A 230,686-nucleotide genomic window follows, 5' to 3' on the forward strand; every position below is an offset into this window, starting at 1 on the left:
GATTTTATAAAAAGACAGCCCTGAGCGGTTCTTAGAAATAGCAAAGCCACCGAGCACACTTATTCAAACTAAGTGGTTCTGGTGGCTTTTTGTTTTCTATCACTGGCTGGGTTAGCCTCTCCAATAAAGAGATGGCTATACTCTCTTTTCGCTTAACGTAAACAAAATACAATCTAGCCATCGGTGACAATTAGCCACACCTTATCGTCGTTTACGTTCAAGGTGGTCACAATAAGTCTTTAACTCTATAGGGAAATCTGCATTCACAACTTTGCTATCTTGGTTATTTACTGTTTATTTTAATAAGAGTTAAGCCAGTTCCCCTCCCACCATTAACATATCTACTGAGCCGAACTGTTAAGTTCATATCTGCCACAAGCCTAAAAAAGATGGTTTTCTTTACAGTTGGTCTAGATGCAATGGACTCTGTAAAAATGATCCCCGTATAAGATGTCACCAAACCCGTTACGATATGGAACTGTATGCTCTTTAAAAAAGTATTTTTCGCCCTTTATAGTAAGTTGAATATCTTTACCTAGATTGTATGGGCGACCATCTAAGTCTCGAATATGGCTGTACCAAGTCCGAGAATTTATCGTGTTAAATTCAGCTGAGAATCCGATAGGAATCGTTCTTTCGAGCACCCCCCCAGTTTTCACTGCCATAAGGTTGATAGTAGGCCTGCGCAACAACTTTTTCATTGCAGCGATTTTCTATATGGATATAAACTTTCTTCGTTGTTTTGAAATCAACAGCTTCAAATAGCTTCACTTTATCTGGACGTTTCGAAATAATATAATTTATATCTTCAATAACCTTATTTGAAAACAGTACAGCTTCACCAATTTCGCCATTCATAGAAGAGGTCGAAACGATGCCTACGACGTGATGAGTTGACTCTGGCGTTTCAATTATTACACCCGCGCCACTTGCGCCAGAATAGACTCTGCAGTTGATTTGACCTATAAACGGTTTATATTTTTTTAGTTCGCACTTCTGGTGCCAGAGAGTATTGCCTTCCTTATCTCCGGGGTAACTTAATAAGGTGACGGGGACTTTCTGTTCGATTAATACTTTATCTTGAGAAACCGGTTCTATGTAGCCAAATTGCTTACCTGAACCTTTTCGGTTTTTACTACTCATTACTCTCAAAATTGCTAAATCAGTTTTTTGGGTGTCGTTATTGAGTGAAACTGTGCCATTAGGAAATTGCAGAACATTCTTATAATCTTCGAGAGTATATTGCTTATGAATCCACCCCTCTTCTATAAAAACTCTCGTTCGTTGTTGTCGACCTTTTCCGAGGTACTGAGGAATAAATTCGATATTAAGAACTGGTGCAGCTCTAAGATGATCAAAAACACAGTGTGCTGCAGTCATAATATAGTCCTCTGCGATAAGTACCGCAGAGCACCTTACTTCTATATTTTTACTAAAGCGATTTCTTGTAATGATCAAGCTACCAACACTTGAAGCATGTGAATAATCATCAATATCTTTGACTTGAACTCGTAGATTTTCATTTTCTTTATCTACTGAAAAGCTTTCACCAACACTGTACTGACAAATAAAAAATAAGCACAACGATATTGTAATTTTTAATAATTTCATAACTTTCACTATTTACTAATGCTCAACCTACCGAGGTCAGCTTGATAGATTGCCCAATCATGAACTTCCTTCAACTTGATTTTTGCAACTGACATTGAAATAAAAAATGCTAACGGAGTTAGTAAATATAATAACGGTGAACTGCCCAGTAAAGCGCATCCAACTATATGGGCTAATGCCCCTATAGCACCAACGGGCAACCTGTGTTTGTGCCGATATGTTCTACCTACAAAACGTGAAAAAATACCTATGACTGTTGGTGGGAGGGCTAGCAATAAAATAAAGTGGCCACCAATAAGCGCAAATACAAAGTACAAAAGCATAGCAGGTAAAGCACCTATTAGAGCTCCGAAGATTGCACCTTTAGGGTTTTCATTTTGACTAATTTCTGCATAGGCCTCTTCCATTTCCTCTTGCTTATATCTCACGGTACCACTCCCAAACGTCACATACACCGTTACAAAGATGACAACAGAAAAAACATAAAGGCAACATCACCTCAATCAATTAACAACAAGGAACAACTATTCAATGAACTGGATAAATCATCTGATGAGTGAGTAACCTCCGCCAAAAAGCTCCATCTGTATTAGAAAAAATAAATCGAGCCAAAGAATAAATCGGAAAACAAAAAAGACAGGACAGCCATATCTTTTCTCAAACGAATCAAGCCGTGAGGTGGATTACCAGATCTGGGCAGGCCCAGCACTAGGTGCATTCAATCAGTGGACTGAAGACTGTTGCTTAGATAACTACCAAGACCGTAACGCCGTCGATGTGGCCAAGCATCTGATGTACGACGCTGCTTATCTTAACCGCGTTAACAGCCTCACCTCACAAGGTGTGAAGCTGCCAACTCAGTTATTGCGCTGGAAGCCGACTCAGAGAATAGTTTAGGCCAAGAAGCTACGAGGGAAAAGCAGTTTCGAGTTGCGAGGAAAGCATCAAAAATGTCAGCCTTGAGCGGTTCTTAGAAAAAATAAGCGGTAAGCTTTAAGTTCACAGCTGAAAATAAAAAGCCATCAAGCACATCTAGTTTAGATCTAGAGCTGCCGATGGCTTTTTAGTTATAAAGACTAATACCAATTGGTATTAGTCAGTTGAAGCTAGAAGTTAAAGTTAACTTTTGCCGTATAGGTCCTACCGTCGAAACCATATGGCAATGCGCGAACCGGATACTTGAATGCTTGATTAGTAATAAAATCGAGTGATTCATTGGCTCCTAATTCGTCTGGAGTGATATCGAAGATATTATTGATACCGGCAGAGAAGCTCAGAGACTCAGTGAACTGGTATTCAATATTGATATCAACCAAAACAGCCGCTTCCACTATGCTGGTGGGCAAAAATGACCCTGTTGGCGATAGCTCGTCGGGTAAACCAATATGATCATTCCCAAAATAGGTGACGTTGGTTTCTCCGAAGTAGTTAGCTCTGATCATACCGCGCCAATCATTCTTATTGTAATCGAAGGTTAAGGTCGCACGCTCTTTAGGCTGACCATCGGTTAAAAAGCTGCGCTGGAGATCATCGAGTGCCACATCTTCAGGTATTCCTTCGGCCGCATTAACACTGTCTATCTCAGTTTCATTAAGGTTACCCGCCAGTGTGGCATTGAAGTCACCTTCGAACATTTCGGTCCTATAGGTCACAATCAGATCTAAGCCTTGGGTCGTCGAATTGACCGAATTAGAGAAGTAGTTAGCCTGATCAGCCCCGGTAGCATTTAATGCCGCCACGGCTTCAGGGCTAAAGGCAACATCTTCGGCTGTAAGTAAGCTGCCCAAAGTGATCCTGTCTTTAATCTTAACCTTATAAGCATCTAAGGTGACCGAGATATCTTCTGTCGCATTAAAAACAAAACCAAGGCTTAAGTTTTCAGAGGATTCGAGCTCTAAGCTCTCAACACCTAATGCCGACGGGAAAGCAGAACCAGCTGTGGCGGTGAATGAATCGGACAGGACTCCCCCAGGACCTAAGTTAGTCGTATAGGCAGTATAAGCACTTTGCTGCAGAGACGGCGCTCTAAAGCCAGTAGATACAGCGCCGCGAAAAGCAAAGTCATCGGTGACTTCATAGCGAGATGATACTTTCCACACCAGATCACTACCCGCATCTGAAAAATCTTCGAATCTAGCCGCCGTCCCCAAAGACCATACATCCGTTAATTGAGTCTCAAGGTCAAGATAGAAGGCATAGCTATTACGATCGGCTTTACCCGCAGCATCAGGCCTCAACCCCGGGTATGCCTGAAAACCACAACCAGCATACACATCCGGATCCATCACCGATGGGAAAGCGCTGTCAGCATTAGACATACCACAGGAATAGGATGCCAATTCACCCGCAACGATTTCATAGTTTTCGCTACGGTATTCGGTGCCGAACGCGACATATAGAGGCTCATCCCAACCGATATCGACAAAGCCGTTAATGTCGGCATTCAATGTCGTCTGATCGAAACGAAAGCCACCGGAATAACCCGATGTAGGACCTGAGTTAGCGGCAATATCTGCATCGCTGGCGCTAGGATTATTATAAAGATATTCGGCAGCATAGGACGCATTGATGCTATTTCTGGAATCAAAGTCATAACGGTTTTGACCATAAACACCAGAGACATCAAACTGCCAGTCATCATTGATGTCACCACGGACGCCTGCGGCGACAGAGATGTCCTGTGTTTCATTATAAATACGCGGCAAAAAGCCATCAGGGTACACTTGAGCAATGTTTTTAGACGCCTCATTGAAGTTTCTCCAAAAGCCATTGCCTAATGCCGTACGATTTGAATAACCACCAAAAGAGTAAAGCTCCACATCCCCCACTGGCATCATGGCATTATAGAAAACCGACTGAAATTCAGAGGCAGCATTACCTTGCCCCCAACGAACATCATCAGACAGAGTGCCTGAAGCGATAGTCGATGAACCACCAATGTCGGGTTGGGCGCGATTAGTGCCATCGTCATCTCGATATTCTAAAGACAAGTTGATAAAACCGCCGTCATCACCAAGATCAAACCCGGTATTGAGTCCGACAGAATAGTTGTCACCATCACCTTCCCCCGTAGTACCTCCTTGCAAGTAACCCGATGTCTCACCTGTGGTGTCCTTGAGTGATAGGTTTATCACACCGGCTATGGCATCTGAGCCATATTGCGCCGCGGCGCCATCGCGTAGTACCTGTACATCTTTAAGGGCGATAAGTGGAATTGCATTCATGTCGGTACCTGCAGCGCCAGCACCAACTGTACCGTTGAGGCCAAAAATAGCCTGATTATGGCGACGCTTACCATTGATTAACACTAAGGTTTGATCCGGCTGAAGCCCCCGCAATGTAGCCGGACGAAACAGATCTGAGCCATCAGATACTTGAGTTCGACTGAAATTGAATGATGGGACACTCGCCTGCAGGCTCTGACCTAATTCAGTAAACCCGCCCCGGCTGAGGCTTTCTGCGCTGATAATGTCGACGGGAACAGCAGATTCAGTAGCCGTACGACTAGAAACTCGGCTACCTAACACGGATATTTTTTCTACGTTCGCATCCAGTTGTTCTACTGCGACTGTTTCAGCGTAAAGGTTGGTACTCATTAAAGCTAAAGTAATTGCTAGCGCTAAACCATCTGGTTGAAATCTTGTTTTTTTCATACTACTTCCATTTTTTATTATAAGGTCTCAAGCGCTCAATTTATTTAATCAGTTCAAAAGACTATTTATCGATGAATATCATCCTTTTTCTACCCACCAAAACTCGACTAGGTCTCAAGAAACTTATGCACTTTAAGTAGATATAATGTCAACAGGTTTATCACAAAAACAAACAAATGACACATTGCCACAACATAAGATTCATTAAGTAGTGACTCTACCGATGATACAAATACTAAAAAACCATCGAAGGTAGAGCTAATTTCATACTAGGCTCCTCCCATATAACCCTCAAAATTCATTCAGATATCCCACAATGTGGCAGTTCAAATTATAGACAGCCCAAAAAAACCACTATATGTTGAGATCTAAGCTGACAGTTGTGACAGCTTTTTCTAAATATTTGGCTTAATAAAAACAGGAACGTTGGCGTTAAAAATAGATAAATAAAAACAATTGCACAGCAACCAGAAAGGAGTCGAAGTAGACATGAGTACATCACCTAAGAATAGTGACTTATTATACGGACTGCATGATCGTCCCGAACCATTAAAAGCCTTATTTGCCGCTTTTCAGCATATCTTGGCCAGTTTTGTCGGCATTACCACCCCAGCATTGATCATCGGTGGTGTTCTCGGTTTAGGCAGTGAACTGCCTTACCTTATTTCCATGGCCCTATTTGTTTCCGGTGTGGGCACATTTATACAAGCAAAGCGCTTCGGTCCGGTTGGTTCGGGTCTATTGTGTGTTCAGGGAACGAGTTTTGCTTTTCTAAGTGCTGTTTTAGCTGCAGGCTTTATTGTCAAAAACAGAGGGGGAAGTTCAGAAGATATTTTAGCCATGATTTTCGGGGTTTGTTTCTTTGCTTCGTTTGTAGAGATGTTTTTAAGCAGAATCATTCATAAACTTCAACATGTCATAACTCCTGTCGTTACAGGCATAGTTATCACCACTATCGGTTTATCCTTAATAAAAGTCGGCATGACAGATATTGCAGGGGGATTTGGTAACGAAGAGATAGGAGCTGCCAAGTATCTGATTGTTGGTGGAGTGACCTTAGCCACCATTATTGCTATTAATCGTTTTAGCAATCCAGTGCTACGTCTATCCGGTATCATGATCGGTATGCTAGTGGGTTATGTTACCGCTTTTTTTATGGGGATGGTAAATTTTCACATACCAGATGTGCCCATAATTTCAGTACCACTCCCTTTTAAATATGGATTTAATTTTGATTTCGCTGCGTTTATTCCGGTGGCTATTATCTCTGTGGTCACCGCCATTGAAACAACCGGTGATTTGACGGCAAACTCTATGGTTTCTAAAGAACCAACTCAAGGTCCGCTTTATATTAAGCGTATTAAAGGCGGAGTGTTAGGCGATGGCGTAAACTCTTGTTTGGCAGCGACATTTGGTAGCTTTCCTATGTCGACATTCAGTCAGAACAATGGTGTGATCCAGCTCACTGGAGTTGCCAGTCGCTATATTGCGTTTTATATCGCAGGCTTGTTTGTTTTGCTAGGACTATTTCCGGTTATTGGCGCGGTTTTACAAACATTGCCTAAGCCAGTTTTAGGAGGAGCCACATTAGTTATGTTTGGTACTGTTGCATCGGCAGGGATTCGAATTTTAGCGACGGCTAAACTGGATCGTCGTGACCTTCTTATCATGGCAGTCTCTTTTGGCTTAGGTCTTGGTGTCATTGCAGTGCCAGAGGTAACAAACTCTTTCTCACCCCTATTTAAAAGTATATTCAGCTCATCTGTTACTGTTGCGGGGATATCAGCTATTTTAATGAGTTTGATTATTCCTCAAGAAAAAAATAAACAAGTACAGGAAAACACATCAGAACAACTCATTGATGATAAAGAAGCAAATACAGCTTAACTCATTGGCCTTAAATCTAGTCTGAGATGAAGTTCGATTAAGAGGTTGAAGTATTTAAACCTCTTAAGTCATTATTTGAAGTGGAGTCGTCACCTTAAAAGGGCTGAACAAGGTAGGGGTTCAATCTGCTAACTGAGTACTTTCCAGCTCATCGGCTGCAATAGCTCTAAAGTTGATCCCCCCTTGGGCGACACTGATTTCCGTATTACAGCTTACTGGTGATTGGTCTATTTTCTCACATCGATTAAACTCAATCTTGTAGGCTTTATTGTTGATGGCATCAGCGAGTTCTGCACAGCTCATAGGATTAAGTGCCTGTTCTTTAAAGCAAAGCTTCTGTTTATATTGCTCGCCTTCTTTACCAGCAACAAGGTATTCCCAGTCATCTCCCCAAGAATCGATACTTAAGGTGTGCTCAACACCATGAATATTTACTTTTATTTGCGGGCCAATTTTAATTCCGTAGTCTAAGTGATTAATCGCATAGACTCTTAGATAGCAAGCTGTGACATCACTTTCAAGCGCATCCTCATCAACCACCACTTATGGGTAGAAGAAGGCTCTAAACTGACTTCAGTCACTGTATCAACTTGAAACGTCACATCTTTCTGACAACCAGCTACAAAAACCACCATCAACACTAGCGTAACAACCCCAGGATTAATCATAACAAGGCGACTCTATTGTAATTATTTGTATCGGAGAATAACAGAAACTGATGATGATACTCTAAAGATTACATTTACTTACAAAGTGTCATAATTACCTGCACATTCTACATAAAGTGATTTTTTTAGTGAATAGATTCACAGTTATGAATATTGAAAGGGAATGACTCGGATTTGATGATGAACGTAAGTTAGATAAACCAAAATTATTTTTTAAAAACCAGTAAATACTACTTTATGAGTAACCAAAAGAGAAGGTTCTCCCTAGATTACTCATCTTTGCGGCTTAATTAATCGCTTGAATTGTTATTTTATGTAAGATTTCGCTAGGTAGCAGAGGCGTTGGTTCATGGTTAGCATATTCATCGAACCCTGCACGGTAATAATCGGATAAAGGATGACCAGACTGACCACCAGGTATCACCATGATGGCCTGAGACTCGAGTCCAGGCTGTACGATAAAACGCTGAGATGCACCAAAAGTACTTCTCTGTACCGCAGGCATAAAGCTATCACCAAAACCAGCCACGGTTGGCATGTCTAGCAAAGAACTTAGCAGCGGCATCTGCTTGCTGAAGGGATGCTGTATCTTAAGGACATTGACCTTGCCCCATGTAAGATCTGCTAGCAAGCCGGCATCACTGTGCTTATCTAGTAATTCCTGAGTAGAGTCAGAGTAAGCCTGAATAGCAAACTTATCCCAACTTGAATACTGTTCGGGAAGCCAAGAATCAGGCTTATCTTCGAGCAGTTGCCACATGGCAGGCTCCAGATAACGTTTAACTGGAGATAGAGACACATTTATCTCTTTCAAACCTGTCTCTAAGGGAGCGAAGCTTGCGTCGAGCAACTTAGCCCTAAAGCTGCGCACTAAGGTATAACCGACAGAATCAGCACAGGCACATGCCTGCCAATCCCTGATAAATTGAATATCTTTGGCAAATCTGACGGGTTCTAGTGAAAGCAAGTTAATCAGATAATCATGCCAAGGCATTAAAAACTTGGCTTCATTATCTAACTGCAATCGATAAAAGTCCTGCTCGGTAAACTGCTCCGACTCGAATAGCCTGTCACGGATCTGCTGACTTCTGGCGCCTAGCGCATAACCACCATCACCGAAGCGGCTGGATTGCTCTGCCGATATCACACGGGAGTTGGCCGACCACAGCCGTCCGTGCTCAGGATTCAGTACTTGTGGCAGCTCTGTCTCATCTATCCCCCACAGTGCTCCTTGAAAGCTGTCTGGTAATTGCGCCACATTAGCAGGATTCGTCCTTGATGGCACCGCTCCGGCGGGTTTCCAGGCGGCGTTACCTTCACTGTCAACCAGCATCAAGTTTTGTACCGGGATCCCAAATGTCGTCGCCAGTGCTAATCCCTCTTTTACACTCTCAACCGCTTCCAATTCCATCAGCTCCATATCGACGGCATAATCTTGGTGTGCGACCCAAGAAAGTGCATAGTCTTGTCCATTTACATGCTTAACCGGACCAAATTTGGATAACTGAATCGGATATTCGACACTCGAATGATCGCCCGGAAGTTTCATTAACTCTATTTCTGTAGCTAACGGCTCATTTTTATCGATTGCTACCCAATCTGCGGTATCTATATAGGCATTGGTAAACCCCCAAGCAACCTTATTATTTGTCCCCACAACAATAGCTGGCGCACCAGGCAATGACACACCAGTAACTTGTATAGGTTCACCGGTATCTGATGGGTAATTCAATTGAGCACGATACCAGATGATAGGAACCGCAAATGACAGATGCATATCATCGGATAACATGGCCCGTCCACTCTCAGTCAGCTCTCCGGTTACAGCCCAATTATTACTACCGATATCAACGGGTTCCTCAATGGTACTAATTAACGCTGTCGCTAACAGTCGAGGCTCAAGTGCAGGAATCAATACCTCCTGTGAAGGAAGCAGACTGGAATCTAGCGCCGCTTGATAAGGGCTATTTTGTGTCACGAAAGCCAGCATCTGCTCACCATACAGGCCTTGTATCTGAGTCAAAGCCATGTCTCGCTTTGGAGTATTGCCTTGCAGGTCTAGGTACATGCTATAGATCACAAGCAAACTATCGGCGGGTCGCCACGTTTGTGGGCTTGCCACTGTGAGCAGATATTCGAAAGAGCTAACACTTTGCTCTGCTACCGCTGCATTGACCCCATTGGCATAGGCCTGTAACAGCAGTTTTTGTTTTGGCTCCATCTTAGCGACTGTATTCTCGGCTCGTTTCCTCAATTGATGAAAACGGCGAGACTTATCTAGCTTAAGCGCCTTGTAGCCGAAGATCTCAGCTAGCTCACCCGCTGAATTACGCCTCAACAGATCCATCTGAAAGAATCTATCTTGCCCATGTGCAAAACCCAGAGCATAGGCCACATCTTGACGATTATCTCCTTTGATAACCGCTGTACCTAATCTGTCTCTTTCTATAGTCACAGATTCAAATAGATGGCCGCTGCGAAACTGTCCAGAAAGCTTAGGCAGGCTCAGATATAGTCCAAAATATACTGTCGAGATCAGAATGAAAATCAGAGAAAGGGTAGAAACCAGGAGTATTTTTATTATTTTAGTCATCAAGCATCGTCATAATATCCATCATCATGACGATGACTATAACCTAAGTTACACTCATGTTAACTAAAACAATTTAACATTAGAATAATTGCACCAACTTAATATAATAGCGATGAGCATAAACAGACATAAAGCAGAACTCAGGAACTAATCTCCTTGGAAAAGCATTACATGCACTGAGCCAATGCGCCCTTCTTCGTCGCCGCCATGACACAGCCTCGTTCACTATCCGTAGCCGCCTTACAATCCGCCATTAAGGTCTTATGATCAGGCGCCATACTGCCAAGCACCTTCTTAGCATGCTTAACCACTTCAGTACATTTTCCCACCGGAACGGGATCATAGTTAGTGCAGCCACTGAGTATTAAAAAAAGAATAACCGTAAAGAACAAGGTAATACGATTAACTTTATCGACAGTTGAGAACTTAGGCATGAATATTCCTTGATCGCTAAACTTGAGTAACTAACCTTCTATTAAACCTTGTCAGTAAGAAAATAAAACTAGAAAACTGACTTAAAAAAGGCACTTAGAAATAGTAGAAGATAAACTTGGATTTTGCACATTTTGTATTAACCCTTTGCTCCATTAGAATAGCCGCTTCTAACAATAGAATGATCAATGGCAAGGCTGACAATATGGCTAAACCCAACAAGAAAGGCCCGACACGTACTGTCGATATCTTCTGTGCTAAGTGCAAAACCCAGCTATTCAAATATCGCAAGGGAGGCAAAGGGGCTTTAGTGAAGTGCTTCAAGGAGCGAATCGTCGAAGACTTCACTCAAACGCCCTGCATCTGCCCAAATTGTGGACGAGAGTTCGCCAGAAATACCTTAGTAAGAGGCACGCCTGCATTTAAGATGATAGGTGGAAAAGTGACATTTAAATGAACTAGCAACTCCCATTCAATAGCCATATTATTTTCTTCTTAATGTAAAATGAGCAGCTGATTGTTTGTTGATTTATAGCACTATACTTTTTCTAGTTTTTTTATCAAAAAATCAAGGAATGCCCTGACATGTGGTTTAGGGTATTGAGCGGCTTTATAGATAGCAAAGATTTCACCACTGCCTTCCTCCCAATGATTCACAAGCCAGCGAAGTAAAAGTTCAACTAGATCTTTACTTTCAAGGTCAGACTTTACCATCCCCAAAATAGCAAATAACCCCGCTCCCCTTTAAAACAGCAGTTAACAAGGCTTCACCTGTCTTTTGATTAGAAAGAGCACCTAATCCCTCCCTTTGGTAAAAAAATCAACCTCGTTACACACAGGTGTAACAATTTACTACAACCTTAATTTCTTAGCCATGAACCAGGGAGTGTTCTAAAACTCTTAGCTTCTCCCATTCAAAAAATAATTACTTCAACATTTTGTTATACAAAGAAAAACAATAACCAGACAAATTAATTTTATAAGCTTTCAATTAACGGTTCGTATTTTTATCAAGTCCCCATCTACGTAAAGTCTCTCGCGCTTCTTAAACTGTATCCTAAATTTAAATTTCCCCTCAAACAGGAGAAACAACTTAAACCATTGACTTAATTGAATTAGACGATATTTAAGTGTAGATATGAAGTGCAAATATTTCGTTACGCATTTATTAATATGAACAAATGTGTCCACAATTGACTAAGTGTAACAAATCTGTAGATTAAAGGTTTAGTTAAAGTGGGAGCTTTAACTTAAAAACACAAAACTCAATGCAACTATAAAATTGAGTACAAACATAACTAAGGGAATGAATATGATACCAGTAAGCAGTTTAACAAAAGCTGTACGGGTGGCGTTACTCGCGACTACGAGTACTGCGCTACTAACAAGCACTAGCTTATATGCAGCAGAAGAAGAAAAAGTAATTGAACGAATCGAAGTTACCGGTTCAAAAATTAAACGTATTGGTGATCTATCTCCAACACCTGTTACCGTGATAACTGGTGCTGATATGATGAAAATGGGGATCACCAATGTCGCGGATATCCTGAACAAACTGCCATCTTCTACTGTTGGTATCTCTCCAGAAACCTCTAACAATACAATTTTTGCAAACGGTTTAAACCAAACTAATTTACGTGGTTTAGGAAGTGATAGGACTCTAGTTCTGGTTAATGGTCGACGTTTTGTAGCCGGTTCTAATGGCAGTTCGGCTGTCGATTTAAACACTATCCCGACAGCAATGGTCTCAAGAATCGAGGTCATTACAGGTGGCGCATCAGCAGTTTACGGTTCTGACGCCATCGCTGGTGTAATTAACATCATCACACGTAAAGACGTTGATGGTGTCGAATTAGATGTATCTTATACTCAGCCTGAGCAAAGCGGTGGCGAAGAAAGTCAGTTCTCTCTTACTGCAGGGGGAAATTATCTGAATGATAAGCTGTCTACAGTATTTAACTTTACATATGCGGAACAAAAAGAGTTACGTAACACAGACCGTGACTTTTTAGATAATCCAGTTAACAGTATTTATAACCCAGCGTGGGACTCGTCTTTAGAAAATGGTACGCCTGCACGTATCCCATATATTGGCCGTAAGCCATTATCTTGGATCAACGAGCCTGGTACTTTCTTTGCTAATGATGGTGGTCAATATACCTTCGACAGTAATGGTGCAATGAAGGTATTTGATTATGGTGAAGGATTAATCGAAGGACCAGGTAATAACGGTAACTATTGTGGCCCAAGCTGTGAAGGCTATGACCCTCTTGATTATGGTCTAGTAAGAACACCACTCGAACGTATGGTCTTTACCCTAAACACAGATTATGAAATCAATGATGATCATAAGATCTTTACTGAAATTACGTATGTAGATTATCAGTCTAATGGTGAAAGTACGCCAGTATTCCATACGAGTAACAAAATTGAAGCAGATAACGCATTCCTTCCAGAGGATACACGTCAGCTCATGACTGATACAGGAATGGATTCCTTGAACCTATATCGTATTGATACCGAGTTTGGAAATCGTACCTATAACCAAGATCGTGAAACATTAAGATTCTTAGTCGGTATTGAGGGCGCGATTACTGATGAGTGGGAATATTCACTCCATGCTCAGCGTGGCCAGCTAAAAGAAACAACACTTTGGGGCGGTGAGATCTGGGCAGATCGTTACAATCAAGCTAAAGATGCAGTCTTTGCTGATGACGGCAGTATAGTTTGCCGTGATGCCGATGCAAGAGCAGATGGCTGTGTACCGTTAAACCTTCTAGGCGTTAATCAGGCTAGCCAAGACTCTATCGATTGGGTAAGCACAAGTGCAGGTCAAACGGCAAAAACAACCCAAACAACTGCAGGCTTAGTTGTCAACGGAGCTTTATTTGACGTGCCTGCAGGCTATGTAAGTGCAGCATTTAGCGCTGACTACCGCAAAGAAGAGTCAGAAACTAAACCGGATCAAGCACTGATTGACGGCACCATCTTTGGTAATAACTCAATGCCAATGAAGGGTGAATACGATGTTACTGAATTAGCTGCAGAATTTAGTATTCCACTGCTATCAGATATGTTCCTTGCCCATGACTTGGGTCTTGATCTTGCTTATCGCTGGATGGATTACAGCACGGCTGGAACCGATGATGCTTGGAAAATAGGTCTAAACTGGTCTCCAATTGAAGACTTGAGATTCCGTGCAACTAAGTCTAAGTCAGTTCGTGCTCCTAACATTGGTGAACTATTTGACCCAGGTGGACAAACATTTGAAAGCTTTAAAGATGTCTGTGATGCGATCAATGTCGAGTTAGGGCCTGATGGAAATCGTAAGAAGAACTGTCAAGCGGCAGGCCTTCCTCAAGACTGGAACCCAAGCGCTGAGTGGTATCAGAGTAATACTCCAGGTGTTAATGCTGGTAATCCTGATCTGAAACCTGAAACATCAAATGACTATACAATTGGTATGGTATACACGCCTAATTATCTTGAAGGCTTTTCACTAACCGTTGACTATTGGGCATTTGAAATATCAGATGCGATTAACAATATCGACGTAGATGTAGCTGTCCGATACTGTTATGACTCTGTATCTCTAGACAATATTTATTGTGACCTATTTACTCGAGATACTACGACGGGCAATATTGTAGACTTCCTTCAAGCACCTGTTAACTCTGCTTCATTCGATGTTAAGGGGGTAGATATTGAAACTCAATATAATATTCCAACTGATAGTTTCGGTGATTTCAACATTCACCTAATTGCCACTTATCTCGAACAATGGGAAACAAACCCAACAGGCTTTGCTGAAGATTTGCAGGTTGATGTGGGTGAATATACAGATCCACGCTGGAAGGCGATGTTTAGTTTAGGCTGGAAGTACGATGCACTTAGCTTAGAAGCTAGGTCTAACTACCGTCACTCATCTGTTGCAGACAATGAATGGAAACCAGAAAACAACAATTATAACGATATTCCTTCACATACGGTATGGGACTTTACTGGTTCGTATGATTTCAATGAATCACTTACTTTACGCTTCGGTGTGAAAAATGCATTTGATATTGCACCACCACGTAATCCTTATGTTTATGATGGAGATGGTTATTATGACACTCAAGGACGTGCATTCTTCCTTGGTGCGAATTATAGACTTTAGTCAATAAACTAGTTAAATAAAAAGGAGCACAGATACCTGTGCTCCTTTTTATTTTTTAACTTAATTTTTTTATCAAAAAATCAAGGAATGCCCTGACATGTGGTTTAGGGTATTGAGCGGCTTTATAGATAGCAAAGATTTCACCACTGCCTTCCTCCCAATGATTCACCGTCCAACCTGGTAAAACTTCCACTAGCTGGCCACTTTCTATATAAGATTTAACCATCCACTCAGACAAGAGCAGCACACCGCAGTCCTTAAGCGCAGCAGTGAGTAAAGGCGAGCCCCCTTTTGAAATAAAATTACCCTTAACAGAGATTTTTTGTTGGGCTTTCCCCTTAGCAAAAAACCAATGATTCCTCTGTCTCTCTTGACTGATAAGCAAGCAATTATGTTCATGTAGATCTGATGGCAGTGTGATCGGCGGTCGATGATTTAGATAGGTTGGAGACGCTGTCAATAAAGTAGGATGATTCAACAACTTTCTCGCTTTTAAACCACTATCTTGAGGAACACCTATACGAATAGCGAGATCCACATTTTCGCTATAAAGATCCACCAGCTTATTGTCGAGATCAAGCTCAATTTTTATATCCGGGTACATCTGCAGAAACTCTGGAATAATAGGCGCTAAGCAAAGGTTACCGAAACTTTCGAACACAGATATTCTTAACATTCCCTGAGGCGTATCTTGAGCCCCTCTCATCTCAGCCAGCAAAACATCGGTGTCTTCGACTAACTTTCCCGACTGCTTATAAAAGTAGTCCCCTTCTTCGGTCAAAACCAACTGGCGAGTACTCCTCTTAAATAACGTAGTTTTAAGTTGAGCTTCTAGACTGTCGATATTACGTGCAATGGAAGAAGGCGCCATATGCAAGACCTTAGCAGCCTGAGAAAAACTTCCCGAATCGACAACCTGATGAAATACCTTAATCTGTTCTAGCATCTTTGCACTCCTCCGCACTGACTAAACTAGCTTTGCAAAATACGCAAAACTGTTTCAGTTTATACACCTATTCAGTTAATTATTCGAATTATGCACAATGATGTCATCCCAATAAAGCAGCCTAAAACTTAAATAAAGGACAAAAGATGACGAGTCGTATTGATATCGCCCAAACACAACCCGCCGCATTAACCGCCATGATGTCAGTTGAAAACTATCTGGCAGACACCACATTATCTAGTGCACTAAAAGAACTGATTAAGATACGCGCCTCTATGCTTAATCAATGCGCCTATTGCATTCAAATACATACTGAAGTGGCTTTAAAAGTAGGCATATCACAACAGAAATTATTTGCAGTATCCGCCTGGAAGGAATCACCACTGTTTGATAATACTGAGCGGTCAGTACTCGACCTCGTCGATGAACTCACTCATGTCTCACACCAAGGTTTAACTGATGACACCTATCAAACCTGTCTTGAATTGTTAGGTGAGGAACAGATCGCTCAAGTCATAATGCAAGTCATCATGATAAATGCCTGGAACCGCTTTGCAATAGCGACGAAAATGCAGCATAAATAATATAACTCAGCCTAATCCTTAGATAGTATTGATGAGCTCAGCGACTCAATGGAAAACTCCAATACCATTATGAAACTGAGCTTTACGCTAACCATTTATTGCTACTCGGTTAATGTTCAATAGAGAAAACCCACAGATATATTGCTCACTAACTCATTTACTTTAACTTCCACTATCATAATCAATGTCACTTGTACCGTTTGCTAAGGCAAGCAGTACAAGTTCACATCTTGGCTATTCTCCATTAAACAGGTCTATGGCACTTCGGCTCATGGCTCTTACTCCTGTGCTGATAGTCACAGGGTAATCAGGGGCAAATTTACTTGAATGAAGTGACGGTAAGCTTTCACCGGAAGCTACGCTCGCTTCATACTGTTTCGGTTCTACCGCGCCAAGCCAGAATATAGTAATGGGACGCTTCTCACTCGTGCGTCCATAAAGACCAAAATCTTCACCAGCCATCACAGGATCCGCTTTTACCACATTAGCTTTGCCTATTTCAGCCTCAATGCTCGCTTGAACAGAAGTCGCTAATTCAGGGTTATTATAGGTAGAAGGGATAGTCTCATCCTCATGAACATAGACCACTGGCATTAAAGATTCTGGCACACCAGCACTCATGGCAATGCCCTTTGTCATCCGTTTGATGGCGGCTATCTGTTGCTCACGCACTTGAGGATTATAGGATCGCAAAGTGAGCTGCAATTTCACTTCATTAGAGATGATATTGTGTTTAGAGCCACCATGGATAGAGCCTACAGTAATGACATTTGGCTCAAGCGGTGATATTTCACGGCTCGGTATCGTCTGCAGCGCCATCACAGTGCGGGCGGCGAGTACCACAGGGTCGATAGTAGTATGAGGATAGGCGCCATGGCCTCCCTTACCTTTAACGGTAATATCCACCGAATCTACATTAGCTAAGGCGTAGCCTGGTGCGATAGCGACTTTACCTGCAGGGACTGACGCACTCACATGTAATCCTAAAACATAGTCTGGTGTCGGAAATTCAGTAAATAAGCCCTGTGCTAACATGGCTTTCGCGCCGCCACCCACTTCTTCAGCTGGTTGCGCTACCATCATCAAAGTCCCTTGCCAATCGCTCTTATGTTTAACAAGCTGCTCGGCAGTGCCGATTAAGCTAGTCATATGAATATCATGGCCACAGCCATGCATGATGCCAACAGTCTTATTATCGGCATCAATTGTGGTTACAGTGGACGCATAGGGCTTTCCTGTTTGCTCTATGATTGGCAAAGCATCGATATCGGCACGGATCATCACTGTCGGACCCTCACCATTTTTGAATATGCCCACGACGCCATACCCGCCATAATTATCCGTCACCTCAAAGCCCAGTGCCGAAAGCTCCTTCGCCATTCTCTGTCCGGTCGCTTTCTCTTGATAGGAAAGCTCCGGGTGTTGATGAAGATGTAAATAGAGTTTCTCAAGGCTTGGCAAAGATTTACTTACAGATTGTGCTAATGAAGAGTCAAACTTGCTGGCTTGAACAGCAGAAGCGCTTGCCATCATAGTTACAAGGGCAAGTGACAGACAGATTTTAGTGAGTTTCATAAGCTTCTTCTTTTTATTTATGGCTAAGTTAACAATCTAAACACATAAACTAGCATAGAAAAATCAATAATCTGAACTGAATTGAAACCGATAGATTGAAATAGAAGAGTTAAAACAATTTAAAAACAATACCAGTTGCATTAAAAGTTTGACCATCCAGCGGGAGTACAAAGCCTTGTAGGCAGGCGGAGGATTGAAGCTAATAGCTATTAGCCCACAACGAAGCTTAAAGGTCTTTGAAAGCCGTACTACGTGAGCGTCTCGGGCTTCCCACTTCTGCTTTGCACTGGCTCAAAAGGGAATAACCATTTATTCACCAATGCGCCTTGAATTGAAAAGCCTGAGTCGCTCTGAATTGGTCAAATACTTAGTGCAATTGGTATAATAAAAAGCGCAGCCCTAAGGCTGTAATGCCGATCACTTAGTCACTATTTTGCATACATAATCACTTTTTATTCACTTTCTGAATTAACGGAATTTGTGTAGCAATCATTGACTAACAGCAGAACGAGTAAGGGCTACAGCCAGATTTAGATTAAATCCCCTGTAGCCCTTATTTTATCAATATTTTTTCTTAACTTACCGGCATTAGCCCTAAGGCTGCGCTTTCAAAGCTCAATGATCAAATTGACGAGCTCGTAGCTCGTCATTAAGCCTAAAGCTTACAATTGATAGTTAAAGGTCAGCTTGGCATTACGTTCCTCGCCAGGCATACCGCCCAGGAACATCGCCTTATTGTAATACACCTCATTGAACAGGTTGTTGACGTTTAGCTGTAGCTTCCAGCTATCCGCTTGATAGCTGATGGCCGAATCAAATACCGTATAACTCGGCACATAACCATCAGGAATACCGAATGAACTAGAATTAGTACTGCGATCATCGACGTATTTTGCACCAAGGCTTATCTCAATTGGGCTAGAGAGTGTAAACAAGTCGGCACCATAGGTCAGCCAAGCACTGGCAGTAACATAAGGAACCCCTTTTTGACGAGTATCATAACTGCTGCGATTGGGATCCTTCTTATCACGCGCATCTTGGTAAACACCGTTAACGTTGATCATCCACTGCTCATTAAGGTGAGCATTCATGTCTAACTCGACACCTGTGGTCTCTTCCTTGCCATCATAGAAGTTTTTCGGCACGTTTGGCCCTGAAACATCTTCGTCATAATCTGGATTTGAGTATTGAAGATTAGTGCGTGAACTCTTAAAGAACACCAAAGAGGTCAGCATCTGATCATCAAATGCCTTGATACGCATACCTAAGTCATCACTGATAGACTCAGAGTCCAGTCTGTCCGAACCATCTCCTTTGATACCACCTAACATGCTGTAAGCTGTACGACCTTTAGAGTGATTAACGAAGAATGACAAGTCGTCGGTCGGCATATAGGTCACACCTAAGTTATAGGTGATGCCATCATCACTGGTATCCGCTTCAGGCGTTGGTTCAGCAGCACTGGCGCGATATCTTTCATCGACACCGAAGTGCTCATAACTTTGTTTAATCTCGTTAAACGCCACGCCGATACGTGTAGTAAAGCCGTAACCGAAATAGCCGACATGTTGCAGACCTACGCCCCAGGCACTCACCTTCTTATTGTAGTTACTGGTCATCAGAGGGTCGTGATCTTCAAATGAACCTTCAGCCCAATTTGGATTACGTATGTCATAGATGTAAGGCAACTGCCCCTGATAGATGACATCGCCAGCCTTATTCTTTATGACCTTATCAGCATCATAAATGGAGTACTGTTTGAAACGAATATCACGATCTTCGAAATTTGCATTAACTAAAAGCTCATTGTCGATACCGGCAAGTTCGAAATCATATCTCAAATCGGCAAAATACTGCCAAGAGGTTTCATCTGCAGAAACCTGACGGTACTCCTGACGGCGAGCTGCAAACGGGTAAAGCACACCATCTTCAAGCAATGGCGCACGAGGATCTGCATTGATAGTACCCTTGCGATCCCAATATACATAGTTATAGGCACCAGTTTGACGGGCAAAGCCTGAGGTGTAATCACGATATTGCAGCTGCTGGTTTAAGAATACATTTTCATTGAGGAAGATGTTATGAGTCAGCTTAAATCTCAACTCTTCACCTTCGTTGTCTTTAGCCATTGGCGAGATAATCCCGTTATGACCAAACTCATAAGGAGTTAAGCCATCGCTGGCAGCCAATGAATCGGCGAGTTGCTGGCGCTGTTCATCGGTAAGTTGAATACCATTACCTTCAGGATCGTTTATTAAGTCTTCCCAGCCCGCTTGGCCAGCCGTTTTTCCACCAACAGATTCTGCGTTATAGATGCGTATTGGGTGACCGATAGAGTCAACGGCAATGGCATCCTTGATATAGGAAGCCGATATCATCAAGTCCTGACTGTCGTCGAACACATATTTTAATGAGGTATAGACTTCATCACGATCGGTTCCGATATCACGGTAACCATCACTGCGAGCCGTTTTAGCTACAAGGCGATAGGCTAGCTTATCACTCAATCCACCAGTGCTATCCAGACTCAGTGCATAGCTATCCCATTGCCCAAGCTCGATACCTATATCGTGGCGACTCTCGAATTCTGGCTTCTTCTCGATAAGGTTAATCACGCCACCAGCGCTGCCCATGCCATACAAGCCTGTCGCAGGACCTTTCAAGACTTCTACCGATTCAACATTAGTCAATGAGCGTGTTGGATTAAAAGTGTTGCCAAGACCTGCACCACCATACATACCGTCATAGGTATAGTTGGCACCCAAGCCACGGATCACTAAATTATCACCGATACCATAGTTGTTACCTGCTTGGGTCACACCACTGATGTTGCGAACCAAATCTTGCAGGTTATTCACGCCTTGAGCATTGATCAGCTCTTCATCAACGATGACGACAGCCGCAGGTGTTTCCATTAACGACATATCTGATTTTGTCGCTAAACCTGAATTCATGACCACTTGGTTTTGTCTTCCATAGACAGTGATACGCTCTACATCCTTGTTTTTCAGCTCTTCTGCTTGCACTTTTTCTGGTGCTTTAGTCTGATCATTAGCAGAAGCAAGCCCAGGTAAAAATGCTGATGCGCAAGTGACAGCAAGTAGTGAAAAACGAAATTGTTGCATCGATATTATCCCCCATTAGTATTATCCGACGGAATGATAATGATTATCGATAGCATTACAACGTTAATTTCACACATCCACACAAAAATGCGACCCTTGTATCCATTGCGACGGGGATTTTACAAAGTAAATGTCGATGAAGTTAAGAGTATGCTTTAAATTTACTCAGAGGCTTATTGAGGAATTAACTTAGGTGACTGTCGCGGGAGACTTTATCTCAACGCATAAACTGATGGCTTTACACTTTCATTGGCGGTATACACTAAACGTAAAAAGCTTGGCATAAAAATGCCAAGCTAAAGGATTATCTAAGACTAAATTAACCTTTAAAACTGATAATGCAAACCTAAGGTAAAGTTCGACAGCTCACTAAAAATCAGACTAAATCAAATCAAGGCGATAATTTTCGCCTCCTCAGACAGGCAAACAAACCTAAGGCTAAAATAGAAATAAATGAAAATGCACCGCCACCTTGGCCTTCACTACTAGCATCCCCTCCTGTATATACAGCGTCTCTATCACTGCTCTCTAAAGGCAAGGCATATAAATTATCAGTATCATCTGAGCTTATGGTGGCGACAATATCATCGAATCCAACTTCGTATAGATCGACTAGCACGTCATAATGGTCTGTGTAATAGCCATTATGCAGCGTTGTCATGACTTCAAAATCATCATCGCTCGTGTCACCAAGTATTGTAAAAATATCAGTGGTGTAATAATGCACCCAAGGACCACCGTCTCGACTTAAATAGAGCTCGGCGTAAACATCGGCGATCTCAACGGCATCAGGCCCAAAGACATCGGCATCGAACGTCACACTAAAGGTTTGATAGAAACCGTTAGCATCATCATCGACGAAAAGTCGACTGCTGGCTTCATAGATAGAGAATTCATGGTAAATAGGATTAGAAAAGGCTTTAGGGACAGCTGACTGAGCATCGTCGTTTGCTGTTTTTAGTCCGCTTTTCTGCAGAGAATACTTAGGAGAAGTTTTGCCATTTTTATGCTCGGCAATGATCTGCTCACGAGATTTAGCTTTGGTACTCGGCAATACAAATGGCTTTTGTTGCTTCAATTGATTTAAGCGAGTATCCAGCCCAGCCTCTTCCACTAATTGAGTTTGATTTCCAACTGAAAACGTCTGTAAGTTTACACTTTCAACTAGACTAATAACCTCTTCATCACTGGCGTAAGCAATTGGAACAAATGAGATTAAAGCCCCTGCAATCATAGTTAATGCAAATAGTTGATTACAGCTCCAAGATTGAATATCCATTTTTACACAATTTAGCGCTCTAGTCTGATTATTTATGTTCACATTCATCATATAAACCTCATTATTCCAGTCGTTGAGATCATTAAAGACGAATTAAGGTGAACATAAGCTGAACGTTAAAAATGGTCTGTAATAAAATTCGAAAGATGAATTGTCCGTCGTAATTAATGCATCCAGCATTGTCATCTTGGGTTCATGTTAGCTGAGGTATAACTAATACCAATTGATTTAAAGCACTTTGACTACTAAACAGACCCATTAAACTGACTAGTTCAACTCTTGGGCTTCTTTAGGTAAAAACTTGTGTCTTAAGAATGGGATATTTACACTGATAGCAAATAGGCATTTAAACATCGGACATACTCAATGACATTGGCTTCAGGCTTAACATTAGCTTTCATCACATCGGCTTGTTTACTGTTTCCGCTACAGGGAGCTGCATCGAGTATGGCTAACCTAGCTATGGTTTCAGCAGTAAGCTCTGTCAATGTCGTTAGCCTAAGTTCGATAAGCGCGGCCACTCAGTCTAAAAAGCCCCCTCAAAAGTTAAAAGTCACCAGTTCTCAGCAGGCTATTCAATTAGTGAAACGTCAATACCCAGGCAAGGTGCTCAAGGTGCAATCGAGCCGAGTTAACGGTAATCCAGGTTACCGGGTCAAGCTATTGTCCAGTTCCGGAGCAGTATTTTATGTGTCAGTCGACGCAAAAACCGGCAGTGTGCGTAGAAACTAATTGCAGTTTATAAACTTAATGCGAAGACCATTACAGAGGCGACCTAATGCGAATACTGTTAGTAGAAGATGATTTGGAGCTACAAGCGAATCTAAAACAGCACCTAATTGATGCCAACTTTACTCTGGATGTGGCCAGCGACGGTGAAGATGGTTTATTTCAGGGAAGTGAATATAGCTATGACGCCGGGATCATAGATGTCGGCTTACCTAAGCTTAATGGCATTGAACTTATCACCAAGCTCAGAGAGCGAGAGATAGACTTTCCCATCTTGATCTTAACCGCCCGCGATAGCTGGCAAGATAAGGTCGAGGGATTAGATGCCGGCGCCGATGATTACCTGACTAAGCCTTTCCATCCGGAAGAGTTAATCGCCCGCCTCAATGCACTAATCCGTCGCTCGGCAGGTAAGGCCAGTCCACAGGTCTACAATGGGCCTTTCAGCATCAATACCAGTACTTTAGAAGTTAAAAAATCCGGGCAGTTGATAAATTTAAGTAGTTCAGAGTACAAACTTTTCGAGTTTTTTATGTTGCACCCAGGGGAAGTTAAATCTAAGACTGTGCTGATTGAACATATCTACGATCAAGACTTCGACTTAGACTCTAACGTGATTGAAGTCTTTATTCGTCGCCTGCGCAAAAAACTAGATCCAGACAACCAACTCGGACTGATTGAAACACTGAGAGGACGAGGTTATCGTTTAACTCCACTGGCATCCAACGAACAGCGCACTGAAGATGAGTCAGATGCTAAGTAAGCTCTCAAATCTGATAAACTCACTCAAGGCACGCCTCATGATCAGTGCGCTCTTACTCATCTTAATCTTACTGCCCCTAATTGGTTTTACTCTCAATGATGCATTCAAGCAACAGATCTCAACATCGGCGCAAAATGAACTGAAAGCCTACCTTTACTCAATTTTAGCCGTGACAGAAGTAGACAACGGCCAACTTATGATGCCAGAAGCATTAGCAGAGAATCAATTTAACGTGATTCAGTCGGGTCTTTTTGCACTTATTTCAACTCAAAGCCGTCATAATAAAAAAACCAATGTCACTTGGCAATCCAACTCGTTTCTTGGGCTAGACCTACCCGATAACTTACCCCGACCTAAGATAGGTCAAAGCCAGTTTAAGGAAATTGAGATTGATGGTAATCCTTATATCATCTACAGCTACAGTGCCAGTTTCGAGCGAAAAATTTTATCCAGCGACGGACTCAGTGTTGAGAATATCGCCTTCCCACTCACAGTTCATATCATTAAAGATCAGCATGACTATCAGAAGCAGATTGACCAATTAAATCAGCACCTCTGGAGTTGGTTGGTTATCTTGATGGTTTTTCTGCTTGTCGTACAGCTGGCCTGGTTACTATGGACACTTAAGCCCTTGACTCAGTTTAAGCAAGAACTTAATGAGATAGAGCAAGGCAAGGCCATGCAAATCCAGGCGAAGTATCCCAATGAGCTACAAGCTGTAGCGAAACAACTCAACACTCTGCTCAATACCGAGCAGCGCCAGCGAAAACGTTACCGAAATGCCCTAGCAGATCTCGCCCATAGTTTAAAAACGCCGCTAGCAGTAATTCAAAGCCAGAAAGATCTGAGCAAGAGCTCCTTCGATCAAACCAATATCATCAGCCGCATCATAAGCCATCAGCTTAAACGAGCACAAACAGCAGCAGGTGCCTCTTGGCACTTAGGCATCGATGTCATTAAGGTTTCCGATAAACTGGTAAGAACGTTACCTAAGATATACCGTGAACCTCAGATAGAGATAGTTTCAAATATCGCTGAACAGTCTATTTTCAAAGGTGACGAGGCAGATTTAACCGAAATATTGGGTAACTTGCTCGACAATGCCTGCAAGGCCGCCAAGGCTCAGGTACACCTGACGGTCTACATGGAAAGCGGTAAGCTCAATATACAGATAGAAGATGATGGCCCGGGAGTATCACCCGAATTAGAAAATGAAATATTCAAGCGTGGCATACGAGCAGACTCCTACCAACAGGGACACGGCATTGGCCTAGCTATAGTTCGTGATCTGGTCGACAGTTATCAAGGCCAACTTTCAGTGTCTCGCTCAGAAAGCCTGGGCGGCGCTAAATTTAACCTGATTTTTAACTGATTATTTAACTCACTTAAAGAAAAAGCCCTGTTAATCGGTATTAACAGGGCTTTATTATTCTATCGATTCGTTTTACTAATTTTCTACCGCCAGCTTCTGCGCCTTTATCGCCTCTTCTAACTGAGCCTCAACAAAACCAGGTGAAGTGGTTTTCGCAGAGATTAAACGATACATGGCGGGGATAACCAGAAGTGTCACGAACGTGGCAAATGCCATCCCGAAGAAAACCACAGTACCCACGGCAATACGACTCTCAGACCCGGCCCCCGTCGACATAATCAAGGGAATAGCACCGACTAAGGTTGTGAATGCGGTCATCAGGATAGGACGCAAGCGTCGCGCCGAAGCATCGATAATAGCCTGCTCGATCTCGAGCCCTTTATCACGAAGCTGATTAGCAAACTCTACAATCAAGATACCATTCTTGGTCACCATGCCGATCAACATGATCATGCCGATTTGACTATAAATATTCAGTCCTTGCCCCGTCAGGAACAAGCCAAGGAAACCGCCAAAGACGCCCATAGGCACAGTAAACATCACCACCATTGGGTTAATAAAACTCTCGAATTGAGCGGCCAACACCAAGTATGCCACTAACAGAGCGAGTCCAAATACTATGAGTATGCTACTCTGGTTCTCTTTAAAGTCTTTCGATTCTCCCGTATAGCTCACAGAAATGTCGCTAGGCAAGATCTCAATCGCTTTGGCATCGAGAAAATCTAAGGCTTCACCTAAGGTATAGCCTTCACCTAAGTTAGCTTTAAGGGTTATCGACTTCTGCTTGTTGTTGTGACTCAGTTTGTGAGCCGAAGCCACCTCTTCGATATGAGTAATAGAATCGAGTGTGATCAACTCGCCTTTACTCGAGCGCATATAAATCTGACTCAAGTCAGCCATACTATTGAAGCTATTTTCGTCCCCTCTAAGATAAACATCATACTCTTCGCCGCGATCGACATATGTGGTTTCACTGCGCCCTCCAAGCATCACCTCAAGAGTCTCAGACACTTCAGCAACACTAATACCAAGCTCGGCGGCACGTTGTCTGTCGACACTCACTACCAGTTCAGGCGTAGTCTCGGCATAATCGAGATCGGCGCCTTCCAGCATAGGGCTATGGATAGCCTCTTCCTGAAGGATTTCGGCCCACTTAAACAGCTCCTTGTAATCTGAACCACCTATCACAAACTGAACAGGTTCGCTCGACTGACCTCTGAAACCCGGTAACATGGGACGCACCATCACATCGGGGATCCCCTGCAAGGCTTTAGCGACGATTGCCAGTGCTTGCTGAGCATTGACATCCCTATGCTCCCAATCTTCAAGCTGCATGATAACGAAACCCGTCTGATCCCCTGCACGGCCACCAAATGCCGGTGCTTGTACGCTGAATGACTTGATCACCCCTTGGCCTAAGAGTGGCATTAGCTTGTCTTCGACAATATCCATATTGGCAGTCATGCGATTGTAGCTGGTACCTTCAGCTCCCTTCACGAAAGCAAATATTACTCCCCTGTCTTCCTGGGGGGCGAGTTGGGATGGCACACTCAGCATCAAGACACCGCTGCCGACAATACATAAGATGATCACCACTGGCGCAGCAAGTCTAAATTGAATGGCTTTGGCCACTGCTATGCGGTAACCACGCTCAAGTTTACTAAAGCCGGTATCGACCCATAGGTTAAAACGATTTGGCTTAACGTTAGCTTTGAGGATCTTACTACCGAGCACAGGTGTCAGAGTCAGTGCCACAATAGATGAGAAGATCACCGACATAGCCAGCATGACAGAGAACTCGGTAAACAAGCGCCCCACCATGCCTTCCATAAAGGAAATAGGCAGAAATACCATGACAAGGACGGCGGTAGTGGCGACGACCGCAAAACCCACTTCTCGTGTGCCTTTATAAGCCGCTAGCAAAGGTGGCTCGCCTTTCTCGATATGATGGAAGATATTCTCCACCACCACGATAGCGTCATCCACCACTAGACCAATGGACAGAATCAAGGCCATCAGGGTAAGCAAATTAATCGAAAAACCAAAAAAGTTAGCCGCAATAAATGCCGAGATCAGTGACACAGGTACAGTCACCGCAGGGATAAGTGTCGCCCTCGCCTGACCAATGAAGATGTATAGCACCAATATCACTAAAGCGCCGGTGATAAACAAGGTGTTATAGACTTCGGTAATTGAGCGGTCGATAAAAACTGTCGAGTCATAATCGACCACCAGCTGAGTCCCTTCTGGCAGGAACTGCTGAATGCGTTCGACCTCAATATGCGCAGCCTTCGCCACCTCTAATGGATTGGCATCTGACTGAGCTATAATGCCTAAACTTAAGTTTGGTACGCCATCGCTCTTAAATGTGGAATTTTCATTCTCCGCACCAACAAAAACTGAGGCGACATCTTTCAAGTATACTGGCGTGCCATCACTGGCGGTGCGCACCACTAAGTAATCAAAGTCTTCAGGATTATTATAGAGACGGGCCGTGCGCACTGTCATCACAGTGGTGTCGTTTCTGACCTCTCCGCCAGGAGTCTCGACGTTTTCGGTCTTCAAACTGGCAATGATATCGGCAGTGGTTACATTACGACCCGCCATCAACTCAGGTTTGAGCTGCACATACATCACCTTGTAGAGGCCGCCAGAGATACTCACCGAACTCACGCCAGTGATCAGGCTAAATCTGTCTTCTAACACTCGCTGGGCATAATCGGTCAGCTGGGTTCTGTCCATCACAGACGAGCTAAGGTTAATATAGATTGAAGGCTCACCCGAGCCATTGTCCTTGGAGACGATAGGATCATCCGCCTCGTCTGGTAGGCGACGTTGGGCGCGGGCAACCGCATCACGAACATCACTCACGCCTTCGGTAAGATCCCAGTCGAGATCGAAGGTGATGGTGATCCGTGACATGCCGTTGCGGGTAACTGAGCTTATCTCATCGATACCACTGATGCCTGTGAGTTCATCCTCCAGGGCTGTGGTGATCTGACTCTCCATGATCGTCGCCGAAGCGCCATCATAGGTGGTCATCACCGTTACCACCGGATTTTCCACATCCGGCATTTCACGCACGGCCAATTTAGAGAAGGAAACCGCACCAAATACACATAAAAGTAAGCTTAAAACAATTGCAACGACGGGACGTTTAACCGAGATATCAGAGATTAACATTAACTTCTGTCTCCCTGAGAATCACCTGATTGATGACCTGCTGTCATCGACTCATCGTTTTGGGAAAGGTCGTCCACTCTCAGACCGTCACGCATGTTAACTAAGCCTTGTACTACGATGCGGTCGCCGACACTGAGTCCATCAGTGATGAGGACTTCGTCTTGAATTCGCGCCCCTAGAGTCACTTGGGTGCGATTGGCTAGTTGGTCTTCGCCGATCACATAAACAAATCGCTTGGTGCCTGAATATTCTATAGCTTGTACCGGGATCACAGGCTCTGACACGGCAGGAAAACTCAGGCTCGCCGACATCATCATTCCAGGCTTTAGCTTATGATTTGCATTATCAAATCTAACCCGTACCTTAAGGTTCAACGTCTCTTGGTTAATACGCGGATCAATAGCCACCACACTCCCGGTAAAGGCACTATCTGGCCAAGCTCTATTGGTGGCAGCGACTGTCATGCCAGTGCTCAGCATAGAAAGATAATTCTCGGGTACCTGTAAGTCGACGCGCATAGACGATAGGTCATCTAAGGAAAGAAGCTCACTGCCCGCCGTCACCATAGTCCCTCGACTGAAATCCAGTAAGCCCGCGGTACCGGCAAATGGTGCCTTGATATAATGGTATTCGAGTTCAGCCTGAGCTGACTCGAGTCTGGCGGTAGCAATTTCTACACTGGCTCTTTGTGCATCAATCTCAGTCTGGGTAATGGCATTGCGATCGATAAGTTTCAAATACTCTTTTAGCTTACGTTTCTCATCGTTGAGGTAAGCTTTTGCCTCTGACACGCTCGCCTGAGGCTTAGCATCTTCGAGTTGAATTAACAGCTGGCCGGCATGTATCTCCTGATTAGCAGTCACATGAATCGCCTTTACCTTACCCGCCACTTCAGGAGAAATATAGACAGATTTATCTGCCTCAAGTTTGCCTATTAAGGAGATTGTCTGAGATAAAAGATGCCGATCGACGACACCCGTGATAACAGGCACGACACGCGGTGCACGCGCCGGCTCATCGCTAGACTTCTGCGCTTGAGTAAAGCCACTGAACGATGCGACAACGGCTATCACGATAACTAGGGGGATCAATAGCAGACTTTTTTTCATTGATGAGTTTTCTTTTAATGCCAAGGTTGTGAATTGCCACTATTTTAAAGAAAAACTAGTCTTTGTAGAGTAAAGCAGTGTAAAGCAACGCAAATGCCAGGTGTTTATTGAGCAATATCTTGTAACAGAGCATGACTCGAAACGTTACAGCAACATAAGGAGAGCCAAATATCCACAATTAAGCACCGAAAGACACAAGTTAGACTTGGAAGCTATAAGGCTACAAAAGCCCTTTAACACCTAGCTCAAATCAATTTATCTCTTGAGTGAACACCAATAACTCTTGGTATAAACTTCTTCGATAATCCACACAGTCAACATGCTTGACGCCTATGAGGCATTCAAATTGAAATTAATCTGGCTAGATAATAAAAATCGCAGAGGCGTCTACGGCTTTTATCGCAGCTTCATGCCCTATGCCCGTATCAGTCGAAAAGAGCAGATAGCCATATTCATAAGCAATGACAAACAAATTTTTCCTCAAGCCTCCTTCATCGAAGCAGAGCAGATTATTGCAGCCCTCAGGTTTCGGCCTATCGGAGAATTTAACTTACTGCTCGGTATGCTAGTTCACCCAGACCACAGAGAAAATGGCATAGGTCATCAACTCATAAATGATGTAGCTGATAAACTGAAAGCAGATAAAACCTATCTTTTTTCTCTACCACACCTAGTTGGATTTTACCGAAAACATGGATTCAGCCAGGACGTCAAAGCTCCAAATGATATCGAACGGCTTTTTGCTAAATACACCAGCCAAGATAAAGAGTTAGTCTTGATGGGCTATATCAAGGTAAAGAATCTGAGTCGGTGATTTACCTTACCCTTTCTCTTCGAGTGGCTCTCGCCTTGGCAAAGAGAATAACCAAGGCATTGATTTAATCAACTTATGCCCCAGCCAGATCATTAATGAGGCTGCGATCACTGCAACCAAGATGGAGCTAGCTCGGTAAAGAATGGCGAAGAAGGCATCTTGTTGTCCCGGCACCATAGTATTAGTCAAAGGTATAGTCAGCGCCGAAATAGCAGAGAAGCCTATTCCCGTCCATACTTTGTCCTTTGCTAACCAACGACAGAAAATCCCGGCTGCTATGGCATAAGAGACGAGATAGAGTATAGGGTTATCAAACATATCATAGAGCACAAATTGAATGACCATGGCTGCCATACAACCGGCCACAGTGCCTATGATGCGAATTTTTGCCGCCATCATAGAGCCAACCAGAGTCATAGGTGCCAGGATGACTAAGATACTCGCCTGAGCCGAGAGTGAATCATTTAAGCTACCCACCTGAAAAATGATAAACGCAGCCATGGCCACCAGCCAGCCCAAGGCAGTTTGTTCCAATATAGCTTTAGGCTCTTTAACTTGTCCTTCCACCTTCATAATTGGTTGATCAGTTACTGGCTCAGGAAAACAATAAAAAGCCAGACCACAGATTGGCAAGGTCATCAAGGCAGCAATCCAGACCCCGACAATAAAGTTTTCTAAATCGAATGCTTGATAGCTGCCAAAGTTAAGCAGAATCGAACCTATGAGTAGACCCACATAACCGAATAAATAGGTGGATTTATGATGCATGGCAAAGCACTTAAACAGTAGCATGATACCCACGGCTATCAGCATGAGTACGGGATATGGTTGCAAGAAGCCTATAATTAGACTTACTTGAACACTCACCCAGAAGATGCCCAATATTAACTGCACAAACAAGCTGGTATTCCAACGATTCAGACTGACCAAGACAAACACGGGAAATAAGGCCATAAACATGGCATTCGACCAACCGAGGAGTGTGCTTATGGTCACACCTAACACACAGGCGAACCAGATCCTTAACGGCTTCATCTTACCTCCTCGAATGACTCTCTAGAACAGAAAATAAACCATAGTGATAGCCCGAATAAACAGGGCTTCAACCGGTTCAAAAACAACGGCAAGCAGCAGAGTAGCGCCAACTCCCAGGAACAATCGGGGCGTAGTTTCTCTTTTAACTGGCTTACTCTTTGATGATGACATCCTAGTTACCTTTTACTCGTTTAGTCTAAGTTCAATGCGTGATCAATACACATAGTGACACAAACTTACCATGCGAATTAATAACTTACCAAAAAAATTAAACACAATATTATCAGTTTGATAGATGATAACAGTTGCACGAGAACCAACAAATAGATTTTCAGGAAGTTTAGTATCTGAGCTAAAATTTACCCTGACTCTCTGGGCATCGCGTACCCAGCGATTACTGGTCACTACCGATGACAATTGACCATTAGCTTTCTGTTGCGCCGACGCCACACCAAAGTCACGACTGGACACCTCTAAAGCCAACACTTCTCCTGGTAGCCCATCGAAGGCGACTTCGGCGTGCATACCAGGCAGCAACATGGAAGTAGCCTTCTCTCTGAAATCGGCCGTGATCCACAGAGAATCGGTAGGAATAAATGTCAGTAAAGGCTGGTTAACACTGGCAAAACTGCCTTTATGTAGCTGTAGATTTGTCACCACACCGTCACTGGGTGCTTTTATTTGTGTGTGAGAGAGATCTAATTTGGCTTGAGCTAAGCTTGTCTCAGCCGAGTGTACTAGGCTGCTCTCCCCCTCACTATCACCGAGCTGAGTCTCTATCGCCTGGAGCTGTGCCTTTGCTGCGACAAGATTCGCCGAGCTCTCATCCCTCAATGTCCTAGTCGAATCAAGCTTAGACTCAGAGACAGAACCTGAAGTCGATAACTTAGATATTCTCTGAAATTCCCTGATGGCATTGTCAGATGCTGCGGTACTGGTTGCAACGTTAGCTTTGGCCGCCGCAGCCTGAGCATACAAAGATGCTTCTCCCTCGATAGCTTGCGTTAAATTCAACTCAGCCATAGTGACCGCTAAGGTAAATTTACGATCATCTATGCTAAACAACAGATCCCCAGATTTAACCAGCTGATTATTGCTGAGGTTTACTTGGGTTATATAACCCGATACTTCGGGGGCTAACTGCACGACGAAGCCCTGTACCCGACTCTCTGTCGTCATGGGTGCATAGCGATCGGCCATAACCAGGTAGAGACAAGTCACCACGAACATGATGACTAAAATAGTCATCCAACGTCTGAATTTTTGCTCTGCAAGCTCCATGTAATCTCCTTTCAATCTTAAGCAGAGCATTATATACCGCTAGTTTTGCTACAAATAGCCTGTATCATAGGCCACAGGCGTCCTATTAGTAGGACAATGTATACCTAGAATAAGCAAAAATCATGGATTAACAGATGCCAAGCTTCGACGATATCAATTTGTTTGTACAGACTGTACGACACCAAGGGATCAGTTCAGCCGCCAAGGCCAATGGCTTACAGCGCTCTAAGGTCAGTCGGCGCTTACAAGAACTAGAAAAACAACTGGGCTACCAGCTTCTCATCAGAACCACCCGTAATATAGAGCTCACGGAGCGTGGACAATGGCTATATGAACAGGTAGATGATCCCCTTAATAAGTTAAACGAAGCGATTAATTTGATGCAGACAGAGCGAAAGGCACCACAGGGAAAAATGCGCCTAGCCATCCCTCCGGCTCTCGGAATGACGGAGATATTCTCTAACGTTATCGAAGATTATGTTAATCGATATCCTGATGTAAGGTTAGAAGTCGAGCATCAGAAACAGGCTATCGACTTGAGAAGAACCGATACCGATCTGCAAATTCTACCCAGTTACATAGGCACATTACACGATGATTATGTTCAGCAACACTTGCTCTATTTAAGCTTTTGTATGGTCGCATCGACAAGTTACCTCAGTCAGTTTGGTACCCCTACGCAAGTTTCTGATCTAGTATCTCATCAAGTATTGGCGAGTCGTTATAGCAGGTCCCTATTGCCAGCAGATGTCGAATATCACCTCTATAGCGATGATTTACAGCTTCTTATCAGGCTGGCGAGATCAGGAAAGGGCGTAGCCTTACTGCCCAGATTACTGGTGGACAAATATCTTCAAGACGCTAGCTTGCATGAAATCTTAGACCTGCAGAGTTTTACCGAGCTTAAACTCACCTTGATCTACCCATCTCAACCTTACTTGCCAGAAAAGACCCGAGCTATGGTGCAAATTCTGCGGCAATCATTTGACAATGGAAGCTCATAGAACAAAGCAGTTTACACAAAGATGGTTTCGTTTTTTATTTAATAGCAGTGGATATAAGTAATCTGTTTTCAAGCTGACAAAAGAGCAATATGCAACTAGGGTTAGTCAGGGTATGCCTATAGTTTAAGTTATTTGATGGATATGATTTATACGGAGATATAAGATGACTCAAACTAAAGCGAGCCCCTTGCCTCGATTTGCCCTAGTGCTTACCAGCATATCGATTATTCTGGTTATCTCCTTTCTGATAACTGAATCGATAATTTCTGCTCTTTTAATAGGATTCAGTAATATTGTCATTATTCTAGGGATTCATTGGAACGACAAGCGCCTTATAATTAATGATGTTACAGCTATAACTGCAGTATTATCGCCCCCCAAAAAACCATAGACCTGACTCAACGTATTGCAGCGCCGTCTTCATCACATCTTGTTGACCTGCACGTTTCACTTAATCAGCATTTAAGTCAATGTGAGCAAGCAGTATTTTCCGCTTCTGAGTCGGCAAGCCGCCTTATCCCCATGTCATCGGATCTATCAGAAACTTATTTCAATATGACGCAGAAAGCCAATCTCCAGTCTAATGTTAGCCTGCAAGTAGAGTCTTCTGTCGATCGCATGTACCAAACCTCAACCCAAGTGAACGAGTTAATAAGCTCTATGACAGATGCTTCTACTCGAGGTGAAAATAGGGTCGTTCAAGGACAACAAATAGTTGCTCAAACCGTAGAGGGAATACACTCACTATCTAAAAAGATGGATGAGGCATTCGTAGAGCTACAATCACTACAAAACTCTAGTCAACAAATTGGATCTATTTTAGAGGTGATCACAGCAATAGCCGAGCAGACTAACCTGTTAGCTCTAAACGCCGCCATCGAAGCCGCACGAGCAGGTGAACAAGGTAGAGGCTTTGCCGTCGTCGCCGATGAGGTTCGCTCGCTTGCCCAAAGAACACGAGTCTCGACTAACGAAGTAAAAACCATGATCGAAGAGATTCAAAGCTCGACGGAACATCTCTCCGAACACATTCAAGACAGTCATAGGCAAACAGAAAATTCAGTTAATCAAGTGGAACAAGTGAACCAGGAACTTAATGAGATAGAGGTTGTAGTCGCTGAAACTAAAACATCAATCGATCTTATTGCTCAGTCGGTATCTTGTCAGACTCAAGCGGCCGAAGAGGTTAGAACATCGATATCCGGCATGCAAGATCTCAACAATGACGCCCTTGAAACATCGAAGATGCATAATGTCTCATCCGATGATTTAAAAAACTTAGGTCAAGTAGTGCATGATAAACTCGATGTATTCGTACTTTCTGATAATCCATGGCAGGAGCACAGACGTACGGTGAGACGTAAATCCAATGAAGGCCAAAAAGCTTCAGAGAATGTAGAGCAAGAAATAGAGTTATTTTAACTTTAATCAGCCGTGGAAATAAGTAAGAATACCTTTCTCCTGCCAAGCCAAAGCGAAACAAGCATGACAAATAAAAAAATCGCCATCTTCGTCGATGTACAAAATATCTATTATACCTGCCGCCAAGCTTATGGCCGTCAGTTTAACTACCGAAAGTTATGGCAACATATTGGCCACGAGGGCGATATAGTCTCGGCTACAGCCTACGCTATTCACAAAGGCGATGATGGGCAGCTTAAATTTCAGGATGCACTCAAACACATAGGCTTCGATGTTAAGCTAAAACCATTTATTCAACGCAGTGATGGCTCGGCAAAAGGCGACTGGGACGTAGGAATCGCCATTGATGTGATGGAAGCTGCCCCGGAAGTGGATACTATTATCCTGCTCTCTGGCGATGGTGATTTCGACTTACTTATGCTCAAGGTGTACCAAAAATATGGAGTCGACACCCAAGTTTATGGTGTACCGACACTCACAGCCAAGTCACTTATCGACTCTGCCTGTAAGTTCGTTGAAATCGATGATGCGCTATTACTTTGACACTGAAAAAAACAACAATAATAAATTAATATATTTATCAAGTAAAACAAATGGTTAACCATTTAAGTTGGCGACTGTTTTTCATAAAATGTGTTGAGGTTAGATTTATTTATCTTCTACGGTGAACTTTATCTGAGATCGTGACTCTTACTATATGTAGCAAGTTGAGTGTAACTTGTTTCATGTTTTCATCATGGTTCATCACCTCCCTTTTAGAGGGCTCAATGAGCTCTCAACTGAAAGGTAAGTTAATTTGCTAGCGCTTAGTGCTTACCAGTTCAGAACTTATTCTATTAAGAATGTTTGGCACCTCATTGAGGTGCCATTTTTTTTGCTTTAAAATTAAAGTGCAATACTCTTATCTAACTGAACGACAATCGATGGATGGTAGCCCACTCGCGCCTGACGATAGATCTCCTTAATCTCGGTCTCATAGCCGGCAATTTGCAGCTCAGAATAGAGTGGCCTGACAAACTTACCTCGGCCAATACGAATAAGATAATCACTCAATGCTGGTAACACTGGGTCGTAGTGGTTGCGGATCGCCACCCTAAACCAATCACAGGCAATTTCAGCATTAGTCGATTGAGTCAGCTTAAAGCATTCATCTAACTCCATCAGCTGCTCTTGATTAAGCGCTTCAGGCAAAGAATTTAAGAAATACTGCCAATGATGAACCCGCCAACTCTCAGTCTCTAAAGAACTTGCTTGTGCACCTAGAAGCCAAGACTCTATGGCGGCTTCGACTTTTTCTAAACTGTTAGATACAGGCGCAATAAACCACTCAGGCATACCACAACCATAGACCCACTCCAACAGCTCAGCCTCGCTGAGCTTATCACCGTGCTCAACCAACAAGGTCTGCTTAGCATATTCAATAAACGTTTCAGTGGTTATCGCCTCAAATGCAAAGTGCTGCACATAGGTATAGAGAAACTTATCAAAGGCTTCACGACCCAAACGGCACTCCAGATCGTGAACAAACATAGACGCCTTATCATAGGTAAAGCGATTGAAAGCTTCATTAGGATCTTGTGTCTGCACATTGGCCGGCAAATTTTGTTCGGCGAGCTCTGTTGCTGCCAACTCCTCTTTCAAACGACCATATTCCAATACCACTTCCAACTCGGCTTGCTCTTTACCAAACACAGCCTCGACGATGCGGTTGGTAAAATAGGTGGTAAAGCCTTCATTGAGCCAGAGATCACGCCAGGTCGCATTACTAACAAGGTTTCCAGTCCAGGAATGGGCCAACTCATGAGCCACTGTAGACACTAAGCTCTTGTCTCCCGCGATCAGGGTCGGCGTAATAAATGCCAGACGTGGATTCTCCATGCCGCCGAAGGGGAAGCTAGGTGGCAAGACTATCATGTCATAGCGCCCCCAAGGATAAGGTCCTAACAGAGATTCGGCAATTTCGACCATCTGTTCGGTATCTTCAAATTCTTTGATCGCCGAATCTAATACTTCGGGCTCAGCATAAACCCCAGTACGTTCGCCGATTTTTCCAAAGGCGAGATCCCCAACAGCAATAGCCAAAAGATGAGTAGGCATGGGCTTTTCCATAAAGAAGGAAAACTCCCCATCCAGAATCGCCGTCGCATCGTTCATTGCGCTCATCACTGCCCGCATGCCCGCTGGCACCCTAACATTGGCTTCGAACGTGATGCGAGCCTTAGGGCTATCTTGCAGTGGGATCCAGCTTCTGGCATTAACGGGTTGAGATTGGCTGAATAGAAATGGCAAGGACTTACCACTCGTCTGCTGAGGGGTTAGCCATTGCAGACCTTGAGCATCTGGAGAAGTTTGGTATTTAAGCTTCACAAAACGGCTTTGGCTCAGGAGGGAGATATTCAGCCTTTCACCTAAAATTGGGTCTTGTTTATCAATACTAAACCTTAAGGAATCTCCGTTATCATCTCGTACATCCAGTATGATGAGATCACGCAGATCTAGCCACAAATGGCGACAACTGGTATCAATATAATCCAGCGCTAATTCAGCAACACCCGTTAACTGTTTAGCTCTAAAATCGACATAGAGATCTAATGCTAAATGCTTGACTCTAATTTCATCGACATTCGCAAATGAATGATAGTCATGATTATTATCCCATTGTTTTGACACTGCATTTTCCTTTTTAACAAATACAAATTAACTTAAAATCTCAAATGTAAATAGCCTGACACATATACACTAAGCTTAACTAGCGCTGCCATTGATAACACATACCATAAATATACTAGCGATTATCTTAACCACAGCCGGTGAACATGTCATTGCAATTGACATCATTTAACTTAGATGAAACACTTGAGGATATTGTATACAAAAAAAGACATTTTGAGGGAACACGCAGTGAAAACGTTGAAACTTTTATCATTAACGGGCCTGCTCAGTTTGAGCGCTTGTCATTCATCGGTTCAAGAAAATCCAGGGAGTTTAACCGCGGTATTATCTCAAAATCATGCCTGTAGCGACACCATAGTCATACGTTCACAAGCGCTAACGGAACAGCAGATAGCCCAGGCCTGTGAATTAATGGGCAAACAAGAAGCTAAATTCCATCAACTCTTTGGTACTCAGGGTAAGCCTGTCGACAACGACAACAATATGAGTATGCGTGCCAATGTCTATCATTCTCGCGAAGATTACGCTAAGTATGTAACCGCTCATTTCGATGTTCCCAGTGACAATGGCGGCATGTTTCTCGAAGGCTTACCTGGCCAGGCAGACAATCAAGCAGAGTTTGTCGCCTATGAAAAAAAGGGGCAGATTTGGAACTTAGCCCATGAATATGTGCACTATCTAGATGGTCACTTCAACTTATATGGTGATTTTTGTGCCTCACTTCACGACTCACATAGCGCGCCTGAATACTGCCCTAAGCCTGCCCCGCTCTTGCCATATTTAATCTGGTGGAGCGAAGGTTTAGGTGAATATGTCTCCCAGGGAAATGATAACCAAGCCGCCATCGACTTAGCGAAAAAATCCCTGCAGGACAATACTGACTACCCATTGAGTGAGCTGTTTAATACTGGCTATGAAAAAAATGGTGGCACCGATAGAGTCTACCGTTGGGGGTATTTATCCGTTCGCTTCATGATAGAAAACCACAAGAATAAAATAGATACCATGCTCACCTTCACCCGTAAGGGAGACTACCCTAGATATCAGGCTTTAGTTAAGCAATGGGGCACAAGTATGGATGAGGAATTTAAGACCTGGCTGGTTAAACTCACCAGCTAATTTGGTTCGTTTTAGAAATTGGAGAGAGTTGGCTGGAAAATTTTTTTAGTTTTTCCAATAAAAGGTGAACTATCTGGATAAAGAGGGCTCTGATTATATGAACCGAATTTTTGGCTTCTGTTGTTTACTAATATTTTGACTGATTTTCAGGCTAATATTCAGAGAATGAAAGTCGTTTTCATTGTTCATCATCACTCCCTTTTAGATAGTTTCTAGCGCGACTGTCACCCTATTCCAAATTTGGAACATGTAGCGACCTGATTAGGTCGCTTTTTTTTGTTCAAATTATGGTCTAAGAAGTTAACCCTAGGTTCCAGAGCCTAAACCTAGGATTAGTACCCATTAACCAAGATCAAAAAAGGCCTCAAATGAGGCCTTTTGGAAAAATAAGTTTACCGACTTAGAGGCGAATGCCCGCTTTGGCTAAATCTTTAGCAGTGACACTACGTGGTAGTGGTACATAGCCATCTTTCTCAACAATTTGCTGACCTTGCTTAGACAGTGCAAACTTCAGGAACTCACGGTCCATTGGTGACAAGTCTTTGTTCGGATGCTTGTTCACGTAAACATAAAGGTAACGTGATAGCGGGTAAGTACCGCTAGCCGCATTCGCCGCATTGGCTTCTATATATTTAGTGCCCTTCTTCGAAATAGCGACCGCTTTAACACCAGCAGTCTTGTAGCCGATACCTGAGTATCCAATGGCATTGAGTGATTGAGACACAGACTGAACCACAGATGCAGAACCAGGCTGCTCATTCACATTCGCCTTAAAGTCACCTTTACACAGGGCTTTCTTCTTGAAGTAACCATAAGTACCAGATACTGAGTTACGGCCATAAAGTTGTACATCACGAGCAGACCAACCGCCTTCAAGGCCTAAATCGCCCCAACGCTTAACATCGCTGCCGCCACATTTGTGCGTTGCAGAGAAGATGTCATCAATCTGTTGGATGCTCAAACCTTTTATTGGGTTATCTTTATGAACAAATACGGCTAAGGCATCGATAGCCACACGAATCCTAGTTGGCTGGTAGCCATAATGCTTCTCGAACGCTTCAACTTCGTTAGGCTTCATCTTACGACTCATAGGGCCGAACTGAGAAGTCCCTTCTGTAAGCGCTGGAGGCGCAGTAGAAGAACCCGCGGCTTGAATTTGGATGTTCACGTTAGGATACATCTCTTTAAACTCTTCGGCCCAAAGCGTCATCATGTTAGCCAGAGTATCAGAGCCTACAGAAGATAGGTTACCCGATACACCGCTTGTTTTTTCATAAACAGGTAGTGACGGATCGATTGCAGCGATTGATGCTGCAGAGAATACACTAGCGGCTGTTAAACTAACCGCGCCGACAAGCTGTTTCAGTTTCATTCTTTGCTCCAGTGTTAAGCGTACTTGCTCAATTAAGTTGCAGCCAGTATCTGTTTCTATGATGACAAGTCTATTACTCTGGTATGACACTTAGATGACAATGGACATATTTAGCCATTTTTTAATGCCTGTTTAAGCAAGAGGCGTTAAGCATGTTCTATTTCTATGACAGAAAATAAAAAAGCAGGCTCAAGGCCTGCTTCTTTTGCCGAATCACTTATTTAATCTGAGTGATGAGTGCCTTCGATAAGATTAGTCGGAATAACGAAGCTAAATGTGCTGCCCTTGCCAAGTTCACTCTCAATTATTAACTCGCTCTGATGATTACTCAAAGCATGTTTAGTAATAGCTAGACCTAAGCCAGTACCGCCTCTTTGCCTTGTTCTCGCACTGTCCACGCGATAAAAACGCTCGGTGAGCCTACCGATATGCTGGGGCGCTATACCATAACCACTGTCGGTGACACTAAACAGGCCACCTGTTGCCACGCGTTTCCAACATATAGTGATTTGACCACCAGGATCAGTATAACGAATCGCGTTTGAAATAAGGTTAGAACAAGCACTTCTGAGCTCAATTTCATTACCATAGAGATGATAGTCAGGCTCACAATCAAACCTCAGACTATATTCCCCCTGAGACAGCGCATTGGCCTCCTCTTTCAATACTTCGAACATATGATTCATATTGATGATATTACTTAAATTTAATTCAGCTGAATCTTCTATTCTAGACAGGACTAAGAGCTGCTCAACCATAGAGCGCATGCGATTAGTTTGTTGTTGCATCTGCTCCATCGCCTTAACATTTGGCGAGCCAGGCTCAGCCATGGACTGCATCATTTCCAGATAACCTTGAAGTACTGTGAGCGGGGTTTTCAGCTCATGGGATACATTAGCGACAAAATCTTTTCGCATCCCCTCGAGTTGTCTCACTCGGGTAATATCTCTAGCAATAAGGAGGAACTGACCTGTGCCATAGCCCATGATACGTATCTCTAGAATACGTCCCTCAGAGAGTGGTGATGCCAACTCGAATGGCTCTTGATAAACGGCTTTTTTGAGGTAATGAGAAAAGTCAGGGTGACGAATTAAGTTATCGATCCTCTGTCCGTTATCCAGTGGCCAAACAAAACCCAGTAAAAGCTGGGCAAGCTTGTTACACCAGATGATATTGTGCTCAGAATCTAACACCACGGCAGCATCGGGAAGTGCCTCAGCCCCTTGCCTGAAGCGGCCAAGCAGAAAAGCTAATTGGGAGACTCGTTTACGATTTTTACCCTGAAGGCGATAGATACCATTGAAAACGCCCTCCCAACTACCGCGACCGTTTGGCGGGGTTAGCTTTCTGTCACGCCATAACCAAAAGTTAAGTCTGGAGAGTTGACGATAATGCCAGAACAGCAAGGCCACAGTGCCAATCAGAAGAACCCAGACTACTTCGCCCAGGAGCAGACCAAGAATAAAACATAACACCAGATAAGTTACTAACCGTGATAGCAGTCGATAACCCGAATATGAATCAAACATAGAAATAGCATCGAAACCATAGGTAAGAGACGGGCACAAGATAACCTAAATTGTATCTCGTGCCTAAAGCTTTTAATCTGGATTACATTCTTGTAGAAAATCGGTAACCTGCACCGCGAACCGTTTGAATCAGACGATCGTGTTCAGATGGTTCAATCGCCTTACGTAAGCGCCTGATATGCACATCAACGGTTCTGTCTTCGACATAGACATTGGTGCCCCAAACATTATCGAGTAGCTGTTCACGACTGTAAACTCGCTCAGGGTGAGTCATAAAGAAATGCAGTAACCTAAATTCCGTCGGCCCCATGTCCAGTACTTGATCCCCTACGGTCACTCTGTGACTAACTGGATCTAACATTAGCCCCTGAACATCGATAGGCTCTTCTAAGCTAGTAGGAGAGCTACGACGCATCACCGCCTTGATTCTAGCCACTAGCTCTTTCGGGGAGAAAGGCTTAGTCATGTAGTCGTCGGCGCCAACTTCTAAGCCGCGAACCTTATCTTCCTCTTCACCACGCGCTGTGAGCATAATGATAGGAATTTGGCGCGTAAACTCATCCTGGCGCAGGCGTTTAGCAAGTTGAATACCACTGCCGCCTGGAAACATCCAGTCTAACAAAATAAGATCGGGATACGGCTCCGATATCATGTCCAGTGCAGAGTCAAAATCTTCAGCAGCAGTGGTGGTAAAACCATGTTGCTCTAAAACAAATGTCAGCATCTCTCTGATAGCCAACTCATCTTCAACAATTAATATCTTAGCAGTCATATGCAATCTTCTGTCAGTGAATGTTCACGCGTCTATTATTGGTCAGTTTTATTACAAAATTATGATCGGCTAAGCATATATTGTCATAAAGTGCAGATTATTGTCATAAAACTTATGTAAATGGGTAAAAATCCAGCATAAAAAAAGGAGGCCTAAGCCTCCTTCTTCTTACTTTGTTCTTAAATCAGAACAATTAGAACTTATGTTCGATACCAAGGCCGATAAACTTGTCATCGTTTTCAACTTCTTCATATGAACGATTGGTATAGAAAGCAAGAAGCTTAGTCGGCTTACCTAGCTTATAATCTGCACCTATAGTCCATGAATCACCCTTATTTTCCATGTCCTGATACTGAGTTTTAAGTACCACTGCATCGATAGTGTAAGAAGCGCTTAATAGATAACCTGTGTAGCTGTCACCATTGAAAGGATTAACAACCTCATTATCTTCGTCGTATTCATATACCTTCTCTTCTTGCTGGTACATGGCGCCAAGCTTAAATCCAGCTATTTTACCCTGAACCGTTGCACGTGCAACTTCATAGCCTTTGACGTCTGAATCATATGCGATAGAGGCATAAATAGGAGACTTTTTAAGACCAGAATCACCGTACATAGCAGCTACACTGTAACCATCTTGCTCTAGCTGGTCACTATCACCACTTGCAGCATAAGTCACACCGAACTTAAAACCACTGAACGATGGTGTAACATACGTGGCAGTTTGTGCCATGCGATTCTCACCCTTGAATAGGTTCTTGATATCGCCTTCAAGGTCGTTGAACAGATCGACCTTACCTTGGGACTGTTTAAGCTGGGTATCATTACGACCCACAGCAATTGAACCAAAGCCACCTCTTAAACCCACAAATTGATTACGGGCCTTGAAATTCTCTTTTACGTCATCACCGGTATCAACTTCATACTCGATAGTGTAAAACGCTTCTAATGAGCTGCTGAGCTCGAAAGCACCTTTCACACCAAAACGTGATGCATTACTTTGAATCGTAGTCTCTGTTTCACCGTTAACATCATTAGACTGAGCCGTGACGTTTAACTTACCGTAGACAGTGAGAGGATCTGCCGCATGTGCAGAAGCTAGAGTGGCAGTAGCAAGCGCAGAAGCTAGTAAAGTTTTACAAAAAACGTTCATCATTTAATCCTTTCGACGTATCTGTTCGTCTGGGTTATTGGTTTGGACGGCCGGAAGTTTGCAATGTTTCTGTTGCAGTTTTATTTCAATCTAGATCAGATTTCATAAAAAACCAGTAATTGAGAGGAAAAACAAAAATAAACCTCATATACATCAATGGTTACAGGCCAGTAAAACCTTATGTGACAGTTTTATGAATTATCCCAACCCGAGCCATATCTATAAGTGTTTTCAGGTTTACCCGAGAGTGACAATGTCTTACACTGCGCCTTCATTTTTTTGATTGAGCGCTTATTATGTGGTTTAAGAACCTGACTGTTTATCGTTTTAATAAACCTTTCTCTGTTGACACTGAGGCTCTTGAAAAGTCATTGGAAGACTTCACTTTCTCTCCATGCTCAAGTCAAGACATCAGCAAGTTCGGTTTCTCCAATGCTCTGGGGAAACAGGGTCAGACTCTAGTTCACAGTGCTAGCGACAGACACCTAATCTGTGCCACTAAAGAGGAAAAAATTCTTCCTTCACAAGTGGTAAAAGAAGCCTTAGAAGATAAAGTGGCTCAAATCGAAGCCGAAGAAGATCGCAAGCTCGCGAAAAAAGAGAAGGACGCTCTAAAAGATGAGATAGTCATCACCTTACTGCCACGCGCTTTCTCCAGACGTAGCCAAATTAGAGCCCTGATCATCCCTGAAATTGAGATGATCTTGGTTGACAGTTCAAGCGCAGCGAAATCTGAAGAGTTTTTGGCTCTACTACGCAAAGCCATGGGATCTTTACCTATCATTCCTCTGAGTTTTAAGGCGCCTATCGAGAGTCAATTAACCGATTGGGTTAAGACAAATTCGACACCTGCACCATTCGAGATGCAAGATGAAGCTGAATTTAAGTCTGACTCGGATGAAGGAGGCATCGTCCGTTTCAAACAACAAGATTTGACCGAAGCTGAAGTCTTGGCTCATATCGAAGTGGGTAAGCAAGTTCATAAGCTGGCGCTGCACTTTGGCCAATCGATTGCTTTCTTATTGCAATCAGATGCTGGCATCAAACGCCTTAAGTTCTCTGAAGAATTCAGAGCCGGCAATGATGAAGTGGGTACCGAAGATCCTATGGCCAGACTCGATGCCGATTTTGCCTTGATGGGTAGCGAGCTTATCGCCTTGATGAACTCACTGGTAGACGTACTAGGCGGACTGGAAGAGAGTATCTAACTTTCTTCCACTCTAATTTAAAAAGCCCCTGACGACAAAAGTTGTCAGGGGCTTTTTAATTGCCGACTAAAGTTTAACTATCCGATTTTAGCTTACCTTTATTATCGAACGGCCAATCAATCCCTAACCAGGCTTTAAAGAAGGCTTTCTGATCTCGACTAGGTTTATCCACACTCAGTAGCTTCAACTTACCACTCTGCTTCTCACCCAGTTTCAGCGTTATCTCTTTGAGACGATCATCGCTAAACAAGCTCACCACAACTTCAGCACCCGGTTTAAAGTCTTTGATTCTAGATTCAAAACCTTTACCCGTGACTTTCAATCCATCGATGGCAACAATTTCATCCCCAAGCACGATACCCGCATTCCAAGCGGGTCCATCACGCAAGACTTCAGAAAGTTTAAGTGAATCACCGCCCAACTTTACACCGGCATAAGCCGTGGCTTTAGAGTCATCCCCGTAACCTGGCTTTAAACCGGCATTTTCTAGCAAGGAGGTGAAATCTAAACTCATAGGTGAGTTAACATGGGTCTGCCACCACTGCTGATAATCTTCACCAGACAGATCTTTTAAAATCTGGTTTACATCAGAAACGGAATAACCCGCTGGGATTTTATGCTGCTTGTAGAGCGCTTTATGAACATCACGGTATGAATGATCAAGATCTGTATCATTGAGCAATGAAAAATCCAGAGCCAGAGAAGCGAGATAGCCTTCAGAATAGATATTGGCACTGTGGTTTACGGCATAGTCTCCCCCCGTGCTCGCCCATTTTCCGACGCTCGCCTCTTTCACCGATTGAACTTCACGCCCCGGTGTATTCTCACTTTGAGCAATTCGTTTAGCTAAGTCCTCAAAAAACTCTTTAGGGGTGATCACTCCAGCTCTGAGTAACAACTGGCTTTGAAAATAGCTTGTCGAACCTTCGGCAATCCATAACAGTTCGGATATGTTCTCTTTCTGATAGTCATAGGGCACCAAACCTTGTGGCCTGTAAGCCTTCACATTCCAGGTATGAATAAACTCATGAGAAGCAGTTTTAATGAAGCCTAAGTAGTCTTCACGTTCTCGATAACTGAAACGAGGGCGCTGAATCACAGTGGAGTTGAGGTGCTCTGTCGCGCCTCGAACACCACTTGTAGCATGGACCATGTACACATAACGCTCAAACGGATATCCATCCCAGATAGCTCCAGCCTGACCACTGAGCTTAGTTAGATCGGTAACCATCTGCTCTATGTCATAGTTGCCCTCTCCCCACACAACTAATTCATAGTCCCGACCATCGGCAGAAAACGCTCTGTGATGACTAATCCCCGTCTCTATCGGAGAGTCCACCAACACATCATAATTGCTCGCCATAAATGAATTTGGCAGTGCTCCCGAATCCATACCTGAATAACTCTTCCATGCATCAGGCACGGCTAATTCGACCTTGATCTCCTGCTCCTGAAATTCAGGGCTATATACCAAGGTTCCGCTGGCATCGAGAAAGGCATGAGTCCCATCAATATGCCCGACTCTTTGGCCTAATTGATTAGCATATAGCTGATAATTCACTGTCACCGCGGTCGGTTCAGCCAACTCAACAGTCCATTCACCACTTGCCGTTCGTGTATAGGGTAAATGATTGCCCGCCTGGTCTTTTACACTAAAATAGCGAATACCATCGGCTAGCGGTAAGACTTGATACTTGCCTGTACGCCATACGGGAAGGTTAATTTTCAGATCCGAACTTGCTGATTCAGGAAAATCCACCTCAACTTTAGCTAAATGATGCTTAGAATCGGTGAGGTCTATGCGATAACTCACCTCAGCCAAAGTTGATGAGGAAAAAAATGCACTTAAAGTTAAAATCAATGGGACTACTGGTTTCACTCTTGATTCCTTCTGTTATGATTGTTATTTATTTTTATAATAAGTTCGAGAGTATATCTCTATTTTTAAGACTCGGCATCACTAAAACCTGTGCCTTTTCGAGTCTATTTATTTCATTATAATAACTGACCGGACGTCCCTTTAAGAGGGCAAGGTATCTGCTTCTTATGCGTATTTTTTTTGTATCTATTATTCTTTTTCTGCTTTTAGCCGTCCCTTCAAGTTATGCCCAAGATCATATCGCCCTTGAAATAAAGTTAAATGAATCGCCAGTCGAACTGTTACATGAATTACAAGCCTCAATCACCTTACCTATAATAGTGAATAGTCTGCCAGCATTTGAACAAGTAGCCAGAGACCAAGGTTACCGAGTCGATGAGCTAAAACATAAATTGCAACTACTCACACGACTCTACCTCAGCACTTATGTAAAAGAGAAAGATAGATACCTTAAAACCGAGGCATTATTGTCACTTCTGGAGATCATAGGTACCACAGCCTACGATGAAAGCTACCTACAAGTGTTAAAGGGAAGATATATAGGCAGGAAGCAACATGATTACCAACAAGCGCAGCCTTATTTTGAGCAGGCACTGAGTCTATTAGAGAATAAACAAGATACTCAGGCCCAACTGTTAAAACAACTCAGCCATTTTCACCTCGGCAGCTTACATCGAATCTTGCATCAGGATAAGCAAGCGCTGATGCACCTAAAACTCTATAGAGATACGACTTATCAGCTTAGGAATGATTACTTGATTGCCCATGCGGAGTCCGCTTTAGGTAACTTCTATAATCAACGGGATCAGTTATCTTTAGCCTTACAACATTACAGCGAAGCACTTAGACTCTCGAACCGCCAGCAAAAGCCTTTTCTCAAGGCCAACTTGCAACTAAAGCTGGCAAGAGTGTATCGGGATCTAGAGTCTTGGGATGAAGCAATTCAATATGCACATGATGCAGATGAGGGTTTTAAGGCGCTCAATATGGATCGGCTACGCTCTCATTGCATGACAGTGATGGCCATGGTTCATGCCAGTCAAAATAACTGGAATCAGGCTATTGATTACTATCTCAATGCCCAGCAGCTCGATTACAAAGATCAAAACGTGATAGCTCAGGCATTAAACTATCATAATTTAGGTGAAGCCTATTTTAAAAACGGCAACACCAAAACTGCTTTTGAATTTCTGTTTAAGTCCAATGCCATTTTTCTCGCCAGAAAAAGTAACCATTATCTTGTCTTTAATGATCTCTTAATTACCCAAGTTGCCGTTGCCGATAAAGACTGGCACCTTGCTCAAAAGCATGGCGCCTTGGCCTTAAAAAATGCCGAGAAGCTTAAGCTCAAAGATGAACAGATAGAGGCATTACAGTACCAATCTCAGGCATATAGAAACCTTAAACAATATGACAGCGCCTTTAGGACACTGGATAAGCTCATCGCCTTGAATTTATCCATGCCAAAAATAAAGAATACTCCCACCGACTACACTTCATCGGTACTTGCCGAGCAAAAATTAAAACTGGAAGTGCATAAACTTCAAGGTGAAAAAAGCACACTCAGCACCCAGCTGGATCGTTCGAGAGTCCTGTTGATAACGGCTGTAATTTTTGTGTGTCTAATATCGCTCATAGGCGTAAACCAATGGCGAAGAAAAAGCGCATTAGCGGTTAATCTCTCTGAAGAGAAAGATAAAAGCATTGTCGAGCCCGTGAGTGGTTTACCTGGCTATAAGGGCTTCATCGAAGAGCTTGAGTCACAATACAAGGACACTCCACATTCGATTGCTTTGATTTCACTGACAGATCAATTAAACGCAGATCTAAATCAAGGTTTTCAGTGTAATAACAACATGAATAAAATTCAGCTCGAAGCACTGGCTCATAGTTTTTCAGGCAATGTGTACCTTATTCGGCCTGGATTATTTATTCTGTCGCTGAGAGAGCCAGTCACTGCCAATGAATTATTGCAAAGATGCCGTAACGCCATAGATAAAGATTATGGCGACACCTCTATACACATAGGAATGTTGCCTCTTCCTCTGCTGATGGATCCAGAAATTAAACTTTCGGCCGACGTTCATTTTGGCGCAGCACAGATGACTCTGGCTGCCGCGCTGAGTCTGGGGCAAGAGACAGATTACTATGTATCCATAAAAGCATTGAACTTTGCTCCATCGGCTATCTTTGCAACACCTCTATATTTGCACTTGGAAAAAGGCATAATGCGAGGCTTGTTAAAGGTCGATACCAATGGTAATAAGAAAGACATTCTATGGCCCAGATGGAAAAGCCATGAACATCTGGATATAACAGAATTAACTTAAATCAAAATCATTAATTTATAGCGCTATATTAAAATGAAATTTGCACTCCAAAGGGATTGCTATAACATTAGAAGTACAAATTTACATTTAAAATAATTTTTTTCATTTTTTTGCCTTGAAGAAGTAGGACACGGTTAATGAAGGATTCGATGGCAAACACCTCTCAGCTCAGTTTATTAAAGCAAAAACTTCATTCGGCTAGAGTCGCACTCGATAGCATGAACGAAGACAGAAATGATAAATTGAGGACACTACTGCAGTTTATCGGTCATCTGAGCCTTGCCTGTAAAGGGCAAAATATTGAGCTCGATAATAAACTGGCTAAATTAAGACATAATTTTACTAATTTCGAGACTGTCGAAGAGTCACTCCCGGAATTAGTTGAAGTTGAACAACTTCTTAAGCACCAGTATAACCATGTCATGGTTCAACTCGAAGACAGTAGAGCCAGCTTATCTCGGGTGATCAGACAGATACAGCGAGTCCAATCTGTACCCGAGAAGGTCAAGAAAGAGATCAATTACTTCAAGAAAGATCTCTCCAAGCCTTTCCATACTTTCTGGGACTATATCCCTAAAGTCGAAAAGCTGGTTGGCTTTTATGAAAGCATACTGGAAGAACAGTTGGCACAGGGTGATAAACTCGTTGTCTTGCCCAAGCATCGTCAACTGGCTCATGAACTCGCCCATATGATCTCCGAGATCGAATTTCGAAAAGATCAACGAGATCGAATACTCGTACTCAAAGAGGTGCTTTCTAACGATATTGAAATAGACAGCCTTATCGATGCCTATCAGACAGTGCTTTCTCTGCTTCTGGATAATATCGCAAGAGAAAAATCTGCTTCTCAGGAGTTTCTTTACGCCTTAAACGACGCCCTCTCAGCAGTCAGAGAAGTGGTGAGTGACTCTTACAACAACAATCAACGCAGCTCTCAACTAAAAAAGCAGCTCAATCGTGAAATTAATTCCCGCGTCGATAACGTAGGTGAAGCCATCATAGATATCGATGACATTCACAGCCTAAAGTCTCAGGTCACAGAACAATTGGCCTCGATTCGGGCGGCACTAGGACGTAAAGAAGCCTTAGAAGAGCGTGAACAAGCATTACTTCGTAAATCTATGGAAGCCATGCGTAAGGAGCTTAACGAGCTAAGTAAGGAAGCTGATACTTTTAAAGAAAGACTCTTTGAACAGCAGAAACTCAACTTGCTCGATGCCTTAACCCAGCTCCCTAACAGGGCTGCCCTCGAAGAAAGAATGGAACAGGAATTTCGTAATTTTCAACGTCATAAGCAACCACTCTGGGTCGCTGTGGCCGATATCGATCACTTTAAAACCATTAACGACAGTTTTGGCCACAGTACCGGTGATAAAACCCTTCAAGTTATCGCCATGGCACTGAAAAATTCACTCCGTGATACCGAGTTTGTTGCCCGCTATGGTGGTGAAGAATTTGTGCTTATTATTCCTGATGTAAACGCCACAGATATTGATCAACTTTTAAATAGAGTGAGGGAAAAAGTAAAAAGTATTCCTTTTAAGTTTAAAAATCAGAGAATTACAGTTACAGTATCTATAGGTGCTGCACAGATTATCAATAATGAGCTTATCAATGAAACCTTTGATAGGGCCGACGCAGCACTGTATCGAGCAAAACATGAAAGCAGAGACAGAGTAATCATTGACGTGTAGCCTATACCCGTAAGACTCTTAGATATCTTGATAGGCTGGCACCACATTTAGCGGTGCCATAAACGCACATCATTGAACTCCCGTCACAGCGAAGGAGTTACTATGATTGTAAAGGTCAGCCCTAAAGGAAGCATGGATCAGCTTTCACAATTGGAAGTCGATCGTCTAAAACAGAGCGCAAAAAGCGATCTCTATCAGCTTTACCGTAGTTGTTCATTGGCCGTTCTCGCATCTGGCCTACAGAGCGATAACGCCGAAAATCTCTTCGAACAATTCAATGATTTCAACATTAATGTCCTACGTCGAGAGCGTGGAATTAAAATTGAATTGACTAACCCCCCCGAAGCCGCCTTTGTCGATGGCAAGATAATCAGAGGCCTTCAGGAGCATCTATTTGCGGTGCTCAGAGATATCGTCTACGTCAGCAACAAATACGACAACCTCAAGCATATCAACCTGACCAACTCTAGCCATATTACCAATGTCGTCTTCGATATTTTACGTAATGGTCAGGTTATCCCACTGGAAGACCCCAACGTTGTCGTGTGCTGGGGTGGCCATAGCATCAACGCTATCGAGTACCAGTACACTCGTGAAGTGGGCTATGAGCTTGGTTTGAGAGAGATGAACATATGTACAGGTTGTGGTCCCGGTGCCATGGAAGGTCCAATGAAAGGAGCCACCATAGGCCACGCGAAACAGCGTACACCCCAAGCAAGATATGTGGGACTCACAGAACCTAGCATCATAGCCGCAGAGCCTCCTAATCAGATAGTCAGTGAGCTAGTGATCCTTCCCGATATAGAGAAGCGATTAGAAGCTTTCGTCCGTTTAGGCCACGGCATCGTTATTTTTCCTGGTGGAGCTGGCACCGCCGAAGAATTACTCTACCTGCTCGGTATCTTGCTCAATAAAGAAAACGAAGGTATGCCCTTCCCCTTAGTGCTAACAGGCCCTAAGGAGAGTGCCGATTACTTTATCAAAATTGATGAGTTTATCGGGGCAACCTTAGGTGAGGAAGCCCAGAGTAAATACGAAATAGTCATCGATGACCCGGTTCAAGTCGCCAGAATTATGAGCCACGGTATGGATATCATCAAAGATCACAGAAAGATCACGGGTGACTCCTATCAATACAATTGGTCATTGAAAATTGAACCCGAATTTCAGCTGCCTTTCAATCCCACTCATGAGATGATGAGCAATCTCAATCTGTATTTTCAGGATAACAAGGCTGAACTTGCCGCGAATCTACGCAGAGCGTTTTCAGGCATAGTTGCTGGCAATGTGAAGATGGAAACCATCAGGAACGTTAAGCAACATGGTCCCTTTGAAATAAAGGGCGATCCTAAGCTAATGGCCATGATGGATACTCTCCTGAGCGCATTTGTAAAACAGCAGAGAATGAAATTACCGGGTAGCGAATATGTTCCCTGCTACAAGATAGATAATTAAACAGCACTTAGCAGGCAAAAATCTAAGCTATGGCTAGGCAAGTAGTTAGTAATATGACTAATGGCTTGCTTAGCCTGCCTTACCTCACAACCAAACGATAAAAAATAGATGAACACTTTTTTGATTATTGACGGCTTAAACTTGGTCCGTCGAATTCACGCTGCACAACCTAATGAGAGCGATATAAACGGACTCGATATCCGGGTCGCCTCGGCCTGCAAGAAATTACTCAAACATCACCAACCAAGCCACGTAGCAATGGTCTGGGATGGCAACGAAATCTCATGGCGTAAACATCTGTTCGAGGATTATAAGAAAGGGCGAAAACCCATGCCTAAGGCATTGTCTGAGTATTTACCGGAGTTAAAGCTCCACCTTGCTAAAATACATGTAAATTCTCTGGATGCAGATTCTGAGGCCGATGATGTAATTGCCACCCTGGCAAGTAAACTCGCCGCCAGTGGTGGTGAGGCCATCATAGTCTCAACGGATAAAGGCTTCACTCAACTCAAGCATCCTAAGATAAAAAGGTGGGATCACTTCAATCAGTCTTATCTATCCGTAGAAGATCGCGAGCAAAAATTAGGGGTTCAACACTCCCAGTTTATCGATTATCTAGCCTTAGCCGGAGACAGTGGCAATAAGATACCTGGCGTTCCAGGGATCGGCCCAAAATCAGCTGTTGAGCTATTAAAAATATTTCGCTCTCTGGCCAATATCTATTCATCTATCGATGAAGTTGGAGCTAAACAAGCTAAAAAGCTCGAAGAGGGTAAACAGATGGCAAGACTTAGTTACAAACTGGTTCAACTGCAAATTGATATGCCGTTGAAGGCCAATCTAAGCCAATTCAGGTTGCCACACTAAGCATATGTCACTAAGCCCAAATCAGTTAAATAGAAAAACCACCCAAAATTGTAAACATTAAGTTACTTTCTTGTTGTTTACCTATTAGGGTGAAGTGAGTATCTTATAAAGCTTCACAGATATAATGTACTGTGTCACCCGATTAATATGTATCAAGGACCCAGCTCGAAGATGAAATCTAAAGTACCTGTCATTATCGGCTCTATTTTTGCTGCCTACACCGCCTTCGTTGCTGTTGTGGTACTCGTCTATGAGCCCACACCCGATGAGATGCACTGGGAAGACAGACAAGCTTATAACAATGCCAAATTAGCCGATATCACCATTGGCCAAAGCTTATCAGACATTAAACTATTAATGGGTAAGGCTGATTTTTCGGAAGCTAAGGTGACTGGTAATACTGCCTTACAGGTGCTTTTTTATCGAACTCATCATGCTCAATCCGATGGGGAAACCACTAGAGATGAATGCACTCCCCTGTTATTTAAGGATCAGAAACTGATCGCATGGGGGTCAGATACTTACGACCAATATCTTACCGCGACCATCGGCAGCTAAATTCTCAGTGAGAAAAACCAGGCTAGCAATTAAATACCTCTTAGTATAAATAATTGACTAGCCTGCCAAAATAAACCCTATAGTTAGAATACCAATGGGTATAACAAGCCTAACCTTTCAATAAGACCTCTTGACGCAATACTTCTCTTTTGAATTCAGCGCCACGACGTAAGGCTTCGATCGTTTGCTGTTTCTCAAGGTCTGACCTCCGCTGCCGACTTTCTTCTCCTAAATTAACATTTTCCCAATCAATCTCTCCCTCTATAGGTACTACTGTAAACAAACCCGACGAAAATGCGGTCAGCAAGCATCTAGCTGTTTTTATTTGAGGGACTGTTTTCATCTAAGCACTCATTTTCGAACGATAAACAAGGCTCATCTGCCACCGGCAAGATCCATAAAGGTACCCGTCACATAAGAAGCTTCATCTGACAGCAACCATGCGATGGCGGCCGCCACTTCTTCAGGCTCCCCGCCTCGTTCCATAGGGATTTTAGAAGCCAGACGCTTCACTCTATCCGGCTCTCCCCCATCAGCATGCATATCGGTATAGATAAAACCCGGCCTGACGCAATTAACCCGGATACTATCACTAGCCACCTCTACCGACAGACCTGTCGTCAAGGTATCGACGGCACCTTTGGAAGCCGCATAGTCAACATATTCCCCGGGAGCACCGATTCTAGAGGCCGCCGAGGAGACATTAACGATTGCACCGCCGTATCCTCCAGCAGAAATAGACATACGTCTCACCGCTTCCCTACAACAGAGGAAATAACTAGTGACATTATTAGTCAATACCTTGTTAATCCGCTCTGCCGTCATATCTGTTATTTTCATCTGTGGCATCAAGATGCCGGCATTATTAACCAAGGCCGTGATCCTGCCCAGCTCTCTATCTAGCGTACTAAACAGCTCAACAACCTCACTCTCAATCGAAACATCAGCCTGTATTGCTATAGCCTCACAGCCTTTAGCCTGTAATTCAGACACCAAGAGTTCGGCAGCCTGTTTATTTTGCTTATAGTTAACCCCGACTGCATATCCATGGTTAGCCAGATATCTCGCTGTCGCCGCGCCAATGCCGCGTCCACCACCTGTGATCAGTGCTACTTTTTTCATTATCGCCCCTCGGTTAACCTACATAAGTTAAATGATTTGAATTAATGCTAATAACCTAAATTAATGATTACCTTGATACTTAATAGAGCCTTTGATAATGCTCGACTTCTGGGAATGGATCATAAAAATGATGCAACAAGGCGCGCCACTCTTGGTACTCAGATGAGCCTCTAAAACCACAGGTATGGTCCTCGAGGGTCTGCCAGTTAACCAGAAGAATATAACGACTCTCCTTCTCCAGACATTTTTGCAACTGATGAGAGGTATAGCCTTTCATCCCCGAAATGATTTTTTGAGCCTGCTCAAAAGCGGCTTCAAAATCTTGGGTTAAATGAGGTTTTACATCTAGTATTGCTACTTCCAGTATCATGCTTAATTCCTTTTGCTAACTCACTCATAGACCTTTTATAAACTCACTCATAGACCTTTTATAAACAGGTTTCTTTAAATTAAGGCACTCTAATGACAAGAAGCTTATATCGAGAGTATCTATAGCCAACGCCTGACACGTCTTCGATATTCGAGATATTCATCACCAAACTTCTCTGTTAAATAAGCCTCCTCAGGTCGAATAGCTAGGTAATAGATAGAGATGCAGGCTGGTAGCACGCTCAGTATCAGCCAGATATGACTAAAAAATAAGCCGGCCCCCAAGGGGATAGTACAAAATGCCAGATAAATAGGATTTCGAGAGTAGGCATAAATGCCAGTGGAGATAATCCTGGAAGTGGGCTTCCAGGGCTCGATATTGGTTTTCACCCGCTTAAAAAGCGTCGCTAAATACAATAAAACCACAAGACCAAATATGCTTATTGCCATACCTAAGTATGCCAATACCACCGGAATATGGGTATCAAGAGGATAGATCAAGTCTACCCCAAGCCCACAAAACATAAAGAAGATAAACACCACGGGAGGCGGTATGCGTACGCCCGCGCCTTTAGTATCATCCATCACTAAAATCCTTGTTTGGCTCAACTTATCGATTTACCAATTTACAAAAATTGAACCTAACTCTCGTTGAGTATTGAAGCTAAGTTCATGTAACTAATGCAGTTAGATTGCAAAAGCGCCTTTTATACCTTCTACCGCCATCTGTGTGCCTATGACGGCAAGAATAAGACCCATCATTCGGGTAATAGCGCCAAGAGCTGCGCTACCTAAATAACTCACCAGTTTCCCACCAGAGATAAAAAATCCATAGGTGACTAAGCACAGGATGCCAAAGGCACCTATGGTGATCAGCATCTCTTCTATCCCTCCTGCCGCCGAAAAACTCATGGCGGTGGCTATCGTTCCAGGTCCTGCTAAGATCGGCAGAGCCAGTGGCGATACTGCGATACTCAGAGCTGCTTCTCGTGTCCGGGCTTTATCAATAGCATTTTCCTTGCTCTCAAGTAATTGTTGATGATCAGGATGATGCACGCTGGAATTATTTCCCTGCAGCATATGAAAACCTATCAAGAACACCAGTAAGCCACCGGTGATCCTAAATGCCGATAATGAGATTCCAAACAAGGTAAAAATATATTGCCCCGCAAGCGAGAAAAGCATGATGATGATAAAAGCTAGAAACAGCGCTCTAAATGCGATGACTTTTGTGGTTTGCTCATCTTCTTCCGAGGTTAAGCCTAAAAATATTGGCACATTCGCGATAGGATTCATGATGGCGAAAAAGCCCATAAATACCGTTCCCATGTGCAACCAAAGTCCATCCATATTGTTCTTTCCTTAAAACAGAGATAAATGAGTATATTCTTGGAGTGGATTATTTTTCGTCAGCCCATATTGATAACATCAGCAGGAAATAATCACAAACTCTAAAAATAGGATCATCCTTAGAAAACAAAAAGCCGAGTCAAGACTCGGCTTTGCTTTTAACTAAATAACACTATGATTAATCAGCTTTCTTATACTCGGTATAAGCTTCGCCTTGAGTCAACCAGCTCGGAGCTGGTTTGCCTTTAAGATAGTGATCGAAGTATTCCATCATGCGAATACTGTAATCCAGCTTGTTAGGATACTTCTTCAAATGATGGGGCTCGTCCTGATATTGCAGGAAGACCACATCTTTACCTGCACGGCGCATTGCAAGATAAAGCTCGATACCTTGCTCCCAAGGCACAGCGTCATCTTTATCGCCAAACATAATCATCATAGGCGTCTTTATGCGCTCGGCATAAAAAACTGGCGAATTTTCTATGTATTTCTGCGGCGCACGGAACAGACTCTCACCGATACGGCTCTGGCCCGTTTCATACTGAAACTGACGCGCTAAACCACTACCGTGACGTATACCGCTATAGGCACTAGTCATGTTGGAAACCGGAGCACCAGTGACGGCAGCCTTGAAAATATGAGTCTGAGTCACGGCAAACGCCGTTTGATAACCGCCCCAGGAATGGCCTTGGATGCCTATGGCATCAGGATCACCAACGCCCATCTCGATGATCTTCTGCACACCCGAAGTTAACGCCTGAACTGATGTAGCTCCAGGGTAACCTACTTCGAATCTGATATCAGGCAGAAAGATGGCATAGCCATTATCAGCAAACCAGGCAAAATTAGGCCTATGATTGATCTTCATCTGCGGAAAAGCATGTAACCTATCACTCATAAAGCGATAGAAATACACCAGCACAGGGTAACGTTGACCTTCGACATAGTTAGTTGGCTTAATCAACACACCGTCCAGTGGCTGACCATCGCCATTAGTCCAGTGGACTAACTCAGACTTTCCCCAGTTAAACTGACGTTTTTGAGCGTCTAAGTCTGTCTGCTTCTTGGCTTTTTGTGGCGCGATATACTCAGCAGTATAAAGATCAGGAAACAGATCGTAGCGTTCTTTAGAGAAGACTAAGGCATCTGCATTTTTGCTGCGTGTAAGCGTCTTTAGTTTGTAATCCCCCTCCATCAGGGTGTTAACACCTGCAACCCCTATGGTAGAAAGATAATATCCGTCACCTTTAGTTCTCTCGCTATAGCCATGAAGCAAAACTTGTTGATCAATGGCTAACACATCGGGATGATTTTTATCATCAACTAAGCCTGTTACACGATATTGAATACCTTGCTTACGTCCTTTACCAGCTGTCAGTTTGAACGCCTCGTGGGACTGAGTATTCACCTGCCAGATGTCGTATTTATCATACACAAGGAAGCCTGCATCATCGGCAAGCCAAGGTCCAAAACCATAACCCGGCGCATTAGATGGGTAGTCATGATCTTCATCGGCAAAAGATACCTTCAAATCTTTAGTCAGATTAGTGCGTCTTTCTTCCGAGATTTGATAAAGATAAACATTCCCTTGCTGATAGTAAGTCACATAGCGCTCATTTGGCGAAAGAATTGGCTCCTCGCTGCTTGGCTGCTGAGTTAATACTAAACTTTTACGTCCGGTATTAAGATCGATCAGATAGTAATCCCGATAGAAACCGGCCCATGTGATCATCTTACGATAGGGGATATCAGAACTTGCGAGCACGAAACGACTCTGCTCACCTAGTTCCACATCCGGCACAGTTTCATCGGCCAGTTGTACCAAGTTGTTGCTAGCAAGGTGCAATACCGCAAGATAAGTGCGTTTCTGTTCTTTCTCGTATTGTTTAACTTCATTAGGCTTAATGCGCGCATCGTCACCATGCCATATTCGTAGCTTTCGCTGACCCGTAATGATTGACTCATCGAACAGGTCTTCTTGCTTGTCAATTTTCACCAGCTCTATCTGCTGGCTCACATGTGGAACACGTCCAAAGAAAAGGCGTTGGCTATCTTCGGAAAAACTCAGCTTAGTATAACGATTAAGTTTCCACTGTTTCGATGTCGGTGTAGCGCTAACATCAGATGTTTCTATGTTAAACAGCGACAGTTTATATGGACGTCCGTATGGTGCCACATCTGCGGCGCCATGAGTAAATGCAATATATTTACCATCGTCACTGAGAGATACGGGGCCAATTTGCTGATTATTATATTGGCGCACTATTTCTTTAGTGTTGTTACTTAATTTAAACAAGACTAATTGGTGGACCTTAGCCTTAGTATTATTGCTGGCTACAACTAAATGCTTGCCACTCTTATCGAAATAATAGTCGGTGACATGAGCTACTTTCTGAGTGGTACCATTTTTTAACACCACAAGCTCAAATGGCGAGCCCTTGTCAAACTCCTCAACCTTGATCTCTTCACTCTTATCCGCTGTCGCTGACTTGTCTTTTTTATCAGGCTTATCTTCGTCAGCTTCGAACCAGATAGCTAAATGGCTACTGGACTCGTTAAATTCAAACTTCTTAACCCGCTCGAAGTGCGTCTCTTTACCCGATTGAGTATCGAGCAACACCATGCCAGACTTGAGCTTTTTCTTGTCTTTCTTCGATGCTTTCTCACGTTCAAGCAAAGGCGTCTTCATGCTAAAGGCAACAAAGCGGCCATCGGCACTAATTTTGGGCTTAGAGCCACCATCGACATTAAATGTCTTTGTCGACGTTAAACTCCTCACCAAACCATGGCTGTCTCCCCGATCTGGAGAGATTTCTACAGCCAGCATGGTGCCAGAATCGGATACCACAGGCTTTTTCAGTGATTCAAAATGCATGATGTCATTGGGTGTTATCGCCGGATGAGTCGCCGTCGCGGCATAAGCACCGGCGGTGAGTAAGCTCGTCGATAGTAATAGCAAGGATGCAATTGGTAGTGACTTCAAGGTCTTCCTCATTTTTCTTATTGTGTTAGCTGTTTTATAGGTTTTTAATTATATTGTTTACTGAAGATACTAGGGGCTGTTGACCTTTCATGGTTGTTTTTGCAGCGAGTTGTTGGTTATTAATACAAGGCGGAGCTTGTGTCGTGTAGTTGCTCTACATAAACAAGCGATAACGCAGTAGAAATAGTCAACAAACGCTGCCCTGCGGGCTCATCTCAATGACTTTATTGCCGCGTTACGTGCTTTTCGCTTAACACATTAGGCATCATCGCACGATGCCTTGCACTAAACCCATTGAGATTGAGCAAAATTCAAGCTAGAAAGATAAACAGGCCCTAGACTAAAGTCGTCTTTTTTAACCTTTAACGATCAATCATCGTCATAAGCTATATTTAATGCAAGTTACACTACATAAAAAAACGTGAGATTGCTCACTATTTTCTGTGAAAAATGTATAAAAGTGTTTAAAATAAGATGTGAACAATAAGAAATAATTCCTAGTCGTAGCCCCACTGTTTAGAGAGGGGTCAGACAATAGCAGTAACGACCAACCGTGGAAGGATTCTCCATGTCAAAAAGAATGATAACCGTGATCCCAGGTGATGGGATTGGACCTAGTATTATCGATGCAGCAATTAAGATCCTAGATAAAGCAGGTTGTGACTTCGAGTACGAATTTACCGATGCGGGTTTAACTGCACTAGAAAAGCATGGGGAGCTACTACCTCAGCGCACACTCGATATGATCGAGAAAAACAAGATCACTCTCAAGGGTCCGTTAACGACACCTGTTGGTGAAGGTTTTACCTCAATCAATGTAACCTTGCGCAAGAAGTTTAGCCTTTATGCCAACATACGTCCTGTCGTGTCTTTTAAAGGTACACAAGCACGTTATGAGAACATAGACATCATCACAGTACGTGAAAATACCGAAGGTATGTATTCGGGTCTAGGCCAAACACTCTCTGAAGATGGTGCAACAGCCGAAGCGACCAGTATCATCACTCGTCAAGGCGCGGAGCAAATCACAACATTTGCTTACGAGCTAGCGCGTAAAGAAAATCGCAAGAAAGTGACCATAGTTCATAAAGCTAACATAATGAAGTCAACTTCGGGCCTGTTCCTGAAAGTTGCTCGTGAAGTAAGCCTACGTTACCCCGACATCACCACAGAAGAGATGATCGTCGATGCAACGTGTATGAAGCTGGTCATGAACCCTGAGATCTTCGACGTGATCGTTACCACCAACTTATTCGGTGACATTCTGTCAGATCTTTGTGCCGGTCTAGTTGGCGGTTTGGGCATGGCACCTGGTGCTAATATAGGTAAAGATGCGGCTATTTTTGAGGCTGTACATGGTAGCGCACCAGATATTGCCGGTAAGAACTTAGCTAACCCTACGTCGGTTATCTTGGCTTCTATCCAGATGCTTGAATATTTGGGCATGGCAGATAAGGCTGAAAATATTCGTTCAGCGGTATCTGCAGTAATAGCTGAAGGCGACCGCACCACACGTGATTTAGGTGGTACTCATGGTACGACTGATTTCACTCAAGCTGTGATTGACCGTTTGTAAGAAGACTCGAGTTCCTAGGTTCTAGAACCTAGGAACTTATTTCCCTAATAGCTGCTATTTCCTACCAACCTTGAGTAGGGTTTAACCTCAGATGCACAGTCACCTCATCACGATCGTGATAGAGATGCTTACATGAAAGCTCAAACTCCTTGATCTCATTTTCCTTTAAGATCTCTGCCATGGTCTCAAGAATAGTCGACACATCTTTATATCTACTCTTCATCGGCAGTTTAAGGTTGAAGATCGCTTCTTTAAACCAACCATTGATTGCCCAAGCTTCGATAAGCTCGGCTACCCGTGACGGCTTCTCAATCATGTCACACACCAGCCAATAAATGTTCTTTCTCGGTGGCTCGAAACGAAAACCATCGGCTTGGTAATGTTTAACTTGACCGGTATCCATTAACCATTGATCCATTGCCCCGTTATCAACCGCTGCCACAAACATGCCACGGCGCACCAATTGATAGGTCCAACCACCAGGGCAAGCCCCCAAGTCAACCGAATTCATGCCACTGGTCAAGCGTGTCTCATGCTCATCTTTAGGGATGAAGTGAATAAAGGCTTCGTCCAGCTTTAGGGTTGAACGACTAGGCGCGTCCGCTGACATTTTCAATCTGGGGATGCCGCAAGAATAGGGTGAGCTATTATTACTCAAAGAAAAACCAACATAGGCCGTTCCAGGAGCCACGAAACAGACGTGGATAATAGGACGTTTAGGGTTTTCTTTTTCGAGTAAGGTACCCGCTTTTTTCAATTTTTGTCTTAGGGGCACGGTAAACTTACGACAGAAATTAGACAGCTCTTTCGCTTCGTTGGTATCTGGCGTCTCAACCCTTAACTCTCCCGCATAATTGATTTTTGATAAGGCTGCGAGGATGGGTGAGATCCTGTCGTCTTCCGGTAATTTCTTTAGCAACTCAGCAGCCGCAAACATCTGCCTAGCAAAGATCAAAGAGTCTAATTTGATTTTCTGCACCAGGATATCAGCGTCTCCAGCCTGGAAGCACTGAAAAATCACATAGGCATCATTCTTATTGGTTTTTACGAAACCACCAATGTCGAGTTCTGCGGCGCGGTGTTGTATCTCTGCAGCACAATCTTTTTCATAGCCTGCACGACAAAACAAAAATAGGTTAATCATCTACATTCCTGAAGCTAGCCAATACTGACTTTGCAATATTGATTTTTGCGAATACTAAGTTGACACGAATATTAAATCGGCATGTTTAAACAAAAATAGCGACCATATTCATAATGGGCGCTATTCTACACTGTCTAAGTTATTCGGCCAACACCGCCAGCACTGACCGTCTCTATAAAAACTAGTCGTTGAGTTCAACCACCCGGTTGCGCCACACAGCCAAGGCAATAAATAACCAGCCCAAGAGTAGACAGAAGCCTCCAATAGGCGTGATAGGTCCAGTCCATTTAGCACCCAGTATTGCATAGGCATAGAGAGAGCCGGAGAACAGCACTATGCCGCCCATAAACAGATAACCCGCCCAATCGATCAACCTAGAGGGTAGCCAATGTCCCGCAAAGGCCACGGCGATCAAAGCAAAGGTATGGTAAAACTGGTATTCCACCCCTAAGTTGAAGATAGCAATCATCTCTGGTGTGGCAATCTGTTTTAAGCCGTGAGCGCCAAAGGCACCGAAAGCCACCGACATGAAGCCGCTCAACGCCGCCAACAATAAAAAACCTTTACGCATCTAGCCCCCTTATAAAATCGATACTATGAGAAATTGCAGCGTCAAGGTTAGCCTCTTGAGTGGTGCCTGACGACTTTCTTGGTTTAAAACTATGATCGCCGTCGGTTAACCAATGTAATTTAGTTTTCTCCATCACAGGCCAGAGCTCAACTTGTCCTTTTGCACCAAACTTATCTCTCTCTCCCTGGATCACACACACAGGCGCCAGACACTCCTCAATGGGCGCTAGCCTTGGTTCGCCACCTTTGAGTGCGATAAAGGGGTAGCCCAGACAGATAACACCATCAACTTGGGTATCGGCCGCAAGGATAGCCGACATGCGTCCCCCCATAGATTTGCCCATCAAGATGATTCGCTTAGGCGAGTACGCTTGTTTGATGGCTGCAATGTGAATATTAAAGTCTTTGAGAATCTTGGGCGCGCGATCCGGTGGACGACGCTTGCCATCTAAAACATTGGCTCGCATATAAGGGAAATTAAATCTCAACACCCCTATGCCATGCTGTGCACCTTCATTAACCAATCCTCTGGCCATATCATTCATAAAGTCACTACGCATATTAGCGCCTGCACCATGAGTAAAAATGATCAAGGTCTCATTAGGGTCTCCATCGAGCACACAATCACTTTCTAGCAGATCTTCAGTTTCTAAGGGCTCTTTAACCAGGAAGCATTTACTCTCTACGGACTCTTTATCTTCGAGCATCTTATTAACCTGGGAGCAATTCACTGCGGGACTCCTCTTCAAACATATCTAACATCCACTCACGAAATGCCGCTATCTTGCCAATCTCTGCATGGTTTTGCTGGCAAACTAAATAATATGCGTTTTTACTGACTAAAACTTCAGGGAAAGGACACACTAACCTGCCCGCCTTAATATCGGGACGAGCCAGTACGCTGTACCCTAAGGCCACTCCTTGTCCATGAGCTGCAGCTTGCAAGACCAAGGAAGAATGACTAAATATCGGCCCTTGGTTCACATTAATATCATTAATCCCACATTGTCTAAACCAAGCTTGCCAATCATGGCGGTTCGTATCATGTAGTAAGGTATGATTTTTAAGATCACTAGGCTTATCTAGTGGCTTAGGTCCATTTAATAAAAGAGGTGAGCAAACAGGAATTAAGACTTCATTTTTAAGCTTATCGGCGCGTAATCCAGCCCAGTTCCCCTGGCCATAAAAGATAGCAACATCGACATCATCAGAAAGCGCATCATTGTCATCATCGACGGCCTTTATCCTGACATCAATATCGGGATTATTCTCACTAAACTTGGCCAATCTTGGCACTAACCATTGAATGGCAAAACTCGGTGACATACTCACTGTGAGTGAGCCTATGGCACTTCTTGCCAATAATCTATCGGTCGCGTCTGCAAGTTGGACGAAGATATCTTTAATATCGAGAAAATAGCCCTGACCTTCTTCAGTTAACAGTAAAGAACGGTTCTTTCGGCGAAACAATTTTAAGCTTAGAAACTCTTCTAAAGCCTTAATTTGATGACTCACAGCAGCCTGGGTCACAAACAATTCTTCGGCGGCGCGAGTAAAGCTGAGATGCCTAGCTGCGGCCTCAAATGCTTTTACCGCGTTCAATGGAGGTAAGCGTCTTGACATAGTGATCAGGATCTCATTTTTTAATTAGTTTTTCTAATCCGCATTGTTACATTTTATCGTTTGTAAAGGAACGTGTTTTTGGTTAAATTTTGCGCCAACGAAATGACTATAGTTAGACAGCCTCTACGACGTAACTGGGGAGTGTCTGACAACACGAATGACCCGCCCGGAGGCGTCTAAACATGATAAACTTTAAGACTGTTTTTGTACTCGCTCTTCTCACGACAGCAACAAGCGTCAGTGCAGATGAAATTGCCATAGACACAGTCGATCTTCACGCAGCCATAGCCGCAGATCTTGCTGTCGGCATGGAAATGATGCAGCAGAACCTGAATGAAGACATGAACACTATGCTCATCGCTACAGAGCAAGAACCTGAGGCAGAAGTTACCGCCAATGTAACACGCTCAGAGTAACATCTTAAACCAGACATGAACTGTCCTAGGTTTTAATAGCCGCATAGCTTTGCTTCACGCTCGCTAACGCGGCTTTTTTGTGTCTGGAAGATGCACTCGATAATGTCGAGGAAGCACTAATCCGCTAAACAGGCAGGAGGCAATAGGGTAAAGCGCTATAGCTCAGAGATAAAAGCTTCAGCGGGCTTGTAATCACACTCGATATAATACCAATCAGTATAAGAAAATGATCACACGGCGGAAATTTAGCATCTCTAAACCAAGATAATAAAAAGCCGCAGCTTATTACAATATGTATAAGATGCGGCTTGTTAACTTAATTGTCAGCGGCGTATTTCTCAGTAACTTAATTCTCAGCGACTTAGATATAGACGACTATGACATACCGCCTAGCGCGGTATCATCCTGAACTAGGCTTATGGACGATATACCTTAACGTTCTCATAGCCTTGCTCTTGAAGATAAAGCGCTTGTAACTTACTCATGACGCCACGGTCGCAATAAAGCAGATAAGTCTTATCTTTGGCTAAATCAGCAAATTGAGTTGCTAGCTTAAAGAAAGGAATAGTTTTAACTTCAACGCCATCCACCTTGAGTGGATCCCGCTCTTCTTCTTCCGGCGATCTGACATCGATGATGACTTCGCTGGAGTCCACTGAGTCCACAGTTTCTGTTTCGGCTATCTGAGCATCCACGCTCTTGGCTATCTCGCGGATGTCGATGACCTCTGCGGCCTCAATTACACGGTCAATAAGATCTTCAGAGAATTTGAGTTCTTCGGCTTCAATCTTGGCAAGCACGGCTTTCACCGTGGGCTTTTGAGATATCACGCCGCAATATTCGGGAATAGACTTAGCAAAATCTTCAGTACCAATCTCACGACTGATATCAATAATATCTTGCTTATCCATGGCAATTAAAGGACGAAGAATAAGTTGTTCGGTGCAGCGGTCGATGACATTGAGGTTAGTCAAGGTTTGGCTGGATACTTGACCCATGGCCTCTCCGGTAATCAGAGCCTGAATTCCCATCTTATTGGCGACTTTAGTGGCCGCTCGCATCATCATACGCTTGAGAATAACGCCCATCTGACCGTTATCTATTCTTTCCAGAATTTCAGTCACCACAGGATCGAACGGCACAGAGATAAACTTCACCTTGTGCGACTCACCATACTTCTGCCACAAGTGATAAGCCACCTGCTTAACACCGATTTCATGTTGATCGCCGCCTAGGTTAAAGAAACAGTAATGAGTTCTGGAGCCACGCTTGATAAACTGATAACTCGAGACACCGGAATCAAAACCACCGGAAATGAGCGACAGCACATCTTCCTGAGTCGCCATGGGAAAGCCCCCAAGACCTGGAATGCGCTTAACAACCAGATATAGATTCTCCCTGTCGATCTCTAAGTTAATCGTCATATCGGGATTCTTGAGTTTAACGCCCTTAGCTTCTGTGAACTGATTTAAACCACCACCCACATAACGTTCGACTTCGATTGACTTAAAATCGTGATTACCCACACGTTTAGCGCGAACACAGAATGTCTTACCCGCGAGATCATCCTTATATAAAGCCAATGTCTGCTGGTAAATATCATCCATAGACTCGAATGTACTCTCATTCACCTGCAATATATGGGCAATACCCGGAATACAGGCTAAACGCTCCCCAAAGGCTTCAATCAGATCGGGTCTATCGCTTGGTACCATCACCATGATCTTATCCCAATCGCGCTTAACCCTAGCAGTCTCATCGACTTTTTTAAGTACGTTTCGGATATTGGTTTCAAGCATTTTGGTAAAACGCATTCTTACCGGTTTGCTTTTCATCATGATTTCAGGGAACAATTTTACGATAAATTTCATCAGGGTCTTCCGGGGGGATATAGCCATTAAATAATATTGGGACGCATTATACCAAGAAGCGAGAGAGATTGCCTATCTTGAATTCACAGTGTGTGCAGGCGGAGAATGAGATAAAACCAGAACTAAAAAAGAAAGAGTTAAAAGGAAGTGCCATGCACTTCCTTCAATTAGCTAAACGACGGGTAAATAGACGCCTTTATTAAGGCGTCATCATTGCCCTACGAGGATTTCATCGGAAAGCTTCGGCTTACCTTGTTCGATGGCTATTTCAACTCGGCGATTTCGAGCCCGATTACTCGCCGAATCATTGTCAACTAACGGGTTTGAGTTAGCCATCCCAACCACTTTCATCCTGCTTTGATCGAAGCCTCTCACTTTAATCAGTTCATGGGCGACGGCAACCGCACGCTTACTGGACAAGTCCCAGTTAGAGCTATAAAGCTCATTACTGATATTCATGTCATCTGTGTAACCCGACACAGTCACAATCCCAGGAATATCCCTAAGCAGTTCGCCCACTCGGCGGACCACAGGCTTAAATCTAGGTTGTAAGAAGCCAGACCCAGAAGAGAACGCCCCCTTCTCGCGGATCCGAATGATTATCTGTTGCCCGAGTGACTCTATTTCTATCGCTCCATCGACAATCTCTTTATTGAGCTCCTGAGCCATCTTCTTCACTTGGTCGTTAATATTTTCCTGAGCGGCGGCCTGGGCTTTCGACTCCTCTTCCGCCCTGGCTTTAGACTCTGATTCGGCCTTTGACTCAGCCTTAGCTTCGGCTTGTTCTTGTGCTGTCGCCGAGGCTTCACCACCACGTTGCTCACCACGCTGTTGCTGTACACCACCGGCACTATCATCATCACCCGCCTGATATTCAAGTGTGGGCTCTGTCATCTCGTTGGTCTGCTGGTTAATTATTTCGATTGGTGTAGGTTCAGGGCGGCCGGGTCTGAATTCCAGAGCTATAACTGAGGTTCCTTTGGGAATATCTTTAACTTCGACCTTATTTTGCACCCCGAAGGCATATTTCATCGAGCCTGCAATCTGCTTAAATTTCATCACATCCATCTCAGAGAAAGAAAGCAGAAGTACGAAGAAACACATCAACAGCGACATCAGGTCGGCAAAGGTTGCTAACCACAGGGGTGCACCTGGTGGTGGGCACTCACATTTAGCCTTCTTAGCCATCCGGCTATTCCCCGTCCGTTGTATCTATCTGTCGCTGCTTCTCTGAAAGGTAATTTTTCAAGAAACCTTCTATCACTCTGGGGTTTTGACCATCTTGAATCGCCAGTACCGCATCCATGATCAAATTACGATTAAGCATCTCCTCATCCATGCGCAGTCCCAGTTTCCCAGCAATAGGTATCGCAACCATGTTAGCTATCATCGCACCATAGAGTGTAGTTAACAGCGCAATAGCCATCGCAGGGCCAATTGACTTAGGATCGTCCATATTCGACAACATCCCCACTAGCCCTACCAATGTACCGATCATTCCCATGGCAGGGGCAACATCACCAATGGCCGTAAAAATACTAATCCCCATCTTATGACGCTGCTCAGTGAGTGCGATATCCTTCTCTAGCGCATCTCGTACCACATCGCCGTCATGTCCATCCACTAACATATCAACCGCTTTTTGCATGAAACTATTGTTAATTTCGGCTTCTTCCAAGGCTAAAAAACCACCTTTTCGGGCGGCATCGGCCATGGTCACTGATTGGTCGATAAGTTCATCAGGCTTATCTATCTTGAACATAAATGCCTTAGCGCCAATTTTCACTGAACCCAAAAACTGTTTGAGGTTATATTTCATCATCACGACAAAAAATGTACCGCATATTACAATCAGCACCGAAGCGGTATCAATAAAAATACCAATACCACCACTACTGGCCATAGCTCCTAAGATAAATCCAAAAGCACCGATAAGTCCGATCAGGGTCGCTAAATCCACAACTGCTCCTCAAATGAAACTGATTCCAGACAAATAAGCTCTGATCAGCATGAAATTGGTAAAAAGCTCAATATGCGCCTATTCACATAGCTACTTCGCATATTGAAATATGATGTAATGAAAATCTGACTTTAACGATTATCAGCTAAGCCATCATGGCAAAATAAATAATACCTTACCTTCAATTATCGGACAGCTTACACGCAAGTTTAGCTTCAAATTCAATTTTTTATAAAAAAACCTCTGGAAAGCGTGCTATTGCACAAATTTACGGCAGCCAGATTTGACCCATGTCGCTGCCTGCGATACCTTGTCTCACGCTAATTTCTAGGAATCCTTGTCGTGGCTAAAAAACCTGAAAACCTCACTTTTGAAGAGTCCCTTACCGAGCTGGAGCGAATAGTTTCAGATCTTGAACAGGGAGACGTGTCCCTCGACGATGCCCTAAAACAGTTTGAGAGAGGCATAAAGCTAGTTCGCAATAGCCAAGGTAAGCTAGAGCAAGCCCAACAAAAAGTGTCTATATTAATGCAAGAGGATGAAGATGCCTCGCTGACTTCCTTTACCTCCGAGGGAGAATAAGTGTTAGCCGATACGATCACTCGATACCAGCAACGTGTCGATAACCAGCTAGAAAAGATCATTGATGCTCAAACCGTCACAGATCCTAAACTCCTTGCTGCAATTAAGCATGGCGCCTTACTCGGTGGTAAGCGTATACGGCCTTTCTTGGTTTACGCCATCGGCGACATGCTCAACATTTCACCAGAAAAGTTAGATTCTTGCGCCGCCGCAATCGAATGCGTACATGCATATTCTCTTATCCATGACGATCTTCCGGCCATGGATGATGATGCACTTCGCCGTGGGCAGCCTACGGTCCATGTTGCCTTCGATGAAGCCACGGCGATTTTGGCCGGCGACGCACTGCAAGCCCTAGCCTTTGAAGTCGTGTGTGAGCCCATAGATGGAATAGAGCCTAGCCAAAATTTAGCCATGGTTCGCGCTTTAGCCAAGGCATCAGGCTATTCGGGTATGTGTGGTGGCCAAGCCATGGATCTGAATGCCACGGATAAACACATAGACTTAGCAACGCTTACCCAACTGCACAAATTAAAAACTGGCGCCTTGATACGTTGCGCCGTTGAACTGCCAATGATTGCGGCGCAGCTCTCAGATGAAGAACAGACACTTCTTATGAAATTTGCCGATGCCATAGGCTTAGCATTTCAGGTCCAAGACGATGTACTCGATATAATCTCTAGTACAGAGGAGCTTGGAAAACCACAAGGTTCTGATTGCGAATCAAACAAAAGCACCTACCCTCAACTACTAGGATTAGCCGGCGCACAGGCCACAGCCAAGAGTTTGATTGAGGATGCTCTATCAGCGCTGACAAAATTACCATACAATAGTCAGCTAATTGCCGAATTCGCCCGTTACATTATAGAGCGAAGAGTTTAATAAAAGAGACAATGTATCTCGATGAGTTTGGATATTTCCCAATACCCTGTGCTTGCGCAGGCTAATACCCCAGATGAGCTAAGACAGCTTCCCCAAGCCTTGTTGCCACAATTGGCCGACGAGTTAAGAAGTTTTCTGCTCAAATCAGTGGGTAGATCAAGTGGTCACTTCGCTTCCGGACTCGGTACGGTTGAGCTCACTGTGGCCATTCATTACGTCTATAATACGCCGTTTGATCGTCTGATCTGGGATGTAGGCCATCAGGCTTACCCTCATAAAATCTTGACCGGACGCCGTGACAGGATGCATACCATACGTCAGAAAGGGGGAATACATCCTTTCCCATGGCGTGAAGAGAGTGAGTACGATACCTTCAGCGTCGGTCACTCGGGTACATCAATCAGTGCAGCATTAGCTATGGCTGTTGCTGCAGAGAAAGAGCAAGCCGGACGAAAAGTGGTTTCTGTTATAGGTGATGGCGCCATGACAGGAGGAATGGTATTTGAAGCCATGAACCACGCCGGTGATCTTCACAATGACATGCTGGTCGTGCTTAACGATAATGAAATGTCGATCTCTGAGAATGTGGGTGCACTCAATAATCACTTGGCCCAGCTGATGTCTGGCAGACTGTACACTACGATTAGAGAAGGCAGTAAGAAGGTACTCAAGGGTATGCCTGTCATCAAAGAGATGGCAAAGCGCACCGAGGAACACCTCAAAGGCATGGTCGTCCCCGGCACCATGTTTGAAGAGCTAGGTTTCAACTATATCGGCCCTATTGATGGCCACGATGTCGATGCCCTAGTCGAAACATTGCGCAATATGCGTAATCTATCAGGACCACAAATTTTACATATCATGACCAAGAAAGGTCGTGGTTATGAACCTGCAGAGAAAGATCCTATTGGCTGGCATGCCGTGCCTAAGTTCGATCCATCGACCTTTGAGAAACCAGCATCTAAACCCAGTAATCCTACCTTCTCACAGGTGTTTGGCAAGTGGCTCTGTGATATATCGGAGCAAGATGACAAGGTACTTGGCATCACACCAGCTATGCGTGAAGGCTCTGGCATGGTTGAATTTTCCCAACGATTCCCTAAGCAGTATTTCGATGCAGCCATAGCAGAGCAACACGCCGTCACTCTCGCTGCGGGCTTCGCCTGTGAAGGACTCAAGCCTGTCGTCGCTATCTACTCGACGTTCCTTCAACGAGGCTACGATCAGCTGATACACGACGTTGCGCTGCAAAAACTACCAGTGATGTTTGCCATAGATCGTGGCGGCATAGTCGGTGCAGATGGCCCGACCCATCAGGGTGCCTTCGACTTAAGCTTTATGCGCACCATACCAAACATGGTCATCATGGCGCCATCTGATGAAAATGAATGTCGTCAGATGCTCTACACTGGTTATTGCTATAAAGACGGTCCAACTGCGGTGCGTTACCCTAGAGGAAGTGCCACAGGCGAACTACAAGTCGAAGAGATGACAGCCCTGCCAATCGGCAAAGGATTACTCAAACGCCAAGGCACTAAAATTGCCATACTCAACTTCGGCACACTCTTAGACAGTAGCTTAGTCGCAGCTGAATCTCTCGATGCAACGGTCGCTGACATGCGGTTCGTTAAGCCCCTAGATATAGAGCTTATCAAGCAGTTGAGCGAAAGCCATGACGTACTGGTCACGGTAGAAGAGAATGCCATCATGGGCGGCGCAGGCTCTGGAGTATTAGAAGAACTGCAACGACTAAAACGTCCTATGCCGGTATTACAGATAGGCCTACCCGATGAGTTTATTAAGCATGGCGATCAGAAAGAGATTTTAGCTGAGCTAAGGCTCGACAGTGCTGGAATTCTTGAACAGATAGAAGAGTATCTTAAATAAGCTTGACTGGTATCTTGAAAAAAAACGTATATTTCTATCCATGACCTCCGAGGATGGAGGAAATGTCATCTAGATGCCTGGAGCATCTTTGACCTATGGGAAGTATATAAAAAAGGACTGCATTGGCAGTCCTTTTTTGTGTCCGGAACACTTATGTATATGGAATTCACTTATTAAAATAAGAGTTATTCTCGGAGGACATGGAAGACCTTAGAGGGGATTTTTGTGCCTAGTTCCTGTCTAGGTACTAGGCACTTCCAACATTAAGCCTTAGTATCTACCGAGCCACCACCTTGTGACACCATCACCATAGCCGGGCGCAATAGACGGTCATTCAAGATGTAACCTTTCTGCATAACCATCATTACCGTATTCGCAGGGAATTCTGGGCTAGGCTGCATGCCAATCGCCTGATGGTGCTCAGGGTTAAAGGTTTCGCCTTGTGGATCTACGACTTTCAGACCGAACTTATCCACGGTAGAGACAAAACTCTTAAGTGTCAGTTCAACGCCCTCATAGATAGCCTTAGTCTCTTCGGCTTCTGCGTCTGTTCCCTGAAGGGCACGCTCCATATTATCGATCACAGGAAGTAGCTCATTGGCAAACTTCTCAAGAGCAAACTTACGAGCCTTCTCAACATCCTGAGCGGCACGGCGACGAATATTGGCTTCAGATGCTGCGGCGCGAGTCACAGAGTCTTTCTGCTCCTCCACTTTAGCCTGAGCCTCGGCCAAAGCCTGCTCTAACTCTTCAATGCGGAAGTTGGCTTGGGTCAACTCATCCATCAAACTGGCTCCGTCTGTACCTGTCTCAGTTTCATCAGCAGTTAGAATTTCACCTTCAACTACTGTATCGACTTGTTCTTGTTCCGCTTTACTCGATTCGTTACTCATTCTTACTCCAGCTAAAATGCTTTGTTTCTGCATGCTCTGGGCATATACTCAATTAACTTGAAAATGCTCGGTCCCGCATACCAAGTTGTTTGAACATATTATGGGGATCAAATTACTGGATTCAAGCCCTAGCAGATAATTATGCCTAAAACATTTCAAACTATTGGCCTGATAGGAAAGCCTAACCATCACGGCACCCACTTAACTCTGAAACGCCTGCACCATTGGTTGTCCATGCAAGGCTTCGATATATTAGTGGAAGAAAGAGTGGCTGCAGAGGTTGGCCCTCAATGTAAGTCAGTCGATTTACTCGAGTTAGGTGAGCGATGCGACTTAGCCATAGTCGTTGGCGGTGATGGCAATATGTTAGGTGCCGCCCGAGTACTTGCCAGATTCGACATAGGTGTTATCGGTGTCAACAGAGGGAATCTCGGATTTTTAACAGACCTTCCTCCCGATTCTTTTGAGAATGCCTTGGGCGAAGTGCTCAATGGCAGCTTCGAAACTGAGTTTCGTTTCTTGCTCGAAGCCGAGGTTCATCGCCATGGCCATATGAAGTCCAGTAACACCGCTGTCAACGAGGCGGTATTACACCCGGGAAAAGTCGCTCATATGATAGAATTTGAGGTCTATATCGATGATGTCTTCATGTACAGTCAACGCGCCGATGGCATGATAGTCTCAACACCGACGGGCTCGACGGCCTATTCGCTGTCGGCAGGCGGCGCTATATTGACCCCCAACCTCGAAGCATTAATCTTAGTCCCCATGTTTCCCCACACACTTTCTTGCCGTCCCATAGTGGTCGATGCCTGCAGCAAGATTAAATTGGTTGTTTCACCAGACAATGGTGATAATTTAGAGGTGAGCTGTGATGGACATGTCACCTTACCCGTCCTTCCAGGTGATGAGATATTAATAAAACGCAGTCATGAACGGCTCAGGCTGATACATCCCAAGGGGCACAATTATTTCCACGTACTGAGAAATAAGTTAGGCTGGGGAAGCAAGCTCTTCTAATTCTTATAATATTATTAGTAAAAATGGCCTCGAATTACTCGAGGCCATTTTTATTTTATTGCAAAGAAAATTACCCCCTATCTAAGGTAAAATCTAATTGAACTAAGCTGTCTGCTGCAACAGGTTTCCCATCGACAAATTTGGGTGCATAGCGCCACTTTTCCAACGCCTTTAGGGAGGCTCGTTTAAACCCTGAACTTCCCTTCGAATTAACCACTTTGGGATCTGTCACAAAACCTGATTCATTGACAGTAAAAGCAATCTGTACCCAGCCCTCTCTTCCAGTCCTACCTGCTGACATGGGATACTTTGGATTGATACGATACAGGGGAGTTTGCTCTTGATTTTCCTGCCAGGGACGCATACTGCCTATTGCGATGCAGTGCTTTGTTGAAGATTCACTATCCCCCTCTTTTTCGTATAACTCAACTAAACGAGCATGTGACGCCAGTTCATAAGGATGGCTGTAATTCAGTTTTGAGAACTGGGTTATCACCTCTTCAAAAAGTGGAATGGCTTTACTCTCCTTCTTTTCCGCTAGCCAGATCATTCCCGCGGTATAAGTTGCCTCCACTCTTTTCAAGGCATCTTGTGGCATCTTTTCCTGATAAATCTCGAAGGCATCGAGCGCATAGTCGCGCACTCTACGATCATAGTATTCAGAGTTTTTTAGCCCATTAAAGGCACTCATTTGCACACTGGCTAACAGGAGTGGACGCTCACTGTCTTCGGCGATCCCTACCGCATGATGATATTGAGACTTGGCTTTTCTTGCATCTGAACTCGTCTGTGCAGCACCAAGTAAAGGATCGATAGTCTCTAAAGAGTCCTCTCCAAACTCAGTTTCGTAAATACTTAGGGCAATGAGGTAAAGCTGATGAGCTTTCTCTGCACGCTCATTTTTAGACTTCCTGTCTAGGCTCTTATCTTTGTGTTGTAAGGCCGTTGCATAATTTAACGCCAAATTGGCAGTATCTAAGCTCTTATCACCGAACTTTTGTTGGCCCAATTCATATGACTCGGCCGAATACTTGAGCATTGCAGCAGCATCATTGTCTGTTACAGCTTGCTTATACACCTTGTAACTGTCATTAAAGGTTACTGCCATATCAGACATATGGCTAATATCTGATGCAGACTTTAAGCCAAAAAACGGGGTGGACTCAGTTGCTGAAAGCAAAAAGCTTGGGGCAGCGATTAAAAGAGTAAGGCCTAAAAACTTAGGTTTAACGAGAAGATGAATAGGTGACATCATAAATATCCATATTTATACAAGGTGAGATAATAACCTGACCAGAGGTCATCGGTTACATCACCCTAACTGAAACACCACCATGACTCCAGCAATTACAACTTTAGATTTACAAAGTTTAACCAATAAAGGTAAAATCTGTATAGCTCTAAAAGCTAAGCTGGCGAGACAAGCTAATCAGTTTAGCTTCTATCTCTTTAGCATTGATATTGTTCAGGCTAATAAGCTCCAGCCTTGAGTCCATCACATCATCCAGCTCGGTAATCGTCATCTCTCCATCAACCAGATTAATTCCGGCAATGCCTTCATCTGTAATCACCACGGCTTTAAAGCGCAATACATCTAAGCTTTTAATCCAGACCAGAAGCTCGTCAAAGTTAAATTCATAACTTGGGTCAAATATCCAACCACAACTATAAGCTCCCTCGCCCATATTCGACTTAGATACCATGCCACGCTCATCAAATTCCAATACATCAGCATTGAAATCCAGCTCAAACACACTAGTTTTGGGTCTTAATAAGGAAGCTGGCTTATAGGATTTTTCTGGAATAATAACGGCGGGTTCATTCAACAAGCTCATTAACTCTTGAGGCAATGGCGCTGAATCCTCTGTCATCTTGATAGAGAATAAGCTACTTGCTTTGGTAGAATACTGACTTTTCTGCTGCAAATAATCTTTAAGATCTGACAGACTATTCTGGGTATAGAGGTCAGCCTTAGTCGCCAATATGATATCCGCGACCTCGAGTTGCTGGTTAAAAATATCATGATCACTATAGCATGTATCAGTGACTTTTCTGGCATCAACCAGACACAGGGTAGATTTTAATTTAATCACATTTTGATAATGCGGCTCACTGAGTACCTTAAGCACTTCTCTGGGATGCCCTAATCCCGTCGGTTCTATTAAAAGTCTATCTGGCTTTGCCTTGGCGATAAGCTGATTTATGGCAACCTGCATAGGCACGCCCGCAGCGCAGCACATACAACCACCTGCCACTTCACGGATCTCCACTTCTTTACCGCTGCCCCCCAGTAACGCGGAATCTATGCCCACTTCGCCAAACTCATTGACCAACACGGCCCATTTTTCATTCACTGGCTTATCGGCTAACAGACGCTTAATTAACGTGGTCTTGCCAACTCCAAGAAAACCCGTAATAACATTGGTGGCAATTGGCTTAATGATCATCTAAAGGCTCAGTAATTAGTTAGAAGTAAAGTGGCCGCCCAGTATAATAATTAATCTTATAAGTCTCAATGTCTGTTACCAAAATCCACTATCGAATCATTCAAATGCAAGGTCTCAAGTCACAACCCTGATACTTAACCAGCCAAAAGACGCAACATAGGAACAAAAAAAGTGCGATTAAACTCATTATTTGATCTGTTTCATATTCAATTAATGGACACCTGTATAGAATCCTATCGAAGCTCAAACAAATGAGCTCAATATAATAATTATTGATGGGTCACAAAATATGAACTTTCTAAAAACTGCAGCAGCGGCTGCGATCTCTATAGCGTTATTATCAGGATGTAATGACGAAACCAACAACTACTATCCAGATGAACCAACAGAATCAACCACTGTTCGCTTCGGTACTTATAACTTATCATTCGATCGCAACAGCTTCGAAGAACTTGTTACAGAAATGCAAATCACAGCACCAGAGCAAGAAGCCCTGATGACTAAATGGTTTGACGACGAGTTAACTGAAGATGAACTAAAGGTAGCTGAAAAAGTCATTCAGATCCGTAACGTTGCCGCCATCATCCAGACAGAACGTCCGGCAGTATTGATGATGGGCGAATTTAATAACGATGGTTTGGGTGAGAACCAAGATGCAATCATGGGTTTTCGCTTAAACTACTTGGCTGTACCACAAAATGCTCTAGGCACCACGTCTGATGATAAGAAGATGCTCGAGCCGATTCAATTCGCTTATTTCGAGAACTTCTCAACTAATACAGGTCTTCTCAGTGAGTTCGATCTCGACCGCAACGGCACTGTAGCACTGCCTGGCGATGCGTGGGGCTTTGGCTTCTACCACGGTCAATATGCCTTTGGTTTACTGTCTCAATACCCAATCGATACAGATAACATCCGTACTTTCCAAGATTTTAAATGGAAAGACATGCCAGGTGAGACCAACCCAACTATTACTAACTGTGATGACGAAAAGAATCCAATTCCAGAAGGCATGAAGTGTGGCGATGAATGGTATACGGCTGAAGCTTGGGCACAGAAGCCACTGTCTTCTAAAAACCATGTGGATGCACCGATCCTAATCCCTACTGCAGATGGCGAGAAAGTGGTTCACTTACTCCTTTCTCACCCAACACCACCAGTTTTTGATACGCTCACCCAGAACAATAAGATGTTGAACCGTGCAGAAATCGAATTCTGGAGTGACTATGTATCTAATGCCGACTATATCTATGATGATGCGGGCGTCAAAGGCGGTTTAGGGCTAGATGCTTCGTTCGTTGTTATGGGCGATCTTAACGCCGATCCTGAAAATGGTGATGGCTTCCTCGATTCAATTCAAAACCTAATACATCATGAACGTGTAAACGTACTGGCTACCGATGGTGTCTATGCACCTAACAGCTTAGGTTCTACCGAATGTGTTGCACTTGGTGATTGTGGCGATAGCACCTATCCAGATCGCATCACCAGCACCTTCGGTCTACGCGTCGACCATGCAATTCCGTCAAACGACCTTAACATCACAGACTCTGGCGTATTTTGGCCTGCAAGTTTCGAAGATGGCTATATGCTAATGAATGATGAGCGTGTAGGTAAATACGGTAACGGCAAAGATATCTCTTCCGATCACCGTTTGGTATGGATTGAAGCTGAGCTATAATTCACTCACTATGAAAACACAAGAATAAGTTCTTTATTCAGAGATAAATGAAAACCGCCATAGTTGGCGGTTTTTTATGACTGAAAAATAAGTTAAATCAGAATCTTAAAATTACATTTAATGGCCCACAGATACGCTAGCTTGTCGTTCAGGCTTGTCATAAATAGCGAACTTATTGATCAGTTCTTCGCTGGGGTTATTCATGCCTATAATGTTCACATCGACACCTATTTTTCTAAACTTCAATATGACCTTATCTAATGCCGCAACCGCGGTAATATCCCAAAAGTGTGCATCGGACAAATCTAAGGTGATGGCATCTGCCTGCTTCTTAAATTCAAATAACCCGATAAAATGCTCTGCCGAGGCAAAGAAAATCTGCCCATGTACCCTATGAGTGACATGCTCCCCTTCTATGATCACCTCATCCCTGACAGCGAGTATGCTACGACTCTTATTGGCATAGAACAAAGATGCTAGCACAACCCCGACTAACACACCGATAGCCAGGTTATGCGTCATAACCACAACAACCAAAGTTGAAACCATCACTAAATTGGTTGATAGAGGATGGTGTTTAAGATCGGCAATCGACTGCCAGGAGAAGGTACTGATGGCCACCATGATCATCACAGCCACTAGCGCGGCCATGGGGATCAATTTCAGCCATGAATCAAGAAACAGCACCATGATCAACAAGAATACGCCCGCCGCTAGGCTAGATAACCTACCCAGCCCGCCAGACTTAATATTGATAATAGACTGACCAATCATGGCACACCCCGCCATTCCTCCCATCAGGGAAGCACCAATATTCGCAATACCTTGACCCTTACACTCTCGGCTCTTATTGCTATGAGTGTCGGTTAAGTCATCGACTATACTCGCCGTCATCATAGACTCGAGTAGCCCAACAACGGCTAATGCTAAGGAATAAGGCAAGATGATCCACAGGGTCTCGAGCGTCACAGGTACATCTGGCCAGAGGAACACAGGCAATGAATCCGGCAAACTTCCCATGTCACCCACTGTGCGAATATCCATACCGGTATAGATAACAATCACGGTCAGCAGCACAATACACACCAGAGGCGATGGAATGAGCCTGCCAAGTTTAGGGATCATTGGAAACAGATAAATTATCGCTAATCCCAAAGCCGTCATGGCATAAACATGCCAACTGACATGAGTCAGCTCAGGGAGTTGTGCCAGCAGTATGAGTATCGCCAGTGCATTCACAAACCCGGTGATCACGGAGCGAGACACTAACCGCATCAAATCTGCCAATTTCAGATAGCCTATGACTATCTGAATAATCCCAGTGAGTAATGAAGCGGCCAACAGATACTCAAGACCGTGTTCTCTCACTAAGGTCACCATCAGCAAAGCCATGGCCCCGGTTGCACCGGATATCATGCCAGCCCTTGCGCCGGAAAAGGCAACAACGACGCAGATACAGAATGAGGCATACAAACCCACCTTAGGGTCGACGCCGGCAATGAGAGAAAAAGCAATAGCTTCAGGAATAAGCGCAAGTGCAACGACGATACCAGACAGCAGGTCGCCGCGGATGTTAGACATCCAATCAGTTTTGAATTGTGTAAACATTAAACCTCTACTTTTCATCAGACGGCCGAACTTTTCATCAGGCAGCCAAAACCTGATCCAGAGCATCTGAAAAATTTAGCTATAAATTTTAGGCGCAAGAAGTCACTACAAGAAGCAGTAAAAAATGGAGCGCGAGTGTAAGTGTGTTGCTTGGTAGCTATAGAGCTAAGAGAGAGGGTACTGGGGCTAAGGCGGCGTAATTATCACGTTATTTAATAACTCCTTTCATCTGTATTTAAAGGCGTTAGTGTACGCCTTTGAAACTAAATTTCATCCCCTATTTTATGGATTTTTTCAGCCGATGATATTTTAGCCACAGAATCATCTTTAAGACATGAGAGAAAACCTATTACCTCAATAAAAATTACTGACCTTTACACCTTAACTGTTCAAATAATTCTTGCTGATTTTTCCTCATCTGATCCCCTTCGAGTAACGCTTGTTTTTCATCTTCTAACTTCAACAAGTTACTCGCTATTATTTGAGATAACCCCAGCCTTTGTTCTTCACTTATACTGGCTTGTTGGGCACTGTTCTCTACATCTTCTTCTGCAAGCTTAAGCAGCTCCATCCTTACTTCAGCTTGCTTTACATCCAGGTAACTAATCCCCATCCGGTTATATAAAATAGCAGTATGTATCTCATCGGGCTCAACTTTGACAACGAGGGGATGAAGCATAATTTCATCGATAGTGCTTTTGTGGTAATCGAAAGGCTTTAATTCGGTGTTATTAACATTATCCTTTTCAAGTTTTGCTTTAGCTTCTAGCTTGATTTGATTATAGATACTGCCGATTTCAGCTTTATTGAGGCTAGATATCTGACTAGAAAACTGAATATCAGGTGTAGAGGGTACATCTGCTGGTTGCGTATCCCCTACATCTGAAAAATCAGGGTTGATTGACACCTCCTTCTTTTGCAAGCCCGCTAGATAGCTGGACCGTAAACTAAGTTGGTTATTCATGGTTATAGATGCTGTCATAACGGTTCCCTTGTAAATATCTCTTGTAAAAATCCTTTGTAAAAAACGCCTTAATAAACAGCAAACTTATACTTGGATTCCCTGTTCCTCGCCTGAGACAGACAGCAAAAAATACGCCAATGTATACCAGAGATAAAACTATGACTCTGCATGGATAATCTAGGCTGCGAAGTACACATAAAGGGCAAGGTATTTCCTTTTTACAGGACAAGTATTGCCGCTGTCAGTTTCTGAAACTAGGCTATAAATACTGGCTTGTTCAATCAACAAGCGACTCTTCATGCCAATTCGTTTATTACCACCACTCAACTCCAGATAGCGATAACGATTTATTCCTGTGCCTGTTATAATTATTGTTGTTTACACTTACGACAAGCTTCTAACTTTTTGAAAGCTAACATATGTCACATTTTAACTTTTTATTACCCTATCTATCTCAGAGTCCCTATCGGTGTCAGATATTCAAAGCCTTTTTACTTCTCCACAGCCTTTTCAAATAGGCGACTCCATTTTTGTTGATCCGATTAAGCACACGATCAGGTTGGAGACGGAACAAAAAGTTGAACCTCAACTGGTGCAATTACTCACCTTGTTAGCCAGTGAACAAGGGCAAACCGTCAGCAGAGAAGCCATATTCACTCACATTTGGCCCGATATGGTCGTCACCGCAAACTCGCTTAATCAATCTATGAGTAAGTTGCGTAAGCTATTAGGCGATGACAGTAAGAATCCGCACATCATAGTCACTATCCCACGCCAAGGGTACGCACTGATAGAGAAAGTCACTCTAGTGCATTCGGCTAACACAAGTAAAAATGAAGATAAGCCTGTTTCGATTGAGACTAGCAAAGTTGAACAGCAGACAAGTGATAGCCCCTCTTCAAGTGTTATGTCACATTCACAGCATCAAACACAAGTTGCAAAGGAATCACTTGCTACAGGTGTTAACTCTAAGCCTTCACCTTTCAAGAACAAGAACGCAATTGCACTGCTAAGCGGCTTATTGATATTGCTATGCCTTTCACTGATAACAACACTACTTTGGCTAGAAGACCGAACACAAGTCGTCGTATCAGTTGAATCCGTTCTCACTAACAATGGACAAATCCCAGCCGATCCTATCAGTCATATTCTGGCGGCATTTCTTTATACCGGTCTCAAAGAATCCCTTAAAAATGACCCCTTCGATATTCACTTCATCTGCCCGGAAAAGCCTTTCGAGATGTGTGAGCAAGACTTCAGTTACATTCCTGATGAGGTCATAGAGGTTAAACCTATCATTCGATATAGCCCAAAGTCATTGCAAGTTAAGGTATTGATCGATGGTGAACAAAATAGTTTTGAGTTTCAAAGCTACAAGCTATCCTTCGATAGGCTAGATGAGGAGTTCGATGAGCTATTACTCAACTTAGTCGAGAAGTTCACCGATGATAATAATCGAAAACGAGTGATTTCATCGTTATTTGAATGGCTAAAGAGACCAAATGATCCAAGCTTAAGTATCGATAGAATTAAACTATCGGCTTATGGCTATAGCCAACAGGTGCTCAACGAGCCCTTTGTTATCGATTTACTCAAGCAATCGGCACAGCAATGTGATGCAGATTGCCCGATTATTTACGGCTCTTTTGGTCGAGTCATGTTAAACCAATACCTTAAAACAGATAAACTCGACGATTTACAGCAAGCCATCCATTTTTTACTACAAGGCTCTCCAGAATACTTACCCGACACAAGGTTAAAGCTTGCTGCGGCTTATGCGCTTTCAGGTGAGAGAGAAAAGTCACATCAATTGCTAAAAGAAGTAGATAAGGTCTCGTTTATCGCAGTGAAAAAGGCCTTACACTATTACCTTGATATTACCCACCTAAACAAAGCCAGCACAGCGCCTTTTCACTCCCATAAAAATTACTTAGCGACGCAACTTGTTAGTCGAGCTGAACAAGAAAAAAGTAAGGTTTTAATCAGACTTGAGTAACTGAAAGTATAAGTATTACTGTGATTTCACATCAGAGAAATCACAGTAAGTTCCCTATTTATTTTCCCACGCCAAGCTATTTAAACCAACACTAGTGCCAGTGAATGCGACTTCGCCTGCAGCCGGACTGTAGATGATGTTAGCCGTCATTGAAGATGGATAAACTGTAGGGTCCAGTAATCTAAGCGTTTCACCATTGCCCACAGTGAAGTCTGAACAGATTGCTTGGATCATGGTTAATTGCTCAACGCTAGGCAAGATTGATACCTCTTGAACATTCAACTCTGCCCTTGTTACCACAGCTAGACGCCAAATTCGGTTTAACATAGAGAGGTCGCGTAACTCTGTCGCCTGCCCTTGTTTCAACGACGAGCTAATGGGGAAAACAGCATCATTGTCCTGGCTAACAGCCACCAAACAGATATCAGAGTCGGTAGAACCTAGCGTCGAGTCTGAAAAACGATTGATGACACTATAATAATCACCAGCTGGTGAATTGCTATCTAGTCCCTTTACAAACACAACAGGTGGAGTACCTTCAATATCCGCTTCTTGGGGAGTCACAACCAAGTAGCCAGTGTCCTTGGCGACATTAATATCTTTTGCTAGTTCCCAAGGTTTGTTGCCATCACTACCACTAACCTTCAGCTTTAAGCTTTTACTCACTTGGCTGCTGTGGATTTGAATGCTGTGATCATTACCACTACGCCACACCTGTTGGATCATATTAGAGTGAGTTTTATTCAAATTGGAGGCAATTAAGTGCGAATACCCATCAGCCTTAGGTAGTCCAATCGAGAAATTAATAGCCTCATCCGAACTTGAACCGCCACATGCGCTAAGTAAAAACAAGCTAATAGCTACTGCAAAATTTTTTATACTAATGTGCACTTTATGCTCCTTTGTTATCCCCTTCATTAATCAAGACCACTACAAGAGAGTCCCATTGAATACTGCAGAAGATGAGTTAATTTTTTGTAGGCCTAAATTTTGAAGCGGCATAATAAGCAATAGATCAACAATGACATAATCAACAAACATCACTTAATATCAAGAAAGGTGAAGGTAGGTGTAAGCTATTGATAGAGTAAACAATTAACCAAAGCCCCAAACATGAACTTACAAGTAGACATAGAATAAACTAGAGCCTAGATACATCCACAATTTGCAACTCATACATATGGAAAGCTCGCTACTCATTCCGTGGAAACAAAACAAAAAATGCAGCCAAAAGGCTGCATTTTATCTAATCATATAACCAAGACATCCATTTTTATTCTAAGGAAAATTACCAGTACCGAACACAACCAGATAAACTCCTCGATTTATCAAGCCGCCCACTTACACACCAAACGATACTCAAACATTCCATCATGAGTTAAATTACAATCATTTCCTTGAAAATCAAACATCATGACCCCCAAGCAAGGGTTTGCTTATGTTTGAAAGATGACTTTTAACTGGGTATCTTGGGTCTTAATTAAGCGCTATCTAGCCATCGATGACAGTTGGCTGCACCTTGCCGGCGCTTGCGCTCAAAATGTTCACAATAGGCCGTTAGCTCTTGAGTGTTACCCACGGGCCCTTTGAAAATCTTGGTAAACTCTGTGGCCAGTTTTATCCAGTTTTCTTGCGGGATATTAAGTCTATTTAAAATAGTAGCCGACTCTTGACTCATATACCCTCGCTTGTCAGCTCTGACTATTCGTCCAGTATCATCAACAAGTTGCAGATAATCTTTAGCGCTGAACATGACTCCTTTAGCTATGCCTTTGCTCTCATTACCAACAAAGGGCAGCAGTGATGTTGGCTGCTCACCTTTCATGGCAGCTTGGATGCGTTTTTGAATACTAGTGAAGTCTGAGGTTTCCGGTGTAGCGGCCATCTTGGCACGGATAGGATTCAAATCTACATAGGCCATACAGGCAAGTACTGCTGCTTCATCAAGCAGAGCCTGGGACTTAAACCTTCCCTCCCAGAAACGGCCTTTACACTTGTCCTCTGCATTAGCTCTACGAGCGATAGGTTCGTTGAGTGCCCGCATAAACCAAGAGATGTCCATCAGCCTTAAGCGGTACTCTTTTACTCGTTTATTGATAATGTTTTGTTGATAGGATTCAAGTGGTTCACCTTTAACAAAATCATGATTTAGGCTATCCCCTTTAAACAGCTTTTGCCATTGGGTGACCACCTCTACATCTGACCAATGCTTAGCTAACTCCACATCAATACGTAACACGAGATGTAAATGATTACTCATGACTACATAAGCACAAATATCAATGGCAAACACAGATGAAAGTTCCAGTAGGCGACTTTCAACCCAATCCCGTCTATGCTCATAGGATTGACCTGTATAATGGTCGACTCCACACAAAAAAGCCTTTCTAACACAACGAGATATGCAGTGGTAGAATAATGTATCCTCCAAACTTACTAATGATTTTCTTGGTGTCGGCATAACAAATCCCCTCAACAGCTCTCACGTAAGCTTAGTCAAGGGAGCTTCATCTGACAATCTTGGGTGTCTTGGTTATTTTGTTGTGAATGTGAATTCATAGACCATATATGAATTCATGTGAATTATTATTTAACAGTATCTTACCACCGTTTATATGTAACAGTTCATCTAGTGAAGTGTAGTGATTCAGTAGATTTGTGCCATCTAACAGGGGAAATGTCACTTAACTAATGCAACAAAGCCACCTCTGAATCTTTCATAATAAGTGTTTAAAGATCGTCGATTTCAATCTCAATTTCATTCCTATCTTCTAATTTTGATGCAAACCTAGCTCCATTAACTCCGTTACACGAGCTAATGTCTGTTCGTACTCTTTATCTGTTCTGATTGGTTTTACTTGACTCATTACGGCAACCCTTGAAAGTGGTGATGCATTGTTTTGAGGCATGAAAGGCAGCGCATATTAAGTAGCAAGCTAACTGAACTTGTAGGTGAGTAACGTGCGCAGATCTGGAGTTGCAACTGAAGGAGCGTGTCATTTGCGAACAAACATGCTCCTAGTTAAAACTCTAGCGGTTTATATTTATTGCAATACAGGTACTGTGAGTACCTAAAATCAAAGTAAAATAAACCAATTACAGCCTGTAGCATCATCAGGTGTTGTGTTAACTATGCCACTTCACCTGCCTGGCTAGTAGAGCAAGGGTATAACCTTGATCTGGACAACTCCGAGTCTTATGGACAAATTTCACCTAAGCTTGGACTGCCTCTCTACACAAAATGAAAAGCCAGCGGCCACTATAAGTGACGGCTGACTTTTCTGCCCTGTAGGCACTGGCACCAATGGCGCACGCTGCTGGTGAACAAGGATCGGCTCTACTGGTGAACTCGGCCCAAGCTACTGGTCACGTTGCTCCATTTCGGACAACAAAAAGCCCCAACGATATGGGGCTAATTAAGAGGTAGAGAAGTTGGCTAAACCACAAGCTAACTAGACACGGTTTATCACGATTGTGCAGTTAAAAGTCCTCAACGGCCATTTTGTTATATGTGTCCTGAATTAAGTCGGCCTTCTTCCTGTGCTACCCTGAGGCAAAACTGAGCCCCCCGTTAAATAACTTAGGGCTTTTGCTAGCTCTCTCTTTGTCAGTGATTCATCCTCAGCTGCGAGGTGTTGAATACTCCATATTGCAAACCAGAAGGTACGCTCATTACCCTCTTCTATCGGTAAGCTGCTATCAGGGTTCTCGGTGAAATAATCAATAATATCCCATGAAAACTCGTCAAGCTTGACCACGTCTAACTTACCGCAATCGTACGCCTTCAATAAGGATATAAGTTCATTTCTCTTATCATTTAAATTCATGGCGCTCCACCATTTAAGAAGAAAGGTTTATCTTTGTAGTAATTGGTTGGTAAACCTCTTTTTCTCACATCTATATGAGGCTTACCACCTCTATGAAGTGGGTCTTGATGTAAATTATAAGTTCTTTTGGTTTTGTTGTTAAAAAACGACTTATTGTTTGCCCCTCCACCTCTAGGGCTGCCGAACTTTCTCATTAGCACCTTTTCCGCTTCCTTATGAGTTAATCCTCCAAAAAACTTTTCTGGTGTTACCAGTCCTTTCGCTACTCTTGATGCTTTATAAAACTGATACCCCATTTTACCAGCCCCTAACATAGGGATGGGAATCATCATGATGCCAGCATCGACAGCGGCATCACCTGTAATTCTGAGATAGCTGCCAGGTTCCAAAGACTCAAGTATATTCCTTTCTTGAGTTCGGCCTACATGCGCAGTTTGCCCTAAATCATTTGGATTGGAATTCATTGCCGTTATTGCAGAATCTACACCTGGCGTCGATACATCAGTATATTTATCTGCCACACCGGATGCCTCAGATTTATTCCAAGTAGAAGAGCTAGATATTGCTTTCTGCCCACCAATATCACTCACCTTAAACCCTGCACCAGAAAGCTTACCAGCAACGGCATTCTTTGCTGCACTTCTTGAGGCACCATTGCCACCAGAGAAGGTAACCGTCGCTCCACCTTTGCCATTACTCGAGACAGTAGCTGTTACCGATCTTTTGATGCGACTGCCCGTTGTCGCAACCTTAATCTTAAACTCTTTCTCTTCCGCCACATACCCCGTCGGATCTGTTCCACTGAGCGGGTTATTCATAATATACGAATACGGATTAACACTTTGCGTCGATGTCGGGCTCTGAATAAACGGATCCACCGACATAAAGCGACCCATGTTGTAATCGTACACCCGACCGTTCATATGAATAAGCTGCTGCTCGTTCAAATGCTCATGGTCGGTGAATCCACGGCGGTGACGGTTGGTATCGAGCAAATCACCTAAGCTACCTGCCGCACTTGCCGTTGCTGTACGCCCGAAGGGGTCGAAATAGCGCTGACTAATGATATTACCGGCTTCATCGACTAGGGTGGTGGCACTGCCCAGTCTATCACGCAAGGTAAATAGCAATTTGTTACCCTTATCCGGCGTGTAACTGAGTACCGCAATATCATCGATGTAGGCCCGCCAGCTGCCATCATTGTCACTCTCAAATAACTTACCGACATAGTGGGTCTTAGTGGTTTTACCACTCACTGTACGGGTTTGCAGTGCGCGCATATTGTCGCTGCCATAGACAAACGCGGTACGGGTGTTGTTGCTAGGACCTCGTCCATTGATGGTCAACGGCTTATCCAGCGCGTTATAGGTCATGGTTAACCCGTCACCGGTTAGTAGGTTCCCCCGACTGTCATAGCTAAAGGTGATGCGCTGATTATTGATTGGCTTAGTGATGGCACACACACGGTTTGGCCCATTACACGCGCCATACTCATAAGCGCCAGCCGTGTTAACACTATAATCGGACTTTTTCAGCAAGTTACCCACCGCATCATAGCCATAATCGACGGTAGCGGCGAACGGGGTACTGTTATCGTAGAGAGCAAAACCCCCATTGCTAAAGCTGTACTGTTTTAGACGGTTCAGATTGTCATACACATAACTTTTTTCTAACCCTGTAACGGCATTGCGTTCAGCAGTAAGGTTCATAAAACTGTCGTAACGCTCATAATAATGATTATGCAGCTGGCCCAAGCTACTGGTCACTTGGGTGCTGGCCATGGTGCCTTCGCTGTTATAAGCACTGACTTGACTCATCAACTCGTCTGCTAACGCTGCGCCGGTGATATGACCCGCAGCATCCCTATCGGTAATGGTGCGATAGATATAATTTGACGCAACATTTCGCGTTTGACTGAGATAACCGCTGTCGTTATAACGATATTCAAGCATTAATCCATTAGGATAGGTTAATCCTATAGGTCGACCATAGAAGCTGTCATATTGATGGCCTACAGTACGAGTGACCCCGTCACCACCATGACTGTTTGACACCGTGATTGAGCTTGTGGCTAATTGCAGGTTATCTGTATAGGTGTAACTTTGGTCAATACCCTGTTGAGTTTCACTAGTAAGTAGCCCTTGTTTACGCGTATCCCAGGTGTAACTGGCATTGCCGTTAACCTGGCTGCCAGTAAAGGTTTTAGCGGTGATGCGCCCTAATGTATCGAGGACAAAGGTCTGGGTAATGCCGTTCGCATCGGTTTGGCTGTCGAGTTCGCCTAAGGTGTTGTAGCCAAACGTTGTTGTCCCTTGATTAGGGTCATCAAGGCGAGTCTTATGACCAAAGCCATTGTAACTGGCCACTATTTTGTTGTGGTTCGCATCCTCAATTATTAATGGACGTCCCCCGCCATCATAGGAAAAGCGGTTACTGCCATCAGCAGCATCGACGGTTTCATAGAGTAAGCCTTGCATGCCATAGGTGCGGGATAGGGTGCGTCCCTCTACCGTGATATCGGTTGTTAAGCCGGTATAACCGTAGGTAGACATTAATCCACCAGACTCACCATTTGGCAAACTGCGAGTCGCCGGTCTGTCGAAGGCATCGAAACCACTGAACACGGTATATTCAGGTGTGTCGCCATTGAAATAAGGTAAGGACTCGTGAGTGAGGTGCCCTAAACTGTCGTATTGTTTATCCAAATATTGGTAGCGGCTGCCGTCAAACCCTTGAGTAGCGCTGCGCAGTGGTCGACCTAAGCTATCTTGATATTCTTCTTGTATTGGCATACCCGCAGAGGTGATGCGTGTCAGCAATTTTGCATGAGACGGACTATGACTCCAGCTGGCTGCTAGCAAATACCTTATATATCGAATAGGGCTCCCCGTTTGACTTACCTGCACCGGTCGGCCTATGGCATCGTACTGAGTTTGCGTCACAATACTGTTCGGCGCCGTCACTTTGGTGGGGACACCTAAACCCATATTATATTCAGTCGTAGTGATATGACCTTTGGCGTTAGTCACTTGGTAAGGGAGGTAACCATCATCCGCAACACTGGACCCATTTTTAGTGTAATTAAATGATGTTGTTCGAGCAGAAAGGCTACTGCAAGCACTAGACTGTCCGGTTACCGTGGATGATAAAGGCAAGCCATAATCATTAAACACCATAACGTCACTACGGCTGCAAGCACTGCCCGATGCAGTGTAAACAATGCGGGTAGGTTTGTGATGTGTCTCATCCCAAGACTCAACCGTTTGCGTTGCCACTTGAGCGATATCAGCATTCACTGTTGGGTCGTTCACCCAATCACGATTTTCGACGGTATTGGTCGTCATCACCGCATTAAATTTTGATAAAAACCAGTTATCTGTGTCTGGCGTGAACACGGTATCGACCACTGTTTGGTAGCTATTGGCGCCACCATCAATATAATCTGTGACCGTTTGGGTACGCTTACTGATATTGCCAAACTCATCAACAGCACTCGGAGCAATGGTTTGCTCAACCGCGCTGCGCCGCTCACTGGACCCACTTAACCCGTAGCTGTTGGTGATAGTACGGGTATTGATGTTGTGATACACACCGGTAATCGTGTGCTGCGGGTTGTCAGCCCAGCTTTGTGCGGTCATTGCCACTGTGATGCCATTGACACTCACCGTTTGTGATTCAAGCAGGCTAACAAAGGGGAATTTTTGCTTGAAGACACTCAAGGTCACTTTATTGCGACTGACATCCTTTTCAACCACCTCTCTAAACCCAGTGAAGCCCCTGCCTTGCAGATTATACATGGCGCCTTTGTAGGCGTACTCGGTTTCATTGACTCCACCAATGCCATTGCTTTGCTCAAAAGATTGCACCACGTACATACTGGAGCCAAAGTGGATATAGCCATCACCGACGTAATCATGGTCAGTATCGTACATCTTAGTTTGGCCCGCACTGGCTTCCCCCGTAGAGAGTGGACGGTAACGCCACTGGCTGGTGTTACCTAAACCGTCTGTGACAAATTGAAGATAATCAACGGCACCATAGTCACTCGTCGTCAGTCCATCACCCGCACCATAATTACGCACAATATAGGCACCATAATCGACACCATAATGGGGGGCTTGTTTATCGACTATTGTTGATACACTATCTGGTCCATAAGTATATACGGCGTCAATGAGACCATCACCAAATGCATCGATAAAGGCGATTTCAGAGGCTGAGCCTTCAAACTTAGACGCTTCTCGCCTAGCCAAGTAACTGCCATCGGTTTGTTTGTCGAAATAGATAGCATCATAGCGATAAATAGAATGGTCATGTGATTTAACATCAATAAGTTGAGTGGGGTATTCAGCTGAGTAGCCGCTACTGATATCGCCATAAATCTGGTCTCCACAATACTGACTCTCTTTATTATTAACGGAACCATTTTTGAAAGGGTCAACCAAACTGACGCAACTTTCTATTATTCTTTCGCCTGGTAAAAGCAGCTCTTTGAGTCCATCACCATTGATATCAACGAAATGCAAACTGCCGTTGAACTTGGGAACGCGATAAAATGCAACATCACCTTCGTTGCCAGTGGGAAGGCGAAAGTATCGACTCAATAATGTTGAATCAGCCCCAAGTTCAATAGCATCATGAAATGTACCTGTCCCATCATTCATTCTCACCACAAGCTCACCGCCTTCCCATCCAAACCAATCGGGGAGGTTGTCACCATTCATATCATTGAAATAACTGAAGAATCGATAATCCAAACGATAATTTGCCGGAAATCCTGAGTAGCTATTAATATCCAGTTCCTTTGTGGTGAAATCAAGATGGTCCCCTCTACTTTTATTAAGCAAAAAATATTTCGGGTTTCCACCTGGCACAGAGCCAACAATAGGCTGTTCGAGCTCTGAAACTAAAATGTCCGGCAATCCATTGCCATCAATATCTCCTATCACCTCAGCGGTTTGAGTCGGATACAGCTTAAAATCTACAGAGCTTCTTTTATAGGTGTAATTTAATAAAGTCTCACCATGACTTAGGTAAGGGTTTAACGTGTCTCCAGTATGCAGGTGTAACGCTAATTTCGCCTGGCCATCATTATGGCGATAAATAAGTAAGTCCGGAAAGCCATCTCCATTAAAATCGGCTCCACTGAGAATGCGGTCAACTTTATTTAAGCCATAATTGTTAAGTGAAATATTGGAGGAGGTGTAATGACCATCCTGGTTAGCATCAAACTGTAACTCTCCATTCATATTTCTTAGTGGGTCTGCTTTCCCGTCTTGATTGATATCTATTTCGACACAATTAAATGAAGCCGTCATGACGTTATAGCGACAAAACTCCTGGAAAACCATATCATTCGCATTGACTAAACCTTGCTCAGCATCGGTGTTAAAACCTGGCCAATCAACAGTACCATCACCGTTTACATCGCCATGTGGGATAACCCCTAAAATATTGATGCTATCGTCATAACGCGTTACACCATCAATTTTTAGGCGCTGGGGCTCACTGATATGAGTCGTTTCAGACCAATCAAATAGGGTTGGAGAGGTGCATTGCAGTGTCGTATTACTGAAACCGCACTCTTGTATACCGCTGACCAAGCTCCTTCCACTGGCTAGGCTGTAACGGTAACCTAATAAATAACGGTGAACAGGCTTATTCGTTGTTTCAAAGGTATTGACTTGAGTTAACCGTCGCGTAGTTTGTAACATCCCGCCTGCGAGATAACTGATACGAGCATCATTCCTAGCGTCGTAGGTAAACGCGACATATCGCTCACCTAACGTATTCTCAGTGCCTGTGTACTTGATTTTGCTTAAAAGATGCTCGCCTGCGATACTGGTATCATATTCATAATCAATGGTGTTCTTTCCTGACGACCATGATTCTTGAGTGACCTTCCAACTTAACGTCGTGGTTAATCCGCCAGGCGTAAACCGACTATCGGCATTCGCACCATAAGTGGCTATTGAACCATCCGGACGATAGACGGTAAAGCGTGTTGAGGCGCCATTGACCTCTCCCGATTGCACCACTTTGACAAAGCTGTCCATCTCTGTGCGATATTCAGCGCCGCTGGTGCCATAACGACCAGAAGTGATGAGCCGCTGACCATTTAAACAGAGCCTGTCGGTGTCAGCATTAAACGTGACCGCACGTGTGAAACCATCTTGGGCATAGGTTGCCCCGCAGCGACTAATTGCAGAGCCGGCATTAAGAGACCACCCCACACCAGCCACGCCGTTGCCACTTTGTGAGTGATAACTCAGAGAAACCTTAGGCTGAATGCCAGCGCGGCCAGGTGGCAAGTCTACAGGTATTTGATAACTGGCTTGCCCACCAGAGACGCCGGCTTGACCATTCAACACTGCAGCATCTAAGTTTACAGTATGGTAAGGCTCAGCATTTTGACCATCAGCATCGGTGATTTCAATAGCATCAACAGATGATGTCATTGAACATATCTGCCCCTCTCTCTCCCAGCCGGCTGGGCAAGTATATTGCGTGCTTTGACTGGCTACCTGAGTGAGTGTGCGTTGACATTGACTGCCTAACACGCTCCAGCCTTCTCCACACCGATAGACATTTTCGAGCCTGGCACTATCCTCTTCCCAACAAGACCACCTTCTATTTCCTCCCTCAGCAGGTTCCCCCCCGCTACATTGTTTTCCTGTAGGCTTAATCGGCGACAAAATAACAACTGACTGACGGCACATAGCCAGGCTTGAATTGTACGAAAAACCAGTAGGGCAAAGGTATTGCGTCTTAGCCATGGCATTCTTGGCTTCTGACTTACTGCACGTCGACCCTGTTAGGCCATAACCCGCAGGGCAAGAATAGACTGTCCGGCTACTTGCAGTTTGTGTCAAAGTGCGGTTACAGCGAGCACCCGAAAGCGTCCACCCGGTAGCACATTGATAGATTCGAGATGCCGTTTTAGATTGCGTCTTACGGCAAGACGTCCCAGAGTGAATATAGCCTGCAGGACACGAGTAATTTGTTGTTCTGGTTGCTGACAACGTATGGGTTTTTAGACACCGAGAGCCCGATACGCTGAATCCTGAACTACACGTATAATTAGAGGGGGCTGGATATGAGGTACCGTAATAAATACAACTTGAACCAGACACTCTCCAATCAAGTGGCTCCCCCTTGCTCCACACTATTGGGCAATAGTATGCCTGACGGCTCGATGCCGTTTGCGTTAATGTTTTACTGCAGCGGCTTCCTGATACTGTCCAGCCAGCACTGCAACTATAGCGAGTCTGTGTTGCACGCGGCACTTCAGACCAACACTGCCATAAGCGTTTTCCGCCCCCCATAGGTTCACCACCAAAACAACTCATATTGGTAGGTTTGAGATTAGCAATGACTCTCACTTGTTTGCGGCATTTACCTCTTGACGCACTCCAGCTATAACCACTTGGGCAAGATGCCGGCACTGTGCTTGCTGTGGCAGGTTTGGTGTCTGTTTTTCTACAGATTGTTCCAGAGCGGGAATATCCGCTGGGGCATGAATAAAGTGTACGAAGCGAGGCTAATTTGATGAGTCGACAGCTATTACCGAATAATCGTTTTCCTGCGGCGCAGTAATACACCTTTGTCGCCGCCTTACTTTCAACATAGCGACAACTCGAAGCCACTGTTGTCCAACCGGAGGGGCAGGAAAAAGTATAACTAATCGATGCTGCTTGAGAAACGGTACGTATACAGTTCGCCCCAGAAAGCGTCCAGCCGCCTGAAAAACATTGTAGCGATGAAGGGGCTGTTTTTGTCTCACTTTTAGTGCAACGGGTACCGCTACGAGCATAACCAGAAGGGCAAGAATAGACAATTTGACTACTGGCTGTTTGAGACAGTGTGCGTGAGCAGTTATTGCCGGATCGCGACCAGCCAGCCCCCTCACCACAGGTCAGTTCGACCTCTGCGCTGTGTGCTTCATTTTTAATACAGGAAGTATCAGATAAGGTATAGCCGCTGGGACATGAATACGCATAGGACACTGCAGCAGCCATCTCATCCACTTTTTCACACGCCGTCTGTGCAGTATTAAACTGATAGCCCTCAGGGCACACGCTGGTGATATTAAGCGGTGAGGCAGTATTGGGGCTTGCTTCAACGAAAAAAGATAAATGTAACGAAAAAATAAATAGTAATATGTAGCCTATTCCCTGAGATCTCATAATTAACTTCCTTTTAATTCTTAATAATTACGTACTACCGATTAGCCTTTGTGAAGACAAATATTTTATTAGGGATAACAAAAACTGAACCATATCAGCAAACCAAACGGAAAACATTAAATTTATGTTTTCGCAACATTTTTCACACAAAAAGCCAGAATAACCAACGATAGTATCGAAAAAAGGGGCAAGAAGTAGGATGAGAAATCCGTTACATGCAGCATGTAAGAGTCTAATTAAAGGGGTTAAGACTAAGAACTGTATTAGCATCGTCAGAAAATAAGAGCCTGATTGCCAATGCTTAGCTCTGGGTGAATGAGGTTATTAATATGCCCAAAGCACCAAAGTCATATCCTAGGACATTTTCCTCTTCGATGTGCTTTTCAAGAAAGCTTAAAACAAAAAATGCAGCCAAAAGGCTGCATTTTATCTAATCGTTTCTAGCTAAATCCTAGGCATTAATCACCGAAGTCATCTAACAGAATGTTTTCCTCTTCGACGCCCAGGCTCTCAAGCATGTTAATGACAGAGGTGTTCATTATCGGAGGGCCGCACATGTAGAACTCACAATCTTCCGGCGCCTTGTGATTCTTAAGATAGTTCTCATAAATCACATTGTGGATAAATCCGGTGTAACCATCCCAGTTATCTTCGGGGAGCGGATCGGACAGGGCTACATGCCAGACAAAGTTTTCATTCTCCGCCGCTAACTTATCGAACTCGTCTTGATAGAAGACTTCACGGGTAGAGCGTGCACCGTACCAAAAACTCATCTTACGTTTAGTGTGTTCGCCTCTAAGCTGGTTGAAGATGTGAGAACGCATGGGGGCCATACCCGCACCACCACCGATAAACACCATCTCGGCATCAGTTTCTTTCACGAAGAACTCACCGAAGGGGCCCGATATTGTCACCATGTCACCGGCTTTGAGGTTAAAGATGTAAGATGACATCTTGCCCGGCGCGACACCCTCTGACGGCGGCGTGGCGATACGCACGTTGAGCATGATACGGCCTTTCTCATCCGGGTAATTCGCCATAGAGTATGCACGTAGCACGTCTTCATCGACTTTAGACACCAGTTTGAACAGATCATACTTATCCCAGTCGCCACGGTACTCGTCCGGAATATCAAAATCGCTGTAGTTGACCTGATGAGCAGGCGCTTCAATCTGAATGTAACCACCAGCCTTAAACTTAACGTCTTCGCCTTCGCCTTCGGGGAGCTTCAGCAATAGTTCTTTAATGAAGGTGGCCTTGTTATCGTTTGAGATAACTTCACACTGCCACTTCTTAACACCGAAAATCTCCTCCTCGACTTCAAGCTCCATATCGGTTTTCACCGCCACCTGACAGGCTAAACGACACCCCTCTTTGGCCTCTTTCTTGGTGATATGGTCGCGCTCTGTTGGCAGGATATCGCCGCCACCAGATTTAACCGTTACCCGGCACTGACCGCAGGTGCCACCGCCACCACAGGCGGATGGAATAAAGATATTTTTATTGGCCAATGCCCCAAGCAGCTTGTCACCCGCCGGTGTGGTAATGCTCTTGTCTTCGTCATCATTGATGCCAATTCTTACATCACCGGTTGAAACCAGTTTACTCTTGGCGAATAGAATCACCATTACCAGCAGGCTCACCACGAGGGTAAACATGCTGATACCAATTGCCATTTCCATCGAATCTACCTTCTCTTAATTCAATTCGTTAATTCAAGTTCGTTAATCCAAGTACGCGATTAACTCACTGAATTAAATTGAGATACCTGCGAACGCCATAAAGCCTAATGCCATTAAGCCTGTGGTGATAAATGTAATGCCCACGCCCTGTAGCCCTTCGGGTATGGCATGAAACTTCATACGTTCACGCAGGCCTGCTAGCATCACAATCGCCATGGCCCAACCAAAACCTGAGCCTGCGGCAAACACCACGGACTCACCTAAGGTGTAGTCACGGTTGGCCATGAAAATAACCCCGGCAAAAATCGCACAGTTAACGGTCAATAGTGGCAGGAAGATCCCCAGCGAGTCATAGAGGCTCGGGATGTATTTATCTAAGAACATTTCTAGGATCTGAACCAAAGCAGCGATCACACCGATGAAGGTGATCAGCTGCAAATAACTCAAATCAATCTCAGGGTATCCGGCCCAAGCCAGCGCCCCCGGAGCCAGTACGTTGGCATAAATAAGCTGATTTAATGGCACCGCTAGCATCATCACTACGATAACAGCGATACCTAGACCAAATGAGGTGGAGACCTTCTTAGAGACCGCGAGAAAGGTACACATGCCCATGAAGAATGACAGCGCCATATTGTCGATAAGGGCCGCCTGAACAAATAGATTTATATAGTGTTCCATAACTTTCTCTTACCCTCTCTTACGCTGAATGACATTGATGGCCCAGATCATCAAACCGATCAGGAAGAAAGCAATCGGGGGCAGCTTGAACATCTCGTTGGTTAAGTACCAGCCTCCGTTTTCCACCGTTTTGAGGATCTCGTGGCCAAACAGAGTGCCACTGCCTATCAGTTCTCTCACGAATGCAACGCCCAGTAAGATCACGCCATAACCCATGGCATTACCCAAGGCATCGACCACGGCCATAGGCGGCTTGTTCTTCATGGCGAAAGCTTCGGCGCGGCCCATGATGATGCAGTTGGTAATAATCAGTCCCACAAACACAGACAGCTGGCGAGACAACTCATAAGCGACATCCTGCAGCACCATGTCGACGATGATCACCAATGAGGCGATAATCGTCATCTGCGCGATGATTCGGACACTGTTTGGAATAAGATTGCGTATGGTTGAGATGATCAGATTCGAAAACACCAATACGAAAGTCACCGCTAGGGTCATCACCAACGCCGTTTGCATCGAGTTACTGACAGCTAACGCAGAACAGACCCCAAGTACCTGCATGGCAACCGGATTATTAGAGAAAATAGGCGTCGTCAGTATTTCCCGAGTGGCGGCTAAATTTTTACTCATCTTAAACCTCCGAAGCTTTTAGCTTGTCTAAGAAGACTTTAAAGCCTTCATTACCAAACCAGAATTGAATCGAACGCTGTACACCACGTCCAGTCATGGTGGCGCCACTCACGGCATCGACACCATGAATGTCGCCCTCTTTAGCGCCGCCCTTAACAATTTTCAGCACCGCCTTACCCTTATCATCGAAAATTTGCTTGCCACGGAACTTATCTGTCCACTCAGTCTCATTAAGAAAATCACCGATCCCCGGGGTTTCGCCGTGCTCATAAAACACGATATTCTCGATAGTGTTAAAGTCGGGTTTCAATGCCACATAGCCGTAGATAATCGACCACAGGCCTTTACCATAAATAGGCATAACGACGCTGCTTAGCTCACCTTGTTCATCGAATACCTTGAACACACGGACTTCATCGGCGCGAGAGCGAATTCTTGCGGTATCTTTCTTAGGTTTACGTGACTTTTCAGGATTAATCGCCGCCATACGCTCATCGAAATCCATAACCTGGGTTCGCTCGAGAGCCTCGATTTCCCCCGAGTCGAGATTGATGATCACTGGAGTGACCGATTTTTCGAATATTGTGCGAAAATCTTTCTCACCTTGGATATCCACATCCGATGCCATCAGTACATAACGTTTTAATTCATCACGCTTCTTGACCAGCTTGCGTTCTTTGAGCAGCTCGGCGGTTCCAGTGATCATAAATGAGCACAAGAGGCTGAGGCTGATGATGAAAATCATGGTTCCCACCACGGAATCTTTCTTCAAGGCCATGATTATTTAGCTCCCGAATTGTCATTGCTTAATAACGCTGCAGTGCGCTTAGCTCTGCGCTTAATGTTGGCGCGAGCGACCATGTAATCGAACAGAGGCGACCACAAGTTAGCGAATAAGATGGCTAGCATGATCCCCTCTGGCATTTTCAGGTTCATCACCCGAATGAGAACGGTCATAAATCCAATCAAAATGCCGTATGCCAGCTTACCCTGACGGGTATAAGAGGTCGTCACCGGATCGGTGGCCATAAACATCATGGCGATGGCGAAACCGCCAGTCACTAAGTGCCAAGTCCAAGGCATGGCAAACATGTCATTCTTACTTGAACCAATAAGGTTAAACATCACAGAGGTTAAGATCATGCCAAGCATTACGCCGGCAACGACGCGCCAATCGGCTAAACGCGTGGCAAGCAGTAAACCACCACCTATGAGCAAGGCCAGCGTACTGGTTTCACCAATTGCACCAGGGGTAAATCCAAGGAAGGCGTTCCACCATTGAGGGTCAGAGAAGGCTTGGTACCAGGTATAATCGGCAAAGCTTAACTTACCTGCTGCCGCTTGGGCTAACGCAGTCGCTCCCGAGAAGCCATCGGCAGCCACTAAGAGCCCAGGCTCAGCTACTTGAGTCGGGTAAGCAAAAAAGATAAAGGCTAAACCCGCTAATGCCGGATTAAGGAAGTTATATCCCATACCGCCGAAGAGCTCTTTGGCGATAATCACGCCGAAGGTTATACCCATGGCGACTAACCAAAGTGGCGTCGAGACAGGTAAAATCAGGGTAAACAGTAAGGCTGTAACGAAGAAGCCTTCGTGAAGCTCTTGACCACGCACCTTAGCGAACACCATCTCCCAGAATAGGCTGACTAACAGCGCCGTCAAATAGATAGGGAAATAGAAGCTCAAGCCGTATAAAAACAAGCCCATAAGCCCGGTCTGATCGGTAAGACCGCCGAAGACTAGATTAAATGGGGCGAGCTGCCATACATCCGGAGTCGATAAACCCGAAGCTATCGCAATCTGCGCCTGAAGGCCTAAATTGTATAAGCCAAACAAGATAGCCGGCATTAAACACAGGCCGACTAAGGTCATGGTGCGTTTCACATCGATGGCATCACGAACGTGCACCTTGCCTTTTGTGCTGCGGCCGTGTGCGATGACTAAAGATCTCAGGTATCCCTTCATCGCCTGACCCGGCGCGTAGTAGTCTTCCTGAACGTCAGGCTTTTTGTCTTTATTACTCATTTACCCTTCCCTCTCTATGATGTCGAGGCAGGCACGAAGCTCTTTACCGAAATCGTATTTCCCCGGACAAACAAAGGTACATAATGCTAAATCTTCTTCATCTAACTCTAATGCGCCCAGCTCCTGGGCCTCATCGGTATCACGCACCACTAAGTCGCGCACCAACAAGGTAGGCAATACATCTAAGGGCATCACGCGATCTAACTGACCAAATGCCATCATTGCCCGTTGTGAGCCACCTGTATGAGTGGTCATGTTGAATAACTTCTTCGAACGATTGAAACGTGAGGTCACCGCCCGGGTGATAGAGAATTTGTCTGAGCCACCACGAACCCAAGAGAGCAACTCATGCTCAGAATCTTCGGTTAGTGCGGTGATTTGATTGTGAAAGCGGCCAAGGTAGCTGTGTGGACCCGATGCAGTATGTCCCGAAAGTACGGAGCCTGAAACCACACGGGAGAAACCTGGCTTTAACTCATCTTTAATACTTTCGACGAGCTCGGCACCAAGTTGACTGCGGATAAGTCTCGGATTAACCACATCCGGGCCTGCAATAGATACGATGCGATCGGTGTAAAGCTCACCAGACATAAATAACTTGCCGTAGGCAATCACGTCCTGATAACCAATGTGCCAAACAGCACGTTCGATACCAACTGGCAGAGTAAAATGAATGTGAGTACCCACTAACCCCGCAGGATGAACACCACTAAAACCCTTGGTTTCGACCTGAGGAAGATCATGACCCGGCAAGTTATCACCTTCGTCATGACACAGATAAACCTTATTATCAGTTAAGCGAGTAAGAACCTGCATACCGATTGCAAACGCTTGTTCCTGCTCGGCGATAATAATACGAGGATCGGCAGCTAAGGGATTGGTATCCATAGCTGTAACGAATATACCAGCAGGCGATGAGTTTAATTCAGGTACACGAGAAAAGGGGCGAGTGCGCAGCGCTGTCCACAAACCACTGTTAACTAAGTTGCCTTGAACAAGTTCACGACTCACTTGAGCAATATCGTCATAGGATTCGAAGCTGATGCTGTCATAGCCGTGACACTTTATCACCACCGACTGAAGTACACGGCGCTCGCCACGATTAATCGCCACGACCTCACCACTCGCGGGGGCGGTAAATATCACACCAGGTGTTCTCTTATCTTCGAACAGCGGCTGGCCTTTCTTAACCTGCTCACCCACTTCAACTAACATAGTAGGTTTTAAGCCAACATACTCTTCGCCAAGAATGGCCACATGAGATGACCTAGAGAAATTTTCAATTTCTTGCCTGGGTTCTCCGGCAATAGGTACATCTAGGCCCTTCTTTATTGTTTTAACCTGATCTGAAAAACCTGCCATCACAATCATCAACCATAAAAATTAGGATAATGAATGGTAAATGCTTGTTAACTAAAATACCGATATTGAGGTCACATTACATTCCAGAACTGTAAGCCAACAACGGAATTTAGCTCAGGTTTGTGAGCTATATTTATAAATTACAAAATATGAGATCAACAATGTAGCTTTACAACAAATAAAGCACATAGGCATCCTAGGATCATGAGTTTATTCAAGAAATTGAGTACATAGATTACAGACTATGTATAAACGTTAAGATCTGGTGGGAATATCTTGTAGAGCATGCTGTTTACCGCCCAATTAGATAGAAGCTAATAGCAGCTGCGTTCAACATGCAAGTGCACCACTACTAACTCATTGGCCAGAAGAGACGTTTGGCGCCTTGCTTTCTTTATCCAATATGATCATACCCGCCGTTATTGCCCTCACGGCTCTGGAGTTAAATTCTCTATGGTACAAGGTATAAACTACAAATAAGCTAGCGCCAATAAATAGCAGAGGGTGAAAGAACCAGCATAAGACAGCCATAGAGAAATAATAAGATCTCAGACCATAGTTATAAGTATGCGCCGCCTGATCTTGCACTATGGCCATCTGTTTAGCATAGCTGCGCAGGTTTTCATTTTTACCTTGTAGATCTACCGGGGCAGCCCCCACCATCACATTGAGAAATCCATACTGACGCATAGACCAGGTAAACTGAAAGAAAGCCATCACGAAGATAAAGGTCAGTAAAGCTAATTTAACTTGAATCAGCAAGTGTACTGGGTTGGCGGTATAAGGAATAGTCGCTATTACAGCCTCTAAACGCTCAACTTGCGCAAACAAGGTGAGCACACCGGCGAGTACCAGCATAGTCGTAGAAGCGAAAAAAGTAATGTTACGTTCCAGATTCGCCAGTAAGGCGGCCTCTCCGACTCGAATTTCACGAGTCATTAGCTCATTCATCCAATGGATTCGATGTTGATGCAGACATCTAGCGATACAGTTAGTGGTTTTAGCCTTACGGCGTGCAAAGGTGGTATAGCCCAGCCAACAAGAGATAAAACAGACAAAAGCAAACATATCGAGAGAATAGGCAGACATAGTAACCCTGTATTTAAATAAATTAAGCACCAAACCAGCTAACAGGCTAATACCAAACGACATAATGAACTAGTTGCTATTATGCATCAGAAAAGTGAAATTTTCGAGGTTGTGAGACTTAATAAAACGGTATGGTTACCGTTTCGATTTATGCTCTATGATTGCTAGCAGACAACAGGTGTGATACATAGAAGTTACATATAGATACAAAATAATAAAGGATTATTTATGTTGTTAGTCCCGGTGAAAACATTTCCACTTCTTTTAACCCTAAGCCTAGTTACTCTCGGCGCCTGCTCCGGCGGAGGTAGCCAAGATACCAGTTCTGGTTCAACGGGCTCCACTGGCACAATAGGCGGTACGGGAACCTCTGGCGGAAGCGCTGCAACTTGGGTAGCCGGAAACTTCACTCCCTACGCCAACCTCGCCCAGCAATGTGCTGCGAATCAATCGGGATCAGAATTAACCGAGAAGCTATGGCTGCGTTCATGGAGCGACGATACCTATCTCTGGTATAGCGAAATCCCAGATAACAACCCTGCTCCTTTCACCCTGGCTAAATATTTTGCTCAGTTAAAGACCACTGAACTTTCGGCCACAGGTAACACTAAAGATAAGTTCCATTACTCTATGGCGACTTCTAAGTGGGAACAGCTAAACCAGTCTGGCGCAGCTGTGGGATATGGTTTCAGTTTTAATATTCAGAACCAGGCGGCCAATGTCGATCGTAAAATAACGGTGACTTATACCGAACCAAATTCACCTGCGACTTCGGCCAGTATATCCAGGGGTGCAGTGATACTGGAGATAGATGGTGTAAATGTTAAAGATGCCAACGACGAAGCCAGTATCAAAGTGCTCAATGCCGGCTTATTTCCTACCAATGCCGGTAAACAAACTCGTTTCACCCTACTTGATTTAGGCGTCAGTCAGAGCCGGGAAGTCGCCTTGACCGCACAAACAGTGGTATCGACCCCAGTACAAAATGTCAAAACGTTACAAACAGCTACTGGTAAAGTTGGTTATCTGCAGTTTAATTCTCATATCGCCACAGCCGAGCTAGGTCTTTTCGATGCCGTCAATACCCTCAGCGATGAAGGTATCAATGATCTGGTACTCGATCTCAGATATAACGGCGGCGGCTTATTGGCCATGGCCAGTCAACTTGGCTACATGATTGCCGGTCAGCAAGCCACCAGCAACAAGGTATTTGAGACCAGCACCTTCAACGATAAACATCCCAATACTGACCCCATCACAGGGCAAGCTCTGACGCCTATGCCATTTTTCGGTGAGAGTATCGGTTTCAACACTGGCCTGCTCGGTGCAGGGCAGCCTCTGCCCAGCCTTAACCTATCCCGTTTGTTTGTGCTCACCACTGAAAACACTTGCTCCGCCAGTGAAGCATTGATAAATAGCCTCAAGGGTATCGACATAGAAGTGATACAGATAGGCTCCACCACCTGTGGTAAACCCTATGGTTTCTACCCCACACCAAACTGCGGCACGACCTATTTTACCGTGCAGTTCAGGGGCGAAAATAATAAGGGCTTCGGCGACTATTCTGACGGCTTCGTGCCCAGTTCCAGCCCGACTCTGGACAGTGAAATTGCCGGATGTAACCTGAGTGATGACTTAGGTCACGCTCTGGGGAACACAGACGAGCGCCTACTCAGCGCGGCACTCTATTATCGAGATAACGATATGTGTCCAGCGGTAGCCACGGGAATGGCTAAAGTTAAAGCCGCGATTCCCTTCGTCGATACAGGCTTCGTCGATACAGGCTTCGTCATCCAGGACACTAGGATGCAAAATGTCTTATTCAACAACCGCATCCTGACTCGATAAATAAAGGCTCAATAAATAAAGCCTGATAATCAGCGACTAAAATTGAGAACACTGAAACACTAAGGTTAATCCAAGTGTTCTCAACCCATTTAACAAATGGATGAAGACTTAAGAGAGGAAAAGATGAAACTTAGATACCTAACGGCTGGAATTATCCTCGCCACAGGTTGCTCCTTACAAGCCAAAGATGAGATGGGCGAAGAGGCAAAGCCCGCTGTAATAACCATCCCTTCTCAGGCAAGCAATCAAGAGCTACAACTAGCCATCGGCGAACTGCTTAACGCTCCACGAGTACGGATAGCCACAGATGCTTTCACCCGCAGCAGCCTTTTATCGATTGAGAAGACACCACACCAAGACCCTTCCGGTAACATGATCATGGGTCGTAATTTTGAAATGCCCGTCATGATTCAGCTGATGATTTCGAATAACACTTGTTATGTTCGTGATGAGAATAGCGGCCGTAGCCAACCACTGCCAGAAACTCAATGCCAGGCTGAATAGCCTTTTATGTTAGTAGAAGCTGACAGCCATCAGCTTCTACTTCATTTCAAACATACTGACAGCATTTCTAAGCAAACCTACTGACACCCACTTGCGACTTACCCAGCCCTGCTACACTTAAATTAACTATCGGTCGCTAAAAAAGGAACGGTAATGGATTACTCAAATAGATTCTTTAAGGTTGCGCTGTTAAGCTTTTCCTTATCCGCTACGGTGCTCTCAGGATCCGATGCCATCGCAGCTAACACTCCCTCGAATGCACAAAATGCTTCGAACTCTCATCGAGTATTCCCCTCGGTAACACTTCCTGAACCCGCGAATGGTGAACATGCCGTAGGCTTGCTTGGTGCAAGACTTCCAGAGGTGGCAGCCTGGTACGGTAAAACGACGGCTCAATTTGCCAAGATGATCAGAGAAGACAAGAGTGTCTGGTTAGATAAACAAGGGCGGGTTTTCTATATTGAAGTCGAAGCTGAGAACCAACAGATTCCTACTGAACCAATTACAACACCACAGACGTCGCTAAATGAGCAACAAACCTTCTTACTTCATAGCAAACCAGATGCAGACAGGGTTATTTTTCTCGATTTTGATGGCCATGTCACCACAGGCAGACAGTGGAATACATCTTATAACGTTGGGACAATAACCTCTCCGGCTTATAACACCGAAGGAACCTCGGCTTCTTTCACCCAAGCTGAACTCGATAGGATCTACCTGATGTGGCGTCAAGTTGCAGAAGACTATGCCCCCTTTAATGTTGACGTGACAACTCAGGAACCTGCACAAGCCTTAATCACTAACTCAGGCAGCGGTGATTCACAATTTGGTACCAGAGTCGTTATCACTCAGGATAACTTCGCTAACTGTGGCTGTGGTGGCTTCGCCTATGTCGGTGTGTTTAATTACGTCGGTGATAGGTACAAACCTGCATTCGTATTTAATTCAAGTGTGGTTGGAGCCGGAGAAGCGATCTCTCATGAAGTTGGCCATAATTTAGGACTTTGGCATGACGGTCAAACCGATGGCACAGGCTATTACACAGGCCATGGCTCTGGCGTGACTGGCTGGGCTCCCATAATGGGGGTGGGTTATTATCAGCAACTAGTACAATGGAGTATGGACACCTACCCGCTAGCTAATGAACCTGCTGACGATATCAATGATATTCAATATTACGGTGCCCCCTTGATACCAGATGACCATGTCGATGGCATGAATATCGTCAATGACGTTACAGCAATGACAGTGACGACAAATGGCACCACAGACCAACTCGATGCATTCGGCCTTATCCACCTCAGCAGCGATCAAGATATGTTTAAGTTTGATGCCGCCGTTGGTAGCTATAGCATCTCTATTCAACCTGATGATGTCAGCCCGAATTTAGACATAGAAGCCAGCCTCTATGACAGCGGCGGTGCCTTGCTACAAACGGACAATGTCGCAAATATTCTTTCGGCATCATTGGACGGCAGCTTTGCCAGTGACGGCACCTATTTCTTAAAAATAGATGGTGTTGGAAAAGGCGATCCTCTAAACGGCGGCTACCCAGATTACGGTAGCTTAGGTCAATACATTATATCCGCAACAGTACAAAGCCCATCAAACCTCCAAGGACCCACAGCGAATATCAGCACTTCAGGTTACTTGCCTGACTATGCGCCGACCTCAGTTTATTTTAGCAGTGCAGGTTCGACAGACGATCTTGCGATTGTCAGCTATAGCTGGTTATTCGGTGATGGAACAGGCGAAACCACAAGCAGCCCAGCAGAAGACCCCACTCATGAGTATCTTGCCCCAGGGGAATATATAGCAAGCCTGACGGTCACTGACAGTGACGGATTAAGCGCTCAAGACTCAGTGGCCGTGTCCGTACTAAATAGAGTGCCCGTCGTAGCCATTGCGGCATCACCACTTACAGGCCAGGCTCCACTAGAGGTCACCTTTGGCAGTACAGGCTCGAAGGATGATGACCCCCAAAGCAGCATCAACTTCGATTGGGACTTTGGCGATGGTACAAGTTCAACAGAAGCTAAGCCAACACATATTTATACTGCTGCCGGTGATTATACCGCGACTCTCACTGTCATGGATAACTTAGGCGCAAGCGATACAGCTAACATAGCTATAGATGTTGAAGCGCCTGCCTTTATCAATCAACTCGCCTATGGCGAAATTTTCACAGCTGGCACAGTCAGTGGTAACTACCATGATTCGGCCCTTGATAGCGGCTCGAGTCAGACCATTACAGAACGCCAATCCGGCGGTAAGAAAAAGAACCGATATAGTTATCTGACCCATACTTGGCTGTTCAGCATCGCATCGGGCAGCTCAGTGGAGATACATCTTGATGCTAGTATGTCCAATTCACCCGATGATCAAATGATCCTCTCTTACTCATTAGATAATGGCGCTAATTATATTGATTTTGCAGCCCTATTAAGTGATGACAGCGGCCATTACAGCACCATGTTGCCACAAGGTGTCAGCGGAGAAGTCAGAGTAAGAGTTAAAGATAGTGATCAAAATGCCGAAAATATCGCTTCATTCGATAGCATTGCAGTGTCTAACCTCTATATCCGCTCTGAAACTGACGCAAGCCTGACTAATCCTGTAGCGCCTTCAGGGTTAGTAGCCACTCCAGTTTCATCGAGCCAGATAGATCTCAATTGGACGGATAATTCATCGGATGAATCTGCATTTCACATAGAAAGGTCTCTGGATAACATTAACTGGAATGCTGCAGGTACAGTGTCTGCCGACACGAGTAGCTACAGTGATACAGGCCTCGCCGCCAACACCGACTACTATCACAGGGTCTATGCATCTAATGGCGCCGGAAACTCTGAAAAGTTCACCACAGGCATTGCGACTAAGACTCCAGCAGCGAGTGAGCTCAACTTAACTGCCATAGGGCGTAAAGACAAAGGCGTAAAACATATTGACCTTACCTGGGCAATCTATCCCCTTATCGATGTCTATCTCGATGATATGAATACGCCATCTTTTTATGGCACAGATATAGAAGCCGAACTCATCACAACTCCCTATGAGTATGATATCGATACAGGTATCAAGGGGGGTGGTAGCCATAAAGTGAAGGTATGTAATGCCGGCGGTGGTGATTGCTCGCAAGAGGTCACTGTTTACTTCTGAACTCCCTAAATAGAAGCAGTTTGATTAGACTAAACGCGGCTAAAAGCCGCGTTTTTTTATTTCAGATCAAAATCACAAAGCCTGTAATTCCACAGACTTTGTCTGGGGCATGTAACATAAACCATCCTCGGCGCAGCCCTGAAAACGCACCTTGGCCTTACCCGTCCCTTCGAATGGAACCCGTACAGTGAGCGGCTTAAGATAGATACCCACCTTGCCAAAATAGGCGTCTTCTTTCTGCTTCGCCGCAACAGAAAATATCGGTTCACCAAAGGTCAATTCAGGGGACGTTGACTTAAATGACAACCGCTTCTGGTAGAGATAATAACCAGGGGCAGTATCGAAGCTTATAATCAACTCATTTCCAACCACACTTTGACTGTATGGAAAAGCCTGTTGCACAGGTAGGAACTCTTTTTGGGTTTGCGCCTGCACAAACACGCTGAACATTAGGCAGGATAAGATAAATACTCGTCTCATTATTGAATAAACTCCGCGTTTTGATGAAGGGTTAACTTGTCGTCAATAAGGGCAAAACCGATTGAATCTGGTACATCCAATGTCGGCTTTATGGTTAGCGCAGTACTGAATATTCCCGCTTCTAAAGCCGTGTCTGCAACCACTGTGGATGACAGTACCTGAGGGTGTACTCCTCCTTTAGATAAAATGTGTGATGTTTGAACATCACTGAATTGGTAATAACGCTGATAATGAGCCGAGGTAGTAAGCGCCTGATTACTCAAGGGCAGAGAGAAGAAAGGTTTTTGGGTATCTTTAGGACTGAGCACGGCCACAACAAAGCCACTGCCGTCACTCTTGTGACCAAAGGTGCGAATGTCACCACCAAAATTAATTAAGGCTCCGGTGACCCCAGCAGCTTTGGCCAGTTCCACCGCTTGATCGACGCTACTCTCCTTGATCACTCCACCAAGGTCGAAACGGGTTTCTTCATGAGAGAAACACAGAGTCATCTCCTCGAGCGACCAAGTTGAGAGCCCCATAAAGGGTTCCATGCGGGTATATAACTGCTCCCGACTCAAGTCCGGCTGACTGGCCTTGAGGTATTTAAGGCTGCCAATGGTGATGTCGAAGATACCTTGACTAGCAATACAATGTTGACGCACATCCCGCAGAATCGTCCATGTTTCACGATCGAGTGTCACACTATTAGCTTGGCGCGAGTTAATCTGTCTGTTTAGCCAAGACCCCTCATCATGGAAGTTATATTTAGCTTCCAGACGCCGGGTGTTTTCCTCGATAGCCAGAGCCAGAGCCTCGGCTTCATCGGCAAACAAGATGACTTCACAGGGAACTGTCATGGCTGTAAAGCGGTGAATAAGATCTGGTTTAGAATTCATAACTCGCCCCAACTACCCACCACTGACTCTCATAGCCATTATTTCTGTCATAGTAGGCAGCTAAAGCATTGAGACGCAATCGCTTAGTCGCCTGCACACTGATCCCAAGCTCATAGGCATTGGCATCGAAATCCCCCAGACGCAGATCCGATGTGGCGTACCCAGTCGCAGCGAATGAGGGATCTGAGGAGTCTGGATCCACAAAGAAATCTGCCGCTGTCTGGGTGTACCAGAAATAACCAGGGGTCAAGATCAGCCAGTCCAACAGTTCAATATTCAGTTTACCGCCGATCTGATGGGAAGTGACGCCCCAGTCATCGGTAAAATACTTATAACGCGGGCGTATCACTACCGATGAGCCTAAGCTATAAAAGGTCTGAATATTGATCCCACCGGATAGTCGTTTATCCGGACGAGTATCCTGTCCCAAAAAGACCTCATCGTCCGCGATCACACCATCATCATCTAGGTCTATCTCACGTAACACGGTTAAGTAATGGTTACTCAAGTACCCGGACTTGTATCCGGCAAAAAGGGTAAATGTGGCATAGAAGTTTGCGGTAAAAATCTGAGATAGCCCAAGCTCAACATCACTATTAAAGATATCTTGCCACTCTTGGGTGTTACTAAAGTTCTTATACTCCTCAAATGCCAAGGTCTTATCGAACAGTAAGGAGCCTCCAATGGTATAGGAGCGATTCTTACGACTGTCGGCATAGACCAACACCTTTCCATTAATCCCCATGCTTTCATAATCTTCCTCCTGGGAGTAATTAAGCCCCAGACTCCACTCATCACGCTTCTTGTCTCTGTAGGTCAAATTAGCGCTGGTAGAATAGCGGGTATCCTCGAGCTCAAAGGCCTGCACCGCATAGGCATCGCGATAAGGGTCATAACCCGCTCGGATCACCTCTGTAGTTTGATCTTGGGCCAACTGGGTTTGCTTGGCTCGATTGAGCAAGTCCTGGTTGCCTGATACCGGTGTTGTCGGGCCCCAAGCGGGAGACGCACCGGACACAGTGTCGTAACCTAACTCTGCCGTTAAAGTCCAGTCCAGGCCAAAATTCTTCTCCATGGAAAGAATATTATCGCCAGCCTTAACCTTGTCACCGTACTCCTTGAAGTTCATATGATGAACCGAAATATGATCCGCCGCCTCGACTTGAGCCGGTAAAGATAATGCGCCTAAGCCTGAGGCTGCTACGCCGCTTAGGATTGTCAGTGTTAATTTTTTACTCATTGATATTCTTATTTAAATTTAAGCCATTGATATTAATTACAGCCACAACCGCCGCCACCGACGCCGCTGCCACCCACAGAACCTTGCTTATAGGAGAAGACCTTCTCCGAGAAGCGGTCAAACTCAGGTACTACGCCGCCGGGTTTCATCGCTTTTTCAGCCAAGGTGCCTTTTTCCCAAGGTTTAACTGGTTCGATCCCTAACCACTCATCGATAAATGACAGCATCGACTCATCATCTTCCGTCTCTGCCACCTCTACCATCTCAATTTCTGGCACGCGTTCAGGAAAAAGTTCTGGGGAAAGAGTCTGAGGAGCCAGGTCTACATAAGCGTTATCGTTCGCTAACACTTCTGGTGCAGACAGCATCAGATTTGGCCTCTTCGGAGCTGCAAGCTCAACATTACGTCGCATTCCGATGACCGCCCCCTGACTGGAATACACGGAAGAGGAGACACTCGTGGACTGATGATAACGACCATTGGCACTAACAGTTTCTTGCGTTGATCCTTGTACTGCTACAGTCCCAAAGCCTTTAATTAGGCTCTGCTCCTTAGACTGAGCCAGTCCCTTAGCTTCAGTGGGCTGACTTTTCTCATCCAAGCCACTAAGGTCTATTTCCAACGTCGCCGTCGCACCAAATGACACGCTCACCAGAGCAGATATCAGGCTTAATTTATATTTCATTTTTTTCTTCATTTAGCTAGATCCAGAGATCTGATATCGTCGATGATCACTTGTCGAATATTATTCATATTACTCATATCACCATGCTTCATTTAGCTAAATCCAAAGACCGAATGTCGTCGATGATCACTTGTCTGATGTTATTCATATTGCTCGTATCTCGACTTTTTATTCGAGCCTTCATTTAGCTAAATCCAGAGATCTGATATCGTCGATGATCACTTGTCTGATGTTATTCATATTGCTCGTATCTCGACTTTTTATTCGAGCCTTCATTTAGCTAGCTCCAGAGATCTGATCTCGTCGATGATCACTTGTCGAATATTATTAATAGCGCCGTATCTCACCTTAAGCACCTTGCCTTGATAGACGTAATACAGGGCCGGCATACCTGTTGGCTGAAAATCTGCGACCAAGACTTGCTCCGGATCGGCCACCACCCGAAAAGTCAGGCCTAACTCCCGCTGAAACGCCAGTCCCACCTCGACATCCTCATCAACATCGACGCCGACGATACTGACTCCTCGACCCATTAACTGACGAGACAAGATCTCAACCTCTGGCAATTCTTCACGGCATGACACGCACCACTCGGCAAAGAAATCTATGATGGTCAGTTCATTGGGGTTCAGACCTAGAGCGTGCACCGCCTTAGGCGAGAGCAATTCTCCCCCTTGATAGCCGTACGCCGATGGCGATAGCGTTGTAAGCACTAAAGAAACAATGACGGCCCATTTTTTAAACATAAACACCTCTAATAAAACAAATGATTTTTATTCAGGCACTCAGAATATGAATGCCACTAACAGCTAAGCCCTATTCCTAGTGCCTCAGCACTAATTCCAACCTTTAAGTCTCTATCTCCTCCCGCAAAACTAAGCTTGCATTAGTCTCGGTCTGTAGCGCCTCATGGAAAAAGGCTTCCAGTTCTTGAGTATTTTGCGCGTCATACACCTTGCCCTTATCACCCGCACATTCTCTAAATTGCTGCAGGCGACTGTCACTGACTCCGAAGCCGATAAAGCTCATCTCTATATGATGTTTATCCTGAATAGCTCGGCACAAACCTTGTTCGATCAATTCATCCAGATGGAAACCCTGATCGGCTCCATCGGTGAATAGAACCAGACGCTGCACAAGTTCAGGAGATTCCACTGGAGGTATCTGCCACTCGTCCTGCCACTGGGGCAATAGGGTGCGCACGCCCCAGATCAAGCCTTGATAGGAGGAGGTCGTGCCACTAGTAACTAGCCCATCGACTCTCATTTTCACCAAGTCGAGGTCTTGGGTCAGGGGCAAGATAGTCACATCCATGCTGCAGGCATCCAGCCACTCACTGGCCAATGTTGTCTTGATATTCAGGTTGGCGGATGGCTCTGCAAGATCGTCCACCGTTGCCCCATAATCCACACTGTATTGGCCATAACTCAGACCATCGATACAGGTAACCTTATCCGCAGATTCAGGCATCCAAGGAGCATTAATCACACCGACTCCAGTCTCGAAGGGCACCAGAGAAAACCTCACCGCCCCGACTCCAGCTATATCTTGCTGTCGAATATCGTCTAAGGCACCATTAATGATGCGTTTCAACTGAGGTAACTGAGACGACATGGAGCCGGAGATATCTAATACCAAAGCGAGATCCATAGGCAGGGGTGTCGAATTGACCACCAGCTGTGAGGTGGCGCCCGAATCAGAAGAGAGGGAGACATCTGTGCGCGCAGAAGCCGGAAGTAGCGCCATCATGGTTGGATTGAATCGGTAGCTCGCCGTGATACTACAGCGGTTTCTGTTGTCGATAGATATCGAGGTTTCACCATCATGGGCCGCAAAACCGGGACGATAATAGTCCATTATCCCCAGAAGTAGGTCTTGATCGGCGCGCTGTGAATAGCCACAGACAAGAGATGCCGCATCCGATGCCTGACCCGCCCGGGTCACCGTCAGCAGATACATGGCAAGCAAGATGCTGATGGCGATCATTGCCAACATGAAAGGTAAGCAGATCACAAACATCAGGGAGACATCCCCATGCTGGCGATAATGGCCTGAGCGTTTAATCATAATGCCTCCCAATCAGCAAAGAAGAGCTCTTATAATAATCTTGGGTGAAACCGTCAAAACCCACGATTCCCAACACGCCATTGACCGATTTGACATCTGTCAGACAGACTGTCACCTGAAACAGCTCGGCGCGGTTACCTAAGTTAAACCCCTCCACACTTCCCGTGGGAGACAGGTCGGCAAGACGCGTTAACCAAGTCTGTCCCTGACACTCAGTGCCAGACTGAAAACCGTACCACTGCTCACTATTTTCCTCCCCCAGGAACTTGAGTTGTTCTAGCTCGATACCGACTTGGGTATCACCGTCACTGAGGATGCCATCTAAATGCCGCTTAGCTAAGGTCAATAACTCATCGGCTAATTTCTGAGTGATCGCTTGCTTATCACTGACTAATGGTTGCTTCAAGGGCTCGACACTGACCACAGTCGTCAGCGAATAAGATAGGCGATCCAACTTAGCCTTAGTCAACAGGGCATGATTAATTCTGAATGCGAACAACACCAGAGCCATCATCACTAAGATAATTACAGGCAAGGCGATAACACTGATCCCCTGCTGATATGCGCCCATGGTATTAACGGTTTTCATGAGCCACCAACACGGTACGTTCAAACTTATTTATCGCGCTGCCATCACCCATGCCTTCGATAAATAACATTTGATAGGCATAAGTCAGTCGATATTCGCCGTACATCTGGCTGTTATAATCCGAGTCGAACTCATTCAGCACTAAGGCTTCGAAGTCCTTAAAGTAACGTCCCTCCAACTTCATTCTGCCACTCTCAAAAAGTGGCCAATCCTGCGCTTCGATCTCTTGCCTCAACAAGAGCAAAATATCTTGCTTATCGTTAACCTTGACCACCTGTCTGGCCGCCGTCGACAGAGCCGCATCGAGTAGATTAGCGGTTAACATGAAGCGGCATAATTCAACAACCATCAATAACAGGATGAAGAAAGGGATCAGAGTCAGGGTAAACTCCAGTGTTTGGCTGCCCTCCTGCCTAGACCTCACAGCCCTTTCCCTTGCCATTGGCCATAAAAATCTATATTTCGCTCAAGTTCAGCCTTAGTCAGATCTTGTCTGGCTATGGCCTTAGCCGACTCCATATCGCCTTTCATTGCGAAGGCCAGAGCCAAGTTCTGGCGTAACTTAGGCGTACTTTTTCCACGTAAATAAGTGGGATAGATGACATCTATGCCCCGCTGCGGTTTATCATCGAGTATCCAGGCCAAGGCTAAATTATTACGATACTCGAGACTGCCAGGGTCGATATTGAGCGCTGCCTGAAATACGTGTCTAGCCTGCTGGTAGTCCTGATGCAAGGCATAGCAAACCCCAAGACTGTTATGGGTCACGGCATCTTCAGGCAACAGGGAGCTTGCCTGCTGCAATTCAGTTAGCGCCTTATGGGTATCACCGTAGGCAAGTCTCGCCCGTCCCGTCTCCCGTAGGATCTCCCCTCGACTCCCGTAGCCAGCTTCATGATTAATTCGACTCGCCTTGGTGAGCTGATGTATTGCCATCTCATACTCTCCGCTCAGGTTGTAAGCACTTCCCAGCAGATAAAGCAGCTCCACATCTTGTGGGGCTTTAACCAGCAATGATTGATAAATCTCAATGGCACTCTCAGGACTTCCATTAGTCATTGCCACTTCGGCCAGATGACGATCATTAGCCGTGATCTGCTCAGCAGAGAGTGAACCAGAGGAGCCACAGGCCATAAGCTGGGTTAGTAGGAATATAAAAATTAAACGCTTCATCGTTCACCTATCGAACTGGTTGTAAGAGGTTCATAGACCTTGAACGGCTCGCTTGATGCGCCGGGGGGGACATGATCAGTTAACAACAACATAAATATAAAATGTTTCACAGATCACCTACAGAAACATGTATTGAGCCACTGGCGACAGAATGTGTTAACGGCAACAAGTAAATTAAACAACTCATAATTCACCTATCGATGTCATAAGTTCGATGACCGTAGGGGCAACGATCAGTACCACCACGGGGATCATGACGAGTACCACGAGGGGAATGGACATCTTGGCTGGGATTTTTCCTACCTTCTCTTCCAATGCCAGATACTGATGCTGACGGCTATCCGAAGCGATAAGACGCATGCTCTTCGCTATGGGGCTGCCGTACTTTTCCGCCTGAGACAGGGCGATGACCATATTTTCAATCTCGATGATTCCGGTGCGGCGTGCTAGGTTTTTCAAAGCCTGAGAACGAGAATCAAGTAAACGCAGCTCGGCTTCTGTGATCAGCCACTCCCGAGACAGCTCGGGAGAAAAATTCGCCATCTCTAGCCCTACCCGGCCAAATACCGCCTCCAGAGTCAGGCCAGATTCGACGCATACCACCATCAAGTCCAGCGCATCTGGGGTCGCAGCGGCAATACGTGAAGAGACGAATCTCGCCCTGAACTTCACCCAATGCTCCACTAACATCCCGCCGATTACTGCAAACGCCACTCCTTTCGCTATGATGATCTTATCGACACTGAATCCTGAATAGACCATCCAAGCGATGAAGCAACTTATCGCCACCAATAACTTAGCCAACACAAAAAGACTGGCTGCATGCTCGGAGTAGAATCCGGCTCTGAGTAGCAGTGCCTTGATATCTTCACTCACTCTGATCTTAGGTTTAAGCTGAGATTGGGATGGTGCAAATGCAGTCGCGTTTCGATTCACGCCCTGCAAACGCATCACCACCCTATCCCTCTGACGTGCTTTAACACTGCTAAGCAAGGCTATACTGCCCCCACAAAGCAATAGCAGAAACGACACCCACAAAGATAAGGTCATTATGGTCGCACCTTAGTCAAAACATTAATGATGCCAAGTCCCAGCACTATGCTGGAAACCACATAGAGCAAGACATTGTGTCCGGCAGCGGTATCAGTAAGTACTTCGAATGAACTAGGGTTCTTGAAAAACATGATGCCAATCAATATCAAAGGCAAACAGGCTAAAATCAGCGCCGTCATTCTAGGCTCGGCGGTCAGACTCTTGATTTTCATCTTTATGGCACTGTTATCGTGCAGAGTTCGGCCCAGGCTATGGAGTACTTCTCTCAACTGACCACCATTCTCCTGATTTAAAATCAGCGCCACGGTGAAAAAGTGAAAACTGGCATAGGGCAAACGGTAACAGGCCTGCTCCAAGGCCTGTTTAAGGCCTATGCCGATGGCTAACCTGTCGCGAATAAGCTCGAACTCACGACCGAGAAATCCCTGCTGATATTCAGACACCTGAGCTATGGCCTGGGGCACAGAGATACCAGCAGCCACGGCGCGGGAGATTTGGCCTAGTACCTGAGGAAAGGCTTGATCGAACTGCTTTAACTGCGCCGAGCGCATAAACCAGAAAAACCCCAAAAAGCCCAAAGTAGGTACAATTAATACCAATGCCAGACGAACATGAGTGGGTAGAAAACCACTCATTCCCCAGCTGATCCCCCCAGTAATAAACAGGCCTAAATAAAGGTAATACTTTCCTTTGATGCCAAATAGGTTATCGATGCGAGACTCTAGCCTCTTTAGCCAGCGCAGCCAGGGACTCGCCTCCTTCTCCCAGCCAAAGAGAGACTTAGCAGTCGATTTTTCTTGGGTTTGGATCTTAGTCACAGTCAATAGACGTTGGCGTACATGACGGTACTGTCTATAGTAATGCCAGCATGATATGGCGCTGACCATCAGGCTAATAACCAAGAGGCTAGCAAACAGAGCAAACATTAATTCACTCCCATCACTTGCTTGAGTCGGGTATCTAGCTGGTAATATCTTGCCTTTTCGACAAACCGTGGCACTTTTCGATCAGCCACAAACTGACCCAACACATTACCTTGGCTATCCTGACCCTGATAATCGAAACTAAACAGATCATGGGTAAGGTATTGCTCTCCTTCTAGACCAACCAGCTCGGTGATATTTGTCACCCGACGGCGGCCATCCCGCATTCTCTCGATCTGCACTATGATATCTATGGTTGAAGCGATCTGACGACGCAGGGCCGATGGCGGCAGATTAACCTCTGCCATCAACAGCATGTTTTCCAGACGGATCAGGGCATCGGATGGCGAGTTTGCATGCAAGGTACACATGGAACCGTCGTGACCCGTATTCATGGCCTGCATCATGTCGAATGCCTCGGCACCACGAACTTCGCCGAGAATGATACGATCTGGACGCATACGTAGGGCGTTCTTGAGCAAACGACGCTGATCAACCGCTTCCAGACCTTCACTGCTTGCAGGACGCGTCTCGATACGTATGACATGGGGTTGTGCCAGCTTTAATTCTGCCGCATCTTCGATGGTGATGATCCGCTCCTCGGGGGAGAAACCAAATGACATAGCATTTAATAGTGTGGTCTTACCCGCCCCCGTTCCACCGGATATCAGTACATTCACCCGACAACGGGCTATGATATCAAGCAAGGTCACCATATCTGATGACATGGCCCCTAGCTCTGCTAGCTGGCTCAAGCTACGCTTGTTATCACTGAATTTACGGATGGAAATACAGGTGCCATCCAGGGCCAGGGGTGGGATAAGCACATTGACACGACTGCCATCGGGCAAACGAGCATCGACCATAGGATTAGTCTCATCGATCCTTCGGCCAATGCGGCTCACAATACGACGAGCCAGATTCAGCACATGCTCTTCATCTCGAAAACTGATTTCTGCCGATTTAAGCTTACCTCTGTGCTCGATAAACACTTCTTTGTGGCCATTAACCATGATGTCAGTCACATCGGGATCATCGATTAACACTTGCAGCGGCCCCAAACCTAGCATCTCATCCACCAGACGCAGCATGATCTGTTTCTGCTCCTGACCGCCCATCGGCAGTTGATGACGTTGGGCTATATCACCCACGGCCTCGAAGGTACGAGTCTCCAGCTCTTCACGGGATAACTGAACCACTACGGCAGGCTCTATGGCCAGCATCACCTCACTATGGATCAAGGCGAATCGACTCTGCTGGCGCTCTGAGTCTTTGACTGATTCATTCATCGTTGCCGCACCAGAGTGAGATGACGGGTTTTGATGAGCCGATATTTTCCGTCCGAACATCAGCCTCTCCTGAACCAGCGTTTCAAGCCACTAGAAGCAGCTTGCTGCTCACCCGTGACTTTGACACCGAGTTGCTTAAACACCCTGCCTAATCGGCCATTATCATCGGCAACTTGGCTTCCAAGCGTCGCAGTGGATAACATCTTCTCCGGGCTAAATGGGATCACCAGATCAACAGCTTGCCCCATGGCTTGATTGACGTCAGCTAATGAGATCAGCGAGGCCTTTTCCGGCTTAGTATGATTGAGGATCAATATCGTCTGCTGATCATGATCTGTGACCAGTTGAGTCAACAGCTGATTAGTATGGCGAATCGAAGCCAGAGTCGGTTCTATGATGACGATGCGAATATCGGCGCTACAAATAGCCTCGAAACCAACGCTGTCACGAAGGCAGAAGGAAGGTATATCCCAGATAAGATAATCTGTCTGTTGCTGACAGAAAATCGATGTCGCTTCAAAAGCCGCCGAGTCAGGCCAAAACTCTTGAGCCAGCTGCTGGCTATAGCCGGTAAAGACATGCAGTTTTTCCGCCGCCTTTACTCCGCTACGCTCAAATACTATGGGCTCAAGGCGCTCGGGGTACTGCAACATCTCGGTAAGCCTGTTATTGGCACTGATGTTCAGGTGCAGATCTAAGTCACCACTGACAAAGTCTAGGTCGGCGCAGGCGACCCGATTATCCAGTTGCTGCGATAACACCCATGCAAGGTTAGCGGCGATACTGGTACTACCCGCTCCTCCCTTGGCACTGGCGACGGCGATGCGTTTACCCTGCTCGCTCGACGCAACCCTATATTGTGTATAGTCAACCTGAGACTCGGTATCCTGAATTTTGTAAATATTTGAAGTCATCTAGAGTACGCCTTTAGACTCATGTTGAGTGAAATCATAATTAGTTTCCTGAACCGCCCGATAACGCGCCTGACGTAATGAGAAGATGACTCCCTCTTTTTTAGTCTGTATAGCCATATTAATTTCCTGAGCCGCCTGATAACGCGCCAGAGATTGGAGAAGACTCCCTCAATGGGGCATTTGGCTGTTTATAATATGAATCCAGTGTCGATACAGCCTTTCGACCCTCGGTGGAGGATAATGTCTCGCCCACGACAAGATCCTGGGGATTCGACACCATCTGAGCCAGTGCACTGGCATTGGCACAACCAAAGTTAGCTGAACGTTTAAAACTATTGAGAACCGTCTTCGCCTCTTTACCTGCATCACAATGACGCACTAAGGTGCGATATGACTCGACAACCAGAGTCAGATCCGCCGAGGCAGCAGACTCCAATCGAGCGGTCTGGATCTGAGAAGGATATATATTTTTGAAGTGCATCAAGTCCTGCACCGAATTCAGCACCTTCTCCCCTTTTGGAGAGTGAATATCGATTCGCACCCTAAGGCTGGCCGGATCACCCAGATGTAAAATAAATGTTTGCAGAGCACGCCTATCTTCGTCATCCAATGCCTCAGCAACAAGTTGCAGAGAAAACACATTAGTCATCGCCTCGATAGCGATATCGGGTTTCCGTTGTATAGGATCGCCAGAGCAAGCCACAAGCAAACTACTAAGCAGTAATAAAACAATTAAACGCATGACTCACCTCAGTAATAGAATCCATTGTCGCCAAGCAGACGCAATTGACGATTATCGTTCGGGTTAATGTGCTGATCCGGCAAAGCGTTCACGCCACGATGAGGCCAGGCCAATAGGCGCTCGACATCGCTCAATGGAATGAGCCCGTCGGTGGGTAGAGGCAGTGAATCTCCCCTGGTGGGATCGACCAGGTATGCAGTGGCTATGATGATCAGCTCAGTCTCCTCACGCTTAAATTCATTGGAGCGAAACAAGGCACCAAGAATGGGAATATCGCCAATCCAGGGCATCTTTTGCATCTGTTCGATATCGTTAGACTGCAGCAAACCACCCAGAGCGAAGCTCTGCCCGCTGGCAAGTTCTATGGTGGTCGATGCCTTACGTGTCATAAATATCGGAAAGGATGAATCCCCCATAACAATATTAGTGCTCTGGGACAGAGTACTAACTTCAGGTTCTATCTGCAGACTGATCCGATTCGGGCTCAGTACAGTAGGTTTAAAGTCCAGACGTACACCGAATGGCTTATATTCGATACTGGCAGTATCGCCATAAATAAGGGGAATTGGCACCTCTCCTCCCACGAGAAAAGAGGCCTTCTCGCCGCTAATCGCCGTCAGGTTTGGCTCGGCTAATACAGATATCATGCCGTTAGTCGAGAGCGCGTCGACCATGACAGAAAGATTGCTCCAGCCCAAACCATCGACGAAAGCAAGTTTTCCAGTACCAAATCCCTGAGAGCCCCACTTGATACCGAGTTTATTCGATACGTTACGTGATACCTCGGCGATCCTCACTCTCAGGTTAACCTGAGTCGACATGGTGATTTCCAGCTGATTGATCAGCTCAGCTTTCTTTGAGCTACTCGATTGCGCTTGTTGTCCACCGCCATTCTGACCTTGTTGTTTGCCCCCTTTAGACTGACCAGAAGATTTCCCTCCTTGCTGTTTACCTTTCGAGGACTGAGGTTGGGAAACATAGCCTTCAGACAGGCGAACTATCTTCTCAGCCATAGTAGGTGTCGGCACCCGCCCCTTCAGAAATAGCTTACCCGCAATGGATTCTGCACTCACTAAGGCATCGGGAAATTCATTCTTGATTAAGCTATTAAGCTCATCAACGTTGTGGCTAACCTTCACAGTTGCCGAGTAAATAACATTCTCGGCATTATCGAGTACGTAAAGAGAAGTGGTTCCAGCCTGCTTACCAAATACCATGATCTTGGTATTGGTCAATGCCTGATAGTTGGCAATAGTATTACTGGATATAAATATGGACTTTGCCGTTTTAGGGAGTTGTACCAACTCGGCTTTATTTAAGGTCACGGATAGAGTCACATTTAATGACTCGGCTTGTGATGTCCCGCAAAATAGCAGCACACACACAAAGGAGATAATAACTTTAATCACTCTTGTCTCCTGTTTTATTCATCACACGTCTTTCATCGGCTCTAAATTCAACTAAACCTAAATTGGGTTGAACTCGTTTAATATCGGGAAATATATCTGAGATATTAATTTGATCTTTGTTATTACTAGCATCTGCCAGGTCATTGTTACTGCGCAAGACAAGAGTCAATCGGCCTAATTGATTAGCTAATATTATTCTGTTTGCCTGCTCGGCTAATACTTCTAATGTCACCGCACTATCATCAGGAATAAAACCTTTATACTTCTTCTGTGCCTCCATATATTGTTCAACTTTCACGGCATCGTTAAAGGCAAGGACGCGAACATTTTTAGCTATAGTTTTCACATACAGACTCTGAGCCTCATTGCCCCGAGTGCGAAGCTCCTGTTCCTGAGAAGCGAGTAATAGAACATCGACAGAATCGCCGGGGCCCACAAGCCCTGAGTTAGCAGTGACCTGATCGACAGGCACAGACACGGCTCGGTATCCGGGGCGAAGCGATACCGACAGAAAGCCTCCCTCTTCTGGCTTAAGAAAGTCCGACTGGCTCATGATATGCCCTGCGATAAATGAGCCAGCAAGCACTGAGTCATTGAACTTAAGGATATCAAACGTTTCCTTACTTATGTGATCCAGCAAGCTGGTCAATTCGTCTTCATTCACCAACTTCCATTCAAATAAAGAAGCGCCGAACCGCTGACCCGATTTAATATCCTGTTTGGCCACGAGAATTTCTTGTCTTACATTCTCCGATTTTATATACATCTGCTTCTGGGGCGCAGAAATACTCAAATACAAACCTATAAGGCCAGCAAGAGATATAAAAACCGAGAAATACATTAAACGTTTTACTGTCATTATGAGTATTTCTATTTAGATAAGATGGAAAGAGCCCATCTATTTAGTTATGAGTATTATTAATCTTCCTGAATCGTTTCCAACTTGGTCACTATTGTCTCGTAGGCGGCATCAATAGCCTTAGTCAATTTGCCATCTTCGCCAAGGAAACTAAACATAATAAGAGACATCGCCGCCGCTAATATTGCATATTCGATAGCGGCTGCGCCGCGCTGTTTTTTCTTCATCATATTCATCATGTTTTTATTCCTATGGTATTAATGCAGTTGAATTTATATTCGATTATCAGCTAGTTAATTCCCGCGTAAACGGTATAGAGAGGGATACATGTTATAGCCCCCCTCATAGGTCACATATGTCTCAGTTCCATCTATTTCTAGACATCTCTTTCTTTTTCCGGAATAACCTAAACTTGATTCATCCAATGAGACATAACAGGCTTTCTGATTGTAATTGTCACTCACCTCATTATTAATAAATACTGATTCATCAAAAGGATACAGAGTCTGAAGTTCTTCAAAACTTGGAATAGCCCATGTAGTTAAGCCGCATAGTGAAGCGGCATTCACACCATCGACAATAGCGGCAAGGTCATTGAAGTTTTTAAATCTTGCACTGCCCTTATCATCGAATAACTGCCAATAGCCGCCATTAACCTTATCTCGGCCGCACTTAGCGTCAGCCAACTGGGTTGTCACTGAGCCATTAATATCGATCAATTCATAGGGAGAGATATCGCTGACAAAGCGGGCGATAAAAACCTTTTCATCAAATTCGCTAACGGACTTATCAAAAAATCCATTACTGGAACCATAATTGTTAGATGTTTTAAAGGTGAAAGCCTGCTGTTTGGCTCCATCGGTAACATCGGCCTTATTCAACCAATAGAAGAAGCGTTTGCCGCCGTTGTATTTATCGTATTCATCGGTCATAGCCAGATGATTGGGAAACACGCTGGTGTCTATGGTTCTCGAGTAACTGCTACCTGAGGTCGCTAACGTTTCTGTCTGGGTGAGGCCGGGAACTTGCCAGTCGCTGCGTCCGCAGTGGCTGGTATCATTATACCGTTTCAATAACCCAGTACTGCCCATCACGTTCGATTCTGTATTAGTGCCATCATCGAAGGACAAGTTATCTTCTCCCCCTGGCTGACCATCTGCCAGCAAGGTCCAGATCCGGGAAAAGTTAGCGAACCTGGTGTCGGAGACACAACGCCAGCCTTGAGCGAAACTGGTATTTCCCGGCAGATAATCGCCATTAATATCCAGCTTACTGAAATGGGTACCGACCACAGCATCGGCTTGGGCCACAGTATATCCATCACTCTTGGCTCGTACTAAGGCTTGCATAGCCGTCGTTTGCGCCGATGTCACATCAGCACCTGATTGCAATGCATTTAAACGTGCTACCAAAAGATTAAGCTGAGTATTGATAGCATCACTGAGTCCACCAGAGTCCACCGCCTCGGTTAACTCTGTATAAGTAGCATCGAAATCTTTCAAGATCAGCTGTAACTGGTGAATTGCCTGATATAACTCAAGCGCTGCGCCGTGCAACGCTTGACCGTTTTCTCCTGCTATGGAAGTTATCTTGTTGGTCACATCGTCCAGGTTGGTTCCCAGTGTCAACAGATAATTAAGGGCATGCAGTGCTTTTATGGAAGCCTGAGAACGGGTCAGTACTAAACTAAGGGCCGTCTTCTGTGTCTGCAGTCCGTCCAAGTCAGATTTCAGCTCTGCCAGATCAGCACTTGTCGTCGTGGGACGATTTTTTATGATCAAATCCACATAGAGGCGATATGCTATATAAGCTCTATCGAGCTCAGCAGCTAACACCGTCACCTCAATGTTCAATACCTGCATATCCGACTGAATTGTCTCAACATCACTCAGTACCGGGTCAGTTTTAACCATCTCGGCTAACAGGCTAGCATTTAGGCTACTTTCTTTGGTCTCAATGGCATCAACCCGAGTCACGGCACCATTCTTGATAACCAGTAGTAGTGCCATCACTTCACTGGTCTCTGCCAGTTTCCAGTAAGGGTAATATTGTGACCCCATACTGCTCGGCGTCGTGATAGAGCCATTGTTATAGACCACATAATCTGTATCAGACTTAGCCCAAAATGAACCATAACCTCGACTCATGTTCACCGGCTTACTATTGCCCGAACTGCTTATCGCTGTCGATGCCATCACCAGAGACTCGGGGGCTGCATCCCAACCTACCAAACCGCAGGCCGAATCGAGGTTAAGTGCAGACAGCTTATCGACAAGCTCAATTCTGTCTATATAGCTATCTCTGTCTCCCCAATAAATCGGCTCGCCCTCACCATTGGCATCAAACTGTGCCCAACACATTTCATTACTATCGAAGCGAAATAGATTACTGCCATTGTAGGACTCGGAAATAGTCATTACCCGCCCCGCAGCCAGCATAGGAACAAACTCCATGGCAATAAATTGTCCGCTGGCAGCAGTGGCATCCATGGTTTTACCTGGCGGATTAGCCTCGGGGGACTTAGCATTGCCACGCACCCGAACCAGCACCTCATCTTTGCTGTAAATCTGTGAACCCATGTGCTGCGGATTACTGCTTACCTCAGTCCAGCTCAGACCGCCATCCTTGCTGTATTCATAATGTGAAGCATCAACAAAACCCGCAACCCAGTTCCACTTGAGACCATTGGTAATACCAACACCGCTTGCATTGACGATTTCCGGGTTAGTCGGAGCCTCAGGTTGCACGCCGGCGATGAAGTCTACAGTGCTAACCAGTGGCTTACCCGCAGGCATACCATTGGTTGCATTGCCTTTGACACGCACCTGAACCAAGCCGGCGGCAATATTGACATCACCCAGCAGCAAAGGTTTCTCGCTCACAAGCAGCCAATTGGTGCCGCCATCGACAGAAAACTCATAATCACTTGGACGGGGATACTCAGTTAAAAGCGCCCAATCGAAACTATTGAGATTGTCATCCTGAAGTGGATTTATTGGCGCGTCTGGCTGAGATGGCTTAACCGTGTAAGCATTCAGGCTTAACAACGACAGACTTGGCTCCCGACCCGTTAAGGCATTCCCCTTCACCCGTACCTGAACTTCGCCAATTTGATAGATATTGTCGATTGGCAATTGATAAGGATTGGCATTGACTGTTTTCCAGTCCAGATCTGAGGTTTTGATCTCGTAGGCCGTTGCTTGTTCGAATCCCGGTGTCCATTGCCAGCCGAAAGTATCCAGCGCATCGTCTGTCACTGGCACTGTCGGTGCTTCAGGTGTCACAGGCTTTAAGGTGAAAGCGGCCTCAGAGCAGAGTATTCCTCCCGGGACATGGGTGTCTATAGCATTGGCGATAACACGCACGCACACTTGACCTACTGAAAACTCACCATCATCTACCACTGCTGGTTTAGTGTTAACCGCGCCCCAGGTTTGTCCGGCATCGGTGGAGATCTCATAATATGATGCAGACTCAAATCCTGAGACATAATCCCAATCGAAGCTGTCTTGAATATCATCTACGACAGCATTAAGCGCTGCTGCTGGTTTGCCTAAATCTTGAGTGAATGCCAGCGCTATAATGGCTGGAATGCCAGCTTCCCTACCATTTGTGGCGTCAGAAAACACACGGATTTTTATGCTGTTGGCCGTATAGTCATTATTCCCCACAAATTCAGGATTGCTAATGGCCTGACGCCACGCCCCATTGATATAAACCTCATAATCAGAAACTTGGGGATATGCCGCCAATGGCTGCCAACTAAAGCTGTCATGTTCATCATTGACCGCCAGAATCATAGGCGCCAGAGGGCGAGTAGGGGTCACAGTGAAAGGCATATTAGAAGTGATAATAAGACCGGCCGGACTATTGAGTTTGGCACCCTCGATGAGTCTTAACTGCAGAGCCCCCACGGCGATAGCGAGATCTTCAACAGGCTGAGGCTTGGCCGTTATCGCCTGCCAATTAGCTCCAGAGTCCAGTGAAAATTCATAGGAAGCATATTCTGTATATTCAGGAACCAACTGCCAGTCGAAGTGATTATTCGCGTCATTGACGGTCAGGCTAGCAGGCGCCGAAGGCGCGAGTACTCGAGTGAAGACCTTGTCTGACAGCACAGGAAAACCCGCCTGACGGCCTCGATTTTCATCGGCTCGGATCCTAACCTGGATTGCACCAATCCCATAGGCATCTAAGCCCACATAGAGAGGCATGGCACTCGCTGCCTGCCAAGCATTACCGCCATCACGTGAATATTCGTAATCACTGATATCGGTGAAATGACCCACCCAGCTCCATGAGAATGTGTCGGCTTCGTCGTTGACCAAACCAGAATTGGGGGCCTTAGGTATGATGACCACCCGATTATCTACTATCTCAGCGGTCGACACCTGTACGCCCGAAACAAAATCCCGGACGATTTCATCCATGGCCTGAGGATTGTTAGTGCCCACCAAATTATCAGTCAAACTTTTCAGCACGCCAAACTCTATTAAGCCTAATTTAGCTCTGGTCCCCTGACGAGCAATAGTCCTACCGATACCACTCTCCACTGCGGCCTGCTCACCTGCCTGCATAATCTTGGTCAAGCCCTGAGCCAGAAGATGCAACTCCTTATCCTTCCGCTCTTGACCAGCCACGTAATCTGACATCAAGTCTTCAGCATCAACAGCCAGCAATTGAGCCAAAACTTGCTTAGCCGTATCAAAATTTGTGCCTCGCTGTTCTGCGATAGTGGAGATCAGGCTGGAAAACGGTGTCACCAGTGTGGCTTGAGTCGCCGGAGCCGACAGCACGAATGCCTTGTCGATTGTCTTATCCGGGTTATCCATGTCTATGGTCTGATTAGGGATCGCCTCGACGATAACTGAGTAACCGCTCAGATTCACACCCGTTACGGTTAGGCTATATTCACCAGCTGATCCGGTCAGTACATTTTCACCATCATCACTGTCGCAATAAAAATTGCGGTTGAGGTCGATACACACCCTGGCATCTTTTAAATAACCGTCCAGTGCTACTCCAGTCAGAGTATTTTTCGGGATAACGGGCTCAGTTGTCGATTCAATTTTACTGTCTGGATCGGCACCACCACAGGCAACTAAAAAAGCGGTTAAAACGAGTGTTATGACCAAAGATGATGGCTGACTTCTGAACACCATTGAAATAGATCCCTAGGAAGATTTTTCTATTAACCAAATAAACATTGGCTTTACATTTCGCCGCATAATAATGGGAATGAGATCTATTATCAATATCATTTAGTTATTTATTCTGTTAATTTACTCAGCCTCGATTACATCGACTGCTTTTTCGGCGGTTGACGATCTTTTATTTCGATAAGTGACGATGTAAATATTATGAATAAATGTTTAAAAGTATCTAAGATAGCCTTGTTAGTGGCAGGTTCTAGTTTTATAACGGCTTGTGGCGGTGGGGATGACAGTACAAGTATCCAAGCCAAGAATCACTATGCCTATGGAGAAATGCCAGTTTGCCAGGATATTGATCTCAATGGAAAATGCGGCACTCTTGAACAGAGTATCAACAATCTTGAGAGCCTGACGGCGAGCGCGAGCGGCCCCTTTCTAATCGACTCAGGCGGCTACTTTCTCACTGCCGATAGCGAGGCAAAACTCGTTAGTCCATTTACGACGCTGATCCAAAATGAGGTGTTATTTAATCCTATGGTTTCGGGCAATTCAGCCCAGGCAAAAGCTTATTTACAGAAGGTATTCGGTGATAAATATACTATTAACTTCTCCGATCTCGATGTTATTCACGGTCCGGAGCATGAAACCGCTCAATTAATCGCCTCATTTAATTATGCCATCTCATTATCCGGCGATTCAAACTATTTAAAAATAGCCGCAGCCGTAGATAAAATGGTGACAAACAGAACATTTGATATAAGAGAATTACTCAGTCAGACGGATCTCGATACCAGTTTTGTGAATTTAAATAATCACTATCTCTTGTCCGGATCATACCCATTAAGTTCGCTGACCTCGCCCAAATCGATCACCATGAATGAGAACACGGGCCTTTTGTTGGCGCTAACCTCTGATGACAAACTGCTACAGATTAATACTGGCACAGGCGCATATTCATCGTTCCCCGCCACCACTGCTCAGGCATCTCCCCAGCGCGCTGCGATGTTTAAAGACTCAGATCATGATGACGACGATGACGATGACGACCATGATGACGACGATCATTGTGAATATGGTATCTGTGACGGCACAGGTGGAACTCAAGTCACCTCCAGCCTCACATTTGCCGCTCAGGGCTTCAATAACAAGCAGGCTTATTTAATTTATCAGCCAACGGCATATGGCGATAACTCAGTCAGTAATACCTGTAACACTTCAGGAGATAACGGTATCTACCTGTCTGAAATAGGCAAGAATACTGTATCCCCTAGCCCTTCAGGCGTGAAGAAACAATTTGTTATCGACAGCTACAGCGGCGCATCGGGAACTGTGCCTATAGTGATAGAAAAACCCGATCTTCCAGTATCTGATTCTGAATGTCTCAACAACCATATCAATTGGTTGACTCCTATCTACAGCAAGAATCGCGTAGTGGCAGTATTCACCAATGGTTCAGGACAAACAGCGCAATTGCAGCTATTAGACGGCGAAACCTTGGTGGCAACTAATCAGACCTATAGCTTGAGTACAGCCACTCCAGGATTAGTACTAAACAAACAAGAATCTGAGCTTTTGGTTACTCAGGGCAGCTATGGTCAAACCATGATCTTAGACGCCGACACTCTGGTCCCCAAGAGCCATATAGATATGGCTGATATTTATGACGCCAGCTTCGTCAATGACGATCGTGAGATCCTGATCAGCAATGGCACAAATACCGTATTCTGGCTCGATACACGTTCCTCATTTCAAGCCATCTCCAGCCTAGAACTCGATAGTCGGGTCAAGCGTGTGGTGTCTGTTCCTGAAGGAAAATACAGTTCCGTGCTCACGGAAAACCGTGTCTATCTGCTCGATAATGCGGAGCGGAAAATCATCAAGTCGATGATCTATGATAAGGCCTATCCATATGGCATGAGCATGCTCACGGACAAGATCATCATCTCTCGTTATGGGGCAATCGATTATATTCAGTTCGCTAATCTTGTTGGTTCATCGATAAAGGTCGGCTATCAGATGCTCTCACGAGATCTTGTCACTCTCTGGCTCAGCAGTTCCGAAAAAGGCCTGTACTCCACAACCTTAGCTCATGTATTAAGAACGAACGGGGAGAGCGAAGCTACTAGTCGTCAGTTCGAGGATATAGATATCGAATGGTTACCGGCCAATGCCACCACGGCAACGCAGGTACGACAGGTTAAATTAACCGGTTACTATCGTGGTGAGCGGATCAGCTTATACAAGGTACTGAAGTAAAAGCCTAATGGGAACCACAAAAAACGCAGCTTATCGCTGCGTTTTTATTTAAACCATAGAATCAGGTTTTACCTATCACCTGCTAGCACGCGCTAGCCTTAGCTACTAGCCACCGAAACCTCATCAGTGCTTGCTTGGCTTGCCTTATTACTCTGGCCAGCTTTATAACCTACGAAGGCAAAGAACAGGATATAGACATAACAGAGTGCACAAAGAATAAAGCTCCACTTATAACCGATAGAGTCGGCAAGGTATCCCTGGAGTGGTGGCAAAATACCACCACCGACTATCATGGTACACAACAGGCCCGAAGCTTTGGGGGTGAACGCACCTAAATTAGCAATAGATAAGGGAAAGATTGCTGGCCACATGACTGAATGACACAAACCACACAGAATAAGAAATAAGGCTGCCAGTGGTACTTCTATGGCAGCCATATTGCTAAATAGCACAGGGATCGCCACGGTGTTTTCCAGTGCGAAAGGCATAAAGCTGCCGAGGATAAGTGCTAAAGCCGCCACTGTGACTATCTGCAGCAGATATTGAGTGCGAATTTTCTGGCACACCACGAAGCCGATTAAGCGGCCCACCATGGTGCTACCCCAGTAGTACGCTAGCAGAGGCACAGCTTGCTCGTGCCCAAGGCCACCCATTTCTGGAGTTGCCAGATACAACATCAGAATTGAACCAATAGAGACTTCGACTCCAACATAACAGAAGATCCCTCCGGCGCCATACATCAAGTGCTTGTGGTCGAAAAAGGATCCTTTTACCTGACTACCTGTCGAGGGTGTGCTGACCTTATCGATTTTCGGCAGTCGAGTGAAATAGATAAGTGCCGCGATACCGATAATTGCAACGGCTTGTACCAGATAAGGGATTTGAACCGCGGCCGCCTTGGCGATGATGTATTCACCATGAGAGGCAAAGTCTATCTCCTGTACGCTGGATAAGATCACCGCGCCGCCGATCACCGGGCCAATAGTAGTCGCAAATGAGTTAAAGCTGCCACCTAAGTTCATCCGCGCCGATCCCGTCTGATCCGGTCCGACTTTGACAATTAGAGGATTAAGGGCAACTTGCAAAAATGCGACACCAGTGGCTAATACGAAGAGTGCAAATAACACCCCCATGTACTCCATATAATGGGCGGCAGGAATAAACAATAGATAACCGACGCCCATGATGCCTAATGCCAGAACCAGAGAGCGCTTATAACCAATCTTCTCCATCACAAGACCTGCAGGAATAGCCCAGATGGCAAATGCAATAAAGAAGGCCGACTGCACAAACATGGCTTCCATGTTCGACAATTGATGAATTTCTCGCATTACAGGAATAAGAATATCGTTCAATACTGTGGTGAAACCGATAATGAAGTAGAGCACAACCAATAACACCATGGCTCCCTTGTATTGGGAGGCGACAAACACGCTACCGACTCGAGACTTACTGTCTTGTGACTGAGAGCCTGAGCTCGTCATTGGGATTCCGCCAGCCATATTCTTATCCTTAGATTATTATTTTATTTATCTGACATTCTCTTGCTAAGGTGAAACCGACAAAGAGCCAACCAAACACAAGCAAACATATTATTAACAATCGAGCATCAATTACACAGTATTCACACTAACGCCTAATGACAGCGCTGTCAATCACCCGGAATAGGCTTAATTAATCGGCATCCATCAGCTAATAGCCATCACTCATTCACTTCACTCTCCCAATCCTGTTAGCCCTATGTTATTTTTTACATCATTATCAATCATTAGAGTCTGGTACCTATGTTTACTTCTAAGAGCTTCTCCTTTCTTTCCCTGCTCAGTGAGAATAACCAACGGGAGTGGTTCAAGGCTAATCAAGCCCAATATGAAGCTGAAGTTCGCACGCCAGCCCTTAAGTTTATCGAAGCCATGCAGCCCCATGTACTGGCCCTATCTCCAAGATTAACCGCCACCTCCAAGAAAGTTGGTGGTAGCTTAATGCGTCCCCAACGTGATGCCCGCTTCAGCAAAGACAAGACCCCCTATAAGACCAATGTCGGCATTCAGTTTCGTCACTTTCAGGGCAAAGATGTCCATGCTCCTGGCCTGTATCTGCATATCGCCAACGATGGCTGCTTTCTCGGTGCCGGGATCTGGCATCCCGACTCTAAAGCACTGAATAAACTCCGTACCTGCATAGACGAAAACCCAAATGCCTATAGAAAAGCCTTGATTCAGTTGCGTGAAGCAGGATTCGAGATGGAGGGCAGCAGTCTGGTTCGGCCACCAAGGGGATATGACAAGAGCCATCCCATGTTAGATGAGTTAAAGCGCAAAGACTTTATCGCCATCAAATCGGTAGATGCTAAACAAATCACAGATAAAGACTTCGTCTCTTGGTGCACCAATGAATTTAAGCACACCCAAAAGCTGATGGGATATTTGTGTTTCGCGTTAGATCTCGATTATTAGAATGAAATGACGACCAGCCCAATCAGGCTAGTCGGACTGAAAAATAAAGGAATAAGCATGTTTAACAGGCCCTCATCATTTAAAAGCACAGCCATCAAAACCATCGTATTTACGATGCTAGTTGGCATAGGATTATCAGGTTGTACCAACCCTAATACGCCAGCCGGACAAGAGGGCTATGTATTCGAGAAGCCGAGAATATTCGGCTCCGGTGGCTACCGAGGCTCACTCACTGGTCCGAGTAATTATGGAGTGTCTCTGTGGCGTAACGAAATAATAAACATAGATATGAGACCTAATACCTATACGGAAAACTTCAAAATTCTTGCCAATGACGATCTCAATATCAGCTTTAACTTCCATGCAGTTATCGCTATCAAATCTGGCACTGTAAAGCAGGTGGTAGAGCAGTTTGGCGCTGAAAACTGGTACAAACGCTTCGTCCGTGAAACATTTAGAACCTATGTCAGAGATGAGGTACAAAAGTACGACAGTGTCGAGCTTAAAGAAAACCGCTCGAACATTGCTGACTCGGTTGCCAATAAACTGAAAGACTACTTGATAGACTCTCCCTTCCAGATCAATAACATTGTGGTGGGTAATATCAACTATCCAGAAATCGTTGCTAAAGCTGTTGAGAAAAAACTCGCCGCCCAACAACTGTTATCAGAGAAAGAAACCCAGAAAGAGATAGCCCGGAAAGATGCCGAGATACGCATAGAAGAAGCAAAAGGAATAGCCGAGGCGCAGAAGATCATTAATACCACGCTGACAGCAAACTATCTGCAACATGAAGCCATTAGCGCCCAGCGCCATATGGCTGACTCACCGAATCACACTACAGTTTACATCCCTGTAGGCACCAATGGGCTTCCCTTGATAAAAGGCGCCCGGTAATCATCTGTTTGTCATAAAGTGACGATATAAATAGCGATAAGGTCGGAGTGAGTCCATTGTAATAAAAGACACTGGACTCAGGTCAATACAGTGAAGGCTGATATCGGTCTTTAACTAATATAAAAAATATTAGTTAGCAGTCACTCAATCAGGAGTTTTTATGATCGACTTATATACCGCCGCAACCCCCAATGGCCACAAAATATCTATCGCCCTAGAAGAGATGGGATTGGAGTATAGTGTTCATCACTTGGATTTGATGCAAGCCGATCAGAAGCAACCTGAATTTCTCGCGATTAACCCCAATGGCCGTATTCCCGCCATTATCGATAGAGACAATAATGATTTCGCTGTATTCGAGTCCGGTGCCATTCTTATCTATCTAGCCGAAAAATCAGGAAAACTCTTGCCTGCACATCCTGACAAGCGCTCACAAACATTACAATGGCTGATGTTCCAGATGTCCGCTGTAGGTCCTATGATGGGTCAGGCGAATGTGTTCCACCGTTATTTACCAGAGAAAATCCCTACCGCCATCGAGCGCTATCAGAATGAGAGCCGTCGATTATTTGAAATCATGAATCATCAGCTATCCGATAACCGCTACCTATCAGGCGACGACTACACCATAGCCGACATAGCCACCTGGCCCTGGGTACGTATATTTGAATGGAGCGGCGTCGATATCTCAGGACTCAGGCACCTTGAACGCTGGTTGAATGAGATAGCCAAACGACCAGCAGTTCAGATAGGCATAGTGACCCCCCCCTCATCGGACTTAAGCGATGAGGAGTTGGCAGATAAGATTAGAAAGATGGTGTCTAAATAACCTCTATTATCCTTGCATCGGTCTCGCTAAAGCAACTTATAGGAGATGACGTAAAGTTGTTCTGTGTTTGGATAAACCTTACTGATTATCTCCTTTAGCTTTGGCAATTCAAGGTATTCTTGCTGGGCGTGAAACTCATTAATCTCACTGAATAGAATTGGCTCTACCGACTCTATTTCTATGTCGCAAACCTTAATATTGGTCTCTAATGTAAACACTTCGACCTGAGTACCCGGCACATAGTGACACTCGGACTCATCCCTAATGGTGATGGTTTTCTTCCCCGATGCAACGAAGGGGGTGAGCATTTCAAAAAAGCTGATTGTTGTAGGTACTTCTTTCATTGATAAATCCAAATGTTCTATTCAGTTAATTCAACCGATCTAGTCTGCCCTGCCGCAGCTAGACCCATTCTTTTAAGGGACCAATTCTGTGCTCATTCCTCAGCTAAGCCATCATCTCAAATCCGTTGCAAACACTGAAGCTGTATTTCCCGCTTCTATGAGCTATTCGGTTTTAAACTTATTTAACTCGACTCGAAGATCCCCCGCACTCCCCTCCAATTCAACACTTGTGGTAACCGCAGAAGTCATGCTGTCCATCACATCGATTGCCGTATCATTAATCACCACTACGTTACGATTAATCTCTTCAGCCACGGCACTTTGCTCCTCTGCGGCAGAAGCGATTTGATTATTCATGTCATTTATAACTTCAATCGCCTGATTGATCTCAGCAAGTGCTTGTTGAGCAGCTTGCGTTTCCTCTTTTGTCCCCATTGCTTGGTGTTGGCTTTCTTGCATCAAATCAACAATAGACTGGGTTTCAGTTTCCAAGCGAGCCAGCATTCTGCGGATTTCTTCGGTCGAACTCTGAGTCCGGGTTGCCAGATTACGCACTTCATCGGCAACTACAGCAAAACCGCGTCCAGCCTCACCCGCTCGTGCAGCCTCAATGGCAGCATTAAGTGCGAGTAAATTAGTCTGGTCAGCAATCCCACCTATCTCAGATAAGATCCCCTGTATCGCTGCACTGGACTTAGCTAAATTTTGAGTTTGTCCTTGAGCACTGTTGATCTTTAATGCTAAATCACTCACAGCCAAAACCGTATTGTTCATCTGTTTCATGCCACTAACACTATTGGATTGAACCTGACTGGCAGCCGCAGCCGCTTGAACAGCCGAACTGGCAATTTCCTGCGCCGTCGCACTCATCTCATTAATGGCCGTAGCGAGAGAGTTGACCTCATTAACTTGGCTCAGTAACTTCTGTTTGGAATCTTCTGCTTGTAGCTTGCCCTTAGCCGAGCTCAGCTCAACCTGTTCAGCCGTCTGCATAACAGTACCTAATGTCTCCTGTAAACGGATTAAAAAGATATTAAACCAATGTGCTAGCTGCGCCGTTTCATCCTTACCATTTTTTTCAATACGATAGGTTAGATCACCATCACCCTCGGCAACATCTTTAAAGCGTTCAACAAGATTAGTGAGTACTCTTCCCAGAGAGTTACCTATCATGGTCATGGCAATAATCCCCAGCATGATAGCGAAGAGACCAGCTAAAACCCCTTGTTTAATGGCCCCCTCATTCTGTCTATCGCTCCAGGCTTCAAACTCTGTGATCCCTTGGGTCAGTTTACTTCTGGGAACAGAGACCATCACGATCCAATGAGAGTCAGAGGTGTTAACTGAGGTAATCGCATATTCTTGGGAACCTATGGACATCAAGCCACTTTCTGGTTGGCGGGCTAATGCTTGAATATCAGACCATTGAGAAGATAATTGCCTAGAAACTTTTTTACCGACTTGTGATGGTGCGCCACTGTTAGCGAGCACAGCTCCTTTCCAGGATGCAATAATAATATTACTTTCACCATCAAATAATTTATGCGCCAGCTTTTCACTCTGCCCCTGAAGCTCTGACAGGGATAAATCGAAACCTAAGCTACCAATAATGCTTCCGTTCACTTTTATGGGTTGGCTAATCGTCGTGATCAATTCATCTCTACCACGAACCGGATAAATATAGGGCTCCATAACGAAGGTATGCCCAGTTTCAAACGGCATTAAGTGCCAATCGTCCGTCCGCTCCCCATTACTATTGAGCGTGGTGTTATTGAAGCTCTCCATCGCAACGGCATCGAAGCTATTGTTGGAATTAGGAGAAAAGAAAGGAGCTAGATAGCCCTTACTATTGATTGCCCCAGCAATGTTAACTTCCGATTCTGCGAGCCAGGTTTTTTGCTCCCATACCATATAGCCTGCAAATACGGCTTTGTCCTGAACCTCTAGCGCGGCGATAAATTGTTTTACTATGGTATCCGCACCGACCCCATTGGTTCCGCTCAACTCTATGATTGATCTCACTTGATTTAAATTAGCAAGCACCGGAAATAATTGAGTCTCTATTATTTTTCCCTGCTCCGACGCCGTGGATTTTAAATGGAAATTAATCGCATCATTCAACTGAATCTTGACCCTATCTGTCACCTGCTGACTCACCGTCGTATATGCATTCGTTGTCATACCCATAGCAATGAGTAACGTAAACGTCATTGCTACCCCCGCACTTACAGCTATTCGAGTTCTGATGGTTTTAAACACAAAAAATCCTTCTTTATTAGTATCATTACTGGATTGAGAGCCTCCTTGAAAAGATGCCCCTAAACCCATCATTGTAATTCAAGAATATGAACAGAATGCATCAAGATATGAATAGGATGTGAACAGGAGTGTAAATTTTGTAAACCCGCGCAAAGTAACCAAGTGAAGGCAGGCAATAAGAGAAATAAGAAGAGCTAAAGCGGAGCGAGTACTAGTTAACCCTCCGCTGGTATTTAGCTGAGGTAATGTATTGCCCGAATGTTTCACACCAGACGATAACGGTATTATATTGAGAAGGGTCAATACTGACACTCATAGGCAGGATAAAATTCTCAAATGTCTTCACTTCACCGACTTGAACCATAGACGACTTCAATCGATTAAAATCTGCTTCCGTTTCCACAAACTCAGGAGACAGATAAAGTTTATAATCCGGTCCGGGAGAGAGACTCCCAGAAAAAGAGACAGAATCTGAGCCGATTGAGACTTCCCCCTCCCCCCAATGCAAAGCATCGCTATCTTCTCTATCCCGAGAAAATTCAGCCACAAATAAGCTGTTCTTTGCAGCCAATACTAATACTTGACTATCGGGCCCTGCGGGTGCGATCAGTATGGGCAAATAATATATTCCCAGCGCAAATCCGCCACCCACAGCCAGCACATGGGAAAGCACAAGAGCTAAAATCGACCATTTTTTCATGTTATGTCCTAATCTAACCTATTCCTGCTCGCCCCTGAAGATACCAGACTTGTATCCGGTGAGCACCATTACAATTGCAATCACCAAACTATTTCTTAGCAAAGAATCGACCAATAAAGACCAGCAAGATGATAATTATCCCCAGACATAGACTGAAAACCCCCAAGGGCAAAAATAAGCTTTCATGGAGGAATCCTTTTTCATCAACATATTGGTAGAAAGTATTTTCCAACAAGAGAAAAACACCACCTAACAGTAACAAGAAGACAGAAATAACAACCGCTTTTTTTCCAACTTTTTGACTCATTTACGCCTCATCACATGGATATAAATTTGTCAGCAATTCTAAGGCTGAGAAACCCATGGAGCAAGCGATAGATTACATTTAAACAGCAACCTTCAAACACCAAAACAATATCAACAAACCATATAAAAAATCTAACCACCTTGATTCGAAGCTGCTCACTTCTGTTATAATCCAGCCCAGATAAATACCATCCTAGATAACTACCCATGGGCGACGCCTTGAATACTAGCAACTCTGATTCAACAAGCAATTCAACTGCAGGCTCAACAGCTGATGACCAACTCTCAATCGTGACATTTCTAAACGAGGTCAAAGCGACCTCGTTTGAAGCTATAAGCGCCGAGACACCGGCGCAAAAGCGTGCGCTTAGCTATGCCAATACCATACTTCAACTATTTACTCAGGTAATGGAAAAGCAGCAACCGGCTGACCGGGTTGTGGGGGAATATTTTAGAATCAATAAGAAGCATGGCTCTAAAGACAGACGTGTGATCCGTGAAAGTTTATTTGCCCTGTTTCGTTGGTGGGGATGGTTAAACAAGTTCAACACTAATACCGGTACTAATACTGGCACTAGCACAGTAAATACAGGCACCCAAGCATGGTTCACTATGCTTACAGTCAATGCGCGATTAGAGTCTCACTCTTGGGAACCCTTTATTACAGCCTGGGCTGGCTTTTCTGGACAGGAAAAACAGCTCTCTCTTGACGGTGAAACACGTTTAGAGAATGCTTCGGAAAAATGTGACTGGCTAACAGAGCAATTTCCAGCAATCAGGTTTTCAACCGATGAACTTGTTCCTGACTGGTTTTGGCAGACTTGCCCCACTCAAGATGCCGAGCAGCGCTTAGCTATGGTAGAGGCTCTCTCTTCACGCCCGCCTATTTGGGCCAGAGTACAAAATATCGACATCGATGAGGCTATAGATAAACTAGCTAAATTAGATATTACAGCCACGGCGAGTGAGTATTTTAGCGATAGCATCAGCCTTGGCCACAAGAGCATCAATCTCAACGGCATGTCACTATATCGCGAAGGCGAACTTGAGATACAAGACCTAGGCTCACAAGTTGTCGGGCAAATCTGTGCTCCTAACCCAAATGATAACTGGTGGGATACCTGCAGTGGCGCAGGTGGTAAGAGCCTCCAATTAAGATCTTTGATGTTAGCCCAAGACAAACAAGCTAAGGGGACTATTGTCGCCTCAGATGTGCGCCGTAAACCATTAGAAGAGCTTGCAAAGCGAGCTAAACGTGCCAGTTTTAGAGGAATAACAGCTTCTCCCTGGAAATCAGATGAACTGCCTGTGCCTCCTAATCACTTCGATGGCGTACTTGTCGATGCACCTTGTAGTTGCACAGGCACCTGGCGACGTAACCCAGATATGCGCTGGATAGATGTTATTGATTCAGTGAATGACAAGCCCAACCTACAGCTGGATATCCTCACTCGCTCCAGTCGGGCGGTAAAAGTCGGTGGCACCTTGGTATATGCCACCTGTTCTCTGTCTCCCTTAGAGAATGAAGATGTAGTCAATGCCTTTTTGGCCAAGCACTCAAAGTTTGAGCTAGAAATAACCAGGCATCCATTTACTGGCATAGAGGCTACAATGCACACGGTGCTGCCATATCAAGCCGATACCGATGGTATGTTCGTGGCTCGAATGAAAAGAAAATCGTGAGAAATCGATAGCAAGTTAATAGCAATAGTATAGAGACGACCTCAAGGTCGTCTTTTTATTGCCCTGTGATTCATCTACTCCTGCATTCCAATATCTGTAACTATTCAATATTTGTAGCGACAACGCAAAACCTTGTCATCTTCCTGTCATCTTGCTTTCCTAGAATCAGCTTTACCCCCTGTTTACCGGCTGGTATTAGGTACTAATTTTACCAATCAGCATTAAGCAAAAATAATTCGGATATGAACATGTCAAATTTCTACGATAGTGATGATTTACTTTGGGATAGCCAAATCGGCAGTGATAGTGACAACGAAGAGCACCAAGGTAAGCACAAGAGCAAGCGTAATAAGCACAGACGCAGGCAGTTATTAGATCTAAAGCGTCAGCAGGGTGAGCCACTCTCCGAGCAGTATCAAGCTTAGATAGGCTAACAAGATTAAAATTTATAGGTTCTAGGACCTAGTTCCCAGAACCTTACTCCTTTCCTCCAACCCACCCCGACCACTTGTTAATTTTTTGTATAAAAATTGGATAAATGTCCAAATCCTTCATAGGCTTATCTGTACCTTCGCGCAAACATCAACTATCAACTCACTGTTAAACAAAAACAGTCTCTATCACAAATGCGCTTAACCACTTCTATGCCAAAAGGAAATAGGACATGGAACAACTTCGACCTAACTTCATCTACCCTCCCGGATCTATGCTGATGCACTCACCACTGGTGCTTAACAGGGCTGACATGTATGGTTTTTTCATGAAAGGCAAACAGGCCAACCTGCAACGTTCCATCGATACTTGCCTCAATCAAGTGGCTGGTAGCGAAATGTACTTTAAGGTACTTTCACCTTATATATTAACCAGCTTCACCCGAGTCGATAAGGCTTATTCAGCATATCCCGAGGACAGGGATAAAGGCTGGATACAGGAAACCGATATTATTACTTGGGTCATGATTGGCAGGCAAGAAAGTGCCGACAGTGATGATATCAGTCACGTGTATTTTCATCCCTTGTTCACCTTCGTCAATGATGCCATGGCACTAATTAATGGCCGTGAGTTGTTTGGTTACCCCAAATACATGTGCGAGTATGAGATGCCCCAGCCAGGTGAGCCGCTCACGAAGCTGAGTTTGTCAGCCAAGAGCTTTAAAGAGTTTTCACCGGAGACTGAACTGGCGTTTCATCCTCTATTAACGGTCGATTGCGAAGCTCAAGAAGAAGATCAGCTCAGCACGTTAGAGGCCATCACCAAAACCTGGCAACTTTTTAAAGACCAAACCGACTTCATTCCCGAGCTCGACAGACTCGGTGAAAACCAGCTATTTAGTTTGCTGTTCAAACCCGCTATCGATCAAATATTTCTCAAACAACTACCTGATTCAGCCGGAGAAAAAGCTGTCTATCAGGCCATAACATCCTCACCCGCTAAGGTCAATAGAGTCCATTCCTTGTCACTGCTGGAAAATGATCTTTTAGCCACCATCTTCGACAATGCCAGCTTCCCGTTAAAAGAGTCATTAGGCGTCGAGCTAGGCGAGCAAAACGTGCTTCTGCCCTATCATGTTAACTTTGACTTCGAAGTCCCCCAAGGCGAAGTATTGGTCGATAACTCATTGCTCAAGAAGGAGAAAATAGCCATACTCGGCGGTGGCGTCGCCGCCATGAGCGCAGCAATGTGTTTGACCGAGCAACCGGGCTGGCAGAACAAATATGAAATAGATGTCTACCAACTAGGCTGGCGCATTGGTGGCAAGGGGGCCAGTGGGCGAAACGCCGAGCAAGGCCAACGAATCGAAGAGCACGGCCTGCATATCTGGTTTGGTTTTTATCAAAATGCCTTCAGTCTGATGCGCAAAGCCTATGAAGAACTCAACCGACCAGCGGGTGCACCTCTGGCAACCTTCTTGGATGCCTTCAAACCCCACAGTTTTATCGTGCTACAGGAAGATGTCGGCGGGGAGTCTGACAGTTGGCCCATAGAGTTTCCGCTCAGAGATGGACTCCCAGGAGACAGCACAGAAATTTTAACCCTGTGGAAAGTGGTCAAAGCCGCCTTCAGCTGGATAAGAGAGTGGCTCAAGGAGATGGACGACTTACTCGACGAGGCAGAAAAAGAAACCGCCAAACCCGTACACTGGTTTAGCGAAGACTGGTTCGAACGCCTCAAAGACAGAATAGAAGACTCGATTGAAGACACCATAGATGACACAAAAGAGAGCCTGGCATCACTGGGAGACTCTATCGAATGTCACCTAAATCAACTCGTCGGTCGTGAGTGTGACGATCACGCTCACAGCCCGGATGAAGATGATGAAGGGTTTATCGAGTCTGCAGTCGATAGTTTCCGTGCTCGCTTAGAGGAAAGCTTTGCAGAAAAATTAGAAACTAACGATGAACTTCGAAGGCTGTATATCGCCTCAGATCTTGGTCTAACCATACTTAAGGGCATGTTTGCCGATGGCGTATTCAAGCAGGGTTTCGATGTGATTAATGACTATGATTACCGTGAGTGGTTGACCAAGCACGGAGCAAATCAAACCTTTACCGTAGACTCGGCTCCGGTCAGAGGATTCTACGATTTAGTATTCGCCTATGAAAAAGGCAACTTCGATAAACCAAATCTTGAGGCCGGAACCATCATTCGCTCCATGTTGCGTATTGGTCTGTGCTATCAAGGTGGCGTGATGTGGAAGATGCAGGCTGGCATGGGTGATGTGGTGTTTACCCCTTATTACGAGGTGTTAAAACGCCGCGGGGTAAACTTCCATTACTTTAACCAAGTGGATAATTTGGTCTGCAATAACGGTACCATTGAAACGATTGAGATCACCGAGCAGGTTAAGCTTAAAGAGGGCTTAGAAAGTTATAACCCCCTTGTTGATGTAAAAGGTTTAGATTGTTGGCCCAGCGCACCACTCTATGAGCAACTAGATAGTGAGCAGGTTCAGCTGCTTAAAGACAATGACATCAACCTGGAACACTTCTGGAGTGATTGGCAGTCAGTGTACCAAGATAAATTCGGTGAGCCTCTGCCAAAGAAAAGCTTGGTAAAAGGCCAAGACTTCGATCGGGTTATATTCGGTCTATCCATTGGCTCAGTGCCTCATGTTGCAAGCGAAGTCATGGCTCAGAGTGAGCCGCTGACTAAAGCTGTAGAAAAGGTTAAAACCGTCGCAACTCAGGCATATCAAGTCTGGCTCAACGAAGATCTGGATGGGATGGGATGGCAATATACGCCAGAGAGTGGCGAGCAACCAGTGCTCTCGGGTTTTACTGAACCCTTTGATACTTGGGCCTCGATGGATCAGTTAATAGACAAGGAAGACTGGCAAGGCGTGCAACCTAAAAATGCCAGCTACTTCTGCTCGGCTCTTCCGGTAGAGCATTACCCTCCCCGCTCGGATATTGAATTTCCAGAGCTTAAGGCTCAGCAGGCCAAAGAAGGCGCCATAGGTCAGCTCAACAATCAGATCCATAAGCTCTGGAGCAACGTTGGAGAAGCGTTCCGCTGGCAGTGGTTACACGCAGGCGATGAGACGAGTGAAGGCGCTCAAGGACAAACCAGATTTGATAGCCAATACTGGCGCGTCAATATCGATCCCTCTGAGCGTTATGTGATGTCGGTCAAAGGCAGCAGTAAATACCGTATCGATACCGACGGTACAGGCATAGACAACCTCTATGTCACCGGCGATTGGATTAATACAGGCATCAACGCCAGCTGTGTCGAAGCAGCAACCATGGCTGGTATGCACACCTCAAAAGCCATCTGCGGCTACCCTAAGATAATTAAAGGAGAAAAGGACTTTTAAGCCGAGATGTCATTAATATGGTAATAACGAAAAAGCTGACAGTGCGAACTGTCAGCTTTTTAAACTGAACGATTAAATTAAATCGAACCTGTTAAATAAAGTCTAATCTATTGGAATCATCTATGACCTGACTCACCTTAGCCTGCTTAACACGGCGTTTCTCTGTCTTGTGACGATACATATTCTTATCTGCGGTTCTCAGCCAGTCACTGGCATCCTTGGCATCTCTATTTAAAGCAAAACCATAACTGACACCAGTCTCTCGATAGCCTTCCTTCTCAAATGCATTAGAGAGTTGCTCAAGTTGAACCAGAACAGACTGAGTCTGTTCCATAGAGAGTAATATGACAAAATTATCCCCGCCGATCCTAAATAACCTCACTCTCTCATGGGATTCACAAATAGACTTAAGCTGTTTAGCGGCAAATTTAAGTAAACAATCTCCCTCATGATGACCTAAGGTATGATTTACCTGAGTAATACCATCAATATCCAGCAAGATCAGGTGTTCGCCTCGTTTAGCCTCTTTACCAAACCGTTGAGTTTGCATGAACTCATCGAATGCATGTCGATTTTGCAACCGTGTCAGTTCATCCTCACGGGCTTTCTCCCAGGCGATACCCAAGGTCTTTATGTAGGTCTGCCTCTCCTCGGACAATAACTTGATCTTATTTGCCAGAGCCAGAGATAGCATGAGTGCATCGGCGGTTCCACCTATGAGCGTGGCAAGCTCTGCATGTTCGACAAAGTCAGGTGTTAATCCTAAATTTCCCGGAAGAATGATCACAGCAGGCAACAGTAAACAGGTAAAGGCGAAGATAAAATAACGAGCCGGAGAGAAACCTTTGATCAGACAGACGTTACCACAAGTAATCGCCAGGCCGATCCACAACATAATTAACACTGAGGCAATAAGCGCGGTATAGGAAACCAGATAAATACTCGTCGGTAGCGCCAAGATACAGGTCCACATTAGATACTTGCTTAAACGCCACAACTTTGGAGAGTATTCAGGAAGCTGGAGGAAATGTTTGTAAAACAGTATATTAAATATTGGCAGGCTAATAAAAAACAGATGGTGTAGCTCTAAGTTATGGTATGCCCATAGATGAGCAGGAATGTGAAAGGTCAGCGCCCAACCGAAAAAATATGCCAATACATAGAGGCCATAATAAAGAAAAGCGCGATCCTTGATAGAGAAAAAAATCAGTAAGTTATAGCAGGCAATAAAGATGAGTCCCCCCAGGCATAACATCACAGCCATAGCTTCAATATCTGCACTCTTCTTATGCTCTAGCAGATGTTTGAGCTCCACTTTAGGCACTGAAGAGAAGTAGCGACTCTCGAGTTTCACGATTATCCAATATTCCACGCCATAGTTAAGCTCTACTTCCCGGCCATAATCAAACAAAAACTCGTATGGAGCATAGTAGCCACTATGAGAATGTTGTTTGCTGCCATCGTCACCGATCACCCAATAATCCAGTGATTCTACGATGGAATTTCTAACACTGATCGCCCATTTAGTCTCTCTGTCGTACATAAATGTAGGCATTACTAGCCAGTAACTCCCACCAGTTAAACTGATACTGTCGGCTTCTTCCAGTGTCGCCATCCAAGGCGTCACATCGGCGTGTAGAGAAGGAGGGGTTTGATCGGCTTTGGCATGAAACAGAAGGGACTGATCGATAGAAGTGACCGCGGCCGCTGTCTGACTAAAAAAGATAAGTAATAACAAGAGCGCTCTTTGGATCATATCATTCTGCCTTCTATCTAGTTATTCGTTGACCTAAGGTCAACTGCAAGCAGCTAGGCTCTATGAGACTCCCCTGATCCTTGGAGGTAATCATCGCCAACACAAGCTATTAACATAGCCTGCAATCATATTTACACATTAAGCATTATTCAATATAAATCATAAAAAAGATGATGATAGTGCATTTCCCTTGAATAAAAGCTAAATATGCCTTTTAAACATGACGCAGGTTATAACAAGATGTAATTGAGGAAACAGACTGAGCCAAGGAAAAAATGAAGGAGCCTTCCGATGGCTTTAGTGTTCCAATACAGATTCAAGCGTCACTAAAGGTTAGTTTAGACTATTTTGAATCTAATGGAATGAGATATCGGAGCAAATATAATGGGGGGATGACAAGGTGTTAAACGAAATATGAGCCCAATAGCACCTGAGCTACAGATGCTATAACACATATGAAAGCGAGTTAGAAACTGGCTTTACCACCAATATAGAAACCCGAGTCAAAAGTTGAATTATTCGTGTTGTCATACTGAAGACGAATATTTCTGTAGCCAGTGTAAAGAGCAAGACTTGGATTTAACTGAAATTGAATTTTACTGTCTAGCTCGTACATGCCGTCGACGCTACCAAAAGAGAGTACCGAAGGGGCATAATATCCAGATGCATGGAATGATAGGTTAGAGCCCAGCGCCATAGTGTAACGACCTCCTACTCCGATAGCACTGCCATTGGCACTGTTTTTCGCCCAAGCATAGGAGTACTTTGCCCCAATCTCAAAATGATGAATACCGGCATCATGGGCTACATGCATGGCCCCTGACAATAGCTGTCCACCATCATTTGAGTAGATATATCCGAGTACGGCGTTGGCATTATTTTGAAGATCAAGGTTGAGTTCTGTTGAAATCACATCATCGTTAAGGTTAATACCAAAATCACTGGCATTAGCAGCAACAGAAATACTCGATAGCAGGAGTAGGCTACTCCAAGTTTTAGCGCTCATATTGGTCTCTGAACATTGGTTTTGATGATGATAGCAAAAACGTCACAGACAACCACTACTCAATTGTTTTTAAAGGACAATATAACGCTGATGAAAACACTATAGCAACCTATAAAGCACAAGAGGCCAGAAGTGGACAACAACGAAACAATACGTATCGCAATAGATTAAGTGCACGCCATGTAAATTGCGCGCAATTAATTTGCTCAAAACTATACTTATTGCTAGATTATCTGAAACCCTCACAAGAGATTCAAACATGACATCCATCTATGACTTTTCGGTAAATGATATTCAAGGGAAACCCTTATCCTTATCTGAATATAAAGATAAGGTAATATTAATCGTCAATACAGCAAGCGCCTGTGGCTTCACGCCTCAATATAAGGGACTACAGGATCTCTATGAAAAATACGGCCCTGAAAAATTTGTCATTCTTGGGTTTCCCTGTAATCAGTTCGGGGCTCAGGAAAGTGGCAATGAGAGTGAGATCTCTTCATTTTGTGAACTTAATTTCGGCGTCAACTTTCCCCTCTTTGAGAAAATAGAGGTCAACGGCCCAGAAGCACATCCCCTTTATGAGTACCTCAAATCCGAGGCTAAGGGCATTTTAGGCAGCAAGAGGATCAAATGGAATTTCACCAAATTTTTAATTAATAGCCAAGGGAAAGTATTAACGCGATTTGCTTCTACCACTAAGCCTGAAGCGATAGAAAAAGAAATAATTAGTTTACTAAGCTAATCAACAAGATAGTTATAATCTATAAATAAACACAAAAAACACCGTCTATTTTTTGAACTTATTCATTTTGAGGGCATCAAAGAATATGAACGCGAAGAAGGTTTTCATGTTCATCATTCTCTCTGGGACTTCTAGCGCGGTCCCCTTGATCTTAAATGATCATCAGGCAGCCCTATCTTGATAAAAGACTGGTGTTGCCCTTTTTTTGTTTTATTTTCATCAGTCTTCCAAGAGGTCATTATTGGGAGAAAAATAAAATGACTTTATCTGCTTCTAAAATGAACTTTCGCTAATTTTATGACTCATACATAGTGAACCGAATTTCTGGCTTTGACTTTTAAAGCTCCTTTGAGCATTAGCAGACCTAGTCGTTTCAATGTTCATCATCATCTCCCTTTAGATACGCTTTGTATCTACTGGAAACAGTTTATCGACTGCTAGCGCTAATCGACATTATTGTTTCCGACTACAGATTCTGAATAAGAATTCTATGGCTCCCCCTTATTTGAGGCGGGGCCATTTTTTTATCTCTTACTGTAGTGGTCAACCTTTTTTGGCCACGGTTTTATACGTAAGGCAGAACCTTCTTTCTGATTCATTTGGTGTCATACCAACTTATACCGACGAGTGCCAATCGAGATAAAATCTAGCTACCACAGGCCAGTAAACACTAGTATGTATGATGAATTGTAATTATTAACTTCAATTAATCTAAGTTTTTACCCATAACGATGAACTTATCCAGATCCCATGACTCTGACTATATGTAGCGAGTGCTACATGTTTTTCATCATGGTTCATCACCTCCCTTTAGGACGCTCACTTGAGCCTCCAGATGAAGAGTTAAGTTTGTTTGCTAGCGCTATACAGCTTAATCATTCATATACAGATTCTTTATAAGAATTCTTGTGGCTCCCCTTATTTCAGGCGGAGCCATTTTTTTATCTCTTACCAACTAATATCAACGAATGAAAATCGATACAAATATCTAAGCTATCTAGGCCCTATACCCACAGTACGAAGGATAAACTCTAATGATTAACTCCAATTAATCTAAGTTTTTAACCCATAACGATGAACTTATCCAGATCCCATGACTCTGACTATATGTAGCGAGTGCTACATGTTTTTCATCATGGTTCATCACCTCCCTTTAGGACGCTCACTTGAGCCTCCAGATGAAGAGTTAAGTTTGTTTGCTAGCGCTATACAGCTTAATCATTCATATACAGATTCTTTATAAGAATTCTTGTGGCTCCCCTTATTTAAGGCGGGGCCATTTTTTTATCTTTTTTATCTCTTACCAACTAATATCGGTTTTCGTACATTCATTAACACATAAAAAACGGGTCTTAGTTGCCTAAGACCCGTTTTTTTCAGCAGTAAACTATAGAAGTAGCATACAATAGCGACCGAATGCTATTTAAGGGTGACCTTTAGCGTCACATCTTCACTGCTAGGCATACTTTGCACCGAGATATAGTACCAACCGCTCTTTGGCTGATTCACAGTCACACTCTCTATTGTCCCAGGGTTAGCTGATACACCAGTGTTACTGCTCGCATCTGGCCAGCTTTCTCCAACATATAACTCCAGCTCTCCAACGCCGTGTCCCGTTTCAGCCGTTAAGCTCTGAGTACCGGCAGGCACATTGATATAGAAAGATGAGCGACCATTTTTGACACAGATAGGAACACCATCACTGATACTGCCATAATCTTGCACAGTTTCAGTAGCGCACGTGTCGGCTAATCCACTAGGCTGCTCTGGCTCAACTGGCGGCAGAACAGGAGGCTCGACTGGCGCTGTACTAGGGTCAGTTAAACTCACCTTCACGGTGACACCTGAGTAGCTAGTGCCTGTGTCGATGGCAATATAACGCCAGCCACGATTGGCCACCACATGCAGGCTCTCGCTGTTACCACTTAGCTCAGACCTAGATTGCGCGTTAGTCGATGTCGCCCAGGTATCTGCATTAAAATAAATGTCGGCATCTCCCTCACCACCTTGTGTGGTGATGTAAAGATCTGTGTTATCCGCATCCACATAGACATAGAAACTGCCTTTTCCGCCGCTGATACACTCTTCATTTTCAAGGGTCAACTGGCCTGAAGTGATAGTCGCCGCGCCACAACTCTGCACAACACCATTGTTAGGATCGTTTGGATAAGCATCTGCGTTATCACCTACACCATCACCGTCGCTATCCAAGGTTTCCGTTGCATCGTTAGGGAAAGCATCGGCGTTATCACCTAAACCATCACCGTCGCTGTCCAAGGTTTCAGTTGCATCGTTAGGGAAAGCATCGGCGTTATTACCTACACCATCACCGTCCGTGTCGACTGACTCTGTCCCATCGTTAGGGAAGGCATCTGAGTTATCACCCACACCATCACCGTCCGTATCGACTGATTCAGTCGGATCATTGGGGAAGGCATCTTGTGAATCGATTACGCCGTCACCATCACTGTCTACAGGCGTCGTTCCACCACCAATAAGATCCTGTGTGATTTCGTAATCATTACTGACACCTTCTTCAGTCATCACAGCAACACCTAGACACTGGCCAGCAGTATTGGTGATAGCCGCACGGCGATTACCAAACCATTTCCAAGTTGAAACACTATCGTATGTTTCGCCAGTAGCAAGAGTCGTGAAACCAAAGCTCTCACTCAACTCACCGGTTTCATTATCTACACGATAGACTCGCACTGCTGTATCGCTATTGTTAGTAAACGAGAAGTCCGACTCAAAAGGTCCTGTTAGATGCTTATTCATTAGATCACAACTGCCTATGGTATTAGCGGCAGGAATAACCTCAGGTGCAGCTGCATTAGCAATGGTGGTCTCGTCAATAATGAAATCGGCGGTCACATTGTTTAGTACACCCACACTTAAACAATTCAATCGGGCATCGGCTAGCATAATACGACGATCGCCATACCAAATATCGGATGTGTAGCTCTCACCTTTATTGAGCGTACCGTAACCGAAATCAAACCCAGTTGCCGCACTGGCATACTTAGGCTTGCCCGTCAGGTTATCGACTCTGAATAAACGAACCGGATAATCTGTGGTGTTAGTGATAGTGAATGCATGGGATTCATCCTTGATAAGGTGAGGTCTCACTAACTCACAGCTGCCCAGCATATCTTGTTCAGGAATAGCCTCGGGCACCACATCTTTGACTAAATCAGCATCGATAGAGAAACTGTTTTGAACTGGCTCCATCACGGCAACCCCTAAACAGTTCATGGCATTATCCGTCAGCATCAAGCGATCGCCTTCGCTCCAGCTTGAAGCTGTGTAATTTTCACCAAGGTTTAACGTCTTATAGTTCTTGGCGAAGTTTGCCGTGCCCTTGTTGTTATCTATCCAAAACAGAGATACTGGCGTATCTGTAGTATTGGTCACCGTATACTCAGTCTTATTCGCATCGACTTTACGCACATATTGCTGAGCCAGGGCGCAACTTCCTATGGTATCGGCTGCAGGGATCACCGCAGCGGCTGGAGCCACAGTTTCTGAATTCGCTAGCACAAAAGCTTCGAAACCTGCCTCTGTACGCTCCGCTACACCTTTTAGCACTTCGATGTATGCCGCGTTATCACCGGCTTGCAGAGCCGCCGTGATAGAAGCTATCTCACTTGGATGCTCCTCACCCAGATAGCGCATGGCAAAATAGCCCCATTGATACAAGTCATCATACTCATAAGACATAAACAGCAAGTTATACAGAGGCGGAATAGTTTCGCCCTTCAAGGCATTAAGAGTACGGGTATGCTCGGCACCGTTAGCCATATACTCGGCCATTCCTTCTGACCAGGAAACATTATAATCGAATGATCCATATGATCCGGCCTTGATGTAACGACCATCGAGATAGTGAACAAACTCATGTCTCAGGTTATAAATCTGATCGATATACTGACAAGAGGTACCCACCCAAGAATCCGGACACTGCATGGCAATAAAGCGCGCCTGATTACCGACATTCTCCGGCGTACCTTCAAGGTACATACCACCGTTATCTGTGCTTATCCCGAAAAACTCAGGGGCATACTTTTCATAATCTTCAGGACTGGCAAACGCCACCACTTCGATGACATCGTTCTGATCGCCAGTGACAGGCACGCCGCCTGTATTAAAGAAGCTATGGAACTCAGTTTCTTGCAGAGCAATATCGGCACAAGACTGGGTTAAGGTTGCTTGGCTAATACTAGACTGTGCGCGGATAACCACCTTATCGGTACACTCATGGCGTACGGTTAAGATATCTTCCTCTTTTGGTGGCACGACGCAGCTACCAAATAGTGGGTCGCTGGCTTCACACTGACGACCTGCGGACTTTAAGTAGTTCTTAGTCACTATGGTCTCAGTGGTTTCAACCGAGATAATCTGGGTCACCTTGCCGTGAACCTCTAAGATGCTGCTATCGAAACGCGCCTTAGCCTCGTCGGTGGCGATGCTCGAGATCTTACCCAGAGCGATAAAGGTATGGGGTAAGATCCATTTTCTATCGGCTTCAGTTGACCATTTCATGTCCAGTGACGTTTCACCTAGAAAGGCAAATGAGCGCATCACAGAAAGCACATCCAGCATATTGCTGTTATAGGCAGATTTGACCGCCCCATCACCATAGTACGCGGCAGAACCTATGGCACCGAGTAGCGCCATAGTCGCATCACCGGCATTGGTGGCGCCAAAAGGATTTGTCTGTATAGAGTAATATTGAATCGTCGCTAACAGATGTGGCAGCTGGTCTTTAAAATAAGCCGCGCCAGCACCACGCTCAAAATTATTCAGTGCCTTGGCATAGCCTTCTTGGATAACGCCACCATCAGTGCTTAAAAAGCCAGTCATACTCGCTACGGCTTGAAGTGCAATGCTCAGCTTTGCCGCCTCTGCATCAGACATAGCTGGGGCGTAATACTTATACGAACCCAAGAAATAAAGCAGTTGATTCAAATCCGGATCAGTCAGATCGTTGGTGCCTGCCAAGTAATGAACCGCATCACTCACATCATCAATAGGGTCATTTACACCACTGGCAATACCTTCAAAATCACTGTAGGTTGCCGCCAAAATGGTTGGGATCACATTGCCGTATTGTGCTTTTGATGAGATAGATGGCACTGGAAGGTCGACAAGAATGTTAGTGTCGAAAACAATATAGCCACCCATTGGCGGAGGTACATCGCCACCAGTCACTGTGACTTCTAAAGTGGTTTCTTGTATGTTGCCATTAATCTTAAAGTAACGAGAACCTGCACGGGATACAAAGGAGATCGACTCATCATTAGTACCGCTGACAGCACTACTTAGCTCAACATTTCCGCTCCAGTCATCACCATCATAAAGCAGAATATCGGCATCACTGCCATTAAAAGTACCACCTGATGTGGTTATGGTGACATTGCTGTTTTCATAGGGCACATTCACATAGAAATAATGACCATAATCGGTAATGCAATGGGCTTGATTAGCGGGGACTTCCCCTTGACGTTCTAAAGTTTTAGTGCCGCACATTTCTGCCGCTTGCACAGAAGGGGCATATAAAGCACCTAGGTTAAGGGAAAGAAAGATAGCGCTAGCTAGAATAGACTTTTTCGAAGATATACTATTTCTTGATTTTATTATGTTTCTCATCAGGTTTACCTCATGCAACGGCGTCAGCATATCGCTGTACATACAATTCATATAAGTAAAAAGACACTTTAGATCTACGATGCGACCTGTAGATATTCCTTTAACTGCCCACATAAACGTGGGCAGGTGTCCTTAATAATCCATTTCTATTTGTTGATTTTGTCTTCTGTTTTTACTAAACAGTATTTATTGTTAATAAATTGTTTCCACTTATTTCTACTGTATATTGCATGCAAAAAGCAAGTGTTGGTGAATATAAATCATGTTGACTTCAATGAAACATTTCGATTTAATCTGGCATGGGAATCTATAAACTTATTTAATTTCAGATGGATGAATAGTATTAATATGAGTGGGGAATACTTCAAAAAGATCTTATGCCTCGACACAATTTCTACTGAAATTGACCTGCTGAACTATAATTACCAGTGACGTCATAATGGTTTCGAGGTAACACCATGGCAATTTCTACCCGATTAAATGAGTACCTGCAGGATAATAAGATAAACTATGAGCTTGTCTCTCACCCCCATAGTTTTAACTCGTTAAGCTCGGCCATCGCGGCACAAGTATCGCCATCTCAGCTAGCAAAAGCGGTGATCTTAGAAGATCATGAAGGACGTAAGATAATGGCTGTGTTACCCGCTAACCATAAAATCAGCCTGGGAGCCTTAGGTGACAAGCTTAACCGGGACCTACACCTGATGAAGGAGCAAGCGGTTTATCAGATGTTTAAAGACTGTGAGAATGGGGCTATCCCACCATTAGGCGGTGCCTACAACTTAGAAGCGGTTTATGACGATCTCTTAGTCAATGCCAAAGAAGTCTATTTTGAGGCCGGAGACCATAGCAGCTTAGTGCACATAAGCCGGAAAGATTTCGTTAAACTGATCAAAGATGCCAAGCACTTAAGGTTCAGTCATCAAACTATTCATTAGCAGAGCGTTCATTAACAGAGCTTGAGCACTCTAGCTACAGCCAGAAGCAGAATACTCACTCCAAATGCTTAAAGTGAGTATTCTGAATAAATGAACTTATTTAAGTACTTAATCAAAGCAATATAGCTGGCGCTTATATTTAGCCGCAGAACTGAACCAGTCGAATCGCTGCTGACTCGCTAACAGCTCCATTGCTCGCCATTTATCTCCATTAAAATCTTCAAGAGCATCGGAGAAGCGCAGCTGTAAATTTTCAGCTTGCTTGGCTAAGCAGTTACCAGAAAATAAATAACCAGTCTCATTGTCAGCCACCGTATCTCGCAAGCCCCCCACTCCATGGACTAAGCAGATTTGTCCCGCCTTCATCGCAAGCATCTGACTTATCCCACAAGGCTCGAAAGAACTTGGCATCATAAAGAGATCGCCATTTCGATACAGTGCATCCGACACAACCTCATCATAGCCGTTAAGGAATATGAAGTTAGTATATCTGGCAGCAATGGCACCGAATTCACTGGCGATTTCAGCATCTCCACTGCCCAGTAGAATAAATAATCCCTCAGGGTGAGCCAAAGCTAAGGCCTGCAATATAGACTCAAGCACTGAAACTCGCTGGCCATTATCTAGCAAGACAGTTTGACGCAAGATAAGTACTTTCTGATCCGTCAGCCTACCGACCGAAGTCACTAGCATGCTTGGGCTTTTCAGCGTGTTCATCGGCGGCTTATTCAATAACTTCTTGTCTGATGACTGAAGATGAGATGGATGCACATCTTTAGACTGCCCGTCATACCGCCACAAGGCTGCAATGCGTGTCAGCGCAATCAGATCGCAACAGGCAACCCATTGCTTACCTCCCTGCCAGCGCAATAGTGCCGACTTCATCTGTTCCAGCAACTCGCTCCAGGAATCATCTTTATTGGCTATGCCTTGCTCTTCCCTGTACTTGTCCTGTGTATTATTGGGGTCGGTAGCACTCGCTTTCTTCTTGGTCGCTGCGCCATTGACCCCCTTGTCTCTGAGCTTATCTCTGACACTGGCTTTATCACTGACACTAACTTTAACGATCCCAGCAGTCGTTTTCTCTGCCAGAGCAAGCTCATCATAGACACAGGCATTTAATATGCCCACCAGCGCACCCGAGTCTTGTTTACGCTGTAAATCGGCCTCCAGGCCTTCGCCTCCAAAGAAGCCAGCATGATGATCTGAGGGTTGCAATACTTCATCGGCGTAAGTCGGTGATACCAGGTGTACCTTAGCGCACAGATTAATGCCGACTCTCATGGGGTTGATACAATGGGGATAGCGAGGATCACTCACAGACTCGAGCTGCTCAGAAGAGAGTTTTTCCTGTAATCCTGGATACCAGGCACTCATAGAAGAGGCGTCCCCCTTGAGTGGGCGTATCCCCTGTATCGCTAAGTTGTGTATGGTGTAAACACAAGGGATAGTCGAAAGATTCTGGAAATCTTCATCCCATCGAGTCAATAAGGCAAACATGGCACAGTGCCAATCATGAAGATGTATTAAGTCTGGCTCAGGTAACATTTTCTCATTGATTACCGTCGCCACACAGAGGCAAAACAGGGCAAACTTATTAGCATCCTCTGCGAAGGGACGCTCGTCACTGCCTTGGCTATAGATCTCCTGAGGCTTGCCTTGACACACTCCATCCTGAACGTCGATGAAATAGATCACCGAGCCCTCAACGTCCGGATGAGGAGTACTTAACAGAGCGACACTCTGCCTGACACCGCCAAAAGTCACACTAAATTCTGCAAGCTTTGTGGCGTTGACTGACCCAGCGAGAAAACCATAACTTGGCATAATCACATCGGCCATCACACCTTGTTCCGCCAAAGCGGCCGGGAGATCACGAATGACATCCGCCATCCCCCCGACTTTAGCCCTAGGTATCGAGCCGTTCTCGGCGGCTAACATCAATACTCTTTTCAATGTTCTTTCCTTATCCACTACAAAATAAAGTGCAGAATCAAGTACAGAGACTCACTCATAGCCTACAGGCAGACCCAACATGTCTCTTGTCACTAACACCACGCCTTTCTCCGAGACCCTGAAGCCTCTTTTTCTGTCGTGAACATGGTCATAGCCAATCACAGTACCTTCGGGAATGATGCAACCACGATCTAAGATCGCATTCTTAATTTTGCAGTGTCTCTGTATCACCACATCGGGCAAGATCACCGAGCCTTCTACTTCTGAATAAGAGCAGACTCGCACCTCATTGAACAACACACTCCTTCGCACCGTAGCCCCAGAAATAATACAGCCACCGGACACAATAGAATCTAAGGTCATGCCTCGCCTGTCATCATCATCGAAGACAAACTTTGCTGGCGGAAGTTGCTCCTGATACGTCCAGATAGGCCACTTCGCATCGTATAGATTTAACGGAGGGGTTGGTGATAACAGCTCCATGTTGGCTTGCCAAAATGAATCCAGCGTGCCCACATCACGCCAGTAGGCTTTTTGGTCGTTAAAGTCACCGCAAAATGGATAAGCGAACACATTATGGTCTTGGATAATAGAAGGAATAATATCTTTACCAAAGTCTCGCTCAGAGTTTTCATTCATGGCATCTTTTTTTAGCTGCTCAAACAAAAACTCGGTGTTGAAAACATAATTTCCCATGGAGGCTAAACACGATTCAGGGTTATCGGGCAGATGCTTGGGCACTTCAGGCTTCTCTTCGAAACCTAAGATGCGCTGGGTTTCGTCGACCTGCACCACGCCGAAAGCCCCGGCGGCCTCGGCAACCGGCACCTCTAAACAGGAAACCGTCATGTCTGCCCCGGACTCGGCATGGGCGGCGAGTATTCCAGCATAATCCATACGGTACACATGATCCCCCGATAAAATCATCACGTACTTAGGCAGCTCATGGCGGATAATATCCATATTTTGAAACACAGCATCGGCCGTTCCCTGATACCAGTTTTCCGAGTAACGCTGGGATGCAGGTAATATCTCTACCGATTCGCCTAACTCCTTCTTAAAATGACCCCAGCCTCGCATGACATGACGAATGAGTGAATGAGATTTATATTGAGTTACCACCCCCACACGACGAATACCAGAGTTAATACAGTTCGATAGCGGGAAGTCTATGATCCTAAACTTCCCCCCAAAATAGAGCGATGGTTTCGCGCGCCACTCAGTTAACTCATGCAAACGAGAACCTCTTCCCCCGGCTAAGATAATCGCATAAGTATCACGGGTTAAATTACTGATATAACGTGGACTCGGGTTAGGCATCGGTACTCGCTCCTTGAGATTCATTGCTTAGGATTAATTGTCTATGACTGTTCAACGTTTGCATTATTGAGTTAATTATTGCGACTTCTGGATACAGCATGATTAAACCCCCCTCATATTGGGACTTCACTGGAATAACGGGTGAATTGAACGTCCATAATTAAGCTTTCCATATTTCATCACGGTAAGCTGAAATGGTGACATCACTTGAAAAACGGCCACTGCATGCAGTGTTACGTATACTCATTTTGGTCCAACCTTCAGTGTCTTTATAGGCACTGGCGGCTCGCTGCTGCGCGAGTCGATAGGATTCAAAATCTGCCGCCGTCATCCAAGGATCGGTTGGCGACCTAATGCTATCTATGATGCTGTCAAAAATGCCTGGCTCGAGTAAATTAAAGTGGCCGCTTTGAAGTAATTCCATGACTTGTTTCAAAGCTGGAGACTCATTGATGAACTGGCTAGGTTGGTAATCTTGCTGCAGTGCATTGACTTGGCTGGCATTTAAACCAAACAGGAAGAAGTTATCCTCGCCCACCTCTTCGAGCATCTCAATATTGGCACCGTCTAAGGTGCCGATAGTCAGTGCGCCATTCATCATAAACTTCATGTTGCCAGTACCAGACGCTTCTTTTCCTGCGGTAGAAATTTGTTGAGACAAGTCCGTTGCCGGACAGATCTTCTCCATGGCGCTGACGTTATAATTCGGCAAAAAGGCAAACTTGAGATAGGGGGAGACTTCAGGATCAGAATTGACCATATGAGCGACATTGCTGGCAAGCTTGATTAGCAGCTTAGCCATGGCATAACCCGGCGCAGCTTTACCACCGATCAGCACACATCTGGGAACCAGTGCATCTGTATTACCTTGGAGGACCTGGTGATACAGGTGAATGACATGCAATATATTCAGGAGCTGACGCTTATATTCATGGATGCGTTTAACGTGCACATCAAACATCATTTCAGGCTCAAATTCGACGCCACACTCTTTGGCTATCATCAAAGATAATTCACGCTTATTGGCCTGCTTCACTTCGCGCCACTCATCAATCAGCGTCCTATCTTCGGTGAACGCACTCAGGGCATGTAGATGTTGTAAGTCTCCCACCCACTCGTGGCCCAATCGTTTAGTCAGTAAAGCAGCCAGTCTGGGGTTACAATGTGCCAACCAACGTCTCGGCGTTACGCCATTGGTTTTGTTATTGAACTTTTCAGGCCAAAGCTCATAGAAATGTTTAAACAGACCCGATGTCAGCAGCTGAGTATGCAAGCCAGCCACCCCATTGACCGAAAAGCTGGCAACGATGGCAAGATAGGCCATACGCACATGGGGCTCATCACCCTCTTCGATGATCGACATCTTGGCCAACATCTCACCATTTCCTGGCCAATGATGAGCCACATCATCGAGATAGCGCGCATTGATCTCGTAGATGATCTCTAACACTCTAGGGAGCATCTGCTCGAACATACGCACAGGCCAACGCTCTAACGCTTCGGGAAGTAAGGTGTGATTGGTATAGGCCATGATATTAGTGGTTATTTCCCAGGCCTTGTCCCACTCCAGAGCATAATGGTCCACCAGCAAACGCATCAGCTCAGGTACGGCAACACTGGGGTGAGTGTCATTGAGCTGCATCACATTGGCGCTATCGAAGCCGCTAAAATCGGTGCCATTTTGCTTAACCCAATTATTGAGCAAGTCCTGCAGACTCGCAGAGGACAAGAAGTACTGCTGCCTTAATCTAAGCTCCTTACCGTTCTCACTGGCATCATTGGGATAAAGCACCATAGTGATCTGTTCAGCCAGGTTTTTTCTGGCAACCGCTTCGGTATAATCTCCCTGATTAAATTCGGCTAAATCAAAATCATCGGTGGCTTCTGACTTCCACAATCTCAGGGTGTTGATACGGCCATTACGGTAACCTGGTATGGGCATATCGTAGGCTACCGCCTTCACATCTTGCGTATCGACCCAAGTGACGTGCCGTCTGCCTAATTTGTCGAGGTAGCTTTCTGTATGTCCAAAGAAGGGCACTGTGACATTATGATTGGGCACCCTGACTTCCCAAGGGTTACCATCTTTAAGCCAACGATCGGGACGCTCTACCTGATATCCATCAACAAGTCTCTGGGCAAACATGCCGTACTCGTAACGGATCCCATATCCTGTCACCGCAAGATCTAAGCTAGCGCAGCTATCGAGAAAGCAGGCCGCTAGTCGACCTAAGCCACCATTGCCGAGGCCTGCATCGCGCTCTAAACTTTCAAAAGATTCTAAATCGACGGCATACTGGCTCAAGGCTTCACGGCTCTCTTCGGTTAGATCCAAATTAAGTAAGGCATTGCCTAATGCGCGTCCCATCAAGAACTCTAGCGACAAATAAGCGACTTGCTTAGTCTGATATTGACTGTCTTTAGCTCGGGTCTTTCGCCAGTTGCCCAGCATCAGCTCTTTCACGCTGGATGCTAAGGCATGAAACAAGTCATGCTGGGCATACTCTTCCTGACCCAGACCATTATTCATATAACGACTCAAGGAAGCCGATAGAGACTCACAAGGCTCGCAATTCTGGAGCTGCTCTTTAACTTCATCATTAACATCGTTGGACTTATCCGATGACTTATCCAATGGTCTATCTTGGGACACTCGTTTACGCTTAGGGGTACTAACACTCATTCACAGGCTCCTTAAACTCGGCATAAAACAACATCAAGCTTCGGTCTTGTAAGCGATACAAGGGATTTAAATTCGTAGAAAGCGAAACAGACTCAGGGTTTAGTTCACTGTCTTGAGTGTGTAACAGGCAACGCCAGGGAGACAGGTTATCGAGCTCAGGTAAACAAAAATCCAGACTCTGTTCATCGGTATTAAGCATCAAGAGAAGTGCCTGGCGACAACCCTTTTGCGCCTCAAGTTCACCACTTATCACTAGGCTCAAGCTTCGAGCCTGGGTCTCACTCCACAAGGATTTGGTCATCACTAGCCCCTGACGACAAAACCAGTCGAGACCAGGTTCATCCACATTGGCACCCTCATGTATGTATCTGCGATGGCAAAGCAGAGGGAAGCGTTTTCTGAGGTGAATTAACTTACGGGTAAACTGCAGCAATCCATTACTGCTGATATCTTGTTGCCACTCACGCCAGCTCAGCCCATTGTCCTGGCAATAGGCGTTATTGTTGCCTAACTGAGAGTGACCGACTTCGTCTCCGGCCAGCAACATAGGCACACCTTGGGACAAAAACAGCGTCGTAAGTATATTGCGGCACTGCCTTGCTCTTAAACTATTGATATCTGAATCATCCGTGGCACCTTCGACACCATAGTTATGACTGAAATTGGCCTGATGACCGTCTCGATTATCTTCGCCATTCGCCTCGTTGTGTCTCAAGCTGTAACTGACAAGATCCATCAAGGAGAAGCCATCATGACTGGTGACGAAGTTAATACTGGCCGCCGGCGGTCTGCCTGAATGTTCAAATAGATCACTGGAACCGTGAAAACGCCTGGCAAATTCGGGCAAGATCCCCGCATCCCCACGCCAAAAACGTCGAATAGTATCCCGATACCTGTCATTCCATTCGCTCCACCCCATGGGAAATTGTCCCAACTGATAGCCACCGGGACCGATATCCCAGGGCTCAGCAATCAAGCGAACCTGACTCAGCACCGGATCTTGGGATAAAGCATCGAAGAAACCGGAACCAGTATCGAAGCCATGATTTTCACGGCCCATACAGGTCGCTAAATCGAAACGAAAGCCATCGACGCCCATCACTTCCACCCAATAACGCAGCGAGTCCATCACCAATTGCAGTACATTCGGGTGAGCAATATTGAGCGTGTTACCGCAACCGGTATCATTGATGTAATATCTAGGTTCACTGGGACTCAAACGGTAGTAACTTAGATTATCTATGCCTCTGAAACTGTAAGTCGGACCGAGGCGATTCCCCTCGGCGGTGTGGTTATAGACCACATCTAAGATCACTTCGATGCCCGCCTTATGAAATTCTTCCACCATATGACGAAACTCAAAAACATCATCACCACTTAAATAAGCCTGATGGGGTGCAAAGAAGCCTATGCTGTTGTAGCCCCAATAATTGCTCAGCTTCTTCTCTTGTAAAAACGGCTCATCGAAGAAACTCTGCACCGGCATCAACTCAACGCAGGTGATCCCAAGGTTATTCAGATAAGTTATCGATTCAGGGCTGGCGAGCCCGGCGAAGGTGCCTCTGTGAGGTTTGGCAATATCCGGATGCAGCTGAGTAAAGCCTTTAACATGTAGCTCATAGATGATGCTTCGGCGCAGTGAAAGCGATACTTCCTCCTGGCTATAGCTTTTCTGCACAGGAAGTACAGGTGCTAGGTGGCGATGATCCACAACCCGGCACTTTGGCATACTGGCAGCATTATCACAGGTATCGAAAGACAAGTCGGCTTCAATACCATCGAGTTGATAAGCATAATTACTTGGATTATCACGGCACTCACCCACCAGCTGCTTAGCATAAGGGTCGAGCAGGAGTTTGTTGGCATTGAACCTGTGCCCTGACAGCGGCTGAAATAAACCGTCGACGCGATACCCATATAACAGGCCTTCTCTCGCGCCTTCAAGATAGCCATGCCAGACATGTTGCGACTTACGCGGTAAGATGAAACGTGCAATTTCATCATTGCTGTGTTCATCGAAGATACACAGAGTGATCTGGGTGCCATGGGCCGAGAACAGGGCAAAGTTAACCCCAGTATCATCGACGCTCGCCCCTAGTGGATAAGGCTTACCGTTAGAGAGCTTCATCTTGCTCACCAGTCTTCGCTGACCCTATGGCTAAGCGAGTCGCTGAATTCGCGTCTGAGTCGCGGGTTAATTGAGAGGGCGATAATACTAAGCATCCCAGAGGCGGCACTGTGATTTCACTGCTATAAGCCAGGTTTTGATATGGCATTCCCTCAGCCAATATCACCCCGGTACTCCCCACCCCACTACCACCATAATACTCACTATCACTATTGAGCAGCTCTCGGTATACTGTGTTCAATGGCAAACCGATGCGAAAACCATGGTGCACCTGAGGCGTCATATTGACGACAAATATCAGGTGATCGTCAGTGGATCTGCCATAACGAACAAAACTAAACACACTAGACTGGTCATTATCGCAATCGAGCCATTGAAACTTATCAGCCTGAGTATCTTGACTGTAAAGCGAAGGTTGACTTAGATACAGGTGATTAAGATCTTTCACCCAGGTCTGCAGCCCTTGATGAGGAGCATATTGCAGCAGATGCCAATCTAGGCTCCGCTCATGGCTCCACTCGTCTCTTTGGCCAAACTCATTGCCCATAAACATCAGTTTCTTACCTGGGTGCCCCCACATGAAGCCGAAATATGCCCGTAGGCTGGCAAACTTCTGCCAATCATCACCCGGCACCTTGTGCAGCAATGACCCCTTGCCATGAACTACCTCATCGTGGCTCAGAGACAAGATAAATTGCTCGCTGAAACAATACATTAAGCTAAAGGTCAGCTCGCTATGATGATGACTCCTGTGAATGGGATCTCTTCCCAGATAGCGCAGGCTGTCGTTCATCCAGCCCATATTCCACTTGAAGCCAAAACCTAAGCCAGACTCATCGACTCGCTTAGTCACCCCCGGCCAGGCCGTAGATTCTTCGGCGATCATCACGATCCCGGGAAATGCCTGGTATAGACGTTGGTTAAGGCTCTGCAGGAAACTAATCGCCTCCAGATTTTCACGGCCTCCCTGAGCATTGGGCAGCCACTGCCCGGGTTCACGGCTGTAATCTAGATATAACATCGAGGAAACGGCATCGATACGTAGACCATCGAAGTGGAATTCATCGAGCCAATAACAAGCATTACTCAGCAGATAGCTTTGGATTTCGCCGCGGCCGTAGTTATAGATCAAGGTATCCCAGTCAGGATGCTCGCCCCGTCTGGGGTCTTGATGTTCGTACAAGCTAGTACCATCAAACTGCGCCAAGCCATGGGGATCTTTGGGGAAATGTGCCGCCACCCAGTCCAGGATCACGGCCAATCCCGCCCGATGACAAGCATCGACAAAGGCCTTTAAACCTAATGCATCGCCGAATCTATGGGTTGGTGCGTATAGACCCACGGGCTGATAGCCCCAAGAGCCATCGAAAGGATATTCACTGATGGGCATTAGCTGCAGATGAGTAAAGCCCATCTCTTTGACATAGGGGATCAGCTGCTCAATGAGTTCTTGATAATTCAGACAAAGCTCGCCCTCATCCCCCTTACGTCGCCAAGAAGCGAGATGAACCTCATAGGTGGAGATGGCTTGGTGATGCCATTGCTGAGACTTTCGATACCCCAACCACTCTTGGTCTTGCCAGTGAAAATCTTTCTTAAGGGGGATCAAGGAAGCATTGCCCGGTGCGGCTTGCATGGCTTTTGCGTAGGGATCTGATTTCTCTATGCGCTCGCCATGCTCAGATATCAACTCGAACTTGTAATGCGCTTGCTCATTTACATGGGGAATGAATATCTCCCATATGCCATTGGCTAAGTGCTGACGCATCACATGTCGAGTTCCGTCCCAATGATTAAAGTCTCCCACCACTGACACGCGCTTGGCATTAGGAGCCCACACACTGAAATTCACCCCCTCGACGCCCTGATTCTGTTGCCATCTCGCCCCCAACAAATGATACGCCTGCTCTAAGCGCCCCTCACCGAAAAGGTAAACGTCGTCTTGGTTGAGTAAGCTAGGAAACTGATAGGGATCGATGATCTCTTCGACGCTCAAGGGATATTCGACCCTTAACTTATAAAGAAAAGGTTTCACTCTTCTGCCAATCACCCCAGCAAACAAACCGGTCTCATTGACGCGTTCCAGGCTGGCAAGTTTACGTCCATCCTTAAGGTTAAGCACCTCGACACTGAGCGCTCCGGGTAATAAACAGCGAACCACCAACTGCTTTCTAACCTGAACCGATTTAGCTTCTGCTTGCTTACCATTGGTGTTTTTTATCGGCGCATCACTCGGGGTTTCCAGTAGATGCATACCTAACAAGGAAAACACATCGCAATATTCACCATTTAGCAGCGCAACATCGGCGCCGTGATGAAAGTGAGGGACATTTTGAGTCATCATTTATCTTCCATTAAAGTTAAAATTTCTCAAGCTAATTACCTGTGATGCCGATAAACTCTTACATACTTTACGGCTCAGCTTTGCCCGTTCAGGCACCAATACTTACATCCCCTAGATTTCTGAGTTTCTCGCCGCCCTTATCTGCTCCAGCAGGTGCTTCACTCTGGGAGATCCATGGATATCCGCAAGGGTCATGGGTAAACGTCGCTGCCAATTGGGATATTCTTGCCAGGTTCCGGGAATATTTACGCTGTGCATGTCACCAATAAGATCGCTAAGCTGCACACTAAATAAGGCAGAGTGGCTCTGGGCTGAAGCACTTATCCAAGCTATGAGTAACGCCTCATACTCCAGACTGTCTGCGGTGGCTTCATCGATACAACCAAGACTAATCAGCAGGTTTAGTAGCTGTCTCTTCTCATCCTCGCGGCCGCTTAGAGCATCCCCCAAGGCTTCATCATTATCGATGAGCTCGAGCTGACGTCTCAAATGCAGATCACTGGTAGACCACCACGCAGCTAAGTTCGGCACATCGTGATTGGCCAGCATCATCAAGCTGTCTTGTTTATGTTCATTGGGATCTGTGAAACCTGTGCTGTGTTTGCAAAAGTAGAACAGCTGATTGGAATAAATACCCGAGGATCTCAGGCGTCGATCCATCTCGGGAGGCACCAGACCAAGATCTTCTCCTATGATGCAACACCTAGCTCGCCAGCTTTCAAGGCATAGAATGGCGAAAAGACAATCAACGGGATAATACACATAGGCTCCCTCACCATTCTTCTTATCTAGGGGGCACCACCACATTCTCAGCAAGGACATCACGTGATCGATTCTCAATGCACCGCAGTGACGCATGTTGGCCCTAATGATGGTAATAACATGCTGAAAATTGTCTTTTTTTATTGATAGTGGGTCTAAGGGAGCCAGCCCCCAATTTTGCCCTTGGGACGCAAATGGATCCGCCGGAGCTCCGATACTGGCATTGAGACAAAATTGCGACTCATTTTGCTGAACTTCGATACCCTCGGGTTTAGCACCAACGGCAAGATCCCGTATCAGGCCTAAGGACATCCCGGCTTGCTTGGCTCTCGCCTGACAGGCACCGAGTTGCTCTTCGGCAATGAACTGTATATAACGATAAAAATTGAGTTCTTTGGGTAGGTCATCGGCCGCTTTAGCCGATTCGGCCTCAACAAATTGAGTTAATGCATCCCCCTCTTTAGACACAAAATCATCGAATGCTCGCCTCCTGGCTGAAGGAATTTTAGTGCCAGGTAGACTAAACGCCTGATACAGAAGGATGAAGGCGCGATATTTCAACTGAGTCAAGCTAGGATAATCCAACCAATTATCAATATTGATTGAATCCCTTAGGCTCTCAAATTCATCGGTCTGCAACTGAGATTTCACAAGGGCATACTCAGATACACCTTGGATATGAATATAAAGAGGATTAATTCTGCGCCTGTCGCTGGGACTATAGGGGCTCACGTGATCTGGCTCAGTGATATCTAAGGCATGCAGCGGATTAAGCTGAATAAAATCTCCCCCTTGGGCGGCCACCAACTCAATAATTTCAGTTAAATCCCCAAAATCACCTATGCCCCACTGACTATCACTGCGTAGCGAGTAAAGCTGAATACTGACCCCCCAGGAGCGAGGTTGAGTCTTAGAGTCGCTATTTTTATCTATGTCTGAATCTATATTTGAGAGCCTAAATGCTTGCCTTGGGGCCATCATCACCACACCAGAATAGCTGTTCATTCCAGCGGTTAACTCTGCGCTGTGATAGCCTGAAACCAATCGCTGATTTTTGGCCTCTATCACCTCAGTCAATTCTGCATGGGACTCGATAGGATTATCGGCACTACCATGGGGATCACCTACGGAATCGACTCGCGTTAAGTCCAACAGGGATAAGCGATAATGCAGGTATTGGGTCTTACCAATGCAATAATCACCGACTATTCGCATTTCGCTCGGGAGCACCCTAAGACTGAATGTACCGCCCGCTTCACTCAAAATCCTCAGCGTCAGCGTATCTTGATAACCAGAGGGCAGATACAGGCTGATCTCTGGCTCATCCATATAGGTATGCTGAAAACCATGGAGTCCCATAGTCCATGGCTTTGCATCGAGTTCATGGATCCGCTGCTCCAGATACCCTTCATCAATTTCACCTCGAGTATCAACTAATTTATTCAGCATGCACCTCAATACACCCTCCCTGTCTTGGACGGGAACACGGACATTCTGGCCACTAAAATTAATAAACTCGGCACCGACGCCTTGCAGATACAGCAACTTTTCCAGCCCCATACTCGTCGTCCTTATAGGAAATACACATAGCAATACTCAATGACATTCACGGCAACAGGAAATACCAGAATGAGGTATATTCATGTCAAATAGATGACAGGGTAATTTATTTAAAAAAAACTTAAACAGAAGTAGACCGCTTACAACATGTAAATAGTAGATAACTACTATTTATTAAATAAAAACCCTCAAACAAATCACTGGTAACTAAACAGAAAGCAAACCACAAACAAAAGAATTAACCGATAATTAACACCCTTAGGTTGTTTTTATTATCATTATTAAACCAAGTCAATGAATTTCTGTAATAAAGTTACAAAAATTCATTGTGAACATATAAAAACCAAGATTGAACAACGAGAAAAAATCACTAATACTGCTTTAAAAACATCAACATGAAACAATTACACACCAACCTATATTGAAGATGTAAATTAATTTCAGTACGACGGAATAAAGAGTTAAATTAACCTAATATTTATAAGCTATAAGCTTATAATTAAATATATATTAATTTACATCTAAATAAGATAAAAACTCTTTTCATCACAAAAGACAATACCACTGAGAATACAGAATAAACAAAACAATGTTGATAATTAAAGCAGAAAAGAAGGAGAGGGGGCGACGAGCATAACAACTTAAAATAAAATAGCGTCTCTTAATAGATAACGCTATATATTAACACTAGCAATTAGTCGAACAAGTAAGATGTAAATTTAATAATACTTTATCAAGAGCCCCTATCACTTTTAATATGACTAATATGGCGAGTAGATAATGATTTATTTGAAGAAAACGTTAAAACTGCCAGTCTTTAGCAAAGTCATATCTAAAGCCTATGATCCATGAGTCAAAGTCATTTAGGTTATCGTAATCTTTGGCTAGATACTCAAGGTGGAAACGTAAGTTATCATCTGGTAGCCACTCCAGAGTGGTGTTATACCCATCATACCTTTGACTCAACAGCGCTCCTCGACCATCGTCAAAATCAAAATAGCCTAGCTTCACTCTGAATTGCTCGCTAATTCGATAAGCCGTGGAGACATCGAGAGTGTGGCCACTACGGTCTTGAGAAATGGCATCCCTTTGGTAACTTTTATCTTGATAGGCAGCGGCTAAATATAATCCATTATTAAAATCTTGAGCTAAAGATATTGCCCAAACCTCATCTTCCCCCGTCGTGAAATTACCATCGATACTATCTTGCATTAGATAGGTCACAGCACCATGAAAGCCACTTTGATCGTAACCTAAACCTAAGTTCACCAAGTCGGCACCATTGCTGCCGCTTTCACCATCAAATTGAGATGCAGCGAGCCAACTAAATCCACCGGTTTGAAGTCGATATGTGACCATATTATTGACGAAGAAAATACCTTCCGCATCATAAGAGAAAGGACTATTTGCATGATTGAAAATATCCACATACTCCGCGATTAACAGGTATTGTGGCGGTCTCTGTTTTCCCACAGCGACTCGGCCATAGGGACCACCGACTGCGACATAGGCTTTCCTGGCTGTGCCAAAGTCGCCATTATTGGAGAGATCAATCCCCCACTCACCATGTAACTCAGCAGTCCAACCCGGCATAAACTCATTGGTTGCTTTTATCCCTGCACGGGAAAGTGCATCCCGAACATCCCAGAAGGTTTCAGCATCTTCATCAAAATAGCCAAAAGTGGGCCGCATGGTGGCATAGACACTTAATGTATTATTAAGTGGTTTTTCAGGCATGGTGGGAGGCTCGACCTCTTCGACTTTTGTTACTTGCTTAGCCAAACTAGCTTGCTTGGCCTTTTCAATCTCTTGGGCTTGCTGAGCCTTCTCAAGCGCTAACACTTGCTGCTGAAGTTGCTCTATTTGCCGCTTCAACATCTCTAAGCTGGTGTCTGAATCTGCAGCCACCACATTAAAGGGGATCACAGATAAAAACGTTAAGATAAGGATGACCAGAAATATACTTCGCATAAAACCTAACCCATGTAAGCAGGCGATAGAAAAAGTATAGACTATACTTTTGAACATAAAGCCAAGAGATTATCTGCTTATTTATATTCGTTTACTCCCACCCTCCTTAACTAGGAATCGATACAATGAAAATCAGAACAAAATTTTCTGTTGCCTCTGGCGTCGTCATCTTGATCCTAGTTTCCTTACTTTCAATATCTACCGATATCGCCATTAAGAACACCTTAGAGGAAAAAACCCAAGCCTATATCGAAGATAATGCTTCTTTACTCGCGACAGGGATAAGCAACTGGCTTAGCGGAAAAAGTTCCCAAATAAACCTTTTAAAAAACATGATTGAAAATAATTATTCCGATAATGGATTTCAGCAAGGGTTAGAGTTAGCAGCAATAAAAAATGATTTCTTACTCGTTTTCGGCACACTCGATACAGAAACAGGTTTACGTTCAAACAACCCCAACAGACAGAACCCGCCAAATGTAGACTTTAGAGAAAAGCCTTGGTACAAGTTGGCCAAAAATCAATCGGGAATCGTATTCACAGCACCTTATAAAGATGCAGCAACCAATGAGCTTCTGCTGTCTATCGTCACAAACGTCAAAAATAAAGGCGAATTTAGGGGAGTATTAGGCGGAGACCTGAGTCTCGATACCATTGCCAAAACGGTAAATACCATCAACTTCGATGGCACCGGGCTCGCTTTTATTAGTGATGAGAATGGCAATATTATCACTCACCCTATCGGTGAGATGAACAATAAAAAAACACAAGATATTTATCTGCACTCCCCGAATAATAGCAAGAAGATCATAGAGGTTGAACATGATGGAGCCGACAAACTCTTGTATTTTTACCCGCTAGAAAAAGCCAACGGTATGAATTGGTATTTGGCCGTATTACTCGAAAAAGATAAAGTTTATCAATCGCTAACAGACCTAACCCAAAGAACAGCCCTGTTCGCCATAATCAGTATTATCATCTGTATTTTTATACTTAGAAAGCTAGCAAAACAATTACTTATGCCGCTCAATGAACTAGAAAATGCCATCGCCAATATCGCATCTGGCGATGGAGATCTTACCCAAAGGTTAGCCATTAAGAGTGATGATGAATGTGGCGCTGTGGCAACGAACTTCAACTTCTTCTTAACGTCAATGCAACAGCTCGTCATAGGTATCAAAGAAAAAGCCAATTTAGTGGTCGATAATAGCAATACCTCCAGACATCTGGCGGTGCAATCCGGTGAGCAGCTCATGGAGCAAAAGTCATTGATTGAAGGGCTAGCCACAGCAATGAATGAGATGACGGCGACCTCTGCAGATATAGCCAGTAGTGCACAAGACGCAGCAAGTTCTATCACGGCAGTCAATGAACGTACCGAACAGAGTCAAATAACCTTTACTGAAACTTCCGATTATATTAACCAGCTATCCAGCACAATTACCGTTTCACAAGGCGTTAGTGACAAACTCGCCGAATACAGCAATAACATAGAACAAGTACTGTCTGTCATCAACGGCATAGCCGAGCAGACCAACCTACTCGCACTTAACGCGGCAATTGAAGCGGCACGTGCGGGTGAACAAGGACGGGGGTTTGCTGTTGTTGCCGATGAAGTCCGAACGCTCGCTTCTCGAACTCAGGAGTCCACCACCGAAATTAAGACTACCATAGAGCAAATTCAGTCAGCTTCTTCTCAAGTACAAGCAGCCATGCAAGAAAGCAAAGAAAAAGCAGAGACTTGTGTTGAGCATGCTGCCACCGCTAACGATGCACTCGATGTCATATCAAGTTCGGTTAAAGAGATCATGGATAGAAACATTCAAATAGCTGCAGCCATCGAGGAGCAGAGTGTGGTCGCCGAAGAAATAAACCTTAATACCAACAACATCAATGATATAAGCACCAGTGTCGGCGAGTTCTCAGAGAACCAGATAGAATCTAATATTCAACTCATCGAAGAAGTAAAACAGCAGCAGTTACTGCTCAATAAGTTTACCGTGTAAGCTTTTTTCCTTTATCGATGTAATCAAAGACAGACTAACTTTATCTTCTTTGTCATAAATTTACAGATTTAGTTGCCCACCTCTAAGTTTGTAACACTCCTTCCCCTGTCTAATCCACTTTTTAGAGTCAGATCACACCTTTCCCTGTTTAAGGTTGGTAATTTGGTTACCAGAAAAGATAACAACTTTTAACATTCAAGCATAAAGGTGATTTTATGGCTGCTAAATTTTTTATACCATCTGTCAATGTGTTAGGCAAAGGTGCCGTCGACGATGCCATAGGCGATATCAAGACATTAGGTTTTCAGCGCGCACTCATTGTGACCGATAAGCCCTTAGTAGAGATTGGCTTAGTCGGCCAGGTCGCAGAGAAGTTAGGCGCCGCAGGTATAGTGACAACCATCTTCGATGGCGTCCAGCCAAACCCAACGTCAGGCAATGTCGAAGCAGGTCTTGAACTACTCAGAAGCCACAACTGTGACTTTGTCGTTTCTCTGGGTGGTGGCTCTCCACATGATTGTGCCAAAGGTATTGCCCTGGTTGCTACCAATGGCGGCAGCATCAAAGACTATGAAGGTCTGGATATGTCAACCAAGCCTCAGCTACCACTGGTTGCTATCAATACCACAGCCGGCACCGCCAGCGAGATGACACGTTTCTGTATTATCACAGATGAGTCCCGACATATTAAAATGGCTATCGTAGATAAGCACACGACGCCTATCTTGTCGGTCAATGACCCAGAGTTGATGCTGGCGAAACCAGCCGGACTCACAGCTGCTACCGGTATGGATGCCCTGACCCACGCCATCGAAGCCTATGTGTCTATCGCCGCGAATCCAATTACAGACGCCTGTGCTATCAAGGCAATCGAGCTGATCAAGGCTAACCTGACTGAGGCGGTCGACAATGGGCAAAATATCGATGCCCGTGATCAGATGGCTTATGCACAATTCTTAGCTGGCATGGCATTTAACAACGCAAGCTTAGGTTATGTCCATGCTATGGCTCATCAGCTAGGTGGATTCTACGATCTACCACATGGGGTGTGTAATGCCCTCTTGCTCCCCCATGTTCAGCAGTACAATGCGCAAGTCGCAGCACCAAGACTCAAAGATGTGGGTAGGGCCATGGGCGTAGATGTATCAAATATGAGTGATGAGCAAGGTGCCAGCGCAGCCATTGATGCTATCAAAGTATTGGCAGCTGCCGTAAAGATCCCCGAGAACTTGACCAAGCTGGGTGTCAAAGCCGAAGACATTCCAACACTGGCCGATAACGCGCTTAAAGATGCATGTGGCTTTACTAACCCTAAGCAAGCAACTCATGCAGAGATCTGCCAAATATTCACTAATGCGCTCTAATTCTAATCACGCTAGATAAAGCACAGGTACATAACCTGAGATAACAAAGCCCAAGACTAACAGTCTTGGGCTTTTTGTTGCAAGAGATAATCAGACAGAATCAGATACACATAGATACTGGAAATAGGTAATCAACACCCTTTTAAATACATAAGGTGAGTTACTCCAGATAGTAAATTTGTGACTTATCTCTAGCTAAGGCTTATACACTTGTTATAAAGTGGTGAAAGTTAGCTTTTTCCCTGCAAAGAATCAGCAAACTAGAAGGCCCGCAACTTTTATAGTTTGCGGGCCTTCTTCATTTGTTTTATCAGAAAATATACAGCTTTATACCAGTTGATTAAGTTTTTTGCTTTCATGCATCTTTAGCTCAACTTCTTCAATAAGCTTCTCGGCATCAACTTCCGAGATTATGCCTTCATGGGTCAGCTCCTGGATCTTCTTTCGCTCGGTATTGAGTAATATTCTTAGGGCCAAATAAGACTCAACCCGTTCCACTAAATGTGGTGAGTCCTTACGAAAATCATTTAAGGTGTTATCGGCAAATTGATTCACTAAGGTCATCTGCTCCAAAGCCGTCTCTAACTGCTCGACCTCTAAGGACAAACTAGGCGCAAGTTCGAGAATATAAGTACTCGCCTCAAACAAGCCTCTGGCACTCTCGAAAGTAATCACATGCTGCTTATAACTCGCCCCTCGAGCATAAACACCTATGATAGGCATGTTTGCACACTGATTAGCCCACCTAGGGATCTGCCAATGCTTAGCGATAAAGGGTCTGGGCCAGATCTGCGGCGTGCCGTCTAACGCCTTCTCTATCGCACCGATTAAAATATGAGTAGCATCTTGGCTAAGTAAGCCTTTGGCAAATTGATTCCAGTAAAATTGCCGCTCCGATTCAAGCAGCTTTCTTTGGTATTCCACCTGAGTATCGATACTCTCTTCCTCTTTATAAGGCGTCGCTACTGTGACAATATTGCGATCTACAGCCTGCCAATTAACAGCCTTCAAGTGTTCATCTTGTTTAAGGCTCTCCCTCACCTTGACCATTTCATCTGAGATCTTATGCTGCACCTTAGCAAAGGTTTTCTGCTTGGCTTTCGGCAGCTTATCGAGCCCAAGTTTTGCCATCACAAACCGCATACTAGAGCCATTGACTACGATGGTGAGTACCACTATACCCGCGGTGAGAAACAGAACCTGATCCCTTAATTGAATATCCAAGGACTCATTGGTTGCCACGATTAATGCCAATGCTAAGGAGACTGCCCCCCGCAAACCTCCCCAAATCAAGACGATTGATTTCTCCTTGGTCAAGCCTATGCCTATTCTGGCTAAGATCGGCATAAAGCCGACAATCACCATGGTTCTAATGACCAGTATTCCAGCAAAGATCACTGCTAAGTACTGCCAATTGGCTAAATCGGCAAGCCCCAGTCGAGTCGATACTACCAAACCGACTAAGATGAAGATTAAGGTGTTAAACAGATAAGACAAGGTATGCCAAAAGTGATGTAGGTGCTCCATCACCTCGGGGGAAAACCTTGTTCGACCAGGACCTGCATAAATGAGCGCCAGAGTAACCACACTCACCACACCCGATGCATGAAACACATGCTCAGACAAATAAAACACCAGATAGGGCAAAACTAAGGTCAGCGCGATTTCTATTAGGCTGTCATTAAACAAGGACCCGATAAACTTCAAGCTAATTGCGGCGACAACGGCGCCGATAAGCACGCCTATGGAAACAACTCGGGTAAACTCGCCTATCACATGCATGAAACTAAACTCGGCTTGAGCCTGAGTCGCTAGACCCATGAACAAGGTAAACAAAACGATAGCGGTACCATCATTGAGTAAAGACTCTCCCTCAATTAACGTTTGCAGCCTAGCTCTTGAGCACATCTCTTTTAACAAGGAAACCACAGCAACCGGATCTGTTGCGCTGACAATCGCACCAAACATCAAAGCTGTGCCCACAGACCAATGCCAAGGTAAAACGCTAAGGCTTAACAAGGCGGTGATCACAGTGCAAAGTACCATCCCTGGGATCGCTAGCAGGGCGATTTGAGAGAACATACGCTTAAACAAATGAACTTCCAGTGAAAAAGCCGACTCAAAAACCAAGGCAGGTAGAAAAATAAACATGATAAGGTTTGCGTCTAGTTGGCTGGCAAGCAGAAAAGCTGATTTAAGTTCATGCAAGAAGGGAGTCTGAATATCGTAATCTAACACTGAGCCAATCAACATACCTAGGACTAATAGGGCCACAGAGTATGGGATTGCCGTATTTTTCAATAGCCTGCGTAACACGATCCCTAATATTATCGCTACCACAAAAAATACTAAAAGCTGTAAGGTCATTTGCATATGCATATGCATCACCCAGACATTAGTATCGTCTATTAAAAGTAGTCCTAAATCATCAATTAATCACGTTTATAAGGCTCTGAGAGCCCCACAAAAAAGCCCAAACTAACTCGCTTGGGCTCTCTTGACGGAATAGACTTAAAGATTCAATTTATGTCGCTTTAGCTTCTCCCTTAAACTTCTCTCGCATCTTCTGCATCATCACATAGAAAACAGGAACTAACAGGGTACCAACGATAGTGGCCGCTAACATACCGCCAAACACCGAATAACCTAAGGCACGTCGACTTCCCGCACCAGCACCTGTTGCGATAACCAGAGGTAATACCCCAAGCAAGAAAGAGAAAGCCGTCATCAATACCGCTCGGAATCTCAATCTAGCAGCCGTTTCCCCCGCATCGAGAATACTCTTACCCTCTTCACGCAGTTGCTTGGCAAACTCCACAATCAAAATAGCATTCTTACACGCCAATCCAATCAAGAGCACCAGACCTATCTGTGCATAGAGGTTCAAGTCTGCGCCCACCAGCCAGATATTAAGGAAAGCCCCTAATACCGCAATAGGCACAGCCAGAATAACCGCGAAGGGTATGGTCCAACTCTCGTACTGAGCCACTAAGAAAAGGTAGGTAAACACCAAAGCCAGAGCAAAAATCAACGGCGCTAAATTACCCGCCTTAATCTCTTGATAAGTCTGACCCGTCCACTCGAACGTATAACCCGCAGGCAGAGTCTCATTAGCCGCTCGCTCCATGGCTGAAATCGCATCGCCCGAACTAAAACCTGCTGCAGGGAATCCATTGATGGTGGTCGAGCTGAACATGTTATATGAGGTCATCACGTCAGGACCTAATATTGGGGTCACTGTCACGAGTGTACTCAGAGGGACCATCTCCCCGCTTTTAGAGCGCACATAGAAACGCGAGATATCTTGATCAGAATTTCGAAATTCTCCTTCGGCCTGCAAGATCACCCTAAATACCTTGCCGTAACGGTTGAAATCGTTAACGTACATGGAGCCCAGCATGGTTTGCATGGTTGAGAAAATCTCGTTAAGAGAAATCCCTAACGCCTTCGCCTTGTCTCTGTCTACATCCACGTACATCTGCGGTACATCTGCACGGAAATTACTGAATGACATGGCGATTTCAGGCTGTTCATTGGCTTTCATGATCAAGGCTCGCATCACAGAAGCTAGCTCCTGAGGCGTTCTTCCCTGAGTATCTTGCAACACGAACTCGAAGCCACCGACACTACCCACGCCAGGAATAGGCGGCAGTGAGAATGCCATGGCTTTCACTGAAGGATTAGCCGAGTACTTAGCTTGCAGCTTGGCAACTATCGCAGCCTCCACCATATCCGGTGTATCTCGCTCCTCCCAAGTTGAGAGAATCACGATCATCAAACCGCCATTAGAGGCTACTGACCCTGATAAGATACTGAAACCACTGGCATGGATCACATTTTCGACCCCTGGCTCGGCTAACGTTAACTCGACCAGCTCTCGCATCACCTCTTCGGTACGGTTAAGTGACGCACCATCTGGCAATTGAATATCCACCATAAAGGATTTCTTATCTTCCATGGGCACGAAGCCAGAAGGTAAGATCTTAGCTAAGCCTCCCGTTAGGGCGATCAGACAAACATAAACAATGAGGACTAAAGAAAGTTTACGAGTCAGTGATGACACCAACTTCATGTACTTACCTGTCACACGCTCAAAATGCTTGTTGAAGGTGGCATGGAAGCCTTTGGTATGTTTCTTTGGCGGCCTCAGAAGAGAGGCACACAGAGCTGGACTTAATGTCAGGGCGTTAATCGAAGAAATGAGTACTGCGATACATATGGTCACAGAGAACTGGGCATACATCTGACCCGTGATCCCAGGCATGACGGCCGTAGGAGCAAACACCGCCAATAATACTAAGGTAGTCGCGATAATAGGCCCAGTGACCTCTTTCATCGCTTTAGATGTCGCTTCTTTGGGTGATAATCCCTCACTTTCCATCAAGCGTGTGACGTTCTCCACCACCACAATCGCATCATCGACCACAATACCTATGGCCAAGATCAGGGCAAACAGAGATACAGTGTTTATACTCATGCCAAAAACGAGCAGGAAGGCAAATGTACCGATTAGTGAAACAGGAATAGCAATGGCAGGAACCAGAGTCGAGCGTACATCTTGCAAGAAGATAAACACCACTAAGACTACAAGTGCTATGGAGATAAACAGGGTTTGCACTACCTCCTTGATTGAGGTTTCCACAAACTCGGTGGTGTCATAGAGAACCTCATATTCCAAATCTTTTGGAAACTGCTTAGACAGCTTGGCCATCTCAGTCTTAATCGCCGCACCAACTTCCAATGCATTAGCATCGGGTGACTGATAAATGGAGATAATTGCCGAAGGCTTATTATTGAGCTTACCTTGTGCATCATAGGTCTGAGAGCCAAGTTCGACGCGAGCAATGTCGCCGACAACCACTTTAGAGCCATCGTTGTTGGCGCGGATCATCACCTGACGAAACTCTTGGGGATCCTTCAAACGTCCTTTGGTTTGTAATGTGTACTGAAACTGTTGATCCGGATCCACTGGAGCAGCGCCAATACGCCCCGCTGCGACCTGAATGTTCTGCTCTTGTAGAGAAGCGATGACATCCGACGCCGTTACACCAAAACTGGCCATTTTATCTGGATCGAGCCAGATACGCATGGCGTAATCCAGCGCACCAATCACCTGTACTTTAGACACACCATTTTGGCGCGCTAATGAGTCGGTAACATTGAGTCCAGCATAGTTGGTGATAAACAGAGAATCGAAAGTCTCCTTGGGGGATACTAAGTTCACCACCATCAAAATGTTCGGGCTCTGCTTCTCAACCGTGACACCTTGACGTTGCACCTCAGAGGGTAGCCTTGGCATGGCCTGTTGTACGCGGTTCTGTACTTTTACCTGAGCCATGTCGGCGTCGGTACCCACATCGAATGTCACACTCAAGGAGTAGCTACCATCGTTGGCGCTCTTAGACTCCATATAGAGCATGTCTTCGACGCCATTCACTTCCGCTTCCAGTGGCTGGGCTATGGTATCTCTAACGATATTAGCACTGGCACCGGAATAGCTGGTCGACACATTAATCTGAGGTGGCGCTATCTCAGGAAATTCCGACACAGACAAGATCGGAATAGAAATCAGACCCACAAGCGTCAATACCGTCGAAATGACGAAGGCAAACTTAGGCCTGTTGATAAAAAATTCACTAATCATGACATTCCCCTATTAGCCAATGACAAAGGCAAAGGCAAAGGCAAACTTAGGCTAATTTTAGAGCCACCAATAAAAAACTCACTCATATACATTAAGTCCTACTTAGCATCGCTGGCAGTGGGTGTAGCTTGAGTATTTTGGAATGGCACTATTTCTTGCTCGACAGCATTAACCTTGATACCCGGACGGATCTTCTGTAAACCATCGACAACGATACGCTCGCCATCATTGAGACCACTAAGCACGCGCCAATCGATACCGAAACGTTCACCTAACTCGACGATACGCTTCTCTACTTCATCTTGCTCATTCAGCACCATGACGAAGCGACCTTGCTGATCTTCCTGTACTGATGCTTGAGGAATGAGTAAGGCTTGTTCTTTAATGGGTGACTCGATAACCAGAGTCACAAACAGGCCTGGAAGCATCAATTTATCATCATTTTTAAACGTTGCCCTAAGGGGTAATGTTCCCGTCGCAGCATCGACCTTATTACTAATAAAATCGATGTAACCTGTCTCATTAAACATGGTACCGTTTGGCAATCGAAGGCTGATCACGATATCTGAAATCTTCACTTCACGTTTTTCCGCCTGTGATAATTTCTGTTGTGCAGAGATGAGTTCCTTCTCTGCAACCTGGAAGTTAACCCACATAGGTTGTAGCTGAACCAGATTCGCCATCTCGGAATTTGGGGTGATGATATCACCGGTACTGACCTTAGCATTACTGATACGACCGGAAATAGGCGCGTAAACCTTAGTATAACTAAGTTGTAATTCAGCGCCTTGCACAGCAGCCTCAGCTTGTACGACACCCGCTGCAGTAGTGAGCTTACGGGAAGTTAACTCATCCATATCTTGAGCACTGATCATGCCATCTGGGAGCAGTCTTCTGCCACGCTCCCAATTCATTACCGCCACATCTCTCGATGCTAGTGCCTGCTTAAGCACCGCTTTTTGCTGAGCTAATTCGGAAATATAATTGGCAGGGTCGATCTCAAATAACAGATCGCCGGCATTAACGTCATCTCCCTCAACAAACGCACGCCTGAGTAATTGGCCCTGAATTTGAGACTTGATGGTGACATCTTCAGATGCCCTGGTACGTCCCACTATCTCAGATTTAGACTGAATTTCTTTGGTACTAGCCGTATTGACAATCACACTTGGAAGCATCGCAGCTTGAGGCGCCGGAGCTTCTCCACAGGCTGTAAGTTGTAGTGCTACGATGAAAAGAGCGCACCACTTTAGAGTTGAAACGGTTCTGGCCAGCATTTAAGCCTCCGGTAGAGTAATTCAAATTTTTTATCCTGAAATTATAAGCAGATAACTGCAGCAATAATAGCTATTCACAAGTTTATTTCATTTATTTCACAACCTGTCTATTAGCAAGCTATCACTCATCACCTCCTTTGCAAATCGAACAACACTTTCCCTCACATATGTATCCTTAATCGAAGACATTCGATTAGAAGTTCAATGTGAGCCTTCCCTGTATTATCAACTGCAAATATATAAGCTAAAAATGAGTAAGTATCACCTTTACTGATGGATGTTGATTCTTATACTGAAAGATCGTAAATCACACAGCTAGAGAATCAATTAGCTGTTGCTTTATTAACCGAAGACGAAACAAGAGAGATAAATAGTCAGAAAGTGAGATCTAGCACAAGGTTATCTGGGTTTGAGTCATGCTAAAAAAGAATTACAGCAAGTTCACTATTACTCATTGAAAAGAGACGGACGAGCGAAAGTAAACTTATATGAGTAAAGACGAATAAAAGTTGACCGATCAGAAAAGCAATGCCTATGATGGCATTAGTAATCGCAAACAAGTAGGTAATATATGACAGCAATCTCACATGTATACAACTATACCGTTCGATGCCCACACGTTAAAGATCCTGCACACCCAACTACATGGGAAAACCATATTGAGTTTAATCAATCTTGCGAAATTGGATTAAGCCGAATCACAAAATGGCACGGCCGTTCAGGCAACCGTATCTTTGAACTGGATGGATTCGTCGTTAGAGAAGCTGAGGCCGAGAGCGCTTATTTCTCGATGCAAAATAAACGAATTAAAGGCGACGGCCATGTGCTGGTAACCTTTAAAATTTTCATGGATGAGTCGACGAAAGACACATCAGTACAAGAGATCATGCAGCATCTGATAGCAGACCTTGACGCAAAACTAGTTAATCTCTAGCCCACTAATACCAATTGGTATAGAAGCTGCGGGCAAAGCCCCATATGCGAGCTAAAAACTGCCTCTTTTATGAGGCAGTTCACATTTTATGACTTAAATAAACAAAAAATGCCCAAGTTCCCCATAAAATACCTGCGCCATGCCCACAATAAGTAGCTTGCTATGCTTTAGGTTCATCGCCTAAGCCGCTAAAATAGTCCGGCCAACTAACTTTGAGTATTAAAAAATGAAATTATCCTTAATGGCATTAGTCATATTTATCGGACTTACGGGCTGCGCCGACCTACAAGATGCCGGGCGCACCATTGGCCAAACCACCAAGGAAGTCACCACAGAGATAGGTCATGCAACGAGAGATGCAACTAAAGCCATAGGCCATGCCTCTCGTGATGCGGTCAAATCGGTAAAAGAAGACTTAAACGATGAAGGTGAGAGTAACAAATAATGTATACCGAGTCGGCCCAGCCCCTCGCTTTAAATCCTCAAACTAGAACCCCAGCCAGAATAGAAAAATGAACACACTGAAACTCACCTCCTGCATGGCTCCGAATGCCGATGAATTTGTAAAGTCTTTAGCTCAATACCTGGCTAAGAAGTTGAATACCCAGATAGAGGCTTGCCTGGATATCCCCTGGCAAGAGAGAGAGCTAGGTTTCGATGCCGGCGATATCGAAATATGTTGGATCTGTGGCCTTCCCTATATCTGGAAAGTAGATAAACCCAGTCCCCAGGTTGAATTGCTGGCGACACCAGTGTTAAAGGGCAAGCGTTACCGTAATAGGGCCGTTTATTATTCTGATGTGGTGGTACATAGGGATAGTCCAATCCGCAACTTTGCCGATCTTGAAGGCAAACGCTGGTCCTATAATGAACCACAGTCCCACTCCGGCACCTATGTAGTGCGTGATCATTTGGCTAAGATGGGCACGGATTGTCGATATTTTGGCAAGGTAGTCGAATCTGGTGCCCATCAGAACTCGATACAGATGATCTTAGACAACCTAATAGACGCATCAGCTATTGACAGCTGGGTACTGGAATTAGAGCTGATCAAACGACCAGAGCTCACTTCAAAGCTGCGTGTTATAGATACCCTTGGTCCCAGCGGCTTTCCGCCCTGGATGATATCTAAGCTCGTCCCTGTTGAATTACGCAGGCGCATTAAACACCTTTTAGTGGAGATGCACCAAGATCCTATTGGCCGGAGTATATTAGACAAGGTAGAGATCTCACATTTCACCGCCAGCCAAGACAGAGACTATGATCCTATTCGTAAAATGGCTCAAAGCGCCGAGACCATAGAGTGGGCCGAAATTTAAGCCATAAGCTCTTTCACCATGATGAGCCCCTGAGCGAGTAAAATAAGCGTAAAAGGGGATCTGGATACCAAATATCTACCTAGCCTATTTTACTTGCACCTCTGGCTTATGTTTTATCAGCTCTTTTACTATGATGCCTGCCTGAGCGAGTAAAATAAGCGCAAAGGGGATCTGGATACCAAATATCTACCTAGCCTATTTTACTTGCACCTCTGGCTTATGTTTTATCAGCTCTTTTACTATGATGCCTGCCTGAGCGAGTAAAATAAGCGTAAAGGGGAGCGCGCCAAAAATCGCGATCTGCTTATTCAAGTCGATATTATTTTTTAATACCAGAGCCGCTGTTATCGCTACTAGCACTAAGCTCCACATCAACTTAGATTTTATCGCCTGGCTACCAGTCATCATACTGGTGACATAAATTGCCGAGTCGGCACTGGTGATCACAAACGTAATCAACAGCAAGATGGCGCTATAGGTCAGGATTTTTCCGAAAGCCAAGTTATCGAAAAAGGTAAACAAGCCTAAGGTAAAATCTGTATTGGTCGCCTGTACTACATCAGGCAAGATACTCATCTCAAATACACTGCCGCCAAAGGTACTAAACCATACGATGGTGGTCATAGTAGGAATGAGTATGGTGCACAGCAGATATTGACGTATGGTACGGCCGCGGCTGATCCTGGCAATAAAAGGGCCGACAAATGGGGCCCAGGCAATCCACCAGACAAAATAGATGATGCTCCAACCTTCACTCCAATCACGAGAATTCTCATCGATAGAGAAAGAGACTGACGGCAAGAGTTGCAGATAATTCAAGCTAGAAGTGACCACTGTAGTCGCCACAGAGAGTGGATCAACGAGTGCAATCACCGCCACCAGCATGACGACAACGAACAGCAGATTAAACAGGCTCATCCGCTTAATCCCTTTATCCAGACCCATAGTAGATGAAAGGGTGAAGGCTAAGGTGATGGCAACTAGCAGGCCTAGCCGAAAACTAAGTCCTCCGGTATCAAACCCAATACTCTGCTCCACACCACTCTGAACTAAGGCTATTGTGTTAGCCAGAGTTCCCGCGACTCCGAAGATCACCGCCACCACAGCCAGAAGATCGAATAGCTGATAGCGGCTTGACTCAGGCTTATCGCTGAAGCTAGCCGAAATAGTCATAGGTCTTGACTTGTTGAAAGCAAACCATGCCATGACCAGACCAGAGATAGCATAGAGGCTCCAGGCATGTAGTCCCCAATGGAAATAGGTCAAGGCCAGGGCGCTATCTTTGCCTATATCATCGGCAGACACGAATGCAGGGGGATGGGCATAATGGGCAATGGGCTCGGCCACCCCCCAAAAGATAAGCCCAGATCCCATACCCGCGGCGAACAACATAGATGTCCAGCTGACAAAACCGAATTCGGGCTTAGCATCTTCACCTAAGGTTATTTTCCCCCAGGGACTCAAGGCGATTGCCAGAGATAAAATCACAAATAGGGAGGGGATGATGATGAAGACTAGGCCAAATTCATGGATGACGTAACTGGTTAGCCCAGCCACCAAAGATATTGCCGCCTCAGGAAATATGAGGAAAGCTGACGCCGCGATACAACAGCAGATAAGGCCTATGGACTCCCGACTCAATTTACTCATCAGGTTTTGGATGGAATGCGTTAATGTGTTCATAGCTGTGACAAGGTTTTAATGTCCGGCATAGTAACAAGCACAGGCCGGAAGGTATGAATTAGCCCGCTAGCCTAACACACCCGCAATAAAAAGGACTAAGCCTATGCCGAGTCCTTAGTCACTTGTGCCCTAACTCACTTAAATTATTAGTCACTGAAATTCTTAGTCACTTGAATCTATAGCATCTAGATTCATGCTGCATTTGCACGTATCCCATGGGGAATAGGCAAGCCCTGATCATTAACGTTTACAAAGACCATTTTATCTATATAGACCACAGGAAGACGGGTCACCTTGTTTCTCACTTCACAGCGCACGGTTATCGAGCTGGATCCTGCACTGATCATCTCTAAACCGAACTCGATAACATCTCCCTGCCTAGCCGGGGTTCTGAAATTAATCTCCGAGATAATCTTAGTGACTATGCTCTGGCTACTCATCTGGCATCCAGCAAAGATGACCGCCTCTTCATCTACCCAACTTAATAGCTGACCACCAAAGAGTGCATTTGCAGGATTTAGGTGCTCAGGTTTGATAAATCTACGGCTGTAATATTTCATTTATATCTCCCTTCTTGAAAAGTTATGGCTCAAAAGTTAATCATTTTAAATGTCTGCCCACAAAATTCGGAGCCTGAGACAAATCTTCATATTGAGTGCCACCAAATACCCATTAATAGGTATAAAAATAGAGACCACATTTAAATTAACTAATAAACAATAACTTATTAAGATTTAAAATGGATATATCGCACTGAGAACGAGCAAGTATCGGCAAGATGCACGGTTAGCGAACAAATTAATTAAAACAAGAGATGAGTAAACATCATTAAAGCTAACTTACAACAAAGTCACAAAACTTACACATTGCTTACCCATTTCTGTCATACAAATCACAGACAATCGTCGCGTCTAAAAAATGAAATCCCAACATACCTCAATAAAATAAGGGTGATGATAGTGATTAATATGAAAAAAGTAGCTGCGCTCGTTTCATGCAGTTTAGTGACTATGGCTACCAATGCCGCCGTTTTACCTGCCACACAAACTGACAGTCAATGGTTCAAAACCAGTGCGCAAGTTGTCAGCGATAAAACCCTGCAAACGAATAAAACCCAAGCCAAAAATGTCATTCTTTTTGTCGGTGATGGCATGGGGGTTTCGACTCTCACGGCGGCACGTATCTATCAAGGTCAGCAGATCCAAGGTAATCAAGGTGGCGAAGAAAATTTTCTCAGCTTCGAGCAGTTTCCTAACACTGCCCTAGTTAAAACCTATAACACTAATCAGCAGACTCCAGATTCTGCTGGCACCATGACCGCCATGGCCACAGGGGTTAAGTCTAAAGCCGGGGTATTATCAGTTTCAGATGCCAGCCTTCGCGCTAACTGCTTATCCTCCAAAGGCAATGAGTTAATCACCCTGGTCGATTTGGCCAATGCCAAAGGGCTATCAACTGGAGTTGTTAGCACGGCCCGCATCACACACGCCACACCTGCTGCGACTTATGCCACAACACCTGAGCGTAACTGGGAGGCTGATAGCAATTTACCCACTGAAGCTATAACCAATGAGTGTAAAGACATTGCGTACCAACTCGTTATGCGAGATGAAGATAATGCGCTGAGTGTGGCACTCGGTGGTGGTCGTCGTAACTTCATACCCGATACTGTCACCGATGGTGAAAACAAGTCGGGTCGCCGTAGCGACGGTGTCGATTTGACTCAAGCCTGGACAGAGAACTTCAGCAACGCCGCCTATGTATGGGACAAGGAAGGCTTCGATGCCATAGATGCGGACTCGACCGATCATCTATTGGGTCTGTTCAACTCGTCTCATATGGAATATGAAGCAGACCGTATGGACGATACCGCTGGTGAGCCCTCACTCACAGAGATGACAACAAAGTCTATCGAGATCCTCAACAAGAATGAGCAAGGTTACTTACTTATCGTCGAGTCGGGTCGAATCGATCACGCTCACCATGCGGGTAATGCTCATCGTGCTTTAGTGGACACGGTAGAGCTATCAAACGCAGTAAAAGCCGCATTTGATAATACCAATCCCGATGAAACGTTAATCATGGTAACCGCAGATCACAGCCATGTATTCACCATTGCAGGATATCCTGAGCGTGGTAATCCCATTCTTGGTCTGGTCCACAACGTAGGTGGTGAGCTAGCCATCGCCGATGATGGTAAACCTTACACTACATTGGGCTATACCAATGGCCCTGGCGCGGTTATCGCTCAGCGTGATGATCTTTCATCAGTCGATACTGAGCAGAAAGACTTTATGCAGCAATCATTAGTCCCATTAAGCAGCGAAACCCATGCGGGTGAAGATATTACCCTTCATGCAACAGGCCCAGGTTCTCATTTGGCCCAAGGAGTTATCGAGCAAAACGTCATCTTCCATATTATCAACCAGGCACAATCGCTTGGCGGCACAAAATACTAATCTAACAGTACTCATTTGGAGCAAAACATGAATAAGAAATTACTCGTACTGTCGATGGCAGCAACTTTAGGTTTAGCCGCTTGTGGTAACGACGGTGACAATGGCTCAAACGGCAGTGACGGTAAGGACTGGACCGCCGTTAATCAATGGTATGTCGACGGCCAGAAGCGCGTGACCCAGGCTGCCGATATTTCAATTAACAACCAAGCGGGCGCCGCAAAGAACATCATTCTTTTCGTCGGTGATGGCATGGGTGTATCGACAGTAACCGCTGCCCGTATCTTAGATGGTCAACTTAAAGGTAATACAGGTGAAGAAAACTCACTCTCATTCGAGACCTTACCGCACCTTGGATTAGCGAAAACCTATAACGTTAACGGCCAAACACCAGATTCAGCAGGCACTATGACCGCTATGGTCACAGGCGTGAAAACCGATGTCGGCGTGCTTTCGCAGGCTGAAGGTGTGACTCGCGGAAACTGTGCCTCAACTCAGGGACAAGACCTGATGACTTCCATCGAACTTGCCTCTATCGCAGGCATGTCGACAGGCGTGATATCAACAGCACGAGTCACCCATGCAACTCCGGCAGCGGCTTATGCCCATTCACCTGAGCGCGACTGGGAAAGTGATGCAGATTTAACGGCTGAAGCTGTGACCAACGGCTGTAAGGATATTGCGGCACAGCTATTGGATTACAGCTACGGCTCAGGTATTAATGTGGTGATGGGCGGCGGACGACGCGCCTTTATTCCAAACACAATGACAGATCCAGAAGGCAAAAATGGTAAGCGACTCGATGGTCGCGATTTAACATCTGAGTGGACCGCTAAATACACCAATTCCGCTTATGTTGCCGACAGAGACAGCTTTTTAGCATTGGACCCAACAACAACGGATCATGCCTTGGGTCTGTTTAATTCATCTCATATGGAGTACGACTACGACCGCATCACTGACGGTGCAGCAGGTGAGCCATCCCTTGCTGAGATGACAGCAAAGTCTATCGACATCCTTAAGAAGAATGACAAGGGCTTCGTGCTTATCATAGAAGCTGGCCGTATCGACCATGCCCATCATGCAGGTAATGCGGCAAGAGCACTGCACGATACAATTGCACTATCTGAAGCCGTGCGTGTGGCCATGGAAAAGACGTCAACTAAAGACACCTTACTCATGGTCACTGCCGACCATAGTCATGTTTTTACCATTGCTGGTTACCCAACACGCGGCAACCCTATCTTAGGGCTCGTAAAGGGTAATGATTCCAGTGGTATATCAGCCGTCACTAACTCTACCGATGCCAACGGCATGCCTTACACCACAGTGGGCTACACCAATGGTCGAGGCTACGCTGCACTAGATAACGGTGGTGACGAGCGCTATGGACTCCCCATAGCTGCAGGTCGATTCGATTTAAACTATGTCGACACTCAAAGTGCGGGATTCCATCAAGAGGCCTTAGTGCCATTAGAATCTGAGACCCATGCTGGTGAAGATGTCGGAATTTTCGCCAGCGGACCAGGTGCACACTTAGTGCAAGGTACCGTAGAGCAGAACCATATTTTCCACGTAATAAATCACGCCGCTAACTTAGTCATTAAAGCCGAAGCGGCTCTATAAGCTCTGTTTATTAGGCCGGCTAACCTTTTGCCCATTGGTATTAGTTAGGCGGCCTCCACCCAAATATTAAAAGCACAGGAGTTTTTATGAAGTATTCTTTGCTTAGTGCCGCCCTACTCGTCGGTTTCGTTCAAGTCGTCTCGGCTCATTCCACATCAGTACTGTCAACATCTGAGCAATCAACATCTGTAAGTGCTGAGCAAGCTCAGCAACCAAGGAGTATAGAGCCGGCAACAAAATTAGAGTTAGTCTGTACCGGTGTGATGCCTCATCAGCTCAGTGCGACTTATGAAGTATCGCAAACTCGTGGCGTCCATGTGACCAAACATCAGCTGCAACTGACACGCTACCAAGACACGGCTATCTACCAAAGATCGCCGCAAAGTTTCGAGGCTTGGCAGCACAATGGCGAATATGTTCGCTACTTCCCCATGGATAAACGCTCTGTGAGTTATCGCCCGAGCGATCTACTCTCACTCAATATCAGCTATGATTTGGAACAAGTCTTCCATCTTGTCTCACCACAAATTCGCTCTAAGCTTAAACAGGCCGATAATATCCAACACACTTGCCTGACAGTTGAGAGCTTTAGGGGGGAACTGAAGGGGCAAGAGGTGAGCCTACAGTGGGCGACATCATTGGATTTGCCTTATCAACTGACTATAGGTCAAGGTGATCAACAACTGACTTATCAGCTCGCCGAGGTAAAGCCTGTTACACAAGCCGACTTTAAGGCTTTGACTACAGGGTATAAAGATATCGATTTTGCCGATGTGGGTGACAGCGAGTCAGACCCATTTATCGCCAAGATGATCACTCAAGGCTTCATTCAACATGGCAGCTCAGGGTTTTATACCAGTGACGGCCAACAAATCACCGGCAATGGCCATAGTAGCCACTCACACTAATGAGGCGCTAACAGTAACTCGTCTTGCTATTGCCAATGTAAAAACAAAAAAAGTCTGCTTCTGCAGACTTTTTAATTATGACATGACTTGTTAAATAGTCACTATCAGACCATTAAGCCAGCAAGCCTTTTAGTTTAACGATAAAGGTTTTGATATCTGCTCGGCTTATATCGGCGTGAGTCACCAGCCTCAATGTGGAGCCAGGACTGATTAATATCCCCTGAGATTTAAGCTCATTCGCGATATGCTGGATATCTACACCTTGCTTCACCTCAGCAAACAGCATATTGGTTTGCACCTGCGTCAGATCAGTCTCAAATTCATCAAGCTCAGACAGACACTCTGCCAAATAGCGAGCATTGTCGTGATCGATAGCCAAGCGATCGACTTGATCTGTGATAGCAAGTTTAGCCGCTGCGGCTAAAATACCGGCTTGGCGCATGCCACCACCTAGCATCTTACGCCAGCGTCTGGCTTTATGGATTAAACGCTCATCACCTAAAAGCAGCGAGCCCACAGGGGCACATAAGCCTTTTGACAGACAGATAGAAACAGAATCAAAATATTGAGTGATATCACTAATGGCAATATTTTGCGCAACGGCCGCATTAGCAACTCTAGCCCCATCGAGGTGGATTTTCAGCTTATGGTCAAATGCCAAGGTTTGCGCTTGTGCCAAATAGGCTTGAGGCAAGACTTTACCACCTATGGTGTTCTCGAGACTTAGTAGTTTAGTATGAGCAAAATGCACATCGTCAGGTTTAATCGCAGACTGAATATCGGTGAGCAAGATACTACCATCAGCTTGGTTAGTAAGAGGTTGAGGCTGAATGCTGCCAAGTACCGCGGCGCCGCCTCCTTCAAACTTGTAGTTATGCGCTTGTTGACCACAAATATACTCATCACCACGTTCACAATGAGCCATCAAGGCCAATAAGTTAGCTTGAGTACCAGATGAGGTGAATAAGGCTCCATCGAAGCCATACATCTCGGCGACCATGGCCTCTAAACTGTTGACCGTAGGATCATCGCCATAAACATCATCCCCCACTTCGGCATTGGCTATCGCCTCGCGCATTGCAGCCGTTGGCTTGGTTACTGTATCACTGCGAAAATCGATCATCTTAGCCCCTGTTTATGATTTCGAGTCATGAATACTACTCCCTGAGCATAGCGAGTACCAGTATTTATCAGCCAAAAATCCCTCCCCGCTCCAGCATAGAATAAAGTCAGGAATTATCGTCAATAGAATAAGACTTAACCTTAAGAAATAACAACAACCAATTAACATTGCGCCCAAACTAGAACGACACAACAAATAAAATATATTGAGTTATTATTACTAACAACAGAATAACTCTATAGCAATACAATTGATGATTAAAAAATAAAAAAGGCATTATAAATACTAATCTATAAACTCAATATTTATAGCTATTATTCCGGTTTCTTATCAGGCAAAATCCGTCTCCTTTTACTCAGTGGCACTCTTATCATGCAGGAAGTTCAATTTATCAGCATTCTCTGGCTTATAGGTATCATAGCCGAAGCGATGACAGGTGCCCTTTGCGCAGGTAAGAAACAGATGGATCTCTTCGGTGTCGTCATCATAGGCTGTGCCACAGCCATAGGTGGCGGTACTTTACGTGACATGATGCTGGGAAATTATCCCTTGATCTGGGTGGAGAACATTCATTATCTTATCGCCATTGCGTTTGCCTCACTGCTCACCGTGGTTATCGCCCCTGTAATGCGATATCTATCTAAGCTCTTCTTAGCCATAGATGCTTTAGGCTTGGCGGTATTTTCCATTGTGGGTGCTCAGAAGACGCTATCACTTGGGTTTAGCCCACTCGTTGCCGTTGTTATGGGGCTAGTAACAGGTGTTTTTGGTGGCGTAATTCGTGATATTTTATGTAACCAAGTCCCCCTCATCTTCAAGAAAGAATTTTACGCCCTGGTCGCTCTGCTCACTGCCGCACTCTATGTTGGCCTCAAATCATACGGAGTCAGTGAATGGGTCAATCTAGCCATCTGCCTGCCCTTTGGTTTCGGATTGAGAATGCTGGCGATAAGGTTTCATTGGGGCATGCCAAAATTTGATTATCAATATGGCGAAGTACATTAATACCTAAGGTTCTAGTTCCTAGATTCCTAGATTCCTAGATTCCTAGATTCCTAGATTCCTAGATTCCTAGATTCCTTAGTAGCATAAGTGTTCCAGACACAACGAAGATTTATTTCCATCCTTGGTAAATCTTCATAAGTATTCCAGACACAAAAAAGGTCGGCAAATGCCGACCTTTTTTGTGTCTCAATTCTAACTCTCTAACTTTCAGCTATCTTATTTCAAGCCTTCTTACTCTGTGCGCTAGCGTGTAAGTAAGAGCTAACAGTCAGTACAAGAGCTTAGATTTAAGCTGCTGCAGTAGATGCAACTGCAGGTGTCTCTTTCAAATGAAGATCCATCTGAGGGTATGGAATACCAATATTCGCTTCATCCAATGCAAGCTTAATCTGCTCAAGAATTTCGAAATATGCAGGCCAGTAATCACTGCCCTTAACCCATGGGCGTACCACGAAATTAACCGACGAGTCAGCAAGCTCAGACAGTGCAATAGTATAAGCAGGGTCTTTCAATACATACTGGTTATTCTCGATAACACGTGTCAGTACCTTCTTGGTTTCTAACAGATCTGCATCATAAGAAACACCGATAACGAAATCGACACGGCGAGTATCCATCGCTGAATAGTTAACGATTGTACCATCCATCATGGCCGAGTTAGGTGCCACGATAAGTTTATTATCCGGTGTCAGTAGCTTGGTTGAGAAAATAGTGATCTCATTGACTGTACCCGCGATTCCAGCAGCTTCAACATAATCACCTACGCGACATGGACGGAACATCACCATCAAGACGCCAGAAGCAAAATTAGACAGCGAGCCTTGCAGCGCCAAACCAACCGCTAAACCCGCGGCACCGATAACAGCAACTAATGATGCTGTCTGCACGCCAATCTGTCCAAGCGTCGCCACTATGGTGAACACAAACACCAGTGACCATGCCATATTTGAGACAAATGAGACAACGGTAGGGTCAACTTTACGCTTGGTCATCAACTTACTAGATAACTTCTTAGCAATACCAGCACAATATTTACCGATAATAAAGATGACAATCGCAAAAATTATCTTCATTCCATAGGTCACGATAAGCTCTGGCGCTTGCTCGATCAAACCTTCCAAGTTTTCCATGTATTACTCCCTAAAAATTCCCAAACAAATGTTTGAGTTAACACAATTCAAATCTAACACCGAAAAACAGCTCATATAAATATGAGCTGTTTTATTTCATGTTCGATTCAAATCAAAATTCTAAGCGGCTCCCTGAGCCCTACTTGTACGCTAGTGATCTGACTCTACTACAAAGTTGACCCGTCTGTTCAGGGCCCTGCCTACTTGTGTATCATTTGTACTGATTGGAAAGCGAGTTCCCATCCCTCTCACAATAAAGCGCCCAGGGTCGAAGCCATAATCTTCAACTAAAAGGCCCATGACCTTTTTTGCCCTTGCCTCGGATAAGCTTTGATTAGCTTTTTCACTCCCGACGGAATCAGTATGACCAATGAGGCATAACTTAACGTCATTAAGCTGTAAAAATTGTTTTATTTGAGCGAGGATTTGCCATTGTGAGTAGAGTATCTCAGTCTTAGCAAACTCAAAATTCAAGACTAACTCTGTGGCCTCGATGCAAGTCTCTGGGAAAACCTTGTCATCGGTCGTGGTTAAACAAACTTTCTTAAATAGTCGACTCTTATCACAGCCTGAAGCATCGACAAGTACACCAGAGGGGGTATTAGGACAGGCATCCTTAGTATCTGGCACCCCGTCTTTATCACTATCATTCCAGCCAAATACTACAGGGCTAAGAACAAGCCCAATAATACATATTGTTGTAAGCCAACATTTATTCATCGTTTGTAACCTATATGACCATCGGCGCTTATAGCTTGTGCTTAAAGCTTATATTACTCATCGGCCCTTACGTGCAATGCTAAACGGTCATCTTTGCAGATTGGCGTATTTTATATCCTTCTGCAAATTTCGCAATCAGTTAGCACGATAAACTTTAAGCAAGTCACGAAAATCTAGTCACTACTAATTTAGCCAATAAAACCAAATATGTCACTACTAATTTAGCCAATAAAACCAAATATGTCACTAAGCTGGTGCAGTTAGTAACCGCTGACAAACACGGTCATACACATAATTAAAAGCAATTGCATAAAAGAAAAATAACACCAAGAAAGCAAATTCTAACAAAAAGGCTGAAAAGAGTGAGATCCCCATAAACCAAGACACTACAGGTAAAGTCACCACTATGATCCCCCCTTCAAAGCCTAAGGCATGGCCTATTCTGATGTAAACATTACGCTCGCTTCTATTACAGCCAAAATGCTTATCGAACCAAATATTATAAAAATAGTTCCACACGACAGCATAGAAACTCAAGCCTATAGCAACTTTTAGCAACTCACCCGTTTCTTTTCCTGTGATCAGGATGACTAAAGGCACAACTAAAATTAAGGCTAAGGCTTCAAATAAAATAGTATGAATAACACGTTGTTTGGTTGTCATCTGGCGACTCCTCTAAAAGACTTGCAGCCATTATCTAGCTAAATTATGATAGTAGAAAGTCAGATACCATCACAAATACTGATATGTTAACACTAGAGCAGCTTTACTCATTCGTAGAAACCGTGGAAACCGGCTCATTTTCAGCCGCAGCCAGGAAACTGGGCAAGGTACAATCTGCGGTCAGTCAAAACATCATGAATATGGAAATCGATAGTGATCAGACACTGTTCGATCGCTCCGGGCGTTACCCTAAGCTGACTACCGCGGGGAAAGCGCTTTTACCCCAAGCAAATGCAGTCATTGCCCAACATAGAAGGCTCAATCAACAACTAGAAGCCTTAGATAAAGGGCAACCCCAAAAGTTAACTCTGGCACTGGATGAAGGGGTTCCTTATAGTCAATTACCCCATTATCTAATCGAATTCACTGAATCTTTCCCCCATATACAACTCGAATTTTTGAACGCTTCGAGTCAAGATATTATCCAACTAGTAGGTGAAAAACGTGCCGATCTGGGTCTGGTCTTCAGTGACTTTATTTACCCTAAAAATATCGATTTCGAATCCATAGGTACTGTTGAATTTGAACTATTGATTAGTCCTAATCACCCATTAGCAAGTTCGAAATCTGAACATATGGATCTGCTTAAATTGCATAGGCAGTTGATCATAGGTGCCAGAGACAGAGTCCCTAGCAATTATAATCAGCAACATTCACCGGATGTCTGGTATGCGGATAATTATTATGTCTTACTTGAATTGGCAAAATCTGGATTTGGCTGGGGTTTACTTCCCCGACATCTGGCCCAAGATGCAATTGATAACAAACAACTTTGTAAAATCCCAGTTGAATTTGAAGAATTAGGTTGGGTGGCGAACATAGATGTCATTCAACACAGTGGAGCAGGTAATAATGCCTGCACCCTGCTACGTCAGCTTTTGAGAAAGATGATGAAAGCTAATCAGAAACAATAGAGCTTACTGACGACTAACTAGCAGAAGCCTGCTCATACCAGTTCGTCCAAGCGGGCCTATGAATCGATTCGATCTGAGACAGTATGCCCTCGAGGAGGCGTAAAAGAAGTTGGCGATCTTGGCTATTGCCAGAGTAAAATAGCGGATTGTAGAAGCAGCGACAACAATCCTGACACTGGGGGCGAGTTTCAGCTGAATATCCAGACCTAATTTGACTCCTTCAATGCACAGAGCTCTAGCTTTAGAGTGTAGAACATAGCATCGATGCCATTTAAAAAGTGCGCCACCTTGTACCACTCACTAAGTGTCTGCCCAATATGGAGTCAGAGAGTACCACCCTATTTAACATTGATAAGCTCGACTTTAGTCTAATAAGAAACAGGTATTACAAGTTACAGGAGTGCTCATGAATTTGACAAAAAAACGCTCCTATTGGAGTAATGCCGATCACTTAGTCACTATTTTGCATACATAATCACCTTTTATTCACTTTCTGAATTAACGGAATTTGTGTAGCAATCATTGACTAACAGCAGAACGAGTAAGGGCTACAGCCAGATTTAGATTAAATCCCCTGTAGCCCTTATTTTATCAATATTTTTTCTTAACTTACCGGCATTACTCCTATTGGAGCGCCTTTAAGCCAGTTCCGCCATTAGAACAAGTTAATAAATAAAAGCAGACGTACCCAAGGTACTAGTTAGCTTCTGGTTTAGGAGGGTAATTTACTAGCATCTCAGAGATAGCATGATTAACCACTTCAACACGCTCTTCAGGAGTATTCTGATCGCGTATGGTATCGGCAACAGAGCCACGCCAGATAAGCTTACCAGTTTCACGATTCACCATATCTAAAATCAAGGTACCGACTTCATACTCACGAACCGTAGTCTGAGTATTCATGCTGCCACTATATCCCCATCTAGAGCCATAATATGGGTTATAACCATAGTTAGTGTTGAAGGTATCTACGTTGATTTTCTTATCAACCTTAGTCAAATAGTTAACTAAGACATCGGCAGTGGCCGCATCGGTAAGGGTGATGCCTTTTGCCGATAACTGACTATCTACTGCTGCACGAATGCGTTGATCCATCAAACCATCCAGATGATATGTGCTGTCTTTTGTTTTTTTAACGATCCAGGCGTAGGTCTTTACATCGTTAAAATTTGCCGCAGGATCATAATCCGAACTCGTTTTAAGGGTGCTACAGGCACTCAGTGCCAGTGCAACCAAACCAACTATAACCTTCTTCATTTTGACTCCATCAGATCTTTATCTTGTAAAATTCATTATATTATTTCAGCTTACATAGCAATTTCATGATCTACAACTCAAATTTAGCCAAATATAGTATATCGTTCAGCTTGACTTAAGATAGAACCTTAATGATAATGATTATCAGTTAGTCGTTGATGTTAAATCTTAAATCCTGAGTAATGGAGTCTCTTATGTTTTGGTTTATCGGTGCCTTTTTGATCGCGAGTGCTATCTTTCTTTTTGCTCCCGAACAAGCGTCGGTTAAATCCGAAAAAGTTTCAGCCAGAAAGAGTCAGGGGCATATCAGCCTATTTATCCTGCCAGTTATCGTGCTCGCCTGGTTGCTCTTTACGTTATTAGACGGACATAACGGCAGCTATGGAGCCGCAGCAATAGGCTTTGTTTTAACCTCTTGCTCCATTGCTCACTCAAAGTTCCATAAGTTTATTATCCCCTGCGCATGCCTGACAGCAGTATCACTCATCATTAGCGTCATATTGGCAACATAATAGCCCTCATAAGAACGCTATCTCATTTTTAAAATGATGCAGGCTAGAGAATCTGCTAGCCTTCTTAGTTCCAACAACCTCCCCCTCATGGGCGTGCCCCAAGACTTAATAAAGCATAAAGCTCCCATAAAATTATTCAGTTTGTTAGACTCTCATTATCACAAGTTATTTATTAGTCGCCCATGAGAAAAGATCCAAACGTATCCTTAGTCTACAGCACAGATGTAGGCCGTATAGCTCCCGAAGCTGAGAGCAAAGACATCCCCACTGGAGATGGAGTCGTACGTATCCATAAAGACAGTAAAGGGCGAAAAGGCAAGGGGGTTTCTGTGATTAAAGGCCTTGGCTTGAATGAAAAAGAACTTAAAGCGCTGGCCCAGAAGTTAAAAAAGCAATGCGGCTGTGGTGGAACGGTGAAGGAGTTCAATATTGAAGTCCAAACCGACAACAGAGAACAGATCAAGATCTTGCTGGAAAAACTCAAATATACAGTAAAAATAGCCGGCGGTTAGCAGGCTATATAGTCCATATTTGCAAGATGAATTATCTTCCTCTATCCCCTCTTCCATGGAGCCTATTAATGGAAAGTTTACAAAACCACTTCTTAATCGCGATGCCTTCACTCAAAGACACCTTCTTCGAACGTTCGGTGATTTATCTTTGTGAGCATGATGAAAAAGGCGCTATGGGGATCATGATCAACAGGCCCTTAGGCATAGAAGTCGATGAACTACTACAGCAGATGGAGCTAGATGAAGAACCGGAACTAGTGTCCTCCCTTGGCGCCAGAGTCCTTGTAGGCGGTCCAGTTAATCCCGAACGAGGATTTGTGTTACACACGCCTCAAGATTTTTGGAACAACAGCCAATCACTGACAGACGAGTTAATGCTAACCACCTCCAGAGACGTATTATCGGCTTTAGGCAGTAAAGATGCCCCAAAACAGTTTATCGTCGCCTTAGGCTATGCTGGTTGGAGTCGAGATCAACTGGAGCAAGAACTTGCAGATAATACCTGGCTCTCAATCCCTGCAAGTACGGAATTACTCTTCGATGTTGAGCATGAGAAACGTTGGCAAAAAGCAACGGAGTCTTTAGGCTTCGATATATGGCAACTATCCAATCAATCTGGACATGCATAAACCTTCTCCCTCAACAAATTCTTAATTTAAGAGAACAAGTATTTCATGGGTTCAATAACGGTACTAGGCTTCGATTACGGCACTAAAAGCATTGGAATTGCCATAGGTCAATCACTCACGGGCACAGCCAACCCTATCGGTTCAATAAAAGCGGTCGATGGCATCCCTAAATGGGAAGAAATTGGCATGCTTATCGAGGAGTGGCAGCCAAATATGGTGGTCGTAGGCCTACCTTTAAATATGGATGGCACAGAACAAGAAATCACCCAGAGAGCTAAAAAGTTTGCCAATCGCATCAATGGCAGATTCGGTGTAAAAATAGCCACACAAGATGAACGGCTGACAACAGCAGATGCCAAGGCCAGACTGTTTGAATTCGGTGGTTATAAGGCATTGACCAAAGGTCAGGTAGATGCCATGTCGGCAGTATTGATCATCGAGAGCTTTTTCGAAAACATGTACGACTAGCCCTGAAGCTGAGTTAAAAAATCATAAAAACGGCCAGTGAAGTTATCTTCACTGGCCGTTTTTTTCAACACTATGATTAAAAAGTAATGATTCAAAACCTAGATGTTAGGAATTTAAAAGTAGAGCCCAATATTAATGTTCAAACGTGAGCTCCACTCAGTCGGGGCATTCGAGATCCCTACCCCAGGGCCATTAATAAACCACATGTTGTTCCCGGCAATCCAATCGACATAAGAATAAAACTTACCCGCTGTGATGGCGCAGCCTGTGACATTCTGAATCGAGTCCTCTAAACCTTCACCCGATGCAAATACCTGACTGAAATCATTGTAACAATTAAGATTGGTGATCGGTCCCCAATCCACATCAATACTACGCGCTAGGTTTAAGGTAAGCACATCAGCCGATGAGGCTATTTCAAAGGGATAAGCGAAGGCCGACAGGGCGATACGATTGCTATCAGGCATATCATACTCATAATACATGTACTGAAACTGCCCTTGCCACTTAGCCCAATCGACTTGCCAGTGAAAGGATGCGGCATATCCATCGGTATCTTTACCCTCTACCTGACTATTAGTAGTCGGCAGGTAATCTAATTGGGAATACTGCAAAGAAGCGCCAATCTTATGTTTGGTATTCTCTGTGGTTATGTCTCGCTCTATCCGTGCATTAAGCTGACCAGACTCCTCATAGGGTGATTCATCTGTGATAGCAACATCGAAGGAGTACCTGTCATACCTGGCACCATCACCATATTCATCATTGAAAAAGTAGGCAAGATCGAAACGCCAATTTTTATCGTCATATTTCCAGTGTATGCCAGCATCATAGTCATCTTCAAAACCGAGATAATAGTTGGCACTAAACCAAAATGAATGGGCACCGTAGGGAAGTAAACCAAAGGGAACCTGAGTCACACCTATCTGAACACTCTGCTCTTCATTGAAGTTATATCCCGCATAGGCGTGATGAATGACATCAATATCTTGATACCAACGATACTGAGCCGAAGCAAACAAGCCATCGTCCTTATAGTTGACATCCACTCGAAACAGCTCAAATTCCAGCTTAGAATCATTGGCGTAATCCTTCCAACCATAGTTGACGCGAACGGCTCCACCAAGATCCAACTCGTCGGTCACTTTGACCGCATGAGCCGAAAACGAAACCCAGATACATAAACACACTATTACTAATCGTTTAAACACAGCCATGACACTCCTATGTCCTTGACATAAAAACTATTCTCCAAGTTTAATCAGAGAATGCTAATTGCGCGAACTCATATCCAATTAAATTAAAAAGGTCAGAGAATAACTGCTCTGACCTTGTTGAGGCTCCAGTAAATAGATTCTCAACTAGATGACTTAACAAATATTGATGTTCACTACTCCAAATCTAACGTTACTCCTTCCATAAAGCCTGAGCCCGTTTGTTCTGAATTCTGTAACTTAATCATCAATCTTAAATCGTTAGGTGAGTCAGCATGATGCAGGGCATCTGCATAGCTAACCTCTCCTGCTACATAGAGGTTAAGTAAAGCCTGATCGAAGGTCTGCATCCCCTGTTCATTTGACTTAGCCATGGTCTCCTTGAGTGAATGCAGCTCATTTTTAGCAATCAAACTACTGATACGGGGCGTGTTGATCAAAATCTCGATAGCTGCGCGTCGACCCTTACCGTCCATAGTCGGCACCAACTGTTGAGCGACTATTCCCCTTAAGTTCAAAGAGAGATCAAACAATAGTTGCTGATGCTTACTGTCCGGTACTAAGTTCATAATACGATCCAACGCCTGGTTAGCATTGTTTGCATGCAAGGTAGCCATACATAGATGACCAGTTTCGGCGAATGCCAGAGCAAACTCCATGGTCTCTTGAGTTCGAATTTCACCAATTAATATCACATCAGGAGCCTGCCGCAATGAGCTTTTAAGCGCAGCATCGAAGGACTCGGTATCTATTCCTACCTCTCGCTGGGTAATAATGCTCTTGCGGTGTTCATGAACAAATTCAACAGGATCCTCTATGGTCAAAATATGTCCCCGAGAATTAGCATTACGGTAACCAACCAGCGATGCCAAAGATGTTGATTTACCCGTGCCTGTTCCACCAACCATGATGATGAGCCCACGTTTACTCATCACCAAGTCTTTCAATATTACGGGGAGTTTCAGATCATCCACATCGGGGATCTGAGTCTCGATACGACGCATTACACATCCCGATGCTTCCCTTTGCCAAAAAGCACTGACACGAAAACGTCCCAAATCCTGCAATGCAAATGCGAAATTACACTCACGTGTCTCATGGAACTCTTTTTTCTGCTCATCACTCATCAATGACTCGACAAAATCTAATGATTGAGCCGGTGAGAATGAAGTTTCGCTCAATGGTGTTAGCTCACCATCGATTTTGGCACTCGGAGGAAAATCCGCAGTGATAAATAGATCCGATGCCTTGCGGTCTATCATCGTTTTTAAGAAAGGACGTACATCCATAATAAAACCTTAGCAATTAACCATTAAAATTGTGTCTGCTTATTGGCACTCTTGTGCTGAGCATCTTCACGACTTATCTGACCGCGGTTAACTAAATTCTGCAAACACTGATCTAAGGTCTGCATACCATGTGACATACCGGTCTGAATCGCAGAGTACATCTGTGCAACTTTATCCTCTCGGATAAGGTTTCTAATCGCAGGAGTCCCCATCATGATCTCATGGGCTGCCACTCGTCCTCCGCCCACTTTCTTAATCAAGGTCTGTGATATTACCGCTTGAAGTGACTCTGATAGCATTGTTCTGACCATGCCCTTCTCGCCTTCAGGGAAAACATCCACCACACGGTCAATGGTTTTGGCCGCAGAAGTGGTGTGCAGTGTACCGAAAACCAAGTGACCGGTTTCAGCCGCTGTCATCGCCAGCCTGATGGTTTCAAGATCTCGCATCTCTCCCACCAAGATAACATCGGGATCTTCTCGCAGCGCACTTCGCAAGGCGGCGTTAAAGCTGTGAGTATGACGATGTACCTCTCGCTGGTTAATCAGACACTGCTTACTCTGATGCACAAATTCGATTGGGTCTTCAATGGTGAGAATGTGCTCATGACGACTTTCATTAATAAAATCGACCATAGCCGCCAGAGTAGTACTCTTACCAGAGCCTGTTGGCCCGGTAACTAGGACTAAACCACGAGGGAAACTAGAAATTTTCTTAAAAATCTCCGGAGCACCTAGCTGCTCTAGGCTCAGAATGTCGCTGGGAATGGTACGAAACACCGCCGCGGCGCCCCGCGCTTGGTTGAAAGCGTTGACACGAAAACGCGCTAGATTGGGAACTTCGAAGGAAAAATCTATCTCTAAATGTTCTTCATAATCTTTACGCTGCTTGTCATTCATGATGTCATAGACGAGTCCATGCACCCCTTGATGATCTAAAGCAGGTAAATTGATCTTTCTGACTTCGCCATCTACACGTATCATAGGTGAAACGCCCGCTGAAAGGTGTAGATCTGATGCTTTGTGTTTTACACTAAAAGCAAGTAACTCTGTGATTTCCATAGTATGGGATATCCATTCAACCAAAAAACTTACATCATGACAACAATAGCAGACAGACTGGCTAACGCCCAGCAACGAATCATACAAGCGGCGCAAATTTCATCACGAAATGCCGATACAATTCAATTACTCGCCGTTAGTAAAACGAAGCCGAATTCTGATATCTTAGCCGCATATGCTGCAGGCCAGAGACGATTTGGTGAAAACTATGTCCAGGAAGGTGAGTCTAAAGTTAAAGCGCTCGAAGAGAGCTGCCCCGAAATAGAATGGCACTTCATCGGTCCCTTACAATCAAATAAGACTAAAATCATCGCAAGTCACTTCGATTGGATGCACACAGTGTCTCGTGAAAAGATAGCATCTAGGCTTAATGACCAACGCCCAGAAGAGATGTTTCCCCTTAACATCTGTATTCAAATCAATATTAGCGGCGAAACCAGTAAGTCAGGGGCGACACCAGAAGAGCTGAAATCACTGGCGAGTAAAGTCGATCAGATGCCGAATTTAACCCTCCGAGGTCTGATGGCCATCCCCACCGCGACCTCAGACAAACAGTTACAAAGAGATGAATTCCAGCAGCTGCAAACGTTATATCAAGAGCTCAAATCACTTTATCCTCAAGTGGACACGCTTTCCATGGGAATGAGTAATGATTTAGAACAGGCAATTGAACAAGGTTCAACCATGGTTCGAATTGGTAGTGCAATTTTCGGCGAAAGAGAGAAAAGCTAGATATTAGCCTTGTTTTAACAGTACTAAGCCCAAATGTTAGTCATCACTGACTAGTAACGAACCTATGGCAATATTTTGTCACCTAAAATAACAGCCTCAACGGAAGAGGCAGAAGTTGAGAGAACTATAGAGAAGTATCATGGCTGAAAAAAAATTATGCTTTATCGGTGCGGGAAATATGACTCGCAGCATCACTACCGGGCTAGTCAGCAATGGCTACAATGCCTCACTGATACACGCAACCAATCCGAGCGCCCCTAAGCTTGAAGCATTAAAGACATCGCTCAACATTGTCACATCACATGATAATTTAGCCGCAGCGAAGCAAGCTGATGTTATCGTGCTCAGTGTGAAGCCCCATTTTATGCAAGGGGTTTGCGAGCAATTAAGCACTCTAGACCTAAGCAATAAGCTCATTATAACCATTGCAGCTGGCATTCCAGCCAAGCGTTACAGCGATTACTTTGGACAAGAGATAAAGCTTATTCGTACTATGCCTAATACTCCGACTCAAATTGGGGTCGGCATGACAGGCTTATATGCCGGAGATGAGATATCATCTGAGCAGAAATTGCTCTGTGAAAAGTTGATGTTGAGCGGCGGCGAAGTCGTTTGGGTTAAGAATGAGTCTGAGCTCGACCAAGTCATCGCACTCTCTGGCAGCTCGCCGGCGTATTTCTTCCTTTTCATGGAAGCGATGATCGACAATGCCAAAGCATCGGGAATGGATGAATATAAAGCCAGACAACTCGTGCAGCAAGCAGCATTAGGCGCGGCTCAAATGGTTAAACAAAACCCGGAACTGACAACCGCCCAACTGAGAGAAAATGTCACTTCAAAAGGCGGCACGACGGCTCAAGCTATCGCCGCTCTCGAAGCTGGTGATTTAAGGGGCATAGTCAAACAAGCAATGGATGATTGTGTGGCACGGGCACAAGAGATGGCCGAACAATATTAGCCAAGGGTTAAACCGACATTTAACCAAGAATGAATTTTGATTTAATATAAATAGAGAAAAAACATGAATGCACTCAGTTTCTTAGTTAGTACCGTTTTCGACCTGTACTTAATGGTTGTCATAATACGCATCTGGCTTCAGCTCGCTAAAGCTGATTTCTATAATCCATTTAGCCAGTTTATCGTGAAAGCTACCCACCCAATCGTTGCCCCTATGCGTCGAGTGTTACCTTCCATGGGCGGTTTAGATACTGCCTCAGTGGTATTGGCTTTGATGGTTGTCATCGCAAAGTTTGTCGTATTGAGTCTCATCGCTGGCGCGGCAATTAATATACCAACAATCTTATTAATAGCTGTGGTTTCAGTATTTAAGCAGGCCGGAGTTTTGCTGTTCTGGATGCTGATTATCCGTGCAATTTTAAGTTGGGTGAGTCAAGGTCATAACCCTATCGAAATGGTTATGGGCCAGTTAACTGAACCACTACTATCACCAATCCGTCGCATTCTTCCTCAGATGGGTGGCCTAGATCTGTCTTTATTGGTGGTGATGATCATACTTAACTTTGTCAATATCCTCTTAGCTCAATATGTACCGTTTTGGGCTAGTGTCTAGACCATAACACTACCGGTATCTATGCAGCAGGACTCACTGCTGCTGAGCTTTATTTTCACTCATGTTAATTTGTAAGTTGATAAATAGAACGAAGCGAGCCATGGGCTAAACGCCTATACTCAAATATATGATAACCCTAACGAGTTACCGCTAATAATCAGTTCATTACCGCAGGAGCAGCGTCATGTTTAGAGCAATTTTATCTGTACTCATACTCACCCTTGCCTTCGTTGGCAGTGCGTCAGCAGAGCAGAAACAAAAAGTTGGCAACTACGATATTCACTACGTGGCCCTAAGCAGCACATTTTTAACCCCCAGCATAGCGAAGTCCTATGGTATCAAGCGCAGTAGCTACACCGGCATCATCAATATTTCGGTGCTCGACACTAGCCAAGAAGGCAATCCCCCCGTACCAGTTGAGATCTCTGGAATTGCCAACAACCTACTCGATGCTCGCATAAACCTGAAGTTTAGAGAGATCCGCGAAGGAAAGGCTATCTATTATGTCGCCGAAGTTCCCTACCGTGATGATCAAGAGATCAACTTTCAAGTTGCCATAAAATATAACAAGAAGCTCAATACCCAATTGAAGTTTAAGCAAAAGTTCTATGTCGAATAAAACATAGTGTAAAAACAGACAAGGGAACAAGAGCCGAGATAACCCATCATCGGCTTTTATCTCCCTTCTTACATACACGATTTACGTCAATATCTGCTATCGTTTCCCCGCCTCCTTAGTTATCATGACGCCCAATTACCCAACCCTCTATTATGTAAGGTCTCTAATGGATAAGTTCGTTCTCGCCAGTGGCAATAAAGGTAAACTCAAAGAGTTTTCTGAAATCTTCTCAGCATATGGTGTAGAGGTGCTTCCTCAGAGCCAGTTCAATGTAGAAGAGGTCCCTGAAACCGGAACAACATTCGTTGAAAACGCCATCATAAAAGCACGCCATGCCGCCGAAATTACGGGGCTCGCGGCAATTGCCGATGACTCAGGCTTAGAAGTTGACCTTCTCAATGGCGCCCCAGGGATCTACTCGGCCAGATACGGCGGAGAGAATGCCGGTGAAAAAGATAACTACTTAAAGTTGTTAGATGCACTAAAAGCCAATACCCAAGACAGAACCGCTCGCTTTCAATGCGTCTTGGTCTACATGCGCCATGCAGAAGATCCGACGCCAATTATTGCTCAGGCATCATGGGAAGGGAAAATAGCCTTCCAAGCCAGCGGAGATAACGGCCACGGTTACGATCCTATTTTTATTCCTAATGAACATAGCTGCTCTGCGGCAGAGCTAAATAGTGAAGAAAAGAACCATTTGAGCCATAGAGGCAAGGCAATGAAACTGTTGATCAGTGCAATGAAACAACAAGGTATGATTATCTAATGTTAACTCTGCCACCTTTGAGTCTATATATTCACATACCTTGGTGTGTGCAAAAATGCCCCTATTGTGATTTCAACTCCCACGGCCAGAATGGTGAACTACCACAACAGGAGTATGTCGACGCCTTACTTGCCGATCTGAGAAACGATCTTCACTATGTTCAGGGGCGCGAAATCCACACGATATTTATCGGTGGCGGCACACCTTCGCTATTCGATGCGGCGCAAATCGAAAGATTACTCAAGGGAGTCAATGAGATGATCTCCTTCAGTGAGCAGATAGAAATAACCATGGAGGCGAATCCCGGTACGTTAGAGCATGACGACTTCGAGGCATATTCTAACGCTGGCGTTACGCGCCTATCTATTGGCGTTCAGAGTTTTTCAACAGACAAGCTGAATCTATTAGGCCGTATACACGATAAAGATGAGGCTAAAATTGCTGCGCAAAAGGCCCACATCTCAGGTTATCGCAGTTTTAATTTAGATCTGATGCATGGACTACCAAACCAAAGTTTCGAAGAGGCTATGGCTGATATAGACACGGCTGCTAAACTGTCTCCCCCTCATCTATCCTGGTATCAGCTGACCATAGAGCAAAACACCTTATTCCATTCTAAGCCCCCACAATTACCCGATGATGAAGCCCTGTGGCACATCTATGAGCAAGGACAGAAAAAATTAGCCAAGCTCGGCTATGAACAGTATGAGATCTCGGCATACGCGAAACCAGGATTTCAGTGCCAGCATAATATCAACTACTGGCAATTTGGCGATTACTTAGGCATTGGCTGTGGTGCTCATGGCAAAGTCACTCTGCTGAAACAGAAACAGATATTACGTACGGTAAAGATTAAACACCCCAAGGGTTATCTAGCGGCAGATGAGTACACCTTCGACACCATTGAGGTAACGGAAGATGAGCGTTCGCTAGAATATCTGATGAATCGATTTCGTCTAATGTCGGCGATACCTAAAACAGAGTTTGAGCAAAGAACTGGCTTATCTCACCGGGTGCTTGATCAAGGTATAGAGAATGCCAAGAGCAAGGCTTTATTGACTGAAAACGAGACACACTGGGAATTAACGCCTAAAGGTAAGATGTTCGTAAACGAACTTTTATCTCAGTTCTGCTAATCGGCTCTGGATTATCGAGGTTTCTTGTATCTGATTTGAGTTAGTTAAACCAGATACAAGAAGCGATATAGAGAAACGCTATCCACTCAAGCTTGAGTTACAAAGGCTTTATTTACTGAGAATGCACCCTAGCTCCCAGTAATTTTAAAAACATTCAGTTTTAAACTACTAACTCTTTGAATTAGCCGTAATAGACACATTTACTAACACTTAGATCAAAACATTAACGGTTAGCTTTATTAGGATTGGCGTTACTCTTTAAAAATCCATAACAATAAGACTAATTCATGCCTATAAAAACTAAAACTAGCTTACTAGCCTTAACATTAGCCAGCCTTATCGGCAGCAGCGCAATTGCCACCCCAACTCACGTTTCACACCTTAGTCCCAGCGAGCCAGTAGCTTACAAGGCCGAGAGCGAGTCAGAAAAAGCCAATGCACTTTTTGAAGCCATATTCATGGAAAATGTGATGGCCAGCCCTATCTCTCAGACACATTTAGGGATTAAAACAGATTACGGTAAGTGGGACGAGCGCGGCGAAGAAGCCGATGCCCAAGACTTAGCCCGTGCACAGAAACACCTTAAGCAGCTGAGTAAACTAGATCAGAGTAAACTGGATAGCCAAACTAATCTCAGCTACACCCTGTTAAAGCAAAAACTCGAGCAAGAGATTAGCGATTATCAATGGCGCTATCATAATTACCCTGTAAATCAGATGTATGGTGGCCATTCTATGGTCGCTTCTTTCTTAATTAACCAGCATCAGATCACAGATGTCTCAGACGCTAGAGCTTATATAAGTCGGCTCAATGGTGTACCTAAATATCTGCAGCAACTTGAAGACTCTTTAGAAGTTCGAGCGAAAAAAGGCATAATTGCCCCTAAGTTTGTCTTTCCCCATGTGCTATCAGACAGTAAAAACATCATCACAGGTCAGCCTTTCGATTCGGGAGAAGACAGTGCCCTGTGGGCCGACTTCAAACGAAAAATAACCGCATTAACTATCGATGAAAGCGCAAAGAAACAACTTATAGCCGACGCTAAACAAGCATTACTGACACAAGTTCAGCCTGCCTATGTCCAATTGATTAGCTATGTCACTCAGCTCGAGACTAAAGCCGATACGCGCGACGGTGTGTGGAAGTTCCCCCAGGGCGAAGACTTTTATGATCAGGCCTTGGCCCGCACTACTACGACAGATATGACAGCAAGCCAAATCCATGAACTTGGTATTGCAGAAGTAACCCGCATCCATGGTGAAATGCGTGACATCATGAAGAAGGTCGGTTTTAAGGGCGACTTGCAAGCCTTCTTTAAATTTATGCGCGAAGATAAGCAGTTCTATTACCCAGCTACTGATGATGGGCGTGAAGCTTACTTAAATGATGCGATTGCACTGATAGATACCATGTCTTCACGACTGGATGAGGTGTTTAACGTTAAACCAAAAGCACCAATGATAGTAAAACGTGTTGAGACATTCAGAGAGAAATCTGCAGGTAAGGCTTTCTATAACCAGCCTTCACCTGATGGAACCAGACCTGGTACCTATTACGCTAACCTTTACGATATGGAGGCCATGCCTAAATACCAGATGGAAGCACTCGCTTACCATGAAGGAACCCCTGGTCATCATATGCAGATAGCCATAGCACAAGAACTGGAGGGAGTTCCTAAGTTCCGTAAGTTTGGTGGCTACACTGCTTATATCGAAGGCTGGGGCCTGTATAGTGAATATTTCCCGAAAGAGATGGGACTCTATTCAGATCCTTACTCTGACTTTGGTAGACTCGCCATGGAGCTATGGCGCTCTTGTCGTTTAGTGGTAGACACAGGTATACATGCTAAGAAATGGACTCGTGAACAATCAATTACTTACTATGTCGATAACACGCCCAATGCCAAATCGGACGCAGTTAAGATGGTTGAACGTCATATCGTGATGCCATCCCAAGCTACGGCTTACAAAGTGGGCATGCTGAAGATCCTCGCCCTGAGAGAGAAAGCGAAAAAGTCATTGGGTGATAAATTCGATATACGTGAATTCCACACCTTAGTGCTGCAAAATGGTCCACTTCCTCTGGATATACTCGAAGATCAAGTTGATCTTTGGGTATCTCAAAAAAGCTAATATTATATGAGTGGGCTGTTTCAAACCAGCCCACCTTCTTACACCAGTCGGTATTGCAAACAATAAAAAAGCCACATGATTAAATGTGGCTTTTTTATTGTGCCGACTCTGTGCTGCTTACTCTAACTTATATTAGTCAGTAGCAAGCTTGTAGGGTACAGAGAGACGAATCTCTTTCTAGTTGAAAAGCACCCCAGCAACTAGGCTGGGGTAAACCAAAACTAGGATGATGGTTTTAAGGCTGACATTGTTTTAGTTCTTAAAGCTCTGCCAGCATCGATTCGGAACTGCAGTAACGCTAATCTGTATAAGTTTAGTAAGAGGGGTCATTCTTAATAAACTTATTGGATTCAGATTATCCCGTATCAACTGCCATTAATTGTATTGATTTAAGAACAAAGCGCAAGAAGAATACGAGGCAAGCATTAGGGAATAGTTAATTAACTAAGAAGGCCGCCCGCTCAATGCTGACAATAAGATCATGATATAAAACAAAAAACCAACCACGATTTAGCGTGATTGGTTAATAGTTTCAAAATGAGAACAATGTTTCCTAAATAGCCAGTAAACTTATTCACATTTTGAATAAGTTATAACATCAAAAATCACTTCCTTTTCGAGTACAACTCAGTGTATGGCGCATCCCAATAAGGTGGAGAACCAATATGCCCCTTAATGAAATCAATAAAGGCACTGACTTTAGGCGCCAAGTGCTTTCTTCTTGGGTATACGGCCTGGAGAGGAAGGTGATGAGTAAGCTGCCAATCTTGAAGCAAGGGGACCAGAGTTCCCTTCTCAACTTCATCCTCAAGCAAATAACTGGCGAGATAAACAATTCCGAGCCCACTGACGGCTGCAGATTTCAAAGCGGGTGCATTATCGACTCTAAAGTTACCCGAGACACCTATCTCACAGTAATCTTCTCCTTGTTTAAACTGCCAAACACTATGCTCGTGCCACTCGCCATGATAAACCAAACAATTATGATCCACTAACTGCTCAGGACGTTCGAGTTGACCATGTTTCTCAATGTATTCAGGAGAAGCGGCAAGTAAAAACTGACACTTCATCAAAGGTCTGGCAACCATACCTAAGGGCAATTGCTCTGACATCGTCAATAGAAGATCTAGTCCTTCACTGACAACATCGACTTTATGGTCTAACAAACTAATTTGTAATTCTAACTCAGGATGAGTATTCATAAAATCAGGCAAGGCTGGAATGATATGCATGGTACCAAATGACTGGGATATGCCAACTTTTAACACACCTCGAGTCGCATCATTTAAATTATGAACACTGGCAATGGCTTGATCGGCGTCCCTAAGTAACTCTTCACCTTGTGCATACAGAAGCTGACCAGCCTCAGTTAGGCTCAAGCTACGCGTCGTGCGCTGAATTAACTGAACTCCCAGTTTATGTTCAAGATCAGCGACCTGAGTGCTCACTTTGGATTTAGAAATTCCCAACTTTCTTGCTGCGGAACTAAAGCTGCCAGCTCTGGCAACATGAGTAAAAATTGCGATAGGTTCCAATAGTTCTAACATGTAAATCGCCTTAGGGTGTTTACGACACTAAAAAGACTTAAGCACTAAAGATGAGAAAACTGAATTTCAACAAAGACAAACAATCATTAAAAACAGTAACTTACAAAGTGAAAAGCACACAGGAGTAGAGTCAATATCGGAACCACTCAATAATCGAGGGCCCGTTTGTTATTATTTTTTATAAGTATACCAAAGATTTGCGCTTTAATTCTAATGCCTAATCGATAATGTTTATTCTAAAAGGCTAAACTTGATTCAAACGCGAATGGATAACTTTTGATGATAAGAAATCACACATAGAAAAGCCCCCGTATTCATTGTAAATACGGGGGTGTTGCGAATATGGGAGGGAGCAACAGAGTCCAAGGTTTCTAAGCTATGATGTCACTGTTAAATCTATTCGAGCAATTCCACTTTAGGCGCATCTATGAGTGGGTAATTTTCTAGTTCAGGAACAGCCACTCTTAGTTTCTGCTCAAGGGCTATTAAGTCTTGAAAGTTATCACACATCTTGTCCGCTCTGGCCTCAAGATCTTGTGTTTGAGCATCCACCTGTAACTCTATATCTTGACCTACATTTTCCATTTTTTGACCAAAGGCTTCCATTTTCTGTTCAAATGAATCGCCCTCACCGGAAAGCATTTCACTGCCTAAGTTGATCATCATGGTGCCGATTGAATTTTTGACTAATTGTTCTATTTCTTGCTCAAACTCTTCACCGAATGCATCTTCTAAAGATGAATGAGTCGAACCCAGGTAAAATGTATCTCCATTTTTATAAGCAACTTTCTCGATTCTCTGTTCGAGTCCATCCATCATCTCATCAAGCTTGGCCCCTGCAGCATCACCCAATAGCGGGGTTAATGCCATACTTGCCGCAGTAGATGCGACACCGACCGCGTCATGAACGAGTGCTATAACTTCTGGCACCTGAGTCGATACTTGGTCAGAATACTGAATTAAGAGTTTCTGTTGTCTAGCATTTAATGATACCTGTTCACCTTGAACATAAAGCTTACCCATCTCGATGCGATACACTTCTTTACCTTCATCACTTATCGCCAGTAATTTAGGCTCTACGGTGATGTCATAGTTTAGGGCGACTTCACACTGACTCTTGTCACTGGAATATGAAGCCGATGAATGCTCTTCGTGAGCAGATACAGAAGTGATAGTTCCGCTAGCAAATAGCACCGCACTGATCCCAATAGAAGTCGCTAATTTTCTCATCAAAGTTATCCTTAATTTAATTGTTCTGTCGGTAACCACTGAATACAAATTGTTATTTACTTGTTGTTATCAGCGATAACGCTCATGACAAGACATAGCACAAGCTGTGCCAACAACGGTAACAGACTGATTATTATAAAGTTACAAGTTTGATGAGTAGAAGGATAATGGGAAGTTTAGTGAATCACACCAGTAGTTGGTCAATTCACTAAATTAAATTTACAATAAATGGATCCAAAGGGATGAGATCGCTAGATATTGGAATATGAAGCCTTAACAAGGCCTGTTCACAAGTCTGGTATCAGAAAATAGAACGTCCCAGTCGTTGGCACAAGTCCTCGAGCGCGGCGGTGCCAGCCAGAGAGTTACCATTCTTATCTAGTTCTGGAGACCAAACGCATACGGCCATATCTCCGGGTATAACGGCAATGATCCCGCCCCCGACTCCGCTCTTACCCGGCATCCCCACTCGATAAGCAAATTCACCTGCACCATCGTATAAACCCGATGTGGCTAACAATGCATTCATCTGCCGGGTCTGTACAGGAGAGATTAATTGAGAACCATCTAAACATTTACCTTTGTTGGCCAGGTACAAGCTAGCTTTTGATAGATCGGCACAGTTCATGCGCAAGGCACAATTATGAAAATAGCTTTGCAATACCGTATCTACATCATTATTAAAGTTGCCAAACGACTTCATTAAGTAAGCAATAGCCGCATTTCTGGCACTGTGATCAAACTCAGAAGCAGCCACTATTTTATCTGAAATCAGTGATGGATTAGCACTCAGGCCACGAATGAGTTCAAGCATCCTATGCTTAGGGGCACCTAATCTTGCTTGTAGCAGGTCAGCAATGACAAGCGCGCCCGCATTGATAAACGGGTTTCTGGGGAGGCCTTGCTCTAATTCAACCTGAACCAAGGAATTAAATGATTGTCCCGATGGTTCCTTGCCGACCCGTGACCAGATCTCATGCTCTTCATAGAGAGTTAATGCTAATGTCAGGCTAAAGACTTTGGAAATACTTTGAATAGAAAATGGTTCCAGATAATCTCCGGCGCCTATAGTTGTGCCATCGATACTGGTGACTGCAATGCCAATTTTATTAGGATTAACATTTGCCAATGCAGGAATATAATCAGCCACTTTACCTTGGCCAAGCAGGGGCCGAACTTTATCGACCACCTGCTCGAGTAGTGCGAGTTCAGGCACTAACTCCACCAAATATCGTAAAGCTCACTAACCACAACGTCTGATACCGCTTGTTCCTTCCAAAATTCAGTGACGGCAGTGAGATCGTCTTGGCTACACTTACCAATAGATTGAGTGGCAATGATACCTTCCCATTGCTTATGACCACCGCCGTGGAAGCCTAGTTTACGAGGCTCTATAATCTGTTCAATAAATTGATCCACGATAATATCAATCTGTTCCTCAGATACAGATTCAGCAAAAGTCCAATTTACGTCGAAACCAAACTCTTGAAATTCATCTACACGTAATTTCTTTCTTAAACGACGACTGCGTGTTGCCATGGTAATTTCCACCTTAATTTAAATAACTTATAAAATAATTGTCTTTCAAAGTATTGATTGAGTTCAATGGCTCATTGAGCTCAGAATTTAATCGATACGTTCGAACATAATATCCCAGACACCATGGCCTAATCTGTGACCTCTGGCTTCGAACTTAGTTAAAGGTCGATGCTCTGGACGTTCAACAACGTTACCCGTAGTCGATTGGTTTTTATAGCCTTCAGCTGCGCCCATAACTTCAAGCATATGCTCGCTATAATTTTCCCAATCGGTAGCAAGATGGAAAACGCCACCCAATTTTAGGGTTCGACGGATCAGTTGTGCAAACTCAGGTTGAACGATACGACGTTTATGATGACGCTTCTTATGCCAAGGATCTGGAAAGAAAAGCTGCACTCGAGCCAGAGAACCAGTAACGATACTGTTTTCTAATACTTCAACTGCATCATGGTGAAACACCCTTAGGTTAGTCACACCCGCTTCTGCAGCATCAGATAAACATGCGCCAACTCCAGGCTTATGGACTTCTATGCCGATAAAATTAAGTTCAGGTGAGGCTTTAGCCATCTCGACAAGAGAGGCACCCATACCAAATCCTATCTCCAATACAGTATCAGCCTCTCGACCAAATACCTGAACCAGATCAAGAGGCTCCGGCGAGTAATCTAGTCCCATTGATGGCCATTGCTGTTCCATCGCGGCAGCCTGACCTTTGGTCAATCGGCCTTCTCTTAATACAAAGCTTCTTACTTTGCGAAGGTACTTACCTTCTTCATTAAATTCCGCGGTTGTCACGTCGCTCATTTTCGCCCTCTGTCTGGCAGGATTAATAGAAAAGAAGGGCATTATCCAAAGATTGTAAGTCAGTGCAAGCCCTAGTTACTCTTAATCGGAATAACTATAAGTCGGCAAAGTATACCAAGTTTCTCAAAAGCTGCTAATTTACCCACTTATCTTTGGCGAGAATAGTGGCTAAAACATAGCTATTCTGCAAACTCGACTTGTTAAAGCCTACCTGGCTAGATAGACTGCCAGCATAAAAATCGTGTTTCTAACTTTTCTTAATCCGATCTCTAAAAAGCAATGACCAATATGTCTTCTGTCACCACCAGCAATACCAGTCACACCTCTTTTGCTTGCCGTATCATAAATTGGTATGAACAATTTGGTCGTAAACACCTTCCATGGCAACAAGACAAGACCCCCTACAAAGTCTGGGTGTCTGAAATCATGTTACAGCAGACCCAAGTCAGTACCGTTATCCCCTATTACCTTAAGTTTATGGAGCGCTTTCCCACCATAGATGCCCTAGCCGATGCACCTCAAGATGAGGTTCTGCACTACTGGACCGGCCTCGGCTACTACGCCCGTGCACGTAACTTACATAAGTCGGCTCAAATCATTCGTGATGAACATGATTCACTATTCCCAAGGGATTTTGAAGATGTTCTGTCACTGCCAGGTATAGGTCGTTCTACAGCGGGAGCCGTGTTATCCCTGTCACTAGCACAGCGTCATGCCATCTTAGACGGCAACGTGAAAAGAGTATTGGCCCGTCACGGAGCCATCGATGGCTGGCCCGGAAAGAAACAAGTTGAAAACAAGCTTTGGGAGCTGACTCAGAAGCTGACCCCAGACATAGATGTTCAAAAATATAATCAAGCTATGATGGATATTGGCGCCTCAGTCTGCTCCCGCTCAAGGCCTGCTTGTAGTGACTGCCCTGTGGCTATCGATTGCCAAGCCCAGCTCAGTGGTCGCCAATCAGAATTCCCAGGTAAGAAGCCTAAGAAAGTAATACCGGAAAAAAATGCCTACATGTTGGTACTAGCTAAGGGCGATGAAGTCATCTTAGAAAAAAGACCACCAGCCGGGATCTGGGGAGGACTCTGGTGCTTCCCACAATTTTCTACACGTGAAGAACTTGATGACTACTTGATAACAAAAGGGTTAACTGTTTTCGAAGAGGAGATATTACCCGGATTTAGACATACTTTTAGTCATTTCCACCTAGATATCAGCCCAATACTTGTGTCAGCGGAAACCTTTAGCGATAACCAGATAATGGAAGATAGGCCTTCACTCTGGTATAACTTACCCCGTCCCCCAAAAGTTGGTTTAGCTGCGGCGACTGAACGTATTCTCGCCAGCTTAGATTCTGTATTAATTAAGGAGTAATCATGGCTCGCACCGTTAACTGCGTCTATCTGAAAAAAGAATCAGAAGGCCTTGGATTTCAGCTATACCCAGGTGAGCTTGGTAAGCGTATTTTTGATAATGTCAGCAAAGAAGCTTGGGCATTGTGGCAATCGAAACAGACCATGCTGATCAATGAAAAGAAACTTAACATGATGAATGTTGATGATCGCAAATTTCTTGAAGAGCAGATGATCAACTTCTTGTTTGAAGGTAAAGATGTCGAAATTGAAGGCTTCGTACCGGAAAAAGACGACGAATAGACACAAAAAAGCGCCGTAAGGCGCTTTTTTGTTTACTCATTAATTACTGCCTTATACCTTCAACGACAATTGCCAGCTGCACATGTGATGATGCAGGTCCCAGATCCATCTTTATATTGTAATCTTTCAAAGCGAACTCGGTAGTACCGCTAAAACCAGCACGATAACCTCCCCATGGGTCTTGCCCTTCACCAATCGTCTTGGCTTGTATCGTAATAGGCTTAGTCACTCCATTGAGGGTAAAGTCACCGTTAAGTAAAAAATTTCCCTCTCCCTTGTCAACGATCGAACTCGACTCAAAACTTGCTTCCGGGAACTTGGCTGTATTTAAAAAATCAGGGCTACGCAAATGCTTGTCTCGCTCCGCATGATTAGAATCGAGACTGGCAGTCTTAATGGTCACATTCACATGCCCGTCAGCAAGCTTTTTGCCGTCGAAATTAAAATCCCCCTCGAATTCATTGAAACGTCCCACCACGAAACTATAACCTAGGTGACTCACCTTGAAGTCGATAGAAGCATGTGCGCCCTTAGTGTCGATGACGTATTCAGTGGCCGATACTGTGCCACTCATGAATAAAGATCCAGCCAATGCCGTTGTGAGAAGTGCTCTTGATAATATTGTCTTTTTCATATTTCTATCTTCCTTTATTTGTTTCTAAGCTTTTGCTTATTTAAGTGACTATTTTAAAACCGTGATCATTCTTACCAGTGTTGAATCTTTATCGAAAAAGTGGTGTTTAAATGCTCCCAACATATGTATGACGACGAGTCCAATTAGACTGTAAGCGGCATATTGATGAACAAAACCGGCAATGTCTGCCTGACCATTAAACAACTCACCGGCTCCGGGAACCTCAAACAGATTGAAAACACTTATGCCTCGTCCATCAGCAGTAGAGATCAGATATCCACTACACATAATCAAAAGCAGTAGTAAGTAGATGGCACCATGGGCCAAATGCCCAGCTTTAACTTCCCAATTTTTATGCTTAGTCAATGGTGCAGGTTTGGGGTTAGCAAACTTCCAGGCAATCCTTGCTAGTGTTAAGAGAAACAATAATATACCGACGCTTCTATGTAGATCAGGCGCAGTTTTATACCAGCTGCTGTAATAAGTGAGTTCAACCATCCACACTCCAGCAGCAAACAGCCCAATAACAGCGATTGCCGATATCCAATGAACCAATATAGCTGTGATCCCATAGGATTTTTCTGTATTACGAAACATGACAGACCTTATGAATAACGAGTGATTAACTTATGCCCTACATAATACGTTCTATTTTTAAAACTAAAATCTCTAAAAATAGGCTCTATACTTCCATTTTTTAGAACTATGTTCCCCTTTCCTGCTTTATTAAGTCATTTAAGCACCACTGAAGCCAATCATTAATAGTAATCATTTGTAAATAGGATTTTTAAGAATAGAAGTCCCCCCATGAGAGCTTCAGATAGCTCATCAATAGAGAGCTCACAGAGATAAACTGTCATCATGGAGAAAAAACAACTCATTTGAACACTAACTAACCGAACGGTGGCTTTGTGACAAAATAGCACTTGCAGGCAGGAAGACTGCGCTATAAGATAGCGCCCACTTCGAATGAGGCAGGTGCACACCTGATTTAAACTTAAGTTTAAATCTTATTTGAAGTAGATGACTAACACTTAGTTTAGTTGCCCGAATAGCTCAGTCGGTAGAGCAGAGGATTGAAAATCCTCGTGTCCCTGGTTCGATTCCGGGTTCGGGCACCATCATTTAGCCGGCATAGCTCAGTTGGTAGAGCAACTGACTTGTAATCAGTAGGTCCCGAGTTCGACTCTTGGTGCCGGCACCATATAATAAAAAAGCCTCGACATTGTTCGGGGCTTTTTTATATCTAAAATTTGTGGATAGAAGAATAAAAGCTCAAGCTGGCATAGCTCAGTTGGTAGAGCAACTGACTTACTCTTTACAAGAGCAGCAGTAGGTCCCCTTCTTTCATAAATGACCGACTCTTGGTGCCGGCACCATATACGATGAAGCCACTCTTTTGAGTGGCTTTTTTGTGTCTAAAATTTGTGGATAAAAGAACGAAAGTTCAAGCTGGCATCGCTTATTGGTAGAGCAACTGACTTATTCATTCCAAAAGCTACTGCCCGACAAAAGCCCTCTTCATTAATAGCAAAGAGTAGAAGCTGGCTCTTAGTAACTCTTAATTTCAATCTAACTTTAATTGACTATCTAGACTATCTAGGAAATAAAAAAGCCTTAACTAAGACCAAAGTTCTGCCGCTGGATTGTTGACTGTTCAGTTTTTGACAGCTTAAACCTGTTTAACCAAAAACTGCTTGCACAGCTAATAACATCGCTATATTATACGCGCACTCCAAACGAGACAGGACTTAAACCTCCCTGTTTAAACTTAGGTTTAAACTCATTTGAAGTAGATGACTAACACTTAGTTTAGTTGCCCGAATAGCTCAGTCGGTAGAGCAGAGGATTGAAAATCCTCGTGTCCCTGGTTCGATTCCGGGTTCGGGCACCATCATTTAGCCGGCATAACTCGTTATTAGAGTTGTGACTGGTAATCAAATAGATTGCTCCCGAGCTTATCTTTTTGATAGTAAATACGCCGGCATAGCTCAGTTGGTAGAGCAACTGACTTGTAATCAGTAGGTCCCGAGTTCGACTCTTGGTGCCGGCACCATATACGATGAAGCCACTCTTTTGAGTGGCTTTTTTGTATTTAGAATTTGAGCCCTATTAGCTAAATTTAATCAGTAGCTAACTTCCACCGGAGCTTCGACTCTTGGTACTGCCACCATCTTCACTCTTTAATCAAAAGTAAAGAACAAGCAAGCCACTTTACAGGCCAAATCAATCTAATACCCCTAGCTCTTATCCTAGGACCATAGTCCTACTAAAGCCTAGATACTCTATACAGCCTATAAACTCGATAACGGTGTCATGAATATACCAGGCACAAAAAAGGAGCCTGAAGGCTCCTTTAGAGAATGTGGTAAGCAAATTACATTTATTTCCAGCTTTTCATCTTATGGCCTTTCACCGCATAGAAAAGAATGAATAGGTAACATGGGAACATCACCATATAGCCACCTTGAATACCTAAGGGTGTAACCGAACTCGTTAAGCCCCAGAAAAGAGGACCAAATGCGCCACCAGCAATACCCATGACTAGAAGTGCAGAACCTGTACTTGTTAACTTGCCCATACCAGAGAGAGCTAATGGCCATACTGCAGGCCATACTATTGCATTAGCCAAACCAAGCAGAGCTATCATCAACAAGGTATCTGGTAATTGAGCACCACCAAAAGGCACCAAGACTGTGTTTGCAATCGCATAAGACTCATTGTCACCGAACAAGATCCCTAATGTCAGCACCATACCTAAAATGGCTGAGACCATTAATGCTTTTGGCTGAGAAATGAAGCGAGGGATTGTTAAGATGCCTATGATATAACCGACAACCATACAAATCATGGTATATGAGGTCATCACACCGTAGCTTCCAATGCCAAGTGATAGTGCAAATGTGCCAATAGTGTCACCTGCAATCACCTCTACAGCAACATAGAAGAAAAGCGCAACAACACCTAAAGCTAAATTTGGATGAGATAAAGCTTCTCTGGTGTGCCCTTTGCCACTAACTGCCACATCATCTTCTTCATTTTCCAGCTCTGGGAGAGGTGATTTCTTAACTAATATGGCTAATAGACCAATAAATAGAGCCATACCCAGGTAAGGTATAACTAAACTATTTGCCATCTCATCGATATGTGCAGGAGTAAGCTCCATCCCCACACGGTCTCTGAAGCTATCAAGAATAAGGGCACTGAAGACTAAGGGGGCGATGACGCCAGCACCTTTGTTCAGTATTCCCATGACACTGACTCGCGCTGCCGCCGACTCCTCAGGACCGAGGCGGACCACATAGGGATTAACTGCAGTTTGAAGCAAAGTTTGTCCCGCTCCCATTACCAGCTGTGCAAATAAAAATAAGCCAAAGACTTGTGTCTTAGCCGCAGGAATAAATAGCAGGCCAGCAATCATCATGATCCCCATGCCTAACGCCATCCCAGTTTTATATCCAACCTTTCTTATCAACCAAGCCGAAGGTAAAGCAGTAAAAGTCACTGCGATATAAAATGAGAAAAGAATAAGGGATGCTTGAAGCGGGCTTAACTGAAGAATTTGCTTCAGATAAGGCATCAAGGAACCGTTGAGCCAGGTCGCGAAACCTAAAATAAAAAATAGTCCGGCGACAATTGCCATCGGAATAAAATTACTGCGTTTATTTTCACTATTTACTGTCATTTCCATAAGCCTGCTTCTTATAATTTTATTTTAGATACCGAGTACAGCTGATATCACTTCTTATTAATACACTAGATTTACAGTCAAAAGTCACCTGTCACGAGATAGGATAGACTTTGTTTCATTGATGTTAAAACAGAAAACCCAAAAAGACAACGCTGTCATTTTGACTTTTAGCCATAAACCCGTTAAGCAGCTGGTTTATGGCTAAGTCGATCAGATTATATTGGTTAAAACTTAAACCTTAATGAAGATGCCCCGTTTATACATCCAATAGAGTACTAACCACTGTACGAGCAACAGAGCGATAACACTAATTAAGGGTTGAGCAGAAACTGAGAAAGAATTAACAACACCTCCGAACAGGCTCTGCGCCGTATACTTCCAGTTAACTAAACTAGATGCTAGGTAGATGATGATGGCATTACAGCCGATAACCACAAATGGAAATGCTATCTTTTGCCATTTAAGCACATCAACCAATGCATAAAAAACGGCTAATGATATGATGCTCCAGCCGGTCGTCACTAATGCGAAGGAACTGGTCCAGAGATCTTTATTCACAGGGATAACCAAATCGACCAACCAGCCTAAAGCTAGAATAAAGACTCCAGCAAGCAGCAGATAAGCGACTTTAGCCCACTCTCCTTTCTTATGCTCCTTAACGATGAAATGTCCAACAAACACACCAGCCATTGCATTGGCCACAGCTGGGATGGTTGACAGGATCCCTTCGGGATCTAAAGGTCTATTCTGATATGTGATTCCAGGTAAAAAGTGTGTATCGACATAAGCGTTGATCGTGCCTTGTGGGGTAAACACGCCCGCTGTTCCACCAGGAAATGGCATAAATAGCTGCAACAAGCCATAAGCTATCAATATTCCTAAAGTAACAAATAGCTGAGTTCTTAAGCTGGTATGCCAGACTAACATGGCAGCAAAGAACCAAGCGAAAGCGATACGTCCCAAAACGCTGACGTATCGTACTTCATCTATGGCAACTGGCGCGCCAGTGCCCCATCCATGGTTATAGAGAACACCGAAGAAAAGTAACAACAAGAGTCGTTTCACTGAATGCTTATAGAGTGGCATTCTCTGGGCTATAGGTAGCTTATCTAAACGCTTAGGAGATAGGCCCAGTGCAACGCCCGAGAGGAAAATAAATAAGGGAAATATCAGGTCGTAAAAGGTAAAGCCATGCCATTGACTATGATGCATCTGAGCATCTGCCCATCTCCACCCTTGCCAACTGGACCAAGCTAGCAAACCGGCAAAGAGTGCCTCACCGCCTAAAATCCAGAACATATCGAAGCCCCTAAGAGCATCGAGCGACATCAACCTGCGTTTAGGTGACTTTGCTAGACTCGATTCCATTACCTTTCCTCTATATTTTATCGTTATTATTATTTCTGTATTTTTGGCGCTTTGTAAGTACAAACGCTAGATAACATAAAGCCCCAGATTGCTCACTAGGGCTTATTGAACTTTCGAGCCTGAATTTTGCTAAATGTTATTAATTGATAATGCTAGGCCTTGAAAACAGATGTACCGCCTATTAGTGTCTGCTGTACTTTAAGCTCACCGTCTAGCAACACTAAATCCGCTCGGCTACCTACACTTACTTGCCCCTGCCTTTCTGCTAGACCTAAATATTCTGCAGGGTATAAAGAGCCCATACGAATCGCTTCATCTAAGGGCAAACCTAGCATGCTGACCGTATTTCTAACCGCCCCAGCCATGTCTAATACACAGCCAGCAAGCTCACCAGTCACAGCGTTTAATCTATCACCCTGACGTATAACCTGAGTGCCAAAAAGCTCAAAACTCGCTTCCTCTTCGAGACCAACAGGCGGCATAGCATCAGTGACTAACATCACCTTGCCTCTTGGTTTAGCATAAATAGCCACTCTGGCTGCGGCAGAATGCACATGATGACCGTCAACAATAAGCCCACACCAAGCATCTCGGCTCTCTATTGCCGCACCTAGCATGCCCGGCTCACGAGAACCGAAGGGAGACATAGCATTAAAGAGATGTGTAAAGCCTGTAGCACCCGCTTCTAACGCAGCAACAACAATTTCATAATTGGCATTAGAATGGCCGAGACAGACTCTCACATCGGCGGCGACTAAGGCTTTAATCACATCTACCGATACATTTTCAGGCGCTAAGGTGACCACTTTCAAGCCTAAGTCATCACGTTTGAATATCTCCAACTCTGCATCGGATATACTGCGGATATGAGATTGAGGATGAACCCCTTTCTTAGGAATAGATAAGTGTGGGCCTTCAAAATGCACACCTAAAACCCCGGCACTTCCTTTAACCAATGAAGCTGCTATCGCATCAGCCGCTCGGCTCATGATATCGACATTATCGGTAATTAATGTGGGTAAGAAGCCTGTAGTACCAAACTTAGCATGAGCACTACCGATAGTTTCTATGCATTCAACTGACGGGTCGCCGTTAAATAATGCACCTCCACCACCATTCACCTGCACATCGATAAATCCAGGGACAAAAGTCCCATCGGCGCTGATTTCTTTTACACCTGCGACGGTATCCAAGGCAAGGATATGACCATCTTCTATCGTGATAGGCAGGTCGTTATGAAACTGTTCACCATCGAATACCCGCTTAGCTATTAATGTCTGCTTCATGTTTATTTTATCCTAAACTTTTGACGCGCAAAATAGGTCGCCCCAAGCTCTGGAGGAGCTAATGTTGGCGATAGCTTAGCAATGACATCTTTATCTAACCAAGGAGCCAAGGGCTCGGCTAATCCACCTATCATAGAAAAACGCGGAGGGTTCACTTCAAAGAGCTTACGAGCGAGCTCACTGATATAGGCAGCCCCCTCTTTAACGATTTCTTTGGCGACATGATCTTGCTCATTAGCACATTCAAGCACTGTTCTGGCTAGCTTGGCATAAACACTGGAAGTTTGACCGGCCAGATTTTCAACTATGCCCATAGCATCATGGACCTTGAAATGATTGAGAATACACTCAGTCAATATAGTCTTTTCTGCGAATCCATCGAGATGTAGCAAAGCTTGCTCGGCTGCCTTTAACCCTAACCAGGCACCGCTGCCTTTGTCGCCCAGAGCGAAGCCATGACCGCCAAGACACAGGTGCTTATCATCGACATTAGCATATCCGCAAGATCCCGTTCCCGTTATAATCACCGCACCTTCGCCACCACGATGTGCACCGATACAAGCGGTATGCAGATCCGTTGTGACAAACATATCGGCAAAGGGATGATCCCAGCTAACGATATCTTGATAAAGCCTAGGGACATTCACCCCAGCGAGTCCGAGTCCGGCAACCAGTGCCCTACTGTCGCTTAAGCTCATTCCTGCATCTTTTAACGCTAGCTCGGTGGACATTTGAATAGATTCAAATGTCTGTGATAAACCGTGAAGTGGATTTGCACGCCCAGCTACACCAGTACCTATTACACCATCTTCGCTAGAGTAAATTGTTGCCCTGCATTTACTGCCGCCACCATCAATTCCTATAAACAACGGTTTCTCCTTCGTCTGGTTCACACTCATACAGACCTCATTCACAGTTTTTTTATCCAAGGTTTAGCACTACTCGCTAATGCCTTGCTCACTGACTAAGTTAACTTCATGTTACAACACAAATGACAGCGTTGTCATTTGTTTTCTTTCAACTGATAAAAATAGGCCCTAACTCAGCTGAAAGCACCACAAAGAAAGGAGTTAGGCTGGCTGCACTTGCAGGTAATATGCAGCCACAAATGTTGCAACCCTGTTACCGAACGATTAGAGATCGGCCTTTTCTCTTACCATCAGCTGCTACAGCCCTAACATCTACTCGGCCATCGACAGCTACAGGTGAATGATAAATAAGCCATTCACCGCCATTAACTCGATACTCAACGGTTAAACCTGGATAGATAAGATTCGTAAACAGCTGCCCCTCATGTATATGAGCGCCAACGGTAGGTACCCGATATTCGATGCCAGCTTTATCTAATTTAGCTAACTCTTTCTGACCCAAGGTATTGGCAATCACAGCCCACTGCCTAGCCTGTTCATTACGCATATCTTGGGTGAAGTAACCGCTAGTTTGATTATAGCTGGCTCCTTTATATTGATAAGGTACTTCCCAACTCGCCTTGTGCCAGGCTTTCTCGGCCAAGATAAGTAAACGTGGAAAGGTCATATATTCGACCACGGCATCGCTTCTGAGTGTTTCACTCCAGATCTGCCCCTGAAGACCGCTAAATGACATACCCTCCTTCATTGGGCCACTGACTAGCTTGCCAGCTTTATCTCGCTTCTCTGTGTCGTCGGCTTCAAAGGGGTTACCTTGGATATCGGTCCACTGCTCAGCATTTGCTGGTAAGTTATCTGGCATAAAACCATATAACTTGCGTTCGTTGGTATTACGACTCGCCCAGTAATAACCATGCTCTTTAGGATCCGCCTCGTAGGGGAAATCAAAATAAAGCATCTCTGGCATACCCAATACAGCGTCCCAACCTAAATTAGCTTGCTGATGTGCGCGGCGAAAACCATTGTGCGAAATAACATCCCATATATTGGTTTGGGAAGATTTTGGCATGTTCTCTGGACGGGTATGGCTCATTCCATCGCTCCAACCTGCAGGCTCTATCCCTTTTTCATGGAGAATATTCGATACTCGCTCGACAAAATAGGCACCGAACTCATCACTTGTGATCACGCCTTGCTTATTGTCGGCAAGGAACGCCTTACAAATAGGTGAGTCTAACCAAGCACCAGCAGTTTCATCGGCACCAATATGATAAACAGATAGAGGCTGGCCCGCTTGCTCATGCAGCTTAGCAATCTCGTCGATTACCTTGTCGACGAAGTGAAAGGTCGACTCCATACACACGTTGAGGGTGTTATCGTCATAGTATTGAATCGATGAATAGACAGTGGTGTCTTTTGGATCTATTAAGCGATACTCATCGGCTCCTTTTAAATCACCAGATGCTGCTAACTTACGATAACGGGCTTCCATCGACTTGATAGCAGCTCTTGAGTGCCCCGGCATATCCATTGAAGGGATGACCTGTATTTGTCTGGCCCCCGCATATTTTAAAATCTCGATATAATCTGCTTTAGAGTAATAGCCATTGACCTTAACATTGGCAAATGGGCCACTACCTAGTTGAGGTAACAGACACCTTGTTTCACTCAAATCATGACATCGCTTACTGCCGACATCTGTGAGCTCAGGCAAACCGTCTATCTCTAATCGCCAACCTTCATCGTCGGCCATATGCAGATGTAGCTTATTCAATTTATAGGCCGCCATCTGATCTAACATATCCAACACCAACTGCTTGCTATGGAAGTTTCTCGATACATCGATATGCATACCGCGGAAATCATAACGGGGAGAGTCTTCCACTCTCATGGTATTAACAGCCAAGTCGTTACTATCGAGAAGGCTGGTTAATGAAGATAGGCCATAGGAAAACCCTGCATCGTCGGCAGCAGAAATGGTGATTTCATTCTTGGCGATATCTAACAGATATGAGCCTGGTGTTGACTTGACTTTAAGCGGTAAGAAACTGATGGCTAAGCCAGATGAAGACTCTTCGACACCGATGCGACTCAGACGTGCAACGGCAGCATCTATGGCTTGACGCTTAACATCATGAAGCTCAAGCTTTATCCCGTCTTTTAGGGATACAGGTCGATCAGTAGAGCTCACATTCACTTTCAGGGGAGTTGGAATTATCGTGTTGGTAACCAACTCAGGCTGAAAATCAATTCCCTGATTCGCCAGAAAAAGTATTTCAGGTGTCGCCCACTTCACTTCATCGGTATCACTTCGCTTATATTGTGTTTCTTCATCGGTAAAGGACACCGCATAGGGACGAAGCTCCATACCTGTTTCACTGTCAAGGCTCACCCTTGTGCTCTTGATAAGAACCGGTTCTAATTCTCCTGATACCAGATAATAATTGGGCATAGCATCGGTTTCTGATAGTTGCCACAGCTCACCTTTAAACTCTATGGTCTTAGTAATGTCCTTCTTGAGTCCTTTAAACTTAGCGGTTGGCACTATCTTATGTAGATCGCCTTTCACACGAGTAATAGTAAACTCATCTGAACTCACCGACTGCACCGGGCGCATCTGGCTGAAGTAGATAGACCAGTCCTTACTGTCCACATCAACAGCTGAGGTCAGATCTATCTGCGCCGTGAAGCAACGGCCGTCAACACCCGAAGTCGGACAACCTTCCGGGTAGTTAGTCACTAAACGATACTTTATGTCTAATGTCTCCCCAAGCTTGTTTAATTGTGCTTGATCTAGGCTCTTAGCCTTAGCTTGACTCGACTCTGCGGACACTTGGTTATTCGTTTCAGTTTTTACATCGGAGCAAGCACTCGTTGCTAGCACAAGTGTTATTGCGGCAGTGATCAACTTCAATTTCATTCTATCCCTCTACTATGATTCAATGTCCTCTCATCTCAAGATGAAATGAGCCACCTTAGCCGCAATCTTTCCCCTTGATATAACCAAAACTTGCACCTCTATTAAATCGTTAAAGCGCTAAGTTGTATCTGAGACTGTGGACTATAAAATTAATGATTTTCGGTCAGTACTAAATAGTGTCAGTTCATCATCACTGACGCAAACCTAGACAGACGTTAACGTCTAACTGACTAGCTGACTAGCTGTGAAACATATGAGATAAGGTAGGACTTTGAAGGAAGTCGTTAATCTGAGTGACCTCAGTTATCTGTTTACAAGATAAGACTGTCTCATCAATTGTAGCGCCTCTCTTATACACCTTAAACCTTGATCACCTTTCTACCAGCATGGGCAAGAGTGTTTGGATTTTTTCGCTTACAACTTCTAAACCTATTCCATATCGTCATAATCCACATAAAAAAAAAGCTAGGTGATTCATCACATAAATACTGACAAAACACCTAGCCAAGTCTAGTTTCTGGGGAGAGACTATTGGAATTTCAAACACAAATGTAATTCAGTTTTACCCTATTACATCTGCCAAAACACGAATCAGGAGACCTCTTCCTATTCATGCAGACCTTACAAGACAACTCGTCACACAAGCAGATGACAACGCTGTCATTTACGAGCATACACAAGAGCGAACATAATATCTACATTTTTTTGACATTCATTTAGGACTTTTTCTGTTCAGCACTGATGAGTTCTATATAACTATGTCTTGCTCTTTTTCAGAGCAACTCACTCAAAACACCAAAACATGACAACGCTGTCAAAAGTTGATAACATCACCAGAGCTAATGTGTGTGATAAATAGCCACCTAAAAAATATAACAAAGTGGACCTACGATGAATAAGCACAATAAAAGCAGAACAGTTGTCATCCCTAAACCAGTATTTCTGTTTCTAGGTTTAGCTAGTCTTTGGTCTATTTGGGTATTTCAATTCTCTAATCCCTTTGAACTTACCCGTGACTATCTTCATTATACCATTCCATCTTAACATTAAGTCATTATTGCCCAGTCCCTTCGGCATAGTGACACCACTCTTTTTGTATCACTAATGAAACAGTTCCAAGCAATCGAACAGGCATCCACTATATCCTCGTAACCTTTGAAACTGCGATTAGCAAGGTGATGTTGTCGTAACCAACTCCATACTTGTTCTATTGGGTTTAGCTCTGGTGAGTACGGAGGTAACTTGATGATACTTAGATTATTAAATTCATCCGCTATATCATCGGTATGCCAACCTGCACCATCCATCACAACAACAGCATGTCGACCAGCCTTTGTTCTTTGGGATATCAGTGATAGATGTTGACGCATAATGTCCTTACTTAGGTATGGCGTAATTATCGCTTCAGTCTCTCCTGTTTGTGGGCAAACAGCACCAAAGAAATGGACATATTCAAATTGCTGCTGACGCACAGCTCTTGGACGCGTCCCTTTTCTCGCCCACAAGCGTGTCGTACTATTTTGTTGACCAAATCGAGCCTCATCCTGAAACCAAATATCTACCCGTTCAAGCGCCACACTACCAGGGATGTTAAGGATCGTTTCCAGTTGGAACTTTTTTAAAAGCCATTTGGGCTTCAGGTGATTGCTTTGGATGCTTAGAACGACTAGTTATCCAGCTAAAACTTAACTGTTCCAGTAGTTTGTAAATCGCATTCGGGTGGTAGTCGACATTAAAGCGTAGCTGAATATATTTTAGGATAGCGTCACCTGTCAGTCTGCCTCCAGAGGAACTTATGCTTTGTTCTTCTATATATGCACTTAGTTGCTGCTTTTGGCTTGAGGTGAGGTAGCTATCACGGCCCTTATTCTTTTTGGCATCTAATCCTTTGGGGCCGCTCGCAAGATATTTTGCTACCCAGGCGTTAACACTGCCACGGGCTACTTTTAGTCTCTCGGCGACATCTGTTCGGCTATGCCCCTCTAGGAATAAGGCTACTGCCAGTAATCGGATCCGTTTACGCGGCTCTTTTTCTGCTCTAGATAAGATTAAAATCTCTTCAGCGGTATAGTTTTTCAAACGGAGATACGGGTTATTTGCGATACCTATATTAGATCACAACTCATTACTGATTGGTATTACATCTTCCTTGGGATCACAGGCGCTACCTTCGCTAATTCAACAGGCGCCGGCGGAGGCGTTATTTTTATCCCAGTCTTTAGCAGTCTCAACTTCAGCAATGAACAAAGCATTTCGACATCTTTCGCTATTCAATGCTTCGGCATGACTGCTGGTGCACTAACCTGGTGGCTTCACTTTAAGAAAGAGAATCAATCGGGCCTGCGAAGAGAGCTTGTCAAACTAATCTGTATTTGCTCTCCCCTTTCCATAGCCGGGATCTGGACCACGCAAGTTCTTGCAATTCAATCACCTACCTCGCTTGAGCATAGCTTCAGTTTGTTCTCTATTCTACTAGGTTTCGCAATTCTCTTAAGCAGCATAACGCTAACAAGCACAACTGAGCATCGTGTACTGAATCGAAATGAGACCCTGCAACTTTCACTTTTAGCTTATGTTGGCGGAGTAATAACTGCTTGGCTGTCAGTAGGTGTGGGCGAAGTCATCGTTATCTATTTACTTCTAAAAAAGACAACGCCAACCTTAGCTATTGCTCTGGGCGTAATAGTCACAGCACTTACGGTCTGGTCTGTTAGTCCAATACACCTATCTAACCAAGGTGACGCCTATTTTAACGTGATCTTATTCGCAGGGCCAGGCGCTATCCTAGGTGGTATTTTGGCAAAGAAGCTAGCACTACACCTCCCGGTGAAAGGACTTAAAATATTTTTTGCTGGATGGATAATTCTTTCTGGTATCGCAATGCTATTGATTTGACAAGAGGTATATATGGCTAAAGAAGCAATTAAAAATATCACAATTGTTGGCGGCGGTAGCTCTGGCTGGATGACTGCTATGTATTTGCAGCGACTCTACAATCAATCAGGAGGAACAGTAAAGATTAGATTAGTAGAAAGTAAAGACGTCGGTACAATTGGTGTAGGAGAAGCGACAGTACACAGTATCAGATTTTTCTTTGCCGCTATGGGCTTAGATGAGAACGAGTTACTAAGAGAAACTAACGCAACTTTGAAAAACGGAATCATGTTCCGTAATTGGATGAAACCTAAAGATGGTCAAACCCATGAGTATTTCCACCCTTTCGAGCAACAAAGGCCTGCGGGTCCATTAGATAATGCAACTGCATGGGTTCAGTCTCCTAAACACGTTAGCTACGCGCAAGCGACAAGTATCTCATCTGAACTAATAAGTAACGCAAACAGCCCTAAAACAGCGACTTCACCTCAGTACCAAGGCATCGTTCCTTACGGTTACCATTTAGATGCTATATTAATGGGGAAGTACCTTCGTAAGAAAGCTTGCGGAGCCGGTGTCGAGCATATTGAAGCTAATGTGAAGCATGTTAAAACTGATGGTGAAACCATTACTTCAATCATTACAAATAAGGGAGAATTTACCTCTGATATTTTCATTGATTGCACGGGCTTCAAAGGCTTATTAATTGAATCATTAAGGGATAATAATTGGCAATCATTTGAACAAGAACTCCCTTGTAATAAAGCGGTTGCAATCCAAAGAAAACCTCTATTGGGCCAATCCCCTAAACCATATACCCTTGCAACAGCTTTGACTAACGGTTGGGCTTGGGAAATAGATCTTTCAAACCGTCAAGGGACTGGCTATGTGTATGATGGGAACAGACTGACAAGAAAGGAAGCGGAAGCAGAGCTATTAGAACACCTTGGTGATAGCCAAGAAATCCTAAAAACTGTCCATCTTGATATGAAAATAGGCTGCAGAAAAGAGTTTTGGATAGGTAACTGCATAAGCATTGGTTTATCCGGTGGTTTCATCGAACCTCTTGAATCAACAGGGCTACATATTGTCAATGTTGGAGCTCGTTTATTAGCGACCCATTTATCTTCAAATGCCCCGACTCAACCGGTTAGAGACTCCTATAACAAGACATTAAATGGGATATACCAAGACCTGAGGCAGTTTATCATATTACACTACTGTCTCAGCGATCGGGACGATACTGAGTTTTGGAAGCAGGCGGCTAAAACAGCAGCCTATGCTAAGGGCTTACCTGAAATGCTCGAATTATGGCGTAACAAAACCTGTGAATTTATGGATCTAGCTGGTGGCTATGGCACTATTTTCAATGATGAAAACTATCGTTTTATCTTATATGGAATGGACCATACACCTGACCTCAGCCAACCAGCTTCGGAATATGAAATTCAAAATATTTTACAGAGGTTAGCGCAACAACAAGAACAAGCCGATAAATCAGCCATGTTACATTCTGAGTTTTTAAAGCTGGTCTCTAAATAAAAAAATATAATAATGAAGGAGGCTGTAGATATCTCCTTCATCTTAATATTTATACTTTTTGTATGCCAAACTTATGAATTTTTTCAATTAACTCACGATGAGGCTCAAGCTGAGTTTTAGCTTGATGAATAAATTCAGCAATCTTATTTTGTTCAGATAAGAATTTATCTAAGCCATCTTTTGAAACTTCTGAATAGCCTAAGTCTGTATCAAAATCCATCCCATAAAGTACATACTGGTAATTCTCTAGATTAAAAATCTCTAGAGTCGAAGTGAAATCATAACGATTGGGCAGCTCTGAGGACCATAGAGCAAGTTTTTGCTTCAGAGAATCTGGTATAGAGGCTTCTTTGCGATTATCGCTCCAAAACTCAGTGTCATTACGTTTAGAAGCCACATAATGAAGCTTAATAAAATCAATGACCTTATTCCAAGTATCTACAGTCCGCTGATTAAAGCGTTCAGCAACTAAATGCATACTACTCAACTTATTAGGAATACACTCAGCTAGCATTCTTGAAGTTACATCAAAAACAAGTAAACCCGTCGCTTCTAAAGGCTCAACAAACCCACCGGATAAACCTATAGCAACACAATTACGATGCCAAGCTTTCTCGCGATAACCGATACGCATGGGGATATGCCTAAACTCAGCTTCACTCACTTTTCCACCCAGATACTCTGAGAGTACTTTTTCAGCATCTTGCCTAGAGCTATGGCGACTTGAATAGACGTAGCCAACTCCTCTTCGTTCAGTTAAGCCTATGTCCCAAATCCAGCCAGCCTCTTTAGCTGTAGATAAAGTAAAGCAAGGAATTGCATCATGAGATTTTTCATAGGGAACTTGAACGGCTAGCGCAGAATCAACAAAAAGTACGTCCCCTTTATCGACAAATGGTACCTTGCAAGCTTTTTCAATAAGCCGCGCACTAAACCCTGTACAATCGATAAATAAATCAGCTTCTAACTCCCCATTCTGACTCGTTGACACAGTAGAAATATCGCCACTATCAGATAAAGTGACCTCAAGCACATCATCAAGAATATGAGACAAGCCAAATTTGGATAACGCATTAAGCCTTAATACCTCTGAAAACTTACGTGCATCCAAGTGATAAGCATAACTAGTGACTCCTTGAAACTGAGGTTGAGTGACAAGTTTAGGCCCTAAACCTGCATCAGCTAACACACTTTGCACGGATACAGAATTGGCAAAACTATCACGACTCGAAGCAGATGTTTTATGCCAATAAAAAGCTGAGTCATGACTCATAGGATAATCAAAAAGATGGTGATACGAATGATTTTTCTCTTTTGGGTTGTATACCCAATCGACAAATTTAATGCTTTGCTTAAAGGTAGCATCACAAGATTGGACAAAATAACCTTCATCGATTCCCAGATAACGTAAAGTTTCACGCATCATAGGCACTGTACCTTCCCCTACACCAATATTAGGGATATTAGGTGACTCAATCAAAGTCACCTCAATGTTAGGTCCATCTAGATCAGAAAAACGTTTACCAAGATGATTAGCAGCTAACCAGCCTGCAGTTCCACCACCAACAATTAATACCTTAGTGATCTTGTTTTTTTCTGGCATTAAAAGACTCCTATATTAACCTTTTGAAACCTCTGTTCTTGCTAAACGATTAACTTGATGTAAAGACGTTAAATGACCATAGATGGGCCCCAATAGGCCTCTTTTTTTCAAATCAAGAAAGTCATCATCATTTAGGTCATTAAGCTTGGCTTCATCTATCATATATAAGCCATTTATATTACGTTGGTCACCTTTGATATTGACAGTCAACGATTGTTGTCTGAATAAACCCTTTTCGGCGATTAATTGCAAAATAGCTTGAGTTGCCTGTTCTTGCTCGAAATGTTGTACGATTTCTTCTCTACGCCTGGTGAAGAAAGGTGTTTCTTCACCAGCATTAAAAAGGGAGTCACCCACTTCAGTTCCTACTTGAGATGATTGCTCTTTGATTCCTATCCATATTTTATCAGGCTGCTCTGCATTTAAAACAACAGCAAAAGGGTAATCTGTTACAGTGTTAGGAATATAGCTTCCTATCCACTCACCGTTAACCACACTTAAATTTTGCTCAGGCTGGAGACCTAACATGACGACAGATTGGAACTGACCTGTTTCACTATTTTTAACAAAAACTATTGGGTATTCAGTTGCTGCTCTAGAGAACTCATGAAGGGTGATAGGGAGAATATGTTGATTGGAAAATTGTGAATAGTTGGGTTTTGAAACTTTAAAGTTTGAATGCTTGTTGGGTTCTAAAAGTGTTATTTCATTAGGCATCTTCTTTGGCTCCTTGATAGGGCTTCTTTTAAAAATGAATTTTTACAAAAAAAGGGAGAGCTAAACTCCCCCTTCCCTTTTTATA

The 230,686-nt window shown here is 44.5% G+C and carries 173 protein-coding genes, 5 tRNA genes and 1 pseudogene; 69 read left to right on the top strand and 110 right to left on the bottom strand.

Translation table 11 applies throughout. The annotated features are described in order from the left end of the window. Positions 1 to 606 precede the first annotated feature (606 nt). Both sps_RS10755 and sps_RS10760 read right to left on the bottom strand, forming a co-directional pair. Positions 607 to 1,611 (bottom strand): trypsin-like serine peptidase, encoded by a 1,005-nt coding sequence (locus tag sps_RS10755; RefSeq protein WP_077752523.1) that lies wholly within the window; start codon positions 1,609 to 1,611, stop codon positions 607 to 609. Positions 1,612 to 1,619: 8 nt separating this feature from the next. Beyond that, complete coding sequence (locus tag sps_RS10760; protein WP_077752524.1) at positions 1,620 to 2,039, bottom strand: hypothetical protein; 420 nt, start codon at positions 2,037 to 2,039, stop codon at positions 1,620 to 1,622. A gap of 229 nt (positions 2,040 to 2,268) precedes the next feature. Here sps_RS10760 and sps_RS10765 point away from each other — a divergent pair. Continuing rightward, positions 2,269 to 2,508: pseudogene (locus tag sps_RS10765) on the top strand (2-nitropropane dioxygenase); the annotation flags it as partial. A 209-nt stretch (positions 2,509 to 2,717) separates the two neighbouring features. On the opposite strand, the gene sps_RS10770 reads toward sps_RS10765, so the two are convergent. After that, on the bottom strand, positions 2,718 to 5,207 hold the full coding sequence (locus sps_RS10770) for a TonB-dependent receptor plug domain-containing protein (RefSeq protein WP_237158105.1): 2,490 nt from the start codon (positions 5,205 to 5,207) through the stop codon (positions 2,718 to 2,720). A 546-nt stretch (positions 5,208 to 5,753) separates the two neighbouring features. Here sps_RS10770 and sps_RS10775 point away from each other — a divergent pair. Continuing rightward, positions 5,754 to 7,151 (top strand): uracil-xanthine permease family protein, encoded by a 1,398-nt coding sequence (locus sps_RS10775; protein ID WP_077752526.1) that lies wholly within the window; start codon positions 5,754 to 5,756, stop codon positions 7,149 to 7,151. A 120-nt stretch (positions 7,152 to 7,271) separates the two neighbouring features. Here sps_RS10775 and sps_RS10780 read toward each other — a convergent pair whose 3' ends face one another. The 3 genes from sps_RS10780 to sps_RS10790 all read right to left on the bottom strand — a co-directional run bounded on the left by sps_RS10780 (position 7,272) and on the right by sps_RS10790 (position 10,846). After that, positions 7,272 to 7,691 (bottom strand): hypothetical protein, encoded by a 420-nt coding sequence (locus tag sps_RS10780; RefSeq protein ID WP_169915742.1) that lies wholly within the window; start codon positions 7,689 to 7,691, stop codon positions 7,272 to 7,274. Between the two features lie 414 nt (positions 7,692 to 8,105). Next, a complete protein-coding gene (locus sps_RS10785) occupies positions 8,106 to 10,412 on the bottom strand; it encodes a penicillin acylase family protein (protein ID WP_077752528.1) in 2,307 nt (768 codons plus the stop codon). Positions 10,413 to 10,579: 167 nt separating this feature from the next. Further along, positions 10,580 to 10,846, bottom strand: a complete 267-nt coding sequence (locus sps_RS10790) for a hypothetical protein (protein ID WP_077752529.1) — start codon at positions 10,844 to 10,846, stop codon at positions 10,580 to 10,582. Between the two features lie 203 nt (positions 10,847 to 11,049). Between sps_RS10790 and sps_RS10795 the strand changes: the two genes are divergently transcribed. After that, entirely contained in the window at positions 11,050 to 11,301 is a 252-nt protein-coding gene (locus sps_RS10795) for a hypothetical protein (protein ID WP_077755642.1), read from the top strand. An 855-nt stretch (positions 11,302 to 12,156) separates the two neighbouring features. Further along, positions 12,157 to 15,003, top strand: a complete 2,847-nt coding sequence (locus sps_RS10800; RefSeq protein ID WP_077752530.1) for a TonB-dependent receptor domain-containing protein — start codon at positions 12,157 to 12,159, stop codon at positions 15,001 to 15,003. A gap of 55 nt (positions 15,004 to 15,058) precedes the next feature. On the opposite strand, the gene sps_RS10805 is transcribed toward sps_RS10800, so the two are convergent. Next, positions 15,059 to 15,949 (bottom strand): LysR family transcriptional regulator, encoded by an 891-nt coding sequence (locus sps_RS10805; protein ID WP_077752531.1) that lies wholly within the window; start codon positions 15,947 to 15,949, stop codon positions 15,059 to 15,061. A 146-nt stretch (positions 15,950 to 16,095) separates the two neighbouring features. Between sps_RS10805 and sps_RS10810 the strand changes: the two genes are divergently transcribed. Then, a complete protein-coding gene (locus sps_RS10810; protein WP_077752532.1) occupies positions 16,096 to 16,533 on the top strand; it encodes a carboxymuconolactone decarboxylase family protein in 438 nt (145 codons plus the stop codon). A gap of 234 nt (positions 16,534 to 16,767) precedes the next feature. Here sps_RS10810 and sps_RS10815 read toward each other — a convergent pair whose 3' ends face one another. From sps_RS10815 to sps_RS10825, 3 genes are all read right to left on the bottom strand, one after another. After that, positions 16,768 to 18,108 carry a M20 metallopeptidase family protein gene (locus tag sps_RS10815; RefSeq protein ID WP_077752533.1) on the bottom strand — a complete coding sequence of 447 codons (1,341 nt, stop codon included), beginning with the start codon at positions 18,106 to 18,108 and terminating at the stop codon, positions 16,768 to 16,770. A gap of 662 nt (positions 18,109 to 18,770) precedes the next feature. After that, on the bottom strand, positions 18,771 to 21,233 hold the full coding sequence (locus sps_RS10820; RefSeq protein WP_077752534.1) for a TonB-dependent receptor: 2,463 nt from the start codon (positions 21,231 to 21,233) through the stop codon (positions 18,771 to 18,773). 391 nt (positions 21,234 to 21,624) lie between these two features. Continuing rightward, a complete protein-coding gene (locus sps_RS10825) occupies positions 21,625 to 22,512 on the bottom strand; it encodes a choice-of-anchor H family protein (RefSeq protein WP_237158055.1) in 888 nt (295 codons plus the stop codon). 366 nt (positions 22,513 to 22,878) lie between these two features. Between sps_RS10825 and sps_RS28490 the strand changes: the two genes are divergently transcribed. Genes sps_RS28490 through sps_RS10840 form a run of 3 tightly spaced genes read left to right on the top strand, consistent with a single transcriptional unit; the run spans position 22,879 to position 25,376 of the window. Continuing rightward, complete coding sequence (locus tag sps_RS28490; RefSeq protein ID WP_169915745.1) at positions 22,879 to 23,244, top strand: PepSY domain-containing protein; 366 nt, start codon at positions 22,879 to 22,881, stop codon at positions 23,242 to 23,244. 46 nt (positions 23,245 to 23,290) lie between these two features. Continuing rightward, positions 23,291 to 24,004 (top strand): response regulator transcription factor, encoded by a 714-nt coding sequence (locus tag sps_RS10835; protein WP_077752535.1) that lies wholly within the window; start codon positions 23,291 to 23,293, stop codon positions 24,002 to 24,004. Next, on the top strand, positions 23,994 to 25,376 hold the full coding sequence (locus tag sps_RS10840) for an ATP-binding protein (RefSeq protein ID WP_077752536.1): 1,383 nt from the start codon (positions 23,994 to 23,996) through the stop codon (positions 25,374 to 25,376). The genes sps_RS10835 and sps_RS10840 overlap by 11 nt, the downstream gene beginning before the upstream one ends. A gap of 75 nt (positions 25,377 to 25,451) precedes the next feature. On the opposite strand, the gene sps_RS10845 is transcribed toward sps_RS10840, so the two are convergent. Beyond that, a complete protein-coding gene (locus tag sps_RS10845; protein WP_077752537.1) occupies positions 25,452 to 28,559 on the bottom strand; it encodes a multidrug efflux RND transporter permease subunit in 3,108 nt (1,035 codons plus the stop codon). Further along, on the bottom strand, positions 28,559 to 29,668 hold the full coding sequence (locus tag sps_RS10850; protein WP_077752538.1) for an efflux RND transporter periplasmic adaptor subunit: 1,110 nt from the start codon (positions 29,666 to 29,668) through the stop codon (positions 28,559 to 28,561). The genes sps_RS10845 and sps_RS10850 overlap by 1 nt, the downstream gene beginning before the upstream one ends. A 346-nt stretch (positions 29,669 to 30,014) precedes the next feature. On the opposite strand from sps_RS10850, the gene sps_RS10855 reads away from it, so the two are divergent. Further along, complete coding sequence (locus sps_RS10855; RefSeq protein ID WP_237158056.1) at positions 30,015 to 30,482, top strand: GNAT family N-acetyltransferase; 468 nt, start codon at positions 30,015 to 30,017, stop codon at positions 30,480 to 30,482. A gap of 6 nt (positions 30,483 to 30,488) precedes the next feature. Here sps_RS10855 and sps_RS10860 read toward each other — a convergent pair whose 3' ends face one another. Both sps_RS10860 and sps_RS10865 read right to left on the bottom strand, forming a co-directional pair. Continuing rightward, positions 30,489 to 31,517, bottom strand: a complete 1,029-nt coding sequence (locus sps_RS10860; RefSeq protein ID WP_077752539.1) for a DUF2955 domain-containing protein — start codon at positions 31,515 to 31,517, stop codon at positions 30,489 to 30,491. A gap of 213 nt (positions 31,518 to 31,730) precedes the next feature. Further along, positions 31,731 to 32,798 (bottom strand): HlyD family secretion protein, encoded by a 1,068-nt coding sequence (locus sps_RS10865; protein ID WP_077752540.1) that lies wholly within the window; start codon positions 32,796 to 32,798, stop codon positions 31,731 to 31,733. A gap of 134 nt (positions 32,799 to 32,932) precedes the next feature. Between sps_RS10865 and sps_RS10870 the strand changes: the two genes are divergently transcribed. The 3 genes from sps_RS10870 (at position 32,933) to sps_RS10885 (ending at position 35,767) form a co-directional block, all read left to right on the top strand. Further along, positions 32,933 to 33,802: a LysR family transcriptional regulator gene (locus sps_RS10870; protein WP_077752541.1), complete on the top strand. Its 870-nt coding sequence runs from the start codon at positions 32,933 to 32,935 to the stop codon at positions 33,800 to 33,802. A 555-nt stretch (positions 33,803 to 34,357) separates the two neighbouring features. Beyond that, positions 34,358 to 35,224 (top strand): methyl-accepting chemotaxis protein, encoded by an 867-nt coding sequence (locus tag sps_RS10880; protein ID WP_169915747.1) that lies wholly within the window; start codon positions 34,358 to 34,360, stop codon positions 35,222 to 35,224. A gap of 63 nt (positions 35,225 to 35,287) precedes the next feature. Beyond that, entirely contained in the window at positions 35,288 to 35,767 is a 480-nt protein-coding gene (locus tag sps_RS10885; RefSeq protein ID WP_077752544.1) for a LabA-like NYN domain-containing protein, read from the top strand. A 342-nt stretch (positions 35,768 to 36,109) separates the two neighbouring features. On the opposite strand, the gene sps_RS10890 is transcribed toward sps_RS10885, so the two are convergent. Continuing rightward, on the bottom strand, positions 36,110 to 37,894 hold the full coding sequence (locus sps_RS10890; RefSeq protein ID WP_077752545.1) for a M1 family metallopeptidase: 1,785 nt from the start codon (positions 37,892 to 37,894) through the stop codon (positions 36,110 to 36,112). 231 nt (positions 37,895 to 38,125) lie between these two features. Here sps_RS10890 and sps_RS10895 point away from each other — a divergent pair, with 231 nt between their 5' ends. After that, the gene (locus sps_RS10895) at positions 38,126 to 39,016 is read left to right on the top strand and encodes a collagenase (RefSeq protein WP_077752546.1); all 891 of its coding nucleotides are present in this window, start codon (positions 38,126 to 38,128) and stop codon (positions 39,014 to 39,016) included. Positions 39,017 to 39,416: 400 nt separating this feature from the next. Here the strand turns inward: sps_RS10895 and sps_RS10900 are convergent, their stop codons facing one another. From sps_RS10900 to sps_RS10915, 4 genes are all read right to left on the bottom strand, one after another. After that, complete coding sequence (locus tag sps_RS10900; RefSeq protein WP_077752547.1) at positions 39,417 to 40,388, bottom strand: PstS family phosphate ABC transporter substrate-binding protein; 972 nt, start codon at positions 40,386 to 40,388, stop codon at positions 39,417 to 39,419. 221 nt (positions 40,389 to 40,609) lie between these two features. After that, positions 40,610 to 41,917, bottom strand: coding sequence for a phosphate regulon sensor histidine kinase PhoR (gene phoR / locus sps_RS10905; protein ID WP_077752548.1), 1,308 nt, complete (start codon positions 41,915 to 41,917; stop codon positions 40,610 to 40,612). 82 nt (positions 41,918 to 41,999) lie between these two features. Next, positions 42,000 to 42,689, bottom strand: a complete 690-nt coding sequence (phoB, locus tag sps_RS10910; protein ID WP_077752549.1) for a phosphate regulon transcriptional regulator PhoB — start codon at positions 42,687 to 42,689, stop codon at positions 42,000 to 42,002. A gap of 193 nt (positions 42,690 to 42,882) precedes the next feature. Further along, a complete protein-coding gene (locus tag sps_RS10915; RefSeq protein ID WP_077752550.1) occupies positions 42,883 to 43,845 on the bottom strand; it encodes a porin in 963 nt (320 codons plus the stop codon). A 293-nt stretch (positions 43,846 to 44,138) separates the two neighbouring features. On the opposite strand from sps_RS10915, the gene rdgC reads away from it, so the two are divergent. Beyond that, on the top strand, positions 44,139 to 45,050 hold the full coding sequence (rdgC, locus tag sps_RS10920; RefSeq protein WP_077752551.1) for a recombination-associated protein RdgC: 912 nt from the start codon (positions 44,139 to 44,141) through the stop codon (positions 45,048 to 45,050). A 73-nt stretch (positions 45,051 to 45,123) separates the two neighbouring features. Here the strand turns inward: rdgC and sps_RS10925 are convergent, their stop codons facing one another. Next, positions 45,124 to 46,929 carry a M61 family metallopeptidase gene (locus sps_RS10925; RefSeq protein ID WP_077752552.1) on the bottom strand — a complete coding sequence of 602 codons (1,806 nt, stop codon included), beginning with the start codon at positions 46,927 to 46,929 and terminating at the stop codon, positions 45,124 to 45,126. Positions 46,930 to 47,096: 167 nt separating this feature from the next. Here sps_RS10925 and sps_RS10930 point away from each other — a divergent pair, with 167 nt between their 5' ends. The 5 genes from sps_RS10930 to sps_RS10950 all read left to right on the top strand — a co-directional run bounded on the left by sps_RS10930 (position 47,097) and on the right by sps_RS10950 (position 53,833). Continuing rightward, on the top strand, positions 47,097 to 49,259 hold the full coding sequence (locus tag sps_RS10930) for a tetratricopeptide repeat protein (protein WP_077752553.1): 2,163 nt from the start codon (positions 47,097 to 47,099) through the stop codon (positions 49,257 to 49,259). A gap of 137 nt (positions 49,260 to 49,396) precedes the next feature. After that, positions 49,397 to 50,953 (top strand): GGDEF domain-containing protein, encoded by a 1,557-nt coding sequence (locus sps_RS10935; RefSeq protein WP_077752554.1) that lies wholly within the window; start codon positions 49,397 to 49,399, stop codon positions 50,951 to 50,953. Positions 50,954 to 51,055: 102 nt separating this feature from the next. Next, a complete protein-coding gene (ppnN, locus tag sps_RS10940) occupies positions 51,056 to 52,408 on the top strand; it encodes a nucleotide 5'-monophosphate nucleosidase PpnN (RefSeq protein WP_077752555.1) in 1,353 nt (450 codons plus the stop codon). A gap of 108 nt (positions 52,409 to 52,516) precedes the next feature. Next, positions 52,517 to 53,275 (top strand): flap endonuclease Xni, encoded by a 759-nt coding sequence (gene xni, locus sps_RS10945; protein WP_077752556.1) that lies wholly within the window; start codon positions 52,517 to 52,519, stop codon positions 53,273 to 53,275. Positions 53,276 to 53,446: 171 nt separating this feature from the next. Then, positions 53,447 to 53,833, top strand: a complete 387-nt coding sequence (locus sps_RS10950; RefSeq protein WP_077752557.1) for a DUF3192 domain-containing protein — start codon at positions 53,447 to 53,449, stop codon at positions 53,831 to 53,833. 109 nt (positions 53,834 to 53,942) lie between these two features. Here the strand turns inward: sps_RS10950 and sps_RS10955 are convergent, their stop codons facing one another. The 6 genes from sps_RS10955 to sps_RS10980 form a co-directional block, all read right to left on the bottom strand. Next, a complete protein-coding gene (locus tag sps_RS10955) occupies positions 53,943 to 54,176 on the bottom strand; it encodes a hypothetical protein (RefSeq protein ID WP_077752558.1) in 234 nt (77 codons plus the stop codon). A 32-nt stretch (positions 54,177 to 54,208) separates the two neighbouring features. After that, entirely contained in the window at positions 54,209 to 54,955 is a 747-nt protein-coding gene (locus tag sps_RS10960; RefSeq protein WP_077752559.1) for an SDR family oxidoreductase, read from the bottom strand. Between the two features lie 79 nt (positions 54,956 to 55,034). Beyond that, positions 55,035 to 55,325, bottom strand: coding sequence for an antibiotic biosynthesis monooxygenase family protein (locus tag sps_RS10965; RefSeq protein ID WP_077752560.1), 291 nt, complete (start codon positions 55,323 to 55,325; stop codon positions 55,035 to 55,037). Between the two features lie 119 nt (positions 55,326 to 55,444). Then, positions 55,445 to 55,909, bottom strand: coding sequence for a methyltransferase family protein (locus tag sps_RS10970; RefSeq protein WP_077752561.1), 465 nt, complete (start codon positions 55,907 to 55,909; stop codon positions 55,445 to 55,447). 102 nt (positions 55,910 to 56,011) lie between these two features. Continuing rightward, the gene (locus sps_RS10975; RefSeq protein ID WP_077752562.1) at positions 56,012 to 56,674 is read right to left on the bottom strand and encodes a MarC family protein; all 663 of its coding nucleotides are present in this window, start codon (positions 56,672 to 56,674) and stop codon (positions 56,012 to 56,014) included. A 178-nt stretch (positions 56,675 to 56,852) separates the two neighbouring features. After that, positions 56,853 to 59,657: an alpha/beta hydrolase family protein gene (locus sps_RS10980; protein ID WP_077752563.1), complete on the bottom strand. Its 2,805-nt coding sequence runs from the start codon at positions 59,655 to 59,657 to the stop codon at positions 56,853 to 56,855. A gap of 568 nt (positions 59,658 to 60,225) precedes the next feature. Here sps_RS10980 and sps_RS10985 point away from each other — a divergent pair. Then, a complete protein-coding gene (locus sps_RS10985; protein ID WP_077752564.1) occupies positions 60,226 to 61,233 on the top strand; it encodes an isocitrate dehydrogenase in 1,008 nt (335 codons plus the stop codon). A gap of 61 nt (positions 61,234 to 61,294) precedes the next feature. Here sps_RS10985 and rlmM read toward each other — a convergent pair whose 3' ends face one another. From rlmM to sps_RS11005, 4 genes are all read right to left on the bottom strand, one after another. After that, on the bottom strand, positions 61,295 to 62,377 hold the full coding sequence (rlmM, locus tag sps_RS10990) for a 23S rRNA (cytidine(2498)-2'-O)-methyltransferase RlmM (RefSeq protein ID WP_077752565.1): 1,083 nt from the start codon (positions 62,375 to 62,377) through the stop codon (positions 61,295 to 61,297). Between the two features lie 181 nt (positions 62,378 to 62,558). Beyond that, complete coding sequence (locus sps_RS10995; protein WP_077752566.1) at positions 62,559 to 62,948, bottom strand: DUF423 domain-containing protein; 390 nt, start codon at positions 62,946 to 62,948, stop codon at positions 62,559 to 62,561. Continuing rightward, positions 62,941 to 63,654, bottom strand: a complete 714-nt coding sequence (locus sps_RS11000) for an alpha/beta family hydrolase (RefSeq protein ID WP_077752567.1) — start codon at positions 63,652 to 63,654, stop codon at positions 62,941 to 62,943. The genes sps_RS10995 and sps_RS11000 overlap by 8 nt, the downstream gene beginning before the upstream one ends. Before the next feature lie 4 nt (positions 63,655 to 63,658). Then, the gene (locus sps_RS11005; RefSeq protein WP_077752568.1) at positions 63,659 to 64,570 is read right to left on the bottom strand and encodes a transcriptional regulator GcvA; all 912 of its coding nucleotides are present in this window, start codon (positions 64,568 to 64,570) and stop codon (positions 63,659 to 63,661) included. Between the two features lie 182 nt (positions 64,571 to 64,752). Between sps_RS11005 and sps_RS11010 the strand changes: the two genes are divergently transcribed. After that, positions 64,753 to 64,986 carry a hypothetical protein gene (locus sps_RS11010; RefSeq protein WP_077752569.1) on the top strand — a complete coding sequence of 78 codons (234 nt, stop codon included), beginning with the start codon at positions 64,753 to 64,755 and terminating at the stop codon, positions 64,984 to 64,986. Between the two features lie 416 nt (positions 64,987 to 65,402). Here the strand turns inward: sps_RS11010 and thiI are convergent, their stop codons facing one another. The 3 genes from thiI to pomA form a co-directional block, all read right to left on the bottom strand. Then, complete coding sequence (thiI, locus tag sps_RS11015; protein WP_077752570.1) at positions 65,403 to 66,857, bottom strand: tRNA uracil 4-sulfurtransferase ThiI; 1,455 nt, start codon at positions 66,855 to 66,857, stop codon at positions 65,403 to 65,405. A 210-nt stretch (positions 66,858 to 67,067) separates the two neighbouring features. Continuing rightward, positions 67,068 to 68,045, bottom strand: coding sequence for a flagellar motor protein MotB (locus sps_RS11020; protein ID WP_077752571.1), 978 nt, complete (start codon positions 68,043 to 68,045; stop codon positions 67,068 to 67,070). Positions 68,046 to 68,049: 4 nt separating this feature from the next. Further along, positions 68,050 to 68,817: a flagellar motor protein PomA gene (gene pomA, locus sps_RS11025; RefSeq protein WP_077752572.1), complete on the bottom strand. Its 768-nt coding sequence runs from the start codon at positions 68,815 to 68,817 to the stop codon at positions 68,050 to 68,052. Between the two features lie 342 nt (positions 68,818 to 69,159). On the opposite strand from pomA, the gene xseB reads away from it, so the two are divergent. Genes xseB through dxs form a run of 3 tightly spaced genes read left to right on the top strand, consistent with a single transcriptional unit; the run spans position 69,160 to position 72,168 of the window. Further along, complete coding sequence (gene xseB, locus sps_RS11030) at positions 69,160 to 69,399, top strand: exodeoxyribonuclease VII small subunit (protein WP_077752573.1); 240 nt, start codon at positions 69,160 to 69,162, stop codon at positions 69,397 to 69,399. Continuing rightward, entirely contained in the window at positions 69,400 to 70,281 is an 882-nt protein-coding gene (gene ispA, locus sps_RS11035) for a (2E,6E)-farnesyl diphosphate synthase (protein ID WP_077752574.1), read from the top strand. Between the two features lie 21 nt (positions 70,282 to 70,302). After that, entirely contained in the window at positions 70,303 to 72,168 is a 1,866-nt protein-coding gene (gene dxs / locus sps_RS11040) for a 1-deoxy-D-xylulose-5-phosphate synthase (RefSeq protein WP_077752575.1), read from the top strand. A 263-nt stretch (positions 72,169 to 72,431) separates the two neighbouring features. On the opposite strand, the gene grpE is transcribed toward dxs, so the two are convergent. Then, positions 72,432 to 73,061, bottom strand: a complete 630-nt coding sequence (gene grpE, locus sps_RS11045) for a nucleotide exchange factor GrpE (RefSeq protein ID WP_077752576.1) — start codon at positions 73,059 to 73,061, stop codon at positions 72,432 to 72,434. Positions 73,062 to 73,202: 141 nt separating this feature from the next. Between grpE and nadK the strand changes: the two genes are divergently transcribed. Continuing rightward, on the top strand, positions 73,203 to 74,081 hold the full coding sequence (nadK, locus tag sps_RS11050; protein ID WP_077752577.1) for an NAD(+) kinase: 879 nt from the start codon (positions 73,203 to 73,205) through the stop codon (positions 74,079 to 74,081). A 70-nt stretch (positions 74,082 to 74,151) separates the two neighbouring features. On the opposite strand, the gene sps_RS11055 is transcribed toward nadK, so the two are convergent. Continuing rightward, on the bottom strand, positions 74,152 to 75,336 hold the full coding sequence (locus sps_RS11055; RefSeq protein ID WP_149027264.1) for a TonB family protein: 1,185 nt from the start codon (positions 75,334 to 75,336) through the stop codon (positions 74,152 to 74,154). A gap of 145 nt (positions 75,337 to 75,481) precedes the next feature. After that, positions 75,482 to 76,528: a CobW family GTP-binding protein gene (locus tag sps_RS11060; protein WP_077752579.1), complete on the bottom strand. Its 1,047-nt coding sequence runs from the start codon at positions 76,526 to 76,528 to the stop codon at positions 75,482 to 75,484. A 289-nt stretch (positions 76,529 to 76,817) separates the two neighbouring features. Between sps_RS11060 and sps_RS11065 the strand changes: the two genes are divergently transcribed. Further along, on the top strand, positions 76,818 to 78,209 hold the full coding sequence (locus tag sps_RS11065; RefSeq protein WP_077752580.1) for an endonuclease/exonuclease/phosphatase family protein: 1,392 nt from the start codon (positions 76,818 to 76,820) through the stop codon (positions 78,207 to 78,209). 117 nt (positions 78,210 to 78,326) lie between these two features. Here sps_RS11065 and sps_RS11070 read toward each other — a convergent pair whose 3' ends face one another. Further along, on the bottom strand, positions 78,327 to 79,817 hold the full coding sequence (locus sps_RS11070; RefSeq protein WP_077755646.1) for a SulP family inorganic anion transporter: 1,491 nt from the start codon (positions 79,815 to 79,817) through the stop codon (positions 78,327 to 78,329). Between the two features lie 364 nt (positions 79,818 to 80,181). Beyond that, positions 80,182 to 80,799, bottom strand: coding sequence for a hypothetical protein (locus sps_RS11075; RefSeq protein WP_077752581.1), 618 nt, complete (start codon positions 80,797 to 80,799; stop codon positions 80,182 to 80,184). Positions 80,800 to 81,250: 451 nt separating this feature from the next. Here sps_RS11075 and sps_RS11080 point away from each other — a divergent pair, with 451 nt between their 5' ends. Next, positions 81,251 to 82,777, top strand: coding sequence for a winged helix-turn-helix domain-containing protein (locus sps_RS11080; protein ID WP_169915749.1), 1,527 nt, complete (start codon positions 81,251 to 81,253; stop codon positions 82,775 to 82,777). Between the two features lie 54 nt (positions 82,778 to 82,831). Here sps_RS11080 and sps_RS11085 read toward each other — a convergent pair whose 3' ends face one another. The 11 genes from sps_RS11085 to sps_RS11135 all read right to left on the bottom strand — a co-directional run bounded on the left by sps_RS11085 (position 82,832) and on the right by sps_RS11135 (position 102,262). Continuing rightward, positions 82,832 to 83,668: a hypothetical protein gene (locus tag sps_RS11085; RefSeq protein ID WP_077752583.1), complete on the bottom strand. Its 837-nt coding sequence runs from the start codon at positions 83,666 to 83,668 to the stop codon at positions 82,832 to 82,834. A gap of 589 nt (positions 83,669 to 84,257) precedes the next feature. Further along, positions 84,258 to 85,238 (bottom strand): transposase, encoded by a 981-nt coding sequence (locus sps_RS11090; protein ID WP_077752584.1) that lies wholly within the window; start codon positions 85,236 to 85,238, stop codon positions 84,258 to 84,260. A 1,060-nt stretch (positions 85,239 to 86,298) separates the two neighbouring features. Next, positions 86,299 to 86,604, bottom strand: a complete 306-nt coding sequence (locus sps_RS11095; protein ID WP_077752585.1) for a hypothetical protein — start codon at positions 86,602 to 86,604, stop codon at positions 86,299 to 86,301. Continuing rightward, positions 86,601 to 94,790 (bottom strand): RHS repeat-associated core domain-containing protein, encoded by an 8,190-nt coding sequence (locus tag sps_RS11100; protein WP_077752586.1) that lies wholly within the window; start codon positions 94,788 to 94,790, stop codon positions 86,601 to 86,603. The genes sps_RS11095 and sps_RS11100 overlap by 4 nt, the downstream gene beginning before the upstream one ends. A 458-nt stretch (positions 94,791 to 95,248) precedes the next feature. Beyond that, positions 95,249 to 96,472: an NADH:ubiquinone reductase (Na(+)-transporting) subunit F gene (nqrF, locus tag sps_RS11105; protein WP_077752587.1), complete on the bottom strand. Its 1,224-nt coding sequence runs from the start codon at positions 96,470 to 96,472 to the stop codon at positions 95,249 to 95,251. Positions 96,473 to 96,544: 72 nt separating this feature from the next. After that, complete coding sequence (gene nqrE / locus sps_RS11110; protein ID WP_077752588.1) at positions 96,545 to 97,153, bottom strand: NADH:ubiquinone reductase (Na(+)-transporting) subunit E; 609 nt, start codon at positions 97,151 to 97,153, stop codon at positions 96,545 to 96,547. Positions 97,154 to 97,162: 9 nt separating this feature from the next. Continuing rightward, the gene (locus tag sps_RS11115; protein WP_077752589.1) at positions 97,163 to 97,786 is read right to left on the bottom strand and encodes an NADH:ubiquinone reductase (Na(+)-transporting) subunit D; all 624 of its coding nucleotides are present in this window, start codon (positions 97,784 to 97,786) and stop codon (positions 97,163 to 97,165) included. Position 97,787: 1 nt separating this feature from the next. Then, positions 97,788 to 98,564 carry a Na(+)-translocating NADH-quinone reductase subunit C gene (locus sps_RS11120; protein WP_077752590.1) on the bottom strand — a complete coding sequence of 259 codons (777 nt, stop codon included), beginning with the start codon at positions 98,562 to 98,564 and terminating at the stop codon, positions 97,788 to 97,790. Positions 98,565 to 98,566: 2 nt separating this feature from the next. Further along, positions 98,567 to 99,811, bottom strand: coding sequence for an NADH:ubiquinone reductase (Na(+)-transporting) subunit B (locus tag sps_RS11125; protein ID WP_077752591.1), 1,245 nt, complete (start codon positions 99,809 to 99,811; stop codon positions 98,567 to 98,569). Beyond that, positions 99,812 to 101,173, bottom strand: coding sequence for a Na(+)-translocating NADH-quinone reductase subunit A (locus sps_RS11130; RefSeq protein ID WP_077752592.1), 1,362 nt, complete (start codon positions 101,171 to 101,173; stop codon positions 99,812 to 99,814). Between the two features lie 357 nt (positions 101,174 to 101,530). Further along, positions 101,531 to 102,262 (bottom strand): DUF599 domain-containing protein, encoded by a 732-nt coding sequence (locus sps_RS11135; protein ID WP_077755647.1) that lies wholly within the window; start codon positions 102,260 to 102,262, stop codon positions 101,531 to 101,533. A 228-nt stretch (positions 102,263 to 102,490) separates the two neighbouring features. Here sps_RS11135 and sps_RS11140 point away from each other — a divergent pair, with 228 nt between their 5' ends. The 3 genes from sps_RS11140 (at position 102,491) to sps_RS11150 (ending at position 107,773) form a co-directional block, all read left to right on the top strand. Further along, a complete protein-coding gene (locus tag sps_RS11140; protein WP_077752593.1) occupies positions 102,491 to 104,110 on the top strand; it encodes a S41 family peptidase in 1,620 nt (539 codons plus the stop codon). A 123-nt stretch (positions 104,111 to 104,233) separates the two neighbouring features. Continuing rightward, a complete protein-coding gene (locus tag sps_RS11145; protein WP_077752594.1) occupies positions 104,234 to 104,614 on the top strand; it encodes a hypothetical protein in 381 nt (126 codons plus the stop codon). A 153-nt stretch (positions 104,615 to 104,767) separates the two neighbouring features. Continuing rightward, complete coding sequence (locus sps_RS11150) at positions 104,768 to 107,773, top strand: PKD domain-containing protein (protein ID WP_077752595.1); 3,006 nt, start codon at positions 104,768 to 104,770, stop codon at positions 107,771 to 107,773. 72 nt (positions 107,774 to 107,845) lie between these two features. Here the strand turns inward: sps_RS11150 and sps_RS11155 are convergent, their stop codons facing one another. From sps_RS11155 to sps_RS11240, 18 genes are all read right to left on the bottom strand, one after another. Continuing rightward, entirely contained in the window at positions 107,846 to 108,253 is a 408-nt protein-coding gene (locus tag sps_RS11155) for a protein-disulfide reductase DsbD domain-containing protein (RefSeq protein WP_077752596.1), read from the bottom strand. Then, positions 108,253 to 109,131, bottom strand: coding sequence for an FAD:protein FMN transferase (locus tag sps_RS11160; protein WP_077752597.1), 879 nt, complete (start codon positions 109,129 to 109,131; stop codon positions 108,253 to 108,255). The genes sps_RS11155 and sps_RS11160 overlap by 1 nt, the downstream gene beginning before the upstream one ends. Beyond that, positions 109,121 to 110,371 (bottom strand): DUF3570 domain-containing protein, encoded by a 1,251-nt coding sequence (locus tag sps_RS11165; RefSeq protein ID WP_077752598.1) that lies wholly within the window; start codon positions 110,369 to 110,371, stop codon positions 109,121 to 109,123. Before sps_RS11165 ends, sps_RS11160 begins: the two co-directional genes overlap by 11 nt. A 32-nt stretch (positions 110,372 to 110,403) precedes the next feature. After that, the gene (locus tag sps_RS28795) at positions 110,404 to 111,057 is read right to left on the bottom strand and encodes a DUF4266 domain-containing protein (protein ID WP_237158057.1); all 654 of its coding nucleotides are present in this window, start codon (positions 111,055 to 111,057) and stop codon (positions 110,404 to 110,406) included. 272 nt (positions 111,058 to 111,329) lie between these two features. Continuing rightward, positions 111,330 to 111,803 carry a TlpA family protein disulfide reductase gene (locus tag sps_RS11175; protein WP_077752599.1) on the bottom strand — a complete coding sequence of 158 codons (474 nt, stop codon included), beginning with the start codon at positions 111,801 to 111,803 and terminating at the stop codon, positions 111,330 to 111,332. A 103-nt stretch (positions 111,804 to 111,906) separates the two neighbouring features. After that, entirely contained in the window at positions 111,907 to 113,124 is a 1,218-nt protein-coding gene (locus tag sps_RS11180; RefSeq protein WP_077752600.1) for a vWA domain-containing protein, read from the bottom strand. Next, positions 113,117 to 113,713, bottom strand: a complete 597-nt coding sequence (gene tadF / locus sps_RS11185; RefSeq protein WP_077752601.1) for a tight adherence pilus pseudopilin TadF — start codon at positions 113,711 to 113,713, stop codon at positions 113,117 to 113,119. The genes sps_RS11180 and tadF overlap by 8 nt, the downstream gene beginning before the upstream one ends. Then, positions 113,700 to 114,137, bottom strand: coding sequence for a TadE/TadG family type IV pilus assembly protein (locus sps_RS11190; RefSeq protein ID WP_169915751.1), 438 nt, complete (start codon positions 114,135 to 114,137; stop codon positions 113,700 to 113,702). Before sps_RS11190 ends, tadF begins: the two co-directional genes overlap by 14 nt. Then, positions 114,134 to 114,886, bottom strand: a complete 753-nt coding sequence (locus sps_RS11195; RefSeq protein ID WP_077752603.1) for a tetratricopeptide repeat protein — start codon at positions 114,884 to 114,886, stop codon at positions 114,134 to 114,136. Before sps_RS11195 ends, sps_RS11190 begins: the two co-directional genes overlap by 4 nt. A gap of 183 nt (positions 114,887 to 115,069) precedes the next feature. After that, on the bottom strand, positions 115,070 to 115,936 hold the full coding sequence (locus sps_RS11200; protein WP_077752604.1) for a type II secretion system F family protein: 867 nt from the start codon (positions 115,934 to 115,936) through the stop codon (positions 115,070 to 115,072). Then, entirely contained in the window at positions 115,936 to 116,865 is a 930-nt protein-coding gene (locus sps_RS11205) for a type II secretion system F family protein (protein WP_077752605.1), read from the bottom strand. The genes sps_RS11200 and sps_RS11205 overlap by 1 nt, the downstream gene beginning before the upstream one ends. Next, positions 116,865 to 118,211, bottom strand: coding sequence for a CpaF family protein (locus sps_RS11210; protein ID WP_077752606.1), 1,347 nt, complete (start codon positions 118,209 to 118,211; stop codon positions 116,865 to 116,867). Before sps_RS11210 ends, sps_RS11205 begins: the two co-directional genes overlap by 1 nt. Further along, a complete protein-coding gene (locus tag sps_RS11215; protein ID WP_077752607.1) occupies positions 118,211 to 119,065 on the bottom strand; it encodes a CpaE/TadZ family protein in 855 nt (284 codons plus the stop codon). The genes sps_RS11210 and sps_RS11215 overlap by 1 nt, the downstream gene beginning before the upstream one ends. A 118-nt stretch (positions 119,066 to 119,183) precedes the next feature. After that, positions 119,184 to 119,807 (bottom strand): CpaD family pilus assembly lipoprotein, encoded by a 624-nt coding sequence (locus sps_RS11220; RefSeq protein ID WP_077752608.1) that lies wholly within the window; start codon positions 119,805 to 119,807, stop codon positions 119,184 to 119,186. Between the two features lie 8 nt (positions 119,808 to 119,815). After that, positions 119,816 to 121,216 carry a type II and III secretion system protein family protein gene (locus sps_RS11225; RefSeq protein WP_077752609.1) on the bottom strand — a complete coding sequence of 467 codons (1,401 nt, stop codon included), beginning with the start codon at positions 121,214 to 121,216 and terminating at the stop codon, positions 119,816 to 119,818. After that, positions 121,209 to 122,075: a Flp pilus assembly protein CpaB gene (gene cpaB / locus sps_RS11230; RefSeq protein WP_077752610.1), complete on the bottom strand. Its 867-nt coding sequence runs from the start codon at positions 122,073 to 122,075 to the stop codon at positions 121,209 to 121,211. Before cpaB ends, sps_RS11225 begins: the two co-directional genes overlap by 8 nt. Positions 122,076 to 122,134: 59 nt before the next feature. Continuing rightward, positions 122,135 to 122,314: a Flp family type IVb pilin gene (locus sps_RS11235; protein WP_077752611.1), complete on the bottom strand. Its 180-nt coding sequence runs from the start codon at positions 122,312 to 122,314 to the stop codon at positions 122,135 to 122,137. Positions 122,315 to 122,368: 54 nt separating this feature from the next. Further along, positions 122,369 to 127,237: a hypothetical protein gene (locus sps_RS11240; protein WP_077752612.1), complete on the bottom strand. Its 4,869-nt coding sequence runs from the start codon at positions 127,235 to 127,237 to the stop codon at positions 122,369 to 122,371. Positions 127,238 to 127,435: 198 nt separating this feature from the next. Here sps_RS11240 and sps_RS11245 point away from each other — a divergent pair, with 198 nt between their 5' ends. Next, entirely contained in the window at positions 127,436 to 129,484 is a 2,049-nt protein-coding gene (locus sps_RS11245) for a hypothetical protein (protein ID WP_149027265.1), read from the top strand. A gap of 98 nt (positions 129,485 to 129,582) precedes the next feature. Here the strand turns inward: sps_RS11245 and sps_RS11250 are convergent, their stop codons facing one another. After that, positions 129,583 to 130,986, bottom strand: a complete 1,404-nt coding sequence (locus sps_RS11250; protein WP_077752613.1) for a sugar MFS transporter — start codon at positions 130,984 to 130,986, stop codon at positions 129,583 to 129,585. Positions 130,987 to 131,268: 282 nt separating this feature from the next. On the opposite strand from sps_RS11250, the gene sps_RS11255 reads away from it, so the two are divergent. The 3 genes from sps_RS11255 to sps_RS11265 all read left to right on the top strand — a co-directional run bounded on the left by sps_RS11255 (position 131,269) and on the right by sps_RS11265 (position 133,666). Further along, the gene (locus sps_RS11255) at positions 131,269 to 131,940 is read left to right on the top strand and encodes a DUF2461 domain-containing protein (protein WP_077752614.1); all 672 of its coding nucleotides are present in this window, start codon (positions 131,269 to 131,271) and stop codon (positions 131,938 to 131,940) included. Between the two features lie 114 nt (positions 131,941 to 132,054). Beyond that, on the top strand, positions 132,055 to 132,837 hold the full coding sequence (locus sps_RS11260) for an SPFH domain-containing protein (protein ID WP_418346770.1): 783 nt from the start codon (positions 132,055 to 132,057) through the stop codon (positions 132,835 to 132,837). Between the two features lie 160 nt (positions 132,838 to 132,997). Beyond that, positions 132,998 to 133,666, top strand: coding sequence for a glutathione S-transferase family protein (locus sps_RS11265; protein ID WP_077752616.1), 669 nt, complete (start codon positions 132,998 to 133,000; stop codon positions 133,664 to 133,666). Positions 133,667 to 133,692: 26 nt separating this feature from the next. Here the strand turns inward: sps_RS11265 and yqfB are convergent, their stop codons facing one another. The 4 genes from yqfB to sps_RS11285 form a co-directional block, all read right to left on the bottom strand. Beyond that, positions 133,693 to 134,010 (bottom strand): N(4)-acetylcytidine aminohydrolase, encoded by a 318-nt coding sequence (gene yqfB, locus sps_RS11270; protein ID WP_077752617.1) that lies wholly within the window; start codon positions 134,008 to 134,010, stop codon positions 133,693 to 133,695. A gap of 162 nt (positions 134,011 to 134,172) precedes the next feature. Further along, positions 134,173 to 136,221: a methyl-accepting chemotaxis protein gene (locus sps_RS11275; protein ID WP_237158058.1), complete on the bottom strand. Its 2,049-nt coding sequence runs from the start codon at positions 136,219 to 136,221 to the stop codon at positions 134,173 to 134,175. 259 nt (positions 136,222 to 136,480) lie between these two features. Beyond that, positions 136,481 to 136,969: a DM13 domain-containing protein gene (locus sps_RS11280; protein WP_077752618.1), complete on the bottom strand. Its 489-nt coding sequence runs from the start codon at positions 136,967 to 136,969 to the stop codon at positions 136,481 to 136,483. 88 nt (positions 136,970 to 137,057) lie between these two features. Then, on the bottom strand, positions 137,058 to 137,276 hold the full coding sequence (locus sps_RS11285) for a DUF3955 domain-containing protein (protein WP_077752619.1): 219 nt from the start codon (positions 137,274 to 137,276) through the stop codon (positions 137,058 to 137,060). 290 nt (positions 137,277 to 137,566) lie between these two features. Between sps_RS11285 and sps_RS11295 the strand changes: the two genes are divergently transcribed. From sps_RS11295 to sps_RS11300, 3 genes are all read left to right on the top strand, one after another. Further along, positions 137,567 to 138,958 (top strand): RsmB/NOP family class I SAM-dependent RNA methyltransferase, encoded by a 1,392-nt coding sequence (locus sps_RS11295; protein ID WP_077755651.1) that lies wholly within the window; start codon positions 137,567 to 137,569, stop codon positions 138,956 to 138,958. 248 nt (positions 138,959 to 139,206) lie between these two features. After that, a complete protein-coding gene (locus tag sps_RS28495) occupies positions 139,207 to 139,383 on the top strand; it encodes a hypothetical protein (protein ID WP_169915755.1) in 177 nt (58 codons plus the stop codon). A gap of 239 nt (positions 139,384 to 139,622) precedes the next feature. Beyond that, a complete protein-coding gene (locus tag sps_RS11300) occupies positions 139,623 to 142,775 on the top strand; it encodes an NAD(P)-binding protein (protein WP_077752621.1) in 3,153 nt (1,050 codons plus the stop codon). A 91-nt stretch (positions 142,776 to 142,866) separates the two neighbouring features. Here the strand turns inward: sps_RS11300 and sps_RS11305 are convergent, their stop codons facing one another. Next, entirely contained in the window at positions 142,867 to 144,531 is a 1,665-nt protein-coding gene (locus sps_RS11305; RefSeq protein WP_077752622.1) for a sensor domain-containing diguanylate cyclase, read from the bottom strand. Positions 144,532 to 144,997: 466 nt separating this feature from the next. Further along, a complete protein-coding gene (locus sps_RS11310; RefSeq protein WP_077752623.1) occupies positions 144,998 to 145,537 on the bottom strand; it encodes a YfaZ family outer membrane protein in 540 nt (179 codons plus the stop codon). Positions 145,538 to 145,796: 259 nt separating this feature from the next. On the opposite strand from sps_RS11310, the gene sps_RS11315 reads away from it, so the two are divergent. Beyond that, the gene (locus sps_RS11315; protein ID WP_077752624.1) at positions 145,797 to 146,279 is read left to right on the top strand and encodes a glutathione peroxidase; all 483 of its coding nucleotides are present in this window, start codon (positions 145,797 to 145,799) and stop codon (positions 146,277 to 146,279) included. A gap of 1,419 nt (positions 146,280 to 147,698) precedes the next feature. Here sps_RS11315 and sps_RS11320 read toward each other — a convergent pair. Beyond that, positions 147,699 to 151,928, bottom strand: coding sequence for a collagenase (locus sps_RS11320; protein WP_077755652.1), 4,230 nt, complete (start codon positions 151,926 to 151,928; stop codon positions 147,699 to 147,701). Positions 151,929 to 152,386: 458 nt separating this feature from the next. Between sps_RS11320 and sps_RS11325 the strand changes: the two genes are divergently transcribed. Next, on the top strand, positions 152,387 to 152,866 hold the full coding sequence (locus tag sps_RS11325; protein WP_077752625.1) for an aminoacyl-tRNA deacylase: 480 nt from the start codon (positions 152,387 to 152,389) through the stop codon (positions 152,864 to 152,866). Between the two features lie 108 nt (positions 152,867 to 152,974). Here the strand turns inward: sps_RS11325 and sps_RS11330 are convergent, their stop codons facing one another. The 7 genes from sps_RS11330 to sps_RS11360 all read right to left on the bottom strand — a co-directional run bounded on the left by sps_RS11330 (position 152,975) and on the right by sps_RS11360 (position 167,590). Continuing rightward, positions 152,975 to 154,807, bottom strand: a complete 1,833-nt coding sequence (locus sps_RS11330; RefSeq protein ID WP_077752626.1) for a glycogen synthase — start codon at positions 154,805 to 154,807, stop codon at positions 152,975 to 152,977. A gap of 66 nt (positions 154,808 to 154,873) precedes the next feature. Beyond that, complete coding sequence (glgC, locus tag sps_RS11335) at positions 154,874 to 156,142, bottom strand: glucose-1-phosphate adenylyltransferase (RefSeq protein ID WP_077752627.1); 1,269 nt, start codon at positions 156,140 to 156,142, stop codon at positions 154,874 to 154,876. 160 nt (positions 156,143 to 156,302) lie between these two features. Then, positions 156,303 to 158,825 carry a glycogen/starch/alpha-glucan phosphorylase gene (locus sps_RS11340; RefSeq protein WP_077752628.1) on the bottom strand — a complete coding sequence of 841 codons (2,523 nt, stop codon included), beginning with the start codon at positions 158,823 to 158,825 and terminating at the stop codon, positions 156,303 to 156,305. After that, positions 158,815 to 160,953, bottom strand: coding sequence for a glycogen debranching protein GlgX (gene glgX / locus sps_RS11345; protein ID WP_077752629.1), 2,139 nt, complete (start codon positions 160,951 to 160,953; stop codon positions 158,815 to 158,817). Before glgX ends, sps_RS11340 begins: the two co-directional genes overlap by 11 nt. Then, positions 160,940 to 163,297 carry a 1,4-alpha-glucan branching protein GlgB gene (gene glgB, locus sps_RS11350; protein ID WP_077752630.1) on the bottom strand — a complete coding sequence of 786 codons (2,358 nt, stop codon included), beginning with the start codon at positions 163,295 to 163,297 and terminating at the stop codon, positions 160,940 to 160,942. Before glgB ends, glgX begins: the two co-directional genes overlap by 14 nt. Positions 163,298 to 163,408: 111 nt before the next feature. Then, on the bottom strand, positions 163,409 to 165,619 hold the full coding sequence (gene malQ / locus sps_RS11355) for a 4-alpha-glucanotransferase (RefSeq protein ID WP_077752631.1): 2,211 nt from the start codon (positions 165,617 to 165,619) through the stop codon (positions 163,409 to 163,411). Positions 165,620 to 166,420: 801 nt separating this feature from the next. Continuing rightward, entirely contained in the window at positions 166,421 to 167,590 is a 1,170-nt protein-coding gene (locus sps_RS11360; protein WP_077752632.1) for a porin, read from the bottom strand. A gap of 125 nt (positions 167,591 to 167,715) precedes the next feature. On the opposite strand from sps_RS11360, the gene sps_RS11365 reads away from it, so the two are divergent. Further along, positions 167,716 to 169,596: a methyl-accepting chemotaxis protein gene (locus sps_RS11365; RefSeq protein WP_077752633.1), complete on the top strand. Its 1,881-nt coding sequence runs from the start codon at positions 167,716 to 167,718 to the stop codon at positions 169,594 to 169,596. Positions 169,597 to 169,811: 215 nt separating this feature from the next. Beyond that, a complete protein-coding gene (gene yiaY, locus sps_RS11370; protein WP_077752634.1) occupies positions 169,812 to 170,960 on the top strand; it encodes an L-threonine dehydrogenase in 1,149 nt (382 codons plus the stop codon). Positions 170,961 to 171,287: 327 nt separating this feature from the next. Here yiaY and sps_RS11375 read toward each other — a convergent pair whose 3' ends face one another. The 3 genes from sps_RS11375 to sps_RS11385 form a co-directional block, all read right to left on the bottom strand. Further along, positions 171,288 to 173,339 carry a cation:proton antiporter gene (locus sps_RS11375; RefSeq protein WP_077752635.1) on the bottom strand — a complete coding sequence of 684 codons (2,052 nt, stop codon included), beginning with the start codon at positions 173,337 to 173,339 and terminating at the stop codon, positions 171,288 to 171,290. A 145-nt stretch (positions 173,340 to 173,484) separates the two neighbouring features. Continuing rightward, positions 173,485 to 176,604: an efflux RND transporter permease subunit gene (locus tag sps_RS11380; RefSeq protein WP_077752636.1), complete on the bottom strand. Its 3,120-nt coding sequence runs from the start codon at positions 176,602 to 176,604 to the stop codon at positions 173,485 to 173,487. 98 nt (positions 176,605 to 176,702) lie between these two features. Beyond that, entirely contained in the window at positions 176,703 to 177,881 is a 1,179-nt protein-coding gene (locus sps_RS11385) for an efflux RND transporter periplasmic adaptor subunit (RefSeq protein WP_077752637.1), read from the bottom strand. A gap of 571 nt (positions 177,882 to 178,452) precedes the next feature. On the opposite strand from sps_RS11385, the gene sps_RS11390 reads away from it, so the two are divergent. The 3 genes from sps_RS11390 to sps_RS11400 all read left to right on the top strand — a co-directional run bounded on the left by sps_RS11390 (position 178,453) and on the right by sps_RS11400 (position 180,134). Further along, positions 178,453 to 178,815: a cytoplasmic protein gene (locus sps_RS11390; RefSeq protein ID WP_077752638.1), complete on the top strand. Its 363-nt coding sequence runs from the start codon at positions 178,453 to 178,455 to the stop codon at positions 178,813 to 178,815. A gap of 226 nt (positions 178,816 to 179,041) precedes the next feature. Further along, complete coding sequence (locus sps_RS11395) at positions 179,042 to 179,260, top strand: hypothetical protein (RefSeq protein ID WP_077752639.1); 219 nt, start codon at positions 179,042 to 179,044, stop codon at positions 179,258 to 179,260. A gap of 67 nt (positions 179,261 to 179,327) precedes the next feature. After that, positions 179,328 to 180,134: a PhnD/SsuA/transferrin family substrate-binding protein gene (locus tag sps_RS11400; protein ID WP_077752640.1), complete on the top strand. Its 807-nt coding sequence runs from the start codon at positions 179,328 to 179,330 to the stop codon at positions 180,132 to 180,134. Positions 180,135 to 180,329: 195 nt separating this feature from the next. Here the strand turns inward: sps_RS11400 and sps_RS11405 are convergent, their stop codons facing one another. After that, positions 180,330 to 181,817 (bottom strand): BCCT family transporter, encoded by a 1,488-nt coding sequence (locus sps_RS11405; protein ID WP_237158060.1) that lies wholly within the window; start codon positions 181,815 to 181,817, stop codon positions 180,330 to 180,332. A gap of 191 nt (positions 181,818 to 182,008) precedes the next feature. Continuing rightward, positions 182,009 to 182,377, bottom strand: coding sequence for an acyl-CoA thioesterase (locus sps_RS11410; RefSeq protein WP_077752641.1), 369 nt, complete (start codon positions 182,375 to 182,377; stop codon positions 182,009 to 182,011). A gap of 393 nt (positions 182,378 to 182,770) precedes the next feature. On the opposite strand from sps_RS11410, the gene sps_RS11415 reads away from it, so the two are divergent. The 3 genes from sps_RS11415 to sps_RS11425 all read left to right on the top strand — a co-directional run bounded on the left by sps_RS11415 (position 182,771) and on the right by sps_RS11425 (position 186,807). Further along, complete coding sequence (locus sps_RS11415) at positions 182,771 to 184,276, top strand: alkaline phosphatase (RefSeq protein WP_077752642.1); 1,506 nt, start codon at positions 182,771 to 182,773, stop codon at positions 184,274 to 184,276. A gap of 27 nt (positions 184,277 to 184,303) precedes the next feature. Continuing rightward, positions 184,304 to 185,899 carry an alkaline phosphatase gene (locus tag sps_RS11420; protein WP_077752643.1) on the top strand — a complete coding sequence of 532 codons (1,596 nt, stop codon included), beginning with the start codon at positions 184,304 to 184,306 and terminating at the stop codon, positions 185,897 to 185,899. An 86-nt stretch (positions 185,900 to 185,985) separates the two neighbouring features. After that, positions 185,986 to 186,807 carry a hypothetical protein gene (locus sps_RS11425; RefSeq protein WP_077752644.1) on the top strand — a complete coding sequence of 274 codons (822 nt, stop codon included), beginning with the start codon at positions 185,986 to 185,988 and terminating at the stop codon, positions 186,805 to 186,807. A gap of 112 nt (positions 186,808 to 186,919) precedes the next feature. Here the strand turns inward: sps_RS11425 and ltaE are convergent, their stop codons facing one another. Beyond that, positions 186,920 to 187,930 carry a low-specificity L-threonine aldolase gene (ltaE, locus tag sps_RS11430; protein ID WP_077752645.1) on the bottom strand — a complete coding sequence of 337 codons (1,011 nt, stop codon included), beginning with the start codon at positions 187,928 to 187,930 and terminating at the stop codon, positions 186,920 to 186,922. A 372-nt stretch (positions 187,931 to 188,302) separates the two neighbouring features. On the opposite strand from ltaE, the gene sps_RS11435 reads away from it, so the two are divergent. Then, positions 188,303 to 188,935 (top strand): trimeric intracellular cation channel family protein, encoded by a 633-nt coding sequence (locus sps_RS11435; RefSeq protein ID WP_077752646.1) that lies wholly within the window; start codon positions 188,303 to 188,305, stop codon positions 188,933 to 188,935. 287 nt (positions 188,936 to 189,222) lie between these two features. Here sps_RS11435 and sps_RS11440 read toward each other — a convergent pair whose 3' ends face one another. From sps_RS11440 to sps_RS11450, 3 genes are all read right to left on the bottom strand, one after another. Next, positions 189,223 to 190,065, bottom strand: a complete 843-nt coding sequence (locus tag sps_RS11440) for a mechanosensitive ion channel family protein (RefSeq protein WP_077752647.1) — start codon at positions 190,063 to 190,065, stop codon at positions 189,223 to 189,225. 150 nt (positions 190,066 to 190,215) lie between these two features. Next, positions 190,216 to 190,785, bottom strand: a complete 570-nt coding sequence (locus sps_RS11445) for an OmpA family protein (protein WP_077752648.1) — start codon at positions 190,783 to 190,785, stop codon at positions 190,216 to 190,218. A gap of 246 nt (positions 190,786 to 191,031) precedes the next feature. Continuing rightward, positions 191,032 to 191,448 carry a PACE efflux transporter gene (locus sps_RS11450; RefSeq protein WP_077752649.1) on the bottom strand — a complete coding sequence of 139 codons (417 nt, stop codon included), beginning with the start codon at positions 191,446 to 191,448 and terminating at the stop codon, positions 191,032 to 191,034. A gap of 83 nt (positions 191,449 to 191,531) precedes the next feature. Between sps_RS11450 and sps_RS11455 the strand changes: the two genes are divergently transcribed. Then, a complete protein-coding gene (locus sps_RS11455; protein WP_077752650.1) occupies positions 191,532 to 192,422 on the top strand; it encodes a LysR family transcriptional regulator in 891 nt (296 codons plus the stop codon). A 696-nt stretch (positions 192,423 to 193,118) separates the two neighbouring features. On the opposite strand, the gene sps_RS11460 is transcribed toward sps_RS11455, so the two are convergent. Further along, a complete protein-coding gene (locus sps_RS11460) occupies positions 193,119 to 193,679 on the bottom strand; it encodes a DUF4136 domain-containing protein (RefSeq protein ID WP_077752651.1) in 561 nt (186 codons plus the stop codon). Between the two features lie 194 nt (positions 193,680 to 193,873). Between sps_RS11460 and sps_RS11465 the strand changes: the two genes are divergently transcribed. From sps_RS11465 to ruvX, 4 genes are all read left to right on the top strand, one after another. Then, entirely contained in the window at positions 193,874 to 194,191 is a 318-nt protein-coding gene (locus sps_RS11465) for a hypothetical protein (RefSeq protein ID WP_077752652.1), read from the top strand. A 182-nt stretch (positions 194,192 to 194,373) separates the two neighbouring features. Beyond that, the gene (gene yciH, locus sps_RS11470) at positions 194,374 to 194,703 is read left to right on the top strand and encodes a stress response translation initiation inhibitor YciH (RefSeq protein WP_077752653.1); all 330 of its coding nucleotides are present in this window, start codon (positions 194,374 to 194,376) and stop codon (positions 194,701 to 194,703) included. Between the two features lie 68 nt (positions 194,704 to 194,771). Beyond that, positions 194,772 to 195,332, top strand: a complete 561-nt coding sequence (locus sps_RS11475) for a YqgE/AlgH family protein (protein ID WP_077752654.1) — start codon at positions 194,772 to 194,774, stop codon at positions 195,330 to 195,332. Positions 195,333 to 195,377: 45 nt separating this feature from the next. Continuing rightward, on the top strand, positions 195,378 to 195,800 hold the full coding sequence (gene ruvX / locus sps_RS11480; RefSeq protein ID WP_077752655.1) for a Holliday junction resolvase RuvX: 423 nt from the start codon (positions 195,378 to 195,380) through the stop codon (positions 195,798 to 195,800). A 113-nt stretch (positions 195,801 to 195,913) separates the two neighbouring features. Here the strand turns inward: ruvX and sps_RS11485 are convergent, their stop codons facing one another. From sps_RS11485 to sps_RS11495, 3 genes are all read right to left on the bottom strand, one after another. Continuing rightward, a complete protein-coding gene (locus tag sps_RS11485) occupies positions 195,914 to 197,017 on the bottom strand; it encodes a hypothetical protein (RefSeq protein WP_077752656.1) in 1,104 nt (367 codons plus the stop codon). A gap of 173 nt (positions 197,018 to 197,190) precedes the next feature. Next, positions 197,191 to 198,303, bottom strand: a complete 1,113-nt coding sequence (locus tag sps_RS11490) for a PilT/PilU family type 4a pilus ATPase (protein WP_077752657.1) — start codon at positions 198,301 to 198,303, stop codon at positions 197,191 to 197,193. A 23-nt stretch (positions 198,304 to 198,326) separates the two neighbouring features. Then, positions 198,327 to 199,364 (bottom strand): type IV pilus twitching motility protein PilT, encoded by a 1,038-nt coding sequence (locus tag sps_RS11495; RefSeq protein ID WP_077752658.1) that lies wholly within the window; start codon positions 199,362 to 199,364, stop codon positions 198,327 to 198,329. Positions 199,365 to 199,400: 36 nt separating this feature from the next. Here sps_RS11495 and sps_RS11500 point away from each other — a divergent pair, with 36 nt between their 5' ends. From sps_RS11500 to sps_RS11530, 7 genes are all read left to right on the top strand, one after another. Next, a complete protein-coding gene (locus sps_RS11500) occupies positions 199,401 to 200,096 on the top strand; it encodes a YggS family pyridoxal phosphate-dependent enzyme (RefSeq protein ID WP_077752659.1) in 696 nt (231 codons plus the stop codon). A 139-nt stretch (positions 200,097 to 200,235) separates the two neighbouring features. After that, positions 200,236 to 201,054, top strand: coding sequence for a pyrroline-5-carboxylate reductase (gene proC / locus sps_RS11505; protein WP_077752660.1), 819 nt, complete (start codon positions 200,236 to 200,238; stop codon positions 201,052 to 201,054). 63 nt (positions 201,055 to 201,117) lie between these two features. Further along, positions 201,118 to 201,666: a YggT family protein gene (locus tag sps_RS11510; protein ID WP_077752661.1), complete on the top strand. Its 549-nt coding sequence runs from the start codon at positions 201,118 to 201,120 to the stop codon at positions 201,664 to 201,666. 184 nt (positions 201,667 to 201,850) lie between these two features. Beyond that, complete coding sequence (locus sps_RS11515; protein WP_077752662.1) at positions 201,851 to 202,285, top strand: DUF4426 domain-containing protein; 435 nt, start codon at positions 201,851 to 201,853, stop codon at positions 202,283 to 202,285. A 166-nt stretch (positions 202,286 to 202,451) separates the two neighbouring features. Continuing rightward, the gene (rdgB, locus tag sps_RS11520; RefSeq protein WP_077752663.1) at positions 202,452 to 203,054 is read left to right on the top strand and encodes an RdgB/HAM1 family non-canonical purine NTP pyrophosphatase; all 603 of its coding nucleotides are present in this window, start codon (positions 202,452 to 202,454) and stop codon (positions 203,052 to 203,054) included. Next, positions 203,054 to 204,190, top strand: a complete 1,137-nt coding sequence (gene hemW, locus sps_RS11525; protein ID WP_077752664.1) for a radical SAM family heme chaperone HemW — start codon at positions 203,054 to 203,056, stop codon at positions 204,188 to 204,190. The genes rdgB and hemW overlap by 1 nt, the downstream gene beginning before the upstream one ends. A 287-nt stretch (positions 204,191 to 204,477) precedes the next feature. Beyond that, complete coding sequence (locus sps_RS11530; protein WP_077752665.1) at positions 204,478 to 206,322, top strand: DUF885 domain-containing protein; 1,845 nt, start codon at positions 204,478 to 204,480, stop codon at positions 206,320 to 206,322. A gap of 605 nt (positions 206,323 to 206,927) precedes the next feature. Here the strand turns inward: sps_RS11530 and sps_RS11535 are convergent. The 5 genes from sps_RS11535 to trmB all read right to left on the bottom strand — a co-directional run bounded on the left by sps_RS11535 (position 206,928) and on the right by trmB (position 211,442). Then, positions 206,928 to 207,869: a LysR family transcriptional regulator gene (locus tag sps_RS11535; protein WP_077752666.1), complete on the bottom strand. Its 942-nt coding sequence runs from the start codon at positions 207,867 to 207,869 to the stop codon at positions 206,928 to 206,930. Between the two features lie 396 nt (positions 207,870 to 208,265). Further along, positions 208,266 to 209,099, bottom strand: coding sequence for a YggN family protein (locus sps_RS11540; protein ID WP_077752667.1), 834 nt, complete (start codon positions 209,097 to 209,099; stop codon positions 208,266 to 208,268). Positions 209,100 to 209,400: 301 nt separating this feature from the next. Next, on the bottom strand, positions 209,401 to 210,315 hold the full coding sequence (glsB, locus tag sps_RS11545) for a glutaminase B (protein WP_077752668.1): 915 nt from the start codon (positions 210,313 to 210,315) through the stop codon (positions 209,401 to 209,403). Beyond that, on the bottom strand, positions 210,315 to 210,638 hold the full coding sequence (locus tag sps_RS11550) for a 50S ribosome-binding protein YggL (protein ID WP_077752669.1): 324 nt from the start codon (positions 210,636 to 210,638) through the stop codon (positions 210,315 to 210,317). The genes glsB and sps_RS11550 overlap by 1 nt, the downstream gene beginning before the upstream one ends. 87 nt (positions 210,639 to 210,725) lie before the next feature. Beyond that, complete coding sequence (gene trmB / locus sps_RS11555; RefSeq protein WP_077752670.1) at positions 210,726 to 211,442, bottom strand: tRNA (guanosine(46)-N7)-methyltransferase TrmB; 717 nt, start codon at positions 211,440 to 211,442, stop codon at positions 210,726 to 210,728. 288 nt (positions 211,443 to 211,730) lie between these two features. Here trmB and mutY point away from each other — a divergent pair, with 288 nt between their 5' ends. Together mutY and sps_RS11565 are read left to right on the top strand one after the other, a co-directional pair. After that, positions 211,731 to 212,816: an A/G-specific adenine glycosylase gene (gene mutY, locus sps_RS11560; protein ID WP_077752671.1), complete on the top strand. Its 1,086-nt coding sequence runs from the start codon at positions 211,731 to 211,733 to the stop codon at positions 212,814 to 212,816. Positions 212,817 to 212,818: 2 nt separating this feature from the next. Next, positions 212,819 to 213,097, top strand: coding sequence for an oxidative damage protection protein (locus tag sps_RS11565; protein WP_077752672.1), 279 nt, complete (start codon positions 212,819 to 212,821; stop codon positions 213,095 to 213,097). 43 nt (positions 213,098 to 213,140) lie between these two features. On the opposite strand, the gene sps_RS11570 is transcribed toward sps_RS11565, so the two are convergent. Both sps_RS11570 and sps_RS11575 read right to left on the bottom strand, forming a co-directional pair. Then, complete coding sequence (locus tag sps_RS11570; protein WP_077752673.1) at positions 213,141 to 213,731, bottom strand: YceI family protein; 591 nt, start codon at positions 213,729 to 213,731, stop codon at positions 213,141 to 213,143. A gap of 48 nt (positions 213,732 to 213,779) precedes the next feature. Further along, positions 213,780 to 214,328, bottom strand: coding sequence for a cytochrome b (locus tag sps_RS11575; protein WP_077752674.1), 549 nt, complete (start codon positions 214,326 to 214,328; stop codon positions 213,780 to 213,782). A 448-nt stretch (positions 214,329 to 214,776) separates the two neighbouring features. Between sps_RS11575 and sps_RS11580 the strand changes: the two genes are divergently transcribed. The 5 genes from sps_RS11580 to sps_RS11595 all read left to right on the top strand — a co-directional run bounded on the left by sps_RS11580 (position 214,777) and on the right by sps_RS11595 (position 215,787). Next, positions 214,777 to 214,852 (top strand) — tRNA-Phe (locus tag sps_RS11580). 7 nt (positions 214,853 to 214,859) lie between these two features. Further along, a tRNA-Thr gene (locus tag sps_RS11585) sits at positions 214,860 to 214,935 on the top strand. A gap of 75 nt (positions 214,936 to 215,010) precedes the next feature. Further along, a tRNA-OTHER gene (locus sps_RS28110) sits at positions 215,011 to 215,110 on the top strand. Positions 215,111 to 215,549: 439 nt separating this feature from the next. Further along, a tRNA-Phe gene (locus sps_RS11590) sits at positions 215,550 to 215,625 on the top strand. A gap of 86 nt (positions 215,626 to 215,711) precedes the next feature. Further along, positions 215,712 to 215,787, top strand: a tRNA-Thr gene (locus tag sps_RS11595). Between the two features lie 327 nt (positions 215,788 to 216,114). On the opposite strand, the gene nagP is transcribed toward sps_RS11595, so the two are convergent. From nagP to sps_RS11625, 6 genes are all read right to left on the bottom strand, one after another. Next, positions 216,115 to 217,422 carry an N-acetylglucosamine MFS transporter NagP gene (gene nagP / locus sps_RS11600; protein WP_418346732.1) on the bottom strand — a complete coding sequence of 436 codons (1,308 nt, stop codon included), beginning with the start codon at positions 217,420 to 217,422 and terminating at the stop codon, positions 216,115 to 216,117. A 231-nt stretch (positions 217,423 to 217,653) separates the two neighbouring features. Continuing rightward, positions 217,654 to 218,790, bottom strand: coding sequence for a transmembrane glucosamine N-acetyltransferase NagX (nagX, locus tag sps_RS11605; protein WP_077752675.1), 1,137 nt, complete (start codon positions 218,788 to 218,790; stop codon positions 217,654 to 217,656). Positions 218,791 to 218,942: 152 nt separating this feature from the next. After that, entirely contained in the window at positions 218,943 to 220,076 is a 1,134-nt protein-coding gene (gene nagA / locus sps_RS11610) for an N-acetylglucosamine-6-phosphate deacetylase (protein WP_077752676.1), read from the bottom strand. A gap of 2 nt (positions 220,077 to 220,078) precedes the next feature. Next, positions 220,079 to 220,975, bottom strand: coding sequence for an N-acetylglucosamine kinase (gene nagK / locus sps_RS11615; RefSeq protein WP_077752677.1), 897 nt, complete (start codon positions 220,973 to 220,975; stop codon positions 220,079 to 220,081). Positions 220,976 to 221,198: 223 nt separating this feature from the next. After that, entirely contained in the window at positions 221,199 to 223,865 is a 2,667-nt protein-coding gene (locus tag sps_RS11620) for a family 20 glycosylhydrolase (RefSeq protein ID WP_077752678.1), read from the bottom strand. Positions 223,866 to 224,911: 1,046 nt separating this feature from the next. Continuing rightward, positions 224,912 to 225,944 (bottom strand): IS630 family transposase gene (locus tag sps_RS11625; RefSeq protein WP_169915688.1). Its coding sequence is split into 2 segments (ribosomal slippage): positions 224,912 to 225,479 and positions 225,478 to 225,944, totalling 1,035 coding nucleotides; the frame shifts between segments, so codons are not numbered across the junction. Positions 225,945 to 226,019: 75 nt separating this feature from the next. Between sps_RS11625 and sps_RS11630 the strand changes: the two genes are divergently transcribed. Beyond that, positions 226,020 to 226,760 carry a sulfite exporter TauE/SafE family protein gene (locus sps_RS11630; protein WP_257788646.1) on the top strand — a complete coding sequence of 247 codons (741 nt, stop codon included), beginning with the start codon at positions 226,020 to 226,022 and terminating at the stop codon, positions 226,758 to 226,760. A 12-nt stretch (positions 226,761 to 226,772) separates the two neighbouring features. Next, positions 226,773 to 228,281: a tryptophan halogenase family protein gene (locus tag sps_RS11635; RefSeq protein ID WP_077752680.1), complete on the top strand. Its 1,509-nt coding sequence runs from the start codon at positions 226,773 to 226,775 to the stop codon at positions 228,279 to 228,281. A 49-nt stretch (positions 228,282 to 228,330) separates the two neighbouring features. Here sps_RS11635 and sps_RS11640 read toward each other — a convergent pair whose 3' ends face one another. Both sps_RS11640 and sps_RS11645 read right to left on the bottom strand, forming a co-directional pair. Then, positions 228,331 to 229,884, bottom strand: a complete 1,554-nt coding sequence (locus sps_RS11640) for a tryptophan halogenase family protein (RefSeq protein WP_077752681.1) — start codon at positions 229,882 to 229,884, stop codon at positions 228,331 to 228,333. Positions 229,885 to 229,899: 15 nt separating this feature from the next. Beyond that, the gene (locus sps_RS11645; RefSeq protein WP_077752682.1) at positions 229,900 to 230,601 is read right to left on the bottom strand and encodes a SapC family protein; all 702 of its coding nucleotides are present in this window, start codon (positions 230,599 to 230,601) and stop codon (positions 229,900 to 229,902) included. Positions 230,602 to 230,686 lie beyond the last annotated feature (85 nt).

The organism is Shewanella psychrophila, from assembly GCF_002005305.1.
GTDB lineage: Bacteria > Pseudomonadota > Gammaproteobacteria > Enterobacterales > Shewanellaceae > Shewanella > Shewanella psychrophila.

What these genes read in the sequence shown, in the direction of transcription:
- sps_RS10755 (WP_077752523.1), bottom strand. Translation starts at nt 1,611, where the DNA reads ATGAAATTATTAAAAATTACAATATCGTTGTGCTTATTTTTTATTTGT.
- sps_RS10770 (WP_237158105.1), bottom strand. Translation starts at nt 5,207, where the DNA reads ATGAGTACCAACCTTTACGCTGAAACAGTCGCAGTAGAACAACTGGAT.
- sps_RS10775 (WP_077752526.1), top strand. Translation starts at nt 5,754, where the DNA reads ATGAGTACATCACCTAAGAATAGTGACTTATTATACGGACTGCATGAT.
- sps_RS10785 (WP_077752528.1), bottom strand. Translation starts at nt 10,412, where the DNA reads ATGACTAAAATAATAAAAATACTCCTGGTTTCTACCCTTTCTCTGATT.
- sps_RS10790 (WP_077752529.1), bottom strand. Translation starts at nt 10,846, where the DNA reads ATGCCTAAGTTCTCAACTGTCGATAAAGTTAATCGTATTACCTTGTTC.
- sps_RS10795 (WP_077755642.1), top strand. Translation starts at nt 11,050, where the DNA reads ATGGCTAAACCCAACAAGAAAGGCCCGACACGTACTGTCGATATCTTC.
- sps_RS10800 (WP_077752530.1), top strand. Translation starts at nt 12,157, where the DNA reads ATGATACCAGTAAGCAGTTTAACAAAAGCTGTACGGGTGGCGTTACTC.
- sps_RS10805 (WP_077752531.1), bottom strand. Translation starts at nt 15,949, where the DNA reads ATGCTAGAACAGATTAAGGTATTTCATCAGGTTGTCGATTCGGGAAGT.
- sps_RS10810 (WP_077752532.1), top strand. Translation starts at nt 16,096, where the DNA reads ATGACGAGTCGTATTGATATCGCCCAAACACAACCCGCCGCATTAACC.
- sps_RS10815 (WP_077752533.1), bottom strand. Translation starts at nt 18,108, where the DNA reads ATGAAACTCACTAAAATCTGTCTGTCACTTGCCCTTGTAACTATGATG.
- sps_RS10820 (WP_077752534.1), bottom strand. Translation starts at nt 21,233, where the DNA reads ATGCAACAATTTCGTTTTTCACTACTTGCTGTCACTTGCGCATCAGCA.
- sps_RS10825 (WP_237158055.1), bottom strand. Translation starts at nt 22,512, where the DNA reads ATGGATATTCAATCTTGGAGCTGTAATCAACTATTTGCATTAACTATG.
- sps_RS28490 (WP_169915745.1), top strand. Translation starts at nt 22,879, where the DNA reads ATGACATTGGCTTCAGGCTTAACATTAGCTTTCATCACATCGGCTTGT.
- sps_RS10835 (WP_077752535.1), top strand. Translation starts at nt 23,291, where the DNA reads ATGCGAATACTGTTAGTAGAAGATGATTTGGAGCTACAAGCGAATCTA.
- sps_RS10840 (WP_077752536.1), top strand. Translation starts at nt 23,994, where the DNA reads ATGCTAAGTAAGCTCTCAAATCTGATAAACTCACTCAAGGCACGCCTC.
- sps_RS10845 (WP_077752537.1), bottom strand. Translation starts at nt 28,559, where the DNA reads ATGTTAATCTCTGATATCTCGGTTAAACGTCCCGTCGTTGCAATTGTT.
- sps_RS10850 (WP_077752538.1), bottom strand. Translation starts at nt 29,668, where the DNA reads ATGAAAAAAAGTCTGCTATTGATCCCCCTAGTTATCGTGATAGCCGTT.
- sps_RS10860 (WP_077752539.1), bottom strand. Translation starts at nt 31,517, where the DNA reads ATGAAGCCGTTAAGGATCTGGTTCGCCTGTGTGTTAGGTGTGACCATA.
- sps_RS10865 (WP_077752540.1), bottom strand. Translation starts at nt 32,798, where the DNA reads ATGGAGCTTGCAGAGCAAAAATTCAGACGTTGGATGACTATTTTAGTC.
- sps_RS10870 (WP_077752541.1), top strand. Translation starts at nt 32,933, where the DNA reads ATGCCAAGCTTCGACGATATCAATTTGTTTGTACAGACTGTACGACAC.
- sps_RS10880 (WP_169915747.1), top strand. Translation starts at nt 34,358, where the DNA reads ATGACGCAGAAAGCCAATCTCCAGTCTAATGTTAGCCTGCAAGTAGAG.
- sps_RS10885 (WP_077752544.1), top strand. Translation starts at nt 35,288, where the DNA reads ATGACAAATAAAAAAATCGCCATCTTCGTCGATGTACAAAATATCTAT.
- sps_RS10900 (WP_077752547.1), bottom strand. Translation starts at nt 40,388, where the DNA reads ATGAAACTGAAACAGCTTGTCGGCGCGGTTAGTTTAACAGCCGCTAGT.
- phoR (WP_077752548.1), bottom strand. Translation starts at nt 41,917, where the DNA reads ATGTTTGATTCATATTCGGGTTATCGACTGCTATCACGGTTAGTAACT.
- phoB (WP_077752549.1), bottom strand. Translation starts at nt 42,689, where the DNA reads ATGACTGCTAAGATATTAATTGTTGAAGATGAGTTGGCTATCAGAGAG.
- sps_RS10915 (WP_077752550.1), bottom strand. Translation starts at nt 43,845, where the DNA reads ATGATGAACGTTTTTTGTAAAACTTTACTAGCTTCTGCGCTTGCTACT.
- rdgC (WP_077752551.1), top strand. Translation starts at nt 44,139, where the DNA reads ATGTGGTTTAAGAACCTGACTGTTTATCGTTTTAATAAACCTTTCTCT.
- sps_RS10930 (WP_077752553.1), top strand. Translation starts at nt 47,097, where the DNA reads ATGCGTATTTTTTTTGTATCTATTATTCTTTTTCTGCTTTTAGCCGTC.
- sps_RS10935 (WP_077752554.1), top strand. Translation starts at nt 49,397, where the DNA reads ATGAAGGATTCGATGGCAAACACCTCTCAGCTCAGTTTATTAAAGCAA.
- ppnN (WP_077752555.1), top strand. Translation starts at nt 51,056, where the DNA reads ATGATTGTAAAGGTCAGCCCTAAAGGAAGCATGGATCAGCTTTCACAA.
- xni (WP_077752556.1), top strand. Translation starts at nt 52,517, where the DNA reads ATGAACACTTTTTTGATTATTGACGGCTTAAACTTGGTCCGTCGAATT.
- sps_RS10950 (WP_077752557.1), top strand. Translation starts at nt 53,447, where the DNA reads ATGAAATCTAAAGTACCTGTCATTATCGGCTCTATTTTTGCTGCCTAC.
- sps_RS10955 (WP_077752558.1), bottom strand. Translation starts at nt 54,176, where the DNA reads ATGAAAACAGTCCCTCAAATAAAAACAGCTAGATGCTTGCTGACCGCA.
- sps_RS10960 (WP_077752559.1), bottom strand. Translation starts at nt 54,955, where the DNA reads ATGAAAAAAGTAGCACTGATCACAGGTGGTGGACGCGGCATTGGCGCG.
- sps_RS10965 (WP_077752560.1), bottom strand. Translation starts at nt 55,325, where the DNA reads ATGATACTGGAAGTAGCAATACTAGATGTAAAACCTCATTTAACCCAA.
- sps_RS10970 (WP_077752561.1), bottom strand. Translation starts at nt 55,909, where the DNA reads ATGGATGATACTAAAGGCGCGGGCGTACGCATACCGCCTCCCGTGGTG.
- sps_RS10975 (WP_077752562.1), bottom strand. Translation starts at nt 56,674, where the DNA reads ATGGATGGACTTTGGTTGCACATGGGAACGGTATTTATGGGCTTTTTC.
- sps_RS10985 (WP_077752564.1), top strand. Translation starts at nt 60,226, where the DNA reads ATGTCAAAAAGAATGATAACCGTGATCCCAGGTGATGGGATTGGACCT.
- rlmM (WP_077752565.1), bottom strand. Translation starts at nt 62,377, where the DNA reads ATGATTAACCTATTTTTGTTTTGTCGTGCAGGCTATGAAAAAGATTGT.
- sps_RS10995 (WP_077752566.1), bottom strand. Translation starts at nt 62,948, where the DNA reads ATGCGTAAAGGTTTTTTATTGTTGGCGGCGTTGAGCGGCTTCATGTCG.
- sps_RS11000 (WP_077752567.1), bottom strand. Translation starts at nt 63,654, where the DNA reads ATGCTCGAAGATAAAGAGTCCGTAGAGAGTAAATGCTTCCTGGTTAAA.
- sps_RS11005 (WP_077752568.1), bottom strand. Translation starts at nt 64,570, where the DNA reads ATGTCAAGACGCTTACCTCCATTGAACGCGGTAAAAGCATTTGAGGCC.
- sps_RS11010 (WP_077752569.1), top strand. Translation starts at nt 64,753, where the DNA reads ATGATAAACTTTAAGACTGTTTTTGTACTCGCTCTTCTCACGACAGCA.
- thiI (WP_077752570.1), bottom strand. Translation starts at nt 66,857, where the DNA reads ATGAAATTTATCGTAAAATTGTTCCCTGAAATCATGATGAAAAGCAAA.
- sps_RS11020 (WP_077752571.1), bottom strand. Translation starts at nt 68,045, where the DNA reads ATGGCTAAGAAGGCTAAATGTGAGTGCCCACCACCAGGTGCACCCCTG.
- dxs (WP_077752575.1), top strand. Translation starts at nt 70,303, where the DNA reads ATGAGTTTGGATATTTCCCAATACCCTGTGCTTGCGCAGGCTAATACC.
- grpE (WP_077752576.1), bottom strand. Translation starts at nt 73,061, where the DNA reads ATGAGTAACGAATCGAGTAAAGCGGAACAAGAACAAGTCGATACAGTA.
- nadK (WP_077752577.1), top strand. Translation starts at nt 73,203, where the DNA reads ATGCCTAAAACATTTCAAACTATTGGCCTGATAGGAAAGCCTAACCAT.
- sps_RS11055 (WP_149027264.1), bottom strand. Translation starts at nt 75,336, where the DNA reads ATGATGTCACCTATTCATCTTCTCGTTAAACCTAAGTTTTTAGGCCTT.
- sps_RS11060 (WP_077752579.1), bottom strand. Translation starts at nt 76,528, where the DNA reads ATGATCATTAAGCCAATTGCCACCAATGTTATTACGGGTTTTCTTGGA.
- sps_RS11065 (WP_077752580.1), top strand. Translation starts at nt 76,818, where the DNA reads ATGAACTTTCTAAAAACTGCAGCAGCGGCTGCGATCTCTATAGCGTTA.
- sps_RS11070 (WP_077755646.1), bottom strand. Translation starts at nt 79,817, where the DNA reads ATGTTTACACAATTCAAAACTGATTGGATGTCTAACATCCGCGGCGAC.
- sps_RS11075 (WP_077752581.1), bottom strand. Translation starts at nt 80,799, where the DNA reads ATGACAGCATCTATAACCATGAATAACCAACTTAGTTTACGGTCCAGC.
- sps_RS11090 (WP_077752584.1), bottom strand. Translation starts at nt 85,238, where the DNA reads ATGCCGACACCAAGAAAATCATTAGTAAGTTTGGAGGATACATTATTC.
- sps_RS11095 (WP_077752585.1), bottom strand. Translation starts at nt 86,604, where the DNA reads ATGAATTTAAATGATAAGAGAAATGAACTTATATCCTTATTGAAGGCG.
- sps_RS11100 (WP_077752586.1), bottom strand. Translation starts at nt 94,790, where the DNA reads ATGAGATCTCAGGGAATAGGCTACATATTACTATTTATTTTTTCGTTA.
- nqrF (WP_077752587.1), bottom strand. Translation starts at nt 96,472, where the DNA reads ATGGAAATGGCAATTGGTATCAGCATGTTTACCCTCGTGGTGAGCCTG.
- nqrE (WP_077752588.1), bottom strand. Translation starts at nt 97,153, where the DNA reads ATGGAACACTATATAAATCTATTTGTTCAGGCGGCCCTTATCGACAAT.
- sps_RS11115 (WP_077752589.1), bottom strand. Translation starts at nt 97,786, where the DNA reads ATGAGTAAAAATTTAGCCGCCACTCGGGAAATACTGACGACGCCTATT.
- sps_RS11120 (WP_077752590.1), bottom strand. Translation starts at nt 98,564, where the DNA reads ATGGCCTTGAAGAAAGATTCCGTGGTGGGAACCATGATTTTCATCATC.
- sps_RS11125 (WP_077752591.1), bottom strand. Translation starts at nt 99,811, where the DNA reads ATGAGTAATAAAGACAAAAAGCCTGACGTTCAGGAAGACTACTACGCG.
- sps_RS11130 (WP_077752592.1), bottom strand. Translation starts at nt 101,173, where the DNA reads ATGGCAGGTTTTTCAGATCAGGTTAAAACAATAAAGAAGGGCCTAGAT.
- sps_RS11135 (WP_077755647.1), bottom strand. Translation starts at nt 102,262, where the DNA reads ATGTCTGCCTATTCTCTCGATATGTTTGCTTTTGTCTGTTTTATCTCT.
- sps_RS11140 (WP_077752593.1), top strand. Translation starts at nt 102,491, where the DNA reads ATGTTGTTAGTCCCGGTGAAAACATTTCCACTTCTTTTAACCCTAAGC.
- sps_RS11145 (WP_077752594.1), top strand. Translation starts at nt 104,234, where the DNA reads ATGAAACTTAGATACCTAACGGCTGGAATTATCCTCGCCACAGGTTGC.
- sps_RS11150 (WP_077752595.1), top strand. Translation starts at nt 104,768, where the DNA reads ATGGATTACTCAAATAGATTCTTTAAGGTTGCGCTGTTAAGCTTTTCC.
- sps_RS11155 (WP_077752596.1), bottom strand. Translation starts at nt 108,253, where the DNA reads ATGAGACGAGTATTTATCTTATCCTGCCTAATGTTCAGCGTGTTTGTG.
- sps_RS11160 (WP_077752597.1), bottom strand. Translation starts at nt 109,131, where the DNA reads ATGAATTCTAAACCAGATCTTATTCACCGCTTTACAGCCATGACAGTT.
- sps_RS11165 (WP_077752598.1), bottom strand. Translation starts at nt 110,371, where the DNA reads ATGAGTAAAAAATTAACACTGACAATCCTAAGCGGCGTAGCAGCCTCA.
- sps_RS28795 (WP_237158057.1), bottom strand. Translation starts at nt 111,057, where the DNA reads ATGAAATATAAATTAAGCCTGATATCTGCTCTGGTGAGCGTGTCATTT.
- sps_RS11175 (WP_077752599.1), bottom strand. Translation starts at nt 111,803, where the DNA reads ATGTTTAAAAAATGGGCCGTCATTGTTTCTTTAGTGCTTACAACGCTA.
- sps_RS11180 (WP_077752600.1), bottom strand. Translation starts at nt 113,124, where the DNA reads ATGATTAAACGCTCAGGCCATTATCGCCAGCATGGGGATGTCTCCCTG.
- tadF (WP_077752601.1), bottom strand. Translation starts at nt 113,713, where the DNA reads ATGAAAACCGTTAATACCATGGGCGCATATCAGCAGGGGATCAGTGTT.
- sps_RS11195 (WP_077752603.1), bottom strand. Translation starts at nt 114,886, where the DNA reads ATGAAGCGTTTAATTTTTATATTCCTACTAACCCAGCTTATGGCCTGT.
- sps_RS11200 (WP_077752604.1), bottom strand. Translation starts at nt 115,936, where the DNA reads ATGACCTTATCTTTGTGGGTGTCGTTTCTGCTATTGCTTTGTGGGGGC.
- sps_RS11205 (WP_077752605.1), bottom strand. Translation starts at nt 116,865, where the DNA reads ATGTTTGCTCTGTTTGCTAGCCTCTTGGTTATTAGCCTGATGGTCAGC.
- sps_RS11210 (WP_077752606.1), bottom strand. Translation starts at nt 118,211, where the DNA reads ATGTTCGGACGGAAAATATCGGCTCATCAAAACCCGTCATCTCACTCT.
- sps_RS11215 (WP_077752607.1), bottom strand. Translation starts at nt 119,065, where the DNA reads ATGACTTCAAATATTTACAAAATTCAGGATACCGAGTCTCAGGTTGAC.
- sps_RS11220 (WP_077752608.1), bottom strand. Translation starts at nt 119,807, where the DNA reads ATGCGTTTAATTGTTTTATTACTGCTTAGTAGTTTGCTTGTGGCTTGC.
- cpaB (WP_077752610.1), bottom strand. Translation starts at nt 122,075, where the DNA reads ATGACAGTAAAACGTTTAATGTATTTCTCGGTTTTTATATCTCTTGCT.
- sps_RS11235 (WP_077752611.1), bottom strand. Translation starts at nt 122,314, where the DNA reads ATGATGAATATGATGAAGAAAAAACAGCGCGGCGCAGCCGCTATCGAA.
- sps_RS11240 (WP_077752612.1), bottom strand. Translation starts at nt 127,237, where the DNA reads ATGGTGTTCAGAAGTCAGCCATCATCTTTGGTCATAACACTCGTTTTA.
- sps_RS11245 (WP_149027265.1), top strand. Translation starts at nt 127,436, where the DNA reads ATGAATAAATGTTTAAAAGTATCTAAGATAGCCTTGTTAGTGGCAGGT.
- sps_RS11250 (WP_077752613.1), bottom strand. Translation starts at nt 130,986, where the DNA reads ATGGCTGGCGGAATCCCAATGACGAGCTCAGGCTCTCAGTCACAAGAC.
- sps_RS11255 (WP_077752614.1), top strand. Translation starts at nt 131,269, where the DNA reads ATGTTTACTTCTAAGAGCTTCTCCTTTCTTTCCCTGCTCAGTGAGAAT.
- sps_RS11260 (WP_418346770.1), top strand. Translation starts at nt 132,055, where the DNA reads ATGCTAGTTGGCATAGGATTATCAGGTTGTACCAACCCTAATACGCCA.
- sps_RS11265 (WP_077752616.1), top strand. Translation starts at nt 132,998, where the DNA reads ATGATCGACTTATATACCGCCGCAACCCCCAATGGCCACAAAATATCT.
- yqfB (WP_077752617.1), bottom strand. Translation starts at nt 134,010, where the DNA reads ATGAAAGAAGTACCTACAACAATCAGCTTTTTTGAAATGCTCACCCCC.
- sps_RS11275 (WP_237158058.1), bottom strand. Translation starts at nt 136,221, where the DNA reads ATGACGTTTACGTTACTCATTGCTATGGGTATGACAACGAATGCATAT.
- sps_RS11280 (WP_077752618.1), bottom strand. Translation starts at nt 136,969, where the DNA reads ATGAAAAAATGGTCGATTTTAGCTCTTGTGCTTTCCCATGTGCTGGCT.
- sps_RS11285 (WP_077752619.1), bottom strand. Translation starts at nt 137,276, where the DNA reads ATGAGTCAAAAAGTTGGAAAAAAAGCGGTTGTTATTTCTGTCTTCTTG.
- sps_RS28495 (WP_169915755.1), top strand. Translation starts at nt 139,207, where the DNA reads ATGTCAAATTTCTACGATAGTGATGATTTACTTTGGGATAGCCAAATC.
- sps_RS11300 (WP_077752621.1), top strand. Translation starts at nt 139,623, where the DNA reads ATGGAACAACTTCGACCTAACTTCATCTACCCTCCCGGATCTATGCTG.
- sps_RS11305 (WP_077752622.1), bottom strand. Translation starts at nt 144,531, where the DNA reads ATGATCCAAAGAGCGCTCTTGTTATTACTTATCTTTTTTAGTCAGACA.
- sps_RS11310 (WP_077752623.1), bottom strand. Translation starts at nt 145,537, where the DNA reads ATGAGCGCTAAAACTTGGAGTAGCCTACTCCTGCTATCGAGTATTTCT.
- sps_RS11315 (WP_077752624.1), top strand. Translation starts at nt 145,797, where the DNA reads ATGACATCCATCTATGACTTTTCGGTAAATGATATTCAAGGGAAACCC.
- sps_RS11320 (WP_077755652.1), bottom strand. Translation starts at nt 151,928, where the DNA reads ATGAGAAACATAATAAAATCAAGAAATAGTATATCTTCGAAAAAGTCT.
- sps_RS11325 (WP_077752625.1), top strand. Translation starts at nt 152,387, where the DNA reads ATGGCAATTTCTACCCGATTAAATGAGTACCTGCAGGATAATAAGATA.
- sps_RS11330 (WP_077752626.1), bottom strand. Translation starts at nt 154,807, where the DNA reads ATGTTAGCCGCCGAGAACGGCTCGATACCTAGGGCTAAAGTCGGGGGG.
- glgC (WP_077752627.1), bottom strand. Translation starts at nt 156,142, where the DNA reads ATGCCTAACCCGAGTCCACGTTATATCAGTAATTTAACCCGTGATACT.
- sps_RS11340 (WP_077752628.1), bottom strand. Translation starts at nt 158,825, where the DNA reads ATGAGTGTTAGTACCCCTAAGCGTAAACGAGTGTCCCAAGATAGACCA.
- glgX (WP_077752629.1), bottom strand. Translation starts at nt 160,953, where the DNA reads ATGAAGCTCTCTAACGGTAAGCCTTATCCACTAGGGGCGAGCGTCGAT.
- glgB (WP_077752630.1), bottom strand. Translation starts at nt 163,297, where the DNA reads ATGATGACTCAAAATGTCCCTCACTTTCATCACGGCGCCGATGTTGCG.
- malQ (WP_077752631.1), bottom strand. Translation starts at nt 165,619, where the DNA reads ATGGGGCTGGAAAAGTTGCTGTATCTGCAAGGCGTCGGTGCCGAGTTT.
- sps_RS11360 (WP_077752632.1), bottom strand. Translation starts at nt 167,590, where the DNA reads ATGCGAAGTATATTTCTGGTCATCCTTATCTTAACGTTTTTATCTGTG.
- sps_RS11365 (WP_077752633.1), top strand. Translation starts at nt 167,716, where the DNA reads ATGAAAATCAGAACAAAATTTTCTGTTGCCTCTGGCGTCGTCATCTTG.
- yiaY (WP_077752634.1), top strand. Translation starts at nt 169,812, where the DNA reads ATGGCTGCTAAATTTTTTATACCATCTGTCAATGTGTTAGGCAAAGGT.
- sps_RS11375 (WP_077752635.1), bottom strand. Translation starts at nt 173,339, where the DNA reads ATGCATATGCAAATGACCTTACAGCTTTTAGTATTTTTTGTGGTAGCG.
- sps_RS11380 (WP_077752636.1), bottom strand. Translation starts at nt 176,604, where the DNA reads ATGATTAGTGAATTTTTTATCAACAGGCCTAAGTTTGCCTTCGTCATT.
- sps_RS11385 (WP_077752637.1), bottom strand. Translation starts at nt 177,881, where the DNA reads ATGCTGGCCAGAACCGTTTCAACTCTAAAGTGGTGCGCTCTTTTCATC.
- sps_RS11390 (WP_077752638.1), top strand. Translation starts at nt 178,453, where the DNA reads ATGACAGCAATCTCACATGTATACAACTATACCGTTCGATGCCCACAC.
- sps_RS11395 (WP_077752639.1), top strand. Translation starts at nt 179,042, where the DNA reads ATGAAATTATCCTTAATGGCATTAGTCATATTTATCGGACTTACGGGC.
- sps_RS11400 (WP_077752640.1), top strand. Translation starts at nt 179,328, where the DNA reads ATGAACACACTGAAACTCACCTCCTGCATGGCTCCGAATGCCGATGAA.
- sps_RS11405 (WP_237158060.1), bottom strand. Translation starts at nt 181,817, where the DNA reads ATGAACACATTAACGCATTCCATCCAAAACCTGATGAGTAAATTGAGT.
- sps_RS11410 (WP_077752641.1), bottom strand. Translation starts at nt 182,377, where the DNA reads ATGAAATATTACAGCCGTAGATTTATCAAACCTGAGCACCTAAATCCT.
- sps_RS11415 (WP_077752642.1), top strand. Translation starts at nt 182,771, where the DNA reads ATGATAGTGATTAATATGAAAAAAGTAGCTGCGCTCGTTTCATGCAGT.
- sps_RS11420 (WP_077752643.1), top strand. Translation starts at nt 184,304, where the DNA reads ATGAATAAGAAATTACTCGTACTGTCGATGGCAGCAACTTTAGGTTTA.
- sps_RS11425 (WP_077752644.1), top strand. Translation starts at nt 185,986, where the DNA reads ATGAAGTATTCTTTGCTTAGTGCCGCCCTACTCGTCGGTTTCGTTCAA.
- ltaE (WP_077752645.1), bottom strand. Translation starts at nt 187,930, where the DNA reads ATGATCGATTTTCGCAGTGATACAGTAACCAAGCCAACGGCTGCAATG.
- sps_RS11435 (WP_077752646.1), top strand. Translation starts at nt 188,303, where the DNA reads ATGCAGGAAGTTCAATTTATCAGCATTCTCTGGCTTATAGGTATCATA.
- sps_RS11440 (WP_077752647.1), bottom strand. Translation starts at nt 190,065, where the DNA reads ATGGAAAACTTGGAAGGTTTGATCGAGCAAGCGCCAGAGCTTATCGTG.
- sps_RS11445 (WP_077752648.1), bottom strand. Translation starts at nt 190,785, where the DNA reads ATGAATAAATGTTGGCTTACAACAATATGTATTATTGGGCTTGTTCTT.
- sps_RS11450 (WP_077752649.1), bottom strand. Translation starts at nt 191,448, where the DNA reads ATGACAACCAAACAACGTGTTATTCATACTATTTTATTTGAAGCCTTA.
- sps_RS11455 (WP_077752650.1), top strand. Translation starts at nt 191,532, where the DNA reads ATGTTAACACTAGAGCAGCTTTACTCATTCGTAGAAACCGTGGAAACC.
- sps_RS11460 (WP_077752651.1), bottom strand. Translation starts at nt 193,679, where the DNA reads ATGAAGAAGGTTATAGTTGGTTTGGTTGCACTGGCACTGAGTGCCTGT.
- sps_RS11465 (WP_077752652.1), top strand. Translation starts at nt 193,874, where the DNA reads ATGTTTTGGTTTATCGGTGCCTTTTTGATCGCGAGTGCTATCTTTCTT.
- yciH (WP_077752653.1), top strand. Translation starts at nt 194,374, where the DNA reads ATGAGAAAAGATCCAAACGTATCCTTAGTCTACAGCACAGATGTAGGC.
- sps_RS11475 (WP_077752654.1), top strand. Translation starts at nt 194,772, where the DNA reads ATGGAAAGTTTACAAAACCACTTCTTAATCGCGATGCCTTCACTCAAA.
- ruvX (WP_077752655.1), top strand. Translation starts at nt 195,378, where the DNA reads ATGGGTTCAATAACGGTACTAGGCTTCGATTACGGCACTAAAAGCATT.
- sps_RS11485 (WP_077752656.1), bottom strand. Translation starts at nt 197,017, where the DNA reads ATGGCTGTGTTTAAACGATTAGTAATAGTGTGTTTATGTATCTGGGTT.
- sps_RS11490 (WP_077752657.1), bottom strand. Translation starts at nt 198,303, where the DNA reads ATGGATGTACGTCCTTTCTTAAAAACGATGATAGACCGCAAGGCATCG.
- sps_RS11495 (WP_077752658.1), bottom strand. Translation starts at nt 199,364, where the DNA reads ATGGAAATCACAGAGTTACTTGCTTTTAGTGTAAAACACAAAGCATCA.
- sps_RS11500 (WP_077752659.1), top strand. Translation starts at nt 199,401, where the DNA reads ATGACAACAATAGCAGACAGACTGGCTAACGCCCAGCAACGAATCATA.
- proC (WP_077752660.1), top strand. Translation starts at nt 200,236, where the DNA reads ATGGCTGAAAAAAAATTATGCTTTATCGGTGCGGGAAATATGACTCGC.
- sps_RS11510 (WP_077752661.1), top strand. Translation starts at nt 201,118, where the DNA reads ATGAATGCACTCAGTTTCTTAGTTAGTACCGTTTTCGACCTGTACTTA.
- sps_RS11515 (WP_077752662.1), top strand. Translation starts at nt 201,851, where the DNA reads ATGTTTAGAGCAATTTTATCTGTACTCATACTCACCCTTGCCTTCGTT.
- rdgB (WP_077752663.1), top strand. Translation starts at nt 202,452, where the DNA reads ATGGATAAGTTCGTTCTCGCCAGTGGCAATAAAGGTAAACTCAAAGAG.
- hemW (WP_077752664.1), top strand. Translation starts at nt 203,054, where the DNA reads ATGTTAACTCTGCCACCTTTGAGTCTATATATTCACATACCTTGGTGT.
- sps_RS11530 (WP_077752665.1), top strand. Translation starts at nt 204,478, where the DNA reads ATGCCTATAAAAACTAAAACTAGCTTACTAGCCTTAACATTAGCCAGC.
- sps_RS11535 (WP_077752666.1), bottom strand. Translation starts at nt 207,869, where the DNA reads ATGTTAGAACTATTGGAACCTATCGCAATTTTTACTCATGTTGCCAGA.
- sps_RS11540 (WP_077752667.1), bottom strand. Translation starts at nt 209,099, where the DNA reads ATGAGAAAATTAGCGACTTCTATTGGGATCAGTGCGGTGCTATTTGCT.
- sps_RS11550 (WP_077752669.1), bottom strand. Translation starts at nt 210,638, where the DNA reads ATGGCAACACGCAGTCGTCGTTTAAGAAAGAAATTACGTGTAGATGAA.
- trmB (WP_077752670.1), bottom strand. Translation starts at nt 211,442, where the DNA reads ATGAGCGACGTGACAACCGCGGAATTTAATGAAGAAGGTAAGTACCTT.
- mutY (WP_077752671.1), top strand. Translation starts at nt 211,731, where the DNA reads ATGTCTTCTGTCACCACCAGCAATACCAGTCACACCTCTTTTGCTTGC.
- sps_RS11565 (WP_077752672.1), top strand. Translation starts at nt 212,819, where the DNA reads ATGGCTCGCACCGTTAACTGCGTCTATCTGAAAAAAGAATCAGAAGGC.
- sps_RS11570 (WP_077752673.1), bottom strand. Translation starts at nt 213,731, where the DNA reads ATGAAAAAGACAATATTATCAAGAGCACTTCTCACAACGGCATTGGCT.
- sps_RS11575 (WP_077752674.1), bottom strand. Translation starts at nt 214,328, where the DNA reads ATGTTTCGTAATACAGAAAAATCCTATGGGATCACAGCTATATTGGTT.
- nagP (WP_418346732.1), bottom strand. Translation starts at nt 217,422, where the DNA reads ATGGAAATGACAGTAAATAGTGAAAATAAACGCAGTAATTTTATTCCG.
- nagX (WP_077752675.1), bottom strand. Translation starts at nt 218,790, where the DNA reads ATGGAATCGAGTCTAGCAAAGTCACCTAAACGCAGGTTGATGTCGCTC.
- nagA (WP_077752676.1), bottom strand. Translation starts at nt 220,076, where the DNA reads ATGAAGCAGACATTAATAGCTAAGCGGGTATTCGATGGTGAACAGTTT.
- nagK (WP_077752677.1), bottom strand. Translation starts at nt 220,975, where the DNA reads ATGAGTGTGAACCAGACGAAGGAGAAACCGTTGTTTATAGGAATTGAT.
- sps_RS11620 (WP_077752678.1), bottom strand. Translation starts at nt 223,865, where the DNA reads ATGAAATTGAAGTTGATCACTGCCGCAATAACACTTGTGCTAGCAACG.
- sps_RS11635 (WP_077752680.1), top strand. Translation starts at nt 226,773, where the DNA reads ATGGCTAAAGAAGCAATTAAAAATATCACAATTGTTGGCGGCGGTAGC.
- sps_RS11640 (WP_077752681.1), bottom strand. Translation starts at nt 229,884, where the DNA reads ATGCCAGAAAAAAACAAGATCACTAAGGTATTAATTGTTGGTGGTGGA.
- sps_RS11645 (WP_077752682.1), bottom strand. Translation starts at nt 230,601, where the DNA reads ATGCCTAATGAAATAACACTTTTAGAACCCAACAAGCATTCAAACTTT.